This window comes from Micromonospora sp. DH14 (genome assembly GCF_029809455.1).
In the GTDB taxonomy this organism is placed as follows: Bacteria; Actinomycetota; Actinomycetes; order Mycobacteriales; family Micromonosporaceae; genus Micromonospora; species Micromonospora parva.
Window position 1 is genome coordinate 169,984 of sequence record NZ_JARVKT010000002.1, and the last position, 178,412, is coordinate 348,395.

The following is a 178,412-nucleotide window of genomic DNA, read 5'->3' on the forward strand; positions in this document are numbered from 1 at the left end:
TAGTCCCGGCCGGAGCTCACGGCGGGCCGTAACGGGGTCCTATTGACGCGACGAGCGGCGCGGGGGTTATTGTGCTCTAGTTAGCAGGAGCGCCCTGCTCGAAAGGAATGTGGGACGTGGCCAAGCAGATCATTCACAAGCTGGTCGATGACCTGGACGGCGGGGACGCGGACGAGACCGTCAAGTTCGCCCTCGACGGCGTTCAGTACGAGATCGACCTGTCGAGCGCCAACGCCGCGAAATTGCGTGATGCATTTGCCGCGTACGTTGGCGCCGGCACCAAGGTCGGCCGTGGTGGTGTCGTGATCGGTGGGCGGGCCGCCCGCGGTCGCGGTGGCGCGACCGCGGATCGGGAACAGAACAAGGCGATCCGGGAGTGGGCCAAGAAGGCCGGCAAGGACATCTCGGACCGGGGTCGTATCCCCCAGGAGATCGTGGACGAGTTCCACGCGAAGCGCTGACCCGTCAGCAGCGTGGTGGCCAGCCGCCACCGCAGGCGACACCGACGCCGGGCCGGAGGAGTTCTCCGGGCCGGCGTCGCCGTATCCGGGATATGGCGTGGTGTGCCCGTTCGGGGTGAGTTGGCCGTTTCGCCGCTGGCGTCGCGGTGGCCGCTCGGTGCGGCGTCGTCGGGTCCGGTCCGGGCCGGGAAGCAATCCGGGCCGACCGTCGTTGTCCACAACCAGTGGATCAGCTGTCCACAACCTGTGGACAACCTCCCCACGGCCCGGCGCGACGCTTGTCGCGACCGCCGGTCCGGCCGCCCGGAGCCTCCGGGAGCGCTTCCGGACCCCGGATCGGGCTTCGGTGGCGCCAGTCGGATTTCGCTCTGCGCGTAGCGACAGGGCTACCGGAACACCTCCTGAGCGCGGACGGTTGTTCAAAACGACGTGGAACTGACCCAGACCGGAGACACACGACCTCAGCTGAGTCGGTCAGCGACGATAGAGTAAGGAGGCACGGACGCCCGTCCTGGACGTTCGTGCACCGGCCCCGCCAAGATCTTGACCATCAAGGCGCACGGCACGTGAGGAGCACGAGGGCATGTTCGAGCGGTTCACCGACCGAGCGCGACGGGTTGTCGTCCTGGCCCAAGAAGAGGCCCGGATGCTCAACCACAACTACATCGGTACGGAACACATCCTGCTGGGCCTGATCCACGAAGGTGAAGGCGTCGCGGCTAAGGCCCTGGAGAGCCTCGGCATCTCCCTGGAGGGCGTCCGCCAGCAGGTCGAGGAGATCATCGGCCAGGGCCAGCAGGCGCCGAGCGGGCACATCCCGTTCACGCCGCGGGCGAAGAAGGTGCTGGAGCTGTCGCTGCGCGAGGCGCTGCAGCTCGGCCACAACTACATCGGCACTGAGCACATCCTGCTCGGGCTGATCCGTGAGGGCGAGGGCGTCGCCGCCCAGGTGCTGGTCAAGCTCGGCGCCGACCTCAACCGGGTCCGCCAGCAGGTGATCCAGCTGCTCTCCGGCTACCAGGGCAAGGAGCCCGCCGCGGCGGGCGCCGCGCCGGGTGAGGCCGCGCCGTCGACCAGCCTCGTGCTGGACCAGTTCGGCCGCAACCTGACCCAGGCCGCCCGCGAGGGCAAGCTCGACCCGGTCATCGGGCGCGAGAAGGAAATCGAGCGGGTCATGCAGGTGCTCTCCCGCCGTACCAAGAACAACCCGGTCCTGATCGGTGAGCCCGGCGTCGGTAAGACCGCCGTGGTGGAGGGGCTGTCCCAGAAGATCATCAAGGGCGAGGTGCCCGAGACCCTCAAGGACAAGCAGCTCTACACGCTCGACCTCGGTGCGCTGGTCGCCGGTTCCCGCTACCGCGGTGACTTCGAGGAGCGTCTCAAGAAGGTGCTCAAGGAGATCCGCACCCGCGGCGACATCATCCTCTTCATCGACGAGATCCACACCCTGGTCGGTGCGGGTGCCGCCGAGGGCGCCATCGACGCCGCCAGCATCCTCAAGCCGATGCTGGCCCGTGGTGAGCTCCAGACCATCGGTGCCACCACCCTCGACGAGTACCGCAAGCACCTGGAGAAGGACGCCGCTCTCGAGCGCCGGTTCCAGCCGATCCAGGTGGGTGAGCCGTCGCTGGCCCACACCATCGAGATCCTCAAGGGTCTGCGCGACCGGTACGAGGCCCACCACCGGGTGAGCATCACCGACGCGGCGCTCGTGGCCGCCGCGACCCTGGCCGACCGGTACATCTCCGACCGCTTCCTGCCGGACAAGGCGATCGACCTGATCGACGAGGCCGGTGCCCGGATGCGGATCCGCCGGATGACCGCGCCGCCAGACCTGCGTGACTTCGACGAGCGCATCGCCCAGGTGCGTCGCGACAAGGAGTCCGCGATCGACGCGCAGGACTTCGAGCGCGCCGCCCAGCTGCGCGACAAGGAGAAGCAGCTGCTCGGCCAGAAGGCTCAGCGGGAGAAGGAGTGGAAGGCCGGTGACCTGGACGTCGTCAGCGAGGTTGACGACGAGCAGATCGCCGAGGTGCTCGGCAACTGGACCGGCATCCCGGTCTACAAGTTGACCGAGGAGGAGACCTCGCGCCTGCTGCGCATGGAGGACGAGCTGCACAAGCGCGTCATCGGCCAGGAGGACGCGGTCAAGGCGGTCTCGAAGGCGATCCGGCGTACCCGGGCCGGCCTGAAGGACCCGAAGCGCCCGTCGGGCTCGTTCATCTTCGCCGGCCCGTCCGGTGTCGGTAAGACCGAGCTGTCCAAGGCGCTCGCCGAGTTCCTCTTCGGCAGCGAGGACGCCCTCATCCAGCTGGACATGTCCGAGTTCCACGACCGTTACACGGTCTCCCGGCTCGTGGGTGCCCCTCCCGGCTACGTCGGTTACGACGAGGGCGGGCAGCTGACCGAGAAGGTGCGGCGTCGGCCGTTCTCGGTGGTCCTCTTCGACGAGATCGAGAAGGCCCACCCGGACGTGTTCAACACGCTCCTGCAGATCCTCGAAGACGGTCGGCTCACCGACGGTCAGGGTCGGATCGTGGACTTCAAGAACACGGTCATCATCCTGACCACCAACCTGGGCACCCGAGACGTCGCCAAGGCGGTGTCGCTGGGCTTCCAGCAGTCGGAGGACTCCGAGTCCAACTACGACCGGATGAAGCAGAAGGTCAACGACGAGCTCAAGCAGCACTTCCGGCCTGAGTTCCTCAACCGGATCGACGACACCATCGTCTTCCACCAGCTGCGTCAGACCGAGATCCTCTCGATCGTGGACATCATGATCCAGCGGATCGAGGGCCAGCTGCGGAACAAGGACATGGGTCTGGAGCTGACCGACAACGCCAAGAAGTACCTGGCCGCGAAGGGCTTCGACCCGGTGCTCGGTGCCCGTCCGCTGCGTCGCACGATCCAGCGCGACATCGAGGACAACCTCTCCGAGCGGATCCTGTTCAACGAGCTGACCCCCGGTCAGATCGTGGTGGTCGACTGCGAGGGTGACCCGGACGACATCGACAAGTCCAAGCTCGTCTTCCGGGGCTCGGACAAGCCGGTCGAGGTTCCGGACGCCGTCCCGGCCGATCTCGGTGGCACTGCCGCTGGCACCGCCGCCGCAGGCGTGGACGAGTAGCACAACCGGCAAGGGGCGGGGCCCCGGTGGCGCGAGCCACCGGGGCCCCGCCGTTCGTGCGTAACCCGCACAGACAACAGCCGCCGCCCCGCAGCCGCCCGGCCGACCACCCTCCAGGACCGCCCGACCCGTCGCACCCGCCCGCTCGGCGGTGGCCTCGCCCGGTGGAGCGCTTCCGCCCGCAGGATCGCACAACATCCAGGATGCAGTGGCATCAGGCGCGGCGGATGCCACTGCATCCTGGATCGAGCGCGAACTTGGACGGGTCAGGCCGTGAGGTCGGCGGTTGGCAGGGAGGGGCCGTCACCGACCAGGCGGAAGGAGTCGGTGCCGGCGGGCTCGACCAGCCCGTCCTGCACCAGGCCGGCGAGGGCGCGGGCACGCTGCACGTCGTCGGTCCAGACCTGGTCCAGCCGCTGGTGCGGGACCGGCCCGGTGCTGTCCCGCAACACGCCGAGCAGCAGGCCGCGTACCTGTCGGTCGGTGCCCGCGTACCGCTGGGGTCGACGGGTCGGCCCCACCGGTGCCTCCTGACCGGACGCCCGCCAGGCGCAGGTCGACTCGACGGGGCAGGCCGTGCAGCGTGGCGACCGGGCGGTGCAGATCACCGCTCCCAGTTCCATGAACGCGGCACTGGCCAGCGCTGCCGCTGCCGGTTCCAGTGGGAGCAGTTCTTCGGTGGCGACCAGGTCGGCGGGTCGGGTGACCGGCCCGGCGTCCGGTTCACCGGCCACCGCACGGCACACGACCCGGCGTACGTTGGTGTCGACCACCGGGTGCCGCTGCCCGTACGCGAAGGCGGCCACCGCCCGCGCGGTGTAGGTGCCGACGCCGGGCAGTGCCAGCAGGTGCTCCAGCCGGTCCGGCACCTGGCCGGCGTGCCGGTCGACGATCGCTACCGCGCATTCGCGTAGCCGCACCGCCCGACGGGGGTAGCCGAGGCGTCCCCACATCCGGATCGCCTCGGCGGGGGTGTCCGCCGCCAGCGCGGCCGGCTCCGGCCAGCGTGCCAGCCACGCCTGCCAGGCCGGCACCACCCGCACGACTGGTGTCTGCTGAAGCATGACCTCGCTGACCAGGATGGCCCACGGGGTGGCACCGGGCTCGCGCCACGGCAGGTCCCGGGCGTGCTGCTGGAACCATCGGCTGACCACTGTGGCGAAGTCGGGTTGAGTCATGGCGTCGTCGATGATGTCACGCCCGGCGTTCCCGTTGGGTGGGCGGCTCGGGCGGGGTGCCACGTCGTCGTCCGGCGGACGGGGGAGAATGCCCGGATGAACGAGCTCGCGATCACCGTCATCGGTCGGGACCGGCCGGGCATCGTGGCCGACGTCGCGGAGGTGCTGGCCCGACTGGGCGCGAACCTCACCGACAGCACGATGACGCGGCTGCGGGGGCATTTCGCGATGACCCTCATCTGCACCGGCCCGACCGCCGCCGAGGTCGAGGCCGCACTGGCGTCGCTGACCGCCGAGGGTCAGCTGCTGGCGACGGTACGCGCGGTCACCCCGGACGGCGACGTGCCGCCGGCCGGTGAGCCGTACGTGATGGCGGTGCACGGTTCGGACCGGATGGGGATCGTCGCGGCGATGACCCGGGTGCTGGTGGACGCCGGGGGGAATGTCACCGACCTGAGCACCCGGTTGACCGGTGAGCTCTACGTGGTCCTGGCGGAGGTCGAGTTGCCGGCCGGGGTGGCGGACACTCTGGTCGACCGGCTGCACCGGACGGCTGTCGAGCTGGGCGTGGAGGTCACCCTCCGGCCGGCGGACCCGGATCTGCTGTGACGGGCGACGAACGCGTGCCGGACGTCGAGGCGTACACCGGTCTGGGTGACTGGACGCCGGACTCGCTGGCGGTGCCCGGCGTGGTGCGGCCGGTGGTGTCCGCCCCGCATGCGGTGTTGAGCCGGGCCTCGGACGAGGTCGATCCCACCGCCGCGGAGACGGTCCAGTTGGCGGCCGACCTGGTCGCCACGATGAAGGTCTCACCGGGCTGCGTCGGGCTGGCCGCACCGCAGGTCGGGGTGGGCGCTCGGGTCTTCGCTGTCGACGTGACCGGGCATCCGAAGGCGGTGACGGTGCACGGCACCTTCGTGCTGTGCAACGCGCGGGTGGTCGAGGCGACCCGGTGGAAGCCGGGCCGGGAGGGCTGCATGTCGGTGCCGGACCTGACCGGTGACGTGAAGCGGGCCAGCCGGCTGGTGGTGGAGGGTGACCTGCCGGGCAGTGGCGAGCCGGTCAGGTTGGTGACCGACGGCTTCGAGGCTCGGGCGTTGCAGCACGAGATCGACCACTGCGCGGGGCTGCTCTTCCTGGACCGGGTGGCCGGTGCGCACGCGATCTATCAGCGCAAGGTCTACCTGTGACCGGTGCGTCTACCGTCCTCGGTGGACGGTGGGGCATGCCCCTCGAATCGGTTCCGGCGCGTCGCGCCGCACTGCCGGGTACGGCGCGGCTACGGTGGAGGGCATCATGCGTCTGACGGTCGGCCCCCTGCCACCCGCCGTGTACTGGCGGCGTCGCGCCGTCGTACTCGGAGCGGGGTTTCTGTTCCTGATTGTCCTGCTCTACTCGTGCACCGGTTCGGATCGTTCCGGCGGTCAGAAGCCGACGGCGGGAGGCACCCCGTCGGCGACGTCCACCGCGACGTCTGATCCCGGCGGGCCGGTGCTGACACCGCAGACCGGATCTCCGTCACCGCCCGCGCCCGCTGATTCGGCTGCGACGACTCCGAGCCCGGCGATCACCAGCAACACCCCGCCGTTGGGCGCGGCGGCCGGTTCGCAGGACGACGGCACCTGCACCGACGGAGAGATCAGCGTCGTCGCGTCGGCGAGCCAGACCTCGGTGCAACGCGGCGCGGTGGTCGAGCTGCAACTGAAGATCAAGAACACGTCGGACCGGACGTGCAGTCGCAACGTCGGCGCCGACCTGCAGGAGATCTTCATCAAGTCCGGTGCCGAGAAGGTCTGGTCGTCGGACACCTGCGGCAAGGTCCAGGGCTCGGACCCGCAGTCCTTCACGCCGGGCTTCGTGCGCTCCTACGAGGTGCCGTGGAACGGGCGGGACACCAGCCGCTGCGACGGTGCGCTGGCCGGCGGGCCGTTCGCGCCGGTCGGGTCGTACCAGGTGTTCGCCCGGGTCGGCACGAAGCTCAGCGAGCCGGTGAAGCTGACCGTCACCGGCTGAGCCCGCTCAGACGTAGCGTTCCAGGATGGATGCCTCGGCGAGCCGGGACAGCCCTTCACGGACGCCACGGGCCCGGGCGTCGCCGACCCCTTCGACGGCTTGCAGGTCCTCCACCGTCGCGCCGAGCAGCCGTTGGAGGCTGCCGAAGTGCAGCACCAGGCGGTCGACCACTGCCACCGGGAGCCGGGGCACCTTGGCCAGCAGTCGGAAGCCGCGCGGACTGACCGCGGCGTCGAGCGCGTCGGACGCGGCCGGGTAGCCGATCGCCTTGGCGACCGACACCAGGTCGATCAGCTCGGTGGCACCGAGCAGGTCCAGCTCGACAAGAGCCTCGTCCAGGGTGCGGGACTTGCGGCCGACCGGGAGGTAGTCCCGGATGACCAAGGTCCGGTCGGCGTCCACGCCGGCCATCAGCTCGTCGAGTTGCAGGGCGAGCAGACGGCCGTCGGTGCCCAGCTCCACGACGTAGCCGGCGATCTCGTCGGCGATCCGGCGAACCATCTCCAGTCGCTGCACCACTGCCACCGCGTCGCGCACGGTGACCAGATCCTCGATCTCCAGGGCGGAGAGCGTGCCGGAGACCTCGTCCAGCCGGAGCTTGTAGCGCTCCAGGGTGGCGAGCGCCTGGTTGGCGCGGGAGAGGATGGCCGCCGAGTCGTCGAGCACGTGCCGTTGGCCGTTGACGTAGAGGCTGATGATCCGCATGGACTGGCTGACCGAGATGACCGGATAGCCGGTCTGGCGGGCCACCCGCTCGGCGGTGCGGTGCCGGGTGCCGGACTCTTCGGTCGGGATGGACGGGTCAGGCATCAGGTGCACGGCGGCCCGGACGATCCTGGTGCCGTCGCTGGAGAGCACAACGGCGCCGTCCATCTTGCACAGCTCGCGGACCCGGGTCGCGGAGAACTCCACGTCCAGCGGGAAACCACCGGTGCACAGGCCCTCGACCACCTTGTCGTAGCCGAGCACGATGAGCGCACCCGTGCGACCCCGCAGGATGCGCTCCAGACCGTCGCGCAGGGCGGTGCCCGGGGCCATCAGGGCGAGGTTGGCCCGCAGCGGATCTCCGGCGCTCCCGGCGGCCCCCGCAGTCACGCTCACGCTGATCGGGCGGGCGGGCGAGCCCACGGCGCCGGTGCGGGCCTGGGGCGGCGCTCCGGCTGGCTTGGTGGTATCGCGGTCGATCGGCACGGGCACAGTCTACGGACTGCCGTGCGGTGGGTGCTGTCGTGGTTACTGTGATGTGTCACGATGCCGCCCTCTCCGAGGTTTCCCGCTTACGACCCGCTGTCCGGTTTCGCCGCCCTCGTCGGCACGGTGGGTCACTCGGCGGACGCACGGGCCGCATGGTGCAGCGCCGAGCGGACGTCGGTGACCTCAGTCACCCGCATCTGCTCGGGCCCGGCGCCGGTGCTGGCCGGGCCGCAGCCGGGCGGCACCAGGGCCACCTTGAACCCCAGCCGGGCCGCCTCGGCCAGTCGGCGCGGCACCGCCCCGACCCGCCGCACCTCGCCGGTCAGCCCCACCTCACCGATCGCCACCAGGTGCGGCGCGATCGCCAGGTTGAGCCCGCCGGAGGCGACCGCCAGGGCCACCGCCAGGTCGGCGGCCGGCTCCACCACCCGGATCCCGCCCACGGTGGCGGCGAAAACCTCCCGGTCGTGCAGGGTCAGCCGCTCGGTGCGCCGTTGCAGCACCGCGAGCACCATCGCCAGTCGCGCCGAGTCGAGGCCGGAGACGGTGCGTCGGGGAGAGCCCGCCACCGTCGCGCCGATCAGCGCCTGCACCTCGGTGACCAGCGCCCGCCGCCCTTCCATGGCCACCGTCACGCAGGTGCCCGGGACCGGCTCGGCGTAGCGGGTCAGGAACAGCCCGGACGGGTCGGCCAGGCTGCTGATGCCGCCCTCGTGCATCTCGAAGCAGCCGACCTCGTCGGCCGCGCCGAACCTGTTCTTCACGCCGCGCACCAGGCGCAGCGACGAGTGCTTGTCGCCCTCGAAGTGCAGCACCACATCGACCAGGTGCTCAAGCACCCGAGGCCCGGCCACCTGGCCGTCCTTGGTGACGTGCCCGACCAGCACGGTGGCGATGCCCCGCTCCTTGGCGACCGACACCAGCGCCGCGGTGACCGCGCGGACCTGGGTCACCCCACCGGGCACCCCCTCGGTGCCGGTCGTCGAGATGGTCTGCACCGAGTCGAGCACCAACAGGCCCGGCTTGACCGCGTCGAGGTGCCCGAGCACCGAGGCCAGGTCGCTCTCCGCGGCGAGGTAGAGCTGATCGTGCAGGGTGCCCATCCGCTCGGCGCGCAGCCGCACCTGACTCACCGACTCTTCGCCACTGACCACCAGCGAGGGACTGCCGGCATTGACCGCCCACTGCTGTGCCACGTCGAGCAGGAGGGTCGACTTGCCCACGCCGGGCTCGCCGGCGAGCAACACCACGGCACCGGGGACCAGGCCGCCGCCGAGCACCCGGTCCAGCTCGCTGACCCCGGTGGGACGGGCGCGGGCCGGAGCGGCGCTGATGGTGGCGATCGGCCGGGCCGGCTCGGACGGCATCCGGGAGCTGACCACCCGACCGGAGACGGTCGGGCCGGTCACCGTGCTCTCGACCACCGCCCCCCACTCGCCGCACTCGGGGCAGCGCCCCACCCACTTGGGCGGCTGGTGCCCGCAGGCGTCGCACTGGTAGGCCGGACGCGGCTCGCGGGCGGCGGACCGAGCACGGGCGGCACCGGCCGTGCCGCCACGAGGAGGGGTCGATCGGGACGTGGTCACATCAGGACGCTAGCCCCCGCGTACGACGAAAACACCCCGGCGTGGTGGTCACCACGCCGGGGTGTTCGTCGATGTGCGCAACGGGTCACTCGTGGGTCGTGCCGCCCTCGTTGCCCTCGTAGCCGCCCTCGCGCTCGATGATCGGCGACGGAGGGGCCGCCGGGGTGAGCGGCACGGCGACCGGCGCCTGGCCGGTGACCGTGTTGCCGTTACCGAAGTCGAAGGTCACCACGACGTTCTGACCGGAGCGCAGCGCCTCGGTCAGGCCGATCAGCCGGAGCTGCGAGGTGGCCTCGGAGTTGAACTGGATGTAGCTCAACGGCGCCAGCTCGATCCGGGCCGGCTGGCCCGGGGCGGCCGGGCTGGCCGAACCGGACGCCCGCGCCGACTCCGGGGCGGACGGGGTGGCCGAGGACGACCCGGTCTCGGACGGCGTCGCCGACGGGCTCGGCGAACCCGAGGTGGAGTTCGACGGGCTGGCCGAACCGGACGGCGACGGGCTCTCCGAGGCGGACGGCGACGGGCTCGCCGAGCCGCCGCTGATCACGACCTCGCGGGCGCTCTCGGTGGTGACGGTGACCGTCACCGTCTCCTTGGAGTCGTTGTAGATCACGGCGCCGAGGCCGGCGTCCTGCCCGGCCCGGTAACCCTCGGTGCCCGGGTAGTCCACCAGCAGGCCCCGCACCGAGAAGGAACCGTTGTCGGTCGTGAGGTTGACGCCCTGGACCGACGGCTCCTTCAACGCGGTCTCGGCGATCTGACCGGCGCCGCATCCCGAAGCCAGCAGGCTGGCCGCCGCAATCCCGGACAGCAACAGGGCCGCCCGCCGGGATCCCCTGATCGAGCGCGTCACGTCGGTCCTCCTCGTCACAATCCCCACCCGGGCCGTACGCCGGGCACGGTGGCCATACCCGCGCAGACCGCGCTCCAGGGTAGTTGGGGCTGATCGAGGCCCGCACGCGGACCCGGCAATGCCACCTGGCCGGGTGGCGTTCAGACCACCCGACCGCTCGCCACCAGCAGAACCACGTCGATGAGGGCGACCAGCATGACCGCCCGGAAGGCCGCCACCGGCCGCCGGCCGGCCCGGCTCGCCGAGCGTCCGGCGTACCAGCTCAGCGGCGGCACCACGGCGGCCGTGCCGACTGCCGCCCAGCCGATCGCCGACGGCGGCCCGGGTGGTCCGAGGACCAGGGCCGCGGTCGCCGCGAGCAGGAGACCCGCAGCGGCCACCCGGCTGCCGGCGGCGCCCAACCGGTGGGGCAGGCCGCGCACGCCGGTGCGGGCGTCGTCGGCCAGGTCGGGCAGCACGTTGGCGAAGTGCGCCCCGGCGCCCAGACAGGCCGCCGCCGCCACCAGCCAGACGGGCGGGGTCGGCTGACCGGGCAGTGCCAGCACCACGAAGGCGGGCAGCGCGCCGAACGACACGGCGTAGGGCAGCACCGAGAACGCGGTGGCCTTGAGCGGCCAGTCGTAGAGCAGGGCGGAGGCCAGGGCGAGGGTCAGCCAGAACGCCGCCGCCGGGTTCGTGGTCAGCGCCAGCAGCGGGCAGGCCGCCGCGGCCACCACGGCGGCCCAGGCCGTGACGCGCCGACCGACCGCGCCACTGGCGACCGGTTTGTCGGTACGCCCCACAGTGGCGTCCCGCTCGGCGTCCAGCGCGTCGTTGGTCCAGCCGACAGCGAGCTGGCTGGCCAGCACGGCGAGCACCACCGAGGCGATTCCGGTCGGCCGGTGGCCCACTCCCCACGCCAGCAGACCGGCCACCGTGGTCACCGCCGCGGCCGGTTCCGGATGGCTCGCTCTGACCAGCCCTAACACCCTCGACGACATAAGGGAAGTCTGGTCGTTACCGAGCAGTCGTGCCACGCTCGGTTCCATGCGAGACGTGGCTGCGGCCGGGGCGTCCACCGGGCCGAGGGTGCTGCCGCGAAACGATCCGCGTCAGTACGACGATCTGGCCGGTGAGTGGTGGCGGCCCGACGGCGCGTTCGCGATGCTGCACTGGTTGGCGGAGGCCCGGGCGGCGCTGGTGCCGCCCGCCACCCGTGCGGGCGCGCTGCTCGTCGATCTGGGTTGCGGTGCCGGCCTGCTCGCGCCGCACCTGGCCGGCAAGGGCTACCGCCATGTCGGGGTGGATCTGACCCGTTCGGCCCTCGTCCAGGCGGCCGAGCACGGGGTCAGCGTGATCCAGGGTGACGCCACCGCCGTTCCGCTGCCCGACGGCTGCGCCGACGTGGTCTCCGCCGGCGAGTTGCTGGAGCACGTGCCGGACTGGCCACGGGCGGTGGCCGAGGCGTGCCGGCTGTTGCGCCCGGGTGGCGTGCTGGTGCTGGACACCCTGAACGACACGGCGTTGGCCCGGCTCGTCGCGGTCCGGATCGCCGAGCGGCTGCCGACGGTGCCGCGCGGCATTCACGATCCTCGGTTGTTCGTGGACGCGCGGGCGCTGGTCGCCGAGTGCGCCCGACACGGTGTCGACCTGCGGCTGCGGGGCATCCGGCCGCAGGTCGGCGGGGTGCTCGCCTGGCTGCTGCGCCGCGCCCGCGCGGCCGGAACGCCCGGTGCGGTGCCCGCCGGCCGTGCGCCACGCATCGTGCCGACCCGCTCCACCGCCGTGCTCTACCAGGGCCGGGGAGTCCGCAAAGGATAGTCAGGCCGTGGCGGGGTATGGAACGCCGAGGAGGGGACGAGATGACGGTGCACGCGCTTGAGGCAGCTCGCCGGTTGGCACCACGGTTCGCCGCGCGCGCGGCCGAGCACGACCGGGACGGTTCCTTCCCTGTGGACGACTTCGCCGACCTGCGAGAGGCCGGCCTGTTCGGGCTGATGGTGCCCCGGGCTCTCGGCGGCCTGGGCGCCACCTTCGCCGAGTACGCCGCGGTGGCCACTGAGCTTGCCCGGGGCAACGGTGCGACCGCCCTGGTGTTCAACATGCACGCCTCGGTGACCGGTGCGCTCGGTGCGGTCACCGAGGAGTTGGCCGAGGCGCTGGGCGTACCGGACGAGGCGCTGGCCGCCCGCGACCGGCTGCTCAGCGCGGCCGCGCAGGGCTCCTGGTACGCGGTCGCGATGAGCGAGCGGGGCGCGGGGGCGCGGTTGTCCCAGCTGGGCACCTCGTACACGCCGGTCGACGGGGGCTGGCAGCTCAAGGGCAGCAAGACCTTCTGCTCCGGCGCCGGGCACGCGGACGGCTATCTGGTGGCGGCACGCAGCGCTGCCGACCAGTCGGTGGTGTCCCAGTTCCTGGTGCCGGCCGGCGACGGGCTGACCGTGGAGCCGACCTGGGACTCGCTCGGCATGCGCGCCACCTCCTCCCACGACCTGCACCTGGACGTCAGCGTGCCGGCCGACCGGCTGCTCGGTGGGGTGGAAGGGCTGGCGCTGGTGGTCGCCCAACTGATGCCGCACTGGCTGGTGGCCAGCTACGCGGCGGTCTACGTGGGGGTGGCCCGCGCGGCGATCGACGCGGCTGCCGAGCACCTCAACGCCCGCAACCTGGCCGGTCTGCCGGCGGTGCGGGCCCGGCTGGGTCGGGCGGACGCGGCAACGGCCGCCGCGCAGTTGGTGGTGGCCGAGGCGGCCCGCCGGGTGGACGAGGCGCCCGGTGACGAGGAGACCAACCGCTGGGTGTGGCGGGCGAAGCTGCTCGCCGGCACCACAGCCGCCGAGGTGGCGGCGTCGGTGTTGGAGGCCGCGGGCACCTCGGCGACCCGCCGTGGTCATCCGCTGGAGCGGCTCTACCGCGACGCCCGCTGCGGCTCACTACACCCGGCCACGTCGGACGTCTGCGCCGACTGGCTCGGCATCGCCGCGCTCGGCGGCGACCCGGACCGTGACGGATCGGCGCCGCGTTGGTGAGCCCGCGCCACCGGGCTCGTACGGAGGAACGACCAGCCGAGGTGGCTGGTGGGAAGGCCAGGGGGAGGACAGCATCTGACGAGAGGTGGGGATCGTGTCCGTACCAGTGATCGCGGGGCTCGGGACAGCGCAGCCGCCGTCCGCTTCACAGGACGAGTTGTGGGAGGGCTTCTTCTCCAAGCACTTCTCCGGCACCACCCGGTCGTTGGCCCAGCGAATCTTCGCCAACTCCGGGGTGACCCGTCGGCAGGCCGCGGTCAACCCGCTGCTGGAGGACGTTTCGGACTGGCCGACCGAGCGCCGGATGCGCCGCTACCAGGTGGAGGCGCTGCCGCTGGGCAAGGAGGCGGTGGGCCGGGCGTTGACAGCAGCCGGGCTGAGCGCCGGCGACATCGGGTTGTTCATCGTCTGCTCCTGCACCGGGTACGCCACTCCGGGGCTGGACATCCTGCTCGCCCGGGACCTGGGCATGGCCCCGGACACCCAGCGGATGGTCATCGGCCACATGGGTTGTTACGCGGCACTGCCGGGTCTCGGCGCGGCGAGTGACTTCGTCACCGCCCGGGGGCGTCCGGCGCTGCTGCTCTGCGCGGAGCTGACCAGCCTGCACATCCAGCCCTCCAGCGCCCGGGTGGACACCCAGCAGATCGTCTCCCACGCGCTCTTCTCGGACGCCGCGGTCGCCGCCGTGGTCGTGCCGGGCGGCCCGGGGTACGCGGTGCGCGAGGTCACCGCCGTCACCGACACCTCGACCGCCGATCACATGACCTGGGACGTCACCGACGCGGGGTTCCGGATGGGGTTGTCGCCGAAGGTGCCGCAGGTGCTGTCCAGGCACGTCCGTGGGCTGGTCGACGAGCTGTTGGCCCGGCACGGCATGACCAGCTCCGAGGTGGACGGTTGGGCGGTGCACCCGGGCGGGCCGCGGATCCTCAACGTGGTCGAGCGGGAGCTGGCGCTGCCCCCGCTGGGGCTGGCGGCGTCCCGGGCGACGCTCGACGAGCACGGCAACTGCTCGTCGCCGACGGTGCTGCTGATCCTGGACCGGTTGGGCCGGGCGACACCGGCGGCGCAGCGCATCGTCATGCTGGCCTTCGGCCCCGGCCTCACCCTGTACGCCGCCCTGCTCGATCGACAGGACTGAACCTCGTCGAGCCGACCGGTACGCTCGTGCTGTGGATGCGACGCCTGACGACCGGCTGCGCTCGGTGGTGCTGTTCGGTGCCGCGGCGGCCGTTCTGGTAGCAGGCGGCTGGTGGTGGCACTCTGCCGCGCCCTCGTCGACGGCAGGGACGGCTGTCCCTTCCGCGGCGGCGGTGCCATCGGTCGGGCCGAGCGTCGGCACCCCCCTGGAACGTCTCATCGTGGCTGAGGAGCCCGAGGGGCGTATCACGGCACGGATGGACCCCGACACCGGCGAGGTCACCCGGGTGGAAAGCCGTCCGTGGGCGGTGATCGACCCGGAGACGGGTTCGATCAGCGACATCGAGGGCGATCCCAGGGTGCTCTTTCCCTCGGGTGACCTGCCCCCGTTCAACGAGACCGTCTGGCGGGAGCAGCGGGAGCTCGCTCCCGGCCAGGAAGTGACTCGGCAGGCCGGCGACGACGGTGCCCGCTATCTGCTCCAGTACCGGTGCACCCGCCCCGGCACGATGGTGCTTACGAGCGACGAGGCCAAGATCAACGGTCAGCTGCGGATCGACTGCGACGGCGCGATCGCCAACGCCGAGGTGCTGCCCTTTGGCGGACCGTTCCGGTTGTCGCTGTCGGCGGGCGACCGGCCCATCGACATCCAGGCGCAGCTCGTCGCACTGCCCCCTCGCTGACCGGGTCGCTCAGGCGGCGAGGGCGCTCAGGTCGCTCCGGTACGACTCGACGGTGCCCAGGTCGGGTATCACCCGGGTGACCAGGCCGGCGCGGTCGACCAGCACGGCGGTCGCGGTGCCGGGGCGGGCCGGTTGACCCAGGAACGAGCGCAGCCCGCCGGCCGGGTCGGCCAGGACGTGCGCCTGCCGCTGGGTGGTCGGCCCGGCCGGGGCGCTGCGCCCTGCGGTGACGGTGATCACGGAGACGTCGGCGGGTGCTGCTGCCAGGGCCTCGGTGACCCGGTCCGGGCAGGGGCAACCGTCCAACAGGATGATCATGGCGGGTAGCAGGCCGCGCAGTGGCACTGGTGCGTCCTGGGCGTCGACCAGGTCCAGTGCGGGCAGCGCCTGCCCGGTCAGGCTGGCCGGTGGCGAGTAGGGGGTCGGGCTCGGGCGCTCGGTGCCGCGGTTGGCCCGGGGCCAGGTGACCACCAGCAGGCCGGCCAGCGTGGTGACGACCGCCACCAGCAGGACCAGCAGCGGCAGCCCCAGAGCCCGGGGACCACCGGGGAGGCGGCTGGCCCGACGGAGCTCACGGCGGACCTGGGCCGCCTCGGCGGCCAGCGCGGAGGCGTCGTCGGGGACCACCACCCGGCCCCATTCGGGAGGCAGGCCGGGCAGGCCGTCGGCTGGCCCGTTACCTTCTGCGTCCGGCTTGCCCATCGGACCTCCTGGAAGCGTCTCGAGAGCGGAGTGCGGCTCGGTCTCCAGGGTCGCGCACCGGGGGCTCCTCCCGCTACATCTGGGCGCGGTCCGGCTGGCCGGGCTACCATGGGAGGAGCGCATAGCCCTTGATCTCGACGTTCTGTTCACCCGTACCGGGCAGTCATTTGCGCGTTACGGAGCGTGTTCGAACCATCGGTTTGACCGCCTGTCAAGCTGAAGCAAGACCTCTCACAGGGCCCCTGAGCTGCGCCAACGGTCAGGACATCGGTGAGACATCGGTGCCTGAGCGTGTTACCCTAGACACAGCGAAAGGGGTTTCGAACCTATGGTTTTCAGTGTCGGCGAGACCGTTGTTTACCCCCACCACGGGGCCGCACTCATCGAGGCAATCGAGACTCGGGTCATCAAGGGCGAGCCTAAGCAATACCTCGTCCTGAGGGTCGCGCAGGGTGACCTGACGGTCCGGGTGCCGGCCGAGAACGCCGAGATCGTGGGCGTCCGTGAGGTGGTCGGCGAAGAGGGCCTCGGCAAGGTCTTCGACGTTCTGCGGGCTCCGCACACCGAGGAGCCGACCAACTGGTCGCGGCGTTACAAGGCCAATCTGGAAAAGCTGGCTTCCGGCAACCCGCTCAAGGTCGCCGAGGTCGTGCGTGACCTGTGGCGTCGGGAGCGGGAGCGGGGCCTCTCTGCGGGCGAGAAGCGGATGCTCGCCAAGGCCCGCGACATTCTCGTCGGCGAGGTCGCGCTGGCTGAGAAGAGCACCAAGGATGAGGCGGAGACGCTGCTCGACAAGGTCCTCACCGAGGCCTAGTCCGCACAGCATCGTCGTACCCACTTCGTAGTGAAGAAACCACCGAGGACCGCGACGTGACCGCGCAGCTCAATCCGCGCGGTGACGTCGCGGTCCTCGTGCCCGCGGCGGGTGCCGGCGTACGGCTCGGTCCCGGCCGACCCAAGGCGCTGCGCCTGCTCGCCGGTGAGCCGCTGTTGGTGCACGCCGTGCGCCGACTGGCCGCCGCACCCTCCGTGCACACCATCGTGGTGGCCGCGCCGACCGCCGAGGTGCAGGCCGTCCGCGATCTGTTGGCCCCGGTCGCGCCGGTGACCGTGGTGCCCGGTGGGGCGGAGCGGCAGGCGTCTGTCGCCGCCGCGCTCGCCGCCGTGCCGGCCGGCCCGACCATCGTCCTGGTGCACGACGCCGCCAGGGCGCTCACCCCGCCCGAGCTCGTCGAATCCGTCGCGGCGGCGGTCCGGGGCGGGCGGGACGCGGTGATCCCGGTCCTGCCGGTGGTCGACACGATCAAGGAGGTCGGCGCCGGCGAGGTGGTGCTCGGCACCGTCGACCGGTCCGCCCTGCGCGCGGTGCAGACCCCGCAGGGTTTCCGCCGGGCCGTGCTCAGCGCCGCGCACGCCGCTGCCGGTGACTCCCTCACCGACGACGCCGGGCTGGTCGAGAAGCAGGGTGTCGAGGTGAGCTGCGTGCCCGGCTCGGAGTACGCAGTGAAAATCACCCGACCGTTCGACCTGGCCCTGGCGGAGCATCTGCTTGCCACGACCGGTTGACGCGTACCCTCTGATCATGATCGTTCCTCGGGTGGCCATCGGGACCGACGTGCACGCGTTCGAGCCGGGCCGGCCGTGCTGGGTGGCCGGGCTGCTCTGGCCCGACCAGGACGGCCTCGCCGGGCACTCGGACGCCGACGTGGTCGCGCACGCCGCCTGCAACGCGCTGCTCTCCGCCGCCGGTCTCGGTGATCTCGGTTCTGCCTTCGGGGTTGACCAGCCGGAGTGGGCCGGCGCGTCCGGGGTGGCGCTGCTGACCGAGACGGCCCGCCGGGTGCGGGCCGCCGGCCTGGAGATCGGCAACGTGTCTGTGCAGGTCATCGGCAACCGTCCCAAGATCGGCCGCCGCCGCGCGGAGGCGCAGGAGGTCCTCTCCGCCGCGGTCGGCGCCCCGGTCACCGTCTCGGCGGCGACCACCGACGGGCTCGGTTTCGCCGGCCGTGAGGAAGGGCTGGCCGGGATCGCGGTGGCCCTGGTGTACGACGCTCCGGCCGCCTAGGCTCGCCGCGATGTCCAGCGACCCCACCCCCGACCAGTCCGCCGCCGACGGCTACGTCCAGCGGGCCCAACTCCTCGCCGAACTCGGCCGCTACGACGAGGCGGCGGGGGAGTTGGGCTACCGGTTGGCCCTCCAGCCGGATGACGTGGAAGCGCTCACCATGCTGGCCCGGGTGCACCTGGCCGCCGACCGCCCGGCCGAGGCGCTCACCGCCGCCGACACGGCAGTGGCCGTCGCGGCGGAGGCGGTGCCACCGCTGGTCGCCAGGGGCATGGCGCTGGCCGATCTGGAGCGCTACACCGAGGCGGCGGCCACCGCCGACCGGATCCTCGCCCTCGGCCCGGCCGACGCGTACGCCCAGCGGAGCGCGGCGGCGATCCTGGCCGGCGCCCGCAACGGTCAGCCGGCGCTGAACGCGGCCTGGCGTGGTGTCGAGTTGGCCCCGCAGGAGCCGCAGGCACACCTGGTGCTCAGCCTGGTCGCCGCCCGGTTGAACCTGTTCGACCTGGCGGAGCGGGCCTACCGGGAGGCGCTGCGGCTCGACCCGCGGATCGCCGAGGCCGGCCACGACGTGGGGGTCATGCGGCTGGAGCAGCGCCGCTGGTCGGAGGCGTTGGAGCACATCGCCGAGGCGGTGACGGTCAGCCCGAGCCGGATCGACTCGCCACGGACCCTCGCGTACGGGCTGCACCGCCTGGTGCTCTACGGCGCGGGTTGGTCGCTGGTCGCGGCGGTGCTCGTCGCGTTCGCGGCGTCGGCGGGCGACGGGTTCTCCCGCATCCTGGCGGTGCTCGCCGCGCTCACCGGGGGCATCGTCGTCTGGCAGCTCGGTGCCCGGCTGCCGGGGTTGACCCGGAGCGTCCTGCCCGCCCTGCTGCGCGCGGACCGCACGATGGCCCTGGCGATCTACGCCGTGGCCGCCGCGCCGCTGCTGCTGCTGGTGTACGCCATGGTCGGCTCACCGTGGCCCCTGGTGCTGGCCATCGCCGTCACCGCGGTAGCCGAGTTCGCCGTCTTCACCCGAACCGCTGTCCGCTAGCCGCGACGCGCCCACGTCCAGGCGTAACCCTCGTCCTCACAGGCGCTGGCGGCGTCGCAGAGATCCAGCGGGCGGAAGGTGTCGACCATGACGGCCAGCTCGTCGAAGTAGTCAGCGCCGATGGAACGCTCGGCGGCACCCGGCTGGGGGCCGTGGGTGAAACCGGACGGGTGCAGCGAGATCGAGCCCTGCTCGATGCCGGAGCCGCGCCGCGCCTCGTAGTTGCCCCCGGTGTAGAAGAGCATCTCGTCGGAGTCGACGTTGTGGTGGTTGTACGGCACCGGGATCGACTGTGGGTGGTAGTCGACCTTGCGGGGCACGAACGAGCAGATGACGAAGTTGGGCCCCTGGAAGGTCTGGTGCACGGGTGGGGGCTGGTGGATGCGGCCGGTGATCGGCTCGAAGTCGTGGATGGAGAACGCCCACGGGTAGAGGTGCCCGTCCCAGCCGACCACGTCGAACGGGTGGTTGGCATAAGTGTGACGAGTCCAAGCAGTGCCGCTGCCACCGGGGCCTGCGGCCCGGGATCGGTGTCGGACCAGCACCTCGACCTCTTCGCCGTCGACGAGCAGCGGGGCGTCGGGGCCCCGGACGTCCCGCTCGCAGTACGGCGAGTGCTCAAGGAACTGGCCGCGTACGGAGAGGTAGCGCTTGGGTGGGCCGATGTGCCCGGAGGCCTCGACGGCGAGCAGTCGGACGGGCTGGTCACCGGTGGGCACCAGTCGGTGGATGGTCGAGGTGGGGATGACGACGTAGTCACCGGCGACCGCGTCCAGCACACCGAACGGGGACTCGACCCGCAGCGTGCCGGCCTCGACGTACAGGCAGTGGTCGCCGGTGGCGTCGCGGAACAGCGGTGAGGGGCGGTCGGCGAGGACGTAGCCGATCCGGACGTCGTCGTTGGCGAGCAGGTACTGCCGGCCGAGGATGGGATCGGAGCCGCCGGTGTCCAGTTTGTGGGTGCGCAGGTGGCGGGGCTTGAGCGGCAGGTTCGGTGCCCGGGTGAACGTGGGCGGGGTGAACTCGTCGGCGGCCAGGATCGCGGTGGGCGCGTGCCGGTGGTAGAGCAGCGACGAGTCGGAGGAGAAGCCCTCCTGGCCCATCAGCTCCTCGGCGTAGAGGCGGCCGTCGGGCTGCCGGAACTGGGTGTGGCGCTTGCGCGGCACCTCGCCGACGCTGCGGTAATACGGCATCTCGCCTCCCGATAGGTTCCGTCCACCGGCCGAAGGCGTCCGATAATCGGACGCTGTTGTCCGTTCCTCGTAGCGTCCCGTACATTCTTGTTCCGTGTCAACGCAGGTGCCCGCACTCCTGACCGGCCTGGTGGACGACGCCGCCGTCTTCCCTCCGGGGAGCGCCGCGCTGCCCGACGCCCTGGCCGCCCACCGACAGCACCGCACCGCCTGGTACGCCGACCTGGTCGGCCCGCTGCTGGTCCCCGCCTCGACGGTGGCGGCCGGCGAGCTGAGCGGGCTCGTCGACCCGGGCGAGGGCCTGGTGGTCGGCGTCATCGGTGACACCGGGATCGGGAACCTGCCGTTCGCGCTGTCGTTTCTCGCCCCGGACGGCGTCACCGCTCGCCAGGTCGAGGTGGCGGTCGCCAAGCGCGGTGAGGACCCGTTGCCCGGCATCGCCGAGCTGCTGCGACTCACCGATTCGATGCCCGACGTCGAGGCCGTCTACGCCGAACTGCCACTGACCTTCGGTCTGATGGGCGCGCTGGACGCGCTCGTCGCCGCGCGGGTCGACGGGGTGCCGATCGCGGCCAAGTTCCGCACCGGCGGCCTGGCCGCCGAACTCTTCCCCACCCCGGCCGAGCTGGCCGCGGTGATCTGTGCCTGCCGGGACCGGGACCTGCCGTTCAAGCTCACCGCCGGCCTGCACCAGGCGATCCGGCACCTGGACCCGGAGACCGGGTTCACCCACCACGGCTACGCCAACGTGCTGGCCGCGACACTGGCCGCCGCCGACGGTGACGGGGTGCGCTCGGTCGCCGAGCTGCTGACCGTTGTCGACCCGCGGCCCCTGGTGGAGCGCGCGACGGCACGGCTGGACGCGCCCCGCCCGCTGTGGGTGGGCTTCGGCTCGTGCAGCATCCTGGAACCACTGACCGATCTGATCCGGCTGGGGCTGGTGAACGGGGGCTACGACGCATGACCTGGGTGACCGGTGCCGACGGTTCGCCGTACGGGGTGACGAACCTGCCGTACGGGGTGTTCCGGCACAACGGGGGTCCGGCGCGGATCGGCGTACGGATCGGGTCCTGGGTTCTCGACCTCGCCGCTGCGGAGGCCGCCGAGCTGGTGCTGGCCGCCGGCACGCTGTGCCGGCCCGTGCTCAACGACTTCATGGCGCTGGGGCGTCCCCAGTGGACTTCCGTGCGGCAGCGGATCACCGAGCTGCTGACCGACCCGGCGCACCGGGCCGCCGTGGAGCCGCTGCTGGTGCCCCTCGACGACGTGGAGCTGCTGCTCCCCATCGAGGTGGCCGACTACGTCGACTTCTACTCCTCCGAGCACCACGCCGCGAACGTCGGGCAGATCTTCCGCCCCGGCCAGCCGCCGCTGCTGCCGAACTGGAAGCACCTGCCGATCGGCTACCACGGTCGGGCCGGCACCGTTGTCGTCTCCGGCACGCCGGTGACCCGGCCGACCGGGCAGCGGGCCTCGGCCGACGGCCCGGTCACCGGCCCATCGGTACGCCTCGACATCGAGGCCGAGGTCGGCTTCGTGGTGGGCGTACCCAGCGCGTTGGGCGATCGGGTCTCCGTGGACGACTTCGCCGAGCACGTCTTCGGGGTGGTGCTGGTCAACGACTGGTCCGCCCGGGACATCCAGGCCTGGGAGTACCAACCCCTCGGCCCGTTCCTCGGCAAGTCCTTCGCCACCTCGGTCTCGGCCTGGGTGACGCCGCTGGACGCGCTCGGCGACGCCTTCGTGCCCGCCCCCGACCAGGACCCGCCGGTCGTCGACTACCTGCGGGACGTGCCGCACCTGGGCCTGGACCTCCGACTGGCTGTCGAGTGGAACGGCGAGCCGGTCAGCGAGCCACCGTTCGCCACCATGTACTGGACCCCCGCACAGCAGTTGGCGCACCTCACCGTCAACGGGGCTTCGCTGCGCACCGGTGACCTGTACGCCTCCGGCACCGTCTCCGGGCCCGAGCGGGGACAGGTCGGGTCCTTCCTGGAACTGACCTGGGGTGGGGCCGAGCCGGTCACTGTGGGCGGCGAGAGCCGCACCTTCCTCGACGACGGTGACACGGTGACCATCACGGCCACCGCCCCCGGCCCGGACGGCACCACCATCGCACTCGGCGAGGTCACCGGCACGGTTCTTCCGGCCGTCTGAACCGTCGCGATCCATCCGTCTCGTGCGCGGGACCGGTTATCGCACAGCCCGTGCGATAACCGGCAGTGGTTGATCCGTTGATCGTCCGGATCCCGTTGCCTCGCCGCGCAATCCGGGCCGGGCGCTGCCCGGCCGTCAGCGGTGGGGCGTCCATCGCACACGGAGGTAACGACGATGCACGATCTTGCGGGCGCGGTCTGGCGTACCAGTAGCCGCTCGAACGACCAGGGGCTCTGCGTGGAAGTGGCGGACAACCTGGTCGATGTCCATGGTCTGGTCGGGGTCCGCGACTCCAAGGATCAGGCCGGCCCCACACTCGCGGTCAGCCCGCCGGGGTGGACAGCGTTCATCGGCGCGATTCGGGCCGGTCGCTTCGAGCGCTGACCGGCGCTTCGGCACCGGTCGACGACGACCGGTGCCGAAGCGACCGCCCAATCGGACAGCATCGCCCCCGGGAGGTGGAAATTCCGTCCCGGGGGCCCCGTCCGGCCCTCACTCCGCGTACCGTCGGGGACACGGGAGGGTGGCATGTCGACGGTGGCGATTACCGGGTTCATCGAGGCCGACACTGTCGACGTCTGGCGTCTGCTGACCGATCTGCCCGGCCGCGCGGCGCGGCTGACCGCCGCCGGGCCGATCGAGGTGCTCACCCCCGGCCCGTTCGGTCCGGGCACCTCCTGGCGTGAGGGGCGCGTCCAGCCGGGCGGCGGCACGCTCACCGAGGAGTTCCTGGTGGTGGAGGCGCTCGCGCCGCAGCGACTGGTGCTCTGCTCCTCCGGTGCCGGCGCGGACTATCGCATCACCTGGGGCCTGCGGCCGGTCCGCCGCCGCAGCCGGGGTTGCACAGCGATCACCGTCACGCAGGAGGCGGTGCCGACCGCTCCGTACGGTCGGGTGGTGGCGCTGCTGCTCGGCGGGCTGGTCGCCCGGGCGGTGGAGGCGGCACTCCGGCGTGATCTCGCCGAGCTGACCGCGGCGGCCGGCGTCACCGGCTCGCTCGAAGCCGCCTGACCGCCGACCCGCCAGCCGACCGGGGCGTTGCCGTCGGTCGCCGTGACCTGAGCGGGGTGTTGCCGGTTCCGCTGGGTAGGGTGCCGGGCGGAGGTGCGGCATGGGGTTCCCGAGGGGTCGACGGCGGTTCGTGACTGCGGTCGCGGCGCTGCTCGCCGTCGCGGTCGTCGCGGTCGTCGTCCACCGGGTGCTCGCGCCGGCCGAGGTCAGCACGGTAGCCCGGGGTGACTATCCCGCTGCGGCCCGACCCGCACCCGGCGTGATCGGCCGGCTTCCGTTCGCCCCGTTGATCGTCGACGAGCGGTTACGGGTGTACGCGGCGCATCGCCAGGTCTACGCCGACCGACCCGTCGACGGGCGGCACCGGACCAGCCCGTACTGGTCGTACCGGCGTTGGCCGGCGGAGCTGACCGGGGTGGTGGCCAGTGGCCGTACCGTGGTCAGCCGTTGGTCCGACGGCCGGTTGGTCGCACTCGACGCGTCAACCGGCCGTGTTCGCTGGCGGGCCGACGGCCCGGTGCCTGCCGCCGCGGAGACGGTGGCGAGGCGGACCGGGGCGGCGACTGTCTGGGAGCCGCGCGGGCTTTATCTCGCCGACCTGCCGGACGGCCGGGTCGTCCTGGTGGTCAGCGGCGACACCCAGGCGCGTGGGGTCGAGGTGAGTGGCGGCCGTGAGCTGTGGCGGGTCGACCTGCCCAGCCGGTGCCGCAGCGACGTCGGCACCACCAGGTCGGGGCAGGTGATCGGCGTGAACAGCTGCGGGCCGGCCACTGTCGAGTTCCGGGACGCGGCGACCGGCGCGGTGAGCACACGGTGGCAGCCGCCGGACGGCGGGCGTGGATTGGTGGTGACCCCGCTCGGCTGCCGTACCGGCCGGTCGGACTGTTCGGGACTGCGGACGGCCGGCCCGGCTGACGCCGGTGGTCGAGGCTGGCTGCTGGGCGTCGGTGAACCTGCCGCCGCACCGGTTCTCGATCCGGTAGGTGCCATGCTCGCCGGCGAACAGGCGGTCACTGTCGCCGATGGGGTGGCCGTGGGGCGGTCGGCGCGATCCGGTGCCGAGCTGTGGCGCTACGACGGCCTGGGCCCGGCGCGGGTTCTTGCCGTCCAGTCCGGTCGGGTGCACCTGCTGACCGAGACGAACGAGTTGGTGACCCTGGACTCGGTGAACGGCGTGCTGCTGTCCCGTTTTCCGTTCACCGTCGGCGCCGACGGTACGGGTTGGGCGCCGGGTGCGGTGAGCGCGGAGGACGGCTTCGTCGCTGTGGAACGGCTCCGAAAGCCGGTGGACCCCGAAGGTGACGACCAGCGGTATTACCTGACCGCCGAGACGGTGATCCTGGCCGCCACCTGATCGGGTCACCGAGCTGCGAACCTTTCCCACCTTCCGGGCCAAAAGGGTACATTTTTCGCAGTTCGGATCAGGCGGAGGGGGTTTCTCATGGTGGGCACGGCGATCAGATGGTTGGTCGGCGGCGTGCTCGCCGCCGCCGTCGGCCTCACCACAACCGCGCTGCCGGCGCTCACGCCGGATCCGGCGTCAGCGGGCGTGGTCGCCACCGTCCGGGCCGAACCGCCGGACGGTGGCGAGGTCACCTTCGAGGTGATACCGGCCCAGCCGTCACCGGAGCCGACCCAGCCCACCCCCGCTCCCACCCAGCCCGCGCCAACCCGCACTGGCGGCGAGCTGCCGGTGACCGGGTCGGGATCGTCGACGACCGGTCCATTGGCGCTGCTGGGGCTGGCGCTGCTGTTCGTGGGTTGGGCGATGGCCCGCCGTCGGCGTACGGCGTGAGCCCGCCGACGGCCGGCAGCTCACCGCCGCAGCCGGAGCCGTTTCCAGCGCTGCCGGCTGACCCCGGCCAGACCGGCGACGACCAGCAGCCCGGCCGTCGCGATCGCTACGTTCCAGCCGGTGGTCATCCGGGACAGGATGGTGCCGGGCTTGCCTACCTTGCCCGGGTCGGGGAACTCGATCTCGCGGGCCAGTTCCTTCTTCACCCGCCCGCTCTCCAGGTTGACCTGGGCCTTCCACGGCCCGTTCGCCAACTCGACCGGGAACCGGATCGTGACCTGCCCGGACGTGCCGGGGGCCAGGGTGGTGCCCTGCACCGTGTCGAAGGGCCCGGCGCGGGTGCCGGCCGGTCCCTCTGAGAGGCTCGCCTTCCCGGTGATGTCCAGGGCCCGTCCGCCGGTGTTGGTGACCTGGATGGCGATCGACGGTTCGCCCTGCGGGCTGCGCGCCGGCACCATGTCCCCGGTGGTGAAGTCGGAGGCGGGCTCGCCGCCCGGCCCAATGTCCAGGTAGATCCGGATGCCGACCCGGTGGACCTGGGTGACGCTCGCACCCGATCGTTTGGGCGACGACGCGGACGCCCAGATCACCCCGTACCGCTCGCCGGCGCTCGCCTTCGGTGGCACGGCGATGGTCGCCTTCACCCGCGCCTCCGACCACGGCTTCAGCTCGACCGAGTCGCGGTCAAACGTGATCCACTCGGTCAGCTCGTTGGGTGTCCGCCCGTCCGCGAAGACGAACGCCTGCTTGTCCAGGCTCGCTGCCCCCGGGTAGACGTCGATCCGCCGCGGCTCGTCGGAGTTGTTGAGGACCAGGACCTGCCGCCTGATTGTGGTGCCCGGCGGGAGGTGATCGACGATGTAGCGGTGCGCCCGGGGGTCGTCGCGACGGTTGCTCGGTGCCTCCAGCAGCCGGATTCCGAAGCGGTCGTCGGCGTCCGGCTCGGCAGCGCCGGCCCGGGTCGACAGACCCGGACCGGCGAGGCAGAGCAGCGCCAGCGCGACCGCGACGGTCGACCGGCCCCGGCGGCTAGAGCACCGAATGCGTCACCGTCCCGGTGTAGGTGCCCGCGAGGTTGGCCAGCGGGACGTTCACGACAAGCGTCGGGTTCCAGCTGGCGGTGTTACCGCCGGAACCGCCGGTGTGGATGTAGGCGTCCAGCAGGGTGGTGTTGTCCAGCGGCGCGGCGGCTGCCGAGGTCGTCTGCTGCGGGCTGAAGGTGCCGTTGCCGGTGGGGGTGCCGACGGTTGGGCCGGACCAGTAGTCGACCTGCGATGCGAGGACGGTCTGGTCCGCGGCGGCCGCGCCGGTGGTGAAGTCCGTGGACACCACCGAGGCGGTCCAGCTGGCATCCGCCGCGCCCCGGCTGTCGTTGACGGCCACCTCGCCGAGTTGAGCGCTGATGGTGCCACCGGGCACGCCCGAGCCGAGGTCGGCGGTCGGCGGGGCGGTGATGTCGAGACTGCCCTCAAGGAGGAATGTGACGTCTGTGGTGTCACTCGGCGCGGCCATCGCCGGAGTGCCGAGGAGACCGACCATCGCGGCGGCGGCCGCTCCGGCGGCAATGATCTTGGCAGTACGCACTGTTCGATACCCCGTTTCTCGAAGTGGAGCCGGTGCTCTCGCGGCATTCCGGCCACTTCGCAACATAAGGCATAAAACACTCAAAAGCGGACAGACAAGATTTGTAGCGTTATCTGGACAGGTCGGGGGACGGTCAGGTCAGCGCCGCCTCCGCCGCCGCAAGGAACGCGTCGTTCTCGGCCGGGGTGCCGATGGTGACCCGGACGCCGTCCCCGGCGAACGGCCGCACGATCACCCCGCGCGACTCGCACGCCTTGCCGAACGCCACGGCCCGCTCGCCCAACGGCAGCCAGACGAAGTTGGCCTGGCTCGTCGGTGCCTCGGGCACGAACTTGCGCAGCGCCTCGGTGACCCGGTCCCGCTCGGCGACGACCAGGGCGCAGCGGCGCTCCATCTCCGTCGCCTGGGTCAGCGCGGCCAGCGCCCCGGCCTGGGCCGCGGTGCTGCTGGAGAACGGGGTCGCCACCTTGCGGATGGCGGCGGCCACCACCGGCTGGGCCACCAGCCAGCCCATTCGCAGCCCGGCGAGCCCCCACGCCTTCGACAGGGTGCGCAGCACCGCCACGTTGGGCCGGTCCAGGTAGTCGAGACCGTCCGGCACCTCCGGGTCGGTGACGAACTCCCGGTACGCCTCGTCGATCACCACCAGCACGTCGTCCGGCACCCCGTTGAGGAACCGGTCCAACTCGGCCCGGCGCACCGCCGTACCCGTGGGGTTGTTCGGGTTGCAGACGAAGATCACCCTGGTTCGGTCGGTCACCGCCGCGGCCATCGCCGCCAGGTCGTGCCCGTGCCCGGCGTCGTTGGGCACCCGCACGCTGGTCGCGCCGCTGGTCGCCACGATGATCGGGTACGCCTCGAAGGACCGCCACGAGTAGAGCACCTCGTCACCCGGCAGGCAGGTGGCCCGCACCAGGTGCTCGGCCAGCGCCACCGAGCCGCAGCCGGTGGCGATCCGGTCGGCGTCGACGCCGTACCGCTCGGCCAACGCGTCCCGCAGCGCGACAACGCCCATGTCCGGGTAGCGGTGCGACGTGGTGATCGCCTCGGTGACCGCCTCCACCACGCCGGGCAGCGGCCCGTACGGCACCTCGTTGCTGGCCAGCTTGATGGCCTCCGGCAGGCCCAACTCGCGGGCCAGGTCGGCAGGACTGCGCCCCGGCACGTAGTTGGGCAGCGCGTCCAGGTCGGCGCGGGTCAGCCGCAGTGCCGGCTGGTGACGTCCGGAGTCGGTCATGGGGTGTCTCCCGGGGGCTGGTTGCGGTCGTTCGAGGGGGCGGAATCGGGCCGGTTGGGGACTTCGACGACCACCGTCTGCGCGCGCTTGTCGTGCAGCGCCATGCGCAGCGGGTGGTCGAAGAGGGGGGAGAGGGCGTCGACCAGTTGCAGCACCAGGCCGAGCCCGGCGCAGTACCAGAGCAGCGTCGGCAGGCCCAGCGTGCTCCACCGGCTCAGCGCCCGGCGGATGCCCAGTGGCTGGTCGGCGGCGATCGGCACCGCCCGGATCCGCATCATCCGCTTGCCGACGGTCTGCCCACCGGCGGCCATGGCGGGCACCTCGTACGCCAGCCAGAGCGCGGTGGCGATCAGCAGGATCGCCACCAGGAGGGAGTTGGACTGCTCACTGGGGAGCGGAAGGCCCTCGGCGGAGGTGTCGCCGCGCGCCGCGCGCCGGAAGACCTCCTGCCAGTACGGTGCCCACTCCTGCGCCCAGCGCCAGACGAACCAGCCGTTGACGACCACGTTCAGGGCGAAGACGAGGCCGAAGTCGATCACCCGGGCGGCGAGCCGACGGCCGTAGCCGGCCAGCCGGTGGCCGTGCGGTCGTGGCTCGGGCGGCCGTCCGGGCCAACCGGGGTGACCGGCCTGCGGTCCCCAACCGGGTGGGCCAACCTGTGGTCCCCAACCGGGTGGGCCGGCCTGCGGTCCCCAACCGGGTGGGCCGGTCTGCGGTCCCCAACCGGGTGGGCCGGCCTGGGGGCCCCAACCCGGGCCGTGCCCCTGCTGCGGGCCGTACCCGGGGGATGGGCCCTGCTGCGGCGGCCAGCCCGGCGCGGCGGTCACCGCGTCGCGGGGTGCCGACGTCGCGGGCTCGGCCGGGCCGACCGGCGCGGGTGGTGGCTCGGGCGGCGGCGGGCCGTCCGGCGGGGTCGCGTCGACGGGGATGGGCGCGCCGAGCCAACCCTCGCCGTCCCAGTAACGCCGGGTCTCGGTGTCGGCGGGGTCGACGTACCAACCAGGTTGAACGCTCACGCGGCCGTTCCGCTTCGCTCACTCACGAGGACACCTTAACGACGACCGTCCCGGCGAACTCGTCATGGACGTGTCGCGGGGCGTACCCCGAAGGGTGTGGTCCGGGCAGCGGCGCGACGCCGCCGGTGGTGGGTCGGGGCCCACCGACCGGCGGCGTCGGGTACGACGGAGGTTGCGTCACGCTCGCAAGTGTTACAGGTTGCCGCGGGCTTCCTGCTCCCGCTCGATCGCCTGGAACAGCGCCTTGAAGTTGCCCTTGCCGAAGCCCAGCGAGCCGTGCCGCTCGATCAGCTCGAAGAAGACGGTGGGACGGTCCTGCACCGGCTTGGTGAAGATCTGCAGCAGGTAGCCGTCCTCGTCCCGGTCGACCAGGATCTTGCGGGCCTTCAGCTCCTCGATCGGCACCCGCACGTTGCCGATCCGCTCGCGCAGCTCGGGGTCGTCGTAGTACGAGTCCGGGGTGTCCAGGAACTCCACACCGGCGGCGCGCATCGCGTCGACGCTGGCGAGGATGTCGTTGGTGGCCACGGCGATGTGCTGCGCGCCCGGGCCCTGGTAGAACTCCAGGTACTCGTCGATCTGGGACTTCTTGCGGGCGATCGCCGGCTCGTTGAGCGGGAACTTCACCTTGCGGGTGCCGTTCGCCACGACCTTGCTCATCAGCGCCGAGTAGTCGGTGGCGATGTCGTCGCCGATGAACTCCGCCATGTTGGAGAAGCCCATCACCCGCTTGTAGAACTCGACCCACTCGTCCATCCGGCCCAGCTCCACGTTGCCGACCACGTGGTCGACGGCCTGGAAGAAGCGCTTCGGCTGGATGCCGGCGTCGATCATCGGCTGCCGGTCCACGATCGGGCCGCGGGCCACGAAGCCGGGCAGGAACGGGCCGGTGTAGCGGGACCGGTCGACAAGCGTGTGCCGGGTGTCGCCGTACGCGGCGATGGCGGCCATCCGCACGGTGCCGTGCTCGTCGCTCACCTCGTGCGGCTCGACGACGCTCGCGGCGCCCTGGGCGATGGCGTGCGCGTACGCGGCGTCCACGTCCGGCACCTCCAGCGCGATGTCGCTGACCCCGTCACTGTGCCGGGCCACGTGCTCGGAGCCGTCGGCGTCCGGGCGTACCGCACCGGTCAGCACGAACCGGGCCGAGCCGCTGGTCAGCACGTACTGGGCGTGATCCCGGTAGCCCTGCTCGGGGCCGCGGTACGCCACGCAGGTCATGCCGAAGGCGGTGGAGTAGTAGTGGGCGGCCTGCTTGGCGTTGCCGACCAGGAAGTGCACGTGGTCGAGGCCCCGGACCGGGAACGGGTCGTGGCTGATGTCGTGGTCGACAGCTCCCACGAGCCGGTCGATGTCGACGTCCTCGGTCGACTGGGGTCGGTCGATCGCCTGGGTCATGATGGGCTCCCTCGCGTACCGGCCGGCCTTGTGGGCCGCCGTGGTCGGTTCTTGTGGCGAGGATCGCTGGCTCGGTGTGGGGTGGGCAACTGTTGGCGGAAATGCTGGTCAGGTTGCACATTCGGTATGGTCTTCACTCATGAATGGTGAGCAGAATGTACAGCTCGACGCGCTCGACGTGCGCTTGATCGAACTGCTCGCCGAGGAGCCACGGATCGGGGTGCTGGAGTGCTCCCGGCGGCTCGGGGTGGCCCGGGGCACCGTGCAGGCCCGGCTGGACAAGCTCATCGAGCGGCGGGTCATCGAGGGCTTCGGCCCCGAGATCGCACCGGCCGCGATTGGGTTCGCGGTGACCAGCTTCGTCACCCTGGAGATCAGTCAGCGGCAGGGCCACGACCCGGTCACCGCCCACCTCGCCGCCATCCCCGAGGTGCTGGAGGCGCACACCATCACCGGCTCCAGCGACCTGCTCTGCCGGATCGTGGCCCGCTCCAACACGGATCTGCAACGGGTCATCGACCAGATCGTCTCGTCCGCTGGCATCACCCGGGCCTCCACGATCATCGCGCTGGCCGAGCAGATTCCCTACCGCACGCTTCCGCTGGTGCGCAGCGCCGTGCGGGCCGACGGAAGGGTGCTCTAACACCTCCCCGCCCAGAAAGCGCGGCGACACGGCGACGCGGGCGTACGGAAGATCCGTGATCGTGGCTACGGTGTGCGGTGTGGCGAAGGGGAGCGTGCGCGGTGGGCTGCTGCTCGGCCTCGCCGTGGTCGTCGCGCTCGCCGCGACCGGCGTGTGGAACCCGTTCCCCGGCCTGTGGGACTGGGTGGACCGCAGCGAACCCATCTCCGAGCCCGACGTGGTCTGGCAGCAACGAGTCGGCGGCACCCCGCGCAGCGTGACCATCGCCGGCGACGCCGTCGTCGTCGAGCAGCGCACCCGGGTCGAGGCCCGCAGCCTGGCCACCGGCGCCCAGCTCTGGGAGCGCAAGGCCGACTGGGCGGCGGTCGCCGGCGGTGACCGCGACCCGGTCGTGGCCGTGGGCAAGCTCCTGGTCAAGGGGTACGAGCTGCTCGACCCGACGACCGGGGTGACCCGGCGACGTGACGACGACGCGGTTGCCGTCTGGACGTACCGCAACCTGCTCCTCGACGCCCGCTGCACCGACGCCACCGACTGCACCCTGAGCGCCTGGGACCCGCGTGGCACCGCGCCGCTGTGGACGGCTTTCCTGCCCGGGGTGCACAGCGGCCTGCTCGCCGACAACCCGGGTCTGCGCGGCACCCGCCGGCTCACCGCCAACCGGATCGACGACGGGGTGGCCGGGGCGGAGGCCGCGCCGCCACTGCTCGGTTTCCCGGTCGACGGTCGGGTCCACGTGGTCGACACCGCCACCGGTCGGGTGTTGCAGAACGTCGAGCCGGCCCGGGACGAGCGGCTCTCCGTGGTGGGCGGTCGGCTGCTGCGGATCGCCGCCCGCTCCCAGGACGGCACCTGTTACTTCGCCATCTCCGCCCGCGACTCGGCCACCGGGCAGGAGGCCTGGCAGCGGGCCGGCGTCAACCTGCGCACCGCCGACTCGGCCGGCTGCGTGCAACGCGAGGACCCGCAGGGTGCGCGGAACGTGCTGATCGGTGTCGCGCCCGACGGCCGTGAGGCGGTCATCGACGGGTACGACGGACGGCTGCTCTGGGTCGGTGAGTCGGGCACCAAGCTGATCGCTGTGGACGACCGTTCCGCGGTGTTCCGGGCCGCCGACAAACGCTCCGTCATCGCCCGTGAGCTGGGCACCGACAAGGTGCTCTGGACGCGGCAGGCCAGCGGCAAGGCCGGCGCGGCGCTCACCCCGTACGCGGTGGTGGTGGCCGACGAGAAGCCGTCCCGGCTGGCAGCCCTGGACCCGCGCACCGGCCGGGAGCTGGCCGCCCTGCGCACCTCGGCGAACGCTCTCGCCGTCGGATCACAGGGCATGATCATTGGCGAGGGGCGGGAGATCGGGTACGTCCGCTTCGTCGGCGCGGCCGGCGGCTCGTCCACGCGCCCGCCCGGCGACGGTGGGAATCCCAGGCCGGGCGGCACCGACCCCGGCGGGCCGAACAACAACGACGACTGCGGGCCGAAGGGGGAACTCTGCCCCGACCCGGGCGGCGGTAAGGACGGCTGAGCCGGCCGTTCGCCCGACGATCCGCACGGCGGCCGGGCCCGGCGCGCCTGCTGGATGAGAGCGGCGTCCCAGGACCCGCCCGGCGGGTGGGAGTGATCGACCGGTCTGCCCTAGGCTTGCCGCTCATGAGCAGTGCCGCCGCATTCTCGTACGCCCCTCTGCTGCCGACCGGCCCGGACCAGACGGACTATCGCCTGGTCACCGACGAGGGCGTGGACGTCGTACACGGCCCGGGAGGCCGCCGGTTCCTCACTGTGGAGCCGGCCGCGCTCACCGCGTTGACCGCCGAGGCGATGCACGACATCGCGCACTTCCTGCGCCCCGCGCACCTGGCGCAACTCCGGGCGATCATCGACGACCCGGCCGCCTCGCCGAACGACCGGTTCGTCGCGCTGGATCTGCTGCGCAACGCCAACATCGCCGCCGGCGGTGTCCTGCCCATGTGCCAGGACACCGGCACCGCCATCGTGATGGGCAAACGCGGCCGGCACGTGCTGACCGACGGCGCCGACGCCGAGGCCATTTCCCGGGGCGTCTACCAGGCGTACACCAAGCTCAACCTGCGCTACTCGCAGCTCGCCCCGCTGACCATGTGGGACGAGCGGAACACCGGCAGCAACCTGCCCGCCCAGGTGGACCTGTACGCCGAGGACCCGGACGGGCACCCCGACGCGTACAAGTTCCTGTTCATGGCCAAGGGCGGTGGCTCGGCCAACAAGTCGTACCTCTACCAGGAGACGAAGGCGCTGCTCAACCCGACGCGGATGATGCAGTTCCTGGAGGAGAAGCTGCGGCTGATCGGCACCGCCGCCTGCCCGCCGTACCACCTGGCCGTCGTCATCGGCGGCACCTCCGCCGAGTACGCGCTGAAGACCGCGAAGTACGCCAGCGCCAAGTACCTCGACGCGCTGCCGACCGCCGGCTCGATGAGCGCGCACGGCTTCCGCGACCTGGAGCTGGAGGCGCAGGTGTTGGAGCTGACCCGCAACTTCGGCATCGGCGCCCAGTTCGGTGGGCGGTACTTCTGCCACGACGTACGGGTGGTCCGGTTGCCCCGGCACGGCGCGTCCTGCCCGGTGGCGATCGCCGTCTCCTGCTCGGCGGACCGCCAGGCCGTCGCCAAGATCACCCCGTCGGGCGTGTGGCTGGAGCGCCTCGAAACCGACCCGGCGCGGTTCCTGCCCGACGTCACCGACGATTCGCTGGACGCCGAGATGGTCGTCCGGGTCGACCTGAACCGGCCGATGGACGAGATCCGCGCCGAGCTGTCGAAGTACCCGGTGAAGACCCGCCTCTCGCTCTCCGGGCCGCTCGTGGTCGCCCGGGACATCGCGCACGCCAAGATCGCCGAGCGGTTGGACGCCGGTGAGCCGATGCCGCAGTACCTGCGGGACCACGCGGTCTACTACGCCGGCCCGGCGAAGACCCCCGAGGGGTACGCGTCCGGCTCGTTCGGCCCGACCACCGCCGGCCGGATGGACGCCTACGTGGAGAAGTTCCAGGCCGCCGGTGGCTCGCAGGTGATGCTGGCCAAGGGCAACCGGTCGGGTCAGGTGACCCGTTCCTGCCAGCAGCACGGGGGCTTCTACCTCGGCTCGATCGGCGGCCCCGCGGCCCGCCTCGCCCAGGACTGCATCAAGCACGTCGAGGTCCTGGAATACCCGGAGCTGGGCATGGAGGCGGTCTGGAAGATCGAGGTCGAGGACTTCCCCGCCTTCATCGTGGTCGACGACAAGGGCAACGACTTCTTCGCCGAGGTCACCAAGCCGGTGCTCACCGTCGGCCGCCGCTGACCAGACCGCTACGCGAACGGGCGCCGGGCGAACTCGCCCGGCGCCCGTCTGTCGCCCGTGTTCTACCGACAATCGGTACGCCCGCCCCGCTGGGGTGGGACGGGCGCACCGCCCCCGTCGGATGCCGTCACCGACAACCCGAAGTGAGTTTGCTGCGCATCACTGTCGATCCACTCTCAGATCACTCTCGCCTGACCGGGGCGATCTGTCACCAGCGGACTACTCTGCTGGAAGTTGCAGCACTCACGCGGGAGAACAGATGCGGTTCGGGATCCTGGGGCCTCTGCGGGTGGGCGGTGGCGAGTCCACTGTCACCGCGGGCCGCGACCGGACCGTGCTCGCCATGCTGCTGTTGCGGGCTGGCCGGCTGGTGCCGGTCGACGAACTCGTCGACGCGGTGTGGGAGGACCGCCCGCCGGCCACCGCCCGCGCGCAGTTGCAGACCTGCGTGTCGCGGTTGCGCCGCCGGTTCACCGAACTCGGGCTGGCGCCTGAGCTGATCGTCACCGACCCGGCCGGGTACGGACTGCGTACCGCACCGAACGACCTGGACGCCGAGGTCTTCAACCGGCGCGTGGAGGTGGCCCGTGCCCAGGTCGTCGCCGGCCGGCTGGCCGAGGCGCGTACGGAGTTCCGCGCCGCGCTGGCCCTGTGGCGGGGGCCGACACTCAGTGGCATCGCGAGCCGGAGCGTCCGACGCCGCGCCCAGGCGCTCGACGAGCAACGCCTCACCACGTTGGAGGAGTGCGTCGACGTCGAACTGCGCCTCGGTCAGGCAGCTGAGCTGATCGAGGAGCTGGCGGAGAGCATCGACCGGAATCCGTTGCGGGAGCGGCTGCGAGGTCAGCTGATGCTGGCGTTGTCCTCCGTCGGGCGGCAGGCCGACGCACTCGCCGTCTACCGCGAGGGCCGGCGGACGTACGCCGAGGAGTTGGGCATCGAACCGGGTGCCGAGCTGCAGGAGCTGCACCAGCGCGTGCTCGCCGGGGACCTGGCCCTGGCCGGTCGGCCGGCCCCACCCGTCGGCGCGGTCCGCTCCCTGCCCCGGGCGATCGGTGACTTCATCGGCCGGCAGGAGACGGTGGCCCGCCTGGTCAAGGAGATCGAGGAGGACGGCATCCGGATCCAGGTGGTCGACGGGATGCCGGGGAGCGGCAAGACCACCCTCGCCGTGCACGTCGCTACCGCGCTCGCGGACCGCTATCCCGACGCCCAGCTCTTCATCGACCTGCACGGGCACAGCGAACGCCGACCGTTGACGACGGCAACGGCCGTGGCGGCCCTCCTGCGGCAGCTCGGTGTGCCGGCGGAGCGGGTGCCGGAGAACCTGGACGACCGGTTGGCGCTCTGGCGGATCGAGCTGGCCGGCCGCCGGGCGTTGGTGGTCCTGGACAACGCGGCCAGCGCCGACCAGGTGGCACCGTTGCTGCCCAACGGCGCGCAGAGCCTGGTCCTCATCACCAGTCGCCGCCGGCTGATCGGGGTCGACGAGGGCCGGCCGTCGTCGCTGCCGGTCCTCGACGCCGACGAGGCGATCGAGCTGCTCGCTCGGGTGGCCGGGATGGAGCGGATCGCCGCCGAGCCGGAGGCGGCGGCCGAGGTGGCGCGTCGCTGCGGCCACCTGCCGCTCGCTATCCGGCTGGCCGGCGCGCGGTTGGCGCACCGGCCGCGCTGGCGGGTCGCCGACCTCGCCGAGCGGCTGGTCGCCGGGGCGGGCCCGCTGGCCGAGCTGACCGCCGGGCAGCGCTCGGTGGGGCAGGCGTTCGCCCTGTCGTACGCGCAGGTCTCACCGTCGGCGCAGCGGTTGTTTCCGCTGCTCGGCCTGTACCCGGCCGGGCGCTTCGACAGCCGGGTGGCCGCCGCCCTCGTCGACCTGCCCTTGGCCGACGCCCAGGACGACTTGGACGAGTTGGTCGACGCGCATCTCGTGGAGGAGGTGCAGCCGGGTCGGTACCGGTTGCACGACCTGCTCCGCGAGTACGCTCGGTTGCTGCTCGCCGGCCCGGAGCTGCAGGCGGAGCGGCACGCCGCCGTGGAGCGGCTGTTGGATCATCACCTGTCGGTCACCTTGGCGATCGCCCGGACGGTCGAGGCGGCGGGCAGTCGTCGCAACATCCCCGAGCGCGCTCCCGGTCGGCCTGACCTGTTGGCTGTCCCGATGGCCGAGGGGCGGGCGTGGTTCGAGGAGAACCACGTAGCGCTCACCGCCCTGGTCCGGAAGGCGGAGGAGGAGGGCTTCCAGGTTCAGTGCTGGCAGCTGGCCCGGGCCTGCTGGCGGCTCAACTTCGACGGCGGGCACCTCGACGAGCTGATCGAAACCCACACGATCGGGCTCCGGGTCGCCGAGCGGCTGGGCGACGAGGCGGCGATCGCCACGATGCTGAACTACCTCTCATCGGCGTACTTCCGGCTGGCCCGGCTCCCGGAGGCGATCAGCGCGATGGAGGTGGCGCTCAGTCTGCGCCGCCGCGTCGGACTACGCGGCGATGTGCTCACCACGCTCTGGAACCTGGGCATCTCGTATGCCGCGAACGGCGACCTACGGCAGGCTGAGGTGAAGTTCGACGAGGCGCTCGGCCTGATCCGGGGTCCGGAGGACGCTGACTCGCTGAGCAATCTGTTGAACAACCTGTCCTACACGTTGATCGGTTGGGGTCGGTACGACAGGGCGTTGCGGCTGGCTCGGCTGCACCTGCTGCTGGCCCGGGAGACGAGAGACCTCCGGCAGACCAACAACGCGATGGGGCATCTCGCCATGATCCGGCACCGGATGGGCGACGTGGGCCCGGCCCGTCGTCTGCTGCGATCGGCGCTGTACTTCAAACGGTTGGGCGGCAATCGGTTCGGCGAGGGCGAGGTGCTCAACGAGATCGGTGTGATGGAACGCGTCGCCGGCGAACCGGAGCGTGCCGCAGCCCTGCACCGGGAGGCGCTGGTGGCGATGGTGGACGCCAGCGACCGGATCGGTCAGTGTGCCTCCCGGAACCTGCTGGCCCGGGCGATGTTGGAGCAGGGTGACGCCGTCAGCGCGCTCGACCTGCACCGCCGGGTGCTCGCCGACGCCAGCCGGCTCGCTGCCCGCTACGAGAAGGCCCGCGCGTTGGAGGGCATCGCCCGGTGCGTGCTGGCCACGGATCCGACGGCCGCCCGCGCGCACCTGGAGCAGGCGCTGGTGTTGTTCCGGGAGGTCGAGTCGCCGGACCGGCACGAGGTGGAGCGGCTGCTCACCGAGTTGGGCTGACGGATCATCTGCGAGTCGGCCACGGGCGCGGCAGGATGGTACGCGTGACGACTCCAGAGGCGACCGGTTACCGCATCGAACGGGACTCGATGGGCGAGGTGGAGGTGCCCGCCGAGGCACTGTGGCGTGCGCAGACCCAGCGGGCGGTGCAGAACTTCCCGATCTCCGGCCGGGGCATCGAGCCGGCCCAGATCAAGGCCCTCGCCCAGATCAAGGGCGCGGCGGCCGAGGTCAACGGCGAGCTGGGTGTGATCGACGCCAACGTGGCCGCCGCCATCGCCGCCGCCGCCGCGCACGTGGCCGACGGTGGTTACGACGACCAGTTCCCGGTGGATGTGTTCCAGACCGGCTCGGGCACATCGTCGAACATGAACACCAACGAGGTGATCGCCACCCTGGCGAGTCGTGAGCTGGGCTCGCCGGTGCACCCGAACGACCACGTCAACGCCTCCCAGTCGAGCAACGACGTCTTCCCGTCCTCCATCCACCTGGCGGCCACCCAGTTCATCGTGGAGGACCTGCTGCCGTCGCTGGGGCATCTGGCGGCCACCTTGGAAACCAAGGCGGCGGAGTTCGAGACGGTGGTCAAGGCGGGGCGTACGCACCTGATGGACGCCACGCCGGTGACCCTCGGCCAGGAGTTCGGCGGGTACGCCGCTCAGGTCCGCTACGGGATGGAACGGCTGGAGGGCGCCCTGCCCCGGCTCGCCGAACTGCCGCTGGGCGGCACCGCCGTGGGCACCGGAATCAACACCCCGCTCGGCTTCGCCGCCGCCGTGATCGACAAGCTGCGTGAGTCGACCGGGTTGCCACTGTCCGAGGCGCGTAACCACTTCGAGGCGCAGGGCGCGCGCGACGCGCTGGTGGAGACCTCGGGGCAACTGCGGACCATCGCCGTGGGCCTCTACAAGATCTCCAACGACATCCGCTGGATGGGCTCCGGCCCTCGCGCCGGTCTGCGTGAGCTGCGCATCCCCGACCTCCAGCCCGGTTCGTCGATCATGCCGGGCAAGGTCAACCCGGTGGTCGCCGAGGCGATGCGGCAGGTCTGCGCCCAGGTGATCGGCAACGACGCGACGGTCGGGTTCGCCGGTTCGCAGGGCGACTTCGAGCTGAACGTGATGCTCCCGGTGATGGGCCGCAACCTGTTGGAGTCGATCCGGCTGCTCTCCGCGGTGAGCCGGCTCTTCGCCGACCGGCTGGTGGCCGGCCTGGTCGCGGACGCCGAGGTCTGCCTGGCGTACGCCGAGGGCTCACCGTCGATCGTGACCCCGCTCAACCGCTACCTGGGGTACGACGAGGCCGCGTCGATCGCCAAGGAGGCGTTGGCGAAGCAGATCTCGATCCGCGAGGTGGTGATCTCCCGGGGGCACGTCGACTCCGGCAAGCTCACCGACACCCAGCTCGACGAGACGTTGGACCTGCTTCGGATGACCCACCCCTGAACTGTCCGCTGCCGCTTCCGTCGCTGCCGCTCAGCGCAGGTGCCGTGGTCTGGCCCAGCCGAGGAAGCGGGTGAACAGTGCGGCCGGGTCCGGGGCGTCGTGCGGGTTGAGTCGGTACAGGTCGGCCGCCGCCTCGTGCAGGACCGTGCACAGGTAGACGCTCAACCCGATCCGGTCGTGTGCGTACTCCCGGCGGAGGGTGAGTCGGGCGACCGGGCACGGCCACGGCGCGGCGCAGACCCGGCAGAGCCAGAGCGGGCGCAGCGGCAGGTGCGGTCGACAGGGCGCCGTCGCGCGGTCGTCGTCCGGGGTGGTCCGGGACATGGCGTTGTTGTGGTCCTTTCGAGCTGACTCGTTTGTGGCATCACCCCGCGCCTCCGTGCCTCGCGCCCGTGCCTCACGCCCGTGCCTCGCGCCCGTGCCTCGCGCCCGTGCCTCGCGCCCCGCACTCCCGTGCCCCGCGCCCCGCACTCCCGTGCCCCGCGCCCAAGATCTGCGCAACTTCCCGGATGTTGCTGTCTCCGAGACGCGCGAGGCAGCAACATCGCCGATGTTGTGCGGATCTTCCTCATTGATCTCGGTCCGCACCGCAAGATCGTGCTCGATCCTGGATGTAGTGGCTTCCGCACGGCAGGACCCCACTCCTTCCACGATCTAGCGCGATCTTGCGCGGTCTTTCGGGGGTGGGACCGCCCGGCACGGGGGAGCGGGCGGTCCCGTGCGGCGCCGCTGGGCCCGGGGGACGGGGAGCGGTGCCGCGCTTCACAGTCTGGTGATCGGACGACTACGGTCGGAAGGGTTCGGCCCGCCTGTCGTAGCTGCCCTGTTCCCGGGCCGCTCCGGCTCTGTTGGTCGGCTGGAGTTGATCGTCGGCGGGTTGGAGAGTGGCTGGGTATGGCCGATGGGCAGATGACGGCGGCGGCGTTCCTGATTGCGGAGCTGCGCCGGGCGCGGGTACGGCACGGCTGGAGTCAGGACGAGTTGGCGAAGGCGGTCAACTACTCGGCGTCGATGGTCAGCGCCGTCGAGCTGGGCCAGCAGCCGCCCACCGCCAAGTACCTGGAACTCGTCGACCGCGCCCTGGACACCGGCGGGCTCTTCGGCCGGATGGCCACCGAACTGGTCAGCCTGGACAAGGCTCAAATCTGGCTGCGCGGCTGGCGTGCGATCCTCGCGGAGGCGCGAGCCCTGCGATGGTTCGACCCGCTGCACGTCCCCGGGCTGCTGCAAACCGAAGGCTATGCCCGCGCCATCTTCGAGTCGGACCGACTGCTCGATGCCGACGAGGTCGAGCGTCGGCTGACGGACCGGATGGACAGCCAGCGGGTCCTCTACGGGGATCGCCCGCCGCATGTGGTCGCGGTGCTTGACGAGTCGGTGCTGAGGCGACGGGTCGGCGGTCGGAAGGTGATGTGCGAGCAGGCTCTGCACCTGGCGCGCTTGTCGACCGAGCATCCGCGGGTTCAACTCCATGTGGTGCCCCGCTCGGCCGAGGAGTATCCCGGTCTGAACGGGCCATTCATCCTCGCGACCGTGGCCGACCGCAGCGATCTTGCCTATCTTGGCGGCCAGATCGGCGGCCAAGAACTCGATCGGCCTGCGGATCTGTTGCGTCTACAACGGACCTGGGAAGCTACCCTCGGGCAGGCGTTGCCACCGCAGGAGTCGATCGAGTTGCTGAGGGAAGTGGCGGAGTCGTGGAGTTGAGCCGGGCCCGGTGGCGTAAGAGCAGCCGGAGTGGTTCCAACGATCAGTGCGTCGAGGTGGCTACGAATCTGGGGGACGTGGTCGGGGTGCGGGACAGTAAGGACTCGGGCGGACCCGTGCTCGTTGTCGACGCGTACTCCTGGCGGCTCTTCGTGGCCGCGCCCCCGCGCTGACGCGACCGGCTCGCCCGCGACGGCGGGCGAAGGGGCGCGGACCTGGGGTGGCCGGGGTAAACGGCTCGACGGTGTCGACCGGGTGGCGGGATGATCCCGGTCATGGGTGACGATGGGCTGGCTGTGCCGTTGGGGACCGAGCGGCTGCGGTTGCGGCGGCTGACCATGGACGACGTGGGCCTGCTGGTCGAGTTGGACAGCGACCCCGAGGTGATGCGGTTCCTCACCGGTGGCGTCGCGACTCCGCTGGCCACCGTGCGCGACGAGCAGTTGCCGAGGTTGCTGGCCCAGTACGACAGGCATCCCGGGCTGGGTCGGTGGGCGGCGCACGATCGGGAGTCCGGCGAGTTTCTCGGCTGGTTCGCGTTGGACCCGTCGGAGGACGGCGCCGAGGCCGAGTTGGGCTACCGGTTGCGCCGCGCGACGTGGGGGCGGGGGCTGGCCACCGAAGGGTCGCGGGCGCTGGTGCGGCACGCCTTCGACAGTGTCGGGGTGCGTCGGGTGTGGGCCGAGACGATGACTGTCAACGAACGCTCCCGGCGGGTGATGGTGAAGGCCGGGCTGCACTACGTGCGGACCTTCCACCTCCAGTGGGACGACCCGATTCCGGGCACCGAGCAGGGCGAGGTGGAGTACGAGGTGCGGGCCGAGGAGTGGGCGACGGTCGGTCAGGAACGGCCGGCGGCCCGTCGGGCGCGGTAGGCGGTCACCGCGGCGCGGTTGCCGCAGCCGGCCTCGCAGAACCGCCGGGACCGGTTGCGGGACAGGTCGACGACCACGTTGTCGCAGTCCGGGTACTCGCAGATCCGCAGCCGGCTCAGCTCGCCGCTGCGGACCAGGTCGGCCATCGCCATGGCGGCCTCCACCGCGATCCGGGTGGCCAGCGGCGCGTCGCGGGGCACGGCGTGCAGGTGGTACGGCTCGTCGTCGTGCTCGATGAGCTGCGGCAGCGCCTTGTGTTCCAGCAGCAGGCCGTTGACCACCGCGACGATCTCGGCTGGCTCGGCGTGCCAGATGCGGCGCAGTTGGGGCCGTAGATCCCGGACGGCCTGCAACTCGGCGTCGGTGTGTTCGTGCCGGCCGCTGTAGGAGTAGCGGACGAAGAACGCGTCCAGGGCCGCGACGTCCGGCAGCAACTCACCGTCTCGACCTGCGGTGTTGACCAGCGCCGCGGCGGCGATCAACGAACACTCGGTGTCATGAGCGAATAGCATCTTGACTCCTGTCACGGCTTCCGCTTAGCGTCATCAGCACAAGGATAGTTTGCTCATGACACGACGCCGATTGCGAGGAGCGCGACATGCACTCACGACCTGCTGCCGGCGTCGGGTTGGCGCTGCTCTCCGCAGTCACCTTCGCCACCTCCGGCACCTTCGCGCGATCGCTCATCGAGGCCGGCTGGTCAGCCGAGTCCGCGGTGATCGCCCGGGTCGGCGTGGCCGCCCTGGTGCTGGCGATCCCCGCCCTGCTGTCGCTGCACGGCAGGTGGCACGTGCTGCGGAGCAACGCCACGGCCATCGGGTTGTTCGGGCTGCTCGGGGTGGCACTGGCCCAGGTGTGCTTCTTCAACGCCGTGCGGTACCTCCCGGTCGGTGTCGCGCTGCTGCTGGAATACCTCGGCATCATCCTCGTCGTGGTCTGGATGTGGCTGCGGCACGGGCAGCCACCCCGCCGGCTCACCATCGCCGGGTCGATGGCGGCCCTGGCCGGGCTGGCATTCGTGCTCGACCTCGCCGGCACCGCCGACTTCCACCCGGTGGGCGTGCTCTGGGGACTCGGCGCGGCATTCGGCCTGGCGGGCTACTTCGTGCTCGCCGGCCGGGTCGACCCCCGGCTGCCCTCGGTCGCCATGGCCAGCGGTGGAATGGCCGTCGGCGCCGCCGTGCTGCTCCTCATCGGGTTGACCGGCCTGCTGCCGCTGCACGCCACCTTCGGCGAGGTCACCTTCGCCGGGCAAGCCACCAGCTGGTTGGTGCCGATCGCCGGGCTCTCGCTGGTCGCCGCCGTCATCGCGTACCTCGCCGGCATCGCCGGCACCCGGATCCTCGGCCCGCGACTGTCGTCGTTCGTCGGGCTGACCGAGGTGCTCTTCGCGGTGCTGATCGCCTGGCTCTTCCTGAACGAGCTGCCCACGGGGTGGCAGCTGTTCGGCGGTGCGCTGATCGTCGCCGGCGTCGCCCTGGTCCGCCTCGACGAGCTGCGGTCGCCCCCGACTGCCGCACCCGCGTCGGTCACGCCCGAACCCGAGCTGGCGCTCGACGGTCGGTGAGAGAGTGGCGTCGTGCTGACGACCGTGGTGTTCGACGCTGACGAGACGCTGCTGGACCTGCGCCCCGCCGTGACCGCCGGGCTGGTGGCCGTCCTCGACGAGATGCGGCGGCGCACCCCGGCGGCGGCCGGCGTGACGCTCGCCGAACTGGAGTCCGACTGGGGTGCGGTCTTCGGCGAACTGACCGCGGCCCCGGTGATGGAGATCCGGCGCGCCGCGCTGGCCCGGTCGCTGACCCGCGCCGCGCTGGCCGACCACCTGGACGAGTTCGCGGATCTCTTCTTCGCCCGCCGGTTCGCCCTCACCCGACCGTTCCCGGACGTCGCACCGGCGCTGGCCACGCTGCGCCGCCGCTACACAGTGGGTTTCGCCACCAACGGCAACAGCCGCGCCGAACGGTGTGGGCTCACCGGCGAGTTCGCCTTCGAGCTGTACGCACACGAGAACGGCCTGCCCAAGAAGCCGGCCCCGGAGTTCTACGCAGCGGTGGTCGCGGCGGCCGGCGTGCCCGCCAGGCAGATCGTGTACGTCGGTGACTCCTGGGAGCACGACGTGGTGGGGCCCCGGCGGTTCGGCCTGCGATCGGTGTGGCTGAACCGGCCTGGTCTGCCCCGCCCACCCGGTGGCCAGCCGGACGCCGAGGTGTCGAGCCTGGCCGAGCTGCCGGCCGCACTCGCAGGTCTGGCCGCCGGGTCGCACAGCGCCGGCATTGTCCCGGCCGCGCGGGTCGACGTGACCGGTGTCGATGCTCTTGGCGGGCGTGCGTAGGTGGAGAAATTCACGGCCATAACGGGCGTTCAGCTGGCGTAATCCGAGCCGGTGTTGTGTGATGGCTGCCACGTCCCTCAACGAGAGGATCCGATGTGGTGAGCAAGCGCTTCACCGCCCGTACGGTCGCGACAGCGGCAGTGCTGGCACTCACGGCTGCGGGGTTGGGTGTGCCGGCCAACGCCGCGCCGAGCGACTCCCGCACCTTCACCGTCGTCGCCGAGGATGGCGTCGCCGCCGACACCGCCATCGCCGCTATCAAGGCAGCTGGCGGCACTGTGGTGTCGCGGTCCGACGAGGTCGGCATGTTCCAGGTCAGCAGCGACCGGGCCGACTTCGCGGCCAGGGCGACCGCCGCGCCGACGCTGATCGGTGCCGCCGAGCAGAAGGCCATCGGCCGCAAGCCGAAGCTGGACCGGGTCGAGCAGGAGCACCTGCTGGCCGGTGCCGGCGCTCGCGCCGGTGCTGGTGCCAAGAAGGGCGCCAAGCTCGATCCGCTCGACGACAAGCTGTGGGGCCTGGAGATGATCCGGGCCGACAAGGCCCGCAAGATCGAGCCGGGCGACCGTCGGGTGACCGTCGGCGTACTGGACACCGGCGTCGACGCCAGCAACCCGGACATCGCGCCGAACTTCAACTGGGCGCTGTCGCGCAACTTCGCGCCCGACCTGACCGATGTGGACGGCCCCTGCGAGGTGCCGAGCTGCCTCGACCCGGTCGGCACCGACGACGGCGGTCACGGCACCCACGTGGCCGGCACCATCGGCGCCGCCGCCAACGGCTTCGGCCTCTCCGGCGTCGCCCCGAACGTCTCGCTGGTCGAGCTCAAGGGCGGCCAGGACTCCGGCTACTTCTTCCTCGACCCGGTGGTCAACGCGCTGATCCACGCCGGCCGGTCCGGGATCGACGTGGTCAACATGTCGTTCTATGTCGACCCGTGGCTCTACAACTGCACCGCCAACCCGGCCGACTCGCCCGAGGACCAGGCCGAGCAGCGGGCCATCATCAAGGCGATGAAGCGGGCGCTGATCTTCGCGCACAACAAGGGCGTCACCCTCGTCGGCGCGCTCGGCAACAACAACGAGGACCTGGGCGCACCACGTACCGACGTCACCAGCCCCGACTACGGCGCTGACCCGTACCCCCGGCCGATCGACAACGAGAGCTGCTGGGACCTGCCCACGGAGGGCCCGCACGTGATCGGTGTGTCGTCGGTCGGCCCGTCCGGCAAGAAGTCGGACTTCTCCAACTACGGCACCGAGCAGATCTCCGTCGCCGCGCCGGGTGGTTGGTTTCGGGACGGCTTCGGCACCGACGCCTTCCGTACCGACGCCAACATGATCCTGTCGACGTACCCGAAGCACGTGCTTCAGGAGGAGGGCTCGGTCGACGTCGACGGCAACATCGTCGCCGGCTTCGAGAATTCGGTCTTCAAGCAGTGCAAGGCCAACGGTGAGTGCGGCTACTACACGTACCTCCAGGGCACCTCGATGGCGTCCCCGCACGCCGCCGGCGTCGCCGCGCTGATCGTCAGCCGGCACGGCAAGGCGCAGGGTCGGACCGGCTTCGGGATGTCGCCGGACCAGGTCGAACAGCACCTCTACCGCACGGCCGCCGAGCACGCCTGCCCGGAGCCGCGCCTGCAGCAGTACCGCAACGAAGGCCGGGACGAGACCTACGACGCGTACTGCGCCGGCGGGGTCAACTTCAACGGCTTCTACGGCTACGGGATCGTCGATGCCTACGCGGCGGTGAAGACCCCGCTCAAGCCGAACGCGCGCCCGTAGCGCACATCGCACCGCCAGGTGGCCCAACCGCCACCACGCCCCTGGGCCCGGCCGACGCCTGTCGACCGGGCCCTGTGGTGTCCGGGGCTGGTCTGTCGTCTCGGACGTGGGCGTCGTCCCGGGCGTGATCCGTCGTCTCGGGCTCGGGCCGTCGTCCCGGGGCTGGTCTGTCGTCTCGGGCTCGGGCCGTCGTCCCGGGGCTGGTCTGTCATCCCGGCCGCAGGCCGTCGTCCAGGGATCGCCTGCCGGGGCGCGCCTACCTGGCCTCGGTGCCTGGCCTCGGTGCCTGGCCTCGGTCATGATCGACTCGGGTTTCTTGAAGGCGCGGTGTCGGGGTCTGAGGGATGGCACGGTTTCCAGGAACCCGAGATGACCCTGGTCATCTGGACGATCCCGGTCGCCATCCGCGGCTGACCAGCGCGTCGCGCACCTCTCGGAGCACCGCCGGAAACTCGCCGTACAGCCGCCGACTCGTCACATGCAGGACCAGCCAACCCGCGGCGACCAACTGATTCAGTCGGCGGCGGTCGCGGTGCAACTGCTCCGCGTCGGAGTGCCACGTCCCGTCGTACTCGACCGCCACCCGATACTGCGGCCAGGCCAGATCGGGGTGCAGGACAACCCCGACGGGCAGACGTATCGGATGTTGAACCGCCGGACGCGGTAGCCCGCCCAGCACCAGTCGCACGCGAAGGTGCGACTCCGGCGGAGACTCGGCTCCGCCGTCGGCCAGGTCGAAGACCCAGCGTGCCCGTCGTCCACCGGGCCGATCGGCATTGCGGGCAGCAATGGCGGCCAGGGTGTCGCGCCCGGTCAGACCCTGCCCGAGCAACGAGTCGACGATGGCGACCGCCCGGACGGGGTCGAGCCAGACAGCCGTTTCCCAGGCGGCCCGCCCGGGGTCGGACCGGGGGATCGGGAGATCCCGCTCGCTGGACCTGAGCGGGCTGGCCGCCGGCCACCCATCGCCCGCGCTTGCCGTCACGACACCCCCTGCTCGGACGGACATTGCGGCCTGGCGGGACAGCGGTGCTGGCCGTGGCGACATTCGGCCGACAGGTGGGCGATTTGCTCCCGTCGGTCGCGCCGCATCACGTGGACGTCCAGCGCCTGACGGTCGTCCCGCATCTGGCGATCGCCCCGCGCCTGACGGTCGTCCCGTATCTGGCGTTCGCCCCGCGCCTGACGGTCGTCCCGTATCTGGCGTTGGCCCCGCGCCTGACGGTCGTCCCGGGTCGGGCGGTGCCACGAGCGGGGTGATGGTGTTGACGTGCACGCAGAGGCCCCGCTGTGGACCGACCCGCAGCGATCGGGGCACGAGCACGTGCACGTCGTCGGTGAAGCTCGCGGCGTGGTGAACGCCGTGCAGGTAGGCGGCCGACGGGCCGCCGACCACCACTGCCTGCGGTAGGCGGAGGAGGGCGGCGCGACACGCCAGGGCGTGGTCACGGCCCAGCCGTGCGTCGGCGTAGATGTCGTGGCGCAAACGCACCCAGGCGGAGTTGCGCAGCTGATGTTCGGTAAGCAGGCCTTCCCGGACAGCGTCGGAGCCGCGGAAGACCTGCCAGGTCAGGGCATCGGGGCGATGCGGACGTGGTGGCATGTCGAGCAGACTGCCAACCACCGAGCGGCCCTCGAAACCCCTGTGGACAACCCGGCCTGCACCTGCCGCCGGACCTGTGGACAACGGCGACTCCGCCTGCCGATCGTGCTATGGCAACCGGCCATATCCGCCGACCGAGGAGTCACCGGCCATGTCCACCGACCGAGGAGTCACCGGCCATGTCCACCGACTGAGGAGGCGCCGGCCGGATCCCACCGACCGATGAGGCACCCGGACCGCTGATGGGCGATGATCCACTCGCGTTTCTGAAAGTCGGGCGGTCGTTGGCCATGGGATACCGCGACTTCCGTGAACCCGAGTCGATCATGCCCGAGGTCGGGTGGTCCTGGCCGGGCGACCCTGGCCGGGCGACCCTGGCCGGGCGATCCTGGCCGGCGAGCCGGGGTCAGCTGAGGGCGGTGGTGATGGCTCGGGCGGCGGCCAGCACCTGGGGGCCGATTGTGTCGACGTCCAGCGGGGCGAGTGCGACCACGCCGACGCTGGCCTCCAGCCCGGGTACGTCGAGCACCGGTGCGGCCACCCCGTACGCCCCGGCCTGCAACTCGCCGCTGCTGCTGACCGCCTCTGCCACTCCGGCTCGCCCGGCCAGGATCGCCCGGCCCGCCGCTCCCCGGTCCAGTGGATGCCGGGCCCCGGCCCGGTACGCGACGTGGAACGACGTCCAGCTCGGCTCCACCACGGCCAGGGCGACGCCCTCTCCACCTTCGACGACGGTCAGGTGCGCGGTGGCGCCGGCCTGCTCGGCGAGGCGACGCAGTGCGGGCAGCGCACCCTCGGCGAGCAGCGGCTGGGCCCGGCGGGCCAGGTGCAACAACCCGGCTCCCAGGCGCAGCCGACCCTCATCGTCGCGGCGCAGCATGCCGTGCCCGGTCAATGCACTGACCAGCCGGTAGACGGCTGCCCGGCCGATGCCGAGCCGATTCGCGGCCTCGGTGACGGTCAGACCGCCAGGAGCGTCGGCGACCAGGTGCAGCAGGCGCAACCCCCGGTCCAGCGTCTGCGACGTCTCCCCGCCCCGCCCGGCAACCCCGTCGGCCCGTCCCACGCCCGCGCCGGACGGCGGGGCAACAGCATCGACCCGTCCCGCGCCCGCGTCGGCCCGCCCCACGCCCGCGTCGGCCCGTCCCGCGCCCGCGTCGGCCCGTCCCGCGCCCGCGTCGGCCCGTCCCGCGCCCGCGTCGGCCCGCCCCACGCCCGCGTCGGCCCGCCTTGCGCCGGCGGGGGGCGGCCCGGCAACCGCGTCGGGCCGCCTCGCGTCGGCGTCGGCCGAATCGGGGGTGGTGGGGTTGGCTGGCGGGTCACCGGAGCCACCGGAGCGCGCGGTCGCATCCACGCCTGGCAGCGTACGACCCGGCACCGGCCGACTCGGACAGGCGCGGACAGCTACCCTTGTACGGTGACGCTACGCCTGTATGACACTGCCACCCGATCGGTGCGGGACTTCGTCCCGCGGGAAGCCGGCAAGGTGGGGGTTTACCTGTGTGGTCTCACCCTTCAGGCTCCGCCGCACATCGGTCACCTTCGTTCCGGGGTCAACTATGACGTGCTGCGTCGTTGGTTGATGGCCGCCGGCTACGAGGTCACCTTCATTCGCAATCTGACCGACATCGACGACAAGATCCTGGTCAAGGCGGGCGAGCAGGGGCGTCCGTTCTGGTCGATCGCGTACGCCAACGAGTTGCTGCTCGCCCAGTCGTACCGGTCGTTGAACGTGCTGGCGCCCACCTATGAGCCGCGCGCCACCGGGCACATCCCCGAGATGCACGAGCTGATCACGAAGTTGATCGCCGACGGGCATGCGTACCCGGCGAGTGACGGCTCGGGCGACGTCTACTTCGACGTGGCGTCCTGGCCGGCGTACGGGTCGCTGTCGGGTCAGTCTCCGGACGCCATGCAGTCCGCCGGGGACGCCCCGGATCGGGGCAAGCGGGATCCGCGCGACTTCGCGCTGTGGAAGGGCGCCAAACCGGACGAGCCGGCGGACGCCTACTGGCCGTCGCCGTGGGGGCTGGGCCGTCCGGGTTGGCACATCGAGTGCTCGGCGATGTGCTGGCGCTATCTCGGCCCGGAGTTCGACATTCACGGCGGTGGCCTGGATCTGACGTTCCCGCACCACGAGAACGAGATAGCCCAGTCCAAGGCGGCCGGGTTGCCGTTCGCCCGCTACTGGGTGCACCACGGGCTGTTGAGCATCGGCGGGGCCAAGATGGGCAAGTCCGCCGGCAACGCGCTGGGCCTGGCGTACGTGGACTCGCTCGGGGTGCGGCCGGTGGAACTGCGCTACTACTACGCCGCCGCGCACTACCGCTCGGTGATCGACTACTCGGAGGATTCGCTGCGGGACGCGGCCACCGCGTACCGACGGATCGAGGGTTTCGTGCAACGGGCCGCCGAGCGGGTCGGTGCCGGGCAGTTCGGTGAGCTGCCGGCGGGCTTCGTCGCGGCGATGAACGACGACCTCAACACGTCGGCCGCGCTGGCCGTGCTGCAACAGCACATTCGGGACGGCAACACCGCGCTGAGCGCCGGCGACGATGTGACCGTCCGCACCACGCTGGCCGTGGTGCGGGCAATGCTGGATATCCTCGGGATCGACCCTCTCGACCCGGCCTGGACCGGCGGCGGCCCATCGGACGATCTTCGTGCGGTGGTGGACTCCCTGATCGCGCTGGCCCTGGAGCAGCGTGCGCAGGCGCGGGGCCGCAAGGACTGGGCCGCCGCGGACGCGGTGCGTGACCAGCTCAAGCTGGCCGGCGTGGTGGTCGAGGACACCCCCCAGGGCCCCCGTTGGACTATTGGAGAGCAGGACTGATGGCCGGCAACTCGCAGCGCCGTGGCCGGCGACTGACGTCGAAGGCGACCGCCCCCAAGGGCTCTGGTGGCAAGAACAAGGACTCGTTGGCCGGGCGGGGTCGCACCCTGCCCGCCGACGAGCGGCCGTGGCACAAGGGCTACTCGGGCACCGAGAAGCTGCCCCAGCGCACCGCCTGGAAGCAGGACAAGGAGCGCCGCGCGGCAGCCGAGGAGGGGCGCGCCCCGAAGATCGGGCAGCCCGGCAGCAAGGACACCACCTGGGGCCGGGGCGGCGGCCGGGGGGTGCCGGTCGGTCGGGGTGCCACCGGCGGACGGGGCGGCAAGCCCACCGGGCGGTCCGGCCCCCGGGTGACGCCGGGGCGCAAGTCCAACCCGTCCAAGGACGCCCCCGAGCTGCTGGTCGGGCGCAACCCGGTGCTGGAGGCGCTGCGCGCCAACGTGCCGGCGACGGCGCTCTACACCGCCCAGGGCATCGACATGGACGACCGGATCAACGAGATCATCCGGACCGCCGCCGACCGGGGCATCGCCAACCTGGAGATCAGCCGCGCCGAGCTGGACCGGATGACCGGCGGTGTGCTGCACCAGGGCGTCGGTCTGCAGGTGCCGCCCTTCGCGTACCAGCCGTTCGAGGACATGGTCGCCGCCGCCCTTGAGCAGCAGGCTCCGCTGCTGGTCGCGCTGGACGGTGTCACCGACCCGCGCAACCTGGGCGCCGTGATCCGGTCGGCTGCCGCGTTCGGCGCGCAGGGTGTCTTCGTACCCGAGCGTCGTGCCGCCGGGATCACCGCGACCGCCTGGCGGACCAGTGCCGGCGCGGCGGCGCGGGTGCCCGTGGCGCAGGTGACCAACCTGACCCGGTCGCTGAAGGCGTGCCGCGACGCCGGCTTCATGGTCGTCGGCCTGGACGCCGACGGCGACACCGACCTCTACAACCTGGAGGCCGCTGTCGGCCCGCTGGTGGTGGTTGTCGGTTCCGAGGGGCGCGGCCTGTCCCGCCTGGTCGGGGAGACCTGCGACCTGACCGTCAGCATCCCGATGATCTCCGAGGTCGAGTCGCTCAACGCCAGCGTGGCGGCGGCGGTCGCCCTGGCCGAGGTCGCCCGTCGGCGCTCCGTCGAGCTGTAGCGAACGTCCACGAAGGCCCCTTTCCGCCGCGCGCGGGAGGGGGCCTTCGTGCTCAGATCTGCCGGGTCCACGCGACGAAGAGCAGCGCCCCGGCAGACGCCATCAGCAGCACTGTCGGGAGCAACCAGAGTGGGCCGCGCTCGCCGTCCAGGCGTCGGGTCAGCCGCTGGTGCACGGCGGCGATGCCGATCAGGGCGGCCAGCCCGGCGGCGGCCATCGGCAGGCCTACCAGGAAGTGCGCCAACCAGGCGCCGGCCCGGGTCGGACCACCCCAGGAGTTGTCGTACGGCCCCGGGTCCACCAGGCCGTACAGGACACCCCGCAGCACCATCAGCAGCTGCACGCCGAGTGGCAGCAGGGCAACGGCACCCACCAGCAGGCTGAGCAGCGCGTGGCCGAGCACCGCGACGGTGCCGGGCCGCCGGCCGGCCACGGCCGTCGGTGGCATTCCGAGCAGTCCGGTACGTAGGGCTCGCCAGCGTGCGACGGCGGCGCCGGCTCCGCCCAGCGGGACGGTCACCAACGTGAGGACGGCGACCGGGACCAGCGTCGCGCAGTAGGCGAGGCTCCGGCCGGCCAGGCGAAGCACCTGGTACGGCCGGGAACGGGCGGTCGGCTGGTGGGCAGCGGGTCGGGCGAGATCGGTCGGCACGGCACGTCCTCCGGTTCGGGGTTGCCGTGACGGTAGGGGAACGGCCAGCCGTGCCGAGTCACCCCGGAGAGCCACCTGCGCGCTGGCTCCCGGGGGTGAGGAGCCACCGCCGGTACGACGGAAGGGGCGGCCCGCCGAAGCGGACCGCCCCTTCCGGTACGGCGTTACGTCAGATCCGGCTGCCGGTGGCGGCGTGGAAGACGTGGCTGCGGCCGGCGACCGGCTTCACGAACACGGTGTCACCCATGTTCGGCATGTTGCGCCGGTCGGTGCGGACGACGAAGCGCTCCGAGTTGCCACCCAGCGCGGCGTGGCCGTAGACGTTGGCGTCCGAGCCGAGGTCCTCGACCAGCTCGACCACGACCGGCATGCCGCCCTCGGTCGGGCTGACCAGCTCGCAGTCCTCCGGGCGGAAGCCCACGGTGACCTTGCCGTCGCCACCCTCGGCGCGGGCCGCCTCAACCTGCTCCCGGGTCAGCGGGATGTTCAGCTCGGCGAACTCGGCGCCCCGCTCGTTCAGCGGAACGGTCTTGATGTTCATGGCGGGAGAGCCCATGAAGCCGGCAACGAACACGTTGGCCGGGGTGTCGTAGAGCGCCCGCGGGGTGTCCACCTGCTGCAGGACACCGTCGAGCAGCACCGCGACCCGGTGACCCATGGTCATGGCCTCGACCTGGTCGTGCGTGACGTAGACGGTGGTGACGCCCAGCTTGGCCTGCAGGGACGCGATCTGGGTACGGGTCTGCACCCGGAGCTTGGCGTCGAGGTTCGACAGCGGCTCGTCCATGAGGAAGACCTGGGGCTCGCGGACGATCGCCCGGCCCATCGCGACACGCTGGCGCTGACCACCGGAGAGCGCCTTCGGCTTACGGCTGAGGTACTCCTCCAACTGGAGCAGCCCGGCCGCCTCCTTGACCCGCCGGTCGATCTCCGACTTGGAGGTCTTGCGCAGCTTCAGCGCGAACGCCATGTTCTCGTACACCGTCATGTGCGGGTAGAGGGCGTAGTTCTGGAAGACCATCGCGATGTCGCGGGCCTTCGGGGGAAGGTGGGTGACGTCACGCTGGTCGATGTAGATCGAGCCGGCGTCCACGTCCTCCAGGCCGGCGAGCATGCGCAGGCTGGTGGACTTACCGCAACCGGAGGGACCGACCAGGACGAGGAACTCCCCGTCGCCGATCTCGAGGTTCAGCTCGTTGACGGCGGGACGCTCTTGGCCCGGGTAGATCCGGGACGCCTTGGAATAGGTGACCGTAGCCATGGTGAAGCGCTTCCTTTCACCGGCAGGAACGTGCCGGACGATCCGAGTGAAGGAGCAACCGGCACGTGTCCGTGTCGGTCAACGGACGGCGGCGCGGTCGCGGGGGCGCCCGGTCATCGTCCGTGTGAGTGAACCGTAAACGCGTTTACCCGTGCTGCCAAGGTGGGGGGCCGCCGCGCCCACCAGGCGGGCTACGCATTCCGGTCACTCGGGCACGGTCAGACATCAATCGACGCCACGGCGAACCGGTGTGCGTCGGGTTGTTGACGATTCCCGTGGTCGGGAGGCCTCGCGATCGGGATATCCGGACGTCAGTCGCTATGCTGACCTCGACGCACGCGCCCCTGTAGCTCAGCTGGCCAGAGCACTCGCCTTGTAAGCGAGATGTCGCCGGTTCGATCCCGGCCGGGGGCTCCAACTTCATCAGAGCTTCCCCAGTGGCGCTGCCACGAGTCGACCAGTTGACAGCAACGGCACTCACGACAGTTTCCCGTCGAGCTTGCTGCGGGCCTTCCCGCCCGCCAGACGACTATCGGATCCGATCGGCGCTCAGGCGAGCAGCTTCACCACGGCGTCGGCCACGGCGCGGGCGGACTGCGGGTTCTGACCGGTCACCAGGCGGCCGTCGACCACCGCGTGCTCAGTGAAGTCCGGTGCCGGTACGTGCTGCGCGCCAGCCTCGGTGAGCTTGTCGGCGAGAAGGAATGGGACCTCGTCGGTGAGGCCGACGGAGGCCTCCTCGCTGTTGGTGAAGCCGGCCACCCGCTTGCCGGCGACCAGCCGGGAGCCGTCGGTGAGGGTCAGGTTCACCAGCGCCGCCGGACCGTGGCAGACGGCTGCCACCACGCCGCCGCGCTCGTAGACCGAGCGGGCGATGCGGGCCAGGTCGGGGTCGTCGGGGAAGTCCCACATGGTGCCGTGACCGCCGGCGAAGAGGATCACGTCGTACCCCGCCGGGTCGACGTCGGCGGCCCTCGGGGTGTCCCTGACGCCGGCGGTGGCGAGGAAGTCGTTCTGGATGCTGTCGTTCTCGTCCCGGCCGTCTACCGGCGGTTCGCCCCCGGCCACGGACACCAGGTCGACGTCGTAGCCAGCGGCCCGGAACACCTCCCACGGCTCGGCGGCCTCGCCGACGTAGTAGCCGGTCGAACGGCCGGTGCGGCCCAGCTCGGAGTGACTGGTCAGGGCGATGAGTGCACGAGTCATGCCCTCCATGCTGGCGTGGCCGGTCCGTCGCGGCCATAGGCCGATGTCACAACGGAGACGGGTTTGAACGCCGGATCACCGGGTCGGCGGTAGCCTGGGCCCGGCAACGGGCGAGCGAGGCGGGGGCCGATGAGTCGCGCGGTGGAGGAGTCGAACCGGGCGATGCTGCGCGCCCGGGACGCGATGGACCGGGCGTACGCCGAGCCCCTGGACATCCCGGCGTTGGCCCGGATCGCGCTCGTCTCCGAGGCGCACTTCATCCGTACCTTCCGGGCCACCTTCGGTGAGACCCCGCACCGCTACCTGCAACGCCGCCGCGTGGAGCGGGCGATGGCGTTGTTGGTGGAGACCGACCGGGACGTGACGGACATTTGTTACGCGGTCGGCTTCAGCAGCCTGGGCACGTTCAGCCGGACGTTCCGGCAGATCGTCGGCGAGTCGCCCTCGGATTTCCGGCGTCAGCGCATCGCGCCGGCCAACGTGCCGTCGTGCTTCACCAAAGCCTGGACCCGACCCAGCAGTTTTGGATAAGCCGCAGGTCACGCCCAACCTCTAGCGTCATGGGCATGACGATGAACGCGATCAGCCGCTCCCAGATCTACGTCCTCGACCAGGACGCCGCGCTTGACTTCTACGTCAACAAACTCGGCATGGAGGTCAACACCGACCAGGACCTCGGTTTCATGCGGTGGTTGACGGTCAACCTGCCCGGCGACCCGGAGCGGGAGATCCTGTTGGAGAAGCCGGGGCCGCCCGCGCTGGACCCGGCCACGGCCGAGCAGGTCCGCGAGCTGCTCACCAAGGGTGCCCTCGGCGGGTACCTCTTCATGACCACCGACGACGCCCACAAGACGCACGAGGATCTGGTGGCGAAGGGCGTCGAGATCACCGACGAGCCGACCGAGCGCCCGTACGGGATCGACTTCGGCATCCGGGACCCGTTCGGAAACAAGATCCGCATCGGCCAGATGTTCCCGCGGGCGTAGGGGGCGGACGATGAGTCAGGCCGCGTCTCTTCCACTGGTCCGGCCGGCGGCTGTCGGCCGGGACCGGGCACTACTGATCGGCGGGGTGCTCGCCGGCCCGATCTTCGCCGGTTCGGCGATCGCGCAGGCGTCGACCCGGGAGGGCTTCGACTTTCGCCGGCACCCGGTCAGCGTGTTGAGCACCGGCGAGCTGGGCTGGATCCAGATCGTCACGTTCCTGGTCAGCGGAGTGCTCTGCGTGTTGGCTGCCGGGGCGCTGCGCCGCCGTGCCGGCGACGGTGACCGGTCGGTCTGGCTGCCGCGACTGCTCGCGCTGTACGGCCTGGGCCTGGTCGGGGCGGCGATCTTCAGCGCCGACCCGGCCGACGGGTTCCCGGTCGGCACGCCTCGGGGTGCCGGTGAGATCAGTTGGCACGGGGGCCTGCACTTCCTGGTGGCGGCGGTCGCCTTCGGGTCGCTGATCGCGGCGACGGTGCTGGCGGCCCGTCGGGCCGCACGGCAGGGGGCGCGCGGTCGGGCCGCGTACAGCCTGGTTACCGGGGTGTTCTTCGCGGTGGCCTGGGTGACGCTGATCGTCCGGCCGGCACCGGCAGTGATGGTGGCGTTCGGGGTGGCGGTGTCGGCCGGCTGGCTGTGGGTGTCGGTCACCTTCGCGCGAGCGGCATCCGGTCGGGCCGACTGAGCCGACGTGTGCGGGGCCGGGAGGCACGGGATCGCGACCGTGTCTCCCGGTGTGTTGAGGTGTCTGCCATGGTGACCCGACTGCTGTACCTGACCAGACACGCCGAGCAGGACCTGTCCGAGCTGAACGGCTCAACCGCCGACGAGCCCGACACCGGCCTGTCCGAGCGCGGTCGGCAGCAGGCCACCCTGCTCGGTGAACGCCTGCGCGGCCGCCGGTTCGCCGCCGTCCACCACGGGCCGCTGCGCCGGGCCGCGCAGACCGCCGAGCTGATCGCCACGTCACTGCCCGATGTTCCGGTGTACGAGACGGAGCTGGCCGGCGACCACCTTCCACACGACACGGACCCGACCGGCCTGCCGCCCGCGTACGCGACATTCCTGGCCCAGTTCCCGGCGGCCCAGCGGGTCGACGGGCCGCAGGTGACGGCGGCGGCCGTGCGGCGGTTCGCCGGTCCGGCCACCGAGGCGACAGCCGGTGACGAGCCGGTCCGCGAGCTGGTCGTGACGCACACCTTCCTGATCGGCTGGCTGGTGCGGCACGCCCTCGACGCGCCGGAGCAGCGGTGGCTGGGCTTGAACTCGCACAACGCGGGTTTGACCGTGATCCGGTACAGCCCCTCCGGCCCGCCGAACCTGATCGCCGTCAACGACGTCGCCCACCTTCCGGTGGAGTTGCGGGGCACCGGCCTGCCCCCGGACTACCTGGTATAGGTGCCGGTGGCCCGCAGCAGCAGCTTGACCACCGCCTGGGTGGCCGGCGGCGGGGGCCCTTCGGCCGGGCAGTCGGCGTACCCGGTTTCGGTGCTGCCCACTGTGAGGCGGTAGTGCATCACGTCCGCGCAGTTGGTAGCGGTGGTCGGTTGCCCCGCCTCGGCGGCGAGCCGGGGGTCGGCGGCCAGAGCCGTCAGGCTGCCCAGGTCGGCGGCGCTGAGCCGACCGGTACGCCGGCTGCCGGCCCGGTCCACAGCGGTCCACCGACCGTCCGGCTCGACGGTCACGACGTCCCCACGGCCCGCGAACCCGCCCGAACTCCGCAGCGTCACCTGGGAGGCTGCGGCACTGGCGGCCGTGGGGGTGGAGCCGGGCGTTGAGGTGCCGGCGGTCGGGACGGTGGCCGTCGGGGCGGGGGTGTCCGGAGGAGGATCTCCGGCGGTGCCGGCCCGGTCGGTGCTGGTGCATCCGGCCAGCAGGGCGACCAGTAGCGCGACTGTGACGCCGGTTGTCGAGGTGGCTCTCATCCCCGTCGGACGCGCGGCCGGAAGTGTCGGTTCCCCTGTCACGGGCCTCCCCGAACGGGCACCGTCGATATCCGAGCCGCACGGTGGCCCTCGGGCCCGTGCCCCGCTCGGTTTCCGGCAACCTTGGACAGTTTCCGTTAGCGCGTAACGGAAACTGTCCAAGATTGCCCGGCACCACGCGTGCGGCGGGCCAGCCTGGCCGATCGGTCGCGGATCGGCGCGGTTATGGTCGCCGGGGCTGGTGCGCGGCATCGGGGTGCTTCGGCGTGCGGCGTCGGGCGTCGCGGCGACCGGGCGACCGGGCCTGCGGCGTCGGGGCGACCGGGCCTGCGGCGTCGGGGCGACCGGGCCTGCGGCGTCGCGGCCAGGTCGGCGTCGCGGGTCGGTCGGCGTCGTCGGGCACTGTCGCGCGGATGAGGAGGTGGGCGTGTCGGATGCGGAGTTGACAGTCGAGGTGACCGGACCGGTCGCGACTGTGGTGATCCACAACCCGGCTCGGCGCAATGCGATGACCGCCGCGATGTGGCGTCAGCTTCCCGAACTGCTCGACCGGCTGGAGCCCGACCCCGACGTACGGGCGTTGGTGCTCACCGGTGCCGGCGACGCCTTCTGCGCCGGTGCCGACCTCGGTGACCTGGCCGAACTGCTGGACGCCGGTGACACCAGCATCGCGGTGGCCGCCGAGGAACGACTGGCCCGGTTCGCCAAGCCGACGGTCGCGGCCGTCCGGGGTGCCTGCGTCGGGGGTGGGGCTCAGCTCGCGGTCGCCTGCGACCTGCGGATCGCCGCTGACGACGCCCGGTTCGGCGTACCGCCGGCCCGGCTCGGGCTGGTCTATCCGGCGCCGACGACGCGCCGGCTGGCCCGGCTGATCGGTCCGTCCGCCGCCAAGCATCTGCTGTTCACCGCCGAGCTGATCGACGTCGAACGGGCGCTGCGGATCGGCCTGGTCGACGAGGTGCTGCCGGCCGACCGACTCGCCGCGCGGGTGGACGAGCTGACCGCGACCATCGCCCAGCGCTCACCGGTGAGCATCGCCGCCGCCAAGGAGATCATCGACGATCGGGCCGAGCCCGCGCGGATCGCCTGGTGGCACCGGAAGGTGACGGCCACGGGCGAGGCCAGGGAGGGGATCGCGGCCGTCGCCGAACGCCGTACGCCCCGCTTCGCCTGGCGACCACCGACCGGCGACTGACCCTGTTTCAGCTTCCCGCGTCGATGGGTAGTCCCCGCTCCACACGGTGATCGGGGGGCCATTATGGACGCATCTGCGACGAATCCGGACCAGGCCGGGCGGCAACAGCGGCGACTCCGTCTGATTCTCCTGTTCGTGCTGCTGCCCGCCGTGGTCGGGGCGCTCGCGGTCGGTGTGGCGATGGGTGGCCAGAACACCGGCATCTTCGAGGGTGAGCCGCCGCGCTGGGCCAGCAACCTCGGACGCGTTCTGATGATCCTCGGAGTCGTCGTCGAGGTGGCCGTGATCGTCTGGGCCGTCCGCACCGGGCGTCACCGGGCCGCCCGACAGTCCCCGTTGCTGACGTTGAGCTGGTCGCACCGTCGTCGGCTGGCGCGGCAGGTTCGAGGCGGTACCCCCGACCCCGACGAAGACCCGACCCTCCTGGCGGAGACCGCCCGACAGTTCGCCGGTCAGCGTTGGTTCGTGGTGCTGGTCGCCGGGTTGGCGATCACGAGCGCCGGTCAGGCATTTGTGGGATACGCGCCGTTCTTCGTGGCGATCGGCGTGCTGCTGGTGGTGATCTGGGCGGTGCTTGTCGTGTCGGTCATTCGAAACGCCAACCGGGGCGAGGCGTTTCTGCGCGCCTATCCAGATCTGAGCGGACGGTAGCCGCGGAACCGTCCCACTCATCGCAACATCTCGATCCCGGGTACCCGACTCTCCGCTCGGTACGGCAGGCTGTCCGTCGTGCAGCGTGATCAGTTGCTTGCGGGCCGCTACCGGCTCCTGGAGCGCCTCGGCAGTGGCGGCATGTCGGCGGTGCACCGGGCGTACGACGAGGTGCTCGAACGGGACGTGGCGGTGAAGGTGCTGGTCGCCTCGGACGGCAACGCCGGACAGCGGATCCGGGGCGAGGCCAAGGCGGCGGCCCGGCTGTCGCATCCGCATGTCACCAGCGTCTACGACTACGGCGAGTCGACGCTGGAGGGTGTCGAGGTCCCGTTCGTGGTGATGGAGTTGCTCGGCGGTCACACCCTCGAACACCGGTTGGTGGTCGGCCCGTTGCCGGCGCGCGCCGGGTTGCTGGTGTGCGCCGAGGTGGGCTCGGCGCTCGCCGCCGCGCATGAGCAGGGGTTGGTGCACCGCGACATCAAGCCGAGCAACGTGATGCTCACGCCGACCGGGGCGAAGGTGCTCGACTTCGGCATCGCGGCAGCCGCCGGCGCGCCGGAGATCGACTTCGAGGGGCGGCTGCTGGGCACACCGGCGTACCTGGCACCGGAGCGGTTGCTGGCCGGCGAGGTGCTGCCGGCCAGCGACGTGTACGCCCTCGGCCTGCTGCTGCACCGGGTGCTCACCGGGCGACTGCCCTGGCCCGCCGACGCGCAGACCGGGATGCTCCGCGCGCACACCCACGTCGAGCCGGCCCCGCTGCCCCCGATCGACGGCGTGCCGCCCGAGGTGCACCGGCTCTACCGCTGGTGCCTGGCTCGCGACCCCGCCGACCGGCCGTCGGCAGCCGACGCGGCCCGCATCCTGCTCGCCGCCGCCAGCCCGGCCGCACCCGCGGTGGCCGCCGCCGAACCAACGACGACCAGCGCCAGTCCGACCAGCGTCGGGCCGGCGACCGCGATGTCGAGCAACGCCGGGAGGGCCAGCGCCGGGACTGCCAGCGCCAGTCCGGGCAGCGTCAATCCGAGCAGCGGTTCGGCGGTGCCGGTGCGGCGTCCTCCGTGGCGTCGGGGCCGTGCCATCCTGACCGTCGGCGGGGCCGTGATCGCCGCGGTGGCGCTGGCCGGGTCGCTCGGCGACTCCAGCAACCGTCGGCCCGGACAGGGCTCCGCGCCGGCCGGCAGCGGTCCGGGCACCACCACGGTGGGGATGCCCAGTACCGAGGAGCCGACCGACCCGGTCGACATCGGGCCGTCCGCCGTACCGCGGACCAGGAGCACCGCCCCCGCTACCACCCGGACCGGTCCCCCGACCGGTCCGGGCGGAACGGTGGCCCCCGGCCCGACCGCCACCGCTGGAGGCCCGACCTCGACCCCGACCCCGACCACGGTCGCGCCGACTCCCACCCGCGGCGCCGGCGTACCCGTCGCCGGACGCGGCGGGACGGTCACCGTTCGCTGTGTGGGAAAGACGGTCGAGGTGCTCGCGGTGACGCTCGCGCCGGACTTCCGGGCCGAGGCGTACGACCCGGGGCCGGCGAAGCAGATCGTTGTCGGGTTGACCTCCACCGAGCACCGCAGCGAGATCCGGGTGCAGTGCCCCGGTGGCCACCTGAAGTCGTCGGTCAAGGAACGCGACGTCTGATCGGGGGCCGGCGGGTGCCGCGCCCAGGACGTACCCGGGACGCGGCCCCCCGTTCCCGCCGGCCGGTCCGTCACCGCCCGACCAGCACCCCCCAGCCCGGGTTCACGGGCTCCCGGCGCAGCGGCATGCCCGCCTCCGCTGGCGTCCGGTCCCCCTTGCGCTGGTTGCAGGCGTAGCAGGCGGCTGTGGTGTTCCGCCAGGTGTTCCGGCCGCCGCGTGAGCGGGGCAGGATGTGGTCGATGGTGGAGGCCGGGCCACCGCAGTACGCGCAGCACCGGTCGTCGCGGCGCAGCACTCCGGCGCGCGACCAGGCCGGCCCGGAGTTGAACCTCCACCGGGTGACCACGTAGCGGACCAGCCGCACCACCCGGGGCATCGGGAAGACCCCGATCACCCGGTCCGGCTCGGCCTCGTGGATCTCGGCCACCCGACGGCAGAGCATCCGGACGGCGTGTTGGACGGTGACCCGGTGCAGCGGGCCGAGGTCGGCGTTGACGACGAGGACGGCGTCCACCGGGACTCCTTTCCGGTTGGTGGCGGACAGCAAGAAGCCGCCCGGTCCAGTGGTCGGACGGGGCGGCTCGGCGCGTACGGGTACGCGTCAGTCGGGCCGGCCCGCCCGGGGACCTTCCGCTCGGCAACCGTCACCGGGCAGCGTCGACGGCACGGTGGTGACGTGCGACATCGTCATGTGTTGCTCCCGCGGTGGTGGTTGACAGTGCGTGCTCACGGTAGGTCGACGCGGGAGACCCGGGCAACGTATTTCGATCGGCCGGTGTCGTCGGGTCGCCGCTGGCGGCGGGTACGGGGTGCCGCTTTCACAGCGGCCCGGGCGGTGGTCAGCGGCCGGTTCAGCCGTAGGGCCATCCGGGTGGTGAGTTCGCTGTCCAGCAGCGGCCGGTTGACCTCACCGGCGACGGCCAGGGCGGGCCCGGAGACCGAGCGCCAGATCGCGGCCAGCCCGGCGCCGAGGCCCACCAGGGCGACGGTGGCCCGGGTGGTCGGTGAGCCGGCGGCCGCGGCGGCGCTCACCCCGACGACAGCGAAGAGCACCAGCAGCAGGGGTACGAGCACCGGCCAGAAGATGCCCCGGGCGGCCTGTGCCACCAGCCGCCGGTCCCGGATGATCAGGTTCCTGGCGATCACCGCGTAGTCCTCCTCGTCGAGCAGGTCGCGCGGGTGCAGGCCGCCGGTGAGCACGTCCCGCCAGAGGTCACCCTGCCCACGTAGGGCCCGGCTCAGCGCGGCCGGCGTCGGCTCGGTCGGGTCGCTGTGGCCGGCGCGGTCGACGGCGCTCGCCCAGTCGGCCAGCGACCGGCGCACCACCGCGGCCGAGTACGGCGGCAGCACGCTGGCCAGCTCGTCCAGCCACCGGCTGATCTGGACCTGCCGACCGCCGAACTGCCGCAGCAGCTGTGCGACGTCGCCGGCCCGGACGGTGTCGGCCACTGATCGGCCCAACCGGTAGGCCAGCCCGACCCGGTGGTTGGCGGCCATCGCCCAGCGCAGCACCTCCACGTTGAGGTCGTCGAGGGCGAGCAGCAGCGGGACCGGGTCGGCGGGGTCCGGCTGGCCCGGGTCGGGTAGCAGGGTCCGGGCGGCCGAGGTGTCGGGCACCGGCCCGGTGTGCCGGGTGAGTTCGGCGATCTGGGCCACCGCGACGTCCACCCCGTCGAGGTACATCCGCATCCGCCGGTGCGTGGACATCTCGGTGAGGTTGGAGAGTTTGGCCGGCGGTACGGCGGGGCGGGTCTCGGCGAAGGCGCGGGGCTGCGCCTGCTGCCCGTGGTGGTAGGCGTCCGCCATCCACCAACCGAGCCGCAGCGCGGTGACGATGCAGGCGCGCTCGTCGCGGATCAGCGGGTACGTGTCGTCGCGGCCGATCTCGTCGATCGACGAGCCGCGGTCCGCGCCGGCGCGGTGCAGTGGTGACATCTCCGCTGCCCTCCCGCCCGGCCGATCGACGGTTGATCATTCGAGCGTACGGCAGCGTACCGGGGCTTATGTGGTGTTTTGTCGATTCAGCCTGCCGGCCAGCAGCCCACGCGGCCGGATCGAGCGAACCGGCTCCGCCGCGGCACCCGCAGCCCGCAGGATGTGGTTCGCGGCGATGATCCCGGTCGCGGCCGAGCGTTCCATCAACGCGCTCGGGAAGTCCGTGGCGATGCCGTCCCCGGCCAGGTAGACGCCGGGCGCGTCGGTGCGTACCCCCGGCCGCCAGGAGTGGCTGCCCGGCGTGAACGCCGGCGCCTGCGCCTCCATCCGGGCCCGCAGCTCGCGGACCCGCAGGTCGCCAGCCTCCGGCCAGAGCGCGACCAGCTCGCGGCGCATCCGCTCGGCCAACTCCTCGGCCGGCACGCCGGGTTCGCAGGCGTACGCGTGCAGCTCGATGACCGACCCGCCGGTCTGCCGCGCCCAGCGGCGCGACTCGTTCTCCAACCGGTGGTAGAGCGTCACCGAGTCCAGAGTGGGCTGGCGGGACACCCCGTTGAACACCGCGCGCTCGGCGGCGACGTCCCCGTCACACCAGTACCGGGCCACCGCGTACGGCGGGCCTGGGGTGCCGAAGGCGGGCATCCGTGCCGCCAGCTCCGGTGCCCGCCCGGCCAGGTCCGGCGAGGCCGCGACCAGCGCGGCGAGCGCCGGTGGGTCGACGGCGAGCACCACGTGGCCGGCCGGGTGGCTGCCGCCGTCGGCGGTGGTCACCCGCCAGCCCTCTCCGTCGTGGTGCACTCCGGTGGCGGCGCAGTCGGTGAGGATCCGACCGCCGTGCTTCTCCACGTACCGGGTCAGTGGCTGCCAGATCGCCGTGGCGTAGTCCTCGTCAGGGCAGTCGAAGGCCAACCCCTCCGGGTTGCCGAGCAGGTAGAAGTGGAACTGGGCGACCATCTCGGCCGCCGACATCTCCGCCTCGTGGTTGAAGAACGAGTGCGAGAAGACCTCGAACAGCATCGCCCGTGCCCGGTCCGGCAGTCGCAGCGACGCCAGCAGCTCGTCGGCGGTGGTGTCGTCCAGGTCGGCGTAGGTGCGCACCGGGTCGTAGCTGAGCAGCGGCAGCGCGGCGTCCCGATCCATCACCCGCAGGTCGGCCAGGCGCAGGCTGGGGCTGCGCAACAGCAACGCGAGCAGGTTCGCCGGTGGGGCGGGCGGCAACCTGCCGAACTCCTCGGTCGGCCACTGCTCGCTGAGGATCGGGTAGCCCGGAATGGCCTTGAGGAAGCCCAGGTCACCGTCGACCCGGCGGAGGATGGACCGCCAGTTGTAGTACTGCCGGAAGAACGCGTGGAAGCCGTGCTCGTTCTGCTGGCTGCCGTCGGCGAGCGCCTCCGGCCAGGCACCCAGTCGACCGCCCAGGGTGGGCGCCGCCTCCAACACGGTGACCGCCACACCCCGTTCGGCGAGCACCACCGCCGCCGACATGCCGGCGATGCCGCCACCCACCACCAGCGCCGTGGTCGGTCGCGGCACCCGGTCGGCGCCACCGCCGCCCGGGTCCACCAGGTGCTGCCGTACGCCGATCAGCCGACCCACCACTTGCGACAGCGCCATGGGCCCAGTCTGCCCCACCTTCGGCCCAACGGCCTGTTCAGAGCGCTAGTCGGTGGGCAGGCATCGGCGGGGGCGGTCGGAGGCGGGCCAGACGTACTCCAGATCGTCTGGCACGTCGTCGCCGAACAGCGGGCGGTAGTGCGCCGGGTCCTTGCGCAGCAGCGACGAACGGTGACTCAGGTGCAGGTCGTCGCGGCCCAGCCAGGGTGGCAGCTCACCGGCCTCGGCCAGCTCGTCCTGGGTCCGGATGACACCGGCCCCACAGGCGGCCGCGAGGTCGACGGTCATCGTGGTGGCACAGGTGTCGGCCCGCCCCGGCTCGGTCCAGACCGCGCACATGTCCAACCCGTAGCGGACGAGCGCCTCCTCGTACCCGGCCCACATCTTCACGGCCGGGTGGTTGCGCCAGCCGTACCCGGGTCGGGTGAGCCCGCGCAGCACCTGGATGGCCTCCACCCGCTGCTTGCCCAGCCGCTTCTGGTCCAGCGTGCGGGCGCTGGCCAGAAAGCCCGGGTACGGGAGGAACGTCTGCATGTCGCTGCTCTACCCGTCGCTGCGGAGGACATACCTGGTCACGGGATGATCCGGACGGGGTCGCCCACCGTGGCCGTGCTGATTACGATCCGGGCATGGCGGAGCCGTGGCGGGACCGGGCGCGACGGGCGGTCGAGTGGAACTGGCGACTGCGTTCTGCCGGGGATCCGAGACCGCACTACGTGATCTGCGGGAAGGACGCGCTCGCCTACTACGTGGCCCGGGCGATGCTGGAATCCGAGCTGCCGGTGGGTGGGGCCCGGGTCACCGTCGTGGTGCCGGAGCGCTACCGCAGCAACGGGCCGGACGTGGCCGGGCTGCGTGGGGTCCGGGTGGTCCGCTCGGACCGGCTGGACGTGGACACCTTCGAGGCCGCCGGTCTGGCCGGGGCTGCCGGGTTGGCCCTGCTGAACCAGGACGACGTCGGCAACCTGCACGCCGCGCTCTGCGCGCAGGCCGTCGACCAGCGGGTCCGTCAGGTGCTGCGGATGTTCAACGGCACCCTCGCCGACGGCGTCCGCAAGCTGCTGAAGGCACCGGTCGAGGTGCTCTCCGACGCCGAGATGGCCGCGCCGGCCTTCGTGGCCGCCGCGCTCAACGAGGTCGACCCCAGCTCGTTCCAGCATCGGGACAAGACGCTGCGGGTGGCGCGGCGAGCCGACGTCCGACCGCAGGACGTGGTCTGCGCGTTGGCCCACCTCACCGAGGCGCAGGGCGTGGAGCTGCTGCCCGCCGAGCAGGCCGGCGCGGACCTGGTGCTCGCTGAGGCGACCGGGCAGCCCCCGGGCACCGAGGTCGCCGCCCGTCGGCTGGTCCGGGCCCGTCGGCGGCGTCGCCCGGTCGCCGTGTTGATGCGGGCCGTACGTGGGTTCGCCACCCGCAAGATCGGCATCGCGGTGATGCTGGTGCTCGCGCTGATCGCGGTGCTGGGGGCGCTGATCTCCCGGGCCGAGGACGTCTCCCCGGTGGAGGCGTTGTACCTGACGCTGGTCACGACACTCAGCGGCGCCGACCCGGACACCACCAAGCCACCGGACGCGCAGATCATGCAGGTGGTGCTCAACCTCGCCGGGTTGGCGCTGATCCCGCTGATCACCGCGGTCGTGGTGGACGGCATCGTCAACGCCCGGCTGGCGCTGCACACCGGCCGGCTGCAACCGGCGCGGGTCGGGCACGTCGTGGTGATCGGCCTGGGCAACGTCGGCACCCGGGTGATGGCGCAGTTGCGCGAGTACGACGTCGAGGTGGTGGCGATCGACAAGTCCCCGGAGCCGCGCGGCGCGGCACTGGCCCGCCAACTGGAGGTGCCGCTCATCGTCGGCGACGCCGCACTGCCGGAGACGCTCGTCGCCGCGTCGGTGGGCGACTGTCAGGCGCTGGTGGTGGCGTCCACCGACGACGTGGCCAACCTGGAGGCGGCGCTCGCCGCCCGCGACCTCCGCAACGACCTGCGGGTGGTGCTGCGGTTCTTCGACGGTGACTTCGCCGAGCGGGTGGAGGAGACCTTCGCCCTCGGGGTGTCCCGGTCGGTCTCCTACCTGGCCGCACCGGCCTTCATCGGGGCCCTCACCGAACGGGCGGTGATCACCACGATCCCGGTCGACAGGCACGCGCTGCCGGTAGCCGAGGTGCCGGTCGCCGCCGGCTCCGAGTTGGACGGCCGGCCGCTGGACGTGGTCAACCGGGACGGGCAGGTCCGGTTGATCGCCCGCACCCCGGCCGGCGGTGCCAAGACGATCTGGTGGAAGGACCTCGACCCCCGGCAGGTGATCTTCGCGGGCGACCGGCTGACCGTTGTCGCCCGGCGGCGCGGCCTGGACTGGCTGACCCGGCAGTGCGCCCCACCCGCCCACCCGGGCCCGGTCCCCCGACCGGTCGGGCCGGTCCACGGCGGGGTGCACACCCCAACGACGACGCCCTCTCCGGTGCCGGGCCCCACTGACCCCGGGGTCGCCGCGTCGGCGCCCGGCGCGTCGCATCCCGTTGCCCCCGCCGAGGGCGTCTTCCTCGCCGACCACGATCATGACCACCGGCGGCTCGGCTGACGAGTTCGGGAGCGACAATCCATTGCATGCGCTTCCGCATCCTGGGGACGACCCGGGTGCTGCTGGCCGACGGGCGCGAGATTCCCGTGGGCGGCCCTCGGCTGCGCGCGTTGCTGGCGCTCCTCCTGCTCGACGCGGGCCGGGTGGTCTCCGCTGAACGGCTGATCGACGGCCTGTACGGCGAGCACCCGCCCCGGGGCGCGGCGAACGCACTTCAGTCCCAGGTGTCGCGCCTGCGTCAGGCTCTGCCCGCCGAGCAGAACCCGGTCGAGTTCCACCCGGCCGGTTACCGCCTCGCCGTGGACCCCGAGGACGTCGACGCGTACCGGTTCGAGCGACTTGCCGAGGCGGGACGCCGCGCGCTCGTCGACGGCGACTGGCCCCGGGCGGCGGCCGTGTTGCGTGAGGCGTTGGAGCTGTGGCGTGGCCCCGCCCTGGCCGACGTGCCGGGCGCGCCCGCGCAGGCGGCCCGGTTGGACGAGCTGCGGCTGGCCGCGATCGAGGACCGGGTCGAGGCGGACCTGGCGTCGGGCGCGGACGGCGCGCTGGTCGCGGAGCTACGGGAGTTCGTGGTCGCGCATCCGTTGCGGGAGCGGGCGCGCGGTCAGCTCATGCGGGCACTGGCCGCGGTGGGTCGGCCGGCGGAGGCGCTGGCCGAGTTCGAGGACGCCCGGCAGACCCTGGCCGAGCAGCTCGGCGTCGACCCGTCGGCGGAGCTGGCCGCGATCCACCTGGCGGTGCTGCGCGGTGCGGAACGCGGGTCCGCCCAACCGGTGTTACCCGGTCAGCTCACCACCTTCGTCGGGCGGGAGGAGGAACTCAAGCGCGTCGGCGAACTGCTCGGTGAGCGCCGGCTCGTCACCCTCACCGGCCCCGGCGGCGCGGGCAAGACGCGCCTGGCGATCGAGGCTGCCGGTCACGTCGACGGGGAGGTCCGTTTCGTCGAACTGGCCGGGCTGGCCGACGGTGCGGACGTACCGCAGGCGGTGCTGAGCGCGCTCGGCCTGCGCGACGCGGGTCTGCGCGCCTCCGCCGAGCCGGGCCGGCACCCCACCGACCGGTTGGTCGAGGCGCTCGCCGAGCGGCGGCTGCTGCTGGTGCTCGACAACTGCGAGCACGTCATCGCCGACGCCGCCCGGCTGGTCGCCCGGTTGCTGGGCGCGTGCCCGGCGCTGCGGGTGCTGGCCACCAGTCGCGAACCGCTCGGGCTGGCCGGTGAGGCGTTGTGCCCGCTCTCCGGGCTCACGGTGCCACCGCCGGGCGCGTCCGCGCTGAACGCCGCCGAGTACGCCGCCGTCCGCCTCTTCGCCCAGCGGGCCACCGACGTCGCACCCGACTTCACCGTCACGGCTGCCAATGTCGACACGGTGCTGCGGATCTGCCGCACCCTCGACGGCCTGCCGTTGGCGATCGAGCTGGCCGCCGCCCGGCTGCGCGCGCTGCCCGTCGCCGAGGTGGCCGCCCGCCTCGACGACCGGTTCCGGCTGCTGTCGATGGGCAGCCGGGCGGCGTCGCCCCGGCACCGCACACTGCGGGCCGTGGTCGAGTGGAGCTGGGACCTGCTCGGCGACGCCGAACGCCGACTGGCCCGCCGGCTGACCGTCTTCGCCGGCGGCGCGACGCTGGAAGCGGCCGAACGGGTCTGCGGCCTGCCCGGCGGGGAGTTCGTGGACGCGCTGACCGGCCTGGTCGACAAATCCTTCGTGGAGATGTCCGGCGGCCGGTACCGGATGCTGGAGACCGTGCGGGCCTTCTGCGCCGAGCGTCTCGCCGACGCGGGCGAGGCCGACGACCTGCGTCGGGCGCACACCGCGTACTTCCTGGAGTTCGCCTGGACCGCCAGCGACCACCTCCGGCGCGCCGAACAGCTGCACTGGTTGCGACTGCTCGACGCCGAGCGGGACAACCTGCACGCGGCGATGCGCCGGGCCACGGCCGCCGGTGACGCGTCCGACGCGGCCGGGATGGTCGCCGCCCTGTCGTTCTACTGGTGGCTGCGCGGCATGCGCGGGGAAGGGGCCCGGCTGGCGGCCGACGTCCTCGGTGTGCTCGGCCCCGAAGCGCCTGCGGGGCTGCGCGAGGAGTACACGCTCTGTGTCTACAACGCCTCGCTCGGTGGGTCGGGGCCGTTGGACTCGCTGACGACGCAGCGGTCCGTCATCAGCAGTCTCGACCGGCCGCCCCGGCAACCCTTCCTGCTGTATCTGTCCGGGATCTCGGCCGGACCGCCGTCCGGCGGGTCCGAGCACGTCAACGAGCTGATGCGGGAGCTGCGGCGGCTGGTCGGCTCCGACGTGTGGATCAACGCGCTGGGCGCGATGGGCAGCGGCTCGGCGCAGATGTGGAGTGGCCGGTGGGACCAGGCCGCGACAGCACTGGGCACCGCGCTCGACGGCTTCCGGCAGGCCGGGGACCGCTGGGGGTGCATGATCACGCTGGGCGTGCTCGGCGAACTCGCCGCCTGGCGCGATGATCCGGAAGCGGCGGGCGCCCACATGGACCAGGCCATGCTGTTGGCCGAGGAACTCGAGTCGACTGTCGACCAGGCCGACATGCTGCGTACCCGGGGCGAGATCAGGCTGCGCGCCGGTGACCTCGGCGCGGCGCGCGACGACTTCGCCGCCGCCCTGCTCCTCGCGCAGCGCAGCGGCGCACCGGAGTTCGTCTCCAGCGCCCGGCTCGGCCTCGCCCAGGTGGCCCGGCTGCGCGGTGACCTGGCCGAGGCGAGGCGGTTCTGCGAAGCGGCGCTGACCGGCGGACTCACCGGCTGGTACGTCGGCGACGCCACCCGAACGGAGATCATGTTCGTGCTCGAACAGATCACCGAGGCGGAGAAGGCCGGCCCCGGTGCGCCACCGTCAGCGGAGCGTGCGTGATTCGTCAGCGAGCCACCGCACGGTGGGGGCATGACGACATTCGACGTGGTGGCCGAAGGGCTGGGTAAGCGCTACGGCCCCACCCGCGCGCTGGACACCTTCCACCTGGCCGTGCCGTCCGGCACCGTGTACGGGCTGCTCGGCCCCAACGGCGCGGGCAAGACGACGGCGGTACGGATCCTCACCACGCTGCTGCGCTTCGACACCGGCACCGCCAGCGTGGCCGGGTACGACGTGCTGCGCCAGCCCGACGAGGTGCGCGCCCGGATCGGGCTGACCGGGCAGTACGCCGCGGTCGACGAGACCCTCAGTGGTCGGCAGAACCTGGAACTGTTCGGCCGGCTGTTCCGGCTCGGCCGACGGGCAGCCCGTCGACGCGCCGACGAGCTGCTGGAACGGTTCGGGCTGAGCGAGGCGGCGAATCGGTCCGCGGGCGAGTTCTCGGGCGGGATGCGCCGACGGCTGGACCTCGCCGCCAGCCTGATCCGTACCCCCCGGGTGCTCTTCCTCGACGAGCCGACGACCGGCCTGGACCCGCGCAGCCGCAACCAGGTGTGGGACCTGGTCCGGGGCCTGGTCACGGAGGGGACCACGGTGCTGCTCACCACGCAGTACCTGGAGGAGGCCGACCAGCTCGCCAACCGGATCTCGGTCATCGACACCGGGCGGGTGGTCGCCGAGGGGACGCCGGACGAGCTGAAGTCGATGACCGGCGGCGACCGGATCGAGGTGGTGGTCCGCGACCCCGCCGCCGTGACCCGGGCCGCCGATGTCGTCGCGCCGATCTGCGGTGTGGAGCCCGCTGTCGATCCGGAGATCCGGCGGCTCAGCGTCCCGGTGGCCGACCGGGTCGCCGGGCTGGTCGACGTGGTGCGGGCTTTGGACGACGCCGGGATCGCTGTCGAGGACATCGGTCTGCGGCGCGCCACGTTGGACGAGGCGTTCCTGTACCTGACCGGGCACCGGCCCGACGAGACCGGCGAGCCCGTCGGCGCCGGACGAAAGGCGGGAGTGGCATGACCACCGCGATCACCGACGGTTGGACGATGACCCGGCGGAACATGCTCCACGTGGTCCGCGCGCCGGAGGAGCTGATCCTCTACTTCTCCCTGCCGATCATGTTCGTGCTGGTCTTCGGGTACGTGTTCGGCAGCGGCATGCAGGTGGCCGGCGGTGGCGACTACCGCGAGTTCCTGCTGCCCGGCGTCTTCGTGATGACCATGCTGTACGGACTCGGCGCCACCGCGACGGGCGTGGCGCTGGACCTCAGCCGGGGCGTCGTGGACCGGTTCCGGTCGATGCCGATGGCCCGCTCCGCGCTGATGACCGGTCGCAGCGCGGCTGACCTGCTGCGCGCGCTGCTGGAGATGTCCACCCTGCTGGTCTGTGGCCTGCTCGTCGGGTGGCAGTGGCGACTCGGGGTGGGCAAGGCGTTGCTCGCCGTCGTGCTGCTCCTGCTGCTCCGGGTCGCGATCACCTGGGTCGGGATCTACCTGGCGTTGCTGGTCCGCAACCCGGACACGGTCGGCGTGATCGTCTTCCCGGCCGCGTTTCCGCTCACCGCGATATCGAACGTCTTCGTGTCGCCCGAGCTGATGCCGTCGGTCATCGGTGCGATCTCGGAGTGGAACCCGCTGTCGGCCACCGTCGCGGCGATCCGTGAACTGTTCGGCAACCCGGGCCTGGGCGGCGACTCCTGGCCGGCGGAGCACGCCATGCTGCTGGCGGTGCTGTGGCCGGTGCTGCTGATCGCGATCTTCGCCCCGCTGGCGGTGCGCCGCTACCGGCGGTTGAGTCGCTGACCGGTGACGTGACCGGGGGTCAGCGGCGGGCCCGCAGCGCGTAGACGGCCGCGCCGACGGCGAGCACGCCGAATCCGGCGAGGACGCTGCTGAGCGGCAGGTTGACAGCGAGCAGCAGGCAGCCGACCAGACCAAGAGCGGCGAGGACCTGGACCGGCAGCCGCCGGTCCGGGTCCCGGCCGAGGGTGAGCGCCGCCGCGTTGGTGATCGCGTAGTAGACCAGCACCGTGCAGCTGGAGAAGCCGATCGCGCCGCGTACGTCGCCGAGCAGCACCACCACGATCACCACGGCGGCGACCGCCAGTTCGGCCCGGCGCGGCACCTGGTGCACCTGGTGCACGGCGGCCAGCGCACCGGGCAGGTCGTGCCGGCGGGCCATCGCGAGGGTGGTCCGGCCGACCCCGGCGACCAGGGACAGCAGCACTCCGACGACGGCGATGGTCGCACCGGCGCGGACCACCCACGCCAGGCCGGGCAGCCCGGCGGCGGTCACCACGTCGACCAGGGGCGCGGCGGAAGCGGCCAACCGGTCGGCGCCGAGCACACCCAGCGCGACCACGGCCAGCACCAGGTAGATCGCGAGCACCACCCCGAGCGCCAGCGGCACCGCACGCGGGATGGTCCGCTGCGGGTCGCGGACCTCCTCGCCGAGCGTGGCGATCCGCGCGTACCCGGCGAAGGCGAAGAACAGCAAGCCGGCGGCGGTGAGCACACCCCGCGCCGAACCGCCGCTCTCACCGAGCCGGTCCAGGTGCACCGGCCCGCCCAGCAGGCCGACGACGGTGACGAGGGCCAGCACCGCGAGCACCAGCGCGACCAACGCCCTGGTCACGGCGGCGGTCTTGCCGATGCCGCGCAGGTTCACCGCGGTCACCGCGAGCACCGCGGCGGCGGCCACCAGCCGGGCCTGGCCCGGCCACAGGTACGCCCCGATGGTCAACGCCATCGCCGCGCAGCTGGCCGTCTTGCCGACCACGAAGCCCCAGCCGGCCAGGAACCCGGCGAACGGCCCGAGGCGTTCCCGCCCGTAGACGTAGGTGCCGCCGGACTCGGGGTACCGGGCGGCCAGCCGCGCCGAACTGGTCGCGTTGCAGAAGGCGACGAAGCCGGCCAGCACCAGCGCCGGCAGCAGGCCGGCGCCGCCGGCCGCCGCCGCGGCCGGGCCGAAGACCACGAAGACGCCCGCGCCGAGCATCGAGCCCAACCCGATGACAACCGCATCGGGTACGCCCAGTCGCCGCGCCAGTTGATTCACAGGCCAAACCTAGGGGTACGAGGTGAACGGTCGGTCCCATTCGCGTAGCCGGCCGGGGAGCGGCAGATCGTCCCACGGCACCCGGTGCAGCAGCCGGTCCAGGAACAGCCCCAGCAGCAGCCCCGCCACCGAATCGGTCAGCCAGTGCCAGCCCAGGTAGGTGGTGGTGGTGAGAACGACCAGCGGCGGCACGATGCGGATCACGATGACGAGTCGTGCCGGTAGGTGCCGGCCGAAGCTGCGGGCCAGCGGGGCGAGCAGCAGTGCGATGACGCCGTACCAGACGATGGCGTTGGCGACGTGCCCCGACGGGTAGGACTGGGCGAATCGGACCGGCAGGTCGTCGTGGAACAGCGGCAGGGTCTGCTCGGGTGGCAGGAACGGCTCCTTGATGCTGGCGCTCGGCGCCGTCCGCGCGGTCCAGACCTTGAGCGGACCGATCGTGAAGGTGGTGATCACGAATCCGACGACCGGCAGCAGGATGGGCCGCACCGACCGCAGCCGAACGGCCAGCAGCACTCCCAGCCCGACGCCTATCAGGGTCAGCGGGGTGCCCTGGCCGAGGAAGTTCAGCACCCGGGCCACCCAGTACGCGGCTGCCGGCCGGTGCCCGTCGGCCCAGTCGGCGACCGCCCGGTCCACTCCGAAGAGTTGATCGGCGGCGAGGGCGACGGTCAATCCGGCCAGGGCGGCCAGCAGGAGGGCGTCGAACCACCAGCCGGCCGGGCGGACGGGCCGTAGCCGCAGGTCACGTCGTACACCCGTGGGTTTGAGCACGCGACCACGCTACCGGCCCGGTGCGAGGCCGGGATGTATGGCGCTGTGGGCCCAACCACGATCAGGAGCGGATACCGGGGGTGAGGCGTCATGCTTGTGCCCGTGCGGATCACGTCTGCCCTCGTGGACCCGGCGCTGCTCGACCTGCCCTGGTCGACGCCGCTGGAGGAGTGGCCTGCCCAACACCTGGTCGCGCTGCCGCAGGGCATCTCCCGGCACATCGTCCGGTTCGTCCGGTTGGGCGACTACGTGTACGCGTTCAAGGAGACCCGCGAGCGGATCGCCGAGCGGGAGTACGACCTGCTCCGGGCCCTGGAGCGGATCGACTTTCCGTCGGTCGAGGCGGTGGCGGTCGTCGCCGACCGGCAGACCGAGGACGGGGAGCCGCTCGAATCGGTGCTGATCACTCGGCACCTGCAGTTCTCGCTGCCGTACCGAGCGCTGTTCTCGCACACCCTTCGGCCGGAGACGATGAGCCGGCTGCTCGACGCGCTCGCCGCCCTGATCGTGCGGATGCACCTGACCGGCTTCTTCTGGGGTGACTGCTCGCTGTCGAACACGCTGTTCCGGCGGGACGCCGGCGCTTTCGCCGCCTACCTGGTGGACGCCGAGACGGGTGCCCTGCACAACTCGCTCTCCAACGGGCAGCGCGGTGAGGACCTGGAGATCGCCCGGGTGAACATCTTCGGTGAGGCGCTGGACCTGCAGGCCGCCGGCCTGCTGCACGAGTCCATCGACCCGGAGGTGGTCTGCGAGGAGGTCGTGCAGCGCTACGAGCGGCTCTGGCACGAGATCACCTACGAGCAGGCCATCGAGCGGGAGGCCCGGCACGACATCGAGGGTCGGATCCGCCGCCTCAACGAGCTGGGCTTCGACGTCGCCGAGGTAGCCATGTCGTCCATCGACGGCGGACGTTTCCTGGTTCGGCCGAAGGTCGTCGACGCCGGCTACCATACCCGGCGGCTGCTGCGGCTGACCGGGCTGGACGCCGAGGAGAACCAGGCCCGCAAGCTGCTCAACGACCTGGACGCCTACCGGGCGGAGAGCGACCTGATCGACGAGCAGCAGGCCGCGCACCGCTGGCTCACCGAGGTCTTCGAGCCGGTGGTTCGGGCCGTCCCCACGCACCTGCGCCGCAAGCTGGAGCCGCAGGAGCTGTTCGCCCAGATCATCGAGCACAAGTGGCTGCTCTCCGAGCAGGCCGGCCGGGACGTCGGGATGCGCCACGCGGTCCAGTCGTACCTGTCCGACGTGCTGGTGCACCGCCCCGACGAGCAGGCCGTCCTCGGCGTGGAAGTCGCCAGCCTGAGCTGAGGCCCGGCCCGGTTGTTCCTGGTCTGGTTGTTCCTGGCCTGCGGGGCCGGCTCGTTCAGACGGTTGCTGGTCTGCTCGGCGGCCGGACTTATCCAAGCCGCTGCCTGTGGAGCTGATGCCGCAAACGATTCAGCTCCAAAGGCCCTCCAGGTGCACTGTGGGGCTGGCCGCGGGCGGGCAGCCTGCGGCCATGGGCCACCGGGCGCGTCACTCCACCCAGGAGCCGCCGCGCAGCACCCGCACCACGTTGAGGTCGTCGTCGAGCACCACCAGGTCGGCGCGCAGGCCCACCTGAAGGGCGCCCACCCGGTCGCCCAGGCCGATGGCCCGCGCCGGGGTGGTGGCCACCATCCGGGCGGCGTCGGCGATCGGGATTCCGGCGTTCACCGCGTGCCGCAGCGCGGCGTCCATGGTCAGCGTGCTGCCGGCGATCGCGCCGTCGCGGGCGAGTCGGGCCACCCCGTCGGCGACGGTGACAGCCTGGCCGCCCAACTCGTACTCACCGTCGGACATGCCAGCGGCGGCCATCGCATCGGTGATCAGCGCGGCGCGATCCGGCCCGGCGGTCGCCGTGACGAAGGTCAGCATGCCGTCGTGCAGGTGCACCCCGTCGGCGACCAGCTCGCAGATCACTGTGGGCGCGTCGAGCAACGCCACCACCGGTCCCGGCTCGCGGTGGTGCACCGGCCGCATCCCGTTGAACAGGTGGGTGCCCACACTGGCGCCGGCGGCGACCGCGGCGCGGGTCTGCTCGTACGTGGCGTCGGTGTGGCCCACCGCGGCCACCACCCGCTGCGCGGTGAGCAGCTTGATCGCCTCCAGCGCGCCGTCGCGCTCCGGGGCGAGGGTGACCATCCGGACCGCGCCCCGGCCCAGCTCGATCAGCTCCGACAGTTCGTCGGTCGACGGGTCGCGCAGGTACTCGGGGTTCTGCGCGCCGCAGCGGGCGGCCGACAGGTACGGCCCCTCGAAGTGGACCCCCGCCAACACGCCCTCCTCGACCAACGGGGCGAACGCCTCGGTTGCCGACCGCATCAGCGCGAAAGGAGCGCTGACCAGGCTGGCCAGCAGGGTGGTGGTGCCGTGGCTCAGGTGGAAGCCGGCCGCCGCGCGGGCCTCGTCGGCGTCCCCGGTGGTGAAGGTGTGGCCGCCCCCGCCGTGCGTGTGCATGTCGACGAAGCCGGGCAGGATCCAGTGCCCGTCGCGCACCGACGGATACTCGGCCACCGCCGTGATCCGATCCCCGTCCCACTCGACGCAGCCCTGTCGGATGACTCCGGTCGGGGTCACCACTCGGCCGTCCACCCGTACGGTCATCGCTTCTCCTGATGGTCACGGACACCCACGGCGTCCAGGGCGAGCAGAGCGGCACCGAGGCAACCGGCCTCGTCGCCGAGGGCTGCCGCGACCAGGTGCGGCTCCCGGTGGAAGGTCATTCGTTCCCGCATGGCCGCCCGCAGCGGGGTGAGCAGCCGATCTCCGGCCTGGGCCAGGCCGCCGCCCAGCACGATCGTCGCCACGTCGAACAGCGCCTGCCCGCTGGCGAGACCGTCGGCGAGCGCGTCGATCGCCTCCTGCCAGACCTGGCCGGCGAGCGGTTCGCCGGTTGCGGCCCGCTGGGCCACCTCGGCCGCCGTTACCGGCGGTTCAGCCACCTCCGCCGCCGTCACCGAGGCGTCGGCGCTCTGCCCGGCGAGTTCGGCGTAGCGGCGGCCGATCGCGGCGGCCGACGCGACCGCCTCCAGGCAGCCCGGACGACCGCAGCCGCAGCGCGGACCGCCGGGCCGGACCAGGATGTGGCCGATCTCCCCGGCGGCGCCGTGGGCGCCGACGGCGGCCGTGCCGTCGACGACGTGCGCGGCGGCGATGCCGGTGCCGATCGCCACGAACAACACGTGCCCGCTGCCGCGTCCGGCACCGAGCCGGGCCTCGGCGAGACCACCGACCCGCACGTCGTGGCCGAGCGCCGTCGGCAGGCCGAGCCGCGCCACCGCCAGGTCCCGCACCGGTACGTCCCGGAAGCCCACGTTCGCCGACCAGACCGCGACGCCGCGCGCCTCGTCCACCACCCCGGGCACGGCGATGCCCACGGCGATCGGGGTGAGCCCGTCGGTGCGGGCCTTGTCGGCCAGCCCTTCGGCCACGTCGAGGATGGTGTCGACCACGGCGGCCGGGCCGCGCGCGGCGTCGGTGGGATGCCGTTCGGCGCGTACCACCACGCCGTCCGGTCGGACCACTGCGCACTTCATGCCGGTGCCGCCGACGTCCAGCGCAACGACCACGCGGTCATCGGTCATGGCGCGAGAACCACTGACCGGGTCAGGTGGCGGGGCGCGTCCGGGTCGAGGCCCCGGCTGGTCGCCAGCGCGACCGCGAAGCGTTGGGCCAGGATCAGGTCGGCCATCGGGTCGACCGGCGTGCGGCCGGCGGACCAGCTGCCCAGCACCGTGCGCCACCCGTGTGTGCGGCTGTGCACGAAGGCCGCGCCGGTGGCGGCCACATCCTCGGGCAGCCCGTCGGGTAGCTCACCGAACGCCCACACCAGCCGGCCCGGCGCGGCGACCGAGATGGGCCCGTGCCGGTAGTCCATCGCCGGGTACGCCTCGGCCCAGAAGGTGGCCGCCTCGCGGCACTTCAGCGCCGCCTCCTGCGCCAGCCCGATCGTCCAACCCCGACCGAGGAAGGTGGCCTGCTCGATGGTGGCCGGGTCGATCGGCAACGGGGATCGCACCGCCACCTCGGCGTCGGCGGCGAGCGCGGTCACCGGGTCGCCGAGCTGGGCCCGCAGCAGGGCCAACGCGGTGGTGGCGAAGCGGGTCTGCACCACCGATCGCTCGTCGGCGAAGGGCATTGTCACGGTGGCGGTGGCCAGGTCGACCGCCGGGGAGGCCGGGTCACCGACGATGACGGTGGTGGGTGTGTGCCCGCGCAGCGCGGCGAGCAGGTCCAGCACCTCGGTGGTGGTGCCGGAGCGGGTGATCGCGATCAACCGGTCGTAGCGGCGGCCGGCGGGGAACTCGGACGCCTGGAACGCGTCGGTCTCACCCTGGCCGGCCTGCTCGCGGCGGGCCGCGTACGCCATCGCCATGAACCACGACGTGCCGCAACCGACGACGGCGACCCGCTCGCCGGGGCGCGGCAGGTCACCGCGTACGACCTCGGCCAGCCTGGCCGCCTCCCGCCAGCAGTCGGGTTGGCTCGCGATCTCCGCGTCCACGTACGCCATGGGAAACTCCTCGCAGGGCCGATCGGTGCGCAATACGGCTCGTTACACCCGCATTTCGCGCGTTATTCTGCGCGAACGCAGGTGACCATGGCAACCGACCAATCGATCGCGCAGGTCAGCCTTTTGCGCCAGCCTAGTTTCGCGCACTAGTGTGCACGCAATCAATCACCGTCCGTGCAGTTGCTGGGAGGGCCCCCGCGGTGGACCGGTACGCCAGATGGAACGCCCTGCTCGAAATGCTGACCGACAACGGCCGGGTCAGCGTCGAGGCGGCGGCCGAGCGGCTTGACGTCTCCCAGGCCACCATCCGGCGTGACTTCGACCAGCTCGCGCAACAGCAGATGATCACGCGGACCCGGGGCGGCGCGGTCGCCAACGGCGTGTCGTACGACCTGCCGCTGCGGTACAAGACGGCCAAGCACTCGGCCGAGAAGCAGCGGATCGGTGCGGCCGCCGCGGCGCTCGTCACGCCGGGCACCGTCGTCGGCCTGAACGGTGGCACCACCAGCACCGAGGTGGCGCGGGCGCTCGCCGTGCGCCCGGATCTGAACACCAGCGCCGAGGGCGCCCAGCTCACCGTGGTGACCAACGCGCTGAACATCGCCAACGAGCTGCTGGTCCGATCCCGGATGAAGGTGGTGGTGGCCGGCGGCGTGGTGCGTCCGAAGTCGTTCGAGCTGGTCGGCCCACTGGGTGGGGCGTTGCTGCGCGAGGTCACCCTGGACGTCGCCCTGCTCGGTGTGGACGCGATCGACCCGCAGCTCGGCGCCGCCGCCCACCACGAGGGGGAGGCGGCGATGAACAACCTTATGGTGGCCCGCGCCAAGCGCGTGGTGATCATCGCGGACTCGTCCAAGCTGGGGGGTCACGCCTTCGCCCGGATCTGCCCGGTCGAGCGGGTGGAGACGCTGGTGACCGACTCCGGTGCCGCGCCGGAGATCGTGGACGCGTTCCGCACCGCCGGGGTGCAGGTCATCTGCGCCTGAGCGGTCACGCTCCGTCGATGAATTAGCGCGATCGGCGCGTCGAGACCACAGGGGCACACGCTGGCTTGCATACCGGGTATGGTGTCGCCTGTCATGCCCGCCGATGGGGTGGCAGTTGCCGGCGTAGGACGACAAGTAGTGGCCGGTGTGACTTTGAAGGAGTGGGCGGCGGTGACCAGTTGTCTCGTACGTGACCGCGCGCCGGCAGTACGCGGCGTGGAGGTTGCCTGTTCCCACGTACCGGCTGGGCCGGCTCCTCATGGTTGGTGAGCCGCTGACGGGCGCAGCCCCGAACGCCGGGTTGGTCGTGGTGCATATCCGCGTGCCGTCCGCCGAGCACAGAGTGGAACTGGCCTGGCAGGCAGCCCGGGCAAACGGCATCTGCCGTTCAGTCGAGGCGACGAAGACGGATCCGACGTGATCGTCAACCAGGCGTACCGGTTCGCGCTCGATCCGAGCCCGGCGCAGGTGCGTGCGCTGACGTCGCATGCGGGTGCATCGCGCAAGGCGTTCAATTGGGGGCTCGGCCTGATCAAGGCCCAGCTGGACCAGCGGGAAGCGGAGAAGTCCTACGGGCTGAACGGCGACCAGTTGACCCCGTTCGTGTCATGGTCGCTTCCCGGTCTGCGCAAGCGTTGGAACGTAGCCAAGTACGAGGTCGCGCCGTGGTGGGCGGAGAACTCGAAGGAGGCGTACGCGTCTGGGATCCGCAACCTGGTGCGTGGCCTGGACGCCTGGCGTGACTCCAAGTCCGGCAAGCGTAAGGGACCGCCAGTGCGGTTCCCTCGATTCAAAGGCAAGCGTCACGAGACGCTGTCGTGCACGTTCACCACCGGCGCCATCCGAGTCGAGCGGGACCGCCGGCATGTGACGTTGCCGCGGCTCGGCGTGCTGCGGTTGCACGAGTCGGCCCGGACGCTCGCCCGCCGTCTCGACAACGGCACCGCTCGGATCTTGTCGGCCACCGTCAAGCGTGCCGGGGGACGTTGGTACGTATCGTTCGCGTGCGAGGTCGACAAGGCTGACCGTCGCCCGGCCCGACCGAAGTCAACGATAGGCGTGGACGTCGGCATCAGACACCTGGCGGTGTTGTCCACCGGCGAGGTGGTGGACAACCCGCGCCACCTGGCCGGCGCCGCTCGTCGGCTACGACGCGCCGCCCGGCGCATGTCCCGGCGGCAAGGACCCGAGCGCCGTACCGGTCGCGTCGTGGGCTCGCGGCGGTGGCAGCGCGCCGCATCCAACCTAGCCCGCGCCCACAGGCGGGTGGCCAACCTGCGCCGCGACGGTTTGCACAAGCTCACCACCCGCCTTGCCGTGGAATACGGCACGGTGGTGGTGGAAGACCTCAACGTGGCCGGGATGGTCCGCAACCGCAGGCTCGCCAAGGCAATATCCGACTGCGGTTTCGGCACCATTCGAACCATGCTGGGCTACAAGACGGCCTGGAACGGCGGGCGGCTGCTGGTAGCCGACCGCTGGTATCCGTCGTCGAAAACCTGTTCGGCCTGCGGCGCGGCGAAAGCCAAGCTGCCGCTGCGGGTCCGAACTCTCACGTGTGACGAGTGCGGCCTGAGCTTGGACCGTGACCACAACGCGGCCCGCAACCTTGCGGCACTCGTCAGCAATACCGGTGCCGGAGTGGCCGTGCACCCGCAGCCGCGAGGCTCGAACGGACGCGGAGCCGACCGTAAGACCCAGTTCGCCGCTGGGCAGGTGGCGATGAACCGTCCTCCCGGCACGGCGTTCGCCGGTCAGACCGGGACCGTCCCACCGCAAGGCGGGACTACCAATCGTGTGCTTACCAAAGCGCACTGATCGATAACGGAGGTGCAGCTTGCCGGCTGTCCTGGAGATCGAAGGTCTACGTAAGACGTACAAGAGTCGTCGACGCGGCACCCGCAACGCGCTCGACGGCTTCGACATGCGGGTCGACGCGGGGCAGGTGCACGGCTTCCTGGGGCCCAATGGGTCCGGCAAGACCACCACGCTGCGTACCCTGCTCGGCCTGATCCGACCCGACGGCGGCCGGATGGTGCTGCTCGGGCACGAGGTCCCCGACGCGCTGCCCACCGTCGCCGGCCAGGTCGGCGCGATCGTGGAGAGCCCGCAGTTCTTCCCGCACTTCACCGCACGGGACACGCTCTCCCTGCTGGCCGGGGCGGGCGAGGTGCCGGCCACCCGGGTCGACGAGGTGCTGGAACTCGTCGGGCTGCGCGACCGGGCCGGCGAGCGGGTCAAGACGTACTCGCTGGGCATGAAGCAACGGCTCGCGGTGGCCTCGGCCCTGCTGAAGAACCCGAAGCTGCTCATCCTCGACGAGCCGGCCAACGGCCTCGACCCGGGCGGCATCCGGGAGATGCGCACGCTGATGCGTAACCTCGCCGAGTCCGGAATGACGGTGGTGCTGTCCAGCCACATCCTCGGCGAGATCCAGCTGATCTGCGACTCGGTCACCATCATCTCGCTGGGCCGGCGGGTCGCGTTCGGCCCTGTCGACGAGGTGCTCGCGCAGCACTCGTCCGGTGCGGTGCGGATCCGGCTGGAGGCGGTCAGCGACCTGCCGGTCGCCACCGACGTGCTCACCCAGGCGGGGATCCGGGTCACCGGTCACCCCGACCACCTCATGCTGGCCGGCGTCGACAAGCCGGCGTCGGTGACCCGGCTGCTCGCCGAGAAAAACCTCTACGTCAGCGAGTTGGCGCCGATCGCCGTCGACCTGGAGAGCGTCTTCCTCGAACTGACCGCCACCGCGCCGGTCCCCGGTCAGCACCGGCAGGTCGACGAGTCCATGAAGGTCGGCGGGACGGGTCAGCCTGGTCCCGCCGGGGGAGGGTGGGGCGCGTGAGCCTCCTTCGTACCGAACTGCGCCGGCTCAGCAAGCGGCGCTTCACCCGTTACATGACGCTGCTCGGCCTCGTGGTGCTGGCCGCGGTGGTGGTCGGGGTGTTCTTCACCAACCAGAAGATCGACGCCGGTCAGCTCGCTCGGGCCGAGCGTCAGGCCGACCAGCAGTACCAGGAGCAGGTGCGCTGGAGCGAGCAGGAGCGCGCGGCCTGCGAGCAGGCCAAGGCGGCCGGCACCCCGAGCGACGGCCGCTACCCGGACGACTGCTCGGTGATCACGCCGCCGCCCCGCGACCAGATCGAGGCCAGGTGGTTCCTGCCCTCGACGTTCAACTTCAAGGAGACGTTCGACGAGACGCTGATCCCGTTCGCGGCGATCCTCGCCCTGGTCGGGTTCGTCATCGGCGCGTCCTTCGTCGGCGCCGAGTGGAGCACCGGCGGCATGATGAACCTGCTGCTCTGGCGGCCCAAGCGGCTCACCGTGCTGCTCACCAAGCTGGCCGCGCTGCTCACCGGCATCCTGGCGGTGACGCTTCCGGCCGCGGTGCTGTGGTTCGCCGGGTTCTGGGCGGTCGCCACGTTCCGGGGCAGCACCGAGAAGATGACCTCGGGGGTCTGGCAGTCGTTCGTACTCACCGGCGTACGCGGCGTGGCGCTGGTGCTGGTGCTCACCACCATCGGCTTCGCCCTCGCCTCGCTGGGGCGGCACACCGCGATGGCCCTCGGTGGCGTGGTGGCGGTGATGGTGGTCGGCCAGTTCGGCCTGGGCATCCTGCTGTCCATGGCGGGGGTGCGGTTCGCCGAGGCCTGGCTGCTGCCCACCTACGCGCTGGCCTGGATGACCAAGAAGATCACGTTGCAGGACTGGAACGCCTGCAACGCGACCTACTACGGGGAGTGCAAGCCGGCCACGATGGACATCACCTGGCAGCAGTCCTCCGTGCTGCTCTCGGTCGGAGTGGTGGTGATCCTCGGGGCGGCGCTCTGGGCGATGCGCCGCCGCGACATCTCCTGACGTTCGGTCCCGAAGGCCCCCGGCACCCGCCGGGGGCCTTCGGGCATGCGGGCACCGCCGCGCCGGCTGCTGCGACCCGGGCCCAGGCTGGCTAGGCTGAACGAATGTCCGCCGACGCCACCACCCCGGAGCCGTCCACCGACGCTCGTCCGGGTGGCGTCGGCCAGACCGTTCCGACTCCCCGGCCCGCTCCTGCGATCGAGACCGCCGACGAACCGGCGCTGCCGGTCGAGCCGGTCGAGACCGCTGACGATTCGGCGCTGCCAGCCGAACCGGTGGACGTCCAGCCCGTCGGCCCGGCGGCGGCGTTGACCGAGCGGGAGCGGGCCATCCTCGCCTTCGAGCAGCAGTGGTGGCGGCACGCCGGCGCCAAGGAGCAGGCCGTCCGGGACACCTTCGGGCTCTCGTCGACCCGCTACTACCAACTGCTCAACGGTCTGCTGGACAATCCGGCGGCCCTCGCCGCCGACCCCGTGCTGATCAGCCGACTCCGCCGGTTGCGCTCGTCGCGCGCCCGCAACCGCCGCCGCTGACTCCGCCGGCTCGGGCAGGAATGTCACCAGGCCCAAGGGGTACGCGGGGAGCGCTCCGGGGCCGCTGGCGGGTGGCCGGAGGCGACGGAGGGAGCGACCAGTGACGGGCACCAACCCCAGGTGGGAGCAACCGTGATGCGGGTACGCTCCGCGTCCACGCCAGCCCCGGGACGGCCGGTCAACGAGGATCTGGTCTTCCGGTTCGGCCCGCTGGTCGGTGTCCTGGACGGCGCGACGGTGCCGGACGGCTTCGACACCGGCTGCGTGCACGGGCCCGAGTGGTACGTGCGGCATTTGGCCGCCCGGATCGGCGTCGCCGAGGCGGTACGCCCGGCGGCCCGGCTGACCAGCAACCTGGCCGCTGCCATCCTTGCGGTGCGCGCCGACCACGGCGGTCGGTGCGACCTCGACCATCCGGGCACCCCGTCCAGCACGGTCTGCCTCCTGCGGGACTGCGGCGACCAGGTCGACTACCTGGTGCTCTGCGACAGCCCGCTGGTCCTCGACGCGGGCGGACAGGTCAGCGTGATCACCGACAATCGGTTGGACGCGGCGATGACGGAGCTGCGGGAGACCGTGGCGATCGTGCCGGGCGGCGCGGCGGACCCGGTCACCCGGTTCCGGCACGCCGTGAGCGTCCAGCGGGAGCGGATGAACCGCACCCACGGCTACTGGGTGGCTGCCGCCGACCCGGACGCGGCCTTCCACGCGGTGACCGGGACCGCACCCCGGTACGGTCCGGGGGCGCTGCGGCGGGCGGCGTTGCTCAGCGACGGCGCGTCCAGCGCGGTGGAGCAGTTCGGTCTGACCGACTGGGCCGGTCTGCTGGACCTGCTGAGCGTCGACGGTCCGGGCGCGTTGATCGACCGGGTGCGGGACGCCGAGCGCGACCACCCCGACCGACTGCGCCGGCACAAGTCCACCGACGACGCGTCGGTGGTGTTCTGCGAGTTCGAGTCGGGGGTTCGCGCGTTCGACACCCGGTCGGGTGACAACGGAGCGTGATGTGGAACACCCATACCGCCCGACCGGCCGGTACCGCTGTCCGGACCGCCAGTGGATGGCCAATGGGGTGGACTTCGCCCGATGAGGGCGGCAGACTGCGGCACGTGGCGGGTGCGGTCCGGCTGGAGCCGGTGGACGAGCGAAACCTGGAGCCGTTGCTCTCCGTAGCGGCGGCCGAGGCGGAGCCCGGCGACGTCATGCCCCCGGTCGAGGCACCGGCAGGCTGGTCGCTCGCCCGTCGCGAGGCGTTCCGCGAGTTCCACCGGGCCAGCTTCAGCGGGCTGGACGGCCCGACCCGTTCGCAGATGTACGCCATCCTCGTCGGCGGCGAGGTGATGGGCATGGTGCGGATGACGCGCTGTGACGATCCCGGCACCGTGGAGACCGGGATGTGGCTCGGCCGTTCGGCACGCGGGCAGGGGATCGGCGCGGCAGCCCTGCGGGAGCTGCTGAACGCCGCCGCTCGGGCCGGCATGCGGGTGGTGGTCGCCGAGACCACCCCGGACAACATCGGTGCGGTCGCCGTCCTGGAGAAGTGCGGCGCGAAACTGCACGAGGACGACGGCAAGATCCGCGCCGAGATCTGCCTCGACTCGACGCCGCCCACCTTCTGAGCTGCCGTTGGGCCGGCGGCGACCGCAGGGCCGCCGCCGACCGTCCCGGCTCAGGCCGGCAGCCGGACGATGTCGTAGTCGGTGCTCGGCGTCGACTCCACGTCGAAGCGGCCGTTCACCACGTACAACGCCGAACCGAGCAGGTCGCCGGTGGCCGGTGACCGCAGCTGCGGGCCGGTGATCTCCCGCTGCACCACCCCGGCGGTGTACCCGGCATTCAGCCGGACCACCGCGACGACGTTGGACAGGTTGCGGATCACGTGCAGGGTGCGTCCGCGCAGCACCAGCCCGTCGGCCCGGTCCACCGAGTAGCCGCCCAGGTCGAACAGGGCGCTGCCGCCGGTACGCGGGTCGACGCGGACCAGCTGTCCGGTCAGCATCTGCGCGACCAGCAGGTCGCCGTTCGGCAGTGCCACGATCCCGTTGTTGAACGCGTCCGGCGTCGCGCCCGGACCGGTGAGTGGCAGCACCCGGAACGCGTCCGGGGCCGGCAGTCGACCACCCGGGCCCAGCGGCACCACGTACAGCACCGGGCGGACGGAGTCGGTGAAGTAGATCGCCCGCTCGGTGATCACCATGTCGTTGACCAGGGTGTTGGCTTCGGTGGTGAACTGGTAGTGGGCCAGCCGGGCGCCGCTGCCCGGGTCGTACACGCTGGCCCCACCGCCAAAGAAGTCGGCACTCCAGAGCCGCCCCTTCGCGTCGAGCTTGATGCCCGCCTTGGCGGTGCCCGGGGTGCCGGGGATCAGCACCGAGCCGCGCCCGGTGCGTAAGTCACCCCGCCAGACGGCACCATCCAGGACGGAACCCACGTAGACGGTGGTGCCCCGGCCGATCGTCAACCCTTCCGGGGTGAACCCGTCCGGCAGCGCGATCCGGGCCGGGAACGGTTTCGCCGGATGAGCCGTCGCCGGTGCACCGACCGAGACCAGTGCCGCCGCCGCCACGAGGGGGACGAGGAGAAGAGAGAGCCGCTTGCGCACTGAACACCACCTGACGTCGCAGTGGATGACTCCACAGAGGAATGTGACGTACTAGGAACGTTCGGGGCGCGACAAAAGGTTGGGCTGGTCAGATCACTCCCGGTCGGCGGCGTACGCGGCCAGCCAGGCCACCTGGGCCGGGTCGAGCGACGGGCGTACCCGGGCCCGGGCCGCCGACACGTGCCCGGCGGTCACGGTGGCCGCGGCGAGCGACTCGCGCATCGCGGCCAGTGCCGCCTCGCGGACCAGCGCCGCGCAGTCCGCTGCCGAGAAGCCGGTCAGCTCGCCGCCGAGGGCGGCCAGGTCGACGTCCGGTGCCAGCGGCACCTGCCGGGACGCGGCCCGCAGGATCTCCGCCCGGGCCGGCCCGTCCGGCGGTGGCACGTAGACCAGCCGCTCCAACCGGCCCGGCCGCAGCAGCGCCGGGTCGACCAGGTCCGGCCGGTTCGTCGCACCGACCACCACCACGTTGCGCAGCGTCTCGATCCCGTCCAACTCGGTGAGCAGGGCGGCGACCACCCGGTCGGTGGTGCCACCGTCGGTGGCCTGACCGCGTACCGGGGCCAGCGCGTCCACCTCGTCCAGGAAGATCAGGGTGGGAGCCGCCTCCCGGGCCCGACGGAACAGCTCCCGGACCGCGCGTTCGCTCTCGCCGACCCACTTGGAGAGCAGTTCGGCGCCCTTGACCGACAGCACGTTGGCCCGCCCCGACCCGGCCAGCGCGGTGACCAGGTAGGTCTTGCCGCAGCCCGGCGGCCCGTAGAGCAGCACACCGCGCGGCGGCTGCACGCCGAGCCGGGCGAAGGTGTCCGGGTAGGTGAGCGGCCACAACACCGACTCGGTGAGGGTCTGCTTGACCTCGTCCAGCCCACCCACGTCGTCCAGGGTCACCGACGCCAGGTCCAGGGTGGACGACGCCATCGTGGTCGGCCGCACCACCTCCCGGGCGGCGGTGAAGTCCGCCATCGACACCGTCGGCGTCTCGGCGGACTTCTGCCGCAGCGCCGCGCGTACCCCGGCCTCCCGGACCAGCGCGGCCAGGTCCGCCGCGACGAACCCGGGGGTACGCGCGGCCACGTCGTCCAGCCGGACGTCGTCGGCCAACGGCACCTGCCGGGTCAGCACGGTGAGCTGTTCGCGGCGCAGCGCCTGATCCGGAAGCGGGACGCTGATCCGCAGCGACAGCAGGTCGGGCGCGCGCAGTGCCGGGTCGACCGTCTCCGGCCGTCTGGTGGTGCAGACCACTGCGACGCCCGCGCGGACACTCTCGGCGAGCACCTGACGGAACACCGTCGCCACCGGGCCGGGATCGTCAGCGGGTGCGAGCGCCTCGACGTCGGTGACCAGCAGCACCGCCGGGCCGCCGGTCAGGGCCGCCGTCGCCGCGGCACGCAACCGTTCGGCGGCGGACTGACTGGCCAGCGCCGCCACCTCCGGGGCCCAGAGCGGGTGCAACCGGGCACCGACCCGGGCGGCCACGGCCCGGACCAGCGCCGCCTTCCCGGAACCCGCCGGGCCGACCAGCAACACCCCCAGCGAGACGGTGGTGCCGAGCCGGCCCAGCACCTCCCGGTGGTGGAAGCCGAGGTCCAGCAGCTCGGTCAGCTCCTCGGCCTGGGCCCGCAGCCCGGGCAACTCGTCCACGTCCGGTGCGTCGTCCGGCGCAACGGCGTCGGCGCTCGCACCCGGCCGGGCCGGCGCCGCGCCGCCAGCAGCAGGCCCGCCGTGGGTGCTCGCACCGTGCTGCCAACCGACCACGGTGCCCATGGTGACCAGCGCGCCGGCCGCCGGCTCGACGGCGACCACGCTGAGCAGGGTGCTGGTCCAGGCGAAACCCACAGTGTTGGCGAGGCTGTGCCGTGCCGCCTCGACCAGGCTGCGGACCGAGGCGTCCGGCAGCACGTCCTGCGGCAGCAGCGACACGTCATCCCCGGCGGTGAGCACCTTGCCCAGCAGCGCGAGCCGGAGCATCTCCGGGCTGACCGCCGCGACGACCCCCACCGGCCCGGCCAGGACGACCCGGCTCGCCGGAACCAACGGCACCGGGCTCACCCGCACCTGGCCGCCGTCGCGCAGACCCAGGTTGCCCAACGTCAGGTCGTCGGCGTACAGCAGGGCGCTGCTCGCGCCCGGCCCGGCAGCCGCCGCGATGCCGGCCGTCTCCCGGCGGCCGGCGAGGCGGACCGGGTCGCCGGGGCGCAACCCCAGCGCGGTCAGCGCCTCCGGGTGCAGCCGCACGATGCCCCGTCGGGCGTCCAGCGCCGCCGGCCGCAGGCTCGCCGTCAGGGTCAGGTCGGGTTGCGCCACCGCCCGACCGTAGCCGCCCGCGGCCAACCCCGTCGGTCAGCGCCGCGGATCCAGCTCGTCCAGCAGCGTCGGATCGCGCCGGATCAGCTCGGCCAACCGGGCCGCCGGGTCCGGGCTCAACCCGTCCGGGCCGGGCGCCCAGGCGGGCACCGTCCGCCCGGAGAGCGGCCAGGCCGGCGGGGGTTCCACCGGGGTCGGTGCGGGGGCCGGTCCGACCGTGACCGCCGGGCCGTTCCAGGAGACCCGCATCGGGTACGCCCGCCCGCCGTGCTCCACCTGCACTGTCACCGCCAGCCCGGGGTAGGCCCCGACGACCTGACGGACCGCCTCGGCCACCTCCTCGACCGGTCCCCATCCGGCCACGTCGCTCGGGGCCTCCACCCCCGCGTGCCGCGGGTCGTGCCGACCCGAGGGGTTGCGGGTGCCGCTGCCGGGCGGGCTCGACGGTGCGGCGGTGTCGTCACGGTCGGCGGCCCGACGGCGCGACGCCTCCTCACGTCGGGCCAGCCGGGCCAGCGTCTCGTCCAGGTCGCCCCTCACCAGATCACCTCTTCCCGCCACGGCCGGAGCTGGCCAGCTCAGGCCTTCCTCTCCCGGGTAGCACGGTCCAGCGCGCGGTCCAGGACGACCAGCAGGGCGTCCCGTACCGAGAGTCGGTCGCGGGCATCGAACTGCACCAGAGGTACATGATCGCCGATGGCCAACGCCCAACGGATCTCACCCAGCTCCAGGGCCAGCCGCCCGTCGAAGGCGTTGACCCCGACGACGAACGGCAGCCCGGCCCGCTCGAAGAAGTCGATGGCCGGGTAACAGTCGTCCAGCCGTGCGCTGTCCACCACCACCAGCGCGCCGAGCGCTCCCCGGGCCAGGTCGTCCCACATGAAACCGAACCGGGTCTGCCCCGGCGTGCCGAACAGGTAGAGCTTCAGGCTGCGGTCGATCGTCACGCAGCCGAAGTCCATCGCCACCGTGGTGGTGGTCTTGGCGGACCGGACACCCGGGTCGTCCACGCCGATCCCGGCGCTCGTCATCTCGGCCTCGGTGGTCAGCGGCGCGATCTCCGAGATGGCCCCCACGGTGGTGGTCTTCCCCACCCCGAACCCACCGGCGATCAGGATCTTGACCGGGACCGGCGGTGCGGCCGGCTTACCGACCGCAGGCGGCACCGACCCCTGCTCCGACGAGGGCCGGTACGGCGGCGGTGCGGTCGGCGGTGGCCCGGCCCGGCCGACTATCGGCCCGGTGCCCGAAGACATGCCGTAACGCGCGGCGGCGCTGTTCGCGGCGACCCCGCCGAGCGGGGCGGCCGGCCATTCAGGAGATCGCACGGAGTCCATCAATCACTCGCAGGATGAGATCGGGGTCGACAGCGTCGTCGGTGTCGGTGACGTGCACGTCCAGGTGCCCGGCGGCGCGCAGGTCGCCGACCAGGACCCGGACCACGCCGAAGTGCAGTCGGGCGCGGGCCGAGATCTCGGCCACCGAGATCGGCTCGACGCAGAGCGCGATGATCGTCTGAAGTTCCGGTGCCAGCAGGGCCCCGGTCGGGCCGCCCCACACCGGGCTGTCCACGCGAATGGTCACCTGGGTCTCCAGCCCGATCGCCGGGTCGGCACCCGCCACCCGCCCGGCGGTGAGCACGAACGGCCGGGGACCGGCCGGCTGGTCCCCGGCCGGCTCCGGCCGCGCCGGTGTCGCCGCCGCGCCGTCGCCGAGCGATGGTGGCGTGCGCAGGTACGGGCGGATCCGAACCCTGGGATCCGGATCCGGATCGTCGCCGGCGACGTCGGAGGTCACTGCTGAACGGCGTTCTTCAACTCGACGATCAGTCGCGGGGTCAGGGCGCCACCGGCCCGCCCGGCGAAGAGCGTCATCTCGTACGCGACGGTGCCCAGGTTCGCCGACCGGTCGGCGACCACCCCGAGCACGGAACCGCTGCTGATCGCGCTGATCAACAGATAGCCGTCGGCCATGTCGACGATCACCCGGTTCAAGCCGCCGAGCGCGTACCAACTGGCGGCCCCACCGGCGAGGCTGGTCATTCCGGACACGACGGCGGCCAGCCGTTCCGCGTTGGACCGGTCCTTGATCGCCGACATGGCCATCAGCAGACCGTCCGAGGAGACCGCGATCGCCTCCAGGACCCCGGCGGTGCTGGAGGTGAAGGAGTCGAGCAGCCAGTTGAACGTCCGGGCCTCCGGGCTGAGGTCCCCACTGGCGCTGGGCTGGGTCTGGTCGACGTTTTCGTGCAGGAAGGGGCTGGTCACCGTGATGATCCTTCTTCGTTCCGGTGGTCGGGGCTGACTTCGCGGAGAGCGCGGGCGACGCCCGCCTCGAACTCGCTGATGAGGTCGCGGACCTCGGCCGGGTCACCGAGGTGGGTACTGGGCGGTTGGCAGGCCGGGACGGCCGTGAGGTTCGCCCCCGGTACCCGTCGGCTCAACCGGGGCCGCCCCGCGGCAGCATCTGTCGAACCGCCACCACCGGGCACCGTGGGGCCGGCGCCTCCCGGTGTGCTGGGCAGGTCTGCCGTCGTGTCCGGGTCCACCACGGCCGCCCCGGCCCGGGCCGACGGGTCGCTGGTCGTCCGCGCCGACACACCGTCGGCGGCTGGTGCCCCGTGCAGTTCGGCACGGCGTACACCGGCTTGGAAGGCCTCGACCAGCGCGCGGGCGGCGGCCGGGTCCGCCCCGGTGGCGTCCACCGGCCGGGTCGTCCCGGCGGTGGTGTGCAGAGTGGCCCCCGGCACCCGCTGCCGTACCCGTGGCGTGGCCGGCTTGTCCGCCTGCTCCGGGCTCTGGGGCTCGGCAACGGTCTCCTCCGGCTGGCCCCGACCGAACGCGTTCCAGGACGGGCCGGCGTCCAGGCTGCGGGTGGCCCGACTGAGCAGGTCCGAGTCGAAACGGGCCGGTACGACGACGGCCGCCGTGCGGGGCTTCTCGGGTGCGCGGGTCACAGTGGTACGCCGATCCCGATTCGGCACCGCGGCGCGGGCCACGGCGGCCCCGGCACGGTCGGCGCGGCGCAGCACCAGCGACGCCGACGGGATCTCCAACTGTGCTGTCACCCCGCCCCCGCCCGTGGCGGCCAGGGCGACCTGCCAGCCGTGCCGACGGGCCAACCGGCCCACCACGAAGAGGCCGAGCACCTCGGTCGGGGCCAGGTCGAGCCGCTCCCGCCGGGTGAACCGGGCGTTCTCCTCAGCCAGCCGTTGCTCGCTCATGCCGATGCCGTGGTCCACCACTGTGAGCCGCGCACCGAGGCCGGACGTCTCGGCGCTGACCAGCACCCGGGTGTGCGGCGGGGAGAAGACGGTGGCGTTCTCCATCAGCTCGGCCAGCGCCAGGACGAGGTCACCGACCACTGCCGGCGCGGCCGACACGCCCGCCGGCACCTGCACATCCACCCGGGTGTAGTCCTCGATCTCGCCGAGCGCCAACCGGACCACGTCGGCCAGCGGCACCGGCGCGGTGTGCGCGTCGGCCCCGGCGGAGCCGGAGAGCACCACGAGGCTGCCGGCGTTGCGCCGCAACCGGCTGGAGATGTGGTCGAGTCGGTACAGGTGCTCCAGGCGGCCGGGGTCGGCCTCCTGCTGCTCCAGCCGGTCGATCAGCGCGATCTGCCGACCCACCAGGTTCTGGGTACGCCTCCCGACGTGGCCGAACATCTGCGCCACGTTGCGTCGGCCGGCGACCTGCCGCTCGACCAGCTGCGCCGCGGTGTTCTGCACCCGGTCGAAGGCCCGCGCCAGGTCACCGATCTCGTCGTTGGCGCGGATGTCCACCGGCTCCAGCCGGACCGACCGAGGTCTCTCCGTCTCGTCGTCGGTGACCCGGACCAGCTCCTCCTCGGCGACCCGGGCGACCCGGTCGGCCGAGCGGGTGAGTCGGGTCAGCGGTCGGGCCACCGTCCGCGCCACCGCCACGCTGAGCAGCACCACCAGCGTGAGGATCAACGCCGCCAGGGCACCGACCAGGTAGGCGGCGGTCAGCGCCCGCCGCTGTTCGGCGGTCACCTCGGCGAGCACGTCGGCGACCAGCTTCTTCTCGACGAACTGACCGAGCCGGATCATCGTGCGGACGGCCGGGAAGAGCGCCTCCATCGGCACGTCGCGGACCGCGGCGGCCGGATCCCGGGCACTTCTGACCAGGAAGTCGGGGCTGGTACGCGCGGCCACCGCGGCGTCGTTGAGCTGGGACACCGTGAGCTGCTCGGGCGTGATCAGGCTGCGGAAACGCGAGTTGTCGACCTGGAGCGCGGCGATGCACGCCACGTACCCGGCGGTGGTGTCCGGGTTGCCGATCGCCTTGACCAGCAGGCTCAGGGTGGCGCAGGCGCCCAGCCCCTCGTCGGCGCGCAGCAGCCCGTCGAGGGCGAGCACCTGCCGGCCCGGCAACGTGTCGGTGTCCACCCCGAACACCAGCCGCAGGGACTCGATGATGCCCTTGTTGACCGGGCCGAACGTGTCCATCACCTGACCGGGGTTGGCGGCCCTGGCCAGGACGGCGGTCCGCAGGTCGATGAGGCCGGACACCCGGTCGAGGGCGCTGTCGACCTCGTCGGTCAGCGCGTCGCTCCGCGCCGCCCGGAGGTCGGCCACCCGGTCGTCCACGTCGGCGGACTTACGGATCAGCTCGCTGCGTTCGACCCGGCCGAGCAGGAGGCCGACGGAGAGAATGCGTTCCTGCTGGAGATCCTGGACCAGGCTGCCGACCCGGCTGGCGAGCCGGACCCGTTCGGCGGTGTCGCCGGCCCGCTGCGCCGCGGCGACCCGGTCGAGCATCACCGGAACGGCCAGGCCGACCATGCTGAGCAGCGGAATCACCACGAGCAGTGCGAGCTTGCCGCGGATCCGGAGCCTACTGAGCATCGAACGCCCCCCACTGTGTGCTCTCCGGATCACGGGCCGCGCCGACCGGTTGCAGCGCCCGTGGCTCGTCGGCCACCGGTTGCCAGGGGTCGCGGTGCGGCGCGGTGTCGGCGCCTTCCGCGTGGGTCGCGGCCAGCGCGGCCCGACGCCGGGCCCGGCGGCCGGCGGCGACCTGCAACGCGGCGAGCCAGCCCAGCAACAGCGCGGCGACGACCGCCGCCCCGGCGGTCAGCCAGCGGTCCCGGTTGAGCCGGTCGATGCGCTCGACCAGCAGGGCGTCCAGTTCGGTGAGGATGACCGGCTGAAGTTGGCGGGCCGAGCGGTGCGAGTTGAGCGCGGCGGCACTCAACTGACCCGGGCTGACCACGCCGCTGTCCTTGTCCGGCAGGGAGTACCCGGCAAGCGCCTCCACTGACCGCTGGTAGGTGTCCAACGGGGTGAGCACGTTGGCGCCGAGGTCGGTGCTCTCCGAGCCGTCCACGGCCGAGCGCAGGTTGTCGACGAGGTCGGTGGCGGGTGTCAGGGCGGACACCCGTACGCCGCTGAGCTCCATCAGGCCGCGCGGCTGCTGGGCGGCCGGCCGGCGGGAGACCAGCACGCCGAGGTCGGCGAGCCGGCCGGCGGCGACCACCGCCTCGGGCAGCTCCTCGCCGGCGCTGTCCTGGAGGAAGAACGAGTCCGCCTCGGGGTCGCGGACCAGCCCGGAGCTTTCCCGGACCTTCCGGTGCAGGGCCAGCAGCAGGTCGGCGACCTCGCCGTAGGCGGTGTAGGCGGCCTCCGGGTCGGTGGCGCTACGGCCGCGCAGCGCCTCCAGCTTGGCCCGTACGCCGGCCCAGCGTTCCTGGCTGAGCAGTTCCCCGCCGATCCGGGCGTCCACCGCGGCGGCCTCCTCGACCGCGTTGTCCAACGCCTCCCGTGCCGCGGGGCGGCCGTTGACCGCGTTGGACTGGGCCTCCACGAGGGCGTCGGTGACCGCCGCCAGCGCGGTGAGGTACTGCACGCCGAGCCGTTCCCGGGCGGCGAAGTCCCGGTCGTCGGTGACCTGCCCCCAGTTCGAGGTGGCGAGCAGGCCCAATGGTGCCAACAGCGCTCCGATGAGCAGCAGGGGCAACAGTCGGCCCAGCATGGACGGCCGTCGACGGGCCCGCGGCGCGGGGACTGTCATGTGTGTCTCCTCCGGCGTGGGCGCGAATCGGCGCGGCGTCGGGCTAGCCGACAAGTCCCGTCCACCGGACCGGAAAACTAATCGAACCCCCGACTGGTCAGACCCGACTGAACGAGTCAGGTTCGCGTCAGTTCGAGTCATGTCACCATTTGTCCGCGTTGCCAGCACGCTCTGTGTCAGCTGTGTGTGTGACATGGAGGGATCGAGGTGGATATCCGCGGAAGATCGGAATTCACGAAATCCGAACTCAACTCGCTGTGCCGCGTCGGACGTTGCGCGCTCGCACCCCCACCCGGCACCGATCGGGGCAACCGGACGGACGTACGGCGGATCTCAGCCAACGCTCAGGCTGCGCGCCGTACCGTGTGCCGCATGACATCGCCGTCGCCGGCCGCGTGGTTCCGGCGTGCCCTGCCCACCCGTCGCCGCGCGACCGCCGCCGCGGTGGTCGTCGTACTGTTGGCCGCCGCCGTGACCTGGGCGGTGTGGCCACAAGGGTCGGGCGTACGCGCCGAGAGCGCGATGCTCACCGTCCGCTCCGGACCGTCCGGCGACGAGCAGGTGAACCTGGACACCACCCTCTACCTGCCGGCCGACGCCTCGTCCGCCCGGAAGGTGCCGGCGGTGCTGTTGGCACACGGGTTCGGCGGCACCAAGGAGTCGGTGCACTCCGACGCTGAGGAGTTCGCCGGCCGCGGCTACGCGGTGCTCACCTGGACCGCGCGCGGTTTCGGTAGGAGCGGCGGCGAGATCCACCTGGACAGCCCGGACTACGAGGTCCGCGACGCCGAGCGACTGCTGGACTGGCTGGCCGCCCGACCCGAGGTGCGCACCGACGCCGCCGGCGACCCGAAGGTCGGTGTGGTCGGCGGCTCGTACGGCGGCGGTCTGGCGTTGCTGCTGGCCGCCCAGGACCGACGGGTCGACGCGATCGTCCCCATGATCACCTGGAACGACCTGTCCCGGGCGTTCCTGCCGGAGAGCACCGGCGGGGCACCGACCGAGGGCGTGTTCAAGAAGGGTTGGGCCGGCCTCTTCTTCGGCGGGGGCGGCAACGTTGGCTCCGGCCCGGCAGGGCTCTCCGGCGGGACCGCCGCCGCGCCGCAGGGCGCACCGGAGTCGGCCGGCCCGCCCAGCCCCGGGCCGGGTGCCGGCCCGGGTACCGCCCCCGGTGGCGCCCCGGCCGGTGCCGCCGACCCGTCCTGCGGTCGGTTCGCCGCCGACGTGTGCGCCGCATACCTGCGCATCGCCACCACCGGTCAGGCCGACCAGGCCGCCGTGGACCTGCTGCGCCGCTCCAGCCCGGCCGGCGTGCTGGACCGGATCAAGGCCCCCACCCTGCTGGTGCAGGGCGAGGCGGACACGCTCTTCCCGCTCGGCGAGGCCGACGCGAACGCGAAGGGCATCGCCGCCGCCGGCACCCCGGTGCGGGTCGCCTGGTTCACCGGCGGACACGACGGTGGCAGTGGACCCCGCTCGGACGAAGACCGGGTGAAGTTCCTGACCGTCCAGTGGCTCGACCACTACGTCAAGGGCGATGGCGACGCGCCCGGCGACGACTTCACCTGGTCGCGGATCGCCGGCTTCGACGCGCTCGACCGGGGCCTCGTCGCCACCGGTTTCCGCCGCGCCGACTACCCGGGCCTGGCCGGCACCGACCGCCGGGAGGTAACTGTCACCGGCCCGGCGCAGCCGATCGCGAACCCGCCGAACGGCAACCCGGCCGCCATCTCCTCGATCCCGTTCGCGGGCGGGCTCACCTCGCTGCTGGACGGGGTGGCCAGCGACGTGCCCGGCCAGCACGCCCGGTTCGAGTCGGCCCCGCTGACCGAGGCGGTCGACGTGGCCGGTGCGCCCACCGTCACGGTGCGGGCGGCGTCACCCACCGGCGAGGCGGTGCTCTTCGTGAAGCTCTACGACGTGGACAAGGACGGCGCGGCCACCCTGCCCAACGGCCTGGTCGCCCCGATCCGGCTGACCGGCCTGCCGCAGCGGGTGCAGGACGCCCGCCCGGTCACCGTCACGCTGCCCGCGATCGTCCGCCGGGTGGAGGCCGGGCACCGGCTGCGGCTGGTGGTGGCCAGCTCCGACCAGGCGTACACCACCCCCGCCGAACCCACCGTCTACACGGTGGCCGCGGACGGCCCCGTCAGCCTGCCCACTGTCGCCGGCGAGCCGATCCCCACCGCGGCCACGGTCTGGCGTTGGGTGCTCGCCGGGCTGCTCGCCGCCATCGTGATCGGGCTCGTCGTGGTCGTCGCGGTGGTCCGCCGCCGGCACCGCCGCCAGGACCGCTCCGTGCATCCGGAGTACGCGGACACCCCGCTGGCCGTGCGCGCACTGCGCAAGGAGTACGCGGACGGCTTCGTCGCCGTGTCGAACGTGGACTTCGAGGTGCACCCGGGTCAGGTGGTGGGTCTGCTCGGGCCGAACGGTGCCGGCAAGACCACCACCCTGCGGGTGCTGATGGGGCTGACCCAGCCGACCGCCGGGGAGATCTACGTCTTCGGTCGGCGGTTGGTGCCCGGCTCGCCGGTGCTGTCCCGGATCGGGGCGCTGGTGGAGGGGCCGGGCTTCCTGCCGCACCTGTCGGGCCTGGACAACCTGAAGGCGTACTGGCGGGCCACCGGGCGGCCGTGGGAGGACGCCCAGTTCGACGCGGCGCTGGAGATCGCCGGGCTGGGTGACTCCGTGCACCGGAAGATCAAGAACTACAGCCACGGGATGCGTCAGCGTCTCGCCATCGCCCAGGCCATGCTCGGCCTCCCCGAGCTGCTGGTGCTGGACGAGCCGACCGACGGGCTCGACCCGCCGCAGATCGCCGAGATGCGCCGGGTGCTGCAGCGGTACGCCACGGACGGCCGGGCGGTGCTGGTCTCCAGCCACCTGCTGGCCGAGGTGGAGCAGACGTGCACCCACGCGGTGGTGGTGAACAAGGGCCGGATCGTGGCGTCCGGGCCGGTGGAGGAGATCGTGGGCGAGTCGCCGAGCGTGCTCTTCGACGTCACCGACCCGGTGGCGGCGCGGGCGGTGCTGGACCGGCTGCACGGCGTGCGGGTGTTGCCGGAGGGCGACGGCCAGTTGGTGGTCGACACCAACGGCACGGCCCGCAGCGAGGTGGTGGCCGAGCTGGTACGCGCCGGCATCGGGGTGGACCGGGTGGTGCCCCGGCGGCGCCTGGAGGACGCGTTCCTCGCCCTGGTGGGCGACAACTCTCGGGGAAGCGGTGACCGGTGATGGCAGTTGTCGACGCGGGTGAGGCACGCGGCTACCGGCCGTCGGCCACCATGCCGTTCAAGGCGGAGTTCCGCCGGCAGGCGTCCCGACGGCGGACCCAGCTGGCGCTCGGGTTCATGGTGCTGCTGCCGCTGATCATCCTGATCGCGTTCCAGTTCAACTCCGGTGGCGACGACGACAACGGGCGCAACGAGTTCTCCAGCCTGGTCGACCTGGCCACCACGGGCGGGCTCAACTTCACCCTGTTCTCGATCTTCGTGTCGGCGTCGTTCCTGCTGGTGGTGGTCGTCGCGCTGTTCTGCGGCGACACGGTGGCCAGCGAGGCGAGCTGGGGCAGCCTGCGGTACCTGTTGGCGATCCCGGTGCCCCGGGCGCGGTTGTTGACGGTGAAGCTGGTCGTCGCGCTCGCGTACTCGGGACTTGCCCTGCTGCTGTTGGCCGGCACCGCGTTGCTGGCGGGCACCCTGCGCTACGGCTGGTCGCCGCTGCGCAGCACCGTCGCCGCCGAGCTGGAGCCCACCGAGGGGCTGCTCCGGTTGCTGGCCGTGCTGGGTTACCTGGCGATCGTCCTGCTGGTGGTGGCCGGCCTGGCGTTCCTGCTGTCGGTGACCACTGACGCCGCGCTGGGCGCGGTGGGTGGCGCGGTGCTGCTCTGGATCCTGTCGAGCATCCTGGACCAGATCACCGCCCTTGGTGCGTTGCGCGACTTCCTGCCCACCCACTTCAGCACCGCCTGGCTGGGGCTGCTGTCGACTCCGGTGCAGACCGACGACGTGGTACGCGGCTGCATCTCGGCGATCAGCTACGCGACGTTGTTCTGGGGGTTGGCGTTCTGGCGGTTCACCCGAAAGGACATCACGTCGTAGCGGACGGGTCGGCCTTCTTCCAGGCGCTGACGCCGATCCGGCCGGTGTTGCCGAGATCGATCGGCCCGTCCGGGTCGACCTCCTCGGCCGGCTGCCCGGCGGCGGGCGCCACGGTCAGGAACTCGCCGTTGGTGGCCACCACTGTCGAGTCGGTGACCAGGTTGCGCCAGAGCACCACGGCGGTGGCCCGCTCGCCGGCAGCGAGGGTGATCTTCCGGGGTGGTTGGTCGAAGCCCATGGTGATCTCCTTGGCGCCGTTGACCACCCGCAGCATGATCGGCTCGCGTTCCTCGTCGAACACGTGCAGCACCGGGTAGCCGTTGAGCTGGTAGGGGTGCTCGCCGCAGTTGACCAGCTCGATGCCGAGGGCGCGCAGGCCCGAGGCGGCGTCCCCGCCGGTTGCCCGGATCCGGACGCCGGAGGCCGGACACTCGGCCACCGGAGCGACGCTGGGCGACTGGGTGGGCCTCGACGGGGTCGGCGGCGGGCCCGTCGGGTCCCCACCCTGGCCGCGATGGTCGCCGGGAGTGCAGCCGCCGAGCACGAGAGCCATCGCGATCGTCGCGCTGATGCGCCGCCGTGCTGCCGTGTCGTGGGAGACCATCCGTTGATCATCGCCCAGGTAGACGTGCCGCCGCCGCCCGCCCCCGACAGTCCGGTGCGCCGTCGGGCTGCCCCGTGCCTGGGCCAGCTTCACTATCCCCGCCGGACCGCCTGCCGTTGCTCGGCGGGATGGGGCTCCTCGTCGTGAGCTTTGGAGCTGATTCGTTCACGACATCGCTAGCCTGCTGACGCATCCTGGTCGAGCGATCCTCCGCCGTGTCGGTCACGGCGCTCGATCTCCAAAAGCTCGGCAAGGTCCCGTTCTTCCTGCCGGCGTGCTTCCTCAGCCTGCAAAGCGCGGCGCCGATTGTCGTAGTCGGCGTATACCTGTCCGACCTGTGCCTCGGCGGCAGCCGACGAAATCCCGCCAGCGCCGGCCAACACCTGCCGTTCGTTGAAGGTCAGGAACGCGTCGGCGCGCTGAACCCACTCAGCCATCAGAATCTGCTGACGGCGGCGCGCCCGATCTTCGGCGAAGTCGAGGAACATCGTGGTCAGGCGGTTCAGCTCGCTGATCTCGTCAGCGGTCAGGTAGTTCTTGGAGATGGTGGTGTCCGCCTTGCGTACCTGAGGGCCGCGCCAGGTGGTCAGACCCATGGTCGGCGACTCTGCGTCGGCCCGCTTCACCATCAGCTCGCCGGCGCTATGGCCGGTGACGGCGTAGAGCAGCTTGTTCTGAATGGTGGCGAAGAACGTCTTGGCGGTGTCACTGGCTCCCGAGTAGTCGGCGCTGGTGGTGGCGAAGATGTCACGAACCTTCTGGTAGAAGCGCTTCTCCGACGCCCGGATGTCGCGGATGCGTTCCAGCAGCTCGTCGAAGTAGTCCGCAGCCGTGACGTCCTTGAGGCGCTCGTCCTGAATGGCGAAGCCCTTGACCAGGTACTCAGTCAGGACGGTCGTTGCCCACTGCCGGAACTGCACCGCGCGGGGCGTGGTCACCCGGTAGCCGACGGCCAAGATCATGTCCAGGTTGTAGACCTTGACCTCACGCCGCACCTCTCGACCGCCCTCGAAGCGAACTACTAACTCAGAGTTAATAGTTGCCTCGGTCACCTCCTCGTCGGCCAGCACTCGGCGCATGATCTGTACGATGTTGGGGACCGACGTCCCGTACAGCTCAGCCATCTGAGCCTGCGTCAACCAGACGGTGCCGTTGGTTGCTCGCAGTTGGACGACAGAGCCGCCGTCGTCGGCGCGGTAGAGGATCAGTTCACCAGCAGGATCAGTCACCCGTTGCCCCCTTCGGTGAGGGCTTGGGTGATCTCGGTGGCGTCGAACCGGGCGGGCTGGAAATCGGCGGCCGAGGTGAGTCCGAGCCATTCCAGCCGGTCGCCGTGTTCGGGGTGGCCAGGATCGCCCAACACCTCGACGAGGTCGGCGTAACCCCAGACGCCGCCGCAGTCATCCGGCGGGGCCGCCCGCCGCCCGCCGGTGCAGCGGGGGTAGGCGATGGCCTGGCGAGGCAGCACCTTCTCCACGACGATCTCGTGTTCCCAGCCGTCGCCGAAGTCGTACGTGTACCTGAACCGGTCACCGACGCCGGACGCGACCTGTTCCAGCGTCACCGGGGCTTCGGCGCGGTAGCCCAGTTCCCGGTCGGTGACCCCGAAGTCGCCGTACGCGGTCTCGAAGACGTGCAGGTGGGAGTCGTTCCAGCCGAAGGCCACCTGGATGATGTCGTGCAGGGTGGCCAGGCTGGTGTCGGCGGGCAGTTCCAGGCGTCGCCAGATCGGCGGCTTCGCCCCGCGAAGGCCAACCTTGATCTGGTAGATCGGCGCGGGCGGCGCGGACTTCCTCCGTTTCGCCGGCAGCTTCGCGGGCCTGCCGGCCCGCCCCAGGCCGCGGGTCTGGATCTGCTGTGCCGCCGCGACGATCTGCGCCATGTCGTCCAACAGACTGCGAGCGGCCGGGCCGTCGTGGTGCCGGGCGGCTGGCCGGGTCGGCTCGGGCAGTGTTCGCATCCAGGCCCGCAGGAGCACGGCCAGCAGGTGGTAACCCGGCCCCTCCTCGTCCCCTTCCTCGAACTCGTCGACCAACTCGGCCGGGTCGGCCTCGCGGTCGTGGTCCGCGCGGGCGTCGAGGGCACGTTCGACCTGCCAGCGAAGTTCGGCCGGGTCCAGCTGCTCCTCGGTCACCGTCACGCCCGCGCGGCGGCTGTTCTCCGCAAGCGTGCTGACGACCTCGTCCAGGACCTCGGCGGGAAACAACACCAGGTTCGCCGCAGCATCGCAGTCGAGGTGGTCGATGTGGATCACGAACCCGTACGACCGTCCGGCCCGGTCGAAGGTGCAGACGAGCATCGAGGCGCTGCCCGCCGGGTCGGCGAACCGTCGACAGGTGCCGACCCGGAGCGGTTCGCGCACCTCGTCGGCCCAGCTCGGGGCGGGCACGCCCGCGCTCAGCAGACGCCGGGCGGCGTCGGCGGCGACCGAGCCGCCGTGTACGGCGTCGAGCGCGAGCAGCACGGCGAGGGATTCCGGGGTGGCGATCTCGGCCACGGCCGGCACGATGCCGGCGTCGAGCGCCTCGGTGAACCCGTCACCGGCGAGGTCCCCGGCAGCCAGGAACGATGCGGCGAACAGCTCCGCCTCAATGGGATCGTCCGTCTTGAGGAGGTCGGCCGCCCCGGCGACCAGGGTGTCAATGAGGTCCTGCGGGTCGAAGTCCGCATCCGAGCACGCCGGGCAGTCGCACGGCTCCACGTTGACAGGCTCGGCGAGACGCACGACCCGCTGGCCTGCTCGACTGGACGTGGCGCGTTTGCGACGACGGCTCACCGGGCTCATCCGAGTATGTCTACCCGGGCCCGACCGGGCCCGCAATCGACCCGCCGAGGCACGTGTCACGGTGCCAGGCACTGTCCGTCGTGGTCGGCCCGGCGTCCGCAGCGGCCGGTCCCGGCGAGCCTGGTGTCGCACCAGACTCGGGTACGCAGGAACTGTCGGTCTTCCTCGCTGAGCGTCGTCTCGCCGAAGTCGATGGCGAGCACATGGCCGAGGGAGTGGCGCAGCGCCATGGCCAGCGCCGCAGCGTCGTCGACCCGGTGCAGGGTGGTCGGCAGGTGGATGATCCAGTGCGGGTCGGTCACCGGGACCACCGGCTGTTCGGGGTGGTCGAGGTGTGCCGACAGTCGGTGTGCCGCGACTGCCACTGCCGCAGGGCCTGGCGGATGCGTTCCCCCTCGGTGTTGGCGGTGGCGAGATCGCGGGTGAGCCGTTCCAGCTCGTCGGCGAGCAGGTCGAGGTAGCCGTACACCTGGGTGGGGTCGAGGCCGCGCCACCGGCGGACGCTGAAGGTGGCGGCGCGGACGTGCTGGGGGAGCAGGCGCCGCATGGCCTGGTAGATCACGGTGGACCGCCTTCCGTTCGATGCTGGTGCCAGGCGGCACCGGGGCGGGCGGGGTCGGCCGGCACGACCGCGCGTGACGTACCGGCCGGAGCCCGGCACCCACCCCGGGCCCTTTCCTCCCCACGGAGGTCCGCGGGCAGGTTCAGGCGGTGGCGGGTTCCGCGCCGGACAACCCGCCGGTGTACGACGTGAGCGCGGCGACCGCCGCGGACAGGCTTTCGGTCATCAGCCCGAGTTGGTCAGCGGCGCGGTGCCACTGCCCGGCCGCCGTCTCGGTCGCCGGGTGGCTGGGCCGGTCGTGCTGGTCGGTGTCGAGGAGTTGCTGCCCAGCGGTGGTGATCCGGGCCGGGAGCGCACCGATCCGGGCGCTCGCGCCAGCCAACTGGTCCCGCACGGTGTCCAGTACCTCGACCAGGCCGCCGATGGTGGCCCGATCCTGATGGCCGGCGTCAGCGCGGAGCAGGTGAACGCCGTCGCTGAGCTGCCGCTCGGCGTCGCCGGCCAGGTCGAGCGCGTCTTCGCCGCTGCGGCGCGCCAGCCGGATCGCCGGGTGGGCGCAACCCGCCCCGGTCCGTTCCAGCAGCACAGCAGCGGCGGCCACGGCGAGGTACGTCTCGCGCAGCTCGGCCGTCACCTGCTCCACGGACCAGATCGCGTTCGCCGCCGGCACTTCCATCGCCGTCTCCGACACGGTCACGGGTGGACTCCTCTCGTGGGGTTACGGGGGTGCCGGGGCGGCGAAGGGGGGTGCCGCCCCGGCGATCCGGGCGTACCCGGGGGTGAGTCGCCCCTTGTTTTGCCGACGAGGGCCGTCTCGGCATCAACATATGATGCCTAGTGTCACTAGTGCAACCCTTAGAACACCAAGAACTTGATGTCATAAGCGAAGAGTGGTCAGATGGTGGTGCCGACGAGGGAGTACCACCATGTCAGTCACGCCGTTCTACGAGCGCATAGCCACCGAGATCCGCGATCGGATCAAGTCGGGCGACCTGAAGCCTGGCGACAAACTGCCGTCCATTTCCGAGCTGTGCGCCCACTACGGGGTTTCTACCCAGGTCATCCGCTCGGCCATGCTGACGCTTCGCGCCGAGGGCCTGGTCGAGGGTCATCAGGGGCGCGGGGTCTTCGTGCGAGATCGAAGCGACGACTAGCGGTAGGTGTGTCAGTCGGGACTACTCACATGCCCTCACCACGAAAATTCGAGCCGCACTACCGGCGGATCATCGCTGACATCAGGAAGCGCATCGCCGACGGCGAGTGGCCGCCAGGTCACAAGCTGCCCTCGACGAAGGAGTTGGCGGATCTCTACGACGTGCGTAGTCAATCGACAGTCCGACAGGCCATCACGATCCTGATCGAGACCGGTGAGTTGTACGGCCATCAGGGGCTCGGTGTCTTCGTGGCCGAATAGCGCCATCGGTTCGAGACTGCGGTCTGCGTCGATCTCCGGTGCCGTGCCCCCGATGTACTTCGAGCGGGAACGGGTGGCCGGATGAGCATCGCGGATCTGAAGGCGACGCGATCGGTGTTCAGGCCCGGTCGCCTCTGCGAGTCCCCGTTCAACAGAGTCGCCCCGCGCGGTCCCCCGAGGCATTGTTCTCCACCGACGACGCCGACCGCATGGTCTCGATCCTGCGCTCGATCAAGCGCAACGCAATCTCGGCGAGCGAGGTCGCGTGACTCGCAAGACACCTGATCACGGGTGAGGGCTTGGGCCGGTCCTGTGGCCGAGGTGGCGTAACGGGCTGCACCCACAGTGTGGGAGCGTGCCCACGGCGGTCGGCGTGGCTCGAATCTTTCTCTTTTCGCAGCTCAGGGGCTCGGGCGGCCCGTCAGCGAGGCTGCGAGCGCTCGACGTGGCGCGCTCGACAGCGGTACATTCCAGCCGGGGACTTTCCCACTAACAAGGAATCTATAACCTTCGATACTTTCATGCCTCACATTGAGGGGGACCAATCCCTTCGATGGAGGTACCGATGAACGTTTCTCGGCTCGGCGGGCCGACCCTGTCCCTGTTCCGCATCGTGATCGGTCTGCTGTTCGCGCTGCATGGTCTGACCTCGGTGTTCGGGTTGTTCGGCGGCAACCCGGTGACCGGTGCGGCAATAGCCCCCGGCACCTGGCCGGGCTGGTGGGCCGCGTTGATCCAACTGGTCTGCGGCGCGCTGGTGCTGGCCGGCCTCTTCACCCGACCCGCCGCTCTGCTCGCATCCGGCTCGATGGCGTACGCCTACTTCGTCGTGCACCAGCCGGATCATCTGCTGCCACTGCACAACGGTGGGGAGCTGTCGGCGCTCTTCTGCTGGTCGTTCCTGCTGATCGCGGCCCTCGGTCCGGGTTCCTGGGCGCTCGACACGCTGCTCGCGCGTCGCCGCGACGCTGAGTCCGCGCCGGTGACGCCGATGGCTGAGAGCAGCTCGATCGTCGTCTGACCGCATCCGTACCGCGTCGCCGGGGCCTCGACGAGGCGGCCCTGGCGACGCGCCGGTCACGGCCGCCCCCGTAGGCCCGGCTCTGCGCCCCGCGCGCCGGATCCCGGCTCTGCGCCCCGCGCGCCGGATCCCGGCTCTGCGCCCCGCGCGCCGGATCCCGGCTCTGCGCCCCGCGCGCCGGATCCCAGCTGGGTGCTGATGTCGCAAACGATTCAGCTCCAAAGCGTGCGCGAATGGCAGGTGTCACCCGCTCCGCAGCCGCGACCGCCAGCGACACGTGCGGGAGGGGCCGAAGCGGGAGCGTCAGGCCGATCGGTGTTGGGCGAGGACCGCGTCCAGTAGGCCGGGGTAGAGCTTGTCCAGCTCGTCGCGGCGCAGCCGGACCAGCCGGCTCGTGCCGGCGGCGCGGGTCCGGGTCAGGCCCGCCTCGCGCAGCACCTTGAGGTGATGGCTGCGGGTCGCCTTGGAGACGCCGAAGTCGAAGCTGCCGCAGGGGGACTCGCCGCCCTCGGCGAGTGCCCGGACGATCTGTAGCCGCACGTCGTCGGCGAGCGCGGCCAGCACGCTGGTGACCGGTACGGCGGTCAGGTCAGGCTCGTGCGGCTCCATGTGACCAGTGTAACCCTTGTTCGACAGCGATCGAACAACACCCTATGGTCGGTGTCGTTGGTTCGACGATACTCGAACATTGGAGTTGCCGATGCGATCCCGTGCCACCGCGTACCCACTGGTCGCCGTGCTCGGCTGGGGCGTGATGTTCCCGATCCTGGCCAGCGCGCTCGACCGGGTCGACCCGCTCAACCTGACCACCGCGCGCTACCTGCTGGCCGCCGTCGTCCTGGTCGCCATCCTGCTGCTCCGCGAGGGTGCCGGCGCGCTGGGGCACGGTGGAAGGGCACTGGAGGTGGTGGTGCTCGGAGTGGTCGGCTTCGCCGGCTTCAACCTGCTCACCAACCTGGCGCTCGAACACGCCGCCCCGCAGCAGGTCTCCCTCTTCGTGGCCACCACCCCGGTGATCACCCAGCTCGTCCGCTGGGCTCGCGACGGCGTACGCCCGAAGCCGCTCCTGCTGGCCCTCTCCCTGGTGGCGCTCGTCGGAGTCGGCCTGGTGATCACGCGCGGCAGCCTGGCCGGGCTCGGCCAGTTCGGCCTCGGCGGGCTGATGATGATCGGCGCGGTGCTGGGCTGGGCCATCTACACCCACGGCGCCAGTCGGTTCGGCGAGTGGACGCCGCTGCGCTTCACCACACTGACCGCGCTCGCCGGCACGGCCGCCATGCTCGTCCTGAGCATCGGCGCCGACGCCGTCGGCTGGCAGCACGCGCCAGCCGCCGCCGACCTCGTGGCAATCACCCCGCAGTTGGCGTACGCCGTCGTGGTGGGTGCCGTCATCGCGGTCCTGGCCTGGAACACCGGCGTGCAGCGACTCGGTGCCGCCAACGCCGCGCTGTTCATGAACCTGGTTCCGGTGACCACCTTCGCGGTGCAGATCGCCCGTGGCTACCGCCCGGAACCCGTCGAACTGGTCGGGGCCGCCATCACGATCGCCGCCCTGATCGCCGCGAACCTCGCCGCCCGCCCCCGGACCACGCCGCTGCCCCGGCCGGGTGCGGTGACGGACCCGATCGCGGTGACCGACCCGGTGGCCGTGAACGCCCGCTGACCCACTCCCTGGGATTCGCCCTGGAGGCCACGGCCAGCTTTGCCTAGACTCGGCGGCACAACTGAATACCTCATCCAGAGGGGCTGAGGGATACGGCCCGACGACGCCCCGGCAACCACCCCGCGCGCTCACCGCTGAGCGACCCGCGGGGCAGGTGCCAATTCCGTCCCCGCCGCACCGTGCGATGCGGGGAAAGATGAGAGGACTCTCGACATGACGTCGACGCTCGTCAGCTCCGGCATCGACACCTCCGCCAGCCCGGCCCGCGCCCTGGTCTGCCGCGCCTGTTCGGCCCGCTACCCGCTCGCCGCCCAGCACGCCTGTTACGAGTGTTTCGGCCCGCTGGAGGTCGACTACGACACCTCCGCGCTGGCCACCGTCACCCGCGAACAGATCGAAGCCGGCCCGGACAACATCTGGCGGTACGCCGCACTGCTGCCCGCCGGTCAGGACCCGGCCAGCCGGGTCACCCTCGACCCGGGGCTGACCCCGCTGGTGGCAGCCCCGCACCTCGCCGCCGAGCTGGGCATCACCGCGCCGCTCTGGGTCAAGGACGACAGCGCCAACCCCACCCACTCGTTCAAGGACCGGGTCGTCTCGGTGGCGCTCACCGCCGCCAAGGCGCTCGGCTTCACCCGGTTCGCCTGCGCGTCGACCGGCAACCTGGCCAACTCGGTGGCCGCCCACGCCGCCCGCGCCGGGGTGCCCTCGGTGGTCTTCATCCCCAGCGACCTGGAGCAGGGCAAGGTCATCACCACCGCCGTCTACGGTGGCGAGCTGGTCGCCATCGACGGCTCGTACGACGATGTCAACCGGCTCTGCGGCGAGCTGGTGGAGACCGACGAATTCGAGGACACCGCGTTCGTCAACGTGAACGTCCGGCCGTACTACGCCGAGGGTTCCAAGACCCTCGGCTACGAGGTGGCCGAGCAGCTCGGCTGGCGGATCCCGGCGCAGGTGGTCATTCCGATGGCCAGCGGCGAGCTGCTCACCAAGATTGACAAGGCGTTCTCCGAGCTGGTCGAGATCGGCCTGGTCGAGGCGCCGGCCGGCGGCTGGAAGGTCTTCGGCGCGCAGTCCGCGGGCTGCAACCCGATCGCCACCGCCCTGCACGACGGGACCGACACGATCATCCCGGTCAAGCCGACCGGCATCGCCAAGTCGCTCAACATCGGCGACCCGGCAGCCGGCCTCTACGCCCTGGAGGCGGTCCGCCGCACCGGCGGCTGGATGGAGTACGTCGACGACGACGAGATCCGGGCGGGCATCCGCGACCTGGCCCGCACGACCGGGGTCTTCGCCGAGACCGCGGGTGGGGTGACAGTGGCAGTGCTGCGCAAGCTGGTCGAGTCCGGTCGACTCGACCCGACGGCCGAGACCGTCGTGTTCAACACCGGCGAGGGTCTGAAGACCATCGACGCGGTGGCCGGCCAGGTCGGCCCGACCCACCACATCAAGCCCTCGCTGCGTGCCGCCCGCGACGCCGGCCTCCTCGGCTGACGAACCGAGTGGATCAGCCAGTAACTGGGTTTTCGCTGTGAGTGTGGAAAACCCGCCGCTACGGACTTGACGGCAGGAACCGGACGGCGCAAGATGCTCCGTGCGGGAGGGCATTTCGCCGAAGACTTTTGAAGTTCTTGCGACCCAACGCCGGAGGCGTTGTGCGAGTGTCCCTCCCGACCACGTCCGATCGGGCCAGCGATTAATTCGCTGGCCCGATCGCTTTTTCCTGGTGCACCCTCAGCGGAATGAGCATCACCATCGCGTCGTTCGACGGCGCCGACCGGAGCGCTGTCGACGAGGCGTACCGGATCGGGTCGGCGGCCAACGACGCCGACCTGCCGGACTTCCCGCCCTACTGCCGGCGCCGCTTCGACGCGCTGTTCCACACGCCGATGCCCGGCACCCGGTCCCTCTTCGCGCTGGCCCGACTGGACGGCGTGCCGGCCGGCTACCTCCAGCTGGACCTGCCGCAGCTCGACAACACCGACAACGCCACCGCCGAGCTGACGGTGCATCCGCAGCTGCGGCGCCGGGGAGTCGGCCGGGCCCTGCACGAGTACGGGGTGCGCCTGCTCCGCGAGCACTGCCGCAAGCGGGTGGTGGGGATGGCCGTCTCCGCGCTGCCCGGCGGGCCGGCCCGCAGCGTGGCCGGTGACGCGTTCGCCGCCGCGACCGGCGCTCAACCCGCCCTCGCCGAGGTGCGCCGACGGCTCGACGTCGGCAAGATCGACCGGGTGGCACTGCGAGCGGCGCTCGCCGAGGCCCGCCCACGGGCCGAGGGCTACCAGTCGGTCTGCTGGCAGGGGGCCACCCCGCCGGAGTACGTCGCCGACATCGCCTACCTCGACGGCCGGCTGATGATGGACGCGCCCATGGGCGACGTGCAGTGGGAGCCGGAGCAGGTGGACGCCGAGCGCATCCGCGGCAACGAACGGGCGCTGGACGCCCGGGGCCGGCGGCGCTACCACCTCGGGATGCGCCACGAGGCGTCCGGTCGACTTGTCGCCTGGACGCTGCTGGACGTGGGCGCCTCCGCCGACTGGCACGCCTACCAGCAGATCACCATCGTCGACCCGGCCCACCGTGGGCACCGGCTCGGCCTCATCGCCAAGGCGGAGAACCTGCACCACCTGCTCACCCACGAGCCCGAGGTACAGGTGATCGACACCTGGAACGCGGCGAGCAACAGTTACATGGTGGCGATCAACGAGCAGCTCGGCTTCCGCCCGGTGGACTCCTGGACCGACTGGCAGCTCACCCTCTGACAGGTATCGGCGCTACTGCTCGCGGACCTGACTCAGGCATGCGTCGCTGCCGGGCATTCGCGCTACTGCTCGCGGACCTGACTCAGGCATGATGGCGGGCATGACGGAGACCCCGCATCCCCTGTACGACAGGCACGCCGACACCCTCAACCGTGCGCTGACCGCGATCACGGAGCGGGGCTACTGGTCCGCCTATCCCGAATCCCCCAGCCCCCGGGTGTACGGCGAGACCGCCGCCGCCGACGGTAAGACCGCCTTCGAGGCGTACCTCGGTGGTGATTTCCCGCTCGACCAGCCCGGCAGCGGCGCTCGGGTCGCCACCGAGACGAGCCCGTTCGGGGTGGAGCTGGCGGTGCGGTACCCGCACGCCGGCACCGGCGAGCTGGTCAGCGCCGCCTCCGCCGCGCTGCCGGCGTGGCGTGACGCCGGCCCGCAGGCCCGGGTAGGCGTCTGCCTGGAGATCCTCGACCGGCTGCACAAGAACATCTTCGAGCTGGCCAACGCGGTCCAGTTCACCAGCGGGCAGGCGTTCGTGATGGCCTTCCAGGCCGGTGGCGCGCACGCGCTGGACCGGGCGCTGGAAGCCCTGGCGTACGCGTACGCCGAGATGACCCGGCACCCGGGCACGGCCGGCTGGGAGAAGGCCGCCGGCAAGGGTGACCCGCTGCGGATGACCAAGACGTTCCACGTGGTGCCGCGTGGGGTGGCACTGGTGATCGGCTGCAACACCTTCCCGACCTGGAACTCGTACCCCGGGCTGTTCGCCTCGCTGGCCACCGGCAACCCGGTGATCGTCAAGCCGCACCCGCGCGCCGTGCTGCCGCTGGCCATCACCGTGAAGTACGCCCGGGAGGTGCTCGCCGAGGCCGGCTTCGACCCGAACCTGATCATGTTGGCGGCGGAGGCGCCCGGCGAGAAGCTCGCCAGCGACCTGGCCCTGCACCGGGCCGTGAAGATCGTCGACTTCACCGGCTCCACCGAGTACGGCGACTGGCTGGAGACGCACGCGCGGCAGGCCTCGGTCTACACCGAGAAGGCCGGGCTGAACACGGTGGTCATCGACTCCACCGACGACTTCGCCGGCATGTGCCGCAACCTCGGTTTCACCCTGACCCTCTACAGCGGGCAGATGTGCACCACCTCGCAGAACATCCTCATCCCGGCCGGCGGCATCGAGACCGACCAGGGGCACAAGAGCTTCGACGAGGTGGCCGGCGGGATCGCCGCCGCCGTCGGCAAGCTCACCGCGGACCCGGCCCGGGGTGTCGAACTCACCGGCGCCATCGTCAACGACGGGGTGCTGGAGCGGCTGGCCGAGGTGACCAAGGTCGGCGAGCCGGTGCTGGAGTCGCGTGCCGTGGACCATCCGTCGTACGCCGACGCGGTGGTGCGTACCCCGACGATCGTGAAGCTGACCGCTGACGACGCGGAGACGTACGGCCGGGAGTGGTTCGGGCCGATCTCGTTCGCCATCGCCACCGACTCCACGGCACACAGCCTGGAGCTGCTGCGCCGGACGGTCGGGGAGAAGGGCGCGCTCACCGCCGGGGTCTACTCCACCGACGAGGCGGTGCTGGACGCGGCCGAGGCGGTGGCGGTCGAGGTCGGGGTGCACCTGTCCTGCAACCTCACCGGAGGTGTCTTCGTCAACCAGTCGGCGGCGTTCTCCGACTTCCACGGCAGTGGGGCCAACGCGGCGGCCAACTCGGCGCTGACGGACGGGGCGTACGTGGCGAACCGGTTCCGGATCGTGCAGTCCCGGCGGCACGTCTGATTTTTGGTCGCGGTTGGGGGTTTCCGGGGCTGCCTTGCGTTCCTTGCGGTTGGGGGTTTCCGGGGCAGCCCGCCCCGCTCCGGGCGGTCAGGCTTGATCCCTGCGCGGGTCGGGCTGCCCCGGAAACCCTGAGGTGGGCACGGTTGTCGCTGACGCATCCGGCGGCTTTCGGGGCAGCTCGGTGGCTCTGCCTTGGGGTGAGTTCTTGGTTTTAGGCGGGGCGGCGCATGTGCAGTTCGGTGAGGGCTGGGATGGTGGGGTGGGGGACGCGTACCCCGGTGTCCTGGAAGCCCAGGCGCTGGTAGGCCCGGTAGGCGCGGTCGTTGCCGACCACCACCTCCAGCAGCAGCTCCGGTCGGCCACAGGCGCGCGACCAGGCGGCCACCCCGTCGATCAGCTCGCCGAGCAGCCCGCTGCCGCGCCAGGTCGGCGTGACGTACACGGCGTAGATCACGGTTACGCCGGGTTCGTTCGGGGCGGTGGTGCCGCCGGCGTGCCCGACCAGCCGGTCACCCGGGTCGGCGATGAACTGAGCGTTACTGGAACCGGCTGAGGTGTACGCGACCCGGGCGGCGTACTCGTTGTGCGGCCGGGCCGCCGCGTCCGCCAGGGTCTCCAGGAAGGCCAACGGCGCGTCGGCCAGCATCTCCAGGCGCAGCGCCCGCATCCGGGCGGCGTCCTGCGGCCGGACCCGGCGGGTCTCCGCGAGCCGCACTGCCGGCGAGCCCATGTCGGTGGTCATGTCCGCATGCCTACCACAGGGGATGGCCGCCTTCTCGTGAGTTGTGCCCGCTCGCCGTCACCTCGGCGCGGCCCCGCAGTGTGTCCGATTTGTGGCCGTGCGCGGCCGTCACTCCTCGTGTAGCGTGCGATTTCGGTCACCTCGCTCAATGGCGTTCATCGATCGCTGAGTCGGTGGTCGGGGCGCCCGGCTGCGCCGTGCGCCGGGTCAGGCAAGGCCGCGCGAGTAAGGGAAGTGCACCGTGGCACAGGGCACCGTGAAGTGGTTCAACGCCGAGAAGGGCTACGGCTTCATTGCCGTCGACGGCGGTCAGGACGTGTTCGTCCACTTCTCCGCGATCGAGATGGACGGTTACAAGGCGCTGGACGACGGTCAGCGGGTCGAGTTCGAGATCGCCCAGGGCCAGAAGGGTCCGCAGGCCGAGCACGTACGCGTCACCGGCTGAGCTTTCGGACCGATCGGCCCCGGTGAGTCGGGGCTGCGGCAGGGGCACCCAGCCGGGAAGATCGTGACCGTTCCAGCCGATGCCGAGGAGCGTTCATGACCGACCAGCCGCCCCCGCCCACGTCGTCCGCCGGGTCCGGGGAGCCGGACCCGTCCTCGCCCGCCGGCAGCCCCGGCCACTCCGGTCCGCCGCCCGGCTGGGGCCCGGGCCTGCCCCCGGCCGGCCCGCCGCCCGGCTCGGATCCCGTAACCGGGTCCTGGGGCGCCGGTCCGCCGCAGCAGGGCTGGACGTTTCCGCCCACCGGGGGCTACCCGCCCGGGTCGGGCCCCTACGGCGGGCAGCCGTGGTACCCGGGGCCGCCGGCCGGCTGGTATCCGCCGGGTTACGGGTTCGACCCGAACGACGCACTGGTCACGCCGCCCGGCACCGGCCTCGGCGGTTGGTTCGACAGGTGTGGCGCAGCGTTGCGTCGGGGCTGGCGGCAGTTGGTGCCGATCATGCTGCTCACCCAGGTGCTGCCGGCGGCGGTGCTCTCGGTGATCTCGCTCGGGCTGGACCCGTCGGCGCAGTGGGCCGCCCAGGCCGAGTCGAGTCCGAACCCGGCACTTCCTGACAACTTCGCCGCCGAGTTGCTGAACCTTCTGGTCCTGCTGGTCGGCGGCAGCCTGCTGGTCGGGTTGGTGCAGGCCGTCGGATGGGCCGCCGGCACCTTAGTGATCACCAAGCAGGCGGCCGGTCAGCCGGTCAGTCTGGAGTCGGCGCTGCGCTACGGCCTGCGTCGGGCCCTCGGGCTGTGGGGTTGGACCCTGCTGATCGGCCTGCTGATCGGTGTGGGCCTCTGCTTCTGTGTGCTGCCGGGCATCTACCTTGCCCTCGCGCTGAGCATGGCCGGCCCGGTCTATCTCTTCGAGCGGCACAACCCGATCGGTCGATCGTTCCGGATGTTCCACGACCGGCTGGGCCTGCTGCTCGGTCGGGTCGCCCTGGTGGCCGCGGCGGTGATCGTCGGCACGGTGATCCCGGGTGTGCTGGAAGGGGTGGGCACCTCCCCGCTCGGAACGGATCCGTTCGCCTCGGCGGGCACCGCGGTCGGCGCGGTGGTCGTGATCGGGATCACCGCCGTGCTGGCCCTGCCCGCTCACCTGGCCCAACTCATCGGTCTGCTGGTGACGTACGCCGAGCAGCGGGCCCATGAGGCGCCGGTGAACACCGCCGTACTGGCTGCGGAACTCGGCTGAGCGGCGGAATCGTGCTTGCACTCGGCATGGGAGAGTGCTAAACAAGTCATTGGCACTCGCATACCGTGAGTGCCAATGGTCGGGACGGTGGGGTCAGGTTGCACCGGCGTGGAGACGCCGGGGTGACACATGGCCGGTCGTCGCGGGCTATCCGGCCCGGCCGAAGGACGTCGTCGTCGCCAGGTGGCGACGTCCCAAGGTGCGTACACCAGGCGGCCCATCCGGGGCACACATCTCGGGTGGCCCGTGAGTGTCCAGGAGGACAACGCCGTATGGCCAAGATGATCGCGTTCGACGAAGAGGCGCGCCGCGGCCTCGAGCGGGGCATGAACCAGCTCGCCGACGCCGTAAAGGTGACCCTCGGCCCCAAGGGCCGCAACGTCGTGCTCGAGAAGAAGTGGGGTGCCCCCACCATCACCAACGATGGTGTGAGCATCGCCAAGGAGATCGAGCTCGAGGACCCGTACGAGAAGATCGGCGCTGAGCTGGTCAAGGAGGTCGCCAAGAAGACCGACGACGTTGCCGGTGACGGCACGACGACGGCGACCGTCCTGGCCCAGGCCCTGGTTCGCGAGGGCCTGCGCAACGTGGCCGCCGGTGCCAACCCGATGGCCCTGAAGCGGGGCATCGAGGCTGCTGTCGCGAGCGTCTCGGAGGAGCTGTCCAAGCTCGCCAAGGACGTCGAGACCAAGGAGCAGATCGCCTCCACCGCCTCCATCTCCGCTGGCGACAGCACCGTCGGCGAGATCATCGCCGAGGCGATGGACAAGGTCGGCAAGGAAGGCGTCATCACCGTCGAGGAGAGCAACACCTTCGGGCTGGAGCTGGAGCTCACCGAGGGTATGCGCTTCGACAAGGGCTACATCTCGGCCTACTTCATGACCGACCCGGAGCGTATGGAGGCCGTCTTCGACGACCCGTACATCCTGATCGCCAACAGCAAGATCTCGTCGGTGAAGGACCTGCTCCCGATCCTGGAGAAGGTCATGCAGTCGGGCAAGCCGCTGCTGATCATCGCCGAGGACCTGGAGGGCGAGGCCCTCGCCACCCTGGTGGTCAACAAGGTCCGTGGCACCTTCAAGTCGGTCGCCGTCAAGGCGCCGGGCTTCGGTGACCGCCGCAAGGCCATGCTGACCGACATCGCCATCCTCGCCGGTGGCCAGGTCATCAGCGAGGAGGTCGGCCTCAAGCTCGACGCCGCCAGCCTCGACATGCTGGGCCGCGCCCGCAAGGTCGTGGTGACCAAGGACGAGACCACCATCGTCGACGGTGCCGGTGACGCCGAGCAGATCCAGGGCCGGGTCAACCAGATCCGGGCCGAGATCGACAAGAGCGACTCCGACTACGACCGGGAGAAGCTGCAGGAGCGGCTGGCCAAGCTGGCCGGCGGCGTTGCGGTCATCAAGGTCGGCGCGGCCACCGAGGTCGAGCTCAAGGAGCGCAAGCACCGCATCGAGGACGCCGTTCGCAACGCGAAGGCCGCCGTCGAGGAGGGCATCGTCCCGGGTGGTGGCGTCGCGCTGGTGCAGGCCGGCAAGACCGCCTTCGACAAGCTCGACCTGGTCGGCGACGAGGCGACCGGTGCGAACATCGTCAAGGTCGCGCTGGACGCCCCGCTGCGGCAGATCGCCGTCAACGCCGGCCTTGAGGGCGGCGTCGTGGTGGAGAAGGTCCGTAACCTCGAAGCGGGTCACGGCCTCAACGCCGCCAACGGCGAGTACGTCGACCTGCTGGCCGCGGGCATCATCGACCCGGCCAAGGTGACGCGCTCGGCGCTGCAGAACGCCGCTTCCATCGCGGCGCTCTTCCTCACCACCGAGGCTGTTGTCGCGGACAAGCCGGAGAAGACCCCGGCTGCCCCGGCTGGCCCGGGTGGCGGGGAAATGGACTTCTGAGTCCAGTTCCGACACACCGAACGGGGCGGGCCGCTGACGCGGTCCGCCCCGTTCGTCGTCAGGTCGGTAGGGGGCGCTGGTTGCGCCGTTTCTGTGCCCTGCCGTACGGCGGAAGCAGTTGGATCGGCGCGTCCACCATCTCCTGAGGTTCCTCGGCCACCGACGGCTCACCGTCGGTGGCCATCTCGGCCAGTTGCTCGGCGTCGCCGTAGTCGAGCCGGTCGAACGGCAGTTGACCGGGGAGTTCACCCACCGGTTTCCAGGTGATCGGCCGGCCGTCCTCGGTCTGGTTGTCATCCGTGGTCATGGCTGCCTCCTCTACCGAAACGGTAGGGGGCGTCGATGGCCGACGCGGGCGAACGGATCTACGTCCTATTTGCCCCAGTTATGTCGTCGGTAGGGCTCGCCGGTACAGGAAGAAGACCCGCTCGATCCGTGCGCCCGCGCTGCCCGAATAGAACGGCACCGGCCCCACCCAGCCGATCTGTGCCCGGTCCAGCCCCGCCGCCCGCAGGTCGCGCAGGCAGCGCCGCAACAGCACCCCACCGATGCCCGACCCCTCGGCGGCCGGCGCGGTGCCCATCGGCCCGAACCAACTCGGCCGCGACGACCCGTACGCGGCGAAGCCGAGTAGTTCGCCGTCCCGCTCCGCCAGGTGGCAACCGGCGTCCGCGCGCCCCACCGACCCGGCCAACTCACCGTCCCAGGTACCGCCGAACGTGGACCTGGCGAACGCCGTCAACGCCGGCAGGTCCGCCGGCTCCGCCCGCCGTACGGTGACGCCCTGGTCGGCCAGCCGCCGCTGGGCAGCCTCGGTGGACCGCAGTGCCGGCGACCCGTCGTACGACAGGTCCGCTGTCATGTTCCAGGCGGTCCGGTCCTGCCGGTAGCCGAGCGCCAGGGCGGCGCAGACCGCCGGGGTGTAGCGGACGTCGATCCCCGGCCACGCGTAGTACGGCGGATTCCCGGCCAGCAGCACCTCGGTCGCCCCCCGCTCGGCGAGCACCCGCTCGGCCCGCTGGAGCAGGGCCCGGCCGACACCCCGACGCCGCTGATCACTGTGGACCGCGACCAGGTCCACGTGCCCGATCCCCGGCTCGGCCGACGACACCGAGCAGATCAGCGCCCCCACCAGGTCCGCGCCCCGGTACGCGCCGAGCCCGACCACCGGCCGGTCGGCGGAGGCCCGCGGCCAGAGCACGTCCACGATGGAAGCCGCCTCGGCGGCGTCCTCGGGCAGGTCGAGGGCCTGCTGGCAGAGGCGTACCACGGCGGGGGCCAGGTCGGCGGTCAGCTCGGTGACGGTGATCTCGGCGTCCATGGTCGCCGACCCTAGATCACCGGGTGTCGGGTCGCACCCCCCCCCACTATCGCTGGGCGGCGCGCACGGCGGCGTACGCGTCGACCTGGCCGGCGCCGGTCACGTTCGACGGCCCACCGCAGGCGTCGGAGGGGCTGTCGGAGCGGTAGGTGGGCGTCGCCGCCGTGGCGGTGTCCCGGAGGATCCGCCGGGTCCGGTCCACGTCGCCGACCAGCGCCGGGTTCGCCGACCACATCAACGCGACCACCCCGGCCACCTGCGGGGTGGCCATCGACGTGCCGTCCAGCGCGGCGTACGTGCCGCCCGGCATGGCCGACACCACACCCACCCCCGGTGCCAGTACGTCCGGCTTGCCCGAGCCGCCCGGTACCGGCCCGCGCGAGGAGAACTCCGCCACCCGCCGCTGGGCGTCCACCGCGCCGACGGTCAGCACGTCGGGGTACGGGGCGGGCGGGTCGTCGATCGAGGCGCACCAGGGGCCGGTGTTGCCGGCCGCGGCGACCACGAAGATCCCGGCCGCGTCCAGGGCGGCGGTGGCCGGCCGCAGGACCCGCTGGTCGCAACCCTCAATGGGTGGGCAGCCCCACGAGTTGGTCAGCACCTGCGGGGCGCGCTCCGGACGGCCGTCGGTGAACGGGTCACCACCTGCCGGGAACGGCGCCAACATGAACTGGAGGCAGTCCAGGTAGTGCGCGGGGCTGCCGAGGTTGCGGTCCAGGTTGACGCAGCCCACCCACTTCGCGTCCGGTGCCACGCCGATGCCGTCCCGGCCGACCGCGCTGCCTACCGTGTGGGTGCCGTGTCCGCCCTGGTCGGTCGGGCTCCGGGTGTCGTCCCACGGGTCGTACCAGGAGTCGTCTCCACCACGGAACCCGGCGCTCAGCGCCGGATGGCTGCCGTCCACCCCCGAGTCGGAGCTGCCCACCACGATGCCAGTGCCGGTGACCCCGAGCTGGGACCAGACCCGGTCGGCACCGATCTGGCGGATGTTCCACTCCGGGGCGGTGGGTCTGGGCACGTCGCCCCGGCTCTGCCCGGCCGGGGCCGGCAGCGGGCGTAGCCGCTGGCTGACCAGCACCCGGGCCACCTCCGGCCGGCCGGACAGCCAGGCCCGCACCGCCGGGCCGCCATCCACCTCCACCGCGTTGACCAGGTAGTACGACACCGGGTCGAGGCGCAGCCGGTTCACCTCGCGCAGCAGGTCGCCCTGGCTCTGTTCAGCGGTCGTCACGAGCCGCCGGTAGACCTCCGCCGCGCGGGCGTCCCGCCCGGCCTGACCCGGCGCGCCGGCCGGAAGATCGCTCAGGTCGGCCTGGGCGCGCAGCACCACGAACAGCCGCTCGCCGTACAGGCCGGGCTGGCCGGGGCCGAGGTCGACCACCCCGAACGCCACCAGCAGCACTACCGCCGCCACCGCGGCGACCCGCCGGTTCGGGGTGCGTGCCGTCGGCCGGGCGAGCAGCACCGCGTACCCGATGGCGACCACCACCGCGACGGCGAGCCCGACGCCGGCCGCGGCCGCCACCCAGAACGGGATGTCCCGGGTGCCGACCAGCAGCAGGGTGATCTCTTCCGGGTCGGTGAAGGCCAGCGGGCCGAGCGCGGCCAGGCCCACGAGCCAGCCGGTCGCCGCCCGGCCCGCCCGCCTGACCTCGGCCGGGTCGGCGGCGGACCGCCAGGCCGCCGCCCAGAGCGCGGCCAGCGCGAAACCCACCGGCGGCACTGTCAGCAGCCCGGGAAGCTGCCCGCCGGACTGGCCGGCCCCGGCCGCGAGCAGCAGCAACGCCACCCCGGCGACCAAGCCGCCGACCAGCACCAGTCGAGCCGGCCGGGGTGGTCGGCCAACCGCGAACACGGACCAGAAGGGGGCATCCAGCAGGGTCGCCGCGAGCACCCCCAGCGCGGCGGCCGCCAGCAGCGCGAGCGCGGTCTCCAGGAGGCCACCGAGCGCACCCAACCACGCCCACGGCAGCAGCAGCGCCAACCCGGCGGCGACCGCGAGCAGCGGCACCGGGCCGGGCCGGCGCGGGGGTGCGACCGGCTCCGCGTTCCCGGCGGCCTCGGGCCGGGTGGTGTCGCCGTGTCCGGTGGTCTCGGGCCGGGTGGTGTCGCCGTGTCCGGTGGTCTCGGGTCGGGTGGCGTCGCCGTGTCCGGTGGTCTCGGGCCGCGCGGTGTCGCCGTTCCCGGCGGGTGCCGGGCCGTCGACCGGGCCAACCAGCCCGGGGTACGCAGACCGGCGCGCCGCCCAGCGCACGGCGAGTGCGCCGAGCACCGCGACGCCGGCCAGCGCGGCGAGGTACGCCTCGTGGTGCACCGGCGGCACGACCCGCAGCAGGGTGAGCACGCCGAGAGCGAGTGCGCCGATCAGCCAGACCCGCCCGGTGGCCCGGACCGCTGCCGACCGGGGCGCAACGGCAAGCAGCAGGGCGGGCGTGCCGAGCAGCGCCACTGTGGCCAGGCCGAGCACCGGCCAGAGCCAGCCGAGCCGGTCCCGTCCGAAGCCCAGCAGCACCTGGTCGGTGAGCCAACCACCGGTCTGGGTGCCCACGGTGACCGCTACCGTCCAGCAGCCGACCAGCACTGCCGCGACCACCGGCCATGGGGACGTTCGAGAGCTGACTGCGGGGTACCCGGGTTGACCGTGCATCCGAGAACCTTACGACCACGGTGAACGGTTCCGGACCAAGTGCCACCTCGAAGAATCGTCGAGATATTGGACAGTTTCCGTTAGCAGCTAACGGAAACTGTCCAAGATCTCCGACAGGCGAGGGTCGCGAAATGGGCATTTGGGGCCGTGCGGCGCGGGCGGCGAAATGTCGACACGTCGGCCCGGCGGTTACGGTGGACGGGTGCGCGACCCCAATATCTCCCGATCCGTCGCCGGTCAGCTCTCACCGGTCCGCCGTGCGTCCGACCTGCGTCGACTACGTGCCGAACGCTTCGATGTGCTGGTCATCGGCGGTGGGGTGACCGGTGCCGGTGCCGCCCTGGACGCGGCGTCCCGGGGCCTGAAGGTGGCGCTGGTCGAGGCGCGTGACCTTGCGGCGGGCACCTCCAGCCGGTCCAGCAAACTCATCCACGGTGGCCTGCGTTACCTGGAGCAGTTGGAGTTCCACCTGGTCCACGAGGCGCTCACCGAGCGCGGCCTGCTGGCCACCCGGCTCGCGCCGCACCTGGTCCGCCCGGTGCCGATCATGGTGCCGCTGCCGGCGGGGCGGGGCCTGCGGGACCTGCCGGCCCGGGTCTTCCGCCGTTCGTACTACGGCGCGGGCGTGGCCGCGTACGACGCCTTCGCGGGGGTCTTCGGCGGGGGCCGGGGCATGCCGCTGCACCGTCACCTGACCCGGGAGGGTGCCCGGCGGATCTTCCCGAGTCTGCGGGCCGACGCGCTGGCGGGGGCCATCCGCTACTACGACGGGCAGGTCGACGACGCCCGGTTGGTGGTCACCCTGGCCCGCACCGCGGCCAGCCTGGGCGCCACCGTGGTGAGCAGTGCCCGCGCCGTCGGGCTGATCCGGCAGGCGCGCGAGGTGACCGGCGTCCGGGTCCGGGACCTGGAGGCTCCGCCCGGCTCACCGGACGCGGAGTTCGAGGTGCAGGCCCGCACCGTCATCGCCGCCACCGGTGTGTGGAGCGACGACATGTCCCGGATGCTCAACGACGTGGGCCTGCGGCCCGGCGTCCGGGTGCGCGCCTCCAAGGGGGTGCACCTGGTGGTGCCCCGCTCGGCGATCACCGGCGAGACGGGGCTCATCCTGCGGACGGCGAGTTCGGTGCTCTTCGTCATCCCGTGGGGCGGGCACTGGATCATCGGCACGACGGACACCGACTGGCGGCTGGACCGTTCCCACCCGGCCGCCTCGGCCCGCGACATCGACTACCTCCTCCAGCAGGTCAACACGGTGCTGGACCGGCCGTTGACCACCGCCGACATCGAGGGGGTGTACGCGGGGCTGCGGCCGCTGCTGGCCGGCGAGGCCGACTCGACCTCGAAGCTCTCCCGTGAGCACGCGGTCTTCGAGCCGATGCTCGGGCTGTTGCTGGTCGCGGGCGGCAAGTACACGACGTACCGGGTGATGGCGTCGGACGTTGTCGACCGGGCCGCCCGCCGCCTCGGTGGGGCCCGCGCGTCGCGCACCGCCGACCTGCCGCTGCTCGGCGCCGACGGGTACCCGGCGATGTGGCGGGACCGTGCCGACCTGGCCCGCCGGCACGGCGTGCCGGTGGGCGTGGTGGAGCACCTGCTGGAGCGGTACGGCACCCTCACCCTGGACCTGCTGGCGCTGGTGGACGCTGATCCACTGCTGGCGTCCCCGCTGGCCGGCGCTCCGGAGTATCTGGCGGCGGAGGTCGCCTACGCGGCGCGGGCCGAGGGTGCGCTGCACCTGGAGGACGTGCTGACCCGACGGACCCGGATCTCGTTCGAGACCAGCCACCGGGGGTTGGAGTCGGCGGAGCACACCGCCGAGCTGATGGGGGCGGTGCTCGGCTGGGACGCGGCCACCCGGGCCCGCGAGGTCGAGCACTACCGCGCCCGGGTGGAGGCGGAGCGGCAGTCCCAGTTGATGCCGGACGACGCGGCGGCGGACGCCGCCCGGTTGGGCGCTCCGGACGTGCGGGGTTACGCGGCTGACCGGGGTGGCGACGACGATCAGGCGGAGCTGCGACAGTCCGCTCGATGACGAATTGCGACGTTACCAATGGGTAACTATCGATACCGACCCGGATGGTGGTTTCGAACGCTACCTACGGTGGGGTAGGTTTCCGCGCGTGCAACACCGCGCCCGCCCTCGTCTGCTCGGACCCCTGCTCGCCGTCGCACTCGCCAGCGCCCTGACCGGGTGCTCGCTCTTCGACGGGGACAAGCCGAGCAACTCGGTGGAGCAGACGACCGGCACAGCGGGCGGCGGGTCGCAGCTGGAGATCCCCACCACTGTCGCCGCCGGCCAGGTCAGCCTGCTCCAGCGGCTCGGTGAGGACGGGCCGATGCGCACCCTGAGCGTCGAGCGCGACGGCGCGTGGCAGTGCGTCGACTGCGCCGGCGACGGGGTGACCTCCCGGGGCACCCTCGCGCCGGAGTTGACCGAGCGGCTCCAGGTGCTGCTGGCCAACCCGGCGCTGGCCGACGAGACCGATCAGGCCCGGCGGTACCGGACCACCTGCATCGACGCGCTGACGTCCAGCCTCATCACCTCGACCGGGCTGATCACCTCACAGGACTGCCCCGGTGAGGAGCTCACGCCGGTCGCCGGGGAGATCCTGCTGCTGCTGACCCAGGCCACCCCGGCCGAGGTCAAGGGCTGACCGCAGCCGGTCAGAGCACCTTGCCCGGGTTGAGCAGGCCGGCCGGGTCGAGCGCCGACTTGATCGCCTGATGCACCCGGACGCCGACCGGCCCGACCTCCTGGGCCAGCCAGTCCCGCTTGAGCAGCCCCACCCCGTGCTCGCCGGTGCACGTGCCGCCCAGGTCCAGGCCGAGCCGCATGATCTCGTCGAAGGCCCGCCGGCCCCGCGCCACGCTCGCCGGGTCGGCCCGGTCGACCACGATGTTCGGGTGCATGTTGCCGTCCCCGGCGTGCCCCACCACGCCGATCGGCACCTCGCACTCGGCGGCGATCCGGGCGACCCCGTCCAGGAGCGCGGCGAGGGCGCCGCGCGGCACCGCCACATCGTCGATCACTAGGCCGCCGTTGCCACCCGGGTAGGTGTCCGCCGCGAACTTCTCCATCGCCGGGTGGGCCAACCGGCGGGCCTGTAGCAGTGCCGCCGCCTCCACCGCGTCGGTGGCCGCATAGACCTCGTCGGCACCGACGGCCTCGCACACCTCGGCCAGCACCGCCAGGTCGTCCGCCGCCTGGGTGCCGGTGTCCGCGGCGGCCAGCAGCAGGGCCTGCGCGTCGGTCCGCAACCCCATCGGCTGGTACGCCTCGATCGCCCGCAGGTGGGTCTGGTCCAGCAACTCCAGCAGGCTGGGAGTGAGTCCGCGAGCCGCGATCTCGGCCACCGCCGCGCCGGCAGTGGCGACGGACGGAAAGACCGCCACCAGGGTCAGCGAGTCGGCCGGGGCGGGCCGCAGCGCCACGGTCACCTCGGTGATCACACCGAGGGTGCCCTCCGAACCGACGAACAGCCGGGTCAGGTCATAGCCGGCCACCCCCTTGGCCGTACGCCGCCCGGTGCGCAGCACCTCGCCGGAGGCGAGCACCACCTCCAGGCCGAGCACGTACTCGGTGGTCACGCCGTACTTGACGCAGCACATGCCGCCGGCGTTGGTGGCCACGTTGCCGCCGATGGTGGACGACTCCCAGGAGCCGGGGTCGGGCGGGTACCAGAGGCCCTGCTTGGCCACCGCCCCGGCCAGCGCCGCGTTGACCACCCCCGGCTGGACCACAGCGATCCGGCTCACCGGATCGATCTCCCGGATCTCGTTCATCGCGACGGTGCTGAGCACCACCGCGCCGTCCACCGCGTTCGCCGCGCCGGCCAGCCCGGTCCGCGCGCCCTGCGGCACCACCGGTACGCCGTGTCGCGCCGCGGCCTGGACCACGGCGACCACCTGCCCGGTGTCGCGTGGTCGGGTCACCACCAACGGCAGGCCGGCGGCGCACAGGTCGGCCTCGTCGCGCTGGTGCATCAGCAGCAGGTCCGGGTCGGTGAGCACGGCGTCGTCACCGAGCGCGGCGCGCAGGTCGTCGAGGAGCGCGGTGGCAGCCATGCAGCCGAGGCTAAGCCGCCGACCGGCGATCAACAACATGATCGACTCGACGGGATAGCTTGGACATCATGCTCTACCTGGACCGGCCGGCCTGGCCGTGGCGCGGCCGCCTCTGGTCGCACCTGATCAGTGACGTCTCGTACGCCGAGCTGCACGCCTTCGCCGAGACGCTCGGTGCGCCGAGGCGCGGCTTCGACCGGGACCACTACGACATCCCGGCCGACCGGTTCGCGGCGGCGGTGTGGCTCGGTGCGCAGGTCGTGCCGAGCCGGGAGCTGGTCCAGTTGCTCCGCAGCACCGGCCTGCGTCGCCCGAAGCACCTGGTCAGCCCGCGCTCTGCGGCTCCCCGTTGAGCGCGGCGAGTTCCCGGCGCACGTTGGCCCGGGCGGGCTCTTCCCACCGGGTGGCCAGCGGCGGCAGCCGGAACAGCGCGGGCAGCGCCAGCAGGCCGGTCAACACCGCGGCCCGTCCAGCCCGGAAGGCCGGCTCCGGCACGTGGGCGTACTCCCGGCGGATCGCCGCCGCGTACCGCTCGTAGCGGGCCGGCGGCGCGGCCAGCACGGCCAGGTCCGCATCGCAGAGCAGCGCGCCGTCGCGGTCGTCCGGGGTCACCGAGTGCCCGGCGGTGAGCAGCACCAGCCGGTGCACCTCGGCCACCGTGGGAGTCGGCACCCCGAGCCCGGTGAGCACGGTCCCGGCCAGCGCCGCGCTGTCGCGTTCGTTGGCGTCGCCAGCGGCCCGGGGGTCGTAGACCACGTCGTGGAACCAGGCCGCCAACCGGACCGCGTCGACCCGATCGGCCAGGTCGGCATGCTGGTCGACCACATCGAGCACTGCCGTCAGGTGGGCCAGCGTGTGATAGTGCCGGTGCGGCTCCCGCCACCGGGCGATCACCATCTCCCCGGCCCGGGTCGTGTCCGGGTCGGGCCTCGCGCCGGCATCCCGGGCCGCCGCCCGCCACCGGTCCAGCAGATCAGCCACCGCCCGAGTCTGCCGCATCCGCCCGCGACGCGCGGGACGGGAGGATTCAGCGAGCCCACCACGGGTAGTCGCGCCCATGGCCGTGGCCCGGGACAAGCGACCTCCGGTGGTGCGACGTACCGCGCTGCGCGAAGGGTTGGTGGACATCGACGGCGCGCGGATCGCCGAAGCCACCCAGGAGCTGCGACACCGTGGTCGAGCCACCCTGCACGACCGGCTGCACCGGGTCCGGATGGCCGGCGGGCTCGCCGTGCAGGCCGGGCTGGCGGCAGGGCTCGCGTACTTCGTCTCGCACCGGCTGCTCGGCAACCCGCAACCGGTCTTCGCGCCGATCTCCGCGGTCGGCACCCTGGCCGCCTCGGTCGGTCAGCGGTTCCGCCGGACGGTGGAGCTGATCGTCGGGGTGGGCGTCGGGGTGGCAGTCGGTGACCTGCTGATCTATTTCCTCGGCACTGGCGCGTGGCAGCTCGGCCTGGTGGTCACGGTGGCGATCCTGCTCACCATCTTCGCCGGGGCGAGCGTGGCGATCGTCATCCAGGCGGCGGCCACCGCGGTGCTGATCGTGACGCTGAGCCCGTCGACCCAGAACCTGGAGATCCCCCGCTTCGTCGACGCGTTCCTCGGCGGCGGGGTCGCGCTGCTGGTCACGGCGGTGCTGCTGCCGCTGAACCCGCTCCGGGTGATCAACCGGGCCGCCCGACCCGCCCTGGACCTGCTCGCCTCCCAGCTCGACGCCACCGCCGACGGGCTGCGCAACCGGGACCGCGCCACCATCCAGCGCGCGCTGGAGAGGTTGCGCAACAACAAGGAGGAGTTGGCCACGCTGGGCGAGGCGATCGAGGGGGCGAAGGAGACCGCCACCCTCTCCCCGGCCCGTTGGCACCGCCGCGACGAACTGACCCACTACGCGGAGGCGGCCGATCCGATCGACCGGGCGATGCGCAACAGCGGTACGTTGATCCGCCGGTCCGTCACGCTGGTCGAGGACGAGGAACCGGTGCCCGATCCGATGCCGGACGCGATCGGTCACCTCGCCGAGTCGGTCCGGCTGCTCAAGCACGAGTTCGCCGCCGGCGAGGAGCCGGAGAAGGCCCGGGAACGGTCGCTGCGGGCGGTCAGCGAGGCCGGCCGGGCGTACGGCGACGGGGTCGGCTTCTCCGGCAGTGTGGTGGTCGCCCAGGTCCGTACCACGGCGAGCGACCTGCTGGTCGCCTCCGGAATCGAGCAGGAGGAGGCGAACCGGTGGATCCGCACCGCCTTCGGGGAGCAGGAACGCCCGGCCGGTGAGCCCGCCGAGCCCGGCGAGGCGCCGAAGCCACCCACCGCCCCGCCGGTCGGCTGAGCGGGGCCGCGCCGGCCGGGCCTCAGCCCAGCTCGGCCAGCGCCGCGAGCAGCCGGTCCACCTGCGCGGCCGTGCTGCCCAACCCGATGCTGGCGCGCAGCGCGGTGGGCGGCAGGTCCCGCCGGCCGGTACGCCCCGCCGCCTCACTGAGCAGCCGCCGGGCCAGCGGGTGGGCACAGAACAACCCGTCCCGTACGCCGATGTGGTGCTCGGCGGCCAGCCGGGTGGCCACCTCGGTGGAGTCCCGACCGGCGACCACGAACGAGACGATGCCGACCCGGGGCGCGTCCGGGCCGAAGGTGCGCAGCTCCACGACGTGCGGCAGGGCGGCGAGGCCGGTCCGCAGCCGGGCCAGCACTGCCTGCTCGTGGGCGGCCAGCGCGGCCCGGTCCACGTCGTCGAACGCCGTGCACACCGCCGCCAGCGCAACCGCGCCGAGCAGGTTCGGGGTGCCGCCCTCGTGCCGGGCCGGACCGGTCGCCCAGGTCACGTCGTGGGTGGCCGGCCCGACGTGACTGGTGGCCCCGCCGCCGGCCAGGTACGGCGGCGCGGCGTCCAACCAGTCCGCCCGGCCGATCAGCACACCCGCGCCGAACGGCGCGTACAGCTTGTGGCCGGACACGGCCAGATAGTCGACGTCCAGCGTGAGCAGGTCGACCGGGGCGTGCGGGGCGAGTTGGGCGGCGTCGAGCACGATCCGGGCACCGTGCCGGTGGGCCACCCGCGCCAGCTCGGCGACCGGCCACCGCTCACCGGTCACGTTGCTCGCACCGGTCACCGCGACCAGCACCGGCAGCGCCGGGTTGCTGCCCCGACGCAGCTCGGTCAGGGCTGCGGCGAGATCGCGTACCGCCCCGTCGGGGTCGGTGGGCACCGGCAGCCGCACCGATCCGCGCGGCCAGGGCAGCAGGTTGGCGTGGTGCTCGCCGGCGAACGTGACGACCGTCGTGCCGGCCGGCACGGCCCGCGCCAGCAGGTTGAGCGCGTCCGTGGTGTTGCGGGTGAAGATCACGTGATCGTCGGCGCGAGCGCCGAAGTGGTCCCCGATCGTCTGCCGGGCCTGCTCGTAGGCGAGGGTGCAGCGTCGCGACAGCGCTCCCGCGCCGCGGTGCACGCTGGCGTACCAGGGCAGCAGCTCGGCCACCGCGTCGGCGGCGGCCCGCGCGCACGGTGCGCTGGCCGCGTAGTCCAGGTTGATCTCGCCGGGCACACCGAGGACGTCGAGCGGCGCGGACGGCCCGGCGGACACTGCGGGTAGCGAGGGAACGAGGGTGACGGACACGCCGGAACCTCCGAGGTCAGGGACCCCGGGTGCGACATCGGGACGGGGTCCGCGCTTGCCCAGCACACCGATCGGGCTGGGCCCGGTCATCACCCGGGGCACCCCACCGCGAACTCGACGAGGGTTGCCGGCCAGCAAACCGGGGCTTGACGCTGGCGCTCGTGACCTGCCGGCAGCATAGCGGCTACCGATGCGGCCGAACCAGCCGGCGGTGGATGGCTACGCTGACCGCATGGCCGACACCCCGCCCGGTTCACCGCTGCCGCCGTCGCCCGCCGGCCCGCCCGCGCCCGCCGCCCCGCCGGTGGGCGAGACGCCGCGGATGCCGCTGCGCCGACTGGGCTGGCGGCGGTTCCTGGTGCTGGCCGGGGTGGTGCTGTTCATCGCGGCGTGCGCGGTGTTCATGGTCTTCACGCTCGGCCAGTCGCTCGGTGCGCAGGCCCTGCTGATCGGGGTGGTGGCCGCCATCCTGCCGGTGCCGGTGCTGGTCGGCTGCTTCCTCTGGCTGGACCGGTACGAACCCGAGCCGCTGAAGTATCTGATCTTCTGCTTCGCCTGGGGTGCGTTCGTCTCCACCGCCGCCTCGCTCACTGTGAACGACTTCGCGGCCAACCGGTTCGCCGACTGGGGCCTGCCGTCCGCGCTCACCGGGGTGCTGGTGGCGCCGTTCATCGAGGAGTTGACCAAGGCGCTGGGCCCGATCCTGCTGCTGGTGTTCCGCCGCCGCGAGTGGTCCGGGATCACCGACGGACTGGTCTACTGCGGGCTCTCCGCGGTCGGCTTCGCGATGGTGGAGAACATCCTCTACCTGGGCGGTTTGGGCTACGCCTCCGGTGCCGACCGCTACGGCCCGGCGACCGGCATCCAGCAGGTCATCGCGATCTTCATCCTGCGGATCCTGCTGTTCGGGTTCGCCCATCCCCTTTTCACCTCGATGACCGGTGTGGGGCTGGGGATCGCCTCCCGGACGGCCGACCGGCGCATCCGGGTGCTCGCCCCGATCGCCGGCCTGCTGCTGGCGATGATGCTGCACGGCACGTGGAACCTGCTGCCCACGCTCACCCAGGCCACCGGCGAGGCCGTGATCATGCTGTACGGCTTCCTGGGCCTGATGGTGCCGGTCTTCTTCGGCACCGTGGGGCTGGCGCTGTGGCTGCGCGCCTGGGAGGGGCGGCTCACCGAGCGGGTCCTACCCGACTACGTGCGCGCCGGCTGGCTCAGCCCGCCCGAGGTGGCCGCCCTGAGCAGCCTCGGCAGGCGGCACGCCGCCCGCAGTTGGGCGCGGCGGGTGGCCGGCGACGCCGGGGTGCGGGCGATGCGGGGTTACCAGTCCGCCGCGACCCGGCTGGCCCTGCTGCGCGACGGGACGCTGCGCGGTCTGGACCGCAAGCCCGCCGACCAGGAGCGGACCGCACGTGAGGAGCGGGAGTTGCTGGACGCCATCAGCGCGTACCGGACGTTCTTCGTCGGTCGGGACCCGCAGGCCCCGGCGGGGGTCTGGGACGGCAGCCGCTACCACCTGCGCTTCCCGGACGGCACCCAGCGCCCGGTGGACGCGCCGCACGAGCCGGTGGTGCCGATCCCGGTGGTGCTGGCGCCCGCCCCGGCTCCGGTGGGGTACGCAGCGCCCGGCTGGCCGGGGCCGCGATCGGCGCCCCCCTGGCCGCCGACGCACCCCTGAGCGCCGTCGACGGGCGGCTCAGGCCGGTGGACCGGCTCAGGTCATCAGCGAGGTGAGGAAGTCACCGAAGCCCTGGAACATCGCGATCAGCGCGGCCCCGATCGCCCGGAACATCTGCGCGGCACCGTCCGGCCGGAAGGCCATGAAGTAGATCAGGAACGCGACACTGCCCCAGGTCAACAGCTTCTTCACGAATACCGGCATCGTCCCTCCCCAGGGCCACGGTCGCCGGATGGCTTCCCGTCGTGCGGCCGGGCAAACGGTGCGCGACGGGGCCTGGTGGCCGGGGGAGGTGCGTCAGAGGTAGAGGCCGGTCGAGTCGTTCTCGATCCGCTCGGCGGCGACGGCGTGCACGTCCCGCTCCCGCAGCAGCACGTAACCGCGGCCGTGCAGCTCGACCTCGGAGCGGTCGTCCGGGTCGAAGAGCACCCGGTCGCCGGAGACGATGGCGCGCACGTTCGGCCCCACCCCGACGGCGGTGGCCCAGGCGAGGCGCTTGCCGACCGCCGCGGTAGCCGGAATGACGATGCCGGCGGTGGAGCGGCGTTCGCCCTCGCTGCCCTCCATGCGTACCAGCACGCGGTCGTGCAGCAGGCGGATCGGCAGGCCGGCGTCCAGATCGTTGTCGGCGGTCACGCCGCAGACGCTACCGTGTGGGCCGACGGCTACCGGCCGGTGGTTACGCCGGAGGTGGTCGGGGCATTGTGTGGCGGAACCCCCTACGGTGTCGGGAACGGACGTATGCTGTCCGACCTGTCACCGTGGGCGGGCCGGGTTCTCTGCCAGGAGGTGCGCTTGAGCCGCTTCGAGCGGGTACGCGGGCGGCTTCGCCGCGCCTACCAGTCACGACAGGCGTCGGCGCGTGCCGACGAGGGCGCGGCGAATGACGCGCTGAACGACGCGTCGCCGGCCGCCCGGGTGGCATCGCCGGCCGTGCCGGGGCCGACCGCGCCGACGAGCGCCACCGTCTACGGCGCGGAACCACAGGTGGACCTGCACAGCTCCACGTCGAGCCGGGACGACGCCGACGTTCCGCACGGACTGCGGATCGCCGCCGCGTGGTGTTGGCGACTGATCGTGATCGGCGTGGTGGCCTGGGCCCTGCTGCGGATAGTCGGCACGATCAAGATCGTGATCATTCCGCTGGCCATCGCGCTGCTGCTCTCGGCGCTGCTCGCGCCGGCGGTGGGCTGGCTGCTGCGGATCCGGTTCCCCCGGTCGCTGGCGACCGCTGTGGTGCTGGTCGGCGGCCTGGCCGCGGTGATCGGCACGCTGACGCTGGTGGTCAACGAGTTCATCCGCGGCGTACCGGAGCTGAGCGAGAAGTCGTCGGAAGGTGTCCGGCAGATCCAGAACTGGCTGAAGACGGGCCCTCTGCACCTCTCCGACACCCAACTCGACAGGTACATCGACGAGGCGCAAGCCTGGATCAACAACAACACCTCACGGTTCACCAGTGGCGCGCTGAGCACCGCCGCGACGCTCGCCGAGGTGCTCACCGGCACGCTGCTCGTGCTGTTCGCGACGTTCTTCTTCCTGCGTGACGGCAACCGGATCTGGCGTTTCCTGGTGCGGCTGCTGCCGGTGGCCGCCCGGTGGAAGGTCGACGACGCCGGCCGCGCCTCCTGGCAGACGCTTGTCGCCTACGTCCGCGCGACAGTGCTCGTCGCCTTCATCGACGCGGTCGGCATCGGCATCTTCCTTGTCGCCTTCGACATCCCGTTCGCCTTCCCGTTGGCCGCGCTGGTCTTCCTCGGCGCGTTCATCCCGATCGTCGGTGCGGCGCTCTCCGGCGGCGTGGCGGTGCTGGTGGCGCTCGTCGACAGCGGCCCGGTCACCGCGTTGATCATCCTCGGTGCGGTGATCGGCGTGCAGCAGATCGAGGGCCACGTGCTCCAGCCGTTGATCATGGGCCGGGCGGTCGCCCTCCACCCGCTGGCGGTGATCATCGGCATCGCCGCCGGTGTGGTGCTCGCCGGCATCACCGGCGCGTTGGTCTCCGTGCCGCTCATCGCGGTGCTGAACACCGCCGTCCGCCGGCTCGCCGCCCGGAGGGTCCCGGACACCCCGCCCGACGCCGTGGTGGTCGCTGCCCAGGCCCCCTAGCTCCGGGCGCGACCTTGGCCGGCGCGACCCGGCGGGTCAGGACTTGGCCAGGCGCTCCAGGGCGCCGCGGGCCACCTCGGGGCGGGTCGTGTACCAGAACGGTGGCAGCGAGCGCCGCAGGAACGGCCCGTAGCCCCGGGCCGTCTCCAGCCGGGAGTCGAGCACCGCGACCACACCCTTGTCGCCGGTCGCCCGGATCAGCCGGCCGACGCCCTGCGCCAGCCGGACCGCCGCGATCGGCACACTGACCGCCGCGAAGCCCGAACCGCCGCCCGCGTCCACCGCCGCCGCGCGGGCCGCCGCCAGTGGTTCGTCCGGGCGGGGGAAGGGCAGTCGGTCGATGACCACGAGCTGGCAGGCGTCACCCGGCACGTCCACCCCCTGCCAGAGCGACATCACCCCGAACAGGCAGCTGGCACGCTCCTCCCGGAAGCGACGCACCAGCAGCGGCAACGCCTCCTCACCCTGGAGCAGCACCGGCAGGTCGGTCCGCGCACGCAACAGCTCCGCCGCCTGCTGCGCGGCCCGCCGTGAGGAGAAGAGCCCGAGAGTACGACCACCGAGCGCCTCGACCAGCCCGAGCAGTTCCTCCCCGGCAGCGTCGGGCAGCCCGGAGACGCTGGGGCGGGGCAGGTGCGCGGCGACGTACAGGATGCCCTGCCGGGCGTAGTCGAACGGCGAACCGACGTCGAGTGACCGCCACCCGGGGCCCTCGGTGGCCGGTACGACGGCGTTCGGGGTGGCGTCGCCAGCGAGGCGGCGTCCCGGCGTCTCGGCGGCCGGACGACCCGGGCCGCTGCGGGCGGCCTGCGCGGCAGCGGCGGGGGTCGGCGGGGCGGGCGGTGGCGCGTCCAGCCCGAGGGCGCGGGCGACGGTGTCGAACCGACCGCCCAGCGCCAGGGTCGCCGAGGTGGCGACGACGGTGCGTTCGTCGTACAGGTGGGTGGCGAGGGTGCCGGCCACCGACAGCGGCGCGACCACCAGCGCGCGGCGGCTGCCGCTGTCGTTCTTCTCCACCCAGGCCACGTCGTGGTCGGCCTCCTCCAGCAGCCGCTGCGCGGTCGTGGAGAGCTCGTCCAGGGCGGCCTTGGCCTGCTGCTTGCGCACCGGGTCGGGGTCGTCGGCCTTGATGTCGCCGATCGCGTCCAGGGCGGTGCGGGTCGCCGCGTCGAGCAGCGTGCACGCCTCCCGCAGCGGCGTCGGCAACCCTGCGGTGATCCGCCCGGCCGGCGCCTCGGCCAGGCCGACGGCGAGGGCGTCACCGGCGGCGGTGAGCGCCTCGGCCGTCTCCGGCCGCAGCAGCGTCCGGGCCCGCCGGGTGGTCCGGTCGATCAGCTCCGGCACCAGTTCCGCCTGGGCCGCCGACGAGACCCGGTCAACCAGCTCGTGCGCCTCGTCGACGATGAGCAGCTTGTGCGGTGGCACGATGTGCCGGTCGGCGAGCATGTCGACAGCGAGCAGGCTGTGGTTGGTCACCACGATGTCCGCCTCGCGGGCTCGGGCCCGCGACGCCTCGGCGAAGCACTCCTGCCCGAATGGGCAACGGGCAGCGCCGACGCACTCGCGGGCCGGCATCGACACCAGCCGCCAGGCCTGGTCGTCGACGCCCGGGTCCAACTCGTCCCGGTCGCCGGTGGCGGTCTTCTCGGCCCAGTCCCGCAGCCGCTCGATCTGCTTGCCCAACCGGCCCGCCTCACCGAGCCACTTCGTGCCGCCGCCGGGCCGTGCCGCGGGAGCGTCGAAGAGGGTGTCCTCCGGCTCCTCCTCGGTGGAGTTGTCCAGTCGGGCCAGGCAGAGGTAGTGGTGGCGGCCCTTGAGCACGGCGAAGGTGGGCCGCCGGCCGAGCACCGGCTCGACCGCGTCGGCGAGCCGGGGCAGGTCGTGGTCGACCAGCTGGGACTGCAACGCCAGGGTGGCGGTGGAGACCACCACCGGGCCGTCCACGGTGAGCGCCGGCGCGAGGTACGCCAGCGACTTGCCGGTGCCGGTGCCGGCCTGGACGAGCAGATGCTCGCCGTCGGCCACGCACGCTTCGATCGCCGTGGTCATCTGCAGCTGGCCGGGGCGTTCCGCGCCACCGGGCACCGCGCCGACCGCCGCCGCCAGCAGCTCGGTGCCACTGGGCCGGGCACCCCGCCGCCGGCCCTTCGCACGGGCCGACGGGGTGGCGGAACCGGTGGCGGTGCGGGGCGGAGTCACCGTGCGACGGTACCCGGCGCCGCCGACACCGGTAGCGCCCATCCGCCGCGTGGCGTGCCGCCGACCGGGCCGGGCGGTGCGGGCGACGCCGTCCGGTTACGGCCGTGCTACGACGCGTGGGCAGTATCGGTTAGGGTGCGAATCATGCCGAGCGACATGGTCCGAGTGATCTACCGCAAGTACGACGGCAGCGCCCACCGCGACTACCCGGCCCGCCGGCTCACGGAGGACGATCTCGGCATCTGGCTCGGCGTGCCCGAGGGCACCCAGTCGGTCTACCACGGCCGCCCCTCGGTGGAGAAGATCCCGTTCGTGCTGCTGGTGCCGCACCGCGCCTGGTGGACGGTCATGTTCAACCCGCCGCCGCGCACCAGCGAGGTCTACTGCGACATCACGACCCCGGCCCGTTGGGAGTCCGACGACACCGTCCACCTGATCGACCTTGACCTGGACGTCGTCCGGCGTCGGGCCACCGGCCTGGTGGAGTTGCTCGACGAGGACGAGTTCGCCGAGCACCGGGCCCGGTTCGGCTACCCGGACGACGTGGTGGTCGAGGCGGAGGCGGCGGCACAGCGGCTGTTCGGGGCCCTGGGCGACGGCACCGAGCCGTTCGCCACCGCGTACCGCAAGTGGTTGGCCCTGGTGGTCTGACCGGGCCGGCTCACCAGCGTGGTGGCCAGCCGTCGTCGGCGTCCAGCGGCGGCAGGTCGGTCAGCTTCTCCGGGTTGAGCTGGTTGTAGATGGCGGTGATCCGGCCCCGGTCCACAGCGAATGCGGTGACCAGGCGGATCGGCCGCCCGTCGCTGTGTGCCGTCTCCAGTTGCAGGCCGAGCGCGCCGTCGACGAGCACCGGCCGAGCCAGCACCCGGTCGGCGTACCGGCCGGTCCGGCCGAACAGCCCGAGGGTGAGGCGAGCCACGGCGTCCGCGCCGAGCACCGGCCGACGGGCCGCGGGGAAGTGCCCGCCCGAGTCGCCGATGAAGACCACGTCCGGCGCGAGCACCTGGAGGAGTTCGTCCAGCTCGCCGGACTCGGTCGCGGCGACGAACGCCTTGAGCACCCGGCGCTGCTCGGCCGGGTCCGCGGTGTGCCGGGGCACGTCCGGCGCGCTGACCGCCCGACGGGCCCGGGAGGCGAGCTGCCGGGCAGCCGCCTCGGTGGTGCCGAGCACCCCCGCGACCCGGGCGAACGGCAACGCGAACACGTCGTGCAGCACCAGCGCGACCCGTTGCTCCGGCGCGAGCCGCTCCAGCACCACCAGCAGCGCCGTGCCGACCTGGTCGGTGCGGACCGCCCGCTCCGCCGGGTCGGGCGCGTAACCGTCGGCCGGCGATCTGCCGTCCACCGGGCTCACCACCGGCTCCGGCAGCCACTGCCCGGGGTACGCCTCCCGGCGGACCCGGGCCGAGCGGAGCACGTCCAGGCAGATCCGGGCGCAGGTGGTGGTCAGCCACGCGGACAGGTCACGGATCTCGGCGCGGGCCGCCGGGTCGGCCAGCGCCCCGGCGTAGCGCAGCCAGGTCTCCTGGACCGCGTCCTCCGCCTCGCTGCGGCTGCCCAGCATCCGGTGGCCCACCGCGAGGAGTCGACCCCGCTCGGCCTCGAACTCCGTCGCCAGTTCCCGCACGACCCACCACCCCTTCCGGTCGGTGCCCCGGCCTCCATCCTCCCGCCTGGCGGAAGGTGCCGGCAGCCCCGTAACACGCCGGTGGGTCGGTGCTCGCGCCGGGCGGCGGTCGAGGGTGTCGGTCACCGGCCCGGGGTCCGTCGACGGCTCTCGGCGGGCGGATCGGCGGCGGTTGGGTGATGATCCGTGCATGAGCGCACCCCAGCAAGGGCAGATCGTGGGGCCGGACGGCGGCTCGATGCGGGAACTGCTGCGGGTCACCGCGCCGGTGGATCTCGGCGCGATCGACCCGCGGTCCATGCCCGGCCTACCGCTGCCGCCGGACCGCGCCGAGCACCGTAAGACCTGGGCGCGGGAGCAGGTGGAGCTGGTCGGTGCGGAGTTGGGCCGGCAGCAGGAGATGCTCTTCGCGATGGCCAAGACCGGGTCGGAGCGGCCGGCCCGCCGGGTGCTGTTGGTGTTGCAGGCCATGGACTGCGGCGGCAAGGACGGCACGATCAAGCGGGTGGCCGGCGCGATGAACCCGCTGGGCCTGCACATCCGCTCGTTCGGGCCGCCGACGCGTCAGGAGCTGCGGCACGACTTCCTCTGGCGGATCCGCCGGGAGCTGCCGCCGCCGGGGTACGTGGGGATGTTCAACAGGTCGCACTACGAGGACGTGTTGATCGCCCGGGTCGGCTCGCTGGTGCCGGAGGCGACCTGGCGGGCCCGCTATGACGAGATCAACGCGTTCGAGCGGGAACTGACCGAGGACGGCGTGACGCTGATCAAGGTGATGCTGCACATCTCGTACGCCGAGCAGGGCAAGCGCCTGCTGGACCGGCTGACCGACCCGCGCAAGCACTGGAAGTACAACCCCTCCGACATCGACTCGCGGGGGCACTGGGACGACTACCAGGCCGCGTACGCCGAGGCGCTGAGCCGGTGCGCCACGGACGCCGCGCCCTGGTTCGTGGTGCCGGCGGACCGCAAGTGGTACCGGGACTGGGCGGTGGCCCACCTGCTGCGTGAGACGTTCGACACGCTCGATCTGGGGTATCCGGCTGCCGATTTCGACGTGGCCCGGGAGCGGAGGCGCCTGTTGGCTGGGGGAGTGGGTGCCGGTGGGACGGTCGAGGTGAACGGCAGGTGAACGAGCGGTGAATGGTGCCTGGCCAGGGGTGGGCCGGCGAATTCCCGGTTCTGCCGTTTCCTAGCATTCACCGAGCGGGCGCTCTCGGGTGCCGCCACCCTTCCACCGACGCGACGAGGTCTGTGCTGTGAAGTTTTCCTTCCGCCCCACCGAGGGCGCCTTCTACGAGCTCTTCACCAGGGCCGCGCAGAACCTGGTCCGGGGCACGGCGCTGCTCAACGAGCTGGCCCTGCCCGGCGTGGACGTGCAGTCCGTCAGCGAGCGGCTCACCGAGGTCGAGCACGACAGCGACCAGATCACCCACGAGCTGTACAAGAAGATCAACTCGACTTTCATCACCCCGTTCGACCGGGAGGACATCTACCGGCTCGGCTCGCTGCTGGACGACGTGATGGACCACCTGGAAGCGGTCGGCGACCTGCTCTACCTGTACGGGCTGACCGAGCTTCCGGCGCTGCCGCGCGAGCTGCACGAGATGGTCAACGTGCTCGACCAGCAGGCCAAGCTGACCGCCGACGCGATGCCCCGGCTGAAGTCGATGAAGGATCTTGAGGACTACTGGATCGAGTGCAACCGGCTGGAGAACGAGGGCGACCGGATCAACCGGCAGCTGCTCGTCCGCCTCTTCTCCGGCGAGTACGACGCGCTCACCGTGCTGAAGATGAAGGAGGTCGCCGACGAGCTGGAGGCTGCCTGCGACGCCTTCGAGCACGTGGCGAACACCGTCGAGACCATCGCCGTCAAGGAGTCCTGAGCCGGTGTCTCCCGAACTCATCGCCGTCCTGGCGGTGATCGCGGTAGCCCTGGCGTTCGACTACACCAACGGCTTCCACGACGCTGCCAACGCGATCGCGACAAGCGTCTCGACCCGAGCGTTGACCCCCCGGATCGCGCTGGGGCTCGCCGCGGTCGGCAACTTCGTCGGCGCGCACTTCGGCGCCGGAGTGGCCAAGACCGTCGGCGACGGCCTGGTCACCCTGCCCACCGGCATCAGCAGCCTGGGGGTGGTCTTCGCCGGAGTGCTCGGCGCCATCGCCTGGAACCTGATCACCTGGTACTTCGGTCTGCCGTCGTCCTCCTCGCACGCGCTCTTCGGTGGTCTGGTCGGGGCGACCCTGCTGTCCACCGGCGGCATCGTGCAGTGGGTCAACATCGGCGAGAAGGTCATCCTGCCGATGGTGCTCTCGCCGATCGTCGGTCTGACCCTCGGCTACCTGCTGATGCTGGCCATCCTCTGGATGTTCCGGAAGGGGCAGCCGGGCAAGCTCAACCGGGGCTTCCGGTGGGCGCAGACCGCCTCCGCCGCCGCCATGTCGGTGGGTCACGGCATGCAGGACGCCGCCAAGACCATGGGCATCGTGGTGCTGGCGCTCTACACCGGCGGTTTCCAGGAGAGCAAGACCCACATCCCGGGCTGGGTGTTCTGGACCTCGGCGACGATGCTGGCCCTCGGCACGTACGCCGGTGGTTGGCGGATCATCCGCACCCTCGGCCGCAAGATCATCGACTTGGGGCCGCCGGAGGGCTTCGCCGCCGAGACCGTCGCCAGCGCGGTGCTCTACTTCAACGCCCTGGTGCTGAAGGCGCCGATCTCCACCACCCACACCATCACCTCGGCGATCATGGGTGTCGGCGCGACCAAGCGACTCTCCGCGGTTCGCTGGAACGTGGCCGGCAACATCGTGCTGGCCTGGATCATCACGTTCCCGGCCGCCGCACTGATCGCGTGCCTGACCTACCTGCTGGTCCGGCCGCTCTTCGGCTGAGCGTACGAAAGGGCCCCCGGTCACGGTCTCGCCGTGGCCGGGGGCCCTTTGCCTGTTCAGACGTACCGGACGCCGATCTGCTCGCGGACCGTGTCCAGCAGGGCCATCACCTCAAGGGTCGTGGCGTGCGGCACCAGCGGGCTCTCGGTCAGCCCGGCGGCCAGACAGCGCTGCACCTCGATCGCCTCGTACTGGTAGCCGTTGCCGGCCACGTCCGCGGTGATCGTCTCCGGCTCCGCGCCGGCTCGGTGCAGGGTCAGCGAACCCGGCCGGAAGAACGGCTCCGGCAGGTCGATCCGGCCGGTGCTGCCGGTGATCGAGGCGGACAGCTCACTCGCCCCGACCATGCCGCAGCTCAGGGTCGCCAGCGCGCCGCTGTCGTAACCGAACAGGATGCCGGTGTTCTCGTCGGTCCCCTCCGGGCCGAGCTGGGCCCAGGACCGGATGTGCTGCGGTGCCCCGAGCAGCAGGTGGGCCAGGCTGATCGGGTAAATCCCCAGGTCGAGTAGCGCGCCCCCGCCCAGCGCCGGGTTGCGCATCCGGTGGTCCGGCGGGAACGGCCCGGCCACCCCGAAGTCGGCCCGGACGCCGCTCACCGTGCCGATCGCCCCCTCCGCGATCAGCTCGACCGCACGGAGGATCAGCGGATTGGTCCGCATCCACATGGCCTCCATCAGGAAGACCCCGGCGGCGCGGGCGGTCTCCACCAGCTCGGTGCTGGTGGCCAGGTCGAGGGTGAACGGCTTCTCCAACAGCACCGCGCGCCCGGCAGTCAGGCAGGTCATCGCCGCCTCGTAGTGCGCGGAGTGCGGGGTCGCCACGTAGATCGCGTCCACCTCCGGGTCGGCCGCCAACTCCACCCAGGAGCCGTAGGCGCGCTTCGCGCCGTACGTGTCAGCGAAGCGCTGTGCGCTCTGCACGGCGCGGGAACCGACCGCCACCAACTCGGCGTCCGGCACCAGCCGGAGGTCTTCGGCGAAACGGCTGGCGATGTGGCCGGTGGCCAGGATGCCCCAACGAGTCATGTCGGGCACGCTAGCCCAGCCAGGTGAACCACCCGCTCGCCGGCCGCCGCCCAGCTCATCCGCCGGGACCTCGGTGCGCTCCCTGCGGCCACGCCGCACCCCGCCGGACGCCCACCTCGCCCTCTCCCTTTGCTCTGCACCCGCGGACGCGACGGCTACGGTCCGCGACCGGTGCATATCGGGGTGCAGAGCAAAGGGCGCGTGGGTGGTCGGCGGTCGAGCGGACCCGGCCGGCCCCACCAACAGGCCAGTATGGCGGCCCCGGGAACTAGGCTCGCGGCATGACGATCGACAGTGCCGGCTTCGCCGCCCCGGCCGCCCTGGTCGAGCACGCCCGCCGGTTCCAGGCCGAGGGCGGCACCCCGGCGACGCCGCGGGTCGCGGCCACCGTGTTGCTGCTGCGTCCGACCGGCACCGACTTCGAGGTGTACGTCATCCGCCGGGTCGCCGCGATGACCTTCGGCGGTATGTACGCCTTCCCCGGCGGAGGGGTGGACCGCTCCGACTCGGAAGCCCACCTGGACTGGGCCGGGCCGAAACCGGGCGAGTGGGCGGACCGGCTGGGCGTGGCCCCGCAGGCCGCGCAGGCGGTCGTCTGCGCCGCCGCCCGGGAGGTCTTCGAGGAGGCGGGTGTGCTGCTCGCCGGCCCGAACCGGGAGACCGTGGTGGGCGACGTCAGCGGCGACGACTGGGAGGCGGCCCGGCAGGATCTGGAGGGGCGCCGGCTGGGCTTCGCTGCGCTGCTCGCCGACCGTCAGCTCACCCTCCGGTCGGACCTGCTGCTGCCGTGGAGCCGGTGGATCACTCCCGAGTTCGAGCCGCGCCGCTTCGACACGTACTTCTTCGTCGCCCTGCTGCCGGAGGGGCAGCGGACCCGCGACGTCTCCGGCGAGGCCGACCACACGCTGTGGATCCGGCCTGCGGATGCGCTGGCCCGCGCGCAGGCCGGCGAGCTGACCATGCTGCCACCGACCCTGGTCACGTTGGCCCAGGTAGCGGCGGCCGGGGACCTGGCCGGGGTGGCCCGCGCGTCGACCGACCGGGACGCCGCCACCCCGATCACCCCACGCCTGGATCTGCCCCCGGACGGCGAACCCCGCTTCGTTCTTGGATAGACCACCGAAACCGGGTGGGTGGGGGGCACCCCTGGTGCCCCCCACCCGTCGGAGTCAGAAGTCGCAGTAGACGTCTGCCGCACCGACCGTGATGTTGATGTAGGCAGAACTCGAGTAACCGTCGTAGTCACTCAGGTAGTACCACTTGACGCCGGAGCTGTTGACGTAGCAGCCGATCTGGACGACCGTTCCGTCCTTCAGACGGGTGATGATCGCACCTGCCGAACCCGGCAACGTGCGGACTGCGAGCCCGGTGGGGTTGGCGTCGTGCACCTTACCTGCCGCAATCGCGGCCTGGGCGGGTGATGCCGCCAGCCCCACCATCGCCAGCGCGGCAACCGCCCCGACGGCTGCCCGTACCTTCATTGAACGCATGTGGATCCTCCCCAGTTCGACTGCGTTGCGCATTGATCAAATCACTCAACGCATCGCTGTAAGGAAAAGTCTGAATTAATCGAGGGTGAAGAGTTGATCGACCTCAATGCCGCTGAGCTTGCTGTGGATACGCGAAGGGGCGCCGGTCAGGTCGACCGACGCCCCTTCGCGGACCGGGATCAGCGGCTCAGCCGAAGCGGCCGGTGATGTAGTCCTCGGTCTTCTTCACGCTCGGGTTGCTGAAGATCTTCTGGGTGTTGTCGTACTCGATCAGCCGGCCCGGGTCGCCGGTCTTCTCGATCGAGAAGAAGGCGGTCCGGTCCGACACCCGAGCGGCCTGCTGCATGTTGTGCGTCACGATGATGATCGTGAACTTGTCCTTGAGCTGGAACATCAGGTCCTCGATCGCCAGCGTGGAGATCGGGTCCAGGGCGGAGCACGGCTCGTCCATCAGGACGACCTGCGGCTCGACCGCGATGGTCCGGGCGATGCAGAGCCGCTGCTGCTGACCGCCGGAGAGGCCCGCGCCGGGCTTGCCCAGCCGGTCCTTGACCTCGCCCCACAGGTTCGCCGCGCGCAGGGCCTTCTCGGCGGCGTCCTCCAGGATCGACTTCTTGCGGACCCCGTTGAGCTTCAGCCCGGCCACCACGTTCTCGAAGATGCTCATGGTGGGGAACGGGTTCGGCCGCTGGAAGACCATGCCGATCGTGCGCCGGACCGCCGTGACGTCCACGTCCCGGTCGTAGATGTCCTGGTCGTCGATGGTCAGGCTGCCCTCGACCCGGGCCCCCGGCAGCACCTCGTGCATCCGGTTGATCGACCGCAGGAACGTCGACTTGCCGCAACCGGACGGCCCGATGAGGGCGGTGACCGTCTTCGGCTCGACCGTCAGGTTGATGTTCTCGATCGCCTTGAAGCCCCCGTAGTACGCGGTGACATTCGTGGCGGAGACGCGCTTGGCCATGGTGGTACCTCCGGGGTTCATCGGCTGAGCCTGTTGCGACGGGCCAGCAGCTTCGCCGCGATCGTCAGGATGAGCACGAGGGCGACCAGGGTGAGTGCCGCGGTCCACGCCCGTGCCGGGGCGTACTTCGACGCGTCGCCGGCCTGCTGGTAGACGAAGAGGGACAGCGACGACTGGTTGTTCTCGAAGGGGTTGGTGTTGATCGCCGCGCCACCGCCGGCGACCAGCAGCACCGGCGCGGTCTCACCGGCCGCGCGGGCGATGGCGAGCATCACGCCGGTGACGATGCCGGGCAGCGCCGTCGGCAGCACCACCCGCAGGATCGTCTTCCACTTGGGTACGCCGAGCGCGTACGCGCCCTCGCGCAGTGGCGCCGGTACGAGGCGAAGCATCTCCTCGGTGGACCGGACGATGGTGGGCAGCATGAGCACGCTCAGCGCGAGCGCGGCGGCGAAGCCGGAGAAGCTGGGCCGACCGTCGTTGAACCACGGCGAAACGATCAGCACCCAGAAGGCCAGCACGAACAGGCCGGAGACGATCGACGGGATGCCCGTCATCACGTCCACGAAGAAACGGATCGTGAAGGCGAACTTGCCGCGCCCGTACTCGACGATGTAGATGGCGCAGAGGATGCCGAGCGGCACGGTGATCAGGGTGGCGATGCCCACCTGCTCAAGCGTCCCGATGATCGCGTGGTAAGCGCCGCCGTTGGCGTCCCGGGCCCCGATGTTGTTCATCGAGGTCTGGAAGAAGTTGATGTCCAGCCGCTCGGTGCCCTTGCTGAACAGGGTCCACACCACCGACACGAGCGGCAGTACCGCCAGCACGAAGGCGGAGTGGATCAGCGCGCTCCAGGTGCGGTTGCGGGCCGCCCGGCGCCCCTCGACCGCGTTGGCCGCGGCGAAGAGCCCGACCAGGTAGAGGATCGCGCCGAGGACGACCACGAGGACCGGGCCGCCGATGTCGGTGCCGTAGACGATCGCGGCGGAGACCGCCAGGGCCGCCACGGCGATGGCCGGGGCGGCGTACCAGGGCAGTCGCTTGGCCCGCAGCGATTCGGGCTGGGCCGGCGGCCGGGTGCGGTGGGAGGTGGCGGTTGTGGTCATGCGGCCGACTCCGTGAACTCCCGGCGGCGGTAGATGATCGCCCGCGCAGTGATGTTGACGATCAGCGTGATGGCGAACAGCACCAGGCCGGAGGCGATCAGAGCGCCACGGCCGGTCGCGTTCGCCTCGCCGAACGCGTTGGCGATGTTGGCGGCGATGGTGTTGCCGCCGTTCTGGATCAGGTTGAACGAGATGTTGAAGGTGATGCCGAGGGTCAGTGCCAGGGCGATGGTCTCGCCGAGCGCCCGGCCGAGGCCGAGCATCATCGCGGCGATGATGCCGGGGCGGCCGTAGGGGAGCACCGCGGTGCGGAGCATCTCCCAGCGGGTGGCGCCCAGGGCGAGGGCGGCCTCCTCGTTCGCGGTGGGCGTCTGGAGGAACACCTCGCGGGAGAGCGAGGTGATGATCGGCAGCACCATGATGGCGAGCACCAGGGCGCCCAGCATGACGGACGCGCCGAACGGGCCGTCGCCGCCGAAGAGTGGGATCCAGCCGAAGTAGTGGTTCAGCCAGACCGAGAAGTCCCGCACCGGGCTGCTGAAGATGTCTCGCCCCCAGAGGCCGAAGACCACGCTCGGCACGGCGGCGAGCAGGTCGACCAGGAAGCCGAGCGCGGTGCCCAGCCGGCGGGGCGCGTAGTGCGACAGGTAGAGCGCGATGCCCAGCGCCACCGGCACTGCGATGAGCAGCGCCAGCGCCGAGCTGAGCACGGTGCCGAAGGCGAGCGCGCCGATGCCGAACTTTGGCTGCGGATCGTTGGGGAACCAGCCCTCGTAGGACCAGAAGCTCTCGGTGTTGGCGCGTAGGGCCGGCACCGCCTTGGCGATCAGGAAGATCGCGATGGCGGCGATGATGACCAGAACCGTTGTGCCGGCGGCCAGTGTGAGACCGCGGAAGGCCCGCTCGGCGCCGAACTTCCGGCTGCGCGGCAGCGCGCTGCCGCCGCCCAGCCCGGCGCCGCCCGGGGAACGGGTGCTTACTGGTGCCTCGGCCACACGCGCCGAGGCACCGGCGGGCCACTCGTGACTCTGAGTCACGCGCGTCCCGCCGGTGCCGGCGTCGGCCGAGCGGTGGGGGGTGTCACCCATCTGCTCGCTCGATTCGATTGCGGAGTGGTGTCGGTCAGGAGATGTTCTTGACTGCGGCCTCGACCTTGGTGCGGACGCTCTCCGGCAGCGGGGCGTAGCCCAGCTCGGTCATGGCAGCCTGGCCCTCGGTGCTGGCCGCGTAGCCCAGCAGACCCTTGACCAGCGGCAGCTTGTCGGCGGCGAGGCCCTTGCTGCAGACGATCTCGTACGTCGCCAGGACGATCGGGTAGGCCCCGGCCTCCTTGGTGTTGTAGTCGATCGACAGCTTGAGGTCGTCGCCCTGGCCCTCGATCTTGGCGCCGGCGATGGTCTTCCCGGCCGACTCGGCGGTCAGCGCGGCGAACTCGCCCGCACCGTTACCGATCTTGGACATCTTCAGGTCGGCGTTCTCGGCGAACGACCACTCCATGTAGCCGATGGAGCCGTCGGCAGCCTTGACCTTGCTGGCCACGCCGTCCGAGCCCTTGGCGCCGGTGCCGCCCGGGGCCTTCCATGCCTTGGCGTTGCTGAAGGTCCAGTCCGCCTCGGCGGTCTTCGAGAGGAACTTGGTGAAGTTGTCGGTGGTGCCCGACTCTTCCGACCGGTGGACGGTCTGGATGGTGGTCGCCGGGAGCTTGGCGTCCGGGTTGTCGGCCTTGATTGCCGCGTCGTCCCACTTGGTCACCTTGCCGGCGAAGATCTTCGCCAGGGTGGCCGGCTTGAGCTGGAGGTTGTCCACGCCGCTGACGTTGTAGGCGACGGCCACCGGGCCGATCACCATCGGCAGGTGGATGGCCTTGCCACCGACACACTTGGCGTCGGCCTGCGGCTGCTCCTCCGGCTTGAGGGCGGAGTCGGAGCCGGCGAAGTCGGCGGTACCCGCCTTGAAGGCTTCGACGCCGGCGCCGGAGCCGGTGGACTCGTAGTTGATCGTGGAGCCCTGGCACTTCGTCTGGTACGCCTTGATCCACTCGGCCATGGCGTTCTTCTGCGCCGACGAGCCCTGGGCGTTCAGCGTGCCGGTGGCGCAGTCGACCGCGGCGGCCGAGCCCGAAGCGCTGGCGCCGGGAGTGGGCTCGTTGTTGTCCGAGCCGCATGCGCTGAGACCGAGCGTCGCAGCAAGAGCGAGGCCGGCAATCGCGCCGTACCGCTGGAGCTTCACCTGAGGGGTTTCCCTTCGCGTCTGACTTGGCACCCCGATCCCGGGGCCCGAGGACCGGCAGTGACCGGCTGACACGAAAGTTAGAAGTGCCAGGTAGCCGGTTCGCCGGTCGCAAGTGAACGCGAGGTGAACACGTACGGCCGCCAAGGTGACCGCTTGCTGAGGGTGAGTTGTCCGTTAAGTGAACCGGGATGCACCTGTCGGAAGTATGGGTATATTTCCGGTTCGCTGTTATGTCGCCGACGCCCGGCCGTTACCCGCCGGTGACCCGCTCGGCGCGACGGTGCGACGGCGCGGCGGCCGACGGTCAGCCCAGGTGGTAGTTGATGTGCGCGGACCAGCGGGCGAAGCCCAGCCGCTCGTAGAGCGCGACGGCCCCGGTGTTCGAGTCGTCCACGTAGAGCATCACCCGGTCCAGGCCGCGCTTGTCGCGCAGGTGCGCCAGCCCGGCGGTGGTCAGGGCCCGGCCGAGCCCGCCGCCGTGCGCGGTCGGCTCCACGCCCAGCACGTACACCTCGCCGATCCGGGCCGACCCCGGCCGCTCGTGCACCTTGGTCCAGTGGAAACCGAGCAGCCGGCCGGTAGCTGTCTCCTCGGCGAGCAGGAAGCCCGCCGGGTCGAACCACGGCTCGGCCAGACGGACCCGCAGATCGTCCGACGTCCATCGGCCCTGCTCGGGGTGCTCGGCGAAGGCCCGCGCGTTGAGGGCCAGCCAGGCCGCGTCGTCCGCCCCGGGTCGGAACCCGCGCAGCGTCACCCCGTCGGGCAGGCGCGGCTCACCCAGCGGGGCGGCCAACGGCCGGCGCAGCTGCCAGAGCACGCGGGCCCGGGTGAAGCCGAGGTCGACGGCGAGCGCGGCGGCCGACGGGTGGTCGCCGTGCGCCCACGCCCGCAGCGGCCCGGTGGCCGAGGCGAGTACGCCCCGGGCCAGCGCCCGGCCGGTGCCCCGTCGCCGGTACGCGGGGTGCACCACCAGCTCGACCCCGATCCCGTCGACCGGGTCGGTGGTGTCCAGGTGCGCGTACCCGGTGAGGGTGCCGTCGTCGGCGCGGGCGATCAGGTGCACGGCGGCGCCGTCGGGGTCGCGCAGCCGGAGCAGGACGTGTTCGTCGAGCGGGTCCGCCCCGTCGGTGTCACCCGCCGAACTGGCGAGGGCCAGCACGTCGGCGATCTCCGCCGGTGCCAGTCGGTCGGTCCGGGTCACCTGGTCACTGGTCGGCTCCGCGCTGCTCATTCCGCCACCGTATCCGCTGCGTGTCGTGACGCCCGGACCGTCGCCGCAAAGCCCTGGCTCAGGTCGGGTCGGTGGGGAGGGCCTCCAGCTCGAAGCGGGCGGTCAGGTCGGGCAAAATCTGGCGTAGCGCGTCCACCGTGCCCTGCCGGTCGCCACCGGCGTCGTGCAGCAGCACCACCGAGCCCGGTTCGGCCTGGCTCAGCACCGTCGCGGTGATCTTGCTGGCCCCGGGCAGGTCCCAGTCCGAGGGGTCCACCGACCAGTGCAGCGGGGTCATGCCGAGCTGCCGCGCCACCGACACCACCGGGTACGTCCAGGCCCCGCCCGGCTGGCGGTACCAGACGATCGGGGCGTTCGGCACCGCCGCCCGGATCGCGGCGTTGGTGCGCAGCAGATCGGAGCGGATCGCGTCGGCCGACCGGGCACCCAGGCCGACGTCGTGGTGCCAGGAGTGGTTACACAGCGTGTGCCCGTCGTCCACTATCGACTGGACCAGGTCGGGGTGGTTCTGCGCGTTCTCGCCGACCACGCAGAACGTGGCGCGCACGTCGTATTCGCGCAGCAGGGCGAGGACCTGCGGGGTGTAGCGCGGGTCCGGCCCGTCGTCGAAGGTCAGCGCGAGCCGTGGCGTGCCGGTGGTGGAGTGCGCGCCGAACAGTTTGTCGCCTCCGGCGTCTCGCCCGGACCCGTCCTGGCCGGTCTCGACAGGGCTGGCGCTGCTGCTGGCGCCCGGTGTCGCACCCGGCTCACCGACGCTGGGTTGGTCGGCGTAGTGCGGCCCGTCGGCGTTCGTGGTGACGCCGGCGGAGCGGGGCGGCGTCTGGTCGGGGACGAGGCTACGGCCGAGCACGTACGCCGAGCCGAGCAGGCCCGCCACCACCAGCGTCACTATCCCCGCGGCCCGAGCGGTGGAGTTGCCCCCCGTCACGACTTCCGCCCGGCCCGCCGGTCACGCCGGCCCGTCGCCCCCGTGTTCAGTGCGCGCACCATCGCCCCTTTCTCCGACAAACCCGGCAGTCAGAATAGAGCCGCCAAGCTGCGCAAAAAGGGCATATGGGAAATCATCCAGGGCAGTCCGCGAATCAGACCGGCACTGGGGCGTGCTCCGCCTCGGGAAGCGACCGCGACGGCGGCACGACGAACTTGTAGCCGACCTGGCGGACGGTGCCGATCATCGACTCGTACTCCGAGCCGAGCTTGGCGCGCAGTCGCCGGACGTGCACGTCCACCGTGCGGGTGCCGCCGAAGTAGTCGTAGCCCCAGACCTCGCGCAGGAGCTGGTCCCGGGTGAACACCCGGCCCGGGTGCTGGGCCAGGAACTTCAGCAGCTCGAACTCCTTGTAGGTGAGGTCGAGCGGGCGGCCCTTGAGCTTCGCCGCGTAGGTGTCCGGATCGATGGTCAACTCGCCGGCCCGGATCGAGCCGCCAGCGCCGGCGGTCGCGTTGCTGAGCCGGCCCACCGCCAGCCGCAGCCGCGCCTCGACCTCGGCGGGGCCGGCCGAGGCGAGGATGACGTCGTCGACGCCCCAGTCGGCGTTGAGCGCGATCAGACCGGCCTCGGTCACCACCGCGACCAGCGGCACGCCGAGCCCGGTGGCGTGCAGCATCCGGCAGGTCGCCCGGGCCTCGCTCAACTCCGATCGGGCGTCCACCATCACCGCGTCCGGGCTGGGGCCCGCGACCAGGGTGCGAACGTCGCGCGGCGCCGTGCGGACCGAGTGCGGCAGCAGGTCGAGTGCCGGCAGCACAGCCGACGGTTCCCCTGCACGTGCGGTCACCAGCAGCAGGATCTCCACGATCACCTCCGTCCCGGCGGCACGAGGCCGCACGCGACCAGTCGCACTCGTCGGGGAGTGCGCTGAGAAATTGCGTGGTCCCGGCGTCGCTGACGGGCGGGTAACGCGTTGAGCGTAACTGATCGCCTCGGCCGCACCGTCAGGCCAAATCCTGTTTGTCTATCTTGCCCCTGATCGTGGCCTGGTTTTTAACGTCGCTGAAACCCGTGACCACCGCGGCGGGCGGTCGGTCTGGCACGATCGGGTCGTGTTTCCCTCCACCTCGCCCGAGGCCGGCCGCGAATCGTGGCCCGCTGGGTCCCAGCCGGGCCCGGCCGCCGCACCTTCGCGCGGCCAACCGCCCGCGCCGCGTACGGGTCCGGCCACCACCGACGGCGATCGCCGCGAACGGGGTGGGCCCCGCCGGGCCCGTCGCTCCGGTGAGCCGGCCCGCCGATCCGAAGACGAGATCGACGAGCCGGAAGAGGAGGTCATCCCCCCGGTCGAGGTGCACCGCCAGCTGGCGCTGACCATCGCCGGCTTCGCCGCGCTGCTCGGCGTCGGCCTGGTGCTCGGCGCGCAGACGTCGGGCCCCGGCCACCGGTTGCCGTTCGCCGCCATCGTCTTCGGCGTCCAACTGCTGTTCGTGCTCGCCTGGACGATGGCCATGCGCCCGCCCGCGTTGCTGGTGGTCGCCGGGATCAGCGCCGTGGTCGCGGCGCTGGCCGACACCGCCGCGGTGCAGACCGACGTCGCCGGCCTGGCACCGCTGGGATACCTGGCCGTCGGCGGGTTCCTCGCCGCGGTGCTCGGCCAACTGGTCCGTCGGGTCGACCGGGTCCGGGTCACCGACTCACTCGGTGCCACCCTGCTCATCGTGGTCGGGGTGGTGGCCCTCGGCACCCTGATCGTGCTCAGCCGCATCCCGGCCGGCACCCAGGCGATCACCGTCTGCCTGACCGCGAGCGGTGTCGCGCTCACCGTCGCCCGGCTCACCGACGCCGTCCTGCCGTGGCCGCGGCTGGCCCCGCAGGTGCCCCGGGGCGCCGCCGGCGTGGTGGCCGGCGCGATGGTCGGCACGCTGACCAGCGCCCTGCTCGGCAGCTACCTGGTAACCCCCTTCACGCCAACCCGGGCCGCCGTGATCGGCCTGGTCGCGGCGGTCACCGCCGTCCTCTCCGACCTCGCCGTGGGGTACGCGGAGGCGGGTCGGTTGATGGCCGGTGAACCGCCCACGATGTGGGTGGCCCGGCACATGCAGGGTCCACTCGGTGGCTTCGCTCTGGCGGCACCCGCCGCGTACGCCATGTGCATGCTCTTCCTCTGAGTCACGGTTGAGCGCGGAGCCGGTCGGGTACCTACGGGTGCGCCGCCCTGCGGCGTCGGTACGAACGCCCCGTCGCGGTGCGACGGGCGGAGACAGGAGGCGGCGTGGCGCGGGACTATCCGGTGGACGAGGCGCGACCCCGGCGGCGTGGCCGCAAGCTGCTCATCGGGCTGTTCGTTCTGCTCCTGCTGCTGGCGGGGTTGCTGGTGGTCGCCGACCGGGTGGCGGTCGGGGTTGCCGAGCGGACCATCGCCGACCGGGTGCAGCAGGAGATCGCCAAGCAGGGCGCCCAATCCGCCGCCCCTGAGGTGGAGGTGGGCGGGGTCCCGTTCCTCACCCAGGTGCTCGATGGCCGTTACCAGCGGATCACCATCAACCTGCGGGACGTGCAGGCCTCGGTCGAGGGCGACGCCGTCCGGCTGCCGGTGCTGGACGTGACCGCCCGTGACGTGCGCGCCTCGCTGGACACCCTGCGTACCGGCCAGGGCGACATCGTGGCGGACACCGTCAACGGCGCCGGCACGATCAGCTACGAGAGTCTGGCCGCGTTGCTGAACCGCCCGGGGCTCACCCTCGGCGAGCAGAACGGCAAGCTCACCGTCACGGCCCCGGCCGACATCCTCGGTCAGCGGCTCACCATCAGCGGCACCGCCGACGTCACCGTCGCCGACAACGGCGCGGTCGCCCTGCGCTTCAACGACCTGGACGCCGCAGGTCTGCCGAACCTGCCGCTGGCCCGTGCCTTCCTGAGCAACTACGCCAGGAGCATCTCCATCGACGTGCCGCTTCCGGAACTGCCGTTCCAACTCGCCGTCCGGGAGGTCCGTCCACTGCCGGAAGGGCTGGCGGTCACCGCCGACGCGAAGAACGTGCCGATCAACTCGGTCGGCTGACGCCGGAGGCGCGGTGGGACGCCGAAATCCTTGGCAGGCCCGTCGATTCCCGGATGGTGGTCGGCTGAGTGGCAGCTCGGTCACTGGCTGGTAGGCTCCCTGGCCATGGGGACCCACCTCACCAAACGGCGCGCGGTCGACCTGTGCCGCGTGGCCACCTGCCTGTGTCGCCCCGTCATCTGACGGCGGGGCTGTCTCCGGCCGCCTGACGGCGGCCACCGGCACAGGGTTCTCGCACCCTCCGGTTATCCCACCGAACGCCCGGCAGCGGCGCCGTCGCACGAACCCGTGATCCCGTCCTTCCGCTGGGTCCCGCGCGTGGTGCGACAGAAACGTCAATCGATTCGCGCGCGTTGGCTCACCATCCATCCTCACCAGGGAGTGATTCGATGAGTCGCGACACCGCACTCGTTTCGGCCGAGTGGGCCGAGAAGAACCTCGACGCCCCGGGCGTCGTCTTCGTCGAGGTCGACGAGGACACCTCGGCCTACGACACCGGCCACATCGCCGGCGCCATCAAGATCGACTGGAAGACCGACCTTCAGGACCAGGTCCGCCGGGACTTCGTCAACAAGACGCAGTTCGAGGCGCTGCTCTCCGAGCGGGGCATCAGCAACGACGACGTCGTGGTCCTCTACGGCGGCAACAACAACTGGTTCGCCGCGTACGCGTACTGGTACTTCAAGCTCTACGGCCACCGCGACGTGAAGCTGCTCGACGGCGGCCGCAAGAAGTGGGAGCTGGACGCCCGCCCGCTCGTCACCGACCAGGTGTCCCGCCCGGCCACGCAGTACGTCGCGCAGGAGCCGGACACCTCCATCCGGGCCTTCCGGGACGAGGTCGTCGCCGCGATCGGCACCAAGAACCTGGTCGACGTGCGCAGCCCCGACGAGTTCGCCGGTCGCCTGCTCGCCCCCGCCCACCTGCCGCAGGAGCAGGCGCAGCGGGCCGGCCACATCCCCACCGCGATCAGCGTGCCGTGGTCCAAGGCGGCCAACGAGGACGGCACCTTCCGGTCCGACGACGAGCTGCGCAAGATCTACGGCGACGCGGGGCTCGACGACGGCAAGGAGACCATCGCGTACTGCCGGATCGGTGAGCGCTCGTCGCACACCTGGTTCGTGCTCCAGGAGCTGCTGGGTCACCGCAACGTCAAGAACTACGACGGCTCCTGGACCGAGTACGGCTCGCTGGTCGGTGTGCCGGTGGCGCTCGGCGACGAACCCGGGGAGGCCTGATCATGACTCTTCCCACCGCTGCAAGCTGCGCCGCACCGGACCAGGCCGCGCCGCTGCCGGCCAGCCTGGACCTGGAGAAGGAAACCGTCATCACCGGTGTCGTCCGCTCCGCCGAGGCCGAGCCGGTGCCGGGGGCGTACGTCCGGCTGCTCGACTCGACTGGTGAGTTCACCGCCGAGGTGGTCACCTCGGCCGCTGGGCAGTTCCGGTTCTTCGCCGCGCCGGGTTCGTGGACGCTGCGGGCGTTGTCCCGGCACGGCAACGGCGACACCGCGGTCACCGCCGGCCGGGGTGTCAACGAGGTTGCCGTCACCGTCGCCTGACCCACTGCTCTGATCGACCGGGGCCGGTCACCCTCCCAGGGGTGGCCGGCCCCGGTCGTGTCGGTTCCCCGTGGACGCTCCGCGGCGGGTGCCGAAATCCATCGGCATGCGTCACTATCTTCTGGTGGAAATCAGGGATGAAAGTGGCGTGTCCGACGAACGGGGCCCCATCGTCGTCTGCGTGGGCGCCGACAGGTCGATGCGGCAGCGGGTGCTGAGCCAACTCGACGGGCTTGCCCCGGTGCGCAGCTGCGCCGACCTGGCCGAGCTGCGTGAGCTGTTGTCGTCACCGACGGGCCTGGTGCCGGTCGTTCCCAGGGTCGACCCGCGCGCCGAGGCGCGGGGCCCGGTCGAGTGGGGTGGGCTCGTCGTCGACCGGGCCGGACACCGGGTCACCTGGCGCGGCGACCCGGTCCCGCTGACCCCAGCCGAACGCGAGCTGCTCGCCCTGCTCATCGGCCCGCCGCTGGTGGTGTGGAGCTACGAACAGCTCTGTGCCGCCGCGCTGGGTGGCGCTGACACCACGGCGCTGCGGTCCACCATCAAACAGCTCCGTCGCCGGTTGCGGGGCCTGCCGGGCGGACCGCAGGTGCACACCGTACGAGGGGTCGGCTACCGGCTCGACCGGCCGCCGCGACGCAACGACCACTGACCCGCCGTCGCCCAGCAGCTGTCGACCGGCTCCGCCGCAGGCCCGGCGGCGGGCCCGTGACACCATGACCGGGTGAGCGGTGCTGTCCAGACGGGTTGGGCCTCCTCGGCCGGCCCCGCCGCGCCGGCACCAGCCCGGTCGCGGCGGCGCTGGCTGCTGGTCGTGACGGTGGCCTGGGCGGTGTTGCTGGCCGGGCTCACCTGGGTGTCGGTGCGGGACGACCCGCCAACGGTGCGCGAACAGCGCTCCCTCGACCAGGCCGGCCCGGTGGTCGACCGGGCGGTCGGCGAGCTGGCCCTCGCGGCCGGTGCCGCGGGTCTGCTGGAGCTGGGCCCGGCGCGGATCGCGTCCGGCTGCCGGGTCACCCCGTTCGCCGACGGGGCGAGGCTGCGACGTGAGGTCGGTGTGCTCGCGGCCACCGGTGACGAGCGGGCCGTGCTGACCGGCATCGCCGAACGGCTGCCGGCCAGCTGGCGGGCCGGGGTCTGGACCGGAGTGGACGGCCCCGAGCTGCGCGCCGACGCCGGAGAGTTCGTGGCCGTCGAGGGGCGGCCGACAGGTGACGGCCGGGTGCGACTGGTCGTCGACACCGGCTGCCGGCCGGTCGGCACCGGCTACTCGCCGGCCCCGGCCACCGCCGCCGGCCCGGAGACCGCCGCGCTGAGCGCCGCCCTGCTGGCACTCGACCGGCCGGGCGACACCGCGCCGGAGCTGGTCACCGCGCCCTGCCCGGGCGGCGGGTTCGCCCGTACCGCGCGGTCCGCTGACGGTTCCGGCCCGGCGGCCTCGACGGCCGCACTCGCCCCGCTGGCCGGCAACGCCCCACTGGTGGACCAACCCCCGGTGTACGCGTACCGCACCGGTGCCGTCACGGTGCTCGCCGAGATCGGCCCGGACGCCACCCGGCTGGCCGCCACCGTCGGCTGCCCGGGCTGAGCCGGCAGCCGGGCCGGGTCAGCCCCCGCCCGACCGTTCCTCCGGGTCACGGCTGCGGCCCAACGCGTCGACGGTGCCCCACCGACCGGGAATGTCCAACAGCTCGACGCGGCCCATCCCCGAGGGCACGGCCGGGTCGATGATCAGGTGTTCGCCCTGCGGCTCCAACCCCAGCATCACCCTGAGCAGCAGCAGTGGGGTGCCCGTGGACCAGGCCTGCGGGCTGCACGCGGTCGGGTACTCCACCGGATAGTTGGTGAGGTCACGGGCGTAGCCGGCGAACGCCTCCGGCAGCCGCCCCCCGAAGTACCGGGACGCGGCCAGCATCGTCTCGCAGATCAGCCCGGCCTCGTCCCGGAAGCCGTACCGCCACAACCCCCAGGCGATGATCGAGTTGTCGAACGGCCAGACCGTGCCCACGTGGTAGCCGATCGGGTTGTACCGCCCCTCGTCGGCGGCGAGCGTCCGCACCCCCCAGCCGGAGAACAGGCGCGGACCGAGCAGGTGTTCGACCACCTTGCCGGCGCGCGACTCGTCCACGATGCCGCTCCACAGCAGGTGCCCGATGTTCGAGGTCAGCGCGTCCACCTGCCGGCCGTCGGCGTCCAGCGCGAGCGCGTAGTGCTCCCGCTCGGGGATCCAGAAGTCGCGGTCGAACCGCTGTTTCAGGTCGGCGGCCTCCCGCTCCAACGTGTCGGCGAACTCCGGGTCGTTCCAGAACTTCCGGGCCAGCCGGGCGGCCCGGATCTTCGCGTCGTACGCGTAGCCCTGCAGCTCGCAGGTGGCCCGGGGGAAGCCGGGCAGTTGGCCGTCGGCGTACGAGATGGCATCCCAGGAGTCCTTCCAGCACTGGTTCTGCAGGCCGGTCTCCGGGTTGCGGGTCTGGTACCAGAGGTAGCCCGTGCCGAGCAGGTCACCGTAGGTGTCGATCCACTTCAACGCCGCGCGGACCTGCGACTCCAGCTTGCGAACGAGGGCGGAGTCACCGGTCCACAGCTCGTACTCGTCGAGCAGGATGATGAACAGCGGTGTCGAGTCTGCCGACCCGTAGTACGGCGAGTGGGGCTGCTCCTCGAAGCCGGCGGTCTCGCCGTACCGCAGCTCGTGCAGGATCTTGCCGGGCTCCTCGTCCCGGAAGTCGTCCACCCGGTGACCCTGGAGCCCGGCCAGCATCAGGATGGTCGGCGGGACCAGCTCCGGCAGGAACGGCAACACCTGCAACGAGGTGATGATGCTGTCCCGGCCGAACAGGGTCATGAACCAGGGCAGCCCGGCGGCGATCAGCCGCACGCCCAGGGCGATCGACTCGTAGCGCAGCGCGGCCAGGTCGTTGAGGCTGCGCCGGTACGCCCCGGCCAGCGGCTCGCAGTCGCAGCCGAGCTTCGGCGCCCGGTCGATCAGCTCCTGCTGTTCGGCCCGGATGGCGTCCGCGCTGCGGCTGCCGCCGTACGGGAGGGTGGCTCGGATGTCCTGGCTGCGGGCCCCGAAGACGACGCTGGACACGTGCAGCCGGGTGCTCCACCTGCCGTTGCGGGCGATCCGGATCCGGAAGGTCAGTCCCGTCTCGTCGATCCGGGCCGGCGCGGTGGTCCGGAGCACCATCTCCCGGTGGAACTCCTCCCGTCGGTAGGCCAGCCGCAGCTCGTTCTCGCCGACACTGATAGTGGTCCGGCCCCGCTTCTGCCGAGCGTTCTTGATCTCGAACAGGTCGGCGAAGTCGGCCCCGACCTCGATGCGGAGGGTGCACTCGACCTCCGCGCCGAGGTGGTTCAGCACGGTCAGCTCCTCCTCGAAGCTGCCCACTATCGCCCGGCTGCGGATGACCGACGCCTTCGCGTCCAGGTAGTGGGTGGGTTCGCCGGGGGCGAGGAAGAACGTGGTGCGGTACGACTCGGAGTCGTCGACGGAGAGGGCGTGCAGCCGTTCGCCGTCCAGGGTGAGCACCCAGGTGGACAGGAAGCGGGTGTCGAAGGAGAACAGCCCGGTGGGGAAGTCGTAGGACGGCTCGATGTCGCCACGTCGGTCGCTGACCAGGAAGGTGTTGCCGTCCAGGATGCTGACGAGGTCCCTCACCGTTGTCGCCCGGCTGCTCGGCGGGCCGTTTCGCGGGGGTCGCGGGTGCCGGGCGGGTCCGGAAAGAACCGCCGGAAGGCGAGGAAGAGCACCACGTTTCCGCTGAACGTGCTCTCGTTGCGCAGCACCGCCGCGATCCCCTGGGCCTCCCCGGAGATCAGCCGGTCGAAGAGGGCGGCGCTGCTGTACCAGATCGCGTCGGCCGGGCCACGCTCGCGGCTGACCTGCACGGACCCGGGCCGCATCCGGACCAGCCAGTGCTCGGTGTGGTGGTTTTCGCCGAGGTCGATCTGGAGGGTGCCGTCGGCCAGGCCACCCAGGATCTCCGGGGCACGCGACGGCAGCGCTTCGAAGAATCTCTCCGCCGCCTCGGTCACATCCGAATCGTAGGCAGCTGTCCGAGATGTCGGGTCGGTATCGGCACTCCGCTCGGATCGACCCACCGCCGCCGTGCGGTCAGTAGACGAGCGCCTGCGCGCCCTCGGCCAGCGCCTCCTCGACGAAGACCGCGGCACCGGCGATCCGGACCCCGGGAAGTACGTCGTCCGGGCCGATCTCCCGTCGCGCCGCGCACTGCGTGCAGGCGGTCACCCGGCCGCTGGTCAGGATGACGTGCAACAACTCGGCCAGCGGTGCGGAGTGCGGCAGGTCGAACTGCTGGGCGCGGCCGGGCACTGCGAACCAGGTCGACTCACCGGTCAACCAGAGTGAGACGTCCACCCCGGCCGCGACCGCCGTCGCGGCGACGGTGAATGCCTGCGCGCACCGCTCCGGGGCGTCAGCCCCCGCGGTGGCCTTGACGACGAGAGTGCGGGCCATGTGGCCCAGCATAGGATGGCCGGGATGGTTACCGAGATCGGGTTTGTCAGCCTGCTGGTCGCTGGCCTGGGCGGGCTCGCCGGTGGCCTGGTCTACCTTGCCGTACGCATTTCGAGAGGACGCTGGTGAGCGCGAGGAGTGAGCCGGGGTTGCGAGCCCCGCAGTCGCGAACGAAGGTGGCTCCGTGAGCGCGAGGAGTGAGCCGGGGTTGCGAGCCCCGCAGTCGCGAACGAAGGTGGCTCCGTGAGCGAGAATCCGCTGCAGCCGCCGTGGCTGAACGCGCCGCCGGTCGAGGAGTACCCGTTCGAGGAGAGTCACGACCTGCGGGTCGGGCCGAAGCTGCACCCCGCGCTCGACGCCCTGTTGCCGTACATCGGGCTGTGGCGCGGTCGCGGCAAGGGCGGCTTCCCCACCATCGAGGATTTCGACTACGCGCAGGAGATCCGGATCAGCCACGACGGCCGACCGTTCCTGCACTACGAGTCCCGTGCCTGGATCCTCGACGAGCAGAGCAGGCCGGTCCGTCCGGCCGGTCGCGAGGTCGGCTGGTGGCGTCCGGTGCTGGTGGACGGGCGGGCGACCGACGAGCTGGAGGCGCTGCTGACCACCCCGACCGGGGTGATGGAGCTGCACCTGGGCAAGCGCACCGGCACGCAGGTCGAGTTCGCCACCGACGCGGTGATCCGGACTCCGACCGCCAAGGAGGTCACCGGCGGCCACCGGCTCTTCGGCATCGTCGAGGGTGCGTTGCTCTACGCCCAGGAGATGGCCGCCATGGGTCACGGGCTCAGCCCGCACCTCTCCGCCCGGCTGGTCCGGGTCGGCGGCTGACGCTCAGTCGACGGGGAAACCGAGCAGGGCGTGCAGGGCGGGGGTGCGCGGGCAGGGCTCCCGGCGCACCCCGTCCAGCATCCGCACCTCGGCGAGCCCACGCACCGATGAGCTGAACCAGACCCCGTCGGCGGCGTGCAGCTCGGCCGGCGTGACCATCCGTTCGGAACCGTCCAGGCCCAGCTCGTCGGCGTGGGCGAGCAGCCAGGCGACGGTGGTGCCGGGCAGGATGCCGGTGGTGGCGGCGGGCACCGTGCAGAGCGTGTCGCCGGTGAGCCACACCACGTTGGCGATGGGCCCCTCCAGCGCGTACCCGTCGGAGGAGACCCAGAGCACGTCGTCCACGCCGGCCCGGCGGGCCCAGCGGCGGGCGGCGCTGTTGACCGCGTACGAGGTGGATTTGATCCCGGCCGGTAGCCAGTCGAGCCCGGTGCGCGCGTCGGCGGGTACCCCCAGCGGCAGGATCGCCACGGTGATCCCGTTGCGCCGAGCCGCCTGGGAGGACGCCGGCACCGGGTTCACTGTGGCGTAGACGGTCGGTGGGCCGCCGGCCTCCGGGCCCCGGGTGCAGACCAGCCGTAGCGCGCCCTCCACCGTCGCCGGCCAGCCCGCGCGCACGGTGTCGAGCAGGTCGATGAGCGCGTCGACGGGGGGCAGCTCAAGGTCGACGGCGGCTGCCGCCGTGGCCAGCCGGGCCAGGTGCTCGTCGCGCAGCCACGGCCGGCCCTGGCGTAGGTGCATGGACTCGAAGAGGCCGTCGCCGTGCAGGACACCCAGGTCGTCGGCGCGCAGGGCGGGTTCGTCGGCCGGGATGAGCCCCCGGCCGAGAACAGCGATCCGGGCACTCGCTGCGGTCGGGGCCGTGCCGACGGGTGGCGTCACCATGACCGTCGAGCGTAGCGGCGGGCCGTCGCCGGCAGGAGCGGCCGCGATTGCCGAACTATGATCGGACGGTGTCCGAATCCTCCCTCGCGGAAATGCTGCGGTCCCGTGGGCTGCGGCTGACGGCCCAGCGGCAGCTCGTCCTCCAGGCGGTGCTCGATCTGGGCCACGCCACCCCGGAGCAGGTGCACACCGCGGTGCGGGAGGTCGCCGCCGGCGTCAACATCACCACCATCTACCGCACGCTTGAGCTGCTGGAACGGCTCGGCCTGGTCACCCACACGCACCTGTCGCACGGCTCGCCGACCTATCACGCGGCCGGTGAGCACCAACACGTCCATCTGGTCTGCCGGGAGTGTGGCGCGATCGACGAGATCGATCCGGAGCTGCTGCGCCCCCTCGCCGACCAGTTGGCCGCGCAGCGGGGGTTCCGGGTGGACATCGGGCACGTGTCACTCTTCGGCGTCTGCGTACGCTGCGAGAACGGGGACGACAAATGATCGACATCGCGGGCGCGGTGGCCGTCGAGAGCATCGACGAGGCCAGCCGCGACCAGCCGGATCCGGCGCACGTCGCGGCCGGCGTGCGGGGGGTGGCCGCGCACTACGGTGACCCGCTGCGCGAGCAGCGCACCCTCGACACCGCTGTCGGTCTGGTCGACCGGTCGCATCGGGGGGTCATCGCGGTGCCCGGGGAGGACCGGGCCGGCTGGCTGCACACGATCACCTCGCAGCACCTGAGCGCCCTGTCCGCCGGTGACGGCACCGAGTTGCTGGTGCTGTCGCCGCACGGCCACGTCGAGCAGCACGCCATGGTCGCCGAGGACGGCGAGACCACCTGGCTGGACACCGAGCCCGGCGCCACCGAGGGCCTGCTGACCTACCTGGAGAAGATGCGGTTCTTCAGCAAGGTCGAACCACGCGACGCGACGGCCGAGCGCGCGCTGTTGTCGCTGGTCGGGCCGGCGGCCATGGAGGCGCTCGGCACGCTGGGCGTGACCGGGCTGGCCGCGCCGGACGTGGTCGCGGTGCCGGGTCCGAAGTTCCCGCACGGTGCGGTGCCACAGCGGGCGAGCGTCCGGTACGACGTGCAGCCGCTGCCGATCGGCGGCTGGGCCCGACGTGGTCCGCTCGGGGTGGACCTGCTGGTGCCCCGGTCGGCGATGGACCAGGTGGTGGCGGAGTTGCGCGGCGCCGGTGTGCCGGCCGTGGGGCTCTGGGCGTACGAGGCGATCCGGGTGGCCGCCCGGCAGCCGCGGGTCGGGGTGGACACCGACCATCGGACCATCCCGGCCGAGGTCGACCTGATCGCCCCGGCGGTGCACCTGGACAAGGGTTGTTACCGGGGGCAGGAGACGGTGGCGCGGGTGCACAACCTGGGTCGGCCGCCGCGTCGCCTCGTACTGCTGCATCTGGACGGGGTGACCACCGATCAGCCGCCGGTGGCCGGTACGCCGGTGACCCTCGACGGCCGGGCCGTCGGCTTCGTCGGCACCGCCGTGCTGCACCACGAGCTGGGCCAGGTCGCCCTGGCGGTGCTGAAGCGCAACGTGCCGGACGACGCCGCGTTGCTGATCGGCGAGACGGCGGCGGCGATCGACCCGTCCTGACCGGGCCGTCTAGGATCGCCGGCATGACAACAGGGACGTTGATCACGGTGGCCCCGACCGGCGCTGAGTCGGCCAAGGCGGAGGTGCCGGCGCTGCCGGTGACCCTCGACGAGTTGCTGCTCACCGCCAAGGAGTGCGAGGCGCTCGGCGCCGCCGTGATCCACGTCCACATCCGCGACGACGAGGCCCGGCCGACGCTGGACCCGGTGCGGCTGGCCGACACGGTGGCGGCGCTGCGGGAGGGCACCGACCTGATCGTGCAGCTCTCCTCCGGCGGTGCGGTGACCGACCCGGAGGCCGCCCGGCTCGCCGTCCTCGACGCCCGTCCGGACATGGCCTCCTGCACCATGGGCACTGTCAACTTCGGCGACGACGTCTTCCTCAACCGCTGGGAGTTCATCGTCGACCTGCACACCCGGATGCAGGAACGCGGGATCGTGCCGGAGTACGAGATCTTCGACCTCGGCCACCTGTCGGCGTTGCAGCGGTTGCTCGGCAAGTACGGGCTGCCGGCCGGCGGGCACGTGCACGTCGACTTTGTGATGGGTGTGCCGGGTGGCATGCCGGGCACCACGGAAACCCTGGTCGCGGCCCACCGGATGCTGCGGGACCTGCCCGAGGGCACGACCTTCTCGGCCACCGGTGTCGGCCGGAGCAGTCTTCCGGTCCTGCTGGCCTCGCTGTCGGCGGGCGGGCACCTGCGGGTCGGTATGGAGGACACCGTGACGTACGCGAAGGGCCGCCCGGTGGAGTCCAACATGCAGCTGGTCGCCCGCGCGGTGGGTTTCGCCCAGCTCGCCCAGCGTCCGCCGCTGACCACCACCGAGGCCCGCGAGCTGCTCGGGCTGTAAGGCCGGCTCTGTCCCGCGCCCCTGTCACCCGGGCGGTGGATGTCCTGGTCACCCCGGTGCCGGGCACCCCCGGACCGTCGGTACCGTCCACCGCGTGACGAAGACGTACGAGGGCGGCGCGCCGCTCGCCGAGGTGGTCCGGTCCGGGTTCGTGGAGGGTGCGCACCGCGGCTCGGTGGTGGTGCTGGACGCCGCCGGTGTCGCGGTGGCGTCCGCCGGGGACGTGGCCTCGCCGATCTTTCCCCGTTCGGCCAGCAAGCCGATGCAGGCGATCGGGATGCTCCGGGCCGGCCTGGCGTTGAGCGACCCGGCCGACGTGGCGCTGGTCTCGGCGAGTCACGCGGGCGAGGAGTTCCACCTGGCCCGGGTCGGTGCGCTGCTGGAGCGCGCGGGGCTGGACGAGTCGGCGCTGCACTGCCCGCCCGACCTGCCGGTGGGCGCCGCGGCCCGGGAGGCGGTGCTGCGCGCCGGTGGCGGCCCGAGTCGGGTGCAGATGAACTGCTCCGGCAAGCACAGCGGGATGCTGCTGACCTGCGAGGCGGCCGGTTGGCCGCGGGACGGCTACTGGCGGCCGGAGCACCCGTTGCAGCAGCGGTTGCGGGCCGCCATCGAGGAGTTCACCGGCGAGCAGGCGGCGGCGGTGGGGGTCGATGGCTGCGGCGCCCCGGTGCTCGCGGTGTCGTTGACCGGCCTGGCCGGGGCGTACCTGCGGCTGGTCGACGCCGAGCCGGGCTCGGTGCCGCGCACCGTGGCCGACGCGATGCGGGCGTACCCGGAGATCGTGGGTGGCACCCAGGCCGACGACACCCGGCTGATGCGTGGTGTTCCGGGGCTGCTGGCGAAGGTCGGCGCGGAGGGTGTGATCGCCGTGGCGGTGCCGGGTGTCGGCGCGGTCGCGTTGAAGATCGACGACGGTGCCGACCGGGCGCGGATGCCGGTGCTGGTCTCCGCGCTGCGCCGACTCGGCGTGGACGCCCCGGTGCTCGCCGAGTACGAAGAGGTGCCGCTCTTCGGCGGCGGGGTGCCGGTCGGGGCGGTCCGCCCGCTCTGGTGAGCGGAACTCCGGCCGGCGTGGCTCACCGTCGGTGACCGTGCCGGCTGGCGGTGGCCCGAACATCGTGGTGCCACAGCGGCATCAGGATGCCGCTGTGGCATCACGCTCATTCGCGGGTCGGGTTCCGAACGGCCCGGTGTGCGTGCGGCCCGGCCTGCGGGCGGGGTTGGTCAGCTGGGCGGGGTTGGTCAGCTCAGGAAGTCGAGCAGTGCGGCGTTGACCGGCTCCGGACGCTCCAGCGGCAGCAGGTGTGCGGCGTTCGGCACGTCGGGCAGGCGCACCGCGCCGGGGACCTCGGCGGCGATCCGGTCGGCGAGTCGGCTGATGTCCGGCACGTCCGCGGCACCGGCGGTGACCAGCACGGGGATCGCCAGCTCGCCGAGACGGCCGATCGCCGGTGGGGTCAGCTCGCCCACCTCGACCGCGCCGAGCGCCAGCTCGGCGGCGAGGGCCCGCTGGTCCATCTCCTGCGCGAACGCGACCAGCTCGCTGTCGACGTCCTCCGGCTGCCGTCCCGGGCCGACCACCCAGAAGCGCACCTCACCGGCCGCGCCCGCGACGAAGTCGTCGGGGTCGACCTCGCCGACCAGGTTGTCCCACAGGTCGTTCGCCTCGTCGGACCACTCGTTGCCGGAGACCGCCGTGTCGAACAGCGCGAGCGCGCTCACCCGGTCGGGGTGGGCCAGCGCGGTGTCGATGGCGACCGCTCCGCCGAACGAGCAGCCGACCAGGGCGGCCCGGGGCAGGTCGAGCGCGTCCAGCAGCCCGGCCACGTCGTCGTGGTGCGTGAACGGGGCCGGGGGGAGCTCCGAGTCGCCGTAGCCGCGTAGGTCAGGGACGATCACCCGGTGTCGGGCGGCGAGCGCGGACACCTGCCCCCGCCACATCCGCCGGTCGGCGATGCCGGCGTGCAGCAGGACGACGGGTGAACCGGTGCCGGCCTCGTCGTACGCGATGCTTGCTCCATTGACTGTGATCTTGTGCACGGTCGGACCGTACGGATCGACGGAGCGGCGCGCAAACGGGATGGTGAGACCTTGCTAACTATGGTTAGCGTTTTGCTTGCAGGAGCTAGCGCCAGCGATTAGCGTCGCGGTCATGGCCACACCCAAGGACCTTCCCGACGTCGGCGGGTTCATCCGCGATCTGCGGCGCAACGCCAAGATCTCGCTACGGCAGCTCGCCGAGCAGGCCGGGGTCAGCAACCCGTACCTGAGCCAGATCGAGCGCGGCCTGCGCAAGCCCAGCGCCGAGGTGCTCCAGCAACTGGCGAGCGCGCTGCGGGTCTCCACGCCGGCGATGTACCTGCGCGCCGGTCTGCTCGACGACAAGGAAGGCCACGGGGTGCTCGCCGCCATCGCCGTGGACGCAGACCTGACGATGGCGCAGAAGCAGTCGCTCAGTCAGATCTACGAGACGTTCCGCCGGGAGAACACCCGGCTGGCCGAGGCCCAGGCCGAAGCCGATGCGGCCCAGGCCGGAGCCGGGGCGGCCCAGGCCGACCAGCCCGCCAGTCAGGCCGCCGATCTGGCCAATGTGGCCGCCACCGGCCCCACCACCGTGGGCGGCACCCCGACCGAGGCCGTGCTCGAGTCGGTCGCCGTCACCGAGGCGGGCACCGCCCCCGCCCCGGGCAGCACCAGCATCCCCCAGAAGAAGAAGGCCGCCGAGGCGGCCGAAGAGGAGACGTCATGAGCGAGCCGAAGACCAACCGCATCCCCGCCCCGATCTACGCCGCAGCCGGTGCCGGCGAGCTGGCCATCGAGCAGCTCCGCAAGCTCCCGGCCGTGGTCGGCGTGCTCAGCACCCGGGTCGTCGCCGACCTGGGTGGTCGGGCAGTACTGACCGGGTTCGAGCTGAAGCAGAAGGCCGCCGAGACGCTGCGTACCGCCAACGAGAGCGCCGACCTGGCCAAGCTGCGCGAGGTGGCCGACATCGACAAGCTGCGCGCCGCCGCGACCCGCAACGCCGCCCTGGTGGTCGCGAGCGCCCAGGTCGCCCAGGAGCGCGCGTTCGCCGCGTACGGCGCGCTGGTCGCCCGGGGCGAGCGGGTCGTCGGCGCAGGCGTGCTGGAGGCCGCCGACACTGTCAACGCCGACATCGAGGCCACTGAGGCCGTGACGCCGGCCACCACCGCGCCCACCGCCACCACCACCCCGGCCGCCCCGGCCGCGGCCCCTGTCGACACGCCGACCCCGGCCGACGTGGCCGAGATCGCCGAGGCCAAGCCGGCCGCGGTCAAGAAGGTCGCCCGTGCGCCGAAGGCGGCCAAGCCGGTCGAGACCCCGTCGGCGAAGCTCCCCCGGGCCACCAAGCGGACCCGGCCGGCCGCCGAGTAACCCGTCGGGTCGACGACCCCGGCGGCGTCCTTGTCGGACGTAGCCGGGGTCGTGGACATAAACTGGCCGGCATGGCCAACGCCGCGCCGATCTTCGCCTTTGCCGTCCGTGACGTGATCGAGCTGATCCTGCTCGTCTTCGCGCTGATCGTTCAGGGCGTCGCCCTGGTGCACGCCGTCACGCAGCGCTCCGACGCGTTCCCCGCCATCGGCACGCTGCCCAAGGGCGGCTGGATCGCCATCCTGGCGGTCTGCCTCGTGCTCACCCTGCTCGGCTTCGGCCCGATCAGCCTCTTCGGACTGGTCGGCATCGCCGCCGGTCTGATCTACCTGCTCGACGTCCGGGTTGGTCTGCGCGACCTGAGCGACGGCAAAGGGTTCTGGTGAGAGGTTTTCGCTGGCCGCCCCCACCCGACAGCGGTCCCCGCACCTGGGGGCCCGGGCCGGGTGGGCCGCGTACCGGCCGACCGGCGCTGCCGGAGCCGGAGACCGAGCTGGTCACCACCCCGCACGGCGTACGACTGGAGCGGCTGGTCACCGGCACCGGTGACCCGGTCACCGTGTTCGCGCACGGGCTGGGTCAGGGCATCGCCACCACCCGCCCGTTCGGCAGTGGGGTGAACGGGCGCAAGGTGTTCTTCCAGTTCCGCGGGCACGGCCGTTCCGATTCCCCGGACGGTCCGTGGGACTACCTGGACCTGGCCCGGGATCTGCGGGCGATCGCCGACCTCGGGCGCGCCAGCCGGGCGTTCGGCGCGAGCCTCGGGGCGGGTGCCCTCTGCCGGCTCCTCGCGGAGAGCCCGGAACGTTTCGACAGGCTGGTCTTCTTCCTGCCGGCGGTGCTCGACGAGCCACGCGGGCCGGCCGCCCGGGAACGCATCACCGACCTGCTGGAGGCGGTGGAGAGCGGGGACGCCTCGGCGGTCGCCGACATCGTCACGCTGGAGTTGCCCCCGGCGGTGCGCAACACCCCGGCCGGCTGGGCGTACCTGCGGCAACGGCTCGACCAACTGCTGCGTGACGGTCTGGCCGACGGTCTGGCCACGCTCACCGACCAGACGCCGCTGCGCCGGATCGGTGACCTGACGGCGGTCACCGCGCCGGCACTGGTGATCGGTTGCGCGGGCGACGACCTGCACCCGGTCGAGGTCGCCGAGCGGCTCGCCGCCGCGCTGCCCCAGGCCACCCTGCACGTGTACGACCGGCCCGGTGTGCTCTGGTCGGAACGCGCCGACCTGCGCGAGCGCATCTCCGGCTTCCTGAACGAGTAACCTGCCCTGTCATGGGCGTCACACAGCATGGCCGTACGCACCGGCTGGACCTTGCCGACCCGACACTGCGCGAATGGACCTGCACGGTGCTGCACGCCGATGCGGAGCAGGGCATCGTGCTGGACCGTTCCGCGTTCTACCCGGGTGGCGGGGGTCAGCCACCCGACCACGGCGTGCTGCTCTGGCAGGGCGTGCAGACCCGGATCGTCGGCACCCGCAAGGGCGACGACCCGTACCTGATCCCCGCCGAGGGTGACCCGTTGCCGCCGGTCGGCACCGAGGTCGTGGGCGCGGTGGAGGACGAGCGCCGCACCCGGCTGATGCGCACCCATTCCGGGCTGCACGTGCTCTGCGGTGTGGTGTTCCGCGACTTCGGCGCGCTGGTCACCGGCGGGAACATGGAGCCGGGCGAGGCCCGGATGGACTTCAACCTGCCCGAGGTGCCCCCGGACTTCAAAGCCCGCATCGAGGAGCTGGTCAACGCCGAGGTGGCCGCCGACCGCTCGGTCGCCACGCGGGTGCTGCCGCGCACCGAGGCGCTGGCCCTGCCGGACATCATCCGCACCCAGTCCAACCTCATCCCGCCGGACGAGCAGGAGGTCCGCATCGTCGACATCGTCGGGCTGGACGTGCAGGCCGACGGCGGCACCCACGTCGCCTCCACCGCCCAGATCGGCAAGGTGCAGGTGGTCAAGGTGGAGAGCAAGGGCCGCGCCAACCGTCGGGTCCGCGTCCGGCTCGTGGATTAGATCGGGTAACCGAATTCGGACGTCGGCTGTCAGGTATTCCTGACACCGTCGCAGGCATGACGCAACCGCTAACCGGAAAGATCGCGCTCGTCGCCGGTGCCACCCGGGGTGCCGGGCGGCAGATCGCCGTTCAGCTCGGCGCGGCCGGTGCCACTGTCTACGCCACCGGTCGCAGCACCCGGGCCGGCCGCTCCGAGATGGACCGACCGGAGACCATCGAGGAGACCGCCGAGCTGGTCAGCGCGGCCGGCGGCACCGGCATCGCCGTTCAGGTCGATCACCTGGTGCCCGAGCAGGTCCGCGACCTGGTCGCCCGGATCGACGCCGAGCACGGCCAACTCGACGTGCTGGTGAACGACATCTGGGGCGGTGACCCCCTGGTCACCTGGGACAAGCCGGTCTGGGAGCAGCCGCTCGACGCCGGCTTCCGCACTCTGCGACTGGCCGTCGACACGCACATCATCACCAGCCACTTCGCCCTCCCGCTGCTGATCCGCAAGCCCGGCGGGCTGGTGGTGGAGATGGGCGACGGCACCAAGGCGTACAACGACGAGAACTACCGGCTGTCGGTCTTCTACGACCTGGCCAAGGTCTCGGTCAACCGGCTCGCCTTCAGCCAGGCGCACGAGCTGAAACCGTACGGCTGCACCGCCGTCGCGCTCACCCCCGGCTGGATCCGCTCCGAGGCGATGCTGGAGCACTTCGGCGTGACCGAGGAGAACTGGCGCGACGGTGCCGCCACCGACCCGAACTTCCTCATCTCGGAGACCCCTGCCTTCGTCGGCCGGGCGGTGGCCGCGCTCGCCGCCGACGAGGACAAGGCCCGCTGGAGCGGCAGGTCCGTCGACGCGGGCAGCCTCTCCAAGGTGTACGGGTTCACCGACCTCGACGGCAGCCAACCCGAGGGCTTCCGCTACATCACCGAGGTGGTCGATGCGGGCAAACCAGCGGACGTGACCGGCTACCGGTAGAGCGCGGCGAGCCGGTCGGCGCTCCGCGCGAACAACTGCCGCAGCTCGGGTGGGCCGAGGACCTCCACCTCGGGGCCGAGCCCCGACAGTTGGTGGTACGCCACCGGGACCGACTCGACGGGCAACCGGGCCACCACCCACCCCTGCCCGTCGGGTTCGCTGGCGGCGGCGACCAGTTCGTCGTACACGAAGGGGGCATCGACCAGGTGCCGGAGCTGGCGCAGGCCGGCGGGGCTCAGCCGGACGGCGACCTCGGCCCGCAGCATGGTCCGCAGGAACGACCCGGCCTGCTCGCGCCAGTGCCCGGCCAGGTCGAAGCCCTCGTCGCGGTCGAAGTGCTCGTCGCCCACCTCGACCCCGGTGACCCGGTCCACCCGGTAGGTGCGCACGTTCTCGCCGACCCGGCCGACCAGATACCAGACCCCGCTCTTGAGCACCAGGCCGTACGGCTGCACCCGACGGGCCACCTCCCGGTCGCCGCGTCGGTAGCGCAGCTCCACCACCCGGTCCGCCCAGACCGCCCGGGCCAGCTCGGGCAACCACTGCGGCGCCGCGGACTCCCGGAACCAGCCCGGCACGTCCAGGTGGAACCGCTGCCCGGCGCGGGCCGGCGCGTCGCGCAGCGCGGGTGGCAGCGCGGCGAGCACCTTCAGCTCTGCGGACGCCATCGCGTCGGCGAGCCCCATCTCGCCCGCCGGCCCGGGCAGCCCGGCGAGGAACAGCGCCTCCGCCTCGTCCCTGGTCAGACCGGTCAACCGGGTGCGGTACCCACCGAGCAGGCGGTATCCGCCGGCCCGCCCCCGGTCGGCGTAGACCGGCACGCCGGCGGCGGAGAGCGCCAGCACGTCCCGGTAGACGGTCCGCTCGGAGACCTCCAACTCCCGGGCCAGCTCGCTCGCGGTCATCGACCCGCGCGACTGCAGCAGCAACAACAACGAGATCAGTCGGGACGCGCGCACCCGCCCATCCTGCCCGGCCCCGCTCAGCGCCCGCCGGGGGTCAGCAACCCCCTGTCGTACGCGGTGGCCACCGCGGCGGCCCGGTCGTTGACCCCGAGCTTGGCGTACACATGCAGCAGGTGGGTCTTGACGGTGGCCTCGCTGATGAACAGGCGGGTCGCCGCCTCCCGGTTGGAGGCACCGCGCGCCACCATCGTGAGCACCTCCAGCTCACGCTGGCTCAGCGGCTCCTCCACCGGCGCGCGCAGCCGGCCCATCAGCCGGCCGGCGACGCTCGGCGCGAGCACCGAATCACCGCGGGCGGCGGCCCGTACCGCGCGAACCAGGTCTTCGCGGGGCGTGTCCTTGAGCAGGTAGCCGGTGGCACCGGCCTCGATCGCCGGCAGCACGTCGGCGTCCGTGTCGTAGGTGGTGAGCACCAGCACCCGGGCGGTGCTGCCGGCGCGGGCCAGGCGACCGATGGCGGTCACCCCGTCCATCCCGGGCATCCGCAGGTCCATCAGCACCACGTCCGGTCGCAGCGTCGCGACCAGTGCCAACGCCTCCGAGCCGTCCGTTGCCTCACCGACCACCTCGAAATCGGGGTCGCCGGTGAACATTCCCCGAAGCCCGTCCCGCACCACCGGATGGTCGTCGACGATCAGCAGCCGGATCGAGGTGGTCACCCGGCACCTCCGGGTAGCGCGGGAACGGACGCCGAGATGGCGGTGCCGCCGCCCGGCTCGGACTCGACCACCAACTCGCCGCCGACCCGGGTGACCCGTTGCCGCATGACGGTCAGCCCGTACCCGCCAGTCGGCTCCCGGGACGTCGGTTGGTCGATGACCTCGAAGCCGGCCCCGTCGTCGCGCACGTCCAGGGTCACCACGTCGGCCATGTACGACAGGGTCAGCCCGACCCGTGAGGCGGCGGCGTGCCGGGCCACGTTGGCCAGCGCCTCCTGGGCAGCCCGAAGCAGGGTCACCTCGATCTCCGGGTGCAGTGGACGGGGCGTACCGGTGGTGGCGACCTCGGCCCGTACCCCGTGCAGGGCCGACCAGCGCCCGCCCAGCTCGACGAGCGCGTCCGGCAGCCGGGCCGTCTCCAGCGGCTCTGGGCGGACCGCCCGCACCGAGCGGCGGGCCTCGGTGAGGCTCTCCCGGGCCAGCGCGAGCCCGTTGTCGACGTGCCGGCGCCAGTCGGCGGACCGGTCGCGGGTCTGCTCGGCCGCCTCCAGTTGGGTGATGATGCCGGCCAACCCCTGGGCGAGGGTGTCGTGGATCTCCCGCGCCATCCGTTGGCGCTCGTCCAGCACGCCGGCCTCCCTGGCCTGGATGAGCAGTTGGGCGTGCAGCCCAGCGTTCTCCCGGACCGTCTCGGTGAGTTGACGATTGGCCTCGCCGAGTTCCGCCATCAACCGTCGGCGGTTGGCGTCCTCCTTCTGCGCCATCGCCGCGAACCAGCTCACCGAGCCAGCCACCAGCAGGTTGAAGAGCACCAGCACAAGCCAGAGTGGCCAGTGCGACGTCACCACCGCCAGACCGCCGCCCTGGGAGGTGGCGACGAGGGCGGCGGTGGTGGCCATGCCGGCGACCCGCCAACGCCCGGGCAGCACCGGGAAGGCGTGGATGTAACCGATCCAGGCGAAGAAGCCGTACCACGGGCTGGCGGCCACCAGCACGGCCGCGAACGTGAGCAGCCCGGCGTAGTAGACAGCCATCAGCCTGCGCCGGCTCTGCCAGTCGGGGTGCAGGGTGACGAACCAGGCGACCCAGCAGCCTGCAGCCACGGCGGCGGCGAGGGTGGGCACCGGCCCGGGGCTGGCGGGCGCCGGTGCCACGAGGGCCAGCAGGGTGCCCAGGGCCAGCCCGCCGTACGGGAACACGCGATAGACGTTCGCCTCACGTTTTCGCCAGCTGGCCAGCCGGTCGTGCCCACCGCTGCTGGTCATCGAATCCCCGCTCACTCCCAGCGGAACAGTTTCGCCGCGCCAGCACCGGCCGCCACGGCGATCACCGCCATTATCGCCAGGTGCAGTGGCTGCGGCGACGGGCCGGTCCAGGCATCGAGGAGCGCCTGCACCCCGGGCGGCGTGTAGTCGCCGATCCGCGCCACGGCGTCCGGTAGCAGGAACCGGGGCAGGTAGACCCCGCCGAAGAACATGGTGAGCAGAAACAGTGGCACGGCCAGGGCCTGAGCCGCCTTCGTCGTCCGGGCCACGGCGGCGACCAGCAGGCCGAGGGCCAGCAGCGCCGCGGTGCCGAGGACGAACGCCAGGGCGAAGCCGAGCGGGTGCCGGGGGAGCGGCACGTCGAACGCCAACCGGCCGACGACGATGAGCAGCAGCGCGCTGGCCAGGATCGCGGCCAGGGCCACCACCAGTTGGGCGGCGAGCAGAGCGGCCGGGGGCGCCGGAGTGGTCGCCAGCCGACGCAGCACGCCGCGTTCGCGGTAGGTGGCCATCGCCATGGGCATCGTGTTCACCCCCACCATGGCCAGGGTGACCACCAGTAGTGATGGTGCGAAGTAGTTGACGAAGGTCTGTCCGTCGAAGTTCGAATCCGGCTCGCGGAGCGAGGGGATGAACCCGAGCACCACCAGGATCAGTGTGGGCAGCCCCACGATGGTGAGCAGGGTCGGTAGGTCCCGCAGGTAGAGCCGCGCCTCGATCCTCAGGATCTGACGGAAGGCGTGCATGGTTGCCTCTCCTCAGTCGACGGGCCGGTGCCCGGTCAGCTCGACGAAGGCGTCGTCGAGGGTGCACTGCTCCAGCCGCAGGTCGGCGGCGACGATCTGGTGGCGGGCGAGCACCGACGTGACCGCGTGCAGCAGGTCGCCCGTGCCGGTCACCACCACCTGGCCGCCGGTGCGCCGCACCGCGGAGACCTCGGGCAGGTCGGTGAGGAGCCGGTCGTCGACAGGCGCCGAGGGTCGGAACCGGATCCGCTGCTGCGGAGACACTGTCGACACCAGGCCCGCCGGGCTGTCCTGGGCTACCACCCGGCCGTGGTCGATCACCACGACCCGGTCACAGAGCCGCTCGGCCTCCTCCATGAAGTGGGTGACCAGCACGATCGTCACACCGCTGTCGCGGACCTGTTCGATGAGACCCCAGGTGTCCCGGCGAGCCTGCGGGTCCAGCCCGGTGGTCAGCTCGTCGAGGATCGCGATCTCCGGGTTGCCGACCAGGGCCAGCGCGATGGAGAGCCGCTGCTTCTGACCGCCGGAGAGCTTCTTGTACGCGGTGTTCCGCTTCTCGCCCAGGCCCAGCTTGTCGATCAGCGCGGCCGGATCGGCAGGGTTGCTGTAGAACGAGGCGTACATCTCCAGAGCCTCCGCCACCCGGAGCCGGTCCGGCAGTTGGCTCTCCTGAAGTTGCACACCGACCCGCTGGCGTAGCTGGGCCGCGTCCCGGCGGGGGTCGAGCCCGAGGACCGACACCCCGCCCCCGTCGGGGACGCGCAGCCCGGCGACACACTCCACGGTGGTGGTCTTGCCCGCGCCGTTCGGGCCGAGGACACCGAAGATCTCACCCGCCTCCACTGCGAACGACACCTCGTCCACCGCCACCAGATCGCCGTATCGCTTGTGCAGTCTGGTCACCTCGATGACCGGCATCTCGCCGTCCCTCCGCCGCTTTTCCTCAAGGGTTGTCGGGGTGGCCCGGCGGCGAATCGACCGGTCGGCGATTAGCACCGATGACCCCGGTTGACCACATCGATCCGTCAACCGGTTGATGTGCGACGCGGGCGTCGTTGCTAGCGCTCCGCCCGGCGGATCCGATGGCCGCTCGTTAGGCTGCTCGATCGTGGACGTCAGCAGAATCGCCAGCCCGGTGACCGGGGTCGCCGGACGTTTCCTCGCCGGGGCCGGCCTGCTCCTGCGTGGCCTGGGCCTCTACGTTCGTAGCCCCGGTCTGATGCTGCTCGGCGTCGTGCCGGCGCTGATCTCCGGCGTGCTCTTCGTGGCGGCGTTCGCCACCCTCGTGTACTTCGTGGACGACCTCGCCGCGCTCGTCACACCGTTCGCCGACGACTGGTCGAGCACCGCCCGCAGCCTGGTCCGAGTGATCGCCGGGCTGGCCTTCCTCGGGGTCGGTGGCCTGCTGGCAGTGCTCACCTTCACCGCTGTCACCCTGGTCATCGGAGACCCGTTCTACGAGAAGATCTCCGAGCAGGTCGAGCAGCGGTACGGCGGCACACCGGGCGCGGTGGACGTGCCGTTCTGGTCGTCGCTGCGCCGCAGCGTCGCCGACTCGGTACGCCTGGTGGCGCTCACCGCGCTGGTCGGCATCCCCCTCTTCCTCGCCGGTTTCATCCCGGTGGTCGGCCAGACGGTTGTCCCGGTGATCGGGGCAGCGGTGGGCGGCTGGTTCCTCGCCGTGGAGCTTGTCGGGGCGCCGTTCTACCGACGGGGAATGCGGCTGCCGCAGCGTCGGGCGATCCTGAAGGCCGACCGTCCCACCGCCCTCGGGTTCGGGGTGGCGGTGTTCCTCTGCTTCCTGATCCCGCTCGGTGCCGTGCTGGTCATGCCGGCGGCGGTGGCCGGCGCGGCGTTGCTGGCCCGCCGTTCGCTCGGCCAGCCGATCGACGGCCCGCTGGCCGCGTCGGCCACCGACCGGCCGGTGGGGGAGCGCTGACGTGGAGATCGTCCTGGTCGAGGGGGACATCACCGCCCAGCGGGTGGACGCCGTCGTGAACGCCGCGAACTCGTCCCTGCTCGGCGGCGGCGGGGTCGACGGTGCGATCCACCGCCGTGGCGGCCCGGCGATCCTGGCCGAGTGCCGGGCCCTGCGGGCGTCCCGGTACGGCCGGGGTCTGCCCACGGGACAGGCCGTGGCGACGACGGCCGGTGAGCTGCCGGCCCGCTGGGTCATCCACACCGTCGGGCCGGTCTGGTCGGCCGACGAGGACCGCTCGGCGCTGCTGCGGGACTGCTACGCCAACAGTCTGCGGGTGGCCGACGAGTTGGGCGCCGTGACGCTCGCCTTCCCGTTGATCTCCGCCGGCATCTACGGCTGGCCGGTCGACGACGCGGTCCGTCAGGCCCTGTCGGTGCTGCGCACGGCCACCCCCGCCACCGTCGCCGAGGCCCGCCTGGTGCTGTTCGGGGCGGACACCCACGCCACCGCGCACCAGGTCCTCAAGAAGCAAACCTCCCCTTGATCACCTGGTGCTGAATAGTTGAATCCGCGCCGCCTCGCATGATCGGCGAAGTTGAGCCGCATCTTTAGCCCGCCGGTCGCGTCGGGCAGATCGCCGTTGAGGGACGGGTCCAGGGTGCCTGCTGATCAGGTCAGCTCCGCCAGGCAGGTCCACTGGGACGCCACCGGGCGGTAGCCGAGCCGGGCGTTGATCGCCAGCATCGGGGCGTTCGCCTCGTCGTTCGAGGTGTACGCGGCACGTACGCCGTTGGCGGCAGCCCGGTGCAGCGCCGCCGTCTTGGCCAGTCGGGCCAGCCCGCGCCCCCGGTACGCCGGGATGCTGCCCGTGTAGTCCGACCACATCCGGTCCCCGTCCCGCTTCACCAGACTGAACGCGACGATCTCACCGTCGACCTCGGCGGCGACGCTGGCCGTCTTGTCCAGGCCGAGGTTGTCCCAGACGTCGTACTGCCAGCTCTGGTAGCTCTTGCTGTCGACCGGCAGGTCGCCCGGCTCGTCGACGGCCGAGGCCACGTCCGCCGCGTACAGCAGGTGCGGGTCGAGGTCGGCGATCGGGTGCAGCCGTACGCCCGGCGGTGGCTCGGGCAGCGCGGGCACCTGGTCCAGATCGAGCGCCGAGTAGCGCACCTCGCGGCTGGGCTCGTAGCCGTGCCGGCGGGCGAACGGCAGCGCCTCCGGTTGTGCGGTGGCACGCACCCGGCGGATTCCCAGCGGGCGGAGGTAGTCGGTCGCGGCTGTCAGCAGCCCGCCGCCGATGCCGCGTCGCCGATGTTCCGGGTGTACGTGCAGCAGGTTGATGCCGCCGACGTTCGCCATCGACGTCGTGCCGATGCGTTCGGCGGACACCCAGCCCACCACCTGGTTGTCGACCTCGGCCACGAAGGCGGTCCAGGCCTCCTCGGGCGGCGGTTCGGCGATCATCCTGCGGGTCGACTCGACCCCGCGCACCAGGTACGGGTAGACCGTCGCCCGCAGCGCCACCACGCCCGGCGCGTCGTCGGGCCGCGCCATCCGGATCCGCATGTCAGGCCCCCGTCCGGACGGCGGCGACGGCCTCGACCTCGACGAGCTGGTCGGTGTACCCGAGCACCGCCACCCCGAGCAGGGTGCTGGGCGGATCGTGGTCGCCGAAGAAGTCCCGCACCACCTCCCAGACGGTGACCAGGTCCTTCTGCTGCGACGACGCCACGTAGACGGTGGTCTTCACGACGTCGGTCAGCCGCGCGCCGGCCGCGTCGAGAGCGGTCGCCAGGTTCGTCATCACCTGCCGGGCCTGCGCCGCGTGATCGCCCGGCGCGACGGTGCGCCCCTCGGCGTCCAGCGGGCACGCCCCGGCGGTGAACACGAGTCGGGTGGGTGCGTCGACGGTGGCCGCGTAGGCGTACTCGGCGACGTCGGAGAGGGCGGGGACGCGCAACAGCGCGACAGGTTCCGGCATGCCGCGAGGCTAACCACGATCGCCGACCCGGGCGACGCAATAACGTCGCGACCCCACCTCCGCCGGAGGCGACAACTTCACGGAAACAGTGGCCTCGGCGCGTCCTGAGGGGACTGTTTCCCTGAAGTTGCGCGGATCTTGCCGCGCGGGCGCGGGGGTCAGGCGGAGGCGCGGCGGATCAGCTCGGTGGGGAGCATGACCGCCGGCTCGATGGTCTCCCCGGCGGCCAGCCGGAGCAGTTGGCGGGTCATCCGGCGGCCGAGTTCCACGATCGGCTGCCGGACGGTGGTCAGCGGCGGCTCGGTGTACGCGGCGGTCTCGATGTCGTCGAAGCCGACCACCGCCACGTCCTCGGGCACCCGCCGACCGGCCTCGCGCAGCGTCCGCAGGGCGGCGTGCGCCATCAGGTCGGAGGCGGCGAAGACGCCGTCCAGGTCGGGATGCTCGGTGAGCAGGTGCCGCATCGCCGCCGAACCGGACTCCCGGGTGAAGTCACCGATGGCGACCAACTCGGGCAGCCCGGCGTCGGCGACGGTGCTGCGGTAGCCGCTGAGCCGTTCGATCCCGGCGACCATGTCCTGTGGGCCGGCGATGGTCGCGATCCGTCGGCGACCGCTGTCGATCATGTATTGGACGGCTGCTGTCACCCCGGCCACGTGGTCGACGTCGACGTACGGGACGGGCACGTCGCCGAGGGGTCGGCCGCTGACCACCACCGGGATGCCGAGCCGGGCCAGCGTGCCGGGCAACGGGTCGGCACCGTGCAGCGACGCGAAGAGCACACCGTCGACGTGCCGGCCGGTGGTGTACCGCTCGACCCGTTGGTGCCCGGCCGGCGAGCCGGCGAGCATCAGCACCAGTTGCTTGTCGGCCGCCTCCAGCTCCTGACTGACGCCCCTGATGATGCCGGGGAAGACCTGGTCGTCGGAGAAGACCCGGGTGGCGGCCTCCGGCATGACCAGGGCGACCGAGTCGGTGCGTTGGGTGACCAGGCTGCGGGCGGCCAGGTTGGGGACGTACCCCAACTCGGCGACCGCCCGGGTGACCGCCTCGCGGATCGGCTCGGCGACGGTGGTGGAGCCGTTGACCACCCGCGAGACGGTGGCGCGGGACACCCCGGCCCGCGCCGCCACCGCCTCGAGCGTCGGCCGCTGCGCCGTCGTCATCGCGCCTTCCCCCCGCTCGTCACAGCCCGTTCCGGGAGATCACCTCCTGGTACCACCGGGCGCTGGCCTTCGGTGTGCGCCGCTGGGTCAGGTAGTCGACGTGCACGATCCCGAACCGCTTGCGGTAACCCTCCGCCCACTCGAAGTTGTCCAGGAATGACCATACGAGATAACCGCGCAGGTCCACGCCCCGGGAGATCGCCTCGTGCGCCGCGCGCAGGTGCCCGTCGAGGTAGGCGATGCGATCGGCGTCGATCACCTGCGCCGGGCCGTCGGGCGAGTCGGTGCCGGGCTTGTCGGGGAACGCCGCACCGTTCTCGGTGATCAGCAGCGGCACCCCGGGGTAGTCGGTGGCGATCCGCTCCAGCAGCCGGGTGAGACCCGCCGGCTCGATCATCCAACCCATGTCGGTGAGCGGGCCGGCCGGCGGCAGGAAGTGCACAGCGCCCTCGGTGCCCGGGTACGCGTCGTTGCCGGCCCCGTCGGGCCGCCCGGCCACGTAACCCGGGGCGTAGTAGTTGATGCCGAGCAGGTCGATCGGGGCGGCGATCAGCTTCTCGTCACCGTCGCGGATGAACGTCGGCTCGACGATCCGGGCCACGTGCTCGCGGACGTCGTCCGGGTAACCGCCAGCCAGCAGCGGGTCCAGGAAGATCCGGTTGTGCAGGCCGTCCACGAGGCGGACCGCCGCGGCGTCGGCAGCGCTCTGCGGGTCGGCCGGGCGCACGTCGGCCGGGTTGACGGTGATGCCCACGCTGCGCGCGCCGGCCGACCGCAACGCCCGCGCCGCCAGGCCGTGCCCGAGCAGCAGATGGTGTACGGCGGTGAAGGCCGCCGCCGCGTTCCGCTCACCCGGAGCGTGCACGCCGTTGCCGTAACCGAGGTAGGCCGAGCACCACGGCTCGTTGAGCGTGGTCCACACGTCGATCCGGTCGCCGAGGCGGGCGTACACCGCCGTGGCGTAGGTGGCGAAGTGCTCGGCGGTGTCCCGGTTGGTCCAGCCACCCCGGTCTTCGAGGGCCTGCGGCAGGTCCCAGTGGTAGAGGGTGACGATCGGGTCGATTCCCCGATCGAGCAGCGTGTCGGTGAGCCGGTCGTAGAAGTCCAGCCCCCGGGGGTTGGCCGGGCCGGTGCCGTCGGGCTGGATCCGGGGCCAGGCGACCGAGAACCGGTACGCCCGCAGGCCCAGCTCGGCCATCAGCGCCACATCGTCGGCGTACCGGTGGTAGTGGTCGCAGGCGACGTCGCCGGTGTGGCCCTGGTACACCTTGCCCGGCGTACGGCTGAAGGTGTCCCAGATGGACGGACCGCGGCCGTCGTCGCGGGCGGCGCCCTCGATCTGGTACGCGGCGGTGGCCGTCCCCCAGAGGAAGTTCTCGGGAAACCGGATCTCGCCGCCGTGCCTGTTGGTTGGCTCGCTGTGCTCGCTCACGCCTTGACCGCACCTTCCATGATCCCGCCGATGATCTGCCGGCCGAACAACACGAAGACCAACAGCAGGGGCAGCGTCGCGATGGCAGTTCCGGTGAACACCTGCGACATGTCCTGGTAGTACCCGTCCGACAGGGCTCGTAGGGACAGTTGCACTGTCGGATTCGCCGGATCGTTCAGCACAGCGTACGGCCACAGGAAGTCGTTCCAGGTGGTCATGAACGTGAGCAGGCCGAGCACGGCGGCGGCCGGACGCAGCGCGGGAACCACCACGTGCCACCAGATCCGGGCGGTGCCGCAGCCGTCCATCCGGGCGGCCTCGATCAGTTCGTCGCTGATGGCCTGGCCGGCGTACTGCCGCATCATGAACACCCCGAACCCGGTGACCAGAACCGGCACGATGACCGCCGGCAGCCGGTCGTTCCAGTGCAGCTTGCTCATCAGCAGGTAGAGCGGGATCAAACCGAGCTGGGTCGGCACCATCATGGTTGCGATGATCACCAGCAGCAGGGCGTTGCGGCCCCGGAACCGCAGCTTGGCGAAGGCGAACCCGGCCAGGCTGGAGAAGAACACCACGGAGACGGTCACCGTGGTGGCGACGATCACCGAGTTGATCAGGCCGGTCGCGAAGTACGCATCGGTGTTGTCGAACAGTCGGGCGATGTTCGCGCCCAGGTTGTCGCCGGGGGTGATCGGGGGTGGCAGCTGACCCATCGCGTCGTTGGAACGGCTGGCGACGACGAGCATCCACCAGATCGGAAAGATCGACAGGCCGGCCGCGACGACCAGGGCCAGGTAGGTGAGCGGGCTGGCCCGCCAGAGCCGGCTCATCGCGCCGCTCCCTTTCGTCTGTCGGGCCCCGACCGGCCGCCGAGCCGGCGCAGGATCAGCACGTTGACCAGCGCCACGATCGCGATGAGCGCGAAGAGCAGCCAGGCCACCGCCGAGCCGTACCCGAAGTTGTAGTGCGGGGCGAAGGCGTTCTCGAACATGTACATGGTCAGGGTCTGCGACTCCCGCAGCGGTCCGCCGCGGATCGGGTTGGTGCCGGAGTGGAACATCCGGGGCTCGGTGAAGAGCTGCAGGCCGCCGATGGTGGCGATGATGGTGCAGAAGATGATCGTGGGCTTGAGCAGTGGAACGGTGACCGACCAGAACTGTCGGACCCGGCTGGCGCCGTCGATCGCCGCGGCCTCGTACAGGTCGCGGGGGATGGCCTGCATCGCGGCCAGCAGAATCAGCGCGTTGTAGCCGGTCCACCGCCAGTCGACCATGGCGGAGATGGCCACCCAGGAGGCGAACCGGTTGGACTTCCACTCGATCGCGTCCAGCCCCACCAGGTCGAGCAGCCAGTTGACCATCCCGAACTCGCGGCCGAAGAGGACCCCGAACACGATCGCCACCGCGGCCGTGGAGGTCACGTTGGGGACGAGCACCGCCATCCGCCAGCCGGTGCGGGCCCGCAGGCCGCGGTTGAGCAGGTTGGCCAGCCAGAGGGCGGCGAGCAACTGCGGGACGGTCGAGATGACGAAGATTCCGAGCGTGTTGACCAGCGCGTGCCAAAAGTCCGGGTCGGCCAGCAGCCGGGTGTAGTTCTCCGCCCCGATGAAGGGGTGGTCGGCACCGAGCAGGTCCCAGTCGTGCAGCGAGACCCAGAAGGTGTACGCCAGCGGGTAGGCCCCGAAGATCGCGAAGATCAGGAAGAACGGGGCGATGTAGAGGTACGGCGAGAACCGGGTGTCGAGTCGGCTGAGCCGACCCGAGGAGCGGCGGGGGGTGCCGGCCGCCGGTGCGACCGGTGGGCGGGCGTCGAGCTGGACTGTCATGCCCGGAAACTCCTTTCCGCCGTGCGGGCGGGACTCCGGGCGCCGGAGCCCGCCCGCCCGCTGG

At 72.0% G+C, this 178,412-nt stretch carries 177 protein-coding genes, 1 tRNA gene, 1 pseudogene and 2 riboswitches (1 of these 181 running past the window's edge); of the genes and pseudogenes, 99 read left to right on the forward strand and 80 right to left on the reverse strand.

Annotated elements, in window-relative coordinates; translation table 11 throughout:
- The 3 genes from lysS to QCZ28_RS04945 all read left to right on the forward strand — a co-directional run.
- Nucleotides 1-3: the end of a lysine--tRNA ligase gene (lysS, locus tag QCZ28_RS04935; RefSeq protein WP_030327934.1), read on the forward strand. It extends 1,506 nt beyond the left edge of the window; only the last 3 of its 1,509 coding nucleotides appear in the window; the start codon falls outside the window, past its left edge; it ends in the stop codon at nt 1-3.
- A gap of 113 nt (nt 4-116) precedes the next feature.
- Nucleotides 117-461 (forward strand): Lsr2 family protein, encoded by a 345-nt coding sequence (locus tag QCZ28_RS04940; RefSeq protein WP_081883668.1) that lies wholly within the window; start codon nt 117-119, stop codon nt 459-461.
- A 583-nt stretch (nt 462-1,044) separates the two neighbouring features.
- Nucleotides 1,045-3,588 (forward strand): ATP-dependent Clp protease ATP-binding subunit, encoded by a 2,544-nt coding sequence (locus tag QCZ28_RS04945; protein ID WP_030327930.1) that lies wholly within the window; start codon nt 1,045-1,047, stop codon nt 3,586-3,588.
- Nucleotides 3,589-3,854: 266 nt separating this feature from the next.
- On the opposite strand, the gene QCZ28_RS04950 is transcribed toward QCZ28_RS04945, so the two are convergent.
- Complete coding sequence (locus tag QCZ28_RS04950; RefSeq protein WP_279515419.1) at nt 3,855-4,766, reverse strand: A/G-specific adenine glycosylase; 912 nt, start codon at nt 4,764-4,766, stop codon at nt 3,855-3,857.
- A gap of 96 nt (nt 4,767-4,862) precedes the next feature.
- Here QCZ28_RS04950 and QCZ28_RS04955 point away from each other — a divergent pair, with 96 nt between their 5' ends.
- The 3 genes from QCZ28_RS04955 (at nt 4,863) to QCZ28_RS04965 (ending at nt 6,779) form a co-directional block, all read left to right on the forward strand.
- Nucleotides 4,863-5,375, forward strand: coding sequence for an ACT domain-containing protein (locus tag QCZ28_RS04955; protein WP_279515420.1), 513 nt, complete (start codon nt 4,863-4,865; stop codon nt 5,373-5,375).
- A gap of 14 nt (nt 5,376-5,389) precedes the next feature.
- Nucleotides 5,390-5,956 carry a peptide deformylase gene (locus QCZ28_RS04960; protein WP_279515575.1) on the forward strand — a complete coding sequence of 189 codons (567 nt, stop codon included), beginning with the start codon at nt 5,390-5,392 and terminating at the stop codon, nt 5,954-5,956.
- Nucleotides 5,957-6,062: 106 nt separating this feature from the next.
- Nucleotides 6,063-6,779 (forward strand): hypothetical protein, encoded by a 717-nt coding sequence (locus QCZ28_RS04965; RefSeq protein WP_279515421.1) that lies wholly within the window; start codon nt 6,063-6,065, stop codon nt 6,777-6,779.
- Nucleotides 6,780-6,785: 6 nt separating this feature from the next.
- Here the strand turns inward: QCZ28_RS04965 and disA are convergent, their stop codons facing one another.
- The 4 genes from disA to QCZ28_RS04985 all read right to left on the reverse strand — a co-directional run bounded on the left by disA (nt 6,786) and on the right by QCZ28_RS04985 (nt 11,392).
- A complete protein-coding gene (disA, locus tag QCZ28_RS04970; RefSeq protein WP_030327921.1) occupies nt 6,786-7,970 on the reverse strand; it encodes a DNA integrity scanning diadenylate cyclase DisA in 1,185 nt (394 codons plus the stop codon).
- 131 nt (nt 7,971-8,101) lie between these two features.
- Complete coding sequence (radA, locus tag QCZ28_RS04975) at nt 8,102-9,559, reverse strand: DNA repair protein RadA (RefSeq protein ID WP_279515422.1); 1,458 nt, start codon at nt 9,557-9,559, stop codon at nt 8,102-8,104.
- A gap of 85 nt (nt 9,560-9,644) precedes the next feature.
- Nucleotides 9,645-10,412: a hypothetical protein gene (locus tag QCZ28_RS04980; protein ID WP_279515423.1), complete on the reverse strand. Its 768-nt coding sequence runs from the start codon at nt 10,410-10,412 to the stop codon at nt 9,645-9,647.
- 140 nt (nt 10,413-10,552) lie between these two features.
- Nucleotides 10,553-11,392 carry a UbiA family prenyltransferase gene (locus QCZ28_RS04985; RefSeq protein WP_279515424.1) on the reverse strand — a complete coding sequence of 280 codons (840 nt, stop codon included), beginning with the start codon at nt 11,390-11,392 and terminating at the stop codon, nt 10,553-10,555.
- Nucleotides 11,393-11,438: 46 nt separating this feature from the next.
- On the opposite strand from QCZ28_RS04985, the gene QCZ28_RS04990 reads away from it, so the two are divergent.
- The 4 genes from QCZ28_RS04990 to QCZ28_RS05005 all read left to right on the forward strand — a co-directional run bounded on the left by QCZ28_RS04990 (nt 11,439) and on the right by QCZ28_RS05005 (nt 15,246).
- Nucleotides 11,439-12,212 (forward strand): methyltransferase domain-containing protein, encoded by a 774-nt coding sequence (locus tag QCZ28_RS04990; protein WP_279515425.1) that lies wholly within the window; start codon nt 11,439-11,441, stop codon nt 12,210-12,212.
- Between the two features lie 41 nt (nt 12,213-12,253).
- Nucleotides 12,254-13,420, forward strand: a complete 1,167-nt coding sequence (locus QCZ28_RS04995) for an acyl-CoA/acyl-ACP dehydrogenase (protein WP_279515426.1) — start codon at nt 12,254-12,256, stop codon at nt 13,418-13,420.
- 94 nt (nt 13,421-13,514) lie between these two features.
- Complete coding sequence (locus QCZ28_RS05000; RefSeq protein WP_279515427.1) at nt 13,515-14,564, forward strand: type III polyketide synthase; 1,050 nt, start codon at nt 13,515-13,517, stop codon at nt 14,562-14,564.
- Between the two features lie 64 nt (nt 14,565-14,628).
- Complete coding sequence (locus tag QCZ28_RS05005) at nt 14,629-15,246, forward strand: hypothetical protein (RefSeq protein WP_279515428.1); 618 nt, start codon at nt 14,629-14,631, stop codon at nt 15,244-15,246.
- A gap of 9 nt (nt 15,247-15,255) precedes the next feature.
- Here the strand turns inward: QCZ28_RS05005 and QCZ28_RS05010 are convergent, their stop codons facing one another.
- Entirely contained in the window at nt 15,256-15,948 is a 693-nt protein-coding gene (locus QCZ28_RS05010) for a hypothetical protein (RefSeq protein ID WP_279515429.1), read from the reverse strand.
- Between the two features lie 328 nt (nt 15,949-16,276).
- Here QCZ28_RS05010 and QCZ28_RS05015 point away from each other — a divergent pair, with 328 nt between their 5' ends.
- Genes QCZ28_RS05015 through QCZ28_RS05030 form a run of 4 tightly spaced genes read left to right on the forward strand, consistent with a single transcriptional unit; the run spans nt 16,277 to nt 19,052 of the window.
- Complete coding sequence (locus QCZ28_RS05015) at nt 16,277-16,762, forward strand: CarD family transcriptional regulator (RefSeq protein WP_007073334.1); 486 nt, start codon at nt 16,277-16,279, stop codon at nt 16,760-16,762.
- A gap of 56 nt (nt 16,763-16,818) precedes the next feature.
- Nucleotides 16,819-17,514: a 2-C-methyl-D-erythritol 4-phosphate cytidylyltransferase gene (gene ispD, locus QCZ28_RS05020; RefSeq protein ID WP_279515430.1), complete on the forward strand. Its 696-nt coding sequence runs from the start codon at nt 16,819-16,821 to the stop codon at nt 17,512-17,514.
- A 13-nt stretch (nt 17,515-17,527) separates the two neighbouring features.
- On the forward strand, nt 17,528-18,013 hold the full coding sequence (ispF, locus tag QCZ28_RS05025; RefSeq protein WP_279515576.1) for a 2-C-methyl-D-erythritol 2,4-cyclodiphosphate synthase: 486 nt from the start codon (nt 17,528-17,530) through the stop codon (nt 18,011-18,013).
- 10 nt (nt 18,014-18,023) lie between these two features.
- Nucleotides 18,024-19,052, forward strand: coding sequence for a tetratricopeptide repeat protein (locus tag QCZ28_RS05030; protein WP_279515431.1), 1,029 nt, complete (start codon nt 18,024-18,026; stop codon nt 19,050-19,052).
- Here the strand turns inward: QCZ28_RS05030 and QCZ28_RS05035 are convergent.
- Nucleotides 19,049-20,245 (reverse strand): homogentisate 1,2-dioxygenase domain-containing protein, encoded by a 1,197-nt coding sequence (locus tag QCZ28_RS05035; RefSeq protein WP_279515432.1) that lies wholly within the window; start codon nt 20,243-20,245, stop codon nt 19,049-19,051. The genes QCZ28_RS05030 and QCZ28_RS05035 overlap by 4 nt on opposite strands.
- Nucleotides 20,246-20,339: 94 nt before the next feature.
- Here QCZ28_RS05035 and QCZ28_RS05040 point away from each other — a divergent pair, with 94 nt between their 5' ends.
- The 6 genes from QCZ28_RS05040 (at nt 20,340) to QCZ28_RS05065 (ending at nt 25,208) form a co-directional block, all read left to right on the forward strand.
- The gene (locus QCZ28_RS05040) at nt 20,340-21,209 is read left to right on the forward strand and encodes a hypothetical protein (protein ID WP_279515433.1); all 870 of its coding nucleotides are present in this window, start codon (nt 20,340-20,342) and stop codon (nt 21,207-21,209) included.
- Complete coding sequence (gene fahA / locus QCZ28_RS05045) at nt 21,206-22,402, forward strand: fumarylacetoacetase (RefSeq protein ID WP_279515434.1); 1,197 nt, start codon at nt 21,206-21,208, stop codon at nt 22,400-22,402. Before QCZ28_RS05040 ends, fahA begins: the two co-directional genes overlap by 4 nt.
- Nucleotides 22,403-22,576: 174 nt before the next feature.
- Nucleotides 22,577-22,786, forward strand: a complete 210-nt coding sequence (locus QCZ28_RS05050) for a DUF397 domain-containing protein (RefSeq protein WP_030327888.1) — start codon at nt 22,577-22,579, stop codon at nt 22,784-22,786.
- A 144-nt stretch (nt 22,787-22,930) separates the two neighbouring features.
- Nucleotides 22,931-23,413: an SRPBCC family protein gene (locus tag QCZ28_RS05055; protein ID WP_279515435.1), complete on the forward strand. Its 483-nt coding sequence runs from the start codon at nt 22,931-22,933 to the stop codon at nt 23,411-23,413.
- A 100-nt stretch (nt 23,414-23,513) separates the two neighbouring features.
- The gene (locus QCZ28_RS05060; RefSeq protein ID WP_279515436.1) at nt 23,514-24,767 is read left to right on the forward strand and encodes a PQQ-binding-like beta-propeller repeat protein; all 1,254 of its coding nucleotides are present in this window, start codon (nt 23,514-23,516) and stop codon (nt 24,765-24,767) included.
- An 87-nt stretch (nt 24,768-24,854) separates the two neighbouring features.
- Nucleotides 24,855-25,208 (forward strand): hypothetical protein, encoded by a 354-nt coding sequence (locus QCZ28_RS05065; RefSeq protein ID WP_279515437.1) that lies wholly within the window; start codon nt 24,855-24,857, stop codon nt 25,206-25,208.
- Between the two features lie 20 nt (nt 25,209-25,228).
- On the opposite strand, the gene QCZ28_RS05070 is transcribed toward QCZ28_RS05065, so the two are convergent.
- From QCZ28_RS05070 to hppD, 5 genes are all read right to left on the reverse strand, one after another.
- Nucleotides 25,229-25,852, reverse strand: a complete 624-nt coding sequence (locus QCZ28_RS05070; RefSeq protein WP_279515438.1) for a hypothetical protein — start codon at nt 25,850-25,852, stop codon at nt 25,229-25,231.
- 385 nt (nt 25,853-26,237) lie between these two features.
- Nucleotides 26,238-26,792: a hypothetical protein gene (locus QCZ28_RS05075; protein ID WP_279515439.1), complete on the reverse strand. Its 555-nt coding sequence runs from the start codon at nt 26,790-26,792 to the stop codon at nt 26,238-26,240.
- Nucleotides 26,793-26,925: 133 nt separating this feature from the next.
- The gene (gene hisC / locus QCZ28_RS05080) at nt 26,926-28,029 is read right to left on the reverse strand and encodes a histidinol-phosphate transaminase (protein ID WP_279515440.1); all 1,104 of its coding nucleotides are present in this window, start codon (nt 28,027-28,029) and stop codon (nt 26,926-26,928) included.
- Nucleotides 28,026-29,045, reverse strand: coding sequence for an RDD family protein (locus QCZ28_RS05085; RefSeq protein WP_279515441.1), 1,020 nt, complete (start codon nt 29,043-29,045; stop codon nt 28,026-28,028). The genes hisC and QCZ28_RS05085 overlap by 4 nt, the downstream gene beginning before the upstream one ends.
- A gap of 192 nt (nt 29,046-29,237) precedes the next feature.
- Entirely contained in the window at nt 29,238-30,443 is a 1,206-nt protein-coding gene (gene hppD, locus QCZ28_RS05090) for a 4-hydroxyphenylpyruvate dioxygenase (protein ID WP_210864849.1), read from the reverse strand.
- Nucleotides 30,444-30,582: 139 nt separating this feature from the next.
- Here hppD and QCZ28_RS05095 point away from each other — a divergent pair, with 139 nt between their 5' ends.
- From QCZ28_RS05095 to QCZ28_RS05115, 5 genes are all read left to right on the forward strand, one after another.
- Nucleotides 30,583-31,086: an Lrp/AsnC family transcriptional regulator gene (locus tag QCZ28_RS05095; protein WP_279515442.1), complete on the forward strand. Its 504-nt coding sequence runs from the start codon at nt 30,583-30,585 to the stop codon at nt 31,084-31,086.
- Between the two features lie 79 nt (nt 31,087-31,165).
- Nucleotides 31,166-32,608 carry a PQQ-binding-like beta-propeller repeat protein gene (locus QCZ28_RS05100; RefSeq protein ID WP_279515443.1) on the forward strand — a complete coding sequence of 481 codons (1,443 nt, stop codon included), beginning with the start codon at nt 31,166-31,168 and terminating at the stop codon, nt 32,606-32,608.
- A gap of 125 nt (nt 32,609-32,733) precedes the next feature.
- On the forward strand, nt 32,734-34,401 hold the full coding sequence (locus QCZ28_RS05105) for a fumarate hydratase (protein ID WP_279515444.1): 1,668 nt from the start codon (nt 32,734-32,736) through the stop codon (nt 34,399-34,401).
- A 259-nt stretch (nt 34,402-34,660) separates the two neighbouring features.
- Nucleotides 34,661-37,642, forward strand: coding sequence for an AfsR/SARP family transcriptional regulator (locus QCZ28_RS05110; protein ID WP_279515445.1), 2,982 nt, complete (start codon nt 34,661-34,663; stop codon nt 37,640-37,642).
- Between the two features lie 35 nt (nt 37,643-37,677).
- Nucleotides 37,678-39,087 carry a class II fumarate hydratase gene (locus tag QCZ28_RS05115; protein ID WP_279515446.1) on the forward strand — a complete coding sequence of 470 codons (1,410 nt, stop codon included), beginning with the start codon at nt 37,678-37,680 and terminating at the stop codon, nt 39,085-39,087.
- 30 nt (nt 39,088-39,117) lie between these two features.
- Here QCZ28_RS05115 and QCZ28_RS05120 read toward each other — a convergent pair whose 3' ends face one another.
- Complete coding sequence (locus tag QCZ28_RS05120; protein ID WP_279515447.1) at nt 39,118-39,411, reverse strand: hypothetical protein; 294 nt, start codon at nt 39,409-39,411, stop codon at nt 39,118-39,120.
- A gap of 570 nt (nt 39,412-39,981) precedes the next feature.
- Here QCZ28_RS05120 and QCZ28_RS05125 point away from each other — a divergent pair.
- The 3 genes from QCZ28_RS05125 (at nt 39,982) to QCZ28_RS05135 (ending at nt 41,669) form a co-directional block, all read left to right on the forward strand.
- Nucleotides 39,982-40,794, forward strand: coding sequence for a helix-turn-helix transcriptional regulator (locus QCZ28_RS05125; RefSeq protein ID WP_279515448.1), 813 nt, complete (start codon nt 39,982-39,984; stop codon nt 40,792-40,794).
- The gene (locus QCZ28_RS05130; RefSeq protein WP_030327866.1) at nt 40,785-40,967 is read left to right on the forward strand and encodes a DUF397 domain-containing protein; all 183 of its coding nucleotides are present in this window, start codon (nt 40,785-40,787) and stop codon (nt 40,965-40,967) included. Before QCZ28_RS05125 ends, QCZ28_RS05130 begins: the two co-directional genes overlap by 10 nt.
- A gap of 102 nt (nt 40,968-41,069) precedes the next feature.
- Entirely contained in the window at nt 41,070-41,669 is a 600-nt protein-coding gene (locus tag QCZ28_RS05135) for a GNAT family N-acetyltransferase (protein ID WP_279515449.1), read from the forward strand.
- Here QCZ28_RS05135 and QCZ28_RS05140 read toward each other — a convergent pair.
- Nucleotides 41,636-42,181, reverse strand: coding sequence for a CGNR zinc finger domain-containing protein (locus tag QCZ28_RS05140; RefSeq protein WP_279515450.1), 546 nt, complete (start codon nt 42,179-42,181; stop codon nt 41,636-41,638). The genes QCZ28_RS05135 and QCZ28_RS05140 overlap by 34 nt on opposite strands.
- An 86-nt stretch (nt 42,182-42,267) precedes the next feature.
- Here QCZ28_RS05140 and QCZ28_RS05145 point away from each other — a divergent pair, with 86 nt between their 5' ends.
- The 3 genes from QCZ28_RS05145 to QCZ28_RS05155 all read left to right on the forward strand — a co-directional run bounded on the left by QCZ28_RS05145 (nt 42,268) and on the right by QCZ28_RS05155 (nt 45,791).
- Nucleotides 42,268-43,236, forward strand: coding sequence for a DMT family transporter (locus QCZ28_RS05145; protein ID WP_279515451.1), 969 nt, complete (start codon nt 42,268-42,270; stop codon nt 43,234-43,236).
- Nucleotides 43,237-43,248: 12 nt separating this feature from the next.
- On the forward strand, nt 43,249-44,004 hold the full coding sequence (locus QCZ28_RS05150; RefSeq protein WP_279515452.1) for an HAD family hydrolase: 756 nt from the start codon (nt 43,249-43,251) through the stop codon (nt 44,002-44,004).
- A gap of 98 nt (nt 44,005-44,102) precedes the next feature.
- Nucleotides 44,103-45,791, forward strand: coding sequence for a S8 family serine peptidase (locus tag QCZ28_RS05155; protein ID WP_279515453.1), 1,689 nt, complete (start codon nt 44,103-44,105; stop codon nt 45,789-45,791).
- 379 nt (nt 45,792-46,170) lie between these two features.
- Here QCZ28_RS05155 and QCZ28_RS05160 read toward each other — a convergent pair whose 3' ends face one another.
- Nucleotides 46,171-46,776: a DUF559 domain-containing protein gene (locus QCZ28_RS05160; RefSeq protein WP_279515454.1), complete on the reverse strand. Its 606-nt coding sequence runs from the start codon at nt 46,774-46,776 to the stop codon at nt 46,171-46,173.
- 53 nt (nt 46,777-46,829) lie between these two features.
- On the opposite strand from QCZ28_RS05160, the gene QCZ28_RS05165 reads away from it, so the two are divergent.
- Together QCZ28_RS05165 and QCZ28_RS05170 are read left to right on the forward strand one after the other, a co-directional pair.
- Nucleotides 46,830-47,051 (forward strand): hypothetical protein, encoded by a 222-nt coding sequence (locus tag QCZ28_RS05165; RefSeq protein WP_279515455.1) that lies wholly within the window; start codon nt 46,830-46,832, stop codon nt 47,049-47,051.
- 10 nt (nt 47,052-47,061) lie between these two features.
- Nucleotides 47,062-47,202, forward strand: a complete 141-nt coding sequence (locus QCZ28_RS05170) for a hypothetical protein (protein WP_279515456.1) — start codon at nt 47,062-47,064, stop codon at nt 47,200-47,202.
- Between the two features lie 598 nt (nt 47,203-47,800).
- On the opposite strand, the gene QCZ28_RS05175 is transcribed toward QCZ28_RS05170, so the two are convergent.
- The gene (locus tag QCZ28_RS05175) at nt 47,801-48,460 is read right to left on the reverse strand and encodes a helix-turn-helix domain-containing protein (RefSeq protein ID WP_030327859.1); all 660 of its coding nucleotides are present in this window, start codon (nt 48,458-48,460) and stop codon (nt 47,801-47,803) included.
- A 351-nt stretch (nt 48,461-48,811) separates the two neighbouring features.
- Between QCZ28_RS05175 and cysS the strand changes: the two genes are divergently transcribed.
- Both cysS and rlmB read left to right on the forward strand, forming a co-directional pair.
- On the forward strand, nt 48,812-50,227 hold the full coding sequence (gene cysS / locus QCZ28_RS05180) for a cysteine--tRNA ligase (RefSeq protein WP_279515457.1): 1,416 nt from the start codon (nt 48,812-48,814) through the stop codon (nt 50,225-50,227).
- Nucleotides 50,227-51,357 (forward strand): 23S rRNA (guanosine(2251)-2'-O)-methyltransferase RlmB, encoded by a 1,131-nt coding sequence (gene rlmB / locus QCZ28_RS05185; RefSeq protein WP_279515458.1) that lies wholly within the window; start codon nt 50,227-50,229, stop codon nt 51,355-51,357. Before cysS ends, rlmB begins: the two co-directional genes overlap by 1 nt.
- Nucleotides 51,358-51,409: 52 nt before the next feature.
- Here the strand turns inward: rlmB and QCZ28_RS05190 are convergent, their stop codons facing one another.
- Nucleotides 51,410-52,009, reverse strand: coding sequence for a hypothetical protein (locus tag QCZ28_RS05190; protein ID WP_279515459.1), 600 nt, complete (start codon nt 52,007-52,009; stop codon nt 51,410-51,412).
- A 169-nt stretch (nt 52,010-52,178) separates the two neighbouring features.
- Complete coding sequence (ugpC, locus tag QCZ28_RS05195; protein ID WP_030327855.1) at nt 52,179-53,270, reverse strand: sn-glycerol-3-phosphate ABC transporter ATP-binding protein UgpC; 1,092 nt, start codon at nt 53,268-53,270, stop codon at nt 52,179-52,181.
- 340 nt (nt 53,271-53,610) lie between these two features.
- Here ugpC and QCZ28_RS05200 point away from each other — a divergent pair.
- A tRNA-Thr gene (locus tag QCZ28_RS05200) sits at nt 53,611-53,687 on the forward strand.
- Nucleotides 53,688-53,819: 132 nt separating this feature from the next.
- On the opposite strand, the gene QCZ28_RS05205 is transcribed toward QCZ28_RS05200, so the two are convergent.
- A complete protein-coding gene (locus QCZ28_RS05205; protein ID WP_279515460.1) occupies nt 53,820-54,476 on the reverse strand; it encodes a type 1 glutamine amidotransferase domain-containing protein in 657 nt (218 codons plus the stop codon).
- 129 nt (nt 54,477-54,605) lie between these two features.
- Between QCZ28_RS05205 and QCZ28_RS05210 the strand changes: the two genes are divergently transcribed.
- The 4 genes from QCZ28_RS05210 to QCZ28_RS05225 all read left to right on the forward strand — a co-directional run bounded on the left by QCZ28_RS05210 (nt 54,606) and on the right by QCZ28_RS05225 (nt 56,857).
- Nucleotides 54,606-55,007, forward strand: a complete 402-nt coding sequence (locus QCZ28_RS05210) for an AraC family transcriptional regulator (RefSeq protein WP_279515461.1) — start codon at nt 54,606-54,608, stop codon at nt 55,005-55,007.
- Between the two features lie 35 nt (nt 55,008-55,042).
- A complete protein-coding gene (locus QCZ28_RS05215) occupies nt 55,043-55,462 on the forward strand; it encodes a VOC family protein (protein ID WP_279515462.1) in 420 nt (139 codons plus the stop codon).
- Between the two features lie 10 nt (nt 55,463-55,472).
- Nucleotides 55,473-56,144 (forward strand): DUF998 domain-containing protein, encoded by a 672-nt coding sequence (locus tag QCZ28_RS05220; RefSeq protein ID WP_279515463.1) that lies wholly within the window; start codon nt 55,473-55,475, stop codon nt 56,142-56,144.
- Between the two features lie 68 nt (nt 56,145-56,212).
- Nucleotides 56,213-56,857 carry a histidine phosphatase family protein gene (locus tag QCZ28_RS05225; protein ID WP_279515464.1) on the forward strand — a complete coding sequence of 215 codons (645 nt, stop codon included), beginning with the start codon at nt 56,213-56,215 and terminating at the stop codon, nt 56,855-56,857.
- Here the strand turns inward: QCZ28_RS05225 and QCZ28_RS05230 are convergent.
- Nucleotides 56,845-57,384 carry a hypothetical protein gene (locus QCZ28_RS05230; protein ID WP_279515465.1) on the reverse strand — a complete coding sequence of 180 codons (540 nt, stop codon included), beginning with the start codon at nt 57,382-57,384 and terminating at the stop codon, nt 56,845-56,847. The genes QCZ28_RS05225 and QCZ28_RS05230 overlap by 13 nt on opposite strands.
- A gap of 421 nt (nt 57,385-57,805) precedes the next feature.
- On the opposite strand from QCZ28_RS05230, the gene QCZ28_RS05235 reads away from it, so the two are divergent.
- From QCZ28_RS05235 to QCZ28_RS05245, 3 genes are all read left to right on the forward strand, one after another.
- Nucleotides 57,806-58,579: an enoyl-CoA hydratase/isomerase family protein gene (locus QCZ28_RS05235; RefSeq protein WP_279515466.1), complete on the forward strand. Its 774-nt coding sequence runs from the start codon at nt 57,806-57,808 to the stop codon at nt 58,577-58,579.
- Nucleotides 58,580-58,642: 63 nt separating this feature from the next.
- Entirely contained in the window at nt 58,643-59,230 is a 588-nt protein-coding gene (locus tag QCZ28_RS05240) for a hypothetical protein (protein ID WP_279515467.1), read from the forward strand.
- A gap of 78 nt (nt 59,231-59,308) precedes the next feature.
- Entirely contained in the window at nt 59,309-60,877 is a 1,569-nt protein-coding gene (locus QCZ28_RS05245) for a serine/threonine-protein kinase (protein ID WP_279515468.1), read from the forward strand.
- Between the two features lie 70 nt (nt 60,878-60,947).
- Here the strand turns inward: QCZ28_RS05245 and QCZ28_RS05250 are convergent, their stop codons facing one another.
- The 4 genes from QCZ28_RS05250 to QCZ28_RS05265 form a co-directional block, all read right to left on the reverse strand.
- On the reverse strand, nt 60,948-61,391 hold the full coding sequence (locus QCZ28_RS05250; protein WP_279515469.1) for an HNH endonuclease: 444 nt from the start codon (nt 61,389-61,391) through the stop codon (nt 60,948-60,950).
- Between the two features lie 212 nt (nt 61,392-61,603).
- Nucleotides 61,604-62,812, reverse strand: a complete 1,209-nt coding sequence (locus QCZ28_RS05255; protein ID WP_279515470.1) for a hypothetical protein — start codon at nt 62,810-62,812, stop codon at nt 61,604-61,606.
- A gap of 66 nt (nt 62,813-62,878) precedes the next feature.
- The gene (locus tag QCZ28_RS05260; RefSeq protein WP_279515471.1) at nt 62,879-64,426 is read right to left on the reverse strand and encodes an FAD-dependent oxidoreductase; all 1,548 of its coding nucleotides are present in this window, start codon (nt 64,424-64,426) and stop codon (nt 62,879-62,881) included.
- Between the two features lie 45 nt (nt 64,427-64,471).
- Nucleotides 64,472-64,960: an MSMEG_6728 family protein gene (locus QCZ28_RS05265; protein ID WP_279515472.1), complete on the reverse strand. Its 489-nt coding sequence runs from the start codon at nt 64,958-64,960 to the stop codon at nt 64,472-64,474.
- A gap of 95 nt (nt 64,961-65,055) precedes the next feature.
- Between QCZ28_RS05265 and QCZ28_RS05270 the strand changes: the two genes are divergently transcribed.
- From QCZ28_RS05270 to QCZ28_RS05285, 4 genes are read left to right on the forward strand one after another with little or no spacing between them, the layout of a single operon-like run.
- The gene (locus QCZ28_RS05270; protein ID WP_279515473.1) at nt 65,056-67,005 is read left to right on the forward strand and encodes an NAD-binding protein; all 1,950 of its coding nucleotides are present in this window, start codon (nt 65,056-65,058) and stop codon (nt 67,003-67,005) included.
- Between the two features lie 26 nt (nt 67,006-67,031).
- Complete coding sequence (locus tag QCZ28_RS05275) at nt 67,032-69,881, forward strand: BTAD domain-containing putative transcriptional regulator (protein ID WP_279515474.1); 2,850 nt, start codon at nt 67,032-67,034, stop codon at nt 69,879-69,881.
- Between the two features lie 30 nt (nt 69,882-69,911).
- Nucleotides 69,912-70,901, forward strand: coding sequence for an ATP-binding cassette domain-containing protein (locus QCZ28_RS05280; RefSeq protein WP_279515475.1), 990 nt, complete (start codon nt 69,912-69,914; stop codon nt 70,899-70,901).
- Nucleotides 70,898-71,683, forward strand: a complete 786-nt coding sequence (locus QCZ28_RS05285) for an ABC transporter permease (RefSeq protein ID WP_279515476.1) — start codon at nt 70,898-70,900, stop codon at nt 71,681-71,683. Before QCZ28_RS05280 ends, QCZ28_RS05285 begins: the two co-directional genes overlap by 4 nt.
- Before the next feature lie 19 nt (nt 71,684-71,702).
- On the opposite strand, the gene QCZ28_RS05290 is transcribed toward QCZ28_RS05285, so the two are convergent.
- The gene (locus QCZ28_RS05290; protein ID WP_279515477.1) at nt 71,703-72,938 is read right to left on the reverse strand and encodes an APC family permease; all 1,236 of its coding nucleotides are present in this window, start codon (nt 72,936-72,938) and stop codon (nt 71,703-71,705) included.
- A 9-nt stretch (nt 72,939-72,947) separates the two neighbouring features.
- Entirely contained in the window at nt 72,948-73,685 is a 738-nt protein-coding gene (locus QCZ28_RS05295) for a phosphatase PAP2 family protein (RefSeq protein ID WP_347815089.1), read from the reverse strand.
- A gap of 120 nt (nt 73,686-73,805) precedes the next feature.
- Here QCZ28_RS05295 and QCZ28_RS05300 point away from each other — a divergent pair, with 120 nt between their 5' ends.
- Nucleotides 73,806-75,029 (forward strand): DUF4032 domain-containing protein, encoded by a 1,224-nt coding sequence (locus QCZ28_RS05300; protein WP_051708113.1) that lies wholly within the window; start codon nt 73,806-73,808, stop codon nt 75,027-75,029.
- Nucleotides 75,030-75,236: 207 nt separating this feature from the next.
- On the opposite strand, the gene nagA is transcribed toward QCZ28_RS05300, so the two are convergent.
- Genes nagA through QCZ28_RS05315 form a run of 3 tightly spaced genes read right to left on the reverse strand, consistent with a single transcriptional unit; the run spans nt 75,237 to nt 78,255 of the window.
- A complete protein-coding gene (gene nagA / locus QCZ28_RS05305) occupies nt 75,237-76,346 on the reverse strand; it encodes an N-acetylglucosamine-6-phosphate deacetylase (RefSeq protein ID WP_279515479.1) in 1,110 nt (369 codons plus the stop codon).
- Nucleotides 76,343-77,326 (reverse strand): ROK family protein, encoded by a 984-nt coding sequence (locus QCZ28_RS05310; RefSeq protein ID WP_279515480.1) that lies wholly within the window; start codon nt 77,324-77,326, stop codon nt 76,343-76,345. The genes nagA and QCZ28_RS05310 overlap by 4 nt, the downstream gene beginning before the upstream one ends.
- The gene (locus QCZ28_RS05315; RefSeq protein WP_030327832.1) at nt 77,323-78,255 is read right to left on the reverse strand and encodes an SIS domain-containing protein; all 933 of its coding nucleotides are present in this window, start codon (nt 78,253-78,255) and stop codon (nt 77,323-77,325) included. Before QCZ28_RS05315 ends, QCZ28_RS05310 begins: the two co-directional genes overlap by 4 nt.
- A 200-nt stretch (nt 78,256-78,455) precedes the next feature.
- Between QCZ28_RS05315 and QCZ28_RS05320 the strand changes: the two genes are divergently transcribed.
- The 7 genes from QCZ28_RS05320 to QCZ28_RS05350 all read left to right on the forward strand — a co-directional run bounded on the left by QCZ28_RS05320 (nt 78,456) and on the right by QCZ28_RS05350 (nt 85,254).
- The gene (locus QCZ28_RS05320; protein WP_279515481.1) at nt 78,456-79,241 is read left to right on the forward strand and encodes a DeoR/GlpR family DNA-binding transcription regulator; all 786 of its coding nucleotides are present in this window, start codon (nt 78,456-78,458) and stop codon (nt 79,239-79,241) included.
- A gap of 417 nt (nt 79,242-79,658) precedes the next feature.
- The gene (gene tnpB, locus QCZ28_RS05325; RefSeq protein ID WP_279515482.1) at nt 79,659-81,059 is read left to right on the forward strand and encodes an IS607 family element RNA-guided endonuclease TnpB; all 1,401 of its coding nucleotides are present in this window, start codon (nt 79,659-79,661) and stop codon (nt 81,057-81,059) included.
- A 19-nt stretch (nt 81,060-81,078) separates the two neighbouring features.
- Nucleotides 81,079-82,089, forward strand: a complete 1,011-nt coding sequence (locus QCZ28_RS05330; protein WP_279515483.1) for an ATP-binding cassette domain-containing protein — start codon at nt 81,079-81,081, stop codon at nt 82,087-82,089.
- Nucleotides 82,086-83,102, forward strand: coding sequence for an ABC transporter permease subunit (locus QCZ28_RS05335; protein WP_279515484.1), 1,017 nt, complete (start codon nt 82,086-82,088; stop codon nt 83,100-83,102). The genes QCZ28_RS05330 and QCZ28_RS05335 overlap by 4 nt, the downstream gene beginning before the upstream one ends.
- A gap of 104 nt (nt 83,103-83,206) precedes the next feature.
- A complete protein-coding gene (locus tag QCZ28_RS05340) occupies nt 83,207-83,635 on the forward strand; it encodes a DUF3263 domain-containing protein (RefSeq protein ID WP_279515485.1) in 429 nt (142 codons plus the stop codon).
- 135 nt (nt 83,636-83,770) lie between these two features.
- A complete protein-coding gene (locus QCZ28_RS05345; RefSeq protein WP_279515486.1) occupies nt 83,771-84,640 on the forward strand; it encodes a hypothetical protein in 870 nt (289 codons plus the stop codon).
- Nucleotides 84,641-84,744: 104 nt separating this feature from the next.
- Nucleotides 84,745-85,254: a GNAT family N-acetyltransferase gene (locus QCZ28_RS05350; RefSeq protein ID WP_279515487.1), complete on the forward strand. Its 510-nt coding sequence runs from the start codon at nt 84,745-84,747 to the stop codon at nt 85,252-85,254.
- A 50-nt stretch (nt 85,255-85,304) separates the two neighbouring features.
- Here QCZ28_RS05350 and QCZ28_RS05355 read toward each other — a convergent pair whose 3' ends face one another.
- The 8 genes from QCZ28_RS05355 to QCZ28_RS05390 form a co-directional block, all read right to left on the reverse strand.
- Nucleotides 85,305-86,237, reverse strand: a complete 933-nt coding sequence (locus QCZ28_RS05355) for a superoxide dismutase (RefSeq protein WP_279515488.1) — start codon at nt 86,235-86,237, stop codon at nt 85,305-85,307.
- A gap of 93 nt (nt 86,238-86,330) precedes the next feature.
- The gene (locus tag QCZ28_RS05360) at nt 86,331-88,544 is read right to left on the reverse strand and encodes an AAA family ATPase (RefSeq protein ID WP_279515489.1); all 2,214 of its coding nucleotides are present in this window, start codon (nt 88,542-88,544) and stop codon (nt 86,331-86,333) included.
- A 36-nt stretch (nt 88,545-88,580) separates the two neighbouring features.
- On the reverse strand, nt 88,581-89,084 hold the full coding sequence (locus QCZ28_RS05365) for a hypothetical protein (RefSeq protein WP_279515490.1): 504 nt from the start codon (nt 89,082-89,084) through the stop codon (nt 88,581-88,583).
- A gap of 38 nt (nt 89,085-89,122) precedes the next feature.
- On the reverse strand, nt 89,123-89,881 hold the full coding sequence (locus QCZ28_RS05370; protein ID WP_279515491.1) for an ATP/GTP-binding protein: 759 nt from the start codon (nt 89,879-89,881) through the stop codon (nt 89,123-89,125).
- On the reverse strand, nt 89,859-90,341 hold the full coding sequence (locus QCZ28_RS05375) for a DUF742 domain-containing protein (protein WP_279515492.1): 483 nt from the start codon (nt 90,339-90,341) through the stop codon (nt 89,859-89,861). Before QCZ28_RS05375 ends, QCZ28_RS05370 begins: the two co-directional genes overlap by 23 nt.
- Nucleotides 90,338-90,811 (reverse strand): roadblock/LC7 domain-containing protein, encoded by a 474-nt coding sequence (locus QCZ28_RS05380; protein ID WP_030327817.1) that lies wholly within the window; start codon nt 90,809-90,811, stop codon nt 90,338-90,340. Before QCZ28_RS05380 ends, QCZ28_RS05375 begins: the two co-directional genes overlap by 4 nt.
- The gene (locus QCZ28_RS05385) at nt 90,808-93,414 is read right to left on the reverse strand and encodes a nitrate- and nitrite sensing domain-containing protein (RefSeq protein WP_279515493.1); all 2,607 of its coding nucleotides are present in this window, start codon (nt 93,412-93,414) and stop codon (nt 90,808-90,810) included. Before QCZ28_RS05385 ends, QCZ28_RS05380 begins: the two co-directional genes overlap by 4 nt.
- Complete coding sequence (locus QCZ28_RS05390) at nt 93,404-94,579, reverse strand: hypothetical protein (RefSeq protein WP_279515494.1); 1,176 nt, start codon at nt 94,577-94,579, stop codon at nt 93,404-93,406. The genes QCZ28_RS05385 and QCZ28_RS05390 overlap by 11 nt, the downstream gene beginning before the upstream one ends.
- Nucleotides 94,580-94,951: 372 nt before the next feature.
- On the opposite strand from QCZ28_RS05390, the gene QCZ28_RS05395 reads away from it, so the two are divergent.
- Both QCZ28_RS05395 and QCZ28_RS05400 read left to right on the forward strand, forming a co-directional pair.
- Nucleotides 94,952-97,816: an alpha/beta fold hydrolase gene (locus QCZ28_RS05395; RefSeq protein ID WP_279515495.1), complete on the forward strand. Its 2,865-nt coding sequence runs from the start codon at nt 94,952-94,954 to the stop codon at nt 97,814-97,816.
- Nucleotides 97,816-98,682, forward strand: coding sequence for an ABC transporter permease subunit (locus QCZ28_RS05400; protein WP_051708110.1), 867 nt, complete (start codon nt 97,816-97,818; stop codon nt 98,680-98,682). The genes QCZ28_RS05395 and QCZ28_RS05400 overlap by 1 nt, the downstream gene beginning before the upstream one ends.
- On the opposite strand, the gene QCZ28_RS05405 is transcribed toward QCZ28_RS05400, so the two are convergent.
- From QCZ28_RS05405 to QCZ28_RS05430, 6 genes are all read right to left on the reverse strand, one after another.
- The gene (locus tag QCZ28_RS05405; protein WP_279515496.1) at nt 98,672-99,286 is read right to left on the reverse strand and encodes a DUF4232 domain-containing protein; all 615 of its coding nucleotides are present in this window, start codon (nt 99,284-99,286) and stop codon (nt 98,672-98,674) included. The genes QCZ28_RS05400 and QCZ28_RS05405 overlap by 11 nt on opposite strands.
- Before the next feature lie 176 nt (nt 99,287-99,462).
- Nucleotides 99,463-100,515: a virulence RhuM family protein gene (locus tag QCZ28_RS05410; RefSeq protein WP_279515497.1), complete on the reverse strand. Its 1,053-nt coding sequence runs from the start codon at nt 100,513-100,515 to the stop codon at nt 99,463-99,465.
- On the reverse strand, nt 100,512-102,071 hold the full coding sequence (locus QCZ28_RS05415) for a plasmid pRiA4b ORF-3 family protein (protein ID WP_279515498.1): 1,560 nt from the start codon (nt 102,069-102,071) through the stop codon (nt 100,512-100,514). Before QCZ28_RS05415 ends, QCZ28_RS05410 begins: the two co-directional genes overlap by 4 nt.
- 56 nt (nt 102,072-102,127) lie before the next feature.
- On the reverse strand, nt 102,128-102,382 hold the full coding sequence (locus QCZ28_RS05420) for a hypothetical protein (protein WP_279515499.1): 255 nt from the start codon (nt 102,380-102,382) through the stop codon (nt 102,128-102,130).
- Nucleotides 102,370-102,618, reverse strand: a complete 249-nt coding sequence (locus QCZ28_RS05425) for a DivIVA domain-containing protein (protein WP_279515577.1) — start codon at nt 102,616-102,618, stop codon at nt 102,370-102,372. Before QCZ28_RS05425 ends, QCZ28_RS05420 begins: the two co-directional genes overlap by 13 nt.
- Before the next feature lie 157 nt (nt 102,619-102,775).
- Nucleotides 102,776-103,330, reverse strand: a complete 555-nt coding sequence (locus QCZ28_RS05430; protein ID WP_279515500.1) for a hypothetical protein — start codon at nt 103,328-103,330, stop codon at nt 102,776-102,778.
- 229 nt (nt 103,331-103,559) lie between these two features.
- Between QCZ28_RS05430 and QCZ28_RS05435 the strand changes: the two genes are divergently transcribed.
- The 3 genes from QCZ28_RS05435 to QCZ28_RS05445 all read left to right on the forward strand — a co-directional run bounded on the left by QCZ28_RS05435 (nt 103,560) and on the right by QCZ28_RS05445 (nt 105,068).
- Nucleotides 103,560-103,787 carry a winged helix-turn-helix domain-containing protein gene (locus QCZ28_RS05435; protein WP_279515501.1) on the forward strand — a complete coding sequence of 76 codons (228 nt, stop codon included), beginning with the start codon at nt 103,560-103,562 and terminating at the stop codon, nt 103,785-103,787.
- Nucleotides 103,788-103,816: 29 nt separating this feature from the next.
- On the forward strand, nt 103,817-104,047 hold the full coding sequence (locus QCZ28_RS05440) for a winged helix-turn-helix domain-containing protein (protein ID WP_278126085.1): 231 nt from the start codon (nt 103,817-103,819) through the stop codon (nt 104,045-104,047).
- Between the two features lie 565 nt (nt 104,048-104,612).
- Nucleotides 104,613-105,068, forward strand: a complete 456-nt coding sequence (locus QCZ28_RS05445) for a DoxX family protein (RefSeq protein WP_279515502.1) — start codon at nt 104,613-104,615, stop codon at nt 105,066-105,068.
- Nucleotides 105,069-105,371: 303 nt separating this feature from the next.
- Here the strand turns inward: QCZ28_RS05445 and QCZ28_RS05450 are convergent, their stop codons facing one another.
- Nucleotides 105,372-105,677, reverse strand: coding sequence for a metalloregulator ArsR/SmtB family transcription factor (locus QCZ28_RS05450; protein WP_279515503.1), 306 nt, complete (start codon nt 105,675-105,677; stop codon nt 105,372-105,374).
- A gap of 91 nt (nt 105,678-105,768) precedes the next feature.
- On the opposite strand from QCZ28_RS05450, the gene QCZ28_RS05455 reads away from it, so the two are divergent.
- The 4 genes from QCZ28_RS05455 (at nt 105,769) to paaN (ending at nt 111,273) form a co-directional block, all read left to right on the forward strand.
- On the forward strand, nt 105,769-106,731 hold the full coding sequence (locus tag QCZ28_RS05455; RefSeq protein WP_279515504.1) for a DMT family transporter: 963 nt from the start codon (nt 105,769-105,771) through the stop codon (nt 106,729-106,731).
- 67 nt (nt 106,732-106,798) lie between these two features.
- Nucleotides 106,799-106,934: riboswitch (SAM riboswitch) on the forward strand.
- Between the two features lie 10 nt (nt 106,935-106,944).
- Nucleotides 106,945-108,231, forward strand: coding sequence for a threonine synthase (thrC, locus tag QCZ28_RS05460; protein WP_279515505.1), 1,287 nt, complete (start codon nt 106,945-106,947; stop codon nt 108,229-108,231).
- Between the two features lie 248 nt (nt 108,232-108,479).
- The gene (locus QCZ28_RS05465; RefSeq protein WP_279515506.1) at nt 108,480-109,499 is read left to right on the forward strand and encodes a GNAT family N-acetyltransferase; all 1,020 of its coding nucleotides are present in this window, start codon (nt 108,480-108,482) and stop codon (nt 109,497-109,499) included.
- A gap of 100 nt (nt 109,500-109,599) precedes the next feature.
- Nucleotides 109,600-111,273, forward strand: a complete 1,674-nt coding sequence (gene paaN / locus QCZ28_RS05470) for a phenylacetic acid degradation protein PaaN (RefSeq protein ID WP_279515507.1) — start codon at nt 109,600-109,602, stop codon at nt 111,271-111,273.
- A 211-nt stretch (nt 111,274-111,484) separates the two neighbouring features.
- On the opposite strand, the gene QCZ28_RS05475 is transcribed toward paaN, so the two are convergent.
- Entirely contained in the window at nt 111,485-112,015 is a 531-nt protein-coding gene (locus QCZ28_RS05475) for a GNAT family N-acetyltransferase (protein ID WP_279515508.1), read from the reverse strand.
- A gap of 241 nt (nt 112,016-112,256) precedes the next feature.
- Here QCZ28_RS05475 and QCZ28_RS05480 point away from each other — a divergent pair, with 241 nt between their 5' ends.
- The 3 genes from QCZ28_RS05480 (at nt 112,257) to groL (ending at nt 115,593) form a co-directional block, all read left to right on the forward strand.
- A complete protein-coding gene (locus tag QCZ28_RS05480; protein ID WP_030327804.1) occupies nt 112,257-112,460 on the forward strand; it encodes a cold-shock protein in 204 nt (67 codons plus the stop codon).
- 95 nt (nt 112,461-112,555) lie between these two features.
- Nucleotides 112,556-113,698: a hypothetical protein gene (locus QCZ28_RS05485; protein WP_279515509.1), complete on the forward strand. Its 1,143-nt coding sequence runs from the start codon at nt 112,556-112,558 to the stop codon at nt 113,696-113,698.
- A gap of 272 nt (nt 113,699-113,970) precedes the next feature.
- Nucleotides 113,971-115,593 carry a chaperonin GroEL gene (gene groL, locus QCZ28_RS05490; RefSeq protein WP_030327802.1) on the forward strand — a complete coding sequence of 541 codons (1,623 nt, stop codon included), beginning with the start codon at nt 113,971-113,973 and terminating at the stop codon, nt 115,591-115,593.
- A 58-nt stretch (nt 115,594-115,651) separates the two neighbouring features.
- Here the strand turns inward: groL and QCZ28_RS05495 are convergent, their stop codons facing one another.
- From QCZ28_RS05495 to QCZ28_RS05505, 3 genes are all read right to left on the reverse strand, one after another.
- The gene (locus QCZ28_RS05495; protein ID WP_279515510.1) at nt 115,652-115,900 is read right to left on the reverse strand and encodes a hypothetical protein; all 249 of its coding nucleotides are present in this window, start codon (nt 115,898-115,900) and stop codon (nt 115,652-115,654) included.
- 78 nt (nt 115,901-115,978) lie between these two features.
- On the reverse strand, nt 115,979-116,914 hold the full coding sequence (locus QCZ28_RS05500) for a GNAT family N-acetyltransferase (protein WP_279515511.1): 936 nt from the start codon (nt 116,912-116,914) through the stop codon (nt 115,979-115,981).
- 46 nt (nt 116,915-116,960) lie between these two features.
- Nucleotides 116,961-119,561, reverse strand: coding sequence for a S8 family serine peptidase (locus QCZ28_RS05505; RefSeq protein ID WP_279515512.1), 2,601 nt, complete (start codon nt 119,559-119,561; stop codon nt 116,961-116,963).
- A gap of 217 nt (nt 119,562-119,778) precedes the next feature.
- Here QCZ28_RS05505 and QCZ28_RS05510 point away from each other — a divergent pair, with 217 nt between their 5' ends.
- Both QCZ28_RS05510 and QCZ28_RS05515 read left to right on the forward strand, forming a co-directional pair.
- Nucleotides 119,779-121,596: a glycerol-3-phosphate dehydrogenase/oxidase gene (locus QCZ28_RS05510; RefSeq protein ID WP_279515578.1), complete on the forward strand. Its 1,818-nt coding sequence runs from the start codon at nt 119,779-119,781 to the stop codon at nt 121,594-121,596.
- An 88-nt stretch (nt 121,597-121,684) separates the two neighbouring features.
- Nucleotides 121,685-122,218 (forward strand): hypothetical protein, encoded by a 534-nt coding sequence (locus QCZ28_RS05515; protein WP_279515513.1) that lies wholly within the window; start codon nt 121,685-121,687, stop codon nt 122,216-122,218.
- Nucleotides 122,219-122,228: 10 nt separating this feature from the next.
- Here QCZ28_RS05515 and QCZ28_RS05520 read toward each other — a convergent pair whose 3' ends face one another.
- Entirely contained in the window at nt 122,229-123,629 is a 1,401-nt protein-coding gene (locus tag QCZ28_RS05520) for an FAD-linked oxidase C-terminal domain-containing protein (protein ID WP_279515514.1), read from the reverse strand.
- 68 nt (nt 123,630-123,697) lie between these two features.
- Here QCZ28_RS05520 and QCZ28_RS05525 point away from each other — a divergent pair, with 68 nt between their 5' ends.
- Complete coding sequence (locus QCZ28_RS05525; protein WP_030327795.1) at nt 123,698-123,982, forward strand: DUF4031 domain-containing protein; 285 nt, start codon at nt 123,698-123,700, stop codon at nt 123,980-123,982.
- On the opposite strand, the gene QCZ28_RS05530 is transcribed toward QCZ28_RS05525, so the two are convergent.
- Nucleotides 123,954-124,610, reverse strand: coding sequence for a metal-dependent phosphohydrolase (locus QCZ28_RS05530; RefSeq protein WP_279515515.1), 657 nt, complete (start codon nt 124,608-124,610; stop codon nt 123,954-123,956). The genes QCZ28_RS05525 and QCZ28_RS05530 overlap by 29 nt on opposite strands.
- A 139-nt stretch (nt 124,611-124,749) precedes the next feature.
- On the opposite strand from QCZ28_RS05530, the gene QCZ28_RS05535 reads away from it, so the two are divergent.
- The gene (locus QCZ28_RS05535) at nt 124,750-125,952 is read left to right on the forward strand and encodes an FUSC family protein (protein ID WP_279515579.1); all 1,203 of its coding nucleotides are present in this window, start codon (nt 124,750-124,752) and stop codon (nt 125,950-125,952) included.
- 22 nt (nt 125,953-125,974) lie between these two features.
- On the opposite strand, the gene QCZ28_RS05540 is transcribed toward QCZ28_RS05535, so the two are convergent.
- Nucleotides 125,975-127,234 (reverse strand): aminotransferase class V-fold PLP-dependent enzyme, encoded by a 1,260-nt coding sequence (locus QCZ28_RS05540; RefSeq protein WP_279515516.1) that lies wholly within the window; start codon nt 127,232-127,234, stop codon nt 125,975-125,977.
- 46 nt (nt 127,235-127,280) lie between these two features.
- A riboswitch (SAM riboswitch) is annotated at nt 127,281-127,401 on the reverse strand.
- Between the two features lie 23 nt (nt 127,402-127,424).
- Here QCZ28_RS05540 and QCZ28_RS05545 point away from each other — a divergent pair.
- Complete coding sequence (locus tag QCZ28_RS05545) at nt 127,425-128,915, forward strand: PrsW family intramembrane metalloprotease (RefSeq protein WP_279515517.1); 1,491 nt, start codon at nt 127,425-127,427, stop codon at nt 128,913-128,915.
- 36 nt (nt 128,916-128,951) lie between these two features.
- On the opposite strand, the gene QCZ28_RS05550 is transcribed toward QCZ28_RS05545, so the two are convergent.
- Entirely contained in the window at nt 128,952-129,119 is a 168-nt protein-coding gene (locus tag QCZ28_RS05550) for a hypothetical protein (protein WP_167524757.1), read from the reverse strand.
- 93 nt (nt 129,120-129,212) lie between these two features.
- Nucleotides 129,213-129,551 (reverse strand): co-chaperone GroES, encoded by a 339-nt coding sequence (locus QCZ28_RS05555; RefSeq protein ID WP_030327790.1) that lies wholly within the window; start codon nt 129,549-129,551, stop codon nt 129,213-129,215.
- A gap of 105 nt (nt 129,552-129,656) precedes the next feature.
- Between QCZ28_RS05555 and QCZ28_RS05560 the strand changes: the two genes are divergently transcribed.
- Nucleotides 129,657-131,021, forward strand: a complete 1,365-nt coding sequence (locus QCZ28_RS05560; RefSeq protein ID WP_279515518.1) for an AI-2E family transporter — start codon at nt 129,657-129,659, stop codon at nt 131,019-131,021.
- A 36-nt stretch (nt 131,022-131,057) separates the two neighbouring features.
- On the opposite strand, the gene QCZ28_RS05565 is transcribed toward QCZ28_RS05560, so the two are convergent.
- A complete protein-coding gene (locus QCZ28_RS05565; protein WP_279515519.1) occupies nt 131,058-133,262 on the reverse strand; it encodes an ATP-dependent DNA helicase in 2,205 nt (734 codons plus the stop codon).
- 102 nt (nt 133,263-133,364) lie between these two features.
- On the opposite strand from QCZ28_RS05565, the gene QCZ28_RS05570 reads away from it, so the two are divergent.
- Nucleotides 133,365-133,871, forward strand: a complete 507-nt coding sequence (locus tag QCZ28_RS05570; protein ID WP_279515520.1) for a DUF402 domain-containing protein — start codon at nt 133,365-133,367, stop codon at nt 133,869-133,871.
- A gap of 10 nt (nt 133,872-133,881) precedes the next feature.
- On the opposite strand, the gene sigJ is transcribed toward QCZ28_RS05570, so the two are convergent.
- Entirely contained in the window at nt 133,882-134,847 is a 966-nt protein-coding gene (gene sigJ, locus QCZ28_RS05575) for an RNA polymerase sigma factor SigJ (RefSeq protein ID WP_279515521.1), read from the reverse strand.
- 190 nt (nt 134,848-135,037) lie between these two features.
- Between sigJ and QCZ28_RS05580 the strand changes: the two genes are divergently transcribed.
- The 3 genes from QCZ28_RS05580 to QCZ28_RS05590 all read left to right on the forward strand — a co-directional run bounded on the left by QCZ28_RS05580 (nt 135,038) and on the right by QCZ28_RS05590 (nt 137,745).
- Nucleotides 135,038-135,979, forward strand: coding sequence for a PPK2 family polyphosphate kinase (locus QCZ28_RS05580; RefSeq protein WP_279515522.1), 942 nt, complete (start codon nt 135,038-135,040; stop codon nt 135,977-135,979).
- Between the two features lie 127 nt (nt 135,980-136,106).
- Nucleotides 136,107-136,733, forward strand: coding sequence for a DUF47 family protein (locus QCZ28_RS05585; RefSeq protein ID WP_030327784.1), 627 nt, complete (start codon nt 136,107-136,109; stop codon nt 136,731-136,733).
- Nucleotides 136,734-136,737: 4 nt separating this feature from the next.
- Nucleotides 136,738-137,745: an inorganic phosphate transporter gene (locus QCZ28_RS05590; protein ID WP_279515523.1), complete on the forward strand. Its 1,008-nt coding sequence runs from the start codon at nt 136,738-136,740 to the stop codon at nt 137,743-137,745.
- A 56-nt stretch (nt 137,746-137,801) separates the two neighbouring features.
- Here QCZ28_RS05590 and QCZ28_RS05595 read toward each other — a convergent pair whose 3' ends face one another.
- The gene (locus QCZ28_RS05595; RefSeq protein WP_279515524.1) at nt 137,802-138,770 is read right to left on the reverse strand and encodes a Gfo/Idh/MocA family oxidoreductase; all 969 of its coding nucleotides are present in this window, start codon (nt 138,768-138,770) and stop codon (nt 137,802-137,804) included.
- Nucleotides 138,771-139,051: 281 nt separating this feature from the next.
- Here QCZ28_RS05595 and QCZ28_RS05600 point away from each other — a divergent pair, with 281 nt between their 5' ends.
- Nucleotides 139,052-139,885, forward strand: a complete 834-nt coding sequence (locus QCZ28_RS05600; RefSeq protein ID WP_279515525.1) for an NUDIX domain-containing protein — start codon at nt 139,052-139,054, stop codon at nt 139,883-139,885.
- Nucleotides 139,886-139,939: 54 nt separating this feature from the next.
- On the opposite strand, the gene QCZ28_RS05605 is transcribed toward QCZ28_RS05600, so the two are convergent.
- From QCZ28_RS05605 to QCZ28_RS05640, 8 genes are all read right to left on the reverse strand, one after another.
- Complete coding sequence (locus tag QCZ28_RS05605) at nt 139,940-140,260, reverse strand: SH3 domain-containing protein (protein WP_279515526.1); 321 nt, start codon at nt 140,258-140,260, stop codon at nt 139,940-139,942.
- Nucleotides 140,261-140,447: 187 nt separating this feature from the next.
- A complete protein-coding gene (gene pstB / locus QCZ28_RS05610; protein ID WP_030327780.1) occupies nt 140,448-141,224 on the reverse strand; it encodes a phosphate ABC transporter ATP-binding protein PstB in 777 nt (258 codons plus the stop codon).
- A 17-nt stretch (nt 141,225-141,241) separates the two neighbouring features.
- A complete protein-coding gene (pstA, locus tag QCZ28_RS05615; protein ID WP_279515527.1) occupies nt 141,242-142,330 on the reverse strand; it encodes a phosphate ABC transporter permease PstA in 1,089 nt (362 codons plus the stop codon).
- The gene (pstC, locus tag QCZ28_RS05620; protein ID WP_279515528.1) at nt 142,327-143,418 is read right to left on the reverse strand and encodes a phosphate ABC transporter permease subunit PstC; all 1,092 of its coding nucleotides are present in this window, start codon (nt 143,416-143,418) and stop codon (nt 142,327-142,329) included. The genes pstA and pstC overlap by 4 nt, the downstream gene beginning before the upstream one ends.
- A 34-nt stretch (nt 143,419-143,452) precedes the next feature.
- Nucleotides 143,453-144,559 carry a phosphate ABC transporter substrate-binding protein PstS gene (pstS, locus tag QCZ28_RS05625; RefSeq protein ID WP_279515529.1) on the reverse strand — a complete coding sequence of 369 codons (1,107 nt, stop codon included), beginning with the start codon at nt 144,557-144,559 and terminating at the stop codon, nt 143,453-143,455.
- A gap of 307 nt (nt 144,560-144,866) precedes the next feature.
- Complete coding sequence (gene mshD, locus QCZ28_RS05630; RefSeq protein ID WP_279515530.1) at nt 144,867-145,793, reverse strand: mycothiol synthase; 927 nt, start codon at nt 145,791-145,793, stop codon at nt 144,867-144,869.
- Between the two features lie 58 nt (nt 145,794-145,851).
- Nucleotides 145,852-146,721, reverse strand: coding sequence for a polysaccharide deacetylase family protein (locus QCZ28_RS05635; protein WP_279515531.1), 870 nt, complete (start codon nt 146,719-146,721; stop codon nt 145,852-145,854).
- Nucleotides 146,722-146,875: 154 nt separating this feature from the next.
- Nucleotides 146,876-147,595, reverse strand: a complete 720-nt coding sequence (locus QCZ28_RS05640; RefSeq protein ID WP_209444464.1) for a response regulator transcription factor — start codon at nt 147,593-147,595, stop codon at nt 146,876-146,878.
- Nucleotides 147,596-147,836: 241 nt separating this feature from the next.
- On the opposite strand from QCZ28_RS05640, the gene QCZ28_RS05645 reads away from it, so the two are divergent.
- From QCZ28_RS05645 to QCZ28_RS05670, 7 genes are all read left to right on the forward strand, one after another.
- Complete coding sequence (locus tag QCZ28_RS05645) at nt 147,837-148,895, forward strand: hypothetical protein (RefSeq protein WP_279515532.1); 1,059 nt, start codon at nt 147,837-147,839, stop codon at nt 148,893-148,895.
- A 104-nt stretch (nt 148,896-148,999) separates the two neighbouring features.
- On the forward strand, nt 149,000-149,788 hold the full coding sequence (locus QCZ28_RS05650; protein ID WP_279515533.1) for a DUF2993 domain-containing protein: 789 nt from the start codon (nt 149,000-149,002) through the stop codon (nt 149,786-149,788).
- A gap of 105 nt (nt 149,789-149,893) precedes the next feature.
- Nucleotides 149,894-149,971: an Ms5788A family Cys-rich leader peptide gene (locus QCZ28_RS34490; RefSeq protein WP_310503780.1), complete on the forward strand. Its 78-nt coding sequence runs from the start codon at nt 149,894-149,896 to the stop codon at nt 149,969-149,971.
- Between the two features lie 206 nt (nt 149,972-150,177).
- Nucleotides 150,178-151,026 (forward strand): sulfurtransferase, encoded by an 849-nt coding sequence (locus QCZ28_RS05655; protein WP_030327771.1) that lies wholly within the window; start codon nt 150,178-150,180, stop codon nt 151,024-151,026.
- 2 nt (nt 151,027-151,028) lie between these two features.
- A complete protein-coding gene (locus QCZ28_RS05660; protein WP_279515534.1) occupies nt 151,029-151,349 on the forward strand; it encodes a DUF1416 domain-containing protein in 321 nt (106 codons plus the stop codon).
- A 148-nt stretch (nt 151,350-151,497) separates the two neighbouring features.
- Nucleotides 151,498-152,001, forward strand: a complete 504-nt coding sequence (locus QCZ28_RS05665) for a winged helix-turn-helix domain-containing protein (RefSeq protein WP_279515535.1) — start codon at nt 151,498-151,500, stop codon at nt 151,999-152,001.
- Between the two features lie 72 nt (nt 152,002-152,073).
- Nucleotides 152,074-152,937 carry a hypothetical protein gene (locus QCZ28_RS05670; RefSeq protein WP_279515536.1) on the forward strand — a complete coding sequence of 288 codons (864 nt, stop codon included), beginning with the start codon at nt 152,074-152,076 and terminating at the stop codon, nt 152,935-152,937.
- Between the two features lie 18 nt (nt 152,938-152,955).
- On the opposite strand, the gene QCZ28_RS05675 is transcribed toward QCZ28_RS05670, so the two are convergent.
- From QCZ28_RS05675 to QCZ28_RS05685, 3 genes are all read right to left on the reverse strand, one after another.
- A complete protein-coding gene (locus QCZ28_RS05675) occupies nt 152,956-155,010 on the reverse strand; it encodes a glycogen debranching N-terminal domain-containing protein (RefSeq protein WP_279515537.1) in 2,055 nt (684 codons plus the stop codon).
- Nucleotides 155,007-155,387 (reverse strand): SCP2 sterol-binding domain-containing protein, encoded by a 381-nt coding sequence (locus QCZ28_RS05680; protein ID WP_279515538.1) that lies wholly within the window; start codon nt 155,385-155,387, stop codon nt 155,007-155,009. The genes QCZ28_RS05675 and QCZ28_RS05680 overlap by 4 nt, the downstream gene beginning before the upstream one ends.
- A gap of 79 nt (nt 155,388-155,466) precedes the next feature.
- Entirely contained in the window at nt 155,467-155,841 is a 375-nt protein-coding gene (locus tag QCZ28_RS05685; protein WP_030327765.1) for a DsrE family protein, read from the reverse strand.
- Nucleotides 155,842-155,853: 12 nt separating this feature from the next.
- Between QCZ28_RS05685 and mtfM the strand changes: the two genes are divergently transcribed.
- Together mtfM and QCZ28_RS05695 are read left to right on the forward strand one after the other, a co-directional pair.
- Nucleotides 155,854-155,958, forward strand: a complete 105-nt coding sequence (mtfM, locus tag QCZ28_RS05690; protein ID WP_030327764.1) for a small membrane protein MtfM — start codon at nt 155,854-155,856, stop codon at nt 155,956-155,958.
- Nucleotides 155,959-156,072: 114 nt separating this feature from the next.
- Nucleotides 156,073-156,660 carry an FABP family protein gene (locus tag QCZ28_RS05695; RefSeq protein ID WP_279515539.1) on the forward strand — a complete coding sequence of 196 codons (588 nt, stop codon included), beginning with the start codon at nt 156,073-156,075 and terminating at the stop codon, nt 156,658-156,660.
- Between the two features lie 3 nt (nt 156,661-156,663).
- On the opposite strand, the gene QCZ28_RS05700 is transcribed toward QCZ28_RS05695, so the two are convergent.
- Nucleotides 156,664-157,545 (reverse strand): aminotransferase class IV, encoded by an 882-nt coding sequence (locus QCZ28_RS05700; RefSeq protein ID WP_279515540.1) that lies wholly within the window; start codon nt 157,543-157,545, stop codon nt 156,664-156,666.
- Between the two features lie 68 nt (nt 157,546-157,613).
- Between QCZ28_RS05700 and QCZ28_RS05705 the strand changes: the two genes are divergently transcribed.
- The 4 genes from QCZ28_RS05705 to QCZ28_RS05720 all read left to right on the forward strand — a co-directional run bounded on the left by QCZ28_RS05705 (nt 157,614) and on the right by QCZ28_RS05720 (nt 161,056).
- A complete protein-coding gene (locus tag QCZ28_RS05705) occupies nt 157,614-158,042 on the forward strand; it encodes a Fur family transcriptional regulator (protein ID WP_030327761.1) in 429 nt (142 codons plus the stop codon).
- Nucleotides 158,039-159,151 carry a folate-binding protein gene (locus QCZ28_RS05710; protein WP_279515541.1) on the forward strand — a complete coding sequence of 371 codons (1,113 nt, stop codon included), beginning with the start codon at nt 158,039-158,041 and terminating at the stop codon, nt 159,149-159,151. The genes QCZ28_RS05705 and QCZ28_RS05710 overlap by 4 nt, the downstream gene beginning before the upstream one ends.
- 23 nt (nt 159,152-159,174) lie before the next feature.
- Entirely contained in the window at nt 159,175-160,002 is an 828-nt protein-coding gene (locus QCZ28_RS05715; RefSeq protein ID WP_279515542.1) for a 3-keto-5-aminohexanoate cleavage protein, read from the forward strand.
- Between the two features lie 94 nt (nt 160,003-160,096).
- Nucleotides 160,097-161,056, forward strand: coding sequence for an asparaginase (locus QCZ28_RS05720; protein WP_279515543.1), 960 nt, complete (start codon nt 160,097-160,099; stop codon nt 161,054-161,056).
- Nucleotides 161,057-161,244: 188 nt separating this feature from the next.
- Here the strand turns inward: QCZ28_RS05720 and QCZ28_RS05725 are convergent, their stop codons facing one another.
- Nucleotides 161,245-162,042, reverse strand: a complete 798-nt coding sequence (locus QCZ28_RS05725) for an alpha/beta hydrolase (protein WP_279515544.1) — start codon at nt 162,040-162,042, stop codon at nt 161,245-161,247.
- Nucleotides 162,043-162,154: 112 nt separating this feature from the next.
- Between QCZ28_RS05725 and QCZ28_RS05730 the strand changes: the two are divergent.
- The 6 genes and pseudogenes from QCZ28_RS05730 to QCZ28_RS05755 form a co-directional block, all read left to right on the forward strand.
- Nucleotides 162,155-162,634 (forward strand): annotated as a pseudogene (locus tag QCZ28_RS05730) (helix-turn-helix transcriptional regulator); the annotation flags it as partial.
- A 113-nt stretch (nt 162,635-162,747) separates the two neighbouring features.
- Nucleotides 162,748-163,395 carry a hypothetical protein gene (locus QCZ28_RS05735; protein WP_279515546.1) on the forward strand — a complete coding sequence of 216 codons (648 nt, stop codon included), beginning with the start codon at nt 162,748-162,750 and terminating at the stop codon, nt 163,393-163,395.
- Nucleotides 163,396-163,466: 71 nt separating this feature from the next.
- Nucleotides 163,467-163,781 (forward strand): DUF2516 family protein, encoded by a 315-nt coding sequence (locus QCZ28_RS05740; RefSeq protein WP_121653557.1) that lies wholly within the window; start codon nt 163,467-163,469, stop codon nt 163,779-163,781.
- Complete coding sequence (locus QCZ28_RS05745) at nt 163,778-164,665, forward strand: alpha/beta hydrolase (protein ID WP_279515547.1); 888 nt, start codon at nt 163,778-163,780, stop codon at nt 164,663-164,665. Before QCZ28_RS05740 ends, QCZ28_RS05745 begins: the two co-directional genes overlap by 4 nt.
- Nucleotides 164,666-164,676: 11 nt before the next feature.
- Nucleotides 164,677-165,414, forward strand: a complete 738-nt coding sequence (locus QCZ28_RS05750; protein ID WP_279515548.1) for an alanyl-tRNA editing protein — start codon at nt 164,677-164,679, stop codon at nt 165,412-165,414.
- Nucleotides 165,415-165,470: 56 nt separating this feature from the next.
- The gene (locus QCZ28_RS05755; protein ID WP_279515549.1) at nt 165,471-166,385 is read left to right on the forward strand and encodes an SDR family oxidoreductase; all 915 of its coding nucleotides are present in this window, start codon (nt 165,471-165,473) and stop codon (nt 166,383-166,385) included.
- Here the strand turns inward: QCZ28_RS05755 and QCZ28_RS05760 are convergent.
- From QCZ28_RS05760 to QCZ28_RS05780, 5 genes are read right to left on the reverse strand one after another with little or no spacing between them, the layout of a single operon-like run.
- The gene (locus QCZ28_RS05760; protein ID WP_279515550.1) at nt 166,376-167,344 is read right to left on the reverse strand and encodes a WYL domain-containing protein; all 969 of its coding nucleotides are present in this window, start codon (nt 167,342-167,344) and stop codon (nt 166,376-166,378) included. The genes QCZ28_RS05755 and QCZ28_RS05760 overlap by 10 nt on opposite strands.
- A gap of 23 nt (nt 167,345-167,367) precedes the next feature.
- Nucleotides 167,368-168,009 (reverse strand): response regulator transcription factor, encoded by a 642-nt coding sequence (locus tag QCZ28_RS05765; RefSeq protein ID WP_279515551.1) that lies wholly within the window; start codon nt 168,007-168,009, stop codon nt 167,368-167,370.
- Nucleotides 168,006-169,274, reverse strand: coding sequence for a sensor histidine kinase (locus QCZ28_RS05770; protein ID WP_279515552.1), 1,269 nt, complete (start codon nt 169,272-169,274; stop codon nt 168,006-168,008). Before QCZ28_RS05770 ends, QCZ28_RS05765 begins: the two co-directional genes overlap by 4 nt.
- An 11-nt stretch (nt 169,275-169,285) precedes the next feature.
- Nucleotides 169,286-170,020 carry an ABC transporter permease gene (locus QCZ28_RS05775; protein WP_279515553.1) on the reverse strand — a complete coding sequence of 245 codons (735 nt, stop codon included), beginning with the start codon at nt 170,018-170,020 and terminating at the stop codon, nt 169,286-169,288.
- A 12-nt stretch (nt 170,021-170,032) separates the two neighbouring features.
- Entirely contained in the window at nt 170,033-170,941 is a 909-nt protein-coding gene (locus QCZ28_RS05780) for an ABC transporter ATP-binding protein (RefSeq protein WP_279515554.1), read from the reverse strand.
- A 190-nt stretch (nt 170,942-171,131) separates the two neighbouring features.
- Here QCZ28_RS05780 and QCZ28_RS05785 point away from each other — a divergent pair, with 190 nt between their 5' ends.
- Both QCZ28_RS05785 and QCZ28_RS05790 read left to right on the forward strand, forming a co-directional pair.
- Nucleotides 171,132-171,962: an EI24 domain-containing protein gene (locus QCZ28_RS05785; protein ID WP_279515555.1), complete on the forward strand. Its 831-nt coding sequence runs from the start codon at nt 171,132-171,134 to the stop codon at nt 171,960-171,962.
- Between the two features lies 1 nt (nt 171,963).
- Entirely contained in the window at nt 171,964-172,488 is a 525-nt protein-coding gene (locus QCZ28_RS05790) for an O-acetyl-ADP-ribose deacetylase (RefSeq protein ID WP_279515556.1), read from the forward strand.
- A 125-nt stretch (nt 172,489-172,613) separates the two neighbouring features.
- On the opposite strand, the gene QCZ28_RS05795 is transcribed toward QCZ28_RS05790, so the two are convergent.
- From QCZ28_RS05795 to QCZ28_RS05820, 6 genes are all read right to left on the reverse strand, one after another.
- Nucleotides 172,614-173,510, reverse strand: coding sequence for a GNAT family N-acetyltransferase (locus tag QCZ28_RS05795; protein WP_279515557.1), 897 nt, complete (start codon nt 173,508-173,510; stop codon nt 172,614-172,616).
- Nucleotide 173,511: 1 nt separating this feature from the next.
- Nucleotides 173,512-173,925 (reverse strand): RidA family protein, encoded by a 414-nt coding sequence (locus QCZ28_RS05800; protein ID WP_279515558.1) that lies wholly within the window; start codon nt 173,923-173,925, stop codon nt 173,512-173,514.
- A 158-nt stretch (nt 173,926-174,083) separates the two neighbouring features.
- The gene (locus QCZ28_RS05805; protein ID WP_279515559.1) at nt 174,084-175,091 is read right to left on the reverse strand and encodes a LacI family DNA-binding transcriptional regulator; all 1,008 of its coding nucleotides are present in this window, start codon (nt 175,089-175,091) and stop codon (nt 174,084-174,086) included.
- Between the two features lie 19 nt (nt 175,092-175,110).
- The gene (locus QCZ28_RS05810; RefSeq protein WP_279515560.1) at nt 175,111-176,523 is read right to left on the reverse strand and encodes a GH1 family beta-glucosidase; all 1,413 of its coding nucleotides are present in this window, start codon (nt 176,521-176,523) and stop codon (nt 175,111-175,113) included.
- On the reverse strand, nt 176,520-177,353 hold the full coding sequence (locus QCZ28_RS05815; RefSeq protein WP_279515561.1) for a carbohydrate ABC transporter permease: 834 nt from the start codon (nt 177,351-177,353) through the stop codon (nt 176,520-176,522). Before QCZ28_RS05815 ends, QCZ28_RS05810 begins: the two co-directional genes overlap by 4 nt.
- Nucleotides 177,350-178,348, reverse strand: a complete 999-nt coding sequence (locus tag QCZ28_RS05820; RefSeq protein WP_279515562.1) for a sugar ABC transporter permease — start codon at nt 178,346-178,348, stop codon at nt 177,350-177,352. The genes QCZ28_RS05815 and QCZ28_RS05820 overlap by 4 nt, the downstream gene beginning before the upstream one ends.
- Between the last annotated feature and the right edge of the window lie 64 nt (nt 178,349-178,412).

Excerpts from the sequence above, each read along its gene's own strand:
- QCZ28_RS05400 (WP_051708110.1), top strand. The coding sequence starts at position 97,816 with ATGGCAGTTGTCGACGCGGGTGAGGCACGCGGCTACCGGCCGTCGGCC.
- QCZ28_RS05395 (WP_279515495.1), top strand. The coding sequence starts at position 94,952 with ATGACATCGCCGTCGCCGGCCGCGTGGTTCCGGCGTGCCCTGCCCACC.
- QCZ28_RS05370 (WP_279515491.1), bottom strand. The coding sequence starts at position 89,881 with ATGGACTCCGTGCGATCTCCTGAATGGCCGGCCGCCCCGCTCGGCGGG.
- QCZ28_RS05415 (WP_279515498.1), bottom strand. The coding sequence starts at position 102,071 with ATGAGCCCGGTGAGCCGTCGTCGCAAACGCGCCACGTCCAGTCGAGCA.
- QCZ28_RS05280 (WP_279515475.1), top strand. The coding sequence starts at position 69,912 with ATGACGACATTCGACGTGGTGGCCGAAGGGCTGGGTAAGCGCTACGGC.
- QCZ28_RS05060 (WP_279515436.1), top strand. The coding sequence starts at position 23,514 with ATGGGGTTCCCGAGGGGTCGACGGCGGTTCGTGACTGCGGTCGCGGCG.
- QCZ28_RS05795 (WP_279515557.1), bottom strand. The coding sequence starts at position 173,510 with ATGCGGATCCGGATGGCGCGGCCCGACGACGCGCCGGGCGTGGTGGCG.
- QCZ28_RS05775 (WP_279515553.1), bottom strand. The coding sequence starts at position 170,020 with ATGCACGCCTTCCGTCAGATCCTGAGGATCGAGGCGCGGCTCTACCTG.
- QCZ28_RS04965 (WP_279515421.1), top strand. The coding sequence starts at position 6,063 with ATGCGTCTGACGGTCGGCCCCCTGCCACCCGCCGTGTACTGGCGGCGT.
- QCZ28_RS05105 (WP_279515444.1), top strand. The coding sequence starts at position 32,734 with ATGAGCAGTGCCGCCGCATTCTCGTACGCCCCTCTGCTGCCGACCGGC.
- QCZ28_RS05425 (WP_279515577.1), bottom strand. The coding sequence starts at position 102,618 with ATGCGGCGCCTGCTCCCCCAGCACGTCCGCGCCGCCACCTTCAGCGTC.
- QCZ28_RS05210 (WP_279515461.1), top strand. The coding sequence starts at position 54,606 with ATGAGTCGCGCGGTGGAGGAGTCGAACCGGGCGATGCTGCGCGCCCGG.
- QCZ28_RS05015 (WP_007073334.1), top strand. The coding sequence starts at position 16,277 with ATGGTTTTCAGTGTCGGCGAGACCGTTGTTTACCCCCACCACGGGGCC.
- QCZ28_RS05655 (WP_030327771.1), top strand. The coding sequence starts at position 150,178 with ATGAGTCGCGACACCGCACTCGTTTCGGCCGAGTGGGCCGAGAAGAAC.
- QCZ28_RS05580 (WP_279515522.1), top strand. The coding sequence starts at position 135,038 with ATGAGCGCACCCCAGCAAGGGCAGATCGTGGGGCCGGACGGCGGCTCG.
- QCZ28_RS05110 (WP_279515445.1), top strand. The coding sequence starts at position 34,661 with ATGCGGTTCGGGATCCTGGGGCCTCTGCGGGTGGGCGGTGGCGAGTCC.
- mshD (WP_279515530.1), bottom strand. The coding sequence starts at position 145,793 with ATGAGCAGCGCGGAGCCGACCAGTGACCAGGTGACCCGGACCGACCGA.
- QCZ28_RS05135 (WP_279515449.1), top strand. The coding sequence starts at position 41,070 with ATGGGTGACGATGGGCTGGCTGTGCCGTTGGGGACCGAGCGGCTGCGG.
- QCZ28_RS05750 (WP_279515548.1), top strand. The coding sequence starts at position 164,677 with ATGGGCGTCACACAGCATGGCCGTACGCACCGGCTGGACCTTGCCGAC.
- QCZ28_RS05240 (WP_279515467.1), top strand. The coding sequence starts at position 58,643 with ATGGACGCATCTGCGACGAATCCGGACCAGGCCGGGCGGCAACAGCGG.
- QCZ28_RS05340 (WP_279515485.1), top strand. The coding sequence starts at position 83,207 with ATGTCCGCCGACGCCACCACCCCGGAGCCGTCCACCGACGCTCGTCCG.
- QCZ28_RS05685 (WP_030327765.1), bottom strand. The coding sequence starts at position 155,841 with ATGCTGGGCCACATGGCCCGCACTCTCGTCGTCAAGGCCACCGCGGGG.
- QCZ28_RS05520 (WP_279515514.1), bottom strand. The coding sequence starts at position 123,629 with ATGGCTGCCACCGCGCTCCTCGACGACCTGCGCGCCGCGCTCGGTGAC.
- QCZ28_RS05270 (WP_279515473.1), top strand. The coding sequence starts at position 65,056 with ATGGCGGAGCCGTGGCGGGACCGGGCGCGACGGGCGGTCGAGTGGAAC.
- QCZ28_RS05440 (WP_278126085.1), top strand. The coding sequence starts at position 103,817 with ATGCCCTCACCACGAAAATTCGAGCCGCACTACCGGCGGATCATCGCT.
- QCZ28_RS05485 (WP_279515509.1), top strand. The coding sequence starts at position 112,556 with ATGACCGACCAGCCGCCCCCGCCCACGTCGTCCGCCGGGTCCGGGGAG.
- QCZ28_RS05660 (WP_279515534.1), top strand. The coding sequence starts at position 151,029 with ATGACTCTTCCCACCGCTGCAAGCTGCGCCGCACCGGACCAGGCCGCG.
- pstC (WP_279515528.1), bottom strand. The coding sequence starts at position 143,418 with ATGGGTGACACCCCCCACCGCTCGGCCGACGCCGGCACCGGCGGGACG.
- QCZ28_RS05700 (WP_279515540.1), bottom strand. The coding sequence starts at position 157,545 with ATGGTGACGCCACCCGTCGGCACGGCCCCGACCGCAGCGAGTGCCCGG.
- QCZ28_RS05050 (WP_030327888.1), top strand. The coding sequence starts at position 22,577 with ATGCACGATCTTGCGGGCGCGGTCTGGCGTACCAGTAGCCGCTCGAAC.
- QCZ28_RS04985 (WP_279515424.1), bottom strand. The coding sequence starts at position 11,392 with ATGTCGTCGAGGGTGTTAGGGCTGGTCAGAGCGAGCCATCCGGAACCG.
- QCZ28_RS05265 (WP_279515472.1), bottom strand. The coding sequence starts at position 64,960 with ATGCAGACGTTCCTCCCGTACCCGGGCTTTCTGGCCAGCGCCCGCACG.
- QCZ28_RS05140 (WP_279515450.1), bottom strand. The coding sequence starts at position 42,181 with ATGCTATTCGCTCATGACACCGAGTGTTCGTTGATCGCCGCCGCGGCG.
- QCZ28_RS05220 (WP_279515463.1), top strand. The coding sequence starts at position 55,473 with ATGAGTCAGGCCGCGTCTCTTCCACTGGTCCGGCCGGCGGCTGTCGGC.
- QCZ28_RS05550 (WP_167524757.1), bottom strand. The coding sequence starts at position 129,119 with ATGCCGGTATTCGTGAAGAAGCTGTTGACCTGGGGCAGTGTCGCGTTC.
- QCZ28_RS05230 (WP_279515465.1), bottom strand. The coding sequence starts at position 57,384 with ATGAGAGCCACCTCGACAACCGGCGTCACAGTCGCGCTACTGGTCGCC.
- paaN (WP_279515507.1), top strand. The coding sequence starts at position 109,600 with ATGACGGAGACCCCGCATCCCCTGTACGACAGGCACGCCGACACCCTC.
- QCZ28_RS05225 (WP_279515464.1), top strand. The coding sequence starts at position 56,213 with ATGGTGACCCGACTGCTGTACCTGACCAGACACGCCGAGCAGGACCTG.
- QCZ28_RS05545 (WP_279515517.1), top strand. The coding sequence starts at position 127,425 with ATGCGGCCGAACCAGCCGGCGGTGGATGGCTACGCTGACCGCATGGCC.
- QCZ28_RS05735 (WP_279515546.1), top strand. The coding sequence starts at position 162,748 with ATGAGCGAGCCGAAGACCAACCGCATCCCCGCCCCGATCTACGCCGCA.
- QCZ28_RS05260 (WP_279515471.1), bottom strand. The coding sequence starts at position 64,426 with ATGGCGCTGTCGCAAGTGGTGGGTCGGCTGATCGGCGTACGGCAGCAC.
- QCZ28_RS05815 (WP_279515561.1), bottom strand. The coding sequence starts at position 177,353 with ATGAGCCGGCTCTGGCGGGCCAGCCCGCTCACCTACCTGGCCCTGGTC.
- QCZ28_RS05255 (WP_279515470.1), bottom strand. The coding sequence starts at position 62,812 with ATGTCACCACTGCACCGCGCCGGCGCGGACCGCGGCTCGTCGATCGAC.
- QCZ28_RS05525 (WP_030327795.1), top strand. The coding sequence starts at position 123,698 with ATGCTCTACCTGGACCGGCCGGCCTGGCCGTGGCGCGGCCGCCTCTGG.
- QCZ28_RS05565 (WP_279515519.1), bottom strand. The coding sequence starts at position 133,262 with ATGGGCGCTACCGGTGTCGGCGGCGCCGGGTACCGTCGCACGGTGACT.
- QCZ28_RS05500 (WP_279515511.1), bottom strand. The coding sequence starts at position 116,914 with ATGGACGCCGAGATCACCGTCACCGAGCTGACCGCCGACCTGGCCCCC.
- QCZ28_RS05300 (WP_051708113.1), top strand. The coding sequence starts at position 73,806 with ATGCTTGTGCCCGTGCGGATCACGTCTGCCCTCGTGGACCCGGCGCTG.
- QCZ28_RS05740 (WP_121653557.1), top strand. The coding sequence starts at position 163,467 with ATGGCCAACGCCGCGCCGATCTTCGCCTTTGCCGTCCGTGACGTGATC.
- QCZ28_RS05755 (WP_279515549.1), top strand. The coding sequence starts at position 165,471 with ATGACGCAACCGCTAACCGGAAAGATCGCGCTCGTCGCCGGTGCCACC.
- pstB (WP_030327780.1), bottom strand. The coding sequence starts at position 141,224 with ATGGCCAAGCGCGTCTCCGCCACGAATGTCACCGCGTACTACGGGGGC.
- QCZ28_RS05390 (WP_279515494.1), bottom strand. The coding sequence starts at position 94,579 with ATGACAGTCCCCGCGCCGCGGGCCCGTCGACGGCCGTCCATGCTGGGC.
- QCZ28_RS05770 (WP_279515552.1), bottom strand. The coding sequence starts at position 169,274 with ATGACCAGCAGCGGTGGGCACGACCGGCTGGCCAGCTGGCGAAAACGT.
- rlmB (WP_279515458.1), top strand. The coding sequence starts at position 50,227 with ATGGCCGGCAACTCGCAGCGCCGTGGCCGGCGACTGACGTCGAAGGCG.
- QCZ28_RS05820 (WP_279515562.1), bottom strand. The coding sequence starts at position 178,348 with ATGACAGTCCAGCTCGACGCCCGCCCACCGGTCGCACCGGCGGCCGGC.
- QCZ28_RS05115 (WP_279515446.1), top strand. The coding sequence starts at position 37,678 with ATGGTACGCGTGACGACTCCAGAGGCGACCGGTTACCGCATCGAACGG.
- QCZ28_RS05385 (WP_279515493.1), bottom strand. The coding sequence starts at position 93,414 with ATGCTCAGTAGGCTCCGGATCCGCGGCAAGCTCGCACTGCTCGTGGTG.
- QCZ28_RS05780 (WP_279515554.1), bottom strand. The coding sequence starts at position 170,941 with ATGCCGGTCATCGAGGTGACCAGACTGCACAAGCGATACGGCGATCTG.
- QCZ28_RS05065 (WP_279515437.1), top strand. The coding sequence starts at position 24,855 with ATGGTGGGCACGGCGATCAGATGGTTGGTCGGCGGCGTGCTCGCCGCC.
- QCZ28_RS04990 (WP_279515425.1), top strand. The coding sequence starts at position 11,439 with ATGCGAGACGTGGCTGCGGCCGGGGCGTCCACCGGGCCGAGGGTGCTG.
- QCZ28_RS05505 (WP_279515512.1), bottom strand. The coding sequence starts at position 119,561 with ATGCACGGTCAACCCGGGTACCCCGCAGTCAGCTCTCGAACGTCCCCA.
- QCZ28_RS05120 (WP_279515447.1), bottom strand. The coding sequence starts at position 39,411 with ATGTCCCGGACCACCCCGGACGACGACCGCGCGACGGCGCCCTGTCGA.
- QCZ28_RS05035 (WP_279515432.1), bottom strand. The coding sequence starts at position 20,245 with ATGCCGTATTACCGCAGCGTCGGCGAGGTGCCGCGCAAGCGCCACACC.
- QCZ28_RS04945 (WP_030327930.1), top strand. The coding sequence starts at position 1,045 with ATGTTCGAGCGGTTCACCGACCGAGCGCGACGGGTTGTCGTCCTGGCC.
- QCZ28_RS05125 (WP_279515448.1), top strand. The coding sequence starts at position 39,982 with ATGGCCGATGGGCAGATGACGGCGGCGGCGTTCCTGATTGCGGAGCTG.
- QCZ28_RS05805 (WP_279515559.1), bottom strand. The coding sequence starts at position 175,091 with ATGACGACGGCGCAGCGGCCGACGCTCGAGGCGGTGGCGGCGCGGGCC.
- mtfM (WP_030327764.1), top strand. The coding sequence starts at position 155,854 with ATGGTTACCGAGATCGGGTTTGTCAGCCTGCTGGTCGCTGGCCTGGGC.
- QCZ28_RS04950 (WP_279515419.1), bottom strand. The coding sequence starts at position 4,766 with ATGACTCAACCCGACTTCGCCACAGTGGTCAGCCGATGGTTCCAGCAG.
- QCZ28_RS05435 (WP_279515501.1), top strand. The coding sequence starts at position 103,560 with ATGTCAGTCACGCCGTTCTACGAGCGCATAGCCACCGAGATCCGCGAT.
- QCZ28_RS04955 (WP_279515420.1), top strand. The coding sequence starts at position 4,863 with ATGAACGAGCTCGCGATCACCGTCATCGGTCGGGACCGGCCGGGCATC.
- ugpC (WP_030327855.1), bottom strand. The coding sequence starts at position 53,270 with ATGGCTACGGTCACCTATTCCAAGGCGTCCCGGATCTACCCGGGCCAA.
- QCZ28_RS05600 (WP_279515525.1), top strand. The coding sequence starts at position 139,052 with ATGACGATCGACAGTGCCGGCTTCGCCGCCCCGGCCGCCCTGGTCGAG.
- QCZ28_RS05595 (WP_279515524.1), bottom strand. The coding sequence starts at position 138,770 with ATGACTCGTTGGGGCATCCTGGCCACCGGCCACATCGCCAGCCGTTTC.
- QCZ28_RS05205 (WP_279515460.1), bottom strand. The coding sequence starts at position 54,476 with ATGACTCGTGCACTCATCGCCCTGACCAGTCACTCCGAGCTGGGCCGC.
- QCZ28_RS05570 (WP_279515520.1), top strand. The coding sequence starts at position 133,365 with ATGCCGAGCGACATGGTCCGAGTGATCTACCGCAAGTACGACGGCAGC.
- QCZ28_RS05095 (WP_279515442.1), top strand. The coding sequence starts at position 30,583 with ATGAATGGTGAGCAGAATGTACAGCTCGACGCGCTCGACGTGCGCTTG.
- groL (WP_030327802.1), top strand. The coding sequence starts at position 113,971 with ATGGCCAAGATGATCGCGTTCGACGAAGAGGCGCGCCGCGGCCTCGAG.
- QCZ28_RS05715 (WP_279515542.1), top strand. The coding sequence starts at position 159,175 with ATGACAACAGGGACGTTGATCACGGTGGCCCCGACCGGCGCTGAGTCG.
- fahA (WP_279515434.1), top strand. The coding sequence starts at position 21,206 with ATGACCTGGGTGACCGGTGCCGACGGTTCGCCGTACGGGGTGACGAAC.
- QCZ28_RS05405 (WP_279515496.1), bottom strand. The coding sequence starts at position 99,286 with ATGGTCTCCCACGACACGGCAGCACGGCGGCGCATCAGCGCGACGATC.
- QCZ28_RS05285 (WP_279515476.1), top strand. The coding sequence starts at position 70,898 with ATGACCACCGCGATCACCGACGGTTGGACGATGACCCGGCGGAACATG.
- QCZ28_RS05145 (WP_279515451.1), top strand. The coding sequence starts at position 42,268 with ATGCACTCACGACCTGCTGCCGGCGTCGGGTTGGCGCTGCTCTCCGCA.
- QCZ28_RS05030 (WP_279515431.1), top strand. The coding sequence starts at position 18,024 with ATGTCCAGCGACCCCACCCCCGACCAGTCCGCCGCCGACGGCTACGTC.
- QCZ28_RS05455 (WP_279515504.1), top strand. The coding sequence starts at position 105,769 with ATGCGATCCCGTGCCACCGCGTACCCACTGGTCGCCGTGCTCGGCTGG.
- QCZ28_RS05475 (WP_279515508.1), bottom strand. The coding sequence starts at position 112,015 with ATGACCACCGACATGGGCTCGCCGGCAGTGCGGCTCGCGGAGACCCGC.
- QCZ28_RS05315 (WP_030327832.1), bottom strand. The coding sequence starts at position 78,255 with ATGGCGTACGTGGACGCGGAGATCGCGAGCCAACCCGACTGCTGGCGG.
- QCZ28_RS05445 (WP_279515502.1), top strand. The coding sequence starts at position 104,613 with ATGAACGTTTCTCGGCTCGGCGGGCCGACCCTGTCCCTGTTCCGCATC.
- nagA (WP_279515479.1), bottom strand. The coding sequence starts at position 76,346 with ATGACCGTACGGGTGGACGGCCGAGTGGTGACCCCGACCGGAGTCATC.
- QCZ28_RS05450 (WP_279515503.1), bottom strand. The coding sequence starts at position 105,677 with ATGGAGCCGCACGAGCCTGACCTGACCGCCGTACCGGTCACCAGCGTG.
- thrC (WP_279515505.1), top strand. The coding sequence starts at position 106,945 with ATGACGTCGACGCTCGTCAGCTCCGGCATCGACACCTCCGCCAGCCCG.
- QCZ28_RS05310 (WP_279515480.1), bottom strand. The coding sequence starts at position 77,326 with ATGACCGATGACCGCGTGGTCGTTGCGCTGGACGTCGGCGGCACCGGC.
- QCZ28_RS05055 (WP_279515435.1), top strand. The coding sequence starts at position 22,931 with ATGTCGACGGTGGCGATTACCGGGTTCATCGAGGCCGACACTGTCGAC.
- pstA (WP_279515527.1), bottom strand. The coding sequence starts at position 142,330 with ATGACCACAACCGCCACCTCCCACCGCACCCGGCCGCCGGCCCAGCCC.
- hppD (WP_210864849.1), bottom strand. The coding sequence starts at position 30,443 with ATGACCCAGGCGATCGACCGACCCCAGTCGACCGAGGACGTCGACATC.
- QCZ28_RS05465 (WP_279515506.1), top strand. The coding sequence starts at position 108,480 with ATGAGCATCACCATCGCGTCGTTCGACGGCGCCGACCGGAGCGCTGTC.
- QCZ28_RS05800 (WP_279515558.1), bottom strand. The coding sequence starts at position 173,925 with ATGCCGGAACCTGTCGCGCTGTTGCGCGTCCCCGCCCTCTCCGACGTC.
- QCZ28_RS05275 (WP_279515474.1), top strand. The coding sequence starts at position 67,032 with ATGCGCTTCCGCATCCTGGGGACGACCCGGGTGCTGCTGGCCGACGGG.
- QCZ28_RS05010 (WP_279515429.1), bottom strand. The coding sequence starts at position 15,948 with ATGGGCAAGCCGGACGCAGAAGGTAACGGGCCAGCCGACGGCCTGCCC.
- QCZ28_RS05215 (WP_279515462.1), top strand. The coding sequence starts at position 55,043 with ATGACGATGAACGCGATCAGCCGCTCCCAGATCTACGTCCTCGACCAG.
- QCZ28_RS04995 (WP_279515426.1), top strand. The coding sequence starts at position 12,254 with ATGACGGTGCACGCGCTTGAGGCAGCTCGCCGGTTGGCACCACGGTTC.
- hisC (WP_279515440.1), bottom strand. The coding sequence starts at position 28,029 with ATGACCGACTCCGGACGTCACCAGCCGGCACTGCGGCTGACCCGCGCC.
- QCZ28_RS05605 (WP_279515526.1), bottom strand. The coding sequence starts at position 140,260 with ATGCGTTCAATGAAGGTACGGGCAGCCGTCGGGGCGGTTGCCGCGCTG.
- QCZ28_RS05710 (WP_279515541.1), top strand. The coding sequence starts at position 158,039 with ATGATCGACATCGCGGGCGCGGTGGCCGTCGAGAGCATCGACGAGGCC.
- QCZ28_RS34490 (WP_310503780.1), top strand. The coding sequence starts at position 149,894 with ATGGGGACCCACCTCACCAAACGGCGCGCGGTCGACCTGTGCCGCGTG.
- QCZ28_RS05560 (WP_279515518.1), top strand. The coding sequence starts at position 129,657 with ATGCTGTCCGACCTGTCACCGTGGGCGGGCCGGGTTCTCTGCCAGGAG.
- QCZ28_RS05495 (WP_279515510.1), bottom strand. The coding sequence starts at position 115,900 with ATGACCACGGATGACAACCAGACCGAGGACGGCCGGCCGATCACCTGG.
- QCZ28_RS05345 (WP_279515486.1), top strand. The coding sequence starts at position 83,771 with ATGCGGGTACGCTCCGCGTCCACGCCAGCCCCGGGACGGCCGGTCAAC.